A 228385-nucleotide genomic window follows, 5' to 3' on the forward strand; every position below is an offset into this window, starting at 1 on the left:
GAGCTGCCACTCGGTCTATGCGCTTTATGTGGAGTCGCACGGGGCGGTTTGATTCACCCGTCGTTCCGGGGCGATGCGAAGCATCGAACTATGATGCGCAATTGCGCATCTGAGAACCTCGAGATTCCGGGTTCGCTCGCTGACGCGAGCGCCCCGGAATGACAAAGAAAGCGAGAATGACAATGACAAAACTGACCGACGCTACCCGCAACAAGCTGAAAACCGTGTCCACCGCCACCGTCGCCACCGCGCTGTTCAAGCGCGGCTTCCGCATCCAGATGATCCAGGACGTGCATCCGCTCGGGCCTGATCAGCCGGTGCTGGTCGGCGAAGCCTTTACGCTGCGCTACATGCCGGCGCGCGAGGATCTCAACAAGATCGACGTGTTTCGCGACCGCGGCCACCCGCAGCGCAAGGCGATCGAGGACTGCCCGGTTGGCGCGGTGCTGGTGATGGACAGCCGCAAGGATGCCCGCGCCGCATCCGCCGGCGCTATCCTGGTGACGCGGCTGATGCAGCGCGGCTGCGCCGGCGTGATCACCGATGGCGGCTTTCGCGATTCCGCTGAAATCGCGGCGCTTGGCTTTCCCGCCTATCACCAACGCCCGAGCGCGCCGACCAATCTGACGCTGCACCAGGCGATCGAGATCAACGTCCCGATCGGCTGCGGCGACGCGCCGGTGTTTCCCGGCGACGTCATCCTCGGCGATGCCGATGGCGTTATCGTGATTCCTGCCCACCTCGCCGACGAGATCGCGGACGAAGCGGTCGAGATGACCGCGTTTGAGGATTTTGTCACCGAGCAGGTTCGCGGCGGCCGTTCGATCCTCGGCCTCTACCCCGCAACCGACGAGCAGACGCCCAAGGATTTTGCGGCTTGGCGTAAGGCCAACGGACGATAATATGCCGCTGGCTGGCACCGAACGCGTTTTTCTCTAACAGCGAGTCCACATCATGCTGATGTTCAACAATCTGATCGACGGCGAATGGTTGTCCGATGGCGCTCGCGCGCCGAACGTCAATCCATCCGATACCAAGGACATCGTCGGCGAAGCCGTGCGTGGCACGCGCCCGCAAGCCGAGGCTGCGATTGCGGCCGCCAAAGCGGCGTTTCCGGCATGGTCGCGATCGACGCCGCAAGCGCGCTACGACATCCTGAAAAAGGCGTCGGACGAAATCCTGGCCCGCAAGGACGAACTGGGCCGGCTGTTGTCGCGCGAGGAAGGCAAGACGCTGCCGGAAGGCGTCGGCGAAGTCGCGCGCGCCGGCCAGATCTTTGCGTTCTTTGCCGGCGAATGCCTGCGGATGGCCGGTGAGAAACTCGCTTCCGTGCGCCCCGGCATCGACATCGAGATTACACGCGAAGCGCTGGGCGTTGTCGGCCTGATCACACCGTGGAATTTCCCGATCGCCATTCCAGCCTGGAAGATCGCCCCGGCTTTGGCCTATGGCAATACCGTGGTGGTCAAGCCCGCCGATCTTGTTCCAGGCTCGACCTGGGCGCTGGTCGATATCCTGCATCGCGCCGGCCTGCCCAAAGGCGTGCTCAACCTCGTGATCGGGCGTGGCTCGGAAGTCGGCGCGGTCCTGCTGGAGCATCCTGATGTTGCCGCGATCAGCTTCACCGGCTCGGTGGCCACCGGCCAGAAGGTGGCGGCGGCCTGCATCGCCTCGCGGCCGATGAAGAAGTTCCAGCTCGAAATGGGCGGCAAGAATCCGCTGGTCGTGCTCGACGACGCGGATCTGAAGGTCGCCGTGGAATGCGCCGCCAATAGCGCGTTCTTTTCTACCGGCCAGCGCTGCACCGCCGCCTCCCGGTTGATCGTCACATCAGGCATTCACGACAAGTTCGTCGAGGCCCTGACCGAGCGGATGCGCGGCCTGAAGGTCGATGACGCGGTGAAGGCCGGAACCGATATCGGCCCCGTCGTCGATCAGAGCCAGCTCGATCAGGATCTCAAATATATCAGCATCGGCAAGGACGAAGGCGCCAAGCTCGCCTTCGGCGGCGAGCGCCTCAACCGCGAGGCACCCGGCTTCTACCTCCAGCCGGCGTTGTTCACCGATGTGAGCAACAAGATGCGGATCGCGCGCGAGGAGATCTTTGGGCCGGTGGCCGCGGTCATCCGGGTCAAGGATTATGGCGAAGCGCTGGCGACCGCGAATGATACCGATTTCGGCCTGTCATCCGGCATCTGCACCACCAGCCTGAAATACGCCAGCGACTACAAGCGCAATTCCGAAGCCGGCATGGTGATGGTGAACCTGCCGATCGCCGGCGTCGATTACCATGTGCCGTTCGGCGGTCGAAAGGGCTCCAGCTTCGGCGCCCGCGAACAGGGGCGCTACGCCGCCGAGTTCTATACGACGGTCAAGACGGCCTACACGTTGCCGTAACGGTTGCCTCTGTTTTCCGCGATCGGAAGATGAGCAGGCAGTGACTTCGGGAGAGAAGCCATCGCGCATCGTTAGATGCGCGATGGCTTGCCGGGCCGCGCTAGTGAAACGCCTGCGAATTCTTGCGCCGTGACGGCCGCGCATTCGTCGTCTCACTCGGCCGGACTGCGCGCGATATTTCCCACCGATGCTTCGCCATGCTGCGTCAGCGGCCGGTTACCGGCCAATGCGCGTAGCAGCACGTAAAACATCGGCGTGAAGAAGATGCCGAACGCCGTGACGCCGATCATGCCTGAAAATACTGCAACCCCCATGGCATGACGCATCTCGGAGCCTGCGCCACTGGAGATCACCAGCGGCACCACGCCCATGATGAAGGCAAGCGAGGTCATCAGGATCGGCCGCAGCCGCAGGCGGCTGGCTTCGATCGCGGCCTGCACCGGCGTACGTCCGGCGAATTCCAGCTCGCGCGCAAACTCCACGATCAGGATGGCATTCTTGGCCGACAGTCCCACCAGAACGATCAATCCGATCTGGGTGAACACGTTGTTGTCGCCCTTGGTCAGCCAGACGCCGAGCATCGCTGCCAGCAATCCCATCGGCACGATCATGATGATCGACAGCGGCAGCGTCAGGCTCTCGTATTGCGCGGCGAGCACCAGGAATACCAGCAGCAGCGCAACCGGAAACACCACCAGCGACGAATTGCCGGCAATGATTTCTTGATACGTCAGGTCGGTCCACTCGAACGCGATGCCTTTCGGAAAGGTCTCTGCCGCGATCTTCTCCACGACTTCCTGGGCCTGCCCGGTCGAATAGCCGGGTGCCGCACCGCCATTGAGGTCAGCGGTGAGGAAGCCGTTGTAGCGCATGGCCCGCTCCGGCCCGGCGCTTTCCCTGATCTTCAGCAGCGCCGACAGCGGCACCATCTCGCCCGTGTCGGAGCGCACCTTCAACAGTCCAACATCGTCGGCGCGGGCGCGGAATTTCGCGTCCGCCTGTACCCGCACCGAATAGGTGCGGCCGAACTTGTTGAAGTCGTTGACGTAGAGCGAGCCGAGATAGATCTGCATGGTGTCAAACACGCTGGTCACGGGCACGCTGAGCTGCCGCGCCCGGGTGCGGTCGATATCGGCATAAAGCTGCGGCACGTTGACCTGATAACTGGAGAACAGCCCGGCCAGTTGTGGCGCCGCCTGAGCCTTGGCGATGAACGCCTTGGTGGCGTCGTTGAGCGCCTCATAGCCGAGCCCGGCGCGATCCTCGATCTGCAGCTTGAAGCCGCCGATGGTGCCGAGCCCCGCCACCGGCGGCGGCGGGAACATGGCAATGAAGGCTTCCTGGATCGAGGAGAACTTGCCGTTGAGCTGGCCGGCGATCGCGCCCGCGCTGAGATTGGCCGCCTTGCGCTCTTCGAAAGGCTTTAACGTGACGAACACGATCCCCGAGTTCGAGCTGTTGGTGAAACCGTTGATCGACAGGCCGGGAAACGCCACGGCGCTTTCGACGCCCGGCAGCTTCAAGGCGATATCACCCATGCGGCGGATCACCTCTTCGGTGCGGTCGAGCGTCGCGCCGTCGGGCAGTTGCGCGAAGCCTACCAGATACTGCTTGTCCTGGCCGGGGACAAAGCCACCGGGCACCGCCTTGAACAGCCCAAAAGTGACGCCGATCAGCGCGACATAGCCGACCATCACGATGGCCCGGCGCGAGATCACCCGTTTGACGCCGTGGCCGTAGGCTTCCGAACTGCGGTGAAAGAAGCGATTGAAACGCTGGAAGAACCAGCCGAGCACGCGATCCATGCCGCGGGTGAGCGCGTCCTTCGGTGCGTCGTGGGATTTCAGCAGCACTGCCGCCAGCGCCGGCGACAGCGTCAGCGAATTGAACGCGGAAATCACCGTCGAGATCGCCACCGTCAGCGCGAACTGCTTGTAGAACTGGCCGGTCAATCCGGTAATGAACGCCAGCGGCACAAACACCGCGATCAGCACCAGCGCGATCGCGATGATCGGCCCGGTGACTTCCTGCATCGCCTGATAGGCCGCCTCCTTTGGTGTCAGCCCCTGCTCGATGTTGCGCTCGACGTTCTCGACCACGACAATGGCGTCATCGACGACGATGCCGATCGCCAGCACCAGCCCGAACAATGTCAGCGCGTTGATCGAGAAGCCAAACACATGCATCACGGCAAAGGTGCCGATGATGGAGACCGGCACCGCGATCAGCGGAATGATCGACGCCCGCCAGGTCTGCAGGAACAGGATGACCACCAGCACGACCAGCGCCACGGCTTCCAGCAACGTATGCACCACCGCCTCGATCGAGGCGCGAACGAATTGCGTGGGGTCATAGACGATACTGTAATCCATGCCGTCCGGCATGTTCGCCTTCAGTTCGAGCATCATCTTGCGGACGGAGTCGGAAATCTTGATCGCATTGGAGCCCGGCGACTGGAAGATCGGCACGGCCACCGCTGATTTGTTATCCAGAAGCGAGCGCAGCGAATAGTCCGCGGCGCCAAGCTCGATCCGGGCGATATCGCGAAGTCTTGTGACTTCGCCATTGGCGCCGTTCTTGACGATGATTTCGCCGAACTCTTCCTCCGTCTGCAGCCGCCCTTGTGCGTTGATGGAGAGCTGCAAATCGAGCCCGACCTCGCTTGGCGATGCCCCCACGACGCCCGCCGCCGCCTGGACGTTCTGGGCCCGGATCTCGCGCACCACGTCGGCGGCCGACAGACCGCGCTCGGCGACCTTCTGCGGATCAAGCCAGACCCGCATCGAATAGTCGCCGGAGCCGAACAGCTGCACCTGGCCGACGCCTTCGATGCGCGCCAGCCGATCCTTGACGTTGAGCACGGCATAGTTGCGCAAATAGGTCATGTCGTAGCGGCCGTTCGGTGACAGCAGATGCACCACCATGGTGAGATCGGGCGCGCTCTTGATCGTGGTGATGCCGAGGGTACGGACCTCGCTGGGCAGTCGCGGCTCGGCCTGCGCCACCCGGTTTTGCACGAGTTGCTGTGCCTTGTCCGGATCGGTGCCGAGCCGGAACGTCACGTTGAGCGTCATCAATCCATCGGTGGTGGCCTGGCTGCTCATGTAGAGCATGCCTTCGACCCCGTTGATCTGCTCCTCGATCGGCGTCGATACCGTCTCGGCGATCACCTTGGGGTTGGCGCCCGGGTATTGCGCGCGCACCACCACCGTCGGCGGCGCCACTTCCGGATATTCCGAGATCGGCAGCGCCGGCAGCGACAGAAGTCCCGCCACGAAGATCAGGGTCGACAGCACGCCCGCGAAGATCGGCCGATCGATGAAAAATCTGGAAAAGTTCATGACACTGTCTCGCTGATGGCCGGGCTGCGAAACGCAAGGGTCCCGGCGCGGCCGACCATGATCGACCGCACTGATTCACTTCTGTCGTTTTTTGATAGTTGCCCGGTGCTCTCATAAGAGCACCGGGATCACTGCTAGCGTTGCGCCACCTCGGTCGCGGAAGAAGCAAAACCCATCGCCACCACCTCGGGCGCGACCAGCGCGCCGGGCCGCACACGCTGCAATCCCTTGACCACGATGCGTTCGCCGGCGTGCAGCCCGCCGGTCACCACGCGCATGCCTTCGATCGATACGCCGAGCGCAACTTCGCGATATTCCGCCTTGCTGTCCTTGTCGACGACCATCACGAATTTCTTGTTCTGGTCGGTGCCGACGGCGCGTTCGCTGATCAGCAACACCGGCTCGGCTTTGGGCTGACCCATCAGCAGCCGGGCGAAATGGCCCGGCATCAGCCTGCCGTCGGCGTTGTCGAACACCGCACGCACCCGCACGGTGCCGCTGCGCGCATCGACCTGGTTGTCGATCAGCTGCATCTTTCCCTTGTAGGGTGTGCCGTCGGTGGTGCCGGTCCCCATCTGCACCGGGATGCGTCCGATCTCGGACGGCGTCGATTCGTCCGCCAGCGTCCGCAGTGCCCGCGTCACGACCTGCTCGTCGGCATTGAAGCTGGCATAAATCGGATTGACCGAGACCAGCGTGGTCAGAACCGGCGTTCCAGGGCCGGCGGCGATCAGATTGCCGACGGTGATCTCGAGCTTGCCGACCCGCCCGGAGACCGGCGCCCGTACTTCGGTATAGCCGAGATTGAGCTTTGCCGTTTGCAGCGCCGCCTCGGCCGCCTTCAGATTGGCTTCGGCCTCGCTGTAGGCGTTAACGCGGCCGTCAAAATCGCGCTGCGAGATCGTGCGCGAATCCGTCAATTGCTGGCCACGCTCGAAATCGCTCTTGGTGAGGATCAGGCGCGCCTTGGCCGCGGCCACCTGGCCTTCGGCCCGCGCCACATCGGCCGCATACAGCGACGGATCGATCAGGATCAACAGATCTCCCTGTTTGACCAGCGCACCCTCCGTAAAGTGGATTTCCTGAATCGCGCCTGCGACCCGCGAGCGGATTTCGACCCGTTCGACAGCCTCAAGCCGGCCGGAAAATTCGTCCCATGGCACGGTCTGCCGGGGCGCGACGACGGAGACCGAGACCGGCAGGGCCGCAGGTGCTGCTGTCGCCGTCTCGGCCTGTGCGCTTCCGCCTCGACCGCTCAGGAAAGTTGCGCCTGCGGCGATGGCCAAGGCGGCCAGAACCAGCCCCGTTCCGACCAAGCGTTTGTTTTTGATGATATTTTTCATGGAGACCCCAGTTCGGCAGGACATTCGGCGCTGTTAACCCCGGTTTTGAGCAGACCCGGAACCGATGACGACACCCGATCCACGTCTACGCTGCAGCGCACACATTCATAACGTCCGGTATAGATGGCCCATCGACATGTCCTGTCAAGTCACTTATCTAACGATTGGTAGGAAACTAAAGGAAGGACCCGCCATGGCCATGGGACGGCCCCGCGAATTCGATGTCGACAAGGCGCTCGACCTGGCGCTCCAGGTGTTCTGGCGCAAAGGCTACGAAGGCGCGTCGATGGCGGACCTCACGGAAACCATGGGGATCACCAAGCCAAGTCTTTATTCCGCGTTCGGCAACAAGGAAGAACTGTTTCGCAAGGCGCTGGATCGTTATGTCGACGGTCCCGGCGGTTACTTTCAGGCCGCGCTGGCTAAGCCGACCACGCGCGCCGTTGTCGAGCACTTGCTCTATGAAAGCGCCAATGCCGTCACTGACCCGAACCATCCGGGATGTCTGGCGGTACAGGGCGCGCTGAGCTGCGGCGATGCCGCCGAATCCATCAAGCAGGAATTGATGTCGCGCCGCGCCAACGGCGAACAGGATTTGCGCCAGCGCTTCGAGCAGGCGATCGCCGAAGGCGACCTGCCTCAGGGATCCGATGCCGCCGATCTCGCAGCTTACCTCTCCGCGTTCCTGCAGGGCATGGCGGTGCAGGCGGCCGGCGGCACGACGCGCGAGCAATTGCGCAAGATTGCCGAGATGGCGCTACGAACGTGGCCGCCGCCGAGCCTGGCGTCGGTCTGACGCTCACACCTCCGCCTTCTCCGCCTTCTCCGCCATCCCCACCGCCCACAGCGCGAACGCGTACGCGATCGCCACTTCATCCAGCCGGTTGAACCGCCCTGACGCGCCGCCGTGGCCGGCACCCATGTTGGTGCGCAACAGCACCGGGCCGCCGCCGCTCATGGTGGGGCGCAGCCGCGCGATCCACTTTGCGGGCTCCCAATAGGTGACGCGCGGATCGGTCAACCCGCCCATCGCCAGGATCGCGGGATACTCCTTGGCCGCGAGATTGTCGTAGGGCGAGTACGACAAGATGGTGCGAAAATCCTTTTCGCTTTCGATCGGGTTGCCCCATTCCGGCCATTCCGGCGGCGTCAGCGGCAGCGTGTCGTCGAGCATCGTGTTCAACACGTCGACGAACGGCACTTCGGCGACAATGCCGGCGAACAGTTCGCCTGATCGGTTAGCGACCGCGCCCATCAGCATGCCGCCGGCGCTGCCGCCATGGCCGACGATGCGCTTTGCGCTGGTGTACCTGGCCTCGATCAGCGCGCGCCCCGCCGCCGCAAAATCATCGAACGTGTTCGTTTTCTTCTCGCGCTTGCCGTCGAGATACCAGCCCCAGCCCTTGTCGGCGCCCCCCCTGATATGCGCGATCGCATAGACAAAACCACGATCGACCAGCGACAGCCGGTTGGCGGCAAAGGACGCCGGCATCGCCATGCCGTAGGAGCCGTAGCCGTACAGCAGCAGCGGCGCCTTGCCGTCGCGCACCAGGTCTTTCCGATGAAGGATCGAGACCGGCACCAGCGCACCGTCATGGGAGGTCGCCATGATGCGCGTGGTGACGTAGTCGGCGGGGTTGTGGCCGGACGGAATCTCCTGCCGCTTGCGCAGTACCCGCGCCCGCGTCGCCATGTCGTAATCATAGACTTCCGCCGGCGTCGTCATCGACGAATAGGAAAACCGCAGATTCGTGGTCTCGAATTCATAGCCGCCCATGGTGTCGAGCGAGTAGGCGGCCTCATCGAACGCGATGGCGTGCTCCTCGCCGCTCTCGAGATCGCGGATGATGATCGCAGGCAGCGCATTGGCGCGCTCCAGCCGCACCATGTGGCCGGCATAGAGCTCGACATCGATCACATAAACGCCTTCGCGATATGGAATCAGGTCGCGCCAATTGGCGCGCTCGGGCGCGGCGAGCGGCGCGGTGACGACCTTGAAGTCGATGGCGCCATCCGCGTTGGTGAGAATGAACAGTTCATCGCCGCGGTCGGCGAGCGAATACTGCACGCCTTCCTCGCGCGCCGCGACCAGCCGCGGCGGCGCGTCGGGATGTTCGAGGTCGATCAGCCTTTGCTCCGAGGTCTCGTGATCGCCGCCGGCGATGACGCAGAAGCGGCCCGACGAGCTCTCATGCAGATGGGTGAACCAGCCCGAATCCTTTTCCTCGTACACCAGCGTGTCGTCGGCCTGCCGGGTGCCGAGCTTGTGGCGCCAGACCTGCATCGGGCGGTGGTTGTCGTCGAGCTTGACGTAGAAGAAGCTGTTGCAATCCGTGCTCCAGACGATGCCGCCATCGGTTTCCTCGATGAGGTCGTCACGATCCTTGCCATCGGCCCAGTCGCGTACGCGAATGGAAAAATATTCCGAGCCCTTGGTGTCGGCGCTCCACGCCTGCAAATTATGGTCAGGCGAATGCCGCGCGCTGCCGAACTTGAAGTATTCGTGGTCCTTGGCCAGCGCGTCGCCGTCGAGCACGATTGTTACGTCGCCGCCATCGCGCGGCGTGCGGCCGAACAGTTCATGCTGCCCGCCCTCGCGGAATTTCCGCAAATAGGCAAACGGGCCGTCCGGCGCGGGCACGCTGGAATCGTCTTCCTTGATCCGTCCGCGCATTTCCGCCACCAGGTTCTTCTGCAATGGCGCGGTATGGCCGAGCAGGCTCTCGGTGTAGTCGTTTTCCGCTTCGAGATACTTTCGGATATCCGGGTCCAGGACCGAGGGGTCGCGCAGCACTTCCTGCCATCTGGCATCTTTCAGCCAGGCGTAATCATCCGTCACCGTGATGCCGTGCGTGGTGAAGGAATGCGGACGGCGTGGCGCCGATGGCGCGGGCAGAGAAGTCTTCTTGGCTGCAGATTCAGTCACTCGATCCTCGTTCAGTTCCTAGGCGAGATGTGCGATCCGGGTGAAGGGGGTACAGGTCTATCAATCAAGCGAAGTGCCCGTGGATAGAGCCCTCACCCCGACCTTCTTCCCGTGAAGAACGGGAAGAGGGAGACGGGCCTTCTATATATCGGCTCGGAAACGCCAATTACCAGATCGGGACGAACCCCAATCTTGTTGGCTAGCGCGTTGTATGGTTAGGCTTTTCGGCCCCGTCGGGAAAGGCCTGATGCTCTTCAATTCCTACTCCTTCATCTTCATGTTCCTGCCGGTCGTTCTGCTCGGGTATTTCGCGCTCGGCCGCCGCAGCGATCTGGCCCCGGTGGTCTGGCTGGCGCTGGCCTCGCTGGTATTCTATGCCTTCGGTGGCTGGCAGTTCGTTCCGCTGCTGCTGCTTTCGATCGCCTTCAATTATGGCGTCGGCTATCTGCTGATCGGGCGCAAGCTCGGCCCTCGCGCGCGGTTTGCCGTGCTCACCACAGGCGTCGGCGGCGATTTGCTCGTGCTCGGCATCTTCAAATATGCGGGATTTTTCGCCGCCAATCTCAACGCGCTGTTGTCGACCGGCCTCATGGTCAACATCGTGCTGCCGGTCGGCATCTCCTTCTACACCTTCACCCAGATCGCGTTTCTGGTCGATGCGTACAGGGGCAACGTCGCGCGCTATGCGCTGCCGCATTACGCGCTGTTCGTCACTTATTTCCCGCACCTGATTGCCGGGCCGATCCTGCACCACAAGGACATGATCCCGCAGTTCGAGCGGGCGGAGACAAAGCGCCCCGATCCGCATCTCATCCTGTGCGGCCTGATCATCTTCGCCATCGGCCTGTTCAAGAAGACGTGCCTGGCCGACGGCATTCAGCCGCTGGTGAGCCAAGCCTTCGGCCCCAACACGCCGACCTTCGATCAGGCCTGGATCGGCGTGCTGGCCTACACGTTCCAGCTCTATTTCGATTTCTCCGGCTATTCCGACATGGCGATCGGCATGTCGCTGATGTTCGGCATCTTCCTGCCGCTGAATTTCAATTCGCCCTACAAGGCGGCCTCCATCGTCGATTTCTGGCGGCGCTGGCACATGACGCTGTCACAGTTCCTGCGTGACTATCTCTACATTCCGCTCGGCGGCAACCGCCACGGCCGCGTCCTGCGCTATGTCAATCTCATGGTCACCATGCTGCTCGGCGGCCTCTGGCATGGCGCGGCCTGGACTTTTGTGATCTGGGGTGTGCTGCACGGCGTTTATCTCTGCATCAATCACGCCTGGAGCAATTTTGGTCCCAACCCGTCGCCGCGGTTTGCGCGCCTTGCCGATATCGCCGGGTTGATCCTGACATTTCTGGCTGTCGTCATCGCCTGGGTCTTCTTCCGCGCCCCGGACATGGCGACTGCGCTCTCGGTGTTGTCGAAAATGGCCGATCCCTCCAATATCGCCTTTGGCCGCCTTGAGATGCTCTACGCGCTGTTCGTCGCGATCTACGCCGCGCTGGCCTGGTTCGCACCGAACACGCAGGAGATCATGGGCTACGACCACGAGAACCGGACCGTCGGCGAAAAACTTCGCGCGCAGCGGATGCGCCCGCTGTTCCTCTATGCCACCGCGGCGGTGCTGGCGTTCGGGATTCTCGGAATCCAGCAGCACAGCGAATTCATCTATTTCAGGTTCTAGGCATGATCCGAAAAAGTGGATACCGGTCTTTCCTCGCGACAAACGCGGAACGCGTTTGCGCGGAGATCATGCTCAAACAAAGAGATGAGATCATGATCCGTCTTCGGGTCATGATCTCATGAGCATATCGGCGAAAAACCTGTGGCGGTTTCTATGCGCAGCGGCGGCCATCATCCTGATGGCGGCGGCGCTGAACTTCGCCGTCGATCCGCTGCAGCTGTTCCGGGCCGCGCGGCTGTTTCCGGCGATGTATTCGGCCGACAGCCGCATGCAGAACGCCGGTCTGATCCGCAGCCAGGATTTCGATACCGTCTTCATGGGCACCTCGCTTGCGATTCATTTTCGCCAGAGCGACATCGACAAGGCCCTGGGCGCCCGCTCGCTGAAGCTCGCGATGACCGGGTCGAATTCCCGCGAGCAAAATTTTGTGCTGGCGGCGGCGATGGCGCGCCGTCCGAAGCGGGTGATCTGGCAAATGGACGACTGGATCTTTCGCGACGCGCCCGAGATCGATTCCGACATCTACGTTCCGGCCGACCTCTACCGGCGCAATGCCAAAGGCATCGCCGGCTATTTGTTCAGCGGCGCCATGGCGCGCGAGTCGCTGTGGCTGGTGGCGCGGGCGATCCCGCCATTTGAGCCGGTCGTCGCGCGGCTGACGAACGGCGTGATGTTCAGATTTCCGATTTCGCGTGTCGACGACATCAACACGCTGCGGCCCGATTTCGACGTTGCGGGGTTCTATAATGCGAAAAGCGCTGTCGACACCTTCAGGCGCATCACCGACCCTGCGCGTAGCAGTTCCATCGCGGAAGGCTACAATTACGACGCGATGGTCAGGAATTTCGAGCGCGACGCGATCGCGTTGATCGAGAACAATCCGGACGTCAGCTTCGATATCTACTTCGCACCCTATTCGATCCTGCATTTCGTCGCGATGCGCGACGCCTCGCCGGCAACGCTCAAAATCGCCCACGATTTTGCGGCCTACGCTTTCCCGCGATTGCTGCAATTCCCTAATGTGCGGCTGTCTGATTTCCGCGACGTGAAGGATGTGACCCACGAGCTTGGTAACTACGGTGACGTGATTCATCATTCGCCGGCAACCGATCTGAAGATCTTGTCGTGGCTGGCGGAGCAAAAGTATGTTGTCGATCGCGCGAAGCCGCTGGCATCGCTGGAGCGACTCAAAGCGCAGGTCGATGCGTATAAGTTCGAACCGTAGGGTGGGCAAAGCGAAGCGTGCCCACCATCTATCGTCGAATCGTTGCCTGAATGGTGGGCACGCTTCGCTTTGCCCACCCTACACTCTAGCTATTCCGCAGCCTCGCCGCGGCGCCGCCGCCGAACACTGGAATCCGGTTCACCGCCAGCACCACCGCAAAGGTGATCACCAGCATGGCGATACCCAGCACTGAAATCGCGGCGAGGTCGCCGCTTTCGTTGAGGTCGTAGATCAGGACCGACAGCACCTTGGTCTGCGAGGTGAACAGCACGATCGCCGCGGATAGTTCGCGCATCACGCCGATGAAGATGAAGCACCAGGTCGCGATCACGCCGGTGCGCAGCAGGGGCGCGGTGATCTGCCACAGCGATTGGAGGCGCGTTGCGCCAAGGATGCGGCTGGCATCTTCCAGTTCGGGATGAATGGTCGCGAACGCCGCCTGCAATTGCTGGTAGGCCGACGGCAGATTGATGGTGAGGAACGCCAGCAGCAGGATCCACAGCGTGCCGTAGAGCACGAAGGGTGGCCGGGTGTAGCTCAAAAATAGCCCGACACCGAGCACGATGCCGGGCACCGCGACCGGCGCGGTCGCGAGAAAGCCGAGAATGCGGTGGCTCGCGATCACGCGGCGGGTAGTGACATAAGCGACGACCAGCGCGAGGACCGTGCCGATGGTCGCCGTCGATGCGCCGAGGATCACCGTGTTTTTCAGCGCGAGCTGGGTCGACGACAATTCGGTGAACACAAAAACAATGTTGTGCAATGTGGCCGTCGTTGGCGTCACCAGCGTGGTCGCGTTCGGCGAGAACGCCGCGTTGAGCAGCGCGAAATAGGGCAGGAATACCGGATTGAGCAGCACGATGAGGCAGAACGCCAGCGCCGCCCAGCGCCATCCCTTCATCTCGACCTGACGCGGCGCGCCATATTTGCCGCCGACCACCGAAAAGCCGCGGCGGCCGAGCAGGAATTTCTGGCCCTGCAGCAGCAATATTGTAAGCAGCAACAGCGGTACGGCGGCGGCTGCGGCCAATTCGAGTTTTGGTGGATACTGGAACAGGCTCCAGATTTTTGTCGTCATGGTGTGGAAGCCGGCCGGCAGCGCCAGGATCGCGGGCGATCCGAACAGCGTCATGGCCTGCAGGAACGCGATCAGCGCGCCCGCGACCAGCGCGGGGAGCGCCAACGGAATCGTGACGCGCCGCGCCGTGGTCCATGCCTTGCCGCCGAGAATGGCGGAGGCGTCTTCGAGCTCGCCCGGCATGTTGTCGAGCGCGTTGGCGACCAGTACGAACACAAACGGAAACGTGTAGCAGGAGATCACGAAGATCAGTCCGGTCAGCGAATAGATGTCGAACAGCGGATCTTCGGCGCCGGTGAGATAGCGATAGAGCTGGTTCAACAGTCCGCTGTTGGGCGCCGCCAGCAATTCCCAGGCGACCGCGCCGAGAAACGGCGGCGTGACAAAGGACGCCGTCACCAGCGCGCGGATGGTCTGACGCCCGGGCATGTCGGTGCGCGACACCAGCCAACCGATCGGCGCGGCAACAAGGCAGCAGATCACCGCCGAGGTGGTGGCGATGATCGCGGTCGTCAGCAGCGGATCGAGGAATGCCGGGTCGGTGAACAGCGTGACGAAATTCTGCAGCGTCGGGTTTCGCGCCTTGTCCGTGAAGGCGAACACCGCCAGCCACGACATCGGCAGCACGATCAGGACGATCATGAACGCGGCGAACAGCCACAGGACCGAACGCGTGAAGTCGAAGCGGGATTTTCGGGGTTCGGTGGCGGTAATGGCAATGGTCATGTTATCCACGAGTCAGATGTCGACCTCATCCAGAGGAGCCGCTTTAGCGGCGTCTCGAAGGATGAAAGCCGGGATGCACCAGCGGGGCCTTCATGGTTCGAGACGGCGCTTCGCGCCTCCTCACCATGAGGGTCGATCTTTCAAACCCTGAACAGCCGCGCATAGCGCGTCTTGATCTCTTCGGCCATCTTCTCCACGCCATCAGCATCCTCCTTCATCAGCTTGATGTCCGAAATCTTTCGTCGCCCCGGCTTCGATTGCACCTGGGCGTGAACCGAATGCTGCGCAGTGAAGTCGGTGAAGAATTGTTGGGTCTCACGCGTATGCAGCCAGGCCTGGAACAGCCGCGCGGCATTCGGATGCGGTGCGGACGCAAAGATGGCTGTCGGCCCCGAGATCGTCGGCGCGCCCTCGGCCGGATAGATCGGCTCAACCGGCTGGCCGGCTTCCTTCAGCAGCACGACGCCGTATTCATTGCCGTCGGCCATCACGGCGCGTTCGCCAAGCGAAAGCTTTTTCGGCGGATCGGTCGACGACTGCACCTGCATGACCCGCTGCTTTGAAAGTTTTTCCATGTACTCCCAGCCGAGTTCGCGCACCATCTGGAAGGTCGCGGTCATGATGGTGCCGCTATAGGCCGGGTGGCCCTTGACCATCTTGCCTGCCCATTTGGGATCAAGCAGGTCGGCAAAGCTCTTCGGGGCGTCTTCCGCCTTTACCAGATTGGTATTGTAGGCCATCGACGACAGATAGATCCGCGACGTGGCGGACATGCCGTCGGGGTCGCGATATTCAGGGAGAAAATGCCGGGCCATATCTTCCGATACAAAGGGCGCCAACCACTTGTTCCGCTTCCAGGTGATGACGTGCGATGCGTCCGAGGTGTTGATCACATCGGCGGCGCGGATGCCTGAACCGAATTCCTGATCGATCCGCTGGAATAGCCGCTCCGAGCCGGAGCGCTCGATCTGCACGGCGACGCCGGGATAAGCGGCCTCGAAGGCCTTGCCGAGCTTTTCACCGACCGGCAGGTCCATCGACGAGTACAAAATCAGCTTGCCTTCCTTCTTCGCCGCCTCCACCAGCGCGGGCGTGATCGCGACCGGCTCCGGCGTCTGCGCCCGAACGGGAGAGGCGAACACGGTGCCGGCAGCAAGCGTGGCCGCGCCTTGCAGGATGTCGCGTCTGGAAAGTTTTCGTTCCTTCATCGCGTCCTCCCGTTTTTTGTTGTTCTTACCGGCTCAGCGCCCGGCAGCGCTCCGGCGGCAGTGTCAGCCAGACCTCACCGCCCTTTTGCACGCTGGTTTCGGTCGGCGTGGTGGCGCGCAAACTGGTGCCGTCGGCCACCTCCACCATGTAGTCGCGCGCGGCGCCGAGATAGACCTGCCGCGTCACGACGGCCTTGATCGCATTCTCTGAGGAAGCCGGCGCCTGCGTCGACAGCCCGACATCGTGCTGGCGGATCGCGACCACGGCGCTTTGGCCCGATGTGAGCGGCGAGCCGACGACCTTCAATGTCGCGCCCGCGAAAGACACATGGTTGGCATCGAGCGCGGTGCCCTTGATGACGTTGCTGGCGCCGATGAAGCGCGCCACGAATTCGGACTCTGGCCGCGCATAGATGTCTTCGGGCGTGCCGAGCTGGTCGATCCGCCCGCCATTCATGACCGCGATCAGGTCGGCCGTGGTCATGGCCTCGGACTGGTCGTGGGTGACATAGACGGTGGTGTAGCGGTATTCGTCATGCAGCCTGCGGATTTCGAACCGCATCTCCTCGCGCAAGTTTGCATCGAGGTTGGAGAGCGGCTCGTCCAGCAACAGCGTCTCCGGCTCGACGATCAGCGCGCGCGCCAGCGCTACCCGCTGCTGCTGCCCGCCGGAGAGCTCACCGGGATAGCGCTGCGCCAGCGCCTCGAGCTTGGTCGTGGCCAAGATCGCCGCGAGTTTTTTGCCGATCGTGTCGCGGTCCATTTTGCGCAGGCGCAGGCCGTAGACGATGTTTTCTGTCACCGTCATGTGCGGCCACAGCGCGTAGCTCTGGAAGATCATTGACATGCTGCGCTGCTCGGGCGGCAGCGTGCGCGCCTTCGACGACACCAGCCGGTCGCCGACATGGATCTCGCCTCCGGAAGGTTCCAGGAAACCGGCGATCAGCCGCAGCGTCGTGGTCTTGCCGCAACCGGACGGGCCGAGCAGGCAGACCAGCTGTCCATGGTCGATCTTCAACGAGACATTATCGACCACCGCAAGCGGGCCAAATCGCTTGGTCAGGCCGCGCAAATCCACCGACGCCAATCGCCTCACTCCCACTCTTGTTCGTGCACGGATCAGCGCCCGGCTTGGTATACCAGTATACGGACAAAAACGGGATGGGAAAGGGAGTTGAGTTGGGAAACCGTGTTGTGGGCGCGTGTTGAGAAGCTGCGCGCGGATTTCACATTGTGAGAGACGCAGGCCGTAGGATGGGTAGAGCGAAGCGTTCCGCTAAGCCATCGGCCGGTGCCGTCCCTGCGAACGCAGGGACCCAAACGCCGCGGCCTACGAAAAGGGCACGCGCGGAGACGGCTTCCTTCCAACAAACTTGGAATGCTGGTTGGCCGACGCAAAGCGTCAGCCACGGCGCTTCGTCGATAGATCACGCGGTATGGGTCCCAGCGTTCGCAGGGACGACCGCTTAGGCCTGTGATGAGGGCTTACGCCCCCACACTCTCGCCGAGATACTCGATCGCGGCTTCCGTTCCGCCCTTGCCGTGCGGAATGTTCAGCGCATTGAGACCGACCTCGATGACGCCGAGCGTGCCCAGAATCATCGGCGCGTTCACATGGCCCATATGGGCGATGCGAAACGCCTGCCCCGAGAGGTCGCCAATGCCGGTGCCGAGCACCACGCCGCATTTGTCCTTGCAGTAGCGCTGCAGCGCGGCCGGATCGAAGCCGTTCATCGTCACCGTCGTTACCGTATTGGACCGCTCATTGGCCTCCGCGATGTTGAAGCCGAGCACCTGGCCCTCGGACCATGCTGCGACTGCGCGGCGCACCGCTTCGGCGAGCAGGCGATGACGCAGAAAGGCGTTTTCAAGTCCCTCGACATGGAGCATGTCGATCGCCTTGCGCAGCGCGAACAACAGATGCACCGGCGCGGTGCCGGCATATTTGCGGTAGTGCTCGCTGCCTTCGCGCTCGGTCCAGTCCCAATAGGGCGTGCGCAGATTGGCCTTTTTGTGCACCTCGCGTGCGCGGTCGTTGGCGGCGACGAAGCCGAGGCCGGGGGGCGTCATCAGGCCCTTCTGCGAGCCGGACATCGCGACATCGATGCCCCATTTGTCCATCTCGAACGGCATGCAGCCGAGCGAGGCGACGGTGTCGACCATGAACAGGGCCGGATGGCCGCTTGACTTGATCGCCTTGCCGATCGCTTCGATGTCGTTATAGGCGCCCGACGCCGTATCGACCTGTACGGCTACGATCGCCTTGATGCTGTGATCCTTGTCCTGCTTCAGCCGCGCCTCGACTTCCGCGGGACGAATCGCGCGGCGCCAGTCGCCCTTGAGCACCTCGACATCGACCCCCATCGCGGCGGCCGCATTGCCCCAGCCGATCGCAAAGCGTCCGCTCTCCAGCACCAGCATCTTGTCGCCGCGCGACAGCACGTTGGACAGCGTTGCTTCCCACGCGCCATGGCCGTTGGCGATGTAGATGTAGGAGTGGCCCTTGGTGGCGAACAATTTTGAGAGGTCGGCGAGCAGGCTCTCGGTCAATTGCACCATCTGGTCGGAATAGATGTCGAGCGCCGGGCGGTGCATCGCCTGCAGCACTTCGTCGGGCATGGTGGTAGGTCCCGGGATGGCCAGAAATTCCCGGCCCGCGCGAACGGTCATTTTTTGGTTTTCCTTATGGGTAAGCGCGCGAAGTCGAAGCGCTGGTGGTCAAGCCGGATAATATGTGATCGAAACCGGCATTGCGAGCCATCGGGTTGCACAAAGAAGCAATCCAGAGCCGCAAAATAGATCAAATTGCTCTCATTGCTCCCTTGCGCAAACGCTTTCGCGTTTGCCGCAGGCAATAACGACAAATTGCACACGCTATTTCCCGACCGCCCTGGCGATGGCGGCCCAGATCTGGTCCTTCATTTCGGTCGCCGGCGGACTCGGGATCGTCACCGCCGGCCCCTCGCGCTTCTTGCAGGCCTCGACCAACCGCAGCACCCAGATCTCGCCGTCGGTGTAATAGAGGTCGCCGCCGCCGTTGTGACCCGCAATCGTCGGCCCGATGCCAGTGACCTGATATTTCGCCTCGACCATGCCCGCGTTTTCCAGGTCAGTCGCGAGCAGCGCGCGTTCAGCGTCGAGATCGGGGCTGATATGGTGCGTAACGGCGGCGGTGTATTTGCTGACGCCGACGCCGCGATCTTCCGTCGCCGCGCCAAGCCAGACCGGACGCTTCTCCTCGCCGCTTTCCAGCACTTTCCAGTAGCGCACATGGTTGCGGCGGTCGGCGCTGGCCCCGATCGGCTTCTCATAGGCGAGATCCTCGCGGCGGCCGAGATAATAGAGATTGCTCACCGGCGCGTCCTTGTAGGGACGGTCGAGCAGCACGCTGCCGACGATCTCGATCGAGGATTTCAGCGTGATGCGGTCGGCCGGATACCAGCCGGCCGCGTGCATCGCGCAGACCACGTCAGCGAGATCGCCGATCAACCCGACATTCATGGGATCGCCGGGAATGCCCTGGCCGGTCCGCGTCACCATCGGTAAGTTGGCGAGGCCTTTTTGATGTTCGTAGTGGGTCCAGAACGACGGAAGTATCAGATAGGCGAGGGCGCCGTAAACGATGACAACGAGCAGCAGGATCCAAGCCGCGCGTCTCCACCGCGAATGCTTCGGCTTGACCGGAGATTGCGCGCCATTGGCGTTGGTCACATCCAGCGCTCCGCGATGTCAGGCCGCAAAGGATAGCACGTCCGGGGCGTGGTGCTACCGCCGCGTCTCGCGGCAGCCGGCGGCTTCGGCTTCCTCCACCGAGCAGAACCAGCGCGTGCCCTTTGATATTTTCATCTCGATCTTCGCATACCAGCGGCTGGTCGGCTGGTGAAAGATGCATTCGCCGGAGCGGTTGACGTTGCCCTTGATGGTGCAGTCGGGCGAAGGCGCGCTCGGTCCCGATGCCGACGCCAGCAGGATCGCCCTGGCATTCTCCGGCGGGGTGATGGAGCCGAGAATGGCGGTCTTCTTGTTGCGGACGCGCCAGTCCCACGGCGCGATGAACGCGCCCTGCCACATCCCGGCCTTGGCCTCGCGCGCGGCCTTCTCGTCGCCCTCGTAGTCGCGCGAGACCCGCGTCAGCGCCAGCGCCCAGCCGTTCGACACCAGCCATTTCTGGATGTCTTCGCCGTCGGCTTCGCAGCGCGCGACCGTGCGGCCGCGGCGGTCGGTGACGGACCTGGTATGACAGGTCCAGTTCTTGCCCCCGAAGTGTTTTGTCAGTTCGTCGCGCGCGGCGGCGCCGCAGGCCCAGCGCTCGCCTTTGGTGTTGAGGCAGAGCTGATCGACGGATGGCGCGTCGATGCCGCCCAGGCGGATCCGGTTGTTGCCGATCTGCAGATGATCGCCTTCACGGATTTTCGGGACACCACTGATGTCAGCCGCTTGCGCCACGGCGGGGAACGACAGCAGCAGAAGCGCGGACAGCAGTTTCCGTAAATTCATCGGCAGTCCCCGCAGCAAAATGATGCGGATAGTGCGGACAATGAGGCCATCTTGCCAGAGCCGGAACGTCGCATGCTTTTCAACTTCCCGCGAGTGCTCTTACTTATCCTCCCCTGGAGGGGTCCGAGACGAGCGAAGCTCGCTCGTGGATCGGTTCGCATGCAATGCGAACCGAGGTGGGGCGACGGTCTTTCCACGCACACACTGCTGGACGTGGAGAGACCGTCACCCCACCCCGCCGCTTCGCGTCGACCCTCCCCCTCCAGGGGAGGGTAGCGTATCACGCGTAGCCCTTCACCATCGCTTTCTTTGCCAGCGCCAGTCCCATCAACACAAACGCCGAGGTCACCTCGGGTCCGCCGACCAGAATCCGCGTCGGCGTCTTCATCTTGTTCCATTCATAGGCCTTGTACGGCCCGTGCCTGCCGCCCTCGCCGAGTTGGGCTATGATGCAGTTGAGCGCCGGCGCGAAGGTTTTCACGTCGGCGCCGAGATGCGCCAGCGCCATCAGCGCCAGCGCGGCGTCGAACGGGTTCATCTCGCGCGCGATCAATTCACCTTCGACATAGGCCAGCACCTTGCCGCGGATGAATCCGAACGCCCCGTCCGGATCGATCGCCCGCCGCGCCGCGTCGGGCAACGCCATGAACGCGGCATGGCAGCGGCCGAAATAGGCGGAGTAGAGTTCTGGCAGATAATAGATATGCGAGCGCGGATTCCTGAACGCGCCGCTTTCGACCAGCCGCCGCTGGAAGCCCAGGATGCGATGCACCATCTCCAGCCGCTGCGGCGTCTCCAAAATCTTCCAGCGCGCGAGGTTACGGAAAGACACTTCGAGAATGTCGAGATTGAGCGTCGGATCGAGGTCGTTGCCGTAGGGCCGGTCGCCGGCGAGATTGTCGATCCAGGTGACGACGCCGCCCTCGTAATCGATGTGGTCATTCAAGGGCACGGTGACGCGCGGTTCGTTGGCGCCCTCGCGCACCTGGTAGCCGCGGTAGAAATCCAGCAGCGGCTGGTCGAGGATCGGGTCGGTCGAGCCCGCCTGGGTCGCCGCGGAGAACGAGCACGCCGTGGTGTCGCAGTCAGGCACGTAGATGCCAAAGCCCAGGTCCTGCTTGATCTGGGCGAAGAAGCGCGAGAAGCGCGGATGCGGCAGCGGCGCCAGCGCCGTGATCACGCGCACCGTGGAGCCGTCATGCGAAGGCACTTCCTCGGCTGAGGTCTTCAGGCAGAAATCCACCATCTCCGAAATCGCCCGCCGCGACGCCGCCGCCTCGTCCGCAGACGCCAGCCCGGTCTCGATGAAGCTCAGCAGCGCCTCGGTGAAGAAGGCGTCGTAATAGGCCGAGCGGTGGCGGATCTGCATCGGCTGCCACATCGGCTCGGCGATCCCCGTCCAGGGCGGGTTGATCAGGGCGCGGGCCGGCGAATGCGCAATGAAGATCCGCGCCAGGCTGAACAGGAGCGTCGAGTTCTTGTAGCCGCGCGAGTTCAGCCCGGTCAGCGCCATCAGCATTTCGCGCCCGCCCATGTCGGGGTCGCCGATCAGGTTGAAGGCCGCATAGGTCGGGATGAAGCCGTTTTTGGCGAACGAGCCCAGCAGATGGGTGCCGCAGCGGCGGATCACCCGGTCGATCTCGCCTCCGTCCGGCGCCCGGCCGGGGGCCGCCACCGTCTGCGGAGAGGGGTGGTTCACGCCGATATCGGCCATCAGCTCGGCGATCGGGGCGCCGACCGCGGCCCAGTCCGGCTCGGCCTCGTCGCGTGCCCGCCGCAGCGCCTCCTGCAGGGCGCCGAGCCGCTTCTCGTCCCGCAGCGCCGGCAGTCCGGTTCGCCGCAGCAGCGGCCGCAACGCCGGATTGCCCAGCGCCGTCCGATAGAATTTTCCCAGATGGGGGTCGCCGCCGCGGTAGTTCAGCAGCACGGGATCGCAGACGTCGTACAGCGACGGGCCGTCTTTCCGCGCGGTCAGCGCCCGGAATGCGGCGCCGGCGATGGTGTGGAAGCCCATGCAGTTTCTTTCCGCCGGAACGGTGAAGGGAGGGCCGCGTTAAGCATGGCAACTAGCTCAAGGCGGCCACCGCCGGCCGGAACGGGCCTGCAAGCCCTTGAAAACTATACAAATCCGTGAAAAACACAAATGTGACGTAGGTCACTTAAGTGAAATTAACTTTCCACCAGTATCTGCAGCTGTGGGGGTCCATGCGTCAAATGAGGTTGTTCGGGAGGGGGCGGCAGGCTAAAAGCCCGGTTGTTGCGGTGCCGCAAATTGCGCGCAATTGGACGGCACACAGCCTGCAACCCTTCAAACCTGAACGGTCCTCACGCGAGTAACTGGCGCGGTTTTGTTTGGTGCGCCTTTGGACAAACTTGGGATTGGTAACGCGATGAACCTCGGTAAGCTCCGCATCTCCCGCCGCACCGTCACCATTGCCGTTGCTTTCGCAGGCGTGGTGTCGCTGGCGATCGGCGCCCATGCCGCGCTGAACAAGCGTTCGCTCGACGCTGCCAAGGCGATTGGCACCGAACAGACCGGCTCGATCGGCAGCACGGCCAGCCGCGTTGCCCTCGTGATCGGCAACGGCCACTACCCGGATGCGTCCGCCCCGCTCGCCCAGCCGATCAACGATGCCCGCGGCCTCACCGCCGCGCTGCGCGGCAACGGCTTTGATGTCGACGTGGTCGAGGACGCCACCAAGGACGACATGGCCCGCGCCATCGTCCGCCTCAAGGCCAAGATCAAGCAGGACACCGTGGCCATGCTGTTCTTCGGCGGCTACGGGGTCCAGGTCGGCCGCGAAAGCTTCATGATCCCGGTCGATGCCGCGATCTGGAAGGAAGCCGACGTCCGCCGCGACGGCGTCTCGATCGAACAGGTTCTGGACGCGATGACCGAGAAGGGCGCCAAGGCCAAGCTCGTCGTCGTCGACGCCTCCCGCCGCAACCCCTATGAGCGCCGCTTCCGCTCCTTCTCCCATGGACTGGCCCCGATCTCCGCGCCGGAAAACGCGCTGATCCTGACTTCGGCAACGCCGGGCAAGGTGGCCGATGACGGCAAGGGACAGTACAGCGTGCTGGTGACCGAGCTCTTGAACAATTTGAATTCGCAGTCCGGCGCGGCCAGCGCCTTCAACAAGACCCGCATCTCCGTCTCCCGCGCCTCCGACGGCGAGCAGGTGCCGCAGGTGTCGTCGTCGCTACTGGAAGACGTCCGCATCGGCGGGTAAGGGCGCGGCCATCAGACACGGCATTCGAAACAAAAAAGCCCCGGCTGATGCCGGGGCTTTTTTATTGCGCGCGCCAGCTACTTCGCGGCGGCTGGTCCGCCCCAGCCGAAGTTGTAATTCACGCCGGCTTTGACTGTATCGACGCGCAGGCCGAGCGTGATCGGGGGGCCGATCGTTCCGGCTGGCGAGGTGACGTCGTCGAAGCCGTAATGCATGTATTCGAGCTTGGCGCTCCAATTTGGCGCAAAACCATATTCGAGACCGGCACCGACTGCGTAGCCCCAGCGGTCGGCGGTGTAGACGCCGGTGGTGCCCGGGCCGGGCAAGCCGCCCGCAACCGTCAGCGTACTGTGACGAACATTGGCATAGCCGAGGCCGCCGGTGGCGTAGAGCAGCACTGGTCCGGTCGCCCAGCCGACCCGGCCGCGGAACGAGGCGAGATCGCGCACCTTCGCGGTGCAGGAAAAGGCCGGGTTCGGACACCGCACAGCGCCGTCGATATCAGCCCAGTCGCCGTCGGCCTCGACGCCGAACACCCATGCCCCGGCCTGCCAGTTGTAGCCGACCTGGCCGCCGGCCAGTCCGCCCGAAATGTCGAAATTGGCCCGTGTGCCGAACACGGCCGCGAATTCGTCGGAGCGCCCCCAGCCATAGCCGGCATTGGCGCCGAGATAGAATCCGGTCCAGTTGTAGACTGCGACGACCGTCGCGGGGGCCTTGGTGTAAGGCCGCGCGGCTAGATCGGCAGCCGCGGCGGAATGGATGGCAAGGGAAGAGGAGCCTAGGATGGAGACGAGGCAGGACGCTGCCAGCAGCCGTTTCTTCATTTTTATACGCTCCCCGGACGCACCCACGCACCACACTGAAATTGTGGAACCATTGCTATCGGTGATTGCACACTGGGGATGTAGTTTTGCTGCAACACCTTTCCGGCTCTGTGCGGCGTCTTGTGTGAATCCCTGACCGCACTCGCATGGCGAGTGAGCTCGCTGCCACCGTCGTCCCTGCGAACGCAGGGACCCATACCGCGTGATCTATCGAGGAAGCACAGTGGGTGACGCTCTGCGTTGACGGCACCCTGCGGCGAGTTGCTGGAACGAAGCCGTCTCCCAGCGTGCCCATCCTCTCGGCCGCGGCGTATGGGTCCCTGCGTTCGCAGGGACGACACCGGAGTGTTGCTGCGGGCAGCTACTTCGCGTCCGCGCTCGCCGTCACCGCGCGCACCGGATCGCCCTCGCGCAGCAGTGCGCCGGCGCGCGCCACCACGATGTCGCCCTCAGTCAGCCCCGAGGTGATCTCGACCTGTCCGGCTGACATCAGCCCGATCTCCACCCGCCGTGTTTCGACGCGCGCGCGCCGCACCACCTGCACCACGGTGCCGGCGGAGCCATAAAGGATGGCGGTGAGCGGCACCGAGACGCCGCAGCTCTGCCCGGTCTTGATCTGCGCGCGACCGGATGAATTGACCAGCAGACGGCGGTTGGTGGTGACGCCGAGGAACACCTGCGCGAGTTGGCTGTTCGGCTCCACCGTGGTCGACAGCCGGCGCACCTTGCCGTCGACCTCGCCGGCGCCGATCACCTTGATCCGCGCGGTCTGGTTGACGGCAAGCTTCTGGATGTCGCGCGTCGGCACCATGCCGACCAGATCGAACTCGCCGCGCGCGATGATCGAGAACAGCGCCTCACCCTTGCCCGAGGCCATCGCGCCGACGGACGCCGTCGAGGCCGAGATCACCCCGCCCACCGGCGCCTGCACCGTGATCTGTCCGCCCTCGGGCAGCGCCAGCCGCGCCAGCACCTGGCCTGCGGTGACGCTGTCGCCCGCATCCACCATCACCTCGGAGACCTTCAGCCCCATCCGCTCGGGGCGCACCTGGTTCTCCTCGCGCGGAATGATGGTGCCGGAGACCTCGACGATATTGGCGAAACAGGACTTTGCGGCCTTCAGCACGGTGACGGCGGCGCCCTTGGCGGGGACCTCTGGGTCGTCGGCGGCAAGGAGGGGCGAGGAAAACAGGCACAACATCCCCGCTGCGATCAGGGGTGCCAGCTTGGGCGAAAGGTCGCGCGCGCGGATAGTCATCGGCATTTCGTTCCCGGTTTCGGTCTTAACCGATACCAGAAGGCCGACAGGGGAGCCAAGCGCCAAGAAGTCACCCCTCTGCCTGAGCCGCCGCCGGCTTGTCGAGCGCCAGCGGAACGCTGGCAAGTTCGTCCGCGCGGGCGATATGCCGTGCGATCGCGGGATTGAGCGACGACGCGTGGGTGAGTGGGAGCATATGGCCGGCGGTCGGCAAATGCCGGACCTCGGCGCCGTCCATGATCGCGTCGAGCCGCTGCACGATGCGCTGGGTGAGATAGGGCGATAGCCCGCCCGAAAACAGCAGCGTCGGAACGCGAAGCGAGGCGGCTGCGGTCGCGACGTTTTCTTCGGCGAACGCCGCCGTGAAATCGAAGACAAGCTTGTGGGCGCGCTCGATCATGCGCAGTCGGGCACTGGCCGGCAGCCGATCCTGCGGTCCGGATCCGTTCCAGAACGCCATGAACTTGTCGATCGCTTCCAGCATCGAGCCATTCCAGATGTCCTCGGAAACCTCATGCGCGACCTGTTCGAAGCGCGCGTGAAGTCTGCGGTCCGCTTCGCTTTCGCACAGAAGCGTCGGTAGCACCGGCTCGATCAGCGTCAGGCTGCGCACCCGGTGCGCGAACGGTGAACAGGTTGCGATCTTGAACGCAATCGCGCCGCCGTAGGAATGGCCGACGAGATGGATCGGGCCTTCCGCGTGCTTGAGCGTGCCGCTGATCGCCCGAATTTCTTCCGCGAGCCTCAGCGGCAGGTCCAGCGCGCATCCATTGGCGCCATAGCCAGCGATATCGGGGGCGAAAAACCGGTGGTTTGGCCCGAGTTCATCCGCGAGCGCCTTCCACTGGCGGCCCGAGCCGAGCGAGCAATGCAGCGCCACGACGCAAGTCTTGTCGCGTTCCTTGTCGTGCTTCGCGCGCGGGATTTGAATCACATTCGTCATCGGAAAATTCCTGATTTTTGGATGGGAGGCCACCAGCGGGGCCATGCGAAACGGCCCCGCCGGGATCGTGCTTCACTGCTTGGTGATGACGATCTCGAGATATTCGCTGGGCACGACCATCGTGCTGTCGCCGGAGCGGTTCATGCGAACGATCAGGGCATGCAGATCGTTATGCAGCTCTTCCTGTTTCGCCGGCTCGAGCGCGGCGAACGCTTTCAGCACCGGGCCGTAATAGGTCTTGAACACGTCGAGGAAGTGTTCCGGCGAGCGATAGCGGAACTTGAACAGGCGCGATTCCGCCCTGATCGAGCGCGCCCCGGCGTCGAACATTTCGTTCAGCCGCGCGCTGGTTCCCCACAGCGCCGGCGATTTGGTTCCAGCGGGGGGCGGCAGGTATTTGCCGAGTGTCTTGAAGACCTGTCCGATAAAGCCTTCCGGCGTCCAGTTCGCCAGGCCGATTTTGCCCCTGGGCCTGCAGACCCGCATCAGTTCGGCGGCCGCGCGGTCCTGGTTCGGCGTGAACATGACGCCGAAGGTGGAGAGCACCGTGTCAAAACTGTTGTCGTCGAACGGCAGGTTTTCCGCGTCGGCTTCCTTGAATTCGATTGGCCAGCCTTCGGCCGCGGCGCGCGCCTGGCCGCGTTCCAGCAACGCCGGCACGTAGTCGGTCGAGGTGACGTCGCACCACCGCCGCGCCGCGGCAAGGCTCGCCATGCCGTTGCCGGCGGCGACATCGAGCACCTTTGAGCCGGCCTTGAGATCGAGCGCCTCGCAGAGTTCCTCGCCGACGATCTGCAGCGTTGCCCCGACAATGGCGTAATTGCCGGACGACCACGCGGCCTGTTGACGCGTCTTGAGGGCGGCCAGGTCGGGGGCGGGTGGGGCGGAATCGGCCCGGGTTTGGTTCGCTGCGATCGCGGTCTGGGCGGCCATTCGGTGTCTCCTGTGTCATGCAGCCACGGAATGGGGCTGCGATGAACCGAACATGGCCCTGGGCGGACCTAAAGACTCTGATGCCGGGCTGATTTTGCCTTGAGACCACCCTGAGTTTTCAGTGAGATTTCTAAATCTGTGAAATTTCTCACACATTCCGGACGGTAAATTCGCTCTACCTTCCGTGAGCGGGACAGCGATCTGTGATGGTTTAACAGGGATGAAGCCGTGCAATTTCACTTTTCAGACCATGTGCTTGACGTCAACCTTCGCGAGCTGACCCGCGGCGGCGAAAGCGTGGCGGTCGAACCGCAGGTGTTCGACCTGCTGGTTCACCTGATCGAAAACCGCGACCACGTCGTCACCAAGGACGATCTGATCGAGACGGTGTGGGATGGCCGCATCGTCTCCGAGTCCACCTTGACGAGCCGGATCAACGCCGCGCGCCGGGCGGTCGGCGACAGCGGCAAGGATCAAGCCGTTATCCGCACCATCGCGCGAAAGGGCTTTCGCTTCGTCGGCGACGTGCAGCCGCTAGTTAGCGGTGGCGGCGTGCATGCGGCAGCGCTGCAGCCGCTCGACTTCACCGGTGAACCACTGCACCCGCAACTTCCGGCGCTCGATCGCACGGCGATCGCCGTGCTGCCCTTTGCCAATCTCTCGGGCGAGCCGGAGCAGGAATATTTTTCGGAAGGCATCAGCGAGGATATCATCACCGCGCTGTCGAAGCTGCGCTGGTTCTATGTGATCGCGCGGAATTCCTCGTTCATCTACAAGCAGAAATCCGTCCACCACCAGCAGATCGGCGAAGAGCTCGGCGTCGGCTACGTCGTCGAAGGCAGCGTGCGCAAGGACGGCGACCACGTCCGCATCGCCGCGCAACTCGTCGACGTGGCTACCGGCAGCCACCTCTGGGCGGAGCGCTACGACCGCAATCTCGCCGACGTGTTCGCCGTGCAGGATGAAATCACCCAGGCCGTTGTCGCGGCGATCGAACCGCAGCTCTACGCCGCCGAGAATTTCCGGGCCCGGCGCAAGGCGCCTGACAACATGGCTGCGTGGGACCTGGTGATGCGGGCGCTGTCGCATTACTGGCGCGTGACGCGGCAGGACAATCTGGTGGCGCAGGCGCTGCTGGAAAAGGCGATCGCCGTCGATCCCGCTTACGGCCAGGCGCTCAGCCTGCTGGCTTCCTGCCATATGTTCAGCGCCCATATGGGCTGGCAGGATATGTCCAGGACCGTGCCGACGGCGGAACGCGCGGCGCTGGCGGCGATCCGGGCCGACAGTGAGGACGCGTGGGCGCATTATGCGCTCGCCAGCGTCTATCTGTTTCACCGGCGCTTCGACGATAGCATCGCCGAATTCGAGCTGGCGCTGCGACTCAATCCCAGTTTCTCGCCGGCGCGCGGCCTTTACGGCGTTGCGCTGTCCTATCGCGGGCGCTGGGAGGAGGGCGATCGCGCCGCGCGCGAGGCGCTGAAACTCTCACCCCGCGATCCCTTTGCCGCGATCTATTGCGGCGTCGCCGGGTATTGCCAGTATATCGGCGGGAATTACTCGGAGGCGATCCGCCTGTCGCGTGAAGCGCTGCGGCAGCGCACCGACTTTGTCGGCGCCCATCGCGTGCTGACGGCTGCCCTCGGCATGGCCGGCAGCACGGAGGCCGCCAAGGCCGCGCTCGAGGGCCTCCGCCGCACCCAGCCCAACATCACGCTCGCCTGGCTCGCCAGCGAACTGCCGTTCGAGCACGACGCCGACAAGGCGCATTACGTCGAAGGGTTTCGCCGCGCGGGGCTGAAATAGTTTCGCGGCGATATCTCAAGCTGAACTGGACGATAAATCACAGCCGTCTGAAAGTCTTTGCCGGCTGTCACGGGCATGGTGATGCTGCCATCGTTGGCAAGCATCAAGGAGAACGACATGCCGTTGATTGAGGTTCACGTCATCGAGAACGTGTTCAATGCCGAGCAGAAGCGCCAGATGATCAGCAAGCTCACCGACGCCATGGTGTCGATCGAGGGCGAGGCCATGCGCGGCGTCACCTGGGTCAAGATTTCCGAAGTCGCGAGCGGCGAGTGGGGCATCGGCGGTCAGGCATTGACCACCGAAGCCGTCAAGGAGCTTGCTTCCGGACGAAAGGTGGCCTGACGCGCTTTAGCCTTGCATCGCCAGCGGGCTGGTCCTGCCGGCGGTGCTGCGTGGCGCTTCCTCATTTGGATCGTTCACGCAGCCGTGTCCGGGTGCTCATTGCCTTTAGGCGTCCGCACTGAAGCCTGCTGACATCATGCTGGCAGCAGGCCTTCGATAGAAAGGGTGCCGGCAAGCTCCCCGGCTTCCGGCTACCAATTGAAAGAAAATAGCCATGACGATGCTGACCACCATTCCGACCTACGCCACCAGGCCACTTGCCTGGCGGACTGTAGTTTTGCTCGCGCGCGGGCGCCGCCTCATCAACCGCTTCTTCGCGGCGGTGATCGCGCGCCATGAGCGTCACGCCGCGCGCGTCGCCCTGCACAGGCTCGACGAGCGCCAGCTCCAGGACCTTGCGCTGACCCGCTCCCAGATCGAGAGCAGGCTCGAAGAAGTGGCGCAGATCCGCGCGCGAATGCAGCAGCCCGGCTGGCACTGACAGGCGGGGCGGCCGATTGTCACCCGTGTGCATCTTTGCGCGCGATCGAGGGTGCTGAGGGCACCCTGCTTTCCCTGCGCCCTCTGAATTTTCCGGGGGCACATGAAGATGCAAATCCTCGGGCGCGTGGCTTCGCGGAGGTTTACCGCTGTTTGAAACCAGGGGCAGTGCCGTAGGGTGGGCAAAGCGAAGCGTGCCCACCATCTCTCCCGGGCGTGATGTTGCATGGTGGGCACGCTGCGTTTTGCCCACCCTACAAATCAAGATTTCTTCTTCATTCGCGCCGCTGCCGACGCGGCATCGACGACGTTGTCGACTTCCTCACGCCAGCTCATGATCTCCGCCGCCAGAATCGGATGATTGAATCCCTTCAGGTTCAAATCATCGATCGGCTTGCCCTCCACCCATGGTTCGACCATGCCGTAGACGCGCCGGCTCACCACGATCTGGTTGGCCTTGGCTTCGTCGCACAGCCGCGAGGCGAGGTTGGTGACGCTGCCGATCGCGGCGTATTCCAGCCGCTGCTCGAAGCCGATCTGGCCGAGCGTGGCGTAGCCCAGCGCGATGCCGATGCCGAAGCCGAGATTGTGGCCGCGGTTGCGCCACTTGTCGGTCAGCCCGCCGATGGTGTCGCGCATCTCGACCGACATCCGAACGGCGCGCGCGGTATGATCGTCGAACTGGATCGGCGCGTTGAACAGGATCATCACGCCATCGCCGGCATAGCGGTCGAGTGTGCCTTCATACTTGAAAATCAGTTCGCCGAGCGCCGCGTGATATTCGCGCAGCACGTTCATCGCCTCTTCCGGCTCGGTGGTCTCGGTGAACGCGGTAAAACCGCGCAGATCGCAGAACACCACTGTCACTTCGCGGCGATGGCTGTCGAGCAGGCCCTCATGGCCGTCGGAGGAGGCGATCAGTTGCGCCACCTGCGGCGCCAGGAAACGCTCCAGCCGCCGGATACGCTCGATCTCGCCGAGCTGGGTCTCCACCCGCTCCTCCAGCGACTTGTTCCAATCCTTCAGCTGGTCGGTCTGCTCCTGCAGCTTGTCGGCCTGCTGGCGCACCGTGTTGTGCGCCGTCTGAAGCTCGCGGCTCTTGTGGTCCACTTCGGTGAACAGCCGCGCATTGCGCATCGCCAGCACCGCCTGGTGCGCAAAGGTCTTCATCAGGCCGATCAGATTGGCGGAAAATTCACCGGTGTTCTGCCGCAGCACCACCAGCGATCCCAGAATGCCGGTCTGGTCGACCAGCGGCACCACCAGCACGGAGTTGAAGCCGGCTTCGAGCGCGACGTCGCGCAAGGGATGCTCGGGCACCGCGCCGAGCTGGGGAATCGAGATCGGCTCGCCGGTGCTGGCGGCCTCGCCGAGTGGGGAGTTGTGGGCATCGATGGCGCGGTGGCCGCCTTCGGCGGCTTTGTCGATGCCGATGGATTCGGTGAGGCTGAACTGGTGGTTGCCGGCGTCGTAGCCGTAGATCAGCACGGCGTCGGCATGGGTGATTTCCAGCGCACGCGCGGCGACCGTGGGCAGCACGGCGTTGAGGTCGAGCGAGGAGGAGACGGCGCGGCCGACCTCCTCGAGCACCTTGAGCTCGTTGATCGATTGCGCCAAGTCCCGCGTCCGCTCGTTTACCTTGGCTTCGAGGTTGGAATAGGTCTCGGCGAGCTGCCCGGCCATGCCGTTGAACTGGTTGGCCAGCTCCTCCAGCTCGTCCGAGGTCTTCACCTCGATGCGGTGGCCGAAATCGCCGGCGCCGAGACGCCGCGCGCCGGCCCGCAGCGCCGTGATCGGCACCAGCATGCGGCGGGCCATGATGGTGCCGGCGATGATCGCGACCACGAGGCCGAGCCCGATCAGCAGCGCGATCCGCACCAGCTGGTCGCGGATCGGCGTCAGCGCCTGCGCGGTCTCCTGTTCGAAGAACACGTGCCAGCCGAGTTTCGGCACCAGGCTCGATGTCGTCAGTACCGCGTTGCCCTTGATATCCGTGCCCGACGCCAGGGCCACGCCGCCGGGCTTGCTGACGGCCTGCACCTGCGGCAGCTTCGACAGATTCTTGCCGACCTCGGGTCCGTTCGAGGAGGCGGCCAGCACGTCGCCTTTGGCGTCGGTGACATAGGCAAACGCCACCTTGCCAACCTGGGCATCGATCAAGAATTCCGACAGGAAGTCGAGGTCGATCTCGGCGATAGTGATGCTGCCGTCGGCATGCGACAGCGCGATCGACGTGAACGGCCGCTCACCGCGGAGGTAGGCCGGCGCAAAGCTGGTGCCGCGCAAGAGGGTCTCGGTTAGCCGGACGTCGCGGGAGAAATCGGCGTTACTGTCGAGTGTGACGGTCTGGCGCGTCATGCGGAGCTGTTCGCGGCCCTGGGCGTTGAGCAGCGAGAGCTGGCTGACCTGCGGCACCTGCCGCAGCAATTGCGCGTAATCGTCGCGACGCCTGTCGCGGGTGTCGGAGGAGGCCCGCGTCACCCAGGAAATCTGCCGCTCGAGTTCGGACAGGGATTGCTGGATCCGCTTGGCGGTCGCCTCCGCCTTCTCCGACATGCCGTCGTTGAGCGAGCTCTTGATGCCGCGGTAGGTGATCCAGGTCTCGATCGCGCCGTTGACCGCCAGCACGAACACGACGAGACCGACCAGGGCTACGACATATTTGGCGAACAGCCCTTCGCGCAGGAACCCTACTCTGTCCTTGACCTCGTTCATCCGGACCCTCGTGCGCCACGGCCTTCCGCGCGCGCATCGGTTTCACTGGCGCCGGTCTGTCTCGGCAGCCCCGGCATGAGGGCTGTCTAGCACGAATTGGGGGTCGGAGCTGTGGGACCGCCCACATGGTTAGCCGCAATTATGGGCAGGAATCGCGGGGATTTCGTCATGTCCGGGCCTGCTTGACCTCGACCTCGCAGGAGCGGGACGAGGGGAACGGCGGCCTCACCGGTTGAAAAGCTGGCGCAAGACGTCGTTCATGGGCTGACTGTCCTGCTGGGCGGTCGCATCGCTCGGCGGTGCAGGAGGGGCGGGTTCAGCTGCGGCGGGCTCGGCCGGGGCAGCCTCGTTCGGCACCTCGGCAGGCGAGGTGCGGCTCGGGATGCTGCGCTGGCCGCCCGGCCGGCCGCCGCCCTGGCTGGAGCCGCCCTGGTTCAATCCGCTCATCCCCTTCTGCAAGAGATTGCCAATGGTCTCGCCGAGCTGGCCGCCGAGCGGACCGGCCGGCTGGGTTCCAGCCTGTCCACCGGCCCCGCCTTGTTGTCCGCCGGCCGCTCCCGGCTGTCCGCCGAGCAGGCTGCCGATCGCAGCGCCGAGGCCCGCGCCGTTCTCGCCGAACAGGCCCTTGCCCATCTGCTTCAGCTTGGCATAGGCGGCTTCGGGATTGTCGAGGATGCCCTGCATCTCCGGATAGATTCGTGGGCTTCCCCACGGTCCGGAGATCATCACGGGAATGCCAAGCCCGACCGGATCGGTGAGCCGGCCCTGGCCTTCGGTGGTCATCACGAGCTTGGGCTCGACGCGGAATCCGATCTGCTTGGTGCCGAGGTCGATGGTGCCCGCGCCGGTCATCTTGACCAGCGGGCCGACGAGATTGAGATCGGTGGTCTGCGCCTGGCCCTTGTCGATCTTGAACGACGCCGACAATTGCGAAAGGTCGGTCGCCTTCTCCTCGCTCGCCTGCCAGCCCGACAGCGTGCTCGCCGTCAGCGAACGGATCATCTGCGCGACATTGAGTCCCTTGATGGCGCCGTCCTGGAACACGACGAAGGCGGTGCCGGCCATGTTCGACATGATTGCGCGCTGGCTGGTGCCGGAGGAGCGCACGCTGATCTTCGCCTGCATCCTGCCGTCGATCCTGTCGAAGTCGGCGAGGCCCTGCATCAGCGGAAGCGCGCGCACGCCGGTGAGGTCGGCCCGCATCGTGTAGGCGGGGTTGGCCGTGGAGACGTCGACGGTCAGATCGCCATTGGCGTTGCCCTCATAGGCGCCGAGGTTGGAAACCTGCGCCTTCAGGACGCCGCTTGTGAGCGTGGCGTCGATCGCGGTGGGGATGAAGCGCGCGTCGCCGATCTTGAGTTCGGCCGCGGAAATGCGCGCCTGGAGATCGACGTAGTTGAGGCCGTTGATGTCGATCGTCGCGCTGCTCCAGGGCTGTGCGGAGGAATCGCCGGTGCTGCGTGTCGTCGCGATGGCGAGCTTCTGGAAATCGAGGTCGAGCTTCACCAAAGGCTTGCTCGACAGATCGACCGAGGCCCAGCCGTTGAACACGGCGTCGCCTAGCGCCCCGGTGACACCGTTGATCATCACGACGGAGCCGTTGAGCCGGGCTTCGACCTTGGCGGTGAGCGGGGCGGGCAACAGGTCGGGCGCGTCGATCTTGATCTCGGCCGGGATATTCTGCCGCTCGATTGGTGCTGCGGGCGGCGCCGCCTTGATCGCGAATTTCACCGGATAGCCGTCTCTGCGCGCGCTGCCTGTCAGCACGACCTTGCGGTCGGAATCGATTGATATGTCGGCGTTGAGGGTCTCGATCCTGCGCTCGACGCGATCGCGCAGATTGGAGAGCACGATGGTGCCGCCGGTGACGCTGATGTGCTCGATCGAGAAAGCCTCGGATGTATTGCCGGCAGCAGGCTTGGAGGGAGGGCTGGCCTCCCTGTCGCGCTCGCGTCGCAGCGGCAAATTCGCCACCGGTCGGATGATGACGAGCTCGGTGATATGCGGCTTGCCGGCCCACAGGCTGGCGAGCGTCACTTCCGCCTCGATGCTGGCAGCCGCGAAGTGGCGGTTGATGTCGCGGTCCTTCGGATGCTGCAGCGTGATATCGTTCAGCGTGATGTTGAGCGATGGCCACAGGCCGATCCTGGCGCCGCCATTGATGGCGAGCTTGTAGCCGGTCTCGCGCTCGACCCGCTCCTGGATCTGCGTCGTCAGGAAACCCGACGGAATGCCGATCACCAGCAGCAGCGCGATGACGACCACCACGGCGCCGATGACGGCGCCGGTAATTTTCAGTGCTCTCATATCGACATTTCCAGACCGCGCAAAACGGCACTTATTTCGGTAGCGCGGTACGCGCGCGCAACCGGTCAGGCGAGCTTATCCCGGAAAGGGGTGGGGCCCAAAGAAGCCAAAAATATTCCGGGGGTACTGTAAAGTTATGTGACTTATGACACACTCGTAGGCATGGGATTCTTGCTAACGGCCTGAGGGGACGGGTCCAGACTGATTTTGGAAGGTAGTACAATGAGCAAACAGGCCGAATTTGCGGTCATCCTGAAAATGAATCCGATGTTTTCGGATTTGGGCGCTGACGAATTACAGCGCATCTCCGGCCTTTGCCACACCGAGCAGCTCGGTCTCGGTGAAATGCTGTTCCAGAAGGGCGACGCCGGCGACGCACTGTATGGCGTGCGGCGCGGTCAGATCAGGATCGAGACCGGCGCCTCCGACGGCAGCCGCCTGACGTTGAATTTCATGGGCCCCGGCGATCTGTTCGGCGAGGTCGCCGTGCTCGACGGCGAGAGCCGCACCGCGGACGCTACCGCCGGCGAGCCATCGGAACTGTTCGTGCTGCGGCGCGAGGATTTCCTGGCCTTCCTCGAACGCGAGCCCAAGGTCGCGATCAAGATCATGATGCTGCTGTGCCAGCGCATCCGCTGGCAGAGCGAGCGGATGGAGGAATCGGTGCTGCAGCCACTGCCGGTTCGCCTGGCGCGGCGGCTCTGCGCGCTCGCATCCGATTTTGGTTCTGAAGTGCACATCTCGCAGGAACAACTCGGCGTCTTCGTCGGCGCCGCCCGCGAAAGCGTCAACCGTCAACTGCAGCTCTGGCGCAAGGACGGCATTCTCGATCTGCAGCGTGGACGGATATTGCTGCAGAACATGACCAAGCTGACGGCAGTGGCGCGGAACGACTGAGATCCACTCCGTCGTCATCCATGACCTGTTGTGGCATGATGAACGAATGAACAAGTTGCTCAAGGAAATGATCGAGCATGCCGAGACCTGGCCCCGGGAGGACCAGGAGGAGCTTGCCGATTATGCCCGCGAAATCGAGGCTCGCCGGACCGGCGTTTATACAATGTCGGACGACGAGCGGGCAGCTGTCGGGAAGGGATTGGCGGAGGCAGATCGCGGAGAATTCGTGTCGGATGAGCTGATTGCGGAAGCCGACAAGCGCCACGAAGGATGAGGGTACGCTATAGCCCGCGGCGTTCTCCGACCGTGAACGCATACTCGAATATTTGAGAGAGCGGTCCCCTAATGGCGCCGCGAACGTTGCAGCAAGCATTCGTGAGGCGGTCGCAAAGCTTAAAGAGCATCCGCTCAGTGGTTATCGGACGGACGATCCCGGTGTGCGAGTGCTATTTGTCGTCCGTTACCCGTACAAGATCTTCTATCGCGTATCCGACGCGGTAGAAATCTTGCATATTCGGCACACATCCCGGAGAGCGCGGAAAAGGGATCGATAGCGGGAATCGCTTGACGTCATGCGGCCCTCGTTACTCCGCCGCAGGCGACATCGCCGGGGGCGCCGCGGGTGGGCCCTTGGCCGGCGGCTCGTTGTGATGATCCGATCCGTGGCCGGCGTGCTCGGTCTCGCCGCTTGATACCAGCAGCTTCTTGCCGAAGCGCCAGCACAGGGCGCCGAGGTCGTCCATCACCATGAACATCGCCGGCACGAACACCAGTGACAGGATGGTGGAGAATATGAGACCGCCGATCACGGCGAGCGCCATCGGCGAGCGGAATTCGCCGCCGGCGCCGATCGCCAGCGCTGAGGGCATCATGCCCGCGGCCATCGCGATCGTCGTCATCACGATCGGGCGCGCGCGTTTCATACCGGCGTCGATGATGGCCTCGTCGCGCGGCTTGCCTTCGCGAATCGCCTCCACCGCAAACTCCACCAGCATGATGGCGTTCTTGGTGACGATGCCCATCAGCATCAAGATGCCGATCCACACCGGCGTCGTGAGCTGCTTGCCGGTCAGCAGCAGCGCCACGATCGCGCCGCCGATCGAGAGCGGCAGCGAGAACAGGATGGTGATCGGCTGCAGGAACGTGCCGAACAGCAGCACCAACACGGCGTAGACCATCATCAGGCCGGCGGTAATGGCGGTGGCAAAACCGTCCGACAATTCGGCCAGACTTTCGGCGTCGCCCGACTTGTTGACCCTGACGCCCTTCGGCAGGCTCTTCATGACCGGCAGGTCTTCGATCTTCTTGGTAGCGTCGCCCAGCGCCGCGGCGCCGACGAGGTCGGCCGCGACGGTGGCCTGCCGTTCGCGGTCGTAGCGGTTGATACTGGTCGGGCCCTGGTCGAGCTGGATATCGGCGACAACCGACAGCGGCACGCCGCCGCGTTCGCCACGCTGGCCGAGCGGCACGCGCAATTGCTGCAGCATCTGCAGATCGCTACGCGCACTGTCCTCGAGCTGGACACGGATTGGCACCTGACGGTCGCCGGCATCGAATTTCGCCAGCGCCGGACCGACGTCGCCGATGGTGGCGACACGGATGGTCTGCGACAGGCTCTCGGTGGAGACACCAAGACGCGCTGCCAGTTCGGCACGCGGCCGGATACGCAGTTCGGGCCGGTCGAGCGAGGTTTCCGAAATCACGTTGGCGACGATCGGGATCCGCTTCATCTGCGTCGCCAGCTCGCTGGCGACGTTGTTGACGATGTTGCTGTCGACACCGGTTACAACAAGCGAAATCGCGCGCAGGCCGTTTTCGTCGAGGAACCAGAAGCGAATGTCTGGAACGTTTTCCAGTTCCTGGCCGATCTCGAGCTCGAGTTGCCGCTGGGTGATCTTGCGATCGGCCTTCGGCGTGTAGTTGATGATCAGCGCGGCGCGGCGGACTTCCTGCGTGCCCGGCGGCACCCTTCCGCCATCGACGAAGATGCTCTTCACCTCGGGCCGCTTGCGCAGGCGAGCGACGATTTCTTCAGTTACCTTCTCGGTGTAGGCGAGTTGCGTACCCGGAGGCAGCTCCATCGCCAGCAGTGAGCGCGCGGTGTCCTGCGCCGGCAGGAAGCCTTGCGGCAGCAGCGTGATGCTCCAGATCGAAGCCGCAAATACGCCGAAGCCGATCAGGACGGTGATGTAGTGGTGCTTCACCGACCAAGTCACGAGCCTGGTGTAGGTCTTCAGAATGCGTCCGGGCGGCGGATCCTCGTGCGGGTGATCCTTCAGGAAGTAGGCGGCGAGCACTGGCGTGACGAAGCGCGCGGCGAGCAGCGAGAAGAACACCTGCACCGATACGGTGATGCCGAACTGCTTGAAGAATTGCCCGGCGATCCCCGACATGAAGCTGGCGGGCGCGAAGATCGCGATAATCGTCAACGAGATCGCGATCACGGCGAGGCCGATTTCGTCGGCGGCTTCGAGCGCCGCGCGATAGGGCGACTTGCCCATGCGCATGTGGCGTACGATGTTCTCGATCTCGACGATGGCGTCGTCGACCAGAATACCCGTGGACAGCGTAATGGCGAGGAAGGAGACCAGGTTCAGCGAGAAGCCGAGCAGGTCCATCGCCCAGAACGCCGGGAAGATCGACAGCGGCAGCGAGATCGCGGCGATGATGGTTGCGCGAATGTCGCGCAAGAACAGCAAGACGACGACGACCGCGAGGATCGCACCTTCGAACAGTGTCGAGATCGCTGCGTGGTAATTGCCCTTGGTGAATTCGACCGAGGTGTCGATCAGCTTCAAGTCGACATCGGGGTAGGCGGCTTTCAGCGCGTCAATGCGCTTCTCCACGGCCTCGGCGACCTTCACGTCGCTGGCGCCCTTGGAGCGCTTGATGCCGAGCGCGACCACGGGTTCGCCGTTGAAACGGGCAAAGGTGCTGCGATCGGCGATGGTGTCGGTGACGGTGCCGAGATCGTCGAGCCGCACCTCGCCGCCGCCGAACAGCGGGATCATGGTGCCGGCGAGTTCGTTTAGCGTCTTGGCGCCGGCGAGTGTGCGGATCGCCTGGTCGTTCTTGCCGATTTGGGCGCGGCCGCCGGCGACGTCGACATTGGTGCCGCGCAGGATCTGGCTGACATTGACTGCGGTCAGCCCCGCGGCCTGCAGCCGGTCCGGATCGAGCGAGACAAGAATCTCGCGCTCGACACCGCCGATGCGCTCGACCTGCGCCACGCCGCGCACGCCCTGCAATGCGCGCTTGACGACGTCGTCGACGAAATAGGAAAGCTGCTCCGGTGTCTTGCCTGGCGAGATCGCAGCATAGGTGACGATCGGCAGGCCGATCACGTCGACGCGCTGGATCAGCGGCTCGTTGACGTTTTGCGGCAGGTTGGAACGTACACGGGTGACGGCGTCCTTGACGTCGTTGAGCGCACGATCGGTGTTGGTCTCCAGCGCGAACTGGATCGTGGTCACCGACAGGCCGTCGGTGATCGACGACGAAATATGCCGAACGCCCTCGACGCCGGATACGCCGTCCTCGATCGTCTTGGTGACCTGGCTTTCCAGCTCGGCCGGTGCGGCGCCGAATTGCGCGACCGCGACCGAAATCACGGGGATGTCGGCGCTCGGCAGCCGTGTCACCGCCAGCTTGGTGAAGCTGACCCAACCCAGCACCAGCAGAATGATCGAAAACACAATCGAAGGCAGCGGGTTCCGGATCGACCATGCCGAGATATTCAAAGCCATTAGCGTACCCGCGTGCGCTCGAGTTCGTCGGCGAACATGATCTTGATCTGGTCGCCGTCATGCAACGAGGTGCCAGCATCGGCCACGACGGTTTCGCCGACATCGAGGCCTTCAAGAATTTCGGTGGAGGTTTCGGAGGTCAGGCCGACGCGCACTCTTCGCGTCTCGATGGTGTTGCCTTTCACGACCTGCAGCGTCAGGCGGTCGATGGCGGTGCGCGGCACCGCGACGCCGCAGGAGCGCTTGGCGTCGATATTGGCGCGGGCAAACATGCCGATCTTGAGCGAGGGATTGTTGTTCAGCGAAATCCGCACCTTGCCGAGCTGGGTGGTGCGGTCGATCTGCGGCGAGATCTGCCGGACCTTGCCGACCACGTCGGGTGCGTCGTCACGGCTGATGCGCACCGTAGCACCCGGATTGAGCTTGAGCAGGTGAACGCTTGGCACTTCGGCTTCGAGCTCGATTTCATTGTTCACGGAAATGCGGAACATCGGGCCGGCCTGCGGCGAGGCGGGGGCGCCAATCGCGGTCCTGACCTCGGTGACGAGGCCGGCAGCGGGGGCGCGCAGCGAGATTGCCCCCGGCCTGCCGGCAGGGGCGCCCGGTATTTGCGGCGGCGCAGTGAGGCGCGCCAGTTCCTGATTGTCGGTGACCATGTCGCCTTCCTTGACGAACAGATCGGTGACGCGGGAGCCCTCCTGATCGACGCCGATCTGCGCTTCGCGGCGCGGCACGATGAATCCGGTGACGCGCACCATGTCGGAGAAGCAGGCATTGGTGGACTTGGTCACGATCACCAGCGCCTGGCCCGGCGTGTCTTTCTCCTCCGGGTGCGGACGGAGCTCGAACCAGTAATAGCCGAAGGCCACAACGGCAACGAAAGCCACGCCGAGTGCAGGTTTGAGATATTCGGAGAATTTCATCGCCGGATCAATCCAGACTGGAAGTCAAATCAAACAGGGCACATCGAGCCGGCCGAAGACCTGCAATGGAGCCCAAAACGAATACGTCCCGCACGGGTGCTGCGGGACGTATTGTAGCCGGAAACGATTGGTCGGCGCCACGCCCTTACTTGCACGCCTTATTTAGCTGCGTTCGACGCCGTGGCCTTGTTTTCCATGTTGACGACCTGGACGCGACGGTTCACTTCCGCCATCGGCTGGCCTGGATCCTTGAGCTTGCTCTTGCCGTATCCGACAGTCACGAGGTCGGTGCCGTTGATGCCATACTTGTCGATGAGATAGCGCTTGATCGCGTCGGCGCGGCGCTCGGAGAGATCCTGGTTATAGGCATCGCCGCCGGCCGCATCGGTATGGCCCGCCACCACGAAGGTCGAGCCCTTGAGATCATTGTTGGTGAGCGCGCGGCCGAGCGCCTGAACCGACGCCAGCGACTTCGCGCTGATATCGGCCGAGTTGTAGTCGAAGTTGATCTCCAGATCGATCTTCGGCTTGTCCTTGACGAGGGCGGCGATCTCTTCGCGCTCGGCGCTCGAAAGCGAACGCGTGGAGCGGCCACGGATCTTTTCCACGAACTTGGTCTCGGCGGCGGTCACGGTCGGATCGACGGCGGTCTGCGGACCGGTAGAAAGGCCGCGGGTCAGCGGCTTCTTTTCCGGCACCAGTGCGCGGACGATCTGATCCTCGGTGACGTTCTTGTCCTGGGCAAACGCGGTTCCCGTACCGAAGGAAATTGCGGCGCCGAGCGTCGCAACCGAGACGATTACGGTAAAGGTTTTCGCTGCTGAGATCGTAGCCATTGCCTGTCCCCTCTTGCGGGCTTCCCGCGCGGTTCCAATGTCATCCAAAAAATTGGCTGCCGGACCGCTGGTTGCGGCCGGCCGCTCTACTTTAGTCTGGACGGCCCGCTACAGGGTTCGAGGGGCCGCCAGCTTTCATTCAAAAAAATCGTCACTGCACCCCGTAATCGGCGAATTCCTTGACGATATTGGGGTCCATCGCCTTCGCATTGTTGATATCTAGGTCGCCTTCCGGAATCGAACCATTGCGCTTCTTGGCAAGGCCGCGACCATACAGCGACGACGTCAATCTCGGGTTGATCTTAAGGGCGGCGTCAAAATCAGAAATTGCATTCTTGTTCTGGCCGCTCTTCAGGTTGACGAGGCCGCGGCTGTCGAGTGCGTCGACGAAATTCGGTCGCAACCGCAACGCCTCGTTGCAATCCTTCAGGGCCGCCTGCAGGTCGCCGATCACCGTGCGCGCCCAGCAGCGGTTGTTGAAGGCTTCCACATCCTTCGGGTTCAGCCGCAGCGAATTGTTGAAGTCCTTGATGGCGAGTTCGTACGCGCCCTTGCTCGCATAGACCTGCCCGCGCCGGTACAGCGCGGCCGCATCGTCCGGATTGTCCCTGAGCTTGTCGTTCAGGCTCTTGATGGTCGGGTCGTCGGCAAGCGCGGGCGGCGTGGGGCTCTCGGCCGGCGGCTTGGCCGGTGGTGGCGGCGGAGGAATCGCGGCTTCGCTCGGTTTTTGCGCCGCGGGAGGTGGAGGCGGAGGTGCCGGTGCGGCCACCGGCGGGGATGGCGGCGGCGGTGCGGGAGTAGAAGCGGATGGCGCTGCGGGCGCCGTGGCCACGGCAGTCGAAGGCTGGCTCGCCGGACGCGGGCCTGAGCCGCTGGGGATGAAGGAAAAATCCTCGGCGAGTGACGACGAAATCCACGGCACCTGTTCCTGGCGCGAGGCGCGGGTGACGCCGACACGCGTGCGATTCAGCGTTTCTTCCGCCATCAAATCGGGGGTGCGTATTTCCTTCAGCAGCTCTTTCACGAACAGGCTGCGGTCGCTGCCATTGTCGGAAACGACGGACGAGAGCGCGGCCGAATACATCACCAGCGTGCCGTTCGGCGCAATGACAGGCGCAAGGCCGGCGGAAAAGCTGCGGAACCGGCGTTCGAACGGATTGCGCCTGCTGGCATCGATTAGCGCGATCTTGACGCCGGCGCCGCGGCTGTTGATCTCCCCCAGCACGGTTTCGAGGCTGAAACCGTCGCGGCGGACGTCCGGCTCGGTCCAGATCTGGGCATCGACGGGGATCATGTAGCTCTGGCGGCTCGATTGCACGCCAAAGCCGGAGAAGAAGATCAGCGCTACCGAGCCCGGCTTGATCTTGCCATACAGGCGCTCGAAGGCCCGGCGCATCTGCTCGGCGGTCAGGTTTTCGCCGATATCGACATTGAAACCGTCGCGCTTGAGCTCTTCGGCGATGTCGCGCGCATCGTTGATCGGCTCCTTCAGCGGCGCCTCGGCGTCCGGATATTTCGCGTTGCCGATGACCAGCGCATAGCGCTCGCCGGCCGCGAACGACGGGGCTACCGACGCGACTGAAAAAAACAATGTGAGGAGTAATGCAACGCGGATTTTCATAATGACGGCAGTCCAGATCACAGCAATCCAGCCAAAATAGCGCCGATGCCAGCTCGCGCCGCGGCGACCTTACTCTACGCTATCGGCATTATCAAACCGCGCCCGTAGTCCGGCAACTGCTTGCGATGTCGTCACTAATTGCGACAATTAACCGCGACAGGACGGGGCGGATGAAGGGAATAAAAGCCGTCTGTGATGGCAGAACCACAGCTTGCGATGTGGTCCATGCAAATGGTTCCGGTCCGCCGATGATGCTTTCGCTCGGTACCCGGCTTCGCATCCCGACATGCCCGCGAATGCGGGGGATCCGGCGCGCCGCGGCCCGTCGGCTTTATCGCTGCCGCTGTTGCCGCGTCATCGGCTTTCGCGGACGCCGCGCTCCGCGGCAATGTGATCCGTCTCACATAGTGTGCGGCACTGTCGCGCGGCTGTCATTCGCGCGCCGCGTTTGACCTTTGCGGATGACAATGGCTTGTTGCCGGGATCGGCCAAATCCAAACATCCAAGAAAAAAGTGACACCGATGGGAAATGCCTACGAAATCTACGCGCTGCGCTATGCGACGATGTCGCCGCGCACCCCGCACCTGAATTTTCTGGTCCCCGATCCGCACGAGACCACGGCGGCGGATCTCGATTATTTCGTCTGGTTGATCCGCGGCGGCGGCCGCGACATTCTGGTCGATACCGGCTTCAACGCCGAAGAGGCGAAGGCGCGTGCACGCAAGCTCACGCTCAATCCAGTCGACGCGCTGGCGAATTTCGGCGTGGCAGCCGACACGATTCGCGACGTGATCGTCACCCATTTGCATTACGACCACGCCGGCAATCTCGATCGCTTCCCGAACGCGCGGTTTCACTTGCAGGATCGCGAGATGAGCTATGCGACCGGGCGCTGCATGTGCAACGGCATGCTGCGGCATCCGTTTTCGGTCGAGCACGTCACCACGATGGTGCGTCATGTCTACGGCGAGCGCGTCACCTTCCATTCCGGCGACGGCGAGATCGCGCCGGGCGTGACGGTGCATCGCGTCGGCGGCCATTCCGATGGCCTACAGGTCGTGCGCGTGGAGACCGCGCGCGGGCCGGTGGTGCTGGCCTCGGACGCTGCGCATTACTACGCCAATTTGCAGAAGCGCAGCCCGTTTCCGATCGTCTACAATGTCGGCGATATGGCGCAGGGCTGGGAGATCGTCGAGCGTCTGGCCGGCCATCCCGACCGTTTCATCCCCGGCCACGATCCGATCGTGAGCGAAATCTATCCACGCGCCAGCGACAAGGTCGATGCATTCGCCCTGCATCTGGCGCCGTCACGATCGTTCGTAAAATAGCTGATGGTTGTGATGTCAGCATACAAGACTGTTGGCTTCATCGGCCTCGGCGTGATGGGCGAGCCGATCTGCCGCAATCTGGTGAAGAAGAGCGGCAAGCGCGTCCTTGCCTTCGATCTGTCGCCGGAGCCCTTGGCGCGGCTGCAGGCCGACGGCGCCGAGGTCGCGACCTCCGTTGCCGATGTTGTCAAGCAGAGCGAGCTGCTGTTCCTGTGCCTGCCCAGCGCCAAGCATGTGCGCGCGGTGTTCGAAGGCGACGGTATTCTCACGAACATCCGGAGCGGGCAGGTCGTGGTCGATCTCGGCACGTCGTCGGTCAGCCAGACCCGCGATTTTGCCGGGCAGCTGCAGGCCAGGGGCGCGGCCTGGGCCGATGCGCCGATCGCGCGCACGCGGCAGGCGGCACAGGACGGCACGCTCAGCGTCATGGTTGGAACGACGCCTGCGCTCTATGCCGGCATCGAGCCATTGATCCGTTGCTTTGCGACCGACGTCACCCATTGCGGCGAGGTCGGCGCCGGGCAGGTGACGAAGATCCTCAACAACATGGTGCTGTTTGAAACCGTCAACGCGCTGGCCGAAGCAGTTGCGGTGGCGAAGCATAATGGCGTCGATCCAAGACTGCTGCTTGATACGCTTTCAAAGGGCTCGGCGGACAGTTTTGCGCTGCGCAATCACGGCATGAAGGCGATCGTGCCGGGGAATTTTCCGGAGCGCGCATTCTCGACCGAGTATGCGCTGAAGGATCTGTCCTACGCGCTGGAGCTCGCGGCCGATGCCGGACTGAAAATTCGCGGCGCGGAGTTGATCGGCACCGTGTTGCAGGAAGCGATCGATGCCGGATCGGGAGCTAATTATTTTCCGGTCATCGCGAAACATATTGATAGAAGCTAACCGGAGATTCCCATGATCACGCGCTTTCCCGGGCTTACCCCGACCCGCAGCCGCGCTGTCGCACACGACGATCTTGTTTTCACCGTGGCGGTCGCGCCTGATCCGGTAAGCCCGTCGATGTATGAGCAGAGCGCCAAGGCGCTTGCCCGTATCGACGAGAGTCTCGCTTTGTGTGGCTCAGACAAGAGCAAGATCCTCTCGGCCATCGTCTATATCGCCGATATCAAGCAGAAGGGCGAGATGAACCGCGCGTGGGACGAATGGGTCGATACCAAAAACCCGCCGATGCGCGCCTGTCTGGGTGTCGATCTCGAGCCGCCGCACATCGTGGAGATCGTGGTGACGGCGGTGAAGTAGTAGCGTAGCGACCAACACGCCGCTGTCATCCCCGCCACCGGGTCGCGCGAATGCGCGCCCGATGACAGGCTCCGGCGGGGATCCAGTACGCCGCGGCCTATCGGCTCTATCGCAAGCGTCTCTGGAATACTGGGTCGCCCGGTCAAGCCGGGCGATGACAGTCATAGCGTGGAGCGAACGCGCCTCAATACGCTTCTTTCGCGTCGGCTTCTTCGCTGGTCTGCACCAGATCGAGGCCCTGCTCGATCTTGCCGAGCAGCCGCGCGAAATCGCGGCGCTCCTGCGCCGAAAGGCATGACAGGATTTCCTGCTCCTTGCGCAACAGGCGCGGGATCAGCTCCTCGTAGAGCGTTACGCCCTTGCGCGTCAGGCGCAGCCGGAATTCGCGGCGGTCGTCCTCGTTCTCGACGCGCTCGACGATCTGCCGCTTCATCAGCGAGGTGACCGCGCGGCTGATAGTGGATTTGTGCGTGCGGGTGCAGTGGGCGATGTATTGCGCGCTGCAGGCATCGTGGCGGAAGCCGAGCGTCGCCAGCACGCGCCATTCCGGAATGTCGAGGCCGTAGCGCGCCGCGTACTCGACCGAGAGCGCGGAGCTGACTTCCGCCGCCAGCCGGTTGAGCTGAAACGGCACGAATTTGAAGAGGTCCAGCCGGGCGCCTCGTTTCGCTGCGGTCTCATCGCGCGGGTCGACAGCCACTTCGCTGGAAGACGCCTTTGGCAAAATCGCTCCAATTTGAGTTGACGCCGGGCCTGGCTCGGGGTTTAAGATAGTTGCAGATGCGACTAATTTAGCAGGGTCGCCCGCCCTTGGCCAGTCACAAGGTTGAGCTTATGGCGCTGACTAAAACCCAGTTCGGCTATCGCCGCCACCCCGATCAGGATCGGGCGGGCGCGAGCGTTGCCGAACATGCAGTCGTCGTGGTCGGCGCCGGTCCGGTGGGACTGTCGCTGGCGATCGATCTGGCGCAGCGCGGGCAATCTGTGGTGCTGCTCGACGATGCCGACCGGATCGGCGAGGGCTCGCGGGCGATCTGCTTCTCCAAACGCTCCCTCGAATTCTGGGACCGGCTCGGCATCGGCCAGCGCATGGTCGACAAGGGCGTGGTGTGGAGCGTCGGCAAGATCTTTCACGGCGAGCAGCAGCTCTACCAGTTCAATTTGCTGCCGGAGCAGGGCCACAAACGGCCGGCCTTCATCAACCTGCAGCAATTCTATGCCGAGGCCTATCTGGTCGATCGCGTCGGCGAGCTTCCTGCCATCGACCTGCGCTGGCGCAACAAGGTGACGGGGCTCGAGCCGCGCAACGACCACGTGGCTTTGACGATCCAGACGCCTGACGGTCCGTATCGCCTGAATGCGCAATACGTCATTGCCTGCGACGGCGCGCGCTCGTCGCTGCGGCAAATGGTGGGTGCGGAATTCGCAGGTCAGGTGTTCGAGGATCAGTTCCTGATCGCCGACGTCAAGATGACGGCCGCGTTTCCGACCGAGCGTTGGTTCTGGTTCGATCCGCCATTCCATGCCGGACGCTCCGCGCTGTTGCACAAGCAGCCCGATGACATCTGGCGGATCGACCTGCAGCTCAATCGGTTTGCCGATCCCTCGGTCGAAAAGCTGCCGGAGAACGTGCGGCCGCGGATCGCCCGCATGCTCGGGCACGACAAGTTCGATTTCGAATGGATCTCGCTGTACAAATTCCAGTGCCGGCGGATGAACAAGTTCATCCATGGCCGGGTGATCTTTGCCGGCGATGCCGCGCACCAGGTCTCGCCGTTCGGCGCCCGCGGCGCCAATTCCGGGCTCGAGGACGCCGAGAATTTGGCGTGGAAGCTCGATCGGGTGCTGCGGGGCACTTCGCCGGAGGCGCTGCTGGAGAGCTATCACACCGAACGCAGCGCGGCGGCTGATGAGAACATCCGCGAGTCCACCCGCTCGACCGATTTCATGGCGCCGAATTCCCACCAGGAGGCGCGGCTGCGCAAGGCGGTGCTCTCGCTCGCCAAGGAAACCGAGTTCGGCAAGCGCATGGTGAATGCGGGACGTCTCTCGACGCCCTCGATCTACGAAACGCCGCTCTCGACCGCCGATGGCGACGCGTGGCGCGGCGGCCCGCGGCCCGGTGCGTCGATGGCGGACGCGCTGGTGGCAGGCCCGGGCGGCGAACCGATGTTCCTGACCGATGCTTTCATCGAAGCCGGAGCGCGATTTACGCTGCTGGAGTTTAGCAATGGTGCCGCGCCGGAGCTGCCTGAAGGAGTGGGCGCGATCAGGATTGGCGGCAAGGATGGCTTTGCCGATGCCGCGGGCCTCGCCGCCGCACGCTACGATGCCGAACCCGGCACCGCCTATTTGTTGCGTCCCGACGGCTATGTCGCGGCGCGGTTCCGGCATCTGACCCGCGAGGGGCTCGACGCCGCGCTGGCGCGTGCCGCCGGCACACCTGAGGTTTTGTGATGGTGCTATCGACCGCCTCGAATTTTGCCAAGCCAGACGATGCGTTTCGCGCCATCGTCGAGGCGCATCGGGGCTTGAGCGACGAGCAGAGCGCCGATCTCGATGCCGCGCTGGTTCTCGTGCTCGCCAATCATATCGGTGATATCGCCGTTTTGCATGAGGCCATCGCGCTCGCCAAGCTGCGGATGCTCGATGCCGGCCAGCAACAGCAACAACAGCAGCAGTAATTCCACGTCTCGAACGAAGTCAGGAATCGAATTGATGGCCAAAGGTTTCGCGTCCACGACCGATCTGGTGGAGAAGAAGATCACCTTCTCCGAAATCGGCACCGATCTCTACGCGTTCACCGCCGAGGGTGACCCGAACTCCGCGATCATTGTCGGCGACGATGGCTGCCTGGTGTTCGACGCGCAGTCGACGCCGGCGATGGCGAATAAAGTGATCGAGCGGGTGCGCACGGTTACCGACAAGCCGATCAAATATGTCGTGCTGTCGCATTATCACGCGGTGCGCGTGCTGGGGGCTTCCGCCTACAAGGCGCAGGGCATTGTGGCCTCGTCGGAAACCCATCGGCTGATCGAGGAACGCGGCCAGCAGGATTGGGATTCCGAGTATGGCCGCTTTCCGCGTCTGTTCCAGGATGCCGAGAGCATTCCCGGCCTGACCTGGCCGACGCTGACTTTTGAAGGCGAGATGTCGATCTATCTGGGAAAACGCGAGGTGCGGCTGATGCAGCTCGGGGCCGGGCACACGTCGGGCGACATCGTGGCCTGGGTGCCGGATGCCGAAGTGATGTTCTCCGGCGATCTCATCGAGTATCACTCGGCCTGCTATTGCGGCGATGCGCATTTGCGCGAATGGCCGGCCACGCTGAATGAAATCCGCGCCTTCAATCCCAAGGCGATCGCGCCGGGCCGTGGCGATGCGCTGAAGGGCCTTTCGACCGGGCGCGACGCGATCGCGATGACGCGTGACTTCGTCACCTCGCTCTATGGCGCGGCGGAAAGCTCGGTCGCCAAGAGCCGCACACTAAAGGAGACCATGGCCGCGACGCGCGAGGTGATGGATCCAAAGTTCTCCAGCTTCGCGATCTACGAGCACTGCCTGCCGTTCAACGTCTCGCGCGCGTTCGACGAGGCGTCCGGGATCGACGACCCCGTAATCTGGACCGACAAGCGCGACCAGGAAATGTGGGCCGCTCTGCAAGGAGGAGGATGACCATGAATATCAATACCTCGCCTGATGCGATCGTTCGCAGTTCCGCCCAGCTGACGCCGGGCTACATGTCCGGCTTCGGCAACAGTTTTGAGACCGAGGCGCTGCCGGGCGCACTGCCGATGGGGCGCAACTCGCCGCAGCGCTGCGCTTACGGGCTCTATGCCGAGCAATTATCCGGTTCGCCGTTCACCGCGCCGCGCGGCAGCAACGAGCGCTCGTGGCTTTATCGCATCCGCCCGTCGGTGAAGCATTCCGGGCGCTTTGCCAAAGCCGATGCCGGGCTGTGGCGCACCGCGCCGTGCCACGAATACGACCTGCCGATCGCGCAACTGCGCTGGGATCCCGCGCCGATCCCGAAGGAGGACATGACGTTCCTGCAGGGCGTGCAGACCATGACCACCGCAGGTGATGCCAATACCCAGGCCGGCATGGCCGCGCATGTCTATCTCATCACCAAATCGATGGTCGATCAGCATTTTTACAATGCCGACGGCGAGATGATGTTCGTGGCCCAGCAGGGCAATCTGCGTCTCGTCACCGAGTTCGGCCGGATCGATATCGAGCCCGGCGAGATCGCCGTTATCCCGCGCGGCGTGAAGTTCCGCGTCGAGATTCCGTCAGGGCCCGCGCGCGGCTATCTCTGCGAAAATTACGGTGGCGCGTTCACGCTGCCGGAGCGGGGGCCGATCGGCGCCAACTGCCTCGCCAATTCGCGCGACTTCCTGACGCCTGTTGCGGCCTACGAGGACAAGGACACGCCGACCGAACTCTACGTGAAATGGGGCGGCTCGCTGTTCAAGACCACGCTGCCGCATTCGCCGATCGACGTGGTGGCGTGGCATGGCAATTACGCGCCCTACAAATACGACCTGCGCACCTTCTCGCCGATCGGCGCCATCGGCTTCGATCATCCCGATCCCTCGATCTTCACGGTTTTGACCGCGCCGTCGGAAACCGCCGGCACTGCGAACATCGATTTTGTCATCTTCCCGGAGCGTTGGATGGTGGCGGAGAATACGTTCCGTCCACCCTGGTATCACATGAACATCATGTCGGAGTTCATGGGCCTGATCTACGGCGTCTACGACGCCAAGCCGCAGGGCTTTACGCCGGGCGGCATCTCGCTGCACAACATGATGCTGCCGCACGGCCCCGACCGCGAGGCCTTCGATCACGCCAGCAATGGCGAATTGAAGCCGGTGAAGCTGACGGGCACCATGGCCTTCATGTTCGAGACACGGTATCCGCAACGCGTGACCGCGCATGCCGCGAATTCGGCGACCCTGCAGGATGATTATGCGGATTGCTGGAAGGGCCTTGAGAAGCGGTTCGATCCAAACAAGCCGTGATCTCCTACCCTCCCCTGGAGGGGGAGGGTCGCCACGCATGCAGCGAAGCGGAATGCGTAGCGGGGTGGGGTGACGGTCTCTCCTCGCGAACAGTACCCGAGTTGAGAGATCACCCCACCCCGCCGCTCCTTTCAGGAGCGTCGAGCCTCCCCCTCCAGGGGAGGGTAACAAGGGCGCCGCTGCGTCTCATGAGGAAAACATGCCCCATCCCAACGATCCCAAACTCCGCTCCTTCATCGACGTCGCACCCGATTCCCATTTCCCAATCCAGAATCTCCCTTACGGCGTCTTCTCCACCAAGGACGGGCTGGCTCCGCGTATCGGCGTCGCGATCGGCGGTTACGTGCTCGATCTCTGGCAGCTAGCACAGGATTGCCGGTTCGATGTCGTCGAGCCCGGGGTGTTCGCCGCGTCGCAACTCAACCCGTTCATGGCGCTGGGGCCGAAAGCCTGGTCGAGCACGCGGGCGCGGATCAGCGAGCTGCTGCGGCACGATCACCCGGAACTGCGCGACAATGAAAAATTGCGCAAGCGCGCGCTGGTGCCGATGGCGGATGTGAAGCTGCATCTGCCATTCGCGGTCTCCGGCTACACCGATTTCTATTCGTCAAAGGAGCACGCCACCAATGTCGGCGTGATGTTCCGCGGCAAGGACAATGCGCTGCAGCCGAACTGGCTGCATATGCCGATCGGCTACAACGGGCGCGCCTCCACCGTCGTGGTCAGCGGCACCCCGGTGCGCCGTCCGCGCGGCCAGTTGAAGCCGCCGACCGCCGAGGTGCCGAGTTTTGGCCCCTGCAAGCGGCTCGATTTCGAACTCGAAATGGGCGTGGTGGTGGGACAGGCATCGCCGATGGGCGAGATGCTCACCGAAAAACAGGCCGAAGAGATGATCTTCGGTTTTGTGATCCTGAACGACTGGAGCGCGCGCGACATCCAGCAATGGGAGTATGTGCCGCTCGGGCCGTTCCAGGCCAAGGCATTTGGAACGTCAATCAGCCCGTGGGTGGTGACGCGCGAGGCGCTGGAGCCGTTCCGTCTTCATGGCCCTGCGCAGGATCCAAAACCGCTGCCTTATCTGCAGCAGGTGCAGCCGAACAATTACGACATGGCCCTCGAGGTCGGCCTGCGCGCGGCGCAGATGAACGAGGCCATGAATATCAGCCAGACGAACTTCAAATACATGTACTGGTCGTCGGTGCAGCAGCTCGTGCACCACGCTTCAAGCGGCTGCGCCATGAATGTCGGCGATCTCTTAGGGTCCGGCACCATCTCGGGTCCGGAGAAGGACCAGCGCGGCAGCTTGTTGGAGATAAGCTGGAATGGCACCGAGCCGGTCGAATTGGCCGGCGGCGTGAAACGAACGTTCCTCGAAGACGGCGACTCGCTGGTGATGCGCGGCTGGTGCCAGGGCGACGGCTATCGCGTCGGTTTCGGCGAGGTCGAAGGGACGATTTTGGCGGCGGCGTGACGGAGCCGTAGGGTGGGTAAAGGCGCGGAGCGACGTGCCCACCATCCATCGTCGAGCAAGCTGCGGAATGGTGGGCACGCTGTCGCTTTGCCCACCCTACGGCATTTTGGCTTCACCGCTCCTGCGGCGGAATATCCCGTAGTCTCGCGCAATGCGCATCGACATCCTCGACGCTGTATTTCAAATGCACGCGCTTGTCCGACGGCAACTGCTTGGTGACGCACACCCCCGGCCGCCGCTCTGTCGCGGGACGGATCGGCCGCGGCGCAAAACCGCCGCCGCAGTTCGGGCAGACATTGTGCAGCTTGTTGTCCACGCAATCGGCGCAGAACGTGCATTCGTAGGAGCAGATCCGCGCGTCCGCCGCATTCGGCGGCAAGTCCTTGTCGCAATATTCGCAGTTCGGCCGGAGTTGCAGCGCCATGGTGGTCTCTCGTGGTGTGATTCAGTCCATCATCGCAAATCAAACCGCAACCGCGAATGCCAAATTTCCCTCGAATTGCGCCATGCTGCTGCGGGGCTTTCATCCATCGAGACGCCGCTTCGCGGCTCCTCAGAATGAGGTCTGAGAACCTTATGTTGGCAGCTATGAGGTCTTAGAACCTCATGGTGAGGAGCGTGTCGAAGACGCGCCCATCTGGTTCAGCACGCTCATACCCGTTCTCGCAGCGGCAACCTCACACTCTCCTTCAGCCGGTCGAGCACGATCGACGAGCGCACATGGGCGACGCTCTGGTGCGGCATCAGCACGTTGTTGACGAGGTCGGAGAGGTCCTTGAGGTCGCGCAGCACCACCTTCAACACGTAATCGGCGTCGCCGGTCAGCGAATAGGCTTCCTGGATGTCGTCGACGCGGTTGACCAGCGCACGGAATTTCTTGGAGTTGTCGGGCGAATGTGTCGCCAGGGTGATGTGGATGAAGGCGATCAGGTTGAAGCCGAGCGCCTCGCCGGCGAGGTCGGCGTGGTAGCCGGCGATCACCTTCTCTTCCTCCAGCCGCATCCGCCGCCGCGAGCATTGCGAGGCCGACAGGCCGACGAGGTCGGCAAGCTGCTGGTTGGTCAGCCGGCCGTCGTCCTGCAGGGCGGCCAGCATTTTGAGGTCGAAAGCGTCTACGGAGATCATGCGAGAATTACCGCTTTTGTGCACAGATCGTGCATCATGTTAGCCGAACACGGTCCCATTTGCACACACATTGCACCTATTTCGATCGATATTGATCCAGATCAATTTTCTGGAGATTCCGCCATGGGTCCGTTTCCGCACGACGCCCCGGCCGCCACCATCAGCGCCGACAATCCGATGGGCACCGACGGCTTTGAGTTCGTCGAGTATGCCCACCCGAAGCCTGAAGAGCTGCACGCGCTGTTCAAGCTGATGGGCTACGTGCCGGTCGCCCGCCACAAGACCAAGAAGATCACGGTCTATCGCCAGGGCGACATCAATTATCTCGTCAACGAAGAACCCGGCACCCACGGCCATGGCTTCGTCGCGGCGCATGGGCCTTGCGCGCCGTCGATGGCGTTTCGCGTGGTCGATGCGAAGCTGGCCTATGAGCGGGCTTTGTCCCTCGGTGCCGAGCCCGCCGATGTCTCTTCCGCGCAGAAGACGCTCGACGTTCCCGCCATCCAGGGCATCGGCGGCAGTGTACTCTATTTCGTCGATCGCTACGGCGCCAAGGGATCGGCCTATGATATCGAGTTCGAATGGCTTGACGCCAGGGACCCGCGTCCCGCCGGCGCCGGGCTTTATTACATCGACCACCTCACCCACAACGTCTATCGCGGCCGCATGGATGTTTGGACCGGCTTCTACAAAAAGCTGTTCAACTTCCGCCAGATCCGCTTCTTCGACATCGAGGGCCGCGCTTCCGGGTTGTTTTCACGCGCCCTGACCAGCCCGGACGGCAAGATCCGGATTCCGATCAACGAGGACGCCGGCGATTCCGGGCAGATCGAGGAATATCTCAACATCTATCGCGGCGAGGGCATCCAGCACATCGCCTGCGGCGCGCGGGACATCTACGCAGCCGTCGAGACGCTGCGCGACGCGGGCTTGCCGTTCATGCCGTCGCCGCCGGAGACCTATTTCGAGAAAATCGACGCGCGGCTGCCGCAGCACGGCGAAGATCTCGCGCGCCTGCAGGGCAACGGCATTCTCATTGACGGCGAGGGCGTCGTCGACGGCGGCCAGACAAAAGTGCTGCTGCAGATTTTCTCGGCGAACGCGATCGGGCCGATCTTCTTCGAATTCATCCAGCGCAAGGGCGACGATGGATTCGGCGAGGGCAATTTCAAGGCGCTGTTCGAATCGATCGAGGAAGATCAGATTCGGAGAGGCGTGCTGAAGGTGGATAACGCGGCGTAGGTTCGTAGGGTGGGCAAAGCGAAGCGTGCCCACCATCGAGCAGCGCGATCGGTGATAGATGGTGGGCACGGCGCTTGCGCGCCTTTGCCCACCCTACGGCATCGAGATTATCCTACCGCTTCCACGCATTCGTGACGTCGCCGATCTTCGCCACCTCGGGCTCGCGGATCGCGGACGGCGTCCGCGAAAACCGCGGCGCCGGCGCCGGCTGCGTCACGCCGTGGCGCTCGACAAACACCTTGCGCGCGGCCATGTGCGGATGATCAGGCGCTTCCGCCATGGTCAGGATCGGCGCGAAGCAGATGTCGGTGCCTTCCATGATCTTGCACCAGTCCGCGCGCGACTTGCTCTTGAAGACTTTCGTCAGCTTTTCCTTCAGCGTCGGCCACGCCTTGCGGTCCATCTGCGCGTCGAAATCGGCGTCGGCAAGATCGGCATGCTTGCGCAGCAGCGCGTAGAACTGCGGTTCGATCGAGCCGATCGAGATGAAATTGCCGCAGGAGCATTCATAGACACCGTAGAAATGCGCGCCGCCGTCGAGAAAATTCTGGTCGCGGCCCTCGGTCCAGCGCCCGCTCGCGCGCATGTCGAAGAACATCGACATCAGCGATGCCGCGCCATCGCACATTGCAGTGTCCACCACCTGGCCCTTGCCGGACTTCGAGGCTTCTAGCATGGCGGCAAGTACGCCGACCACGAGATAGAGCGCGCCACCCCCGAAATCGCCGACGAGGTTGAGCGGCGGCACCGGCTTCTCCTTGGTGCCGATCGCGGCCAGCGCGCCTGTTATCGAGATGTAGTTGATGTCATGGCCGGCGGCGTTTGCCAGCGGGCCTTCCTGGCCCCAGCCGGTCATGCGGCCATAGACCAGCTTTGGGTTGCGCGCGAGCACGACATCCGGGCCGAGGCCAAGACGTTCCATCACGCCGGGGCGGAAACCTTCGATCAGCGCGTCTGCACCGGCGAGCAGGTCGAGCACCTGAGCAATGGCGGCCTTGTCCTTCAGATCGAACTCGATCACCTTGCGGCCGCGCACGGCGACCGCCTTGAGGTTCTTGCCGGCGCCGACGCGGTCGAGCGTCACGACCTCGGCCCCCATGTCGGCGAGCAGCATGCAGGCGAACGGGCCCGGGCCGATGCCGGCGAATTCGACGATGCGAAAGCCGGCGAGCGGGCCGGAGGCGCGGGTGGCGGATTGGGCGGCTGGTTTATCGAGCACTTGTTTTCTCTCCCAAAGGAAACGTCTTAATTAGTTGATTAGCTAAATTGTCCCGCCGAAGCGAGGGCGTGGCAAGCTTCTTTTGCCGAAAATCTGGTCAAAAACGAAAGCGGCGCGCATTGCTGCGCGCCGCTCGCATGAAAGTTGTGTTCAGGCGCTATCAGCCCGCCGCTGTCACCGCACGCTGCGCCATCACCTTGATCAGGTTGGCGCGATAGTCCGACGTTCCATGGATATCGCTCATTAAGCCGCTGGCGGAAACCTTCACGCCGTCGATCGCCGCGGCCGACCAGTTGGCTTTCAGCGCCGCCTCGATCGCCGACACCCGCATCACGCCGTCTTGCGAGGCGCCGGTTGCCGCAACCCTGACGTCACCTGCCTTGGTCTTGGTCACGAACACGCCGGTCAGCGCGAAGCGCGAGGCAGGGTGGCGAAACTTGGCATAGCCCGCCTTCGCCGGAATCGGGAACGAGACCGCGGTGATGATCTCGCCATCGTCGAGCGCCGTGGTGAACAGGCCCTTGAAGAAGTCGTCCGCCGAAATCGAGCGCTTGTTGGTCTTCACGGTGGCGCCAAGCGAAACCAGGGCCGCGGGAAAATCCGCGGCCGGGTCGTTGTTGGCGATCGAGCCGCCGATCGTGCCGCGATGGCGCACGGCGGGGTCGCCGAGCACCGAGGTGAGGTAGGCGATCGCCGGGATCGACTTTTTCACGTCAGCGCTTTGCATGATGTCGAAATAGGTCGTGGCCGCCTTGATGGTCAGCGTGTCGCCTGAAGATTCGATGCCGACAAGCTCCTTGATCTTGCCGAGATCGATCACGTCTGTCGGAGCGGCCAGCCGCTGCTTCATGACCGGGATCAGGGTGTGGCCGCCCGCGAGATACTTTGCGTCCGAACCCTTGCCGAACATCGCAACCGCTTCGTCGACCGAGGAGGGGCGGTGATAATTTGTCTGGTACATGATGTGTCCTCCGTCTCAGCCGTGAATCGCATGCCAGACGCGATCCGGCGTCGCGGGCATTTCGAGGTTGTTATTGCCGATCGCATCCGTGATGGCGTTGATGACCGCAGCCGATGCGCCGATCGCGCCCGCTTCGCCGCAACCCTTGACGCCGAGCGGATTGCCCGGACACAGCGTCGTGGTGTGCGACAGTTTGAAGGAGGGCAGGTCGTCGGACCGCGGCATGGCGTAGTCCATGAACGATGCCGTCAGGAGCTGGCCCGAGCTATCATAAACCGCGCCCTCCAGCAGCGCCTGCCCGATGCCCTGGGCAAGGCCGCCGTGGACCTGGCCTTCGACGATCATCGGGTTGATCAGCCGTCCGAAATCATCCGCCGCCACGAAGTTGACGAAGGTGCTCTTGCCGGTGGCGCTATCGACTTCCATTTCACAGATGTAGGAGCCGGCCGGGAAGGTGAAGTTGGTCGGATCGTAGAACGCGCCTTCCTTCAGGCCCGGCTCCATACCGTCAGGCAGGTTGTGCGCGGTGTAGGCGGCGAGGGCGACCATCGGCAGCGCGATCGACTTGTCGGTGCCGGTGACCTTGAACTCGCCGTTCTCGATGACGATGTCGTTTTCGGACGCTTCGAGCTGATGGGCTGCGATCTTCTTGGCCTTGGCTTCGACCTTTTCCATTGCCTTCAGGATTGCGGTGAGGCCGACGGCCGCCGAGCGCGAGCCATAGGTGCCCATGCCGAACTGCACTTTATCAGTGTCGCCATGGACGATCTGCACCTGGCTGATCGGAATGCCGAGCCGTTCGGCGATGAGCTGGCAGAAGGTCGTCTCATGACCCTGGCCGTGGCTGTGCGATCCGGTCAGCACTTCGATCGTGCCGACCGGATTGACGCGCACCTCCGCCGATTCCCACAGTCCCACGCCGGCGCCGAGGCTGCCGACCGCCTTCGACGGCGCGATACCGCACGCCTCGATGTAGCAGGAGACGCCGAGGCCGCGGAGCTTGCCTTCGGACTTAGCTTTCGCCTTGCGCGCCGGGAAGCCGGCGTAATCGATCGCCTTCATCGCGGAGTCGAGGGAGGCGCCGAAATCGCCGATGTCATAGGCCATGATGACGGGCGTCTGATGCGGAAACTGCGTGATGAAATTCTTGCGGCGCAGTTCGGCCGGATCGACCTTCAACTGCCGTGCCGCCGTTTCCATCAGGCGTTCCACCACGAAGCTGGCTTCGGGGCGGCCCGCGCCACGATAGGCGTCGACCGGCACCGTGTTGGTGTAGACGCTGATCACTTCGGCGAAGATGTTGGGGATGTTGTACTGGCCCGACAGCAGCGTCGCGTAGAGATAGGTCGGCACTGAGGACGAGAACAGCGACATATAGGCGCCGAGATTGGCGTAGGTTTTTACCCGTAGCCCGGTGACCTTGTTGTCCTTGTCGAACGCCATTTCCGCCTTGGTGAGGTGGTCGCGGCCGTGCGCGTCGGTCAAAAAGGCTTCGGTGCGGTCGCCGGTCCACTTCACGGGACGGCCGACCTTCTTGGAGGCCCACAACGCCACCATTTCTTCGGGATAGATGAAGATCTTTGAGCCAAAGCCGCCGCCGACGTCGGGCGCCACCACGCGCAGCTTGTGCTCCTGGGCGATGTTGTAGAACGCCGACAGCACGAGGCGGGCGACATGCGGATTCTGCGAGGTCGTGTAGAGCGTAAAGTGCTCTTCCGGCTCGTTATATTCGGCAATCGCCGCGCGCGGCTCCATCGCGTTCGGAACCAGGCGGTTGTTGGTGATGTCGAGCGATACGACGTTGGCCGCCGCCTTGAAGGCCGCGTCGGTCGCGGCTTCCTCGCCGATGGTCCAGTCGTAGATCACATTGCCCGGGGCTTCCGGGTGCAACTGCGGCGCGCCCGGCTTGATCGCGGCGCGAATGTCCGATGCGGCGGGCAATTCCTCGTAGTTGACGACCACGGCCTCGGCCGCGTCCTTGGCCTGGTTCTTGGTCTCGGCGATCACCACCGCGACCGCCTGGCCGACGAAGCGCACGATCTCCGGCGCCATCGCCGGCCATGCGCCCATCTTCATGCCTGTGCCGTCCTTGGAGGTGATGGCCCAGCCGCAAATGAGGTTGCCGATCTTGTCGTCGACGATCTGCTGGCCGGTCAGCACGCCGACCACGCCCGGCATCTTCATCGCCTCTGCAGTGTCCACACTCTTGATCTTGGCATGCGCATGCGGGCTGCGGACGAAATGCGCGTGGGTCATGCCCATCAGCTTGATATCGTCGACGTAGCGGCCCTTGCCGGTAATGAAACGGCGGTCTTCCTTGCGCACAACGCTTGCGCCAATGCCTTCAACGCCCATGTCCTGTCCTCCCAACCGGAGTTATTGTTTCCGCCATTTCCATCGAAACGCGGTGTCGAATTCGAAAAATTGCTGGCCGATGACGTCTATTCCGCCGCCTGCGAAACCTTCATGCGCCCGGCCGCATCGAGCACCGATTTGACGATGTTGTGGTAGCCGGTGCAGCGGCAGATGTTGCCTTCGAGTTCCTGCCGAACGGTCTCTTCGTCGAGATTGCCGCTGTGGCGGTGCACAATATCGATCGCCGACATGATCATGCCCGGGGTGCAGTAACCGCACTGCAGGCCGTGATTGTCGCGGAACGCCGCCTGCATCGGGTGCAGTTCGTCGCCTTTGGCAATGCCTTCGATGGTGGTGACGTTCGAGCCCGCCGCCTGGCCGGCCAGCACGGTGCAGGACTTTACCGCCCGGCCGTCGATATGGACGACGCAGGCGCCGCATTGGCTGGTGTCGCAGCCGACATGGGTGCCGGTAAGGTTCAGATTTTCGCGCAGGAGATGGACCAGAAGCGTCCGGTCCTCGACTTCGGCCGACACGGCTTTGCCGTTCACGGTCAATTTGACTGTAGACACGCGTAGTACCTCCCCGATGTTTTGTAATTATTCCAATTAGAAACAGCGGAGCAGCAACTTGCAACTAGGATTTTGGTCGGGCGGGTCATTGTGAAGTCATCGATGGTGTTGCCGCGACTCGCGAGGCGGCACTTTGCTTACCCTCCCCTGGAGGGGGAGGGTCGGCTCACATGGAGCGCAGCGAAATGTGAGACGGGGTGGGGTGAAGGTCTCTCCGCGTCCAACAGTGCCCGAGCTGAGAGACCGTCACCCCACCTCGGTTCGCATGTCATGCGAACCGATCCTCCCCCTCCAGGGGAGGATAAAAGAGCGCTCCCTTGCCGCTTTTGCCCGTATTTACGTACCCTTATCCATTGTGCCTTAAGTTTGCGCACCGCGTTGGGGTTGGGGCCCCGATGCCTGGTTTTCAGAACGAAAACGGGGGGCAACGTGCGATTCCAGAAGCTTAGCGGCGCGTCCTTCAGACTCCCAACCCTGCGGTTCCGCGCCAAGATCGTGCTCGGCTTTGCCGTCGTGCTGGCGATTTCGGCCGCCAGCATGGGATTTGCCTATCTCGGATTCGAGCGTGTTTCCGACGGCGTGGATTCCTACCGGCGCAGCGTGCAGGAGGCGGACCTGTCGCGCGACATCGATCGCGAACTGATCTCCTACCGTGCGCTGGCCCGCTATTTCGTGGTGACCGGCAAGGAAGAGGACGGCAGGGCCGCGCTGGAGGCCGAGGCGCGCCTGAAAGAGGCGATCCTGGTCTCCATGAAGGGCACCACCGACCGGCCACGGCTCGAGCAGATCGCGAAGCTGGAGCGGGAATTCCGCACCTTCACCAAGATTTTCGCCGACATGCTCAAGGTCAAGGAGGACAGCGCGCGCATCGCGCAGAACCAGCTCGTACGCACCGGCAACTCGCTGCGCTACAAGCTCGACGACCTCCCCAGCAATGCCGAAGATGAAGAGATGCCCCTGATCACGCTCGGCGCCAAGAAGGTGACCGAACAGTTCCAGGCGGCGACCGCGCTTGCCAATACCTTTGTGGTCAATTCCGACCAGTCGGTCGCCACCAGCGCATTGGCGCGCCTGAAATTCGTCGAGAACGCGCTGAAGGCGATCTCGACCACCAACCCAAGGATCGTGGATGGCATCAAGGAAGTCTCCGGCATGCTGGAGGAATACCGCCGTTCGCTCGCCTTGCTGGTCGGCAATGCCAAGGAGATCGAGGGATTGATCCAGGAGATGACGGAGACGGCGGCCGAGATCAACAAGGCGTCGGCCGCCATGAAATCGGACCTGCTGGCCGATCAGAAGCGGCTCGAAGCCGAGTCGGACGCCACCATCGGCGAGACCGAACGGCTGATCCTGATCCTCGCGGCGGGCGGATTTCTGCTCGGCTGCGTCTGGGCGTTCTTCCTCGGCAAGGGCATATCCCGACCGATGACGGCGATGTGCAATGCGATGCGCAAGCTCGCCGCCGGCAATTTCGAAGTCGTGCTTCCTGGTCTTGGCCGCAGGGACGAACTGGGCGAGATGGCAGGCGCGGTCGAGGAGTTCAAGGTGCAGGCCATCGCCCGCGCCGAGCGTGACGCCGCCACCCAGGAAGCGCAGAACAAGGCGGCGAGCGAGGCGCGGCGCGCCGAACTGATTCGCTTCGCCGACGAGTTTGAGACCGCGGTCGGCGCCATCGTCGCCAACGTATCGTCGTCGGCCGTGCAGCTTGAAGCAGCCGCAGGCACCCTGACGCGGACCGCGGAGACCACCCAGAGCCTGTCGAGCCAGGTTGCCGGCGCCTCGGAAGAAGCTTCCACCAACATGCAGTCGGTGGCATCGGCGACCGAAGAATTGTCAGCGTCCGTCGACGAGATCGGGCGACGCGTCAAGGAAAGCAGCGAGATCGCGCAGGCCGCCGTGCGCCAGGCCGAACAGACCGACGGACGGATCGGAAAACTGTCGCGCGCCGCGCAGGAGATTGGCGATGTCGTCAAGCTGATCACCGCTATTGCCGAGCAGACCAATCTGCTCGCGCTGAACGCCACCATCGAGGCGGCCCGCGCCGGCGATGCCGGCCGCGGCTTTGCCGTGGTGGCGTCGGAAGTGAAATCGCTCGCCAGCCAGACCGCGAAAGCGACCGACGAGATTTCCAATCACATCTCGGGCATGCAGGGCGCGACGCAGGAATCGGTCGCCGCGATCAAGGAGATCGGCGGCACCATCGGAAAAATCTCCGACATCGCCTCGACGATCGCGAGCGCCGTCGAGCAGCAGAGCTCGGCGACGCAGGAGATCGCGCGCAGCGTCCAGAACGTCGCGCAAGGCACGCAAGAAGCGGCGACGAATGTCATGCACGTCAATCGCGGTGCGACCGAAACCGGCTCGGCTTCCGAGGAAGTGCTGAATTCGGCGCGCAGCCTGTCGAGCGAAAGCACGCGGCTGCGCGAAGAGCTCGATCGCTTCATGGCGAACATCAGGGCGGCGTGAGCTCGTAATCCGATCGCGCAAACAAGATATGGTGTCATCATCCGCGAAGGCGGATGATCCAGTATTCCAGAGACGGTAGTGATAGACCGAGAAGCCGCGGCGTACTGGATGCCCGCCTTCGCGGGCATGACGGCCGGAGATTTTCATTCCCTACCGAACTGGTGCTTCAGCTCCACCTTCGCGCGCTCCAGCCGTGCGGTCGTGTGCAAGTTCGCCGCTGGAGGCCGAATTATCGCGGTTCTCGCGTATCTCTCAATGCCCCGCGTGAAGCGCATCGTTGAGATAGATGCAGGTCAGAATCGCAAAGACGTAAGCCTGCAAAAATGCCACCAGCAATTCGAGGGCGGTCAGCGCAACGGTCAATGCCAGCGGCACCATGCCGCCGATCCAGCCAATCGTGCCAAGCGAAGTGCCGAGCATGGCGACGAAACCCGCAAACACCTTCAGCGTGATGTGGCCGGCCAGCATGTTGGCAAACAGACGGACGCTGTGTGAAAGCGGCCGCGACAGGAAGGAAATGATCTCGATCGCGACGACCAGCGGCAGAATGTACATCGGAACGCCGCTGGGAACGAAGATCCTGAAGAATTTCAAGCCGTTTTTGTAGAGGCCATAGATCAGCACCGTGAAGAACACGAGCAGCGCAAACGAGGCCGTAACGATGATATGGCTTGTTACCGTGAAGGTGTAGGGAATGATGCTGATCAGGTTCGCGACCAAGATGAACATGAAGATGCAGTACACCAGTGCGAAAAACTTCATTCCGTCTTCGCCGGCGGTGGAGCGGATCATGGTAGCCACAAACACGTAGCTCAGCTCGGCGGCCGACTGGAAACGGCCGGGGACCAATTGCCGGCCTTTCATGCCTCGAACCGCCAGCAGGCAGATCACCGCCACCGTGATCAACATGTAAACTGAGGAGTTGGTGAAGGCGACCGTGTGGCGGCCGATGTGGCCAATCGTGAAGATGTTGTTGATGTTGAACTGGTGGATGGGATCGAGGGTCATGCGCGGGTCCTCCGGACCACCAACAACAGCAGTTGCTGTCACATCATTGTTATGGTGACACGAGCCAAATTGACCGAGAGCCCCACACCCAGTTTGGGGCCGCGAACCACCAAGGTAACCCCTTTCGCGTTACGCAACCGCGCGACGCCTGCTCCTCCCGCCAGGGCCCCGCCCGCTCCAAGCGAGATGTAGTTGCCGGCGAGATCCTCGGGGGCATGCAAGTTGAGCGCTCGCCCTTCCAGCGCACTGACAGTCTGCGTCAGCGTTGCCCCGAAGCTCGCGCTTGTAACCTCGAAGGGATACGTTTTTCCCCGGAATGTCAGCGTCCCTTTGCCATTGCCGATCCCCACGACAATGCCGGCCGTACCGAAGAGAACGCGCAAGGTAGCCGTATCTGCCAGCAATGGACTGCCCATGGCCGTCCATGCCGCAAACGTCAAAAAAATGTATGTCACCGAACTGAACAGATGACGCATCGCATTCCCGCACTTGATGAAGTCGTCAAAGTGCAGGCCAATTGTGCGTGCGTATGTTGAGATAGATCAAGGCACCGGTACAGGAGGTCGGATGACGGATCGCTTGGCTCGCCACGCTTAAGCGGGCGTCGCGTTATGGCCTCGCATGCACGCGGAAGCTATGCAATTTCGCCGCCCCAAATCCCCCGGAACCCCCATCCGCCGAGGGCGTTATCTCGGTGCCGGGCATCATGTTTGCCGCAATTTGACGTGAAAACCCTGGGGCTGGGGCGTTCCGGGGTGTTTTTTATTGGTCCAAACCGATGGGTGCGACAGCAATACGGCAAGGAGCGGCAGTGGATAAGCGTGCGTCCATTTCCGCAACGGCCAGCCAGCATACCGATGGCGTCATCGAGACAAGCATTCCTGCGCGGCTCGATTCCCTGCGGTGGGGCGGCTTTCATACCCGCGTCGTGGCCGCGCTCGGCATCACCTGGATTCTGGACGGGCTCGAAGTCACGCTGGCGGGTGCTTTGTCGGGCGCGCTGAAGGAAAGCCCGACGCTGCAATTTTCGAATTTCGATGTCGGCCTCGCCAACAGCGCCTATCTCGCGGGCGCGGTGCTCGGCGCGCTCGGTTTCGGCTGGCTGACGGATCGCATCGGGCGCAAGAAACTGTTCTTCATCACGCTCGCGCTCTATCTCACCGCGACCGCAGCCACCGCGCTGTCGTGGAACGTGGCGAGTTACGCGCTGTTTCGCTTCCTGACCGGGGCTGGCATCGGCGGCGAATACACCGCGATCAATTCGACGATCCAGGAACTGGTGCCGGCGCGCTATCGCGGCTGGACCGATCTGGTGATCAACGGCAGCTTCTGGATCGGGGCGGCAATCGGCGCGGTCGCTGCCATCGTGCTGCTCGATCCTGGCCTGCTGGCTCCCGATCTCGGCTGGCGGCTAGCCTATTTCATCGGCGCCGGCCTCGGCCTGATCGTCCTTCTGATGCGGATGTGGATCCCGGAAAGCCCGCGCTGGCTGATGATCCATGGCCGGCCTAAGGAGGCGAACGCGATCGTCGACGGCATCGAGAGGATGTCGACGCGACATCCGGATCATCCGGCCGATGAGGTGTTCCCGAAGATCAGGCTGAAGATGCGCAGCCACACGCCGCTGGGAGAGGTGGCGCATACGTTGTTCACGACTTATCGGACGCGTTCGATGGTCGGATTGGTGCTGATGGTCGCGCAGGCGTTCTTTTACAACGCCATCTTCTTTACCTTCGCGCTGGTGCTGACCGATTTCTTCGGCATTCCGTCCAACCATGTCGGCTGGTACATCCTGCCGTTCGCGGCTGGAAACTTCCTGGGGCCGCTGCTGCTCGGCCGGCTGTTCGATACGCTGGGCCGGCGCATGATGATCACCGTGACCTACGGTGTCTCGGGCATCTTGCTCGCGCTGTCGGGCTATCTGTTCTCGATCGGCGTTCTGACCGCGCAGACCCAGACCATCGCCTGGATGGTGATCTTCTTCTTTGCCTCGCCGGCGGCGAGCGCGGCCTATCTCACCGTCAGCGAGACGTTTCCGCTGGAGGTGCGCGCGCTCGCCATTGCCCTGTTCTACGCGATCGGAACCGGCATTGGCGGCGTGGCGGGACCGGCGCTGTTCGGCGCCCTGGTCGATACCGGATCGCGCAACAGCGTCTTCGCCGGCTACCTGTTCGGGTCGGCTTTGATGATCGTGGCCGCCGCCGTCGCGTGGCGGTATGCCATCGCGGCCGAGCGCAAGTCGCTCGAATCTGTCGCACGGCCGCTCGCATTTGTGGAGTAGGATGAGATGAATGAGGATCTGCTGGAAATGCCACTGGAAGAAAACATGGCGGAAGAAGAAATCGTGCGTGAAGACGACGATGCGCCGGACACCGTGCCGGTGCCGCGCTCGCTGATTACGCACCTGAGCGAGACCGCGATCCTGCTCGACATCGACGGCACGCTGCTCGACTTGATGCCGACGCCGCGCGAAGTCTGGGTGCCGCCGGGCCTGGTGAAGACCTTGAATCGCCTGCTGGTGCGAACCAACGGGGCGCTGGCGCTGGTCAGCGGCCGCTCGCTCAACGATATCGATCTGATTTTCGCGCCGGATCAATACCCGGCCGTTGGCGGCCACGGCGCCGAGATGCGGATCGATCCGGACAGCGAGTCGGTGGACGCCCATGCGCCGCCACTGGACAAGGAATTGAAGCGCCGGCTGGCTGCGATCGCAAAGCTGAGCCCGGGAATATTGCTGGAGGACAAAGGCTATTCGCTGGCGCTGCATTATCGCCTTGCGCCGCACGCCGAGAAGGCGATCTATGCCGCGGTGTCGCTGATCAGGGCCGATCTGCCCAACGCGCCGATCGAGGTGCTGCCTGGCAAATGCGTCTGCGAGATCAAGCATTCCGGATTCAGCAAGGCGAGCGGCGTGCACGAGCTGATGAAACGCGAACCTTTCAAGGGCCGCCGACCGTTCTTCATCGGCGACGACGTCACCGACGAGACCGTGTTTGCGATCATGCCTGATCTCGATGGCCTGGCCTTCTCGGTCGGACGCCGCGCCAAGGGCGTCGCAGGGCACTTCGATGCGCCGAGCGACGTGCGCGAGTTCCTCGCGCACCTGCTTGATGATGAAAGGGACGCAACCTTGCCATAATGTTTTTCGTCTCGACGGCTTTCGACCACAGATTCTCGCGCTTGATGCCGAGGTTCACGACAAAATTTATTTTTCGTGAGTTCCAGTGAGTTCCTCCGCGCCGCAGCCCGAATTTGGTTTCAATTCGTTGAAAGGGTGATCAGGAACCATATTGATGAACGGCTGTTAACCGCGGGCGCTATCAACGGGAGGGACCTTTGAACCTCGTCGTCGTTTCTAACCGCGTTTCGCGCGGAAAACCCAATGAACCCATGACGGGGGGACTCGCGGCGGCGTTATTGCCGATCGTCGAGAAGTCGGGCGCTATCTGGGTCGGTTCCAGTGGCAGAGTCCGCGACGGGAACCTGAAGGAACCTTTTGCCGAAATCGAAGCACTGGGTACCGGTGCGCTTGCAATGCTGGATTTGCCGGCAGCGCATTATGGCGGCTACTACGAAGGCTTTGCGAATTCCGCATTGTGGCCGGCGCTGCATTCGCGCGCGGATCTGATCCGTGCCACGCAGGAGGATTATCTCAGCTATCGCGAAGTGAACGCCTTCATGGCGCGCGCGCTGCTGCGATTTCGAAAGACCGATTCCGCGTTCTGGATTCAGGATTACCACTTCCTCGCGCTCGGCGCCGAGTTGCGCGATCTCGGCGTCACCGAGCCGATCGGATTCTTCCTGCACACGCCGTGGCCGTCGCGTTCGGTGATATCGGGCGTGCCGCATCATCGCGAGCTGATCGAGGCGATGCTGGCCTACGATCTGATCGGTTTCCAGACCGACGAGGATTGCGAGAATTTCCTGTCTTATGCGCAGTCCGACCTCGGCCTCGTCGTGCATGACGGCGTCGTCATTTCGCGCCACGGCCGGACCCGCGCTTCGGTATTTCCGATCGGCATCGATCCCGGACAATTTGCCCAGTTGGCTGCGAAGGCGTCGACCCATCCTGATGTCTCGCGGCTACGGCGCAGCCTGAACGGCGAGAAGCTCGCAATCGGCGTCGACCGGCTGGATTATTCCAAGGGCCTGATCAACCGCATCAAGGCGTTCGACCGGATGTGGACGCTGCATCCGTCAATGGCGCGCACGGCGTCGCTGCTGCAGATCGCGACGCCTTCGCGCGGCGCGATCGAGGCCTATGGCAATCTGCAGAACGAGGTCGCCAGGCTCGTCAGTGACGTCAACGGCCAGCACGGCGAGGTCGACTGGACGCCGATCCGTTATCTCAACAAGGGTTACGGCCAGGCCGTGCTCGCAGGGCTCTATCGCACCGCGCAGGTCGGCGTGGTGACGCCGTTGCAGGACGGCATGAATCTCGTCGCCAAGGAATATGTCGCCGCGCAAAACCCGGTCGATCCCGGCGTGCTGGTGCTGTCGAAATTCGCCGGCGCCGCCAACGAACTCGATACCGCGCTGCTGGTCAATCCGCACGATATCGACGGCATGGCGCGCACCATCGCCACCGCGCTGTCGATGCCGCTGACCGAACGCCGGATGCGCTGGGAAGCGATGATGGCGAAGCTGCGCGGCCAGACGATCCAGACATGGTTCGCCGACTTCACCGAAGCCTTGGGCGAGTGTCGGCTCGACAGGGGCGAGTTGGCGCCCGGGATCGCTGAGCCCGTGATATGGCCGCTTCACTCCGCCACCACCGGCGGGATACGGTACCACTAGCCTGGAAGCAGAACTTCCGACCTCATCCTGAGGAGCCGCGCAAGCGGCGCCTCGAAGGATGAAGGCCCGGCTGTGGCCTCATGGTTCTCGCGGCCATGCGCAGCATCGTCCGGAGTCGCGCGGAGCCTGTCATCGGGCCGCGCATTGCGCGGACCCGGTGGCGTTCCTCACCATGAAGGTTTGTGAGGGAAGCTTGCCTGACTAAGGCAACCTCAAAAACAATACGCCACCCCATCCAGGATCGGGCACCGTGCCTTGCTCGGCGCACTCGGATTCTCCATCGGCACGTGCCCACCCTTGCCGTTGCCCGCGAACACCCCGGGCCCGATCACCACCGAGGACTTGTTGCCGATGATCACGCTCGGATGCGGCGAAGCCAGCCGCGACGTCGTGCCGTCGGCCCACACGATAGCGTCACCCGAATGGATGCCGCGCCTTCCGTCGTCGCAGGTCACGTCGTTGCCCTGCCGCGTGCAGGCCTGCGCCAGCGCCGGGTGGGCGGCGCCGATCGCGAGCGCCGATACCAAAACCGACGCCAGGACGGTCAGTTGAAGCGTCCGAATGATCATGTTTGCCGTCCTCCACCAACAGGGTCGCCACTTATCGTCGTCGATCGTGGCCGGATTTCGGTTCAAGGCCCGCCGCCGCGCCATATCGCGGGCCTGGAGCGATCCAAATAGCCAAACAAATTCAATGAATTGGGGAAATTTCCGCCGCCGCCCCCGGCCTCCCTTGCAAAATCACGCCTGCCCCTTCAAGAGAGGGCCTCCGGAGAGATGGCCGAGTGGCTTAAGGCGCACGCTTGGAAAGCGTGTGTGCGGGAAACCGTACCGTGGGTTCGAATCCCACTCTCTCCGCCATTTCTACGCAACAGCTCTCCGCTGTATCCGATTGTTCGAATCTACCGCCAAGCCACCGAGGAATTTGGTTTTCAGCCAATTCGCGATCGCTGTGCTCTCAGCCTCGGCACGCTCCCGGATGCTAACGCGTCAAGCCGGAGTCCATAACCAATTCGAATTGAATCTGGATGAATTTTCGATTGGACCGGGGTGTGTGGTTAGCCCATTTTCGCGGCCGAATGTGATTTCATAACCTCCAGCGCTTTGACGGGAAGAACTGGGAGTTATTTGGAGCGATCATTAGCGAATGAATCGCTCCACCGATCTAAACAGATGACTTAAACAAGCCACCTTGAAGTGGCGAACGGAGGGCTCGCCATGGAGACGCTGGACTTTACCGGCCGAAATGTTCTCGTCGTGGGCGGCTCGAGCGGGATCGGCAACGGGATCGCCCAGGCGTTCCGGGCGCGCGGCGCCAGTGCCACTGTTTGGGGGACACGGAAATCCGTGCAGGACTATGCCGCGTCCGAGGGATCCGACCTGACGGGGCTTGCCTATGTGCAGGTCGACGTGTCCGACGAGCACTCGATCGAGGCCGCCGCCGGCTTCTCCAAACTCGACGTTCTCGTGCTATGCCAGGGCGCTGTTCTCTACGAGCGCGCGGAATTCAAGATGCCTGGGTTTCGTAAGGTTCTTGAAGTGAATCTGATGAGCCTAATGGCCTGCGCCGACAAGTTTCATGACGCGCTGACGGCCGCCAAGGGGGCGTTGATCATCGTTAGTTCGACCGCGGCGTTCCATTCTACCATGGGTAACCCTGCCTACAACGCGTCGAAGACGGGCGCGTATGGATTGACGCGCACACTTGCCGAAGCTTGGGCGCGCGACGGCATAAGGGTCAATGGCATTGCGCCGGGGCTCGTCGATACCAAGATGACGAAGGCGACGACGGATAATCCGAAACGGCTCTCCGCCAGCTTGAGAAAGATTCCGCTGGGCCGTCTCGGTACGCCCGCGGATATGGCTGGCGTTGCGCTATTTCTCGCCTCGGACCTGTCCGCCTACGTGCTCGGCCAGACGATCATCGTCGATGGTGGGCTCCTTGTCTGAGGCCAACGCCCATTTTGAGATGCGGACGGCGGCGACGCAACGCCGAGCATGAGAATCCCAGGATGATCTTGGATTTCAGGACCAATCGGGAATTTCAAAACGGATGGCGAGCGGGGAAGGATAGATGATTCAGCCGAACTGGCGCGAACTGGTCGATTTCGACAAACTTGCCGCATGGATGGACGGGTTGGGCTTGGAATCCGGTCCGGTTTTGGACGCCGTGCCGCTTGCTGGCGGGACGCAGAACATACTGCTGCGGTTCAAGCGGGGTGGGCGTACGTTCGTGCTGCGGCGGCCGCCGAGTCATCCGCGCCTGGACGGTAATTTCACCAACAGGCGAGAGGCGCGCGTGCTCGGCGCGCTTGCCAACACGGACGTCCCGCATCCGCGCCTGATCGCGGCCTGCGACACGCCAGACGTGCTCGGTGGCGCCTTCTACCTGATGGAGTCGATCGACGGATTCAACGCCTCTATGGCTTTGCCCCAGCCCTTCTCGGAGTCTGCCGACCTGCGGCGGCAGATGGGCTTTTCGATTATCGACGCGCTGCTCTCGCTCGGCCGCGTCGACCACATCGCTGTCGGGCTCGGCGATTTCGGCAAGCTCGACGGGTTTCTGGAGCGTCAAACCCTACGCTGGCGTGCCCAGCTCGAAAGCTATCGCGAATATGACGGCTGGCCTGGGCCACAATCGCTGAAGCATGTGGATGAAATCGGCAAATGGCTAAGCGAGAATCGACCAAAATCGTTTCAGCCGGGCGTCTTGCATGGCGACTATCACCTGTCCAACGTTCTCTACCGTTTCGACGTGCCGCAAATCGCCGCGATCGTCGATTGGGAGTTAGCGACGATTGGCGACCCACTGGTCGATCTCGGTTGGATCATGGCGACTTGGCCTGATCCGGAAGGCCGGGGAACCTCCGACACCCGCGTGAAGCCGTGGGATGGATTTCCTGTGATAGCCGAATTGATCGAGTACTACGGAAAACATGCCACACGCGATGTTTCGAACATCGCCTGGTATGGCGTCCTGGGGTGCTACAAGCTCGGCCTCATTCTGGAAGGCACATTCGCGCGCGCCTGCGCCGGCAAGGCGCCGGTCGAGACGGGGGAGCGTTTGCACAAGTCCTGCGTTGGACTGCTGGAGCGCGCTGCCGGGATGATCGACGGTCGTTGAGGCAATGCGGCGATTCCCACAGCCTGAGCTGAAAGGTTTTCGCTGCTTCAGCATCGGGATCTCAGTTAGTGTGTCAGCCCACAGTCCATAATTAATTTGGATTGAGTTTGCATGAATTTTCGATTGGACCGGGGGGCCGCAATCAGCCCATTTTCGCGGCCGAATACGATTTCATAAGCTCCTTTCCCAAGCTCCAACGCTTTGACGGACAAAATCATGCGTGACTACAGAGAACTCAGCCGGTCAATTGCAGGTTCGACGGTCCTGGTGACGGGGGCTGCAGGCGGCATGGGGCGTGCAACTGCTCGTCTGTTTGCGGTTGAAGGCGCAAATGTTGCTGTTACCGATTACTTGGCAGCTGGCGCGGACGAAGTCGCGCGAGAGCTCGTAAGCAAGGGTTACCAAGCCAAGGCGTGGAAACTGGACGTCGCGGACGGTGGCGAAATTCGAGCCGTAGTAGATGAAGCGGCCAGTTATTTTGGCGGTATTGATATCGTCATCAACAATGCAGGCGTTTCTGGCGCAATGGCGATCGATGCGCCGGGTTACGAAGATCAGTGGGACAGGCATCTGGCAATCCTGCTCACCGCGCATCAGCGGATCGTGAGAGCGTCGCTTCCCTATCTGCGCAAATCCAAATCTCCGCGAATCGTAAACATAGCCTCGACCGAGGCGCTCGGTGCCACGGCGCTTCAAAGCGCATATTCCGCCGCTAAAGGCGGTGTCGTCAGCCTTACGCGCTCCCTCGCGGTCGAACTTGGCCGTGAAGGAATTACGGTCAACTGCATCTGCCCCGGCCCAATCACAACCGGCATGACGCAGCGGATCAGCGACGAACACAAAGCGACCTACGCGAGACGGAGAACCGCGCTTGGTCGCTACGGCGACCCGGAGGAAGTTGCCCATATGACCCTCAGCCTTTGCTTGCCGGCGGCCTCGTTTCTGACGGGGGCAATCATTCCTGTCGATGGCGGATTGATGGCCCGCAACGGCTAATACTTCACCAAGAATCGCTACGTGCCGTGAGTGGCACGCGGCCCACGTCTGTGGAAAGATGGCCGTTTGCGCGGCTCGTCACCCAAGCTCTCACATCAGGTATGTCGACCAGAACTCGGCGTGGCGGCGGATTCGACAGTTGCAGCTTTCGCTGCGCACCAGAACGCTTCGGCCGCCGGCCTTGGCGGTTGCACGCCGCGTGCGAGCACGAGCATGGTCGCAATATCCATGCCCTCGATATCCCGCACAACCATGCGGTCATTGGCGCGTACGGGCTGATCGTCGAACCAGCCGAGCGTCACAGCCGACATACGCATCAGCGCGCCATATCTCTCCACTGCCAAAGCATTGCCTTCGGGCGGTCGGACCAGAACCGCCTGCGCCTGCGTGAGCTTTTGTATTACTGCTTCAGATAGCGAGACGCCGTGCGAACGATTGATGATTGCGATTCTTTCGCCGGCGAGCCTTGCGAGCGGGATCGATGCAAGCCCTGCAAGCGCGTCCTCCTGCGGTGTTAGCAGGCGCACGGGCCGGCGGTGCAGTACGAGACGCTCGATGCCTTCTGACGGTATCTCGTCGGCGAACATCGATTGCTGGCTAGGAGCCGCCTCGTGTTCGAGCACGATCGCGAGCTCCAGCCGTTTTTGCTGCAGGTCGTCGTAGACCGCGCGCTGCGTGCGCACAGAAATGCGGGTGGGGATATCCGGGTTGTCATGTAGATGCCCGTCGGTCAGCGCGATGCGTTCGGCGATGATCGCGGTGTAATAAGTTGCGCCGATCAAAAGCTGGTTGGCGCTGATGTCGCCTGCCATACGACGCGCGAAGTCGGTTTCGGTGACGATCCGCCGCGCATTGCCCAGAAATAGATTGCCTTGCGCCGTCAATTCGACCCGCCGACTTGTGCGGGTGAACAAGTCGAAGCCAAGCCGCCGCTCGAATTCCTTGATCAGCGCCGACAAGGCGGGCTGCGACATGTTCATGATGGCCGCCGCCCGTCCGAACGATCCGTGTTCGGCGACCGCCAAAAAACAGCGATAGGGTTTGGCGTCGAGATCCATGAGGTCCTAATCGATAAGAAGATTGGATCAATCTGTCAAAACTAATCTATTGGACCGCGCCCGGTATCGTCGAGCAAATAGCGCTGGATCGCCGTTGTCATGGATTATCCGGCGTGGGCGTCGATAAAGGGAGATAGAAAATTGGATTTCGATCATTCTGAAAAAGTTAAGAAGCTGATCGCGCAACTCAATCGCTTCATGGACGCCCACGTCTATCCAGCCGAACAGGCCCGCTACGACTGGATCGCCGACCATAAGAACCTCTGGAAATACTGGCCGGGCGTTGACGACCTCAAGGCGAAGGCAAGGGCCGAGGGCCTTTGGAACCTGTTTCTGCCGCATGAATACGGCGACTACAGCCCGGGCCTCACCAATCTCGAATACGCCCCGCTCGCCGAGATCATGGGTCGCGTTCCGTGGTCATCGGAAATCTTCAACTGCGCCGCGCCTGACACCGGCAATATCGAAGTGCTCGCAAAGTTCGGTTCGGAGGCGCAGAAGAAGCAATGGCTCGCGCCGCTGCTCGCCGGTGACATCCGCTCGGCTTACCTCATGACCGAGCCGCAGGTCGCCTCTTCCGACGCCACCAATCTCGAAACGTCGATCAAGGCCGACGGCGACGATTACGTCATCAATGGCCGTAAGTGGTGGATTTCCGGCATCATGGATCCGCGCTGCAAGCTGCTGCTGTTGATGGGCAAGTCGAACCCGGAAAACAGCCGCCACACTCAGCATTCCACGATCATCATTCCGCGTGAAACGCCCGGCATTCACATCGTGCGCAACCAAACCGTATTCGGCAGCATGAATTCGCCCGGCGGCGAAGCGGAACTGCGTCTGGAGAACGTGCGCGTCCCGAAGTCCAATATGATTCTCGGCGCGGGCCGCGGCTTTGAAATCGCGCAGGGACGTCTTGGTCCGGGCCGCATCCATCACTGCATGCGCTCGATCGGCCAGGCGCAGCGCGCGCTGGAGATCATGGCGAAGCGGGTCGAAAGCCGCGTTGCCTTCGGCAAGAAACTCTCGGATCAAAGCAGCATCCGTCAGGATGTCGCCCGCTCCTGGTGCGAGATCGAGCAGGCGCGCTTGCTCACGCTGAAAGCCGCCGACGCCATGGACAAATATGGCAACAAGGTCGCGCGCGATCTGATCGCCGCCATCAAGGTGATCGCGCCGCAAATGGCCCAGACTGTTACCGACCGCGCGATCCAGTCGCACGGCGGCATGGGCGTCAGCGCCGACACGCCGATCGCCGGTTTCTTCACCTTGAACCGCATGCTGCGCATCGCCGACGGTCCGGACGAAGTGCACATGTCGCAACTCGGAAAATTGAAGATCAAAGAATTCAACGCTGGATAGGAAGCCAAGGTCCTTTGGCGACGGCATCAAAACGATGATCGGACCCGATCATCCACCCTACGCCTTATGCGCCCGTCCAAATTGGCATCGATCGGCAGGTCCAGATCCAGCTTTAAGTGTGGCTATCCGGGCGGTGTAAACGCGCCTGCGATCCATAACCAATTTGGATTGAATTACGATGAATTTTCGATTGGACCGATGGCTAGGCCCAGCCGGACAATCGGGCGGTGTCTGCGGATAGGCTGCCGAGTCGGTTTTCGCGTGCCGTTTCGATCGCATGCGAGAGGCCGTCTCTCACACGATGTGAGTTGGACGATTGTTCCATTCGAGAAAATAGAGCGCCACGCATCGTCAGGGCGCATAAAAAATCGATAAGGGGAAACGTCATGAAGGCGAATGTTTTGATCTCGGTGTGCACGCTCGTGGCTTTCAGCGTCGCTGCTGAGCCCACAGTTGCGCAGAAGGCCTACGATCCTGGCGCCTCGGACACCGTAATCAAGATCGGAAATACGGTGGCGTACAGCGGGCCGGCGTCTGCTTACGGTACACTCGGCAAGGCCGATGCAGCCTATTTCGAAATGGTCAATGCGAACGGCGGCGTCAACGGCCGAAAAATCGAGTTTATCTCCCGTGACGACGCATTCAGTCCTCCGAAGACCGTCGAGCAGACGCGCCGTCTCGTTGAAGAGGATCGCGTGCTGTTCATGTTCAACGCGCTGGGAACGGCGCCGAACAGTGCAGTGCAGAAATATCTGAATAACGCGAAGGTGCCGCAGCTTTTCATCGCCGCAGGGGGGCGCAAGTTCACGGACATTGCGAATTTCCCCTGGACGATGGCCCTTCAGCCGAACTTCAATATCGAAGCGAAGATCTACGCCAAATTCATTCTCAACGAACATCCGGACGCAAAAATCGCCGTGCTGTATCAGGCCGACGATCTCGGCAAGGACTATCTGTCGGGGCTCAAGGAGGGTCTCGGCGAGAAGGCGCGCACGATGATTGTCGGCGAAGTCCCCTATCAAATCACCGATGCGACGATCGATTCGCAGATGGTCACGTTGAAGGCGACGGGTGCGAACGTGTTCTTCAGTGCGTCGACGCCGAAATTCGCCGCGCAAGCTCTTCGTAAAGCTGCGGAACTGGGCTGGAAGCCACTGCACATTCTGACCGGAGGTGTCAGTTCGGTGGGCGCGGTATTGAAGCCCGCAGGCCTTGAAAATTGTATTGGGGCGATCAGCGCAACGGCGTCGAAGGACGTCACGGACCCCAAATGGCATGACGATCCAGGCTATCTTGCCTGGGCCGCCTGGATGAAAAAATATTATCCCCAAGGTGACATGTCGGACGGCCTCAATGCCGGAGCCTACACCGCCAGTGAAGTGATCGTGCAGGTGCTGAAGCAGGCCGGCGACAATCTCACGCGCGAGAACGTCATGAAGCAGGCGCTGAATCTGGATTTCCAACCAACGATGTTGCTGCCAGGGATCCGGGTGAAGACAACTCCGACCCAATCCGCGCCAGTGACGTCGATGCAGCTTCATCGCTTCGATGGCAAGCACTGGGAACTGTTCGGCGACATCATCACTCAATAGATCGCCGCGCTCGCCGTCCGTTGGAGAGCGATGGACGACAACGCCTCCAAGCAAAACCTGAAGGGAGACATTGATGGGCGTAGTCTGGATCGGCGATCGAAAAATCGAAGGAGCCGAAATCAGCCGGCGGAGCGCTCAAGCGGCGACGGGCTTTCGAAACCTCGGCGTCGTTCCGGGTGATTGCGTCGCGCTATGCCTGCGCAACGACATTGCGTTTTTCGAAGCCGGCATTGGCGCGGCCCAGATCGGAGCCTTTCGCGTCGCCGTCAACTGGCACTACACGCTGGACGAATTTCAATACCTGATGATCGACTCCGGGGCGAAGGTCCTTGTCATTCATGCGGATTTGCTGAAGCCGTTGAGAGCGGGTGTACCTGATGGCGTCACGGTGATCGTTGTCCCGGTGCCGGATGAAATCCGAAGAGCCTATGGGCTCGACGACGACATGACGAAAATGCCGGAAGGTTCTTTGAATTGGGAAACCTGGCGGGAGAGTTTCGCAGTTGACGTGTCGCCGCCGGCCGAGGTCCCCAGCACGATCATCTACACGTCGGGAACGACGGGACGTCCCAAGGGTGTGAAGCGGACGATACCAACTCCCGAGCAGACCGCCGTCCAGGCCGCCATGCTGGCGCTGTCCTACGGGTTTACCGACCTTCTTGATCGCCCGTCCGAAATCGTCACCGCCATCGTCGGCCCGATTTATCACGCGGCTCCGAACGCGCATGCCAATTTTTCATTCAAGTTTGGCGCGAACATCGTGGTCACCCCACGTTTCGACCCCGAAGAGTTGCTTCGCCTTATCGAAAAACACCGCATCACCCATCTGAACATGGTGCCGATCATGTTCAACCGGCTGCTCAAGCTGCCGAACGACGTGCGCACCAGATATGATCTCTCGTCGCTGCGCTTCGTTGCTCATGCTGCGGCACCGTGCGCACCGGACGTCAAGCGCGCCATGATCGATTGGTGGGGACCGATCATCAACGAATACTACGGCACCACCGAAACCGGCAACGTGACCTTCTGCACGTCCGCCGAATGGCTCGCCCATCCGGGCACAGTCGGCCGGGCCATCCCGCGTGCCGAAATTCGCATCGTCGATGCTTCAGGCAAGGAGGCGCCGCGTGGGACGGCTGGCATCGTCTCGACGAAGCTTTGGGGCGTTGCCGAGTTCACCTATCACGGCGACGAGTCAAAGCGTCGTTCCGCCGAGATTGGCGGACTGATTACGCCGGGCGATATTGGCTATCTCGATGAGGAGGGATTTCTGTTCTTGTGCGATCGCGCCAACGACATGATTATCTCGGGCGGCGTCAATATCTATCCGGCAGAGATCGAGGCACAGTTGCAAGGCATGCCGGGGCTTGCCGATTGTGCCGTATTCGGCATTCCGAACGCCGAGTACGGCGAGTCCATCTGCGCTGTCGTGCAACCACAACCCGGGGCCGAATTGACCGAAGCTGGCGTCTTGCAGTTCCTTACCGGAAAAATCGCCGGCTACAAGATGCCGCGGCGTGTGGAATTCAAATTCGAACTGCCGCGCGAGGATTCAGGCAAGATTTTCAAGCGCAAGCTGCGCGAGCCGTTTTGGGAGAATACGGGACGCTCGATCTGACATCACCGACGCGTAGCGACGATGCAATCCAGGCCTTCGCGTTGCTCTGGATTGTTTCGTTCCGCGGCCATGAAAGGATAGGCGGGCAGCTCCGTATCCGAAACAGATTGTCCCCGGAAGTCAAATCGGCGTGAAAGACTCCAGCGCTAACCGTGTGTCCGGAACCAGGTGTGTCCATGAAAGCCATTCTCTGCTCGCAATACTGCCAACCCGACGATCTCGTGCTGGCCGATGTGCCCGATCCGGCGGCCGGGCCCGGCGAAGCTGTGATCGCGATCAAATCTGCGGCGCTGAATTTCTTCGACACACTGATGATCCAGGGCAAGTACCAGATCAAGCCGCCGTTCCCGTTCTCGCCGGCCGCTGAAGTCGCGGGCGTGATTGAGAGCGTCGGCTCCGGCGTCAGCGACCTCAAGGTGGGCGACCGCGTGGTGGCATCGTGCGGCTACAACGGCGCGCGCGAAAAGATCGCGCTGCCGGCCAATTCGATCGTGAAAATTCCCGACAATCTGGATTTCGACCGCGCCGCAGGGATAACTATCATCTACGGCACCGCGCTGCACGCGCTGGAAGATCGCGCCAGCCCCAAGCCCGGCGAGACCCTCGCCGTGCTCGGTGCGGCCGGCGGCACGGGCCTCGCCGCCTGCGAGCTTGGCAAACTGATGGGCCTGAAGGTGATCGCCTGTGCCTCGTCGGATGAAAAACTCGAGTTTGCCAAGGCCCACGGCGCCGAGCTTGGCCTGAACTACAACAATGAAGATCTCAAGGAGGGCTTGCGACGCCTTACGGACGGCAAAGGCGCTGATATTATTTTCGATCCAGTCGGCGGTACCTATGCCGAGGCGGCACTGCGTTCGATCGCATGGGAAGGTCGCTTTCTCGTGATCGGTTTCGCCGCCGGCGACATTCCGAAGATGCCGCTCAACCTGCCCCTCTTGAAAGGCTGCGACATCCGCGGCGTATTCTGTGGCGCATGGGCGCGGCTCAATCCGCGGAAGTATCGCGCCAACCTGGAAAAGCTCGTAAATTGGGCCGCCGACGGCAAGATCTCCTCGCATGTCGACCGCACCTTCCCGTTAGCGCAAACCGCCCGCGCTCTGAAAGTGCTCGCTGGCCGCAACGCGATGGGCAAGGTGATCCTGCATCCGTGACGCAGGTGCTCTCGGGTATCGGAGCAAGCGCCATCGAAGCAGAGCGCGCCGCCGGGGAAAATCGCTCGCAAGCCGAGGACGCTCGCTGGGAGACGCAGAAACACAAGACGTCCGGTAGCGTGACCTCAGCAAAAGAGTCTAGCTACTCGAATATGGAGCGCGTCAACGGCAGTTTTCGGCCGTAGCTCAAATGGTGGTTTTTGGCCCAAGAGGATCAAAATGCCTTATTTTTCAAGAGGGATTGACTGACACTCTCTCCGCCATTCTGCGTCGCAGCTCTCCCCTGTATCCGATTGTTCGAATCTACCGCAAAGCCACCGAAAATTTCGGCGATGTTGCGCGTTTCTTCGCGCAAAGCCGTAGTTTTTCACCGTGGGTTCGGAGGAGGGTTCTTCCGCCACTACGCTCTTCTCCTCTGTATCCATTGCTCAAAGCACCCCCAAAAACAACGAGTAGGCGGTAAAGGCGGTTGCGGCCGTTCGCGATGCTACGCTTTGCTACCGCGCAAACCGTAGCATCTGGCCGTGGGTTCGGAGCAGCGGCGCTATCCCCCGAGCGACGGAGAGATCACCGCGCTCGCGCACTACCTGGCGCATCTGTCGCGCAAGCTCCGCGAAAGTGTGCAGCGGTCGTTGGAAAAATCATGCACAAAGCTTGAGGCACGCGATCAGCCACGCGTTTGCTCGTAGGCCTTCAGATGCGTATAGGCCGTGCGCAGCCGGGGCACCGGAATTTTTGCGGTGTCAGCGCGCGCAATCAGGTCGCCAATCACATGATCGGCTTCGACCGGCTGGCCCGCCTTGATGTCGCGGAACATCGATGCTGTGAGCGCCGAGCCTTCCGTGGTGAACATCCCTGTCGCGCGTTCCAGCGCGGGCGCGCGGGGCGGATAGCCTTCGCCGGTCGCGACCGCCCTGCATTCGTCGAGCATGCCAAGCAGGAAGTCCTTGCCGCCGGTCGCCGCCAGGATCGTGCCGATCGGGGCGCGCATCAGGCTGGTCGAGGCCGCGAACGACGCCAGGAACACCCATTTCTCCCACATGTCCTGCAGGACGGTCTCGCTCGCCGCGCCGTCGAAATTGCAGCTTCTGACGACGTCCGCGATAGCGCGAACCCGGTTTGACATTTTGCCGTCGCGCTCGCCGAAACCAAGCGATTGCATCGGGCCCAGTTGGACCACTTCGCGCTTCTCGTTCAGTGTCACCGCAATCGTGCAGAGCCCGCCCAGCACGTGGCTCGCGCCAAATTTCTTGTCGAGAACGTCCAGATGACGGATGCCGTTGAGCAGCGGGATGATCGAGGTGCCCTCGCCTACCGCCGGCGCGAACGACTTGACCGCATCGTCGAGGTCGTAAGCCTTGCAGCTCAACAGCACGACGTCAAACTTGTCCTTGATGGTGTCGGCCTGGGCGACAGGCGGATTTTTCAGCGTTACGTCTCCGTTCGGGCTTTTGATCACGAGGCCCGCGGCGGCAAGCTCCAAGGCGCGGCGCGGCCGCACCAGAAAGGTGATGTCGTGGCCGGCTTGCTGCATCCTGCCGCCGAAATATCCGCCAATGGCCCCCGCGCCAACGATGAGAATACGCATCTCTCAATTCCTGTTGTTGCTGTTGGGCAGGTAACGATCCTGCCAATTTCCTCCGAGCGGGAAGATTTCCATCTCAAACGTCAGGCGCTTTTGGGCCGTTGGTGGAGTTGTCAATAGGCGCGTTGTCTTGCTCATCGTCACAACCCCACCCGCAAGAACCCAAAGCCCTTGCAGACATTGCATCGTTCGTCGGGATGTGCGGTGAGATCACCCCGAGTCGTGTAAACGGTGTTCTTCTCAAAAAACTTTCCCTCCTCATCTAATTCCCCACAGTCACGGCAAATAATGTAGCCAAAACCATCTTCGGTTGGCCAAGTCCGCCCCTCATAAAAGGCTTCGGGGTCCGCTTTCTTGTCAGATTGACACGAGATCATGGCGGGCACCGCCGTCGCGGGATCGAGTTTCAGTCGCATCGTCTTGGGGCCTGCGTGCGTCAGTGTTCGGAGATGAACGCGATCGCGCGCCGAACCGAGTCGTAGTCGCGCAAAGCGCCGTTCTCGGCTAGGCGAAGGTCATGTATGACGAGCGTCATCATGCTGGTTGATGTAGGACGCCGGCCCATTTCAAACCACCCGATTCCCGACAAGCATCAGCTAAGGGGGTTGTAGGTCGCGCCGGGCGGCGGCGATGCCCGCCTTCCAGGCGTTGGAAAACTTGCCGCCTGGCCGTAACTCGAATGGTGAGTTTTGGTCCGGGAAAGTCGAAAATGCTTTGTCTTTCAATGGGAGTTGACTGACACTCTCTCCGCCATAATCCCCTGCACCCTTCACACCAACGAGATACCGCGCACAGGCTTATTGGTACAGGTCGACGACGTGCGCGTCGTAGATTTGGATATTGGGGCGAGCAAATCGGACATCTGCGCGATCGGTCGTCACCATTTCGGAGCTGGCGCTCGTGTGTTTGGTGGCCAGACGACGATCTCCAGGATTTTGCGCGCCTGACATCGCTCGAATTCTTCGTTGAGCGATGAAAGACGGCCATCAAGCACTCAAAGAGACCAGAGGGCGTTCCGACGGGGCCGATAGCGAAACGCTATCGCTGTGAGCATCACGCATCTTGCGGCGCGGCTGCGCCGGCGGTCCGTCGCCGTGCCGGCAGGAAAAATCCGGCGATCGCGCCGGCCAACGACAGCGTTGCGGCCAGGCTCATCGCCGCCGCAAATCCGCTCTCGAAATGCGCGGCCGAATCGACCCCGCCGTTGGCCGAGAAGATCGCCACCAGCGCAGCGATGCCGAACATGCCGCCGAGGAAGCGGCCCATGTTGAAGACGCCGGACGCCTTGCCCATTTCGGCCACCGCGACCGAGCTCAGGACGGCGTTCTGCGCTGCCGGCATCGCCATCGAGACTCCGACGCCGGCCAGCACCAGCGGCGCGACCAGGGCGGAGTAGGAAACCGCGGGGCTCACGATCTCGGCGATCCAGCCAAGGCCGATCGCCTGCATCAGCAATCCCGTCACCACCAGCGGTCGCTCGCCGAACCTGTTGACAACCGCGCCGGCCACCGGGGCGGTAACGAACAGCGTCGCCGTCCAGGGCAGCAGGCGAAGTCCGGCGCCGAAGGCGTCGAAGCCCAGGGCGGTCTGCAGGAACTGCGGCAGCAGGAACAATACGCCATACATCGCGGCGTAGAACAGCACGCTTGCGGACATGCCGGCGGCGAGGGCGCGCGATGCAAACAGCCGCATCGGCACCATCGGCGCGGCCGCGCGCAATTCCCAGAGCACGAAGCCGGCTGTGAACACCAGGCCTGCCATCAGCGTGCCCACGACCTCGGCGCTCGCCCACCCCACAGCGTTGCCGCGCAACAGGCCCCAGACCAGCGCCAGCGCCGCGAGGGCGACAAGCGATAGTCCGGGGATGTCCAATGCCGCAGCCGGTCCGAAGCTTTCGCGCAATCGTGCCAGCACCAGGCCGATCGCGATCAGGCCGATCGGCAGGTTGATCCAGAACACCCAGCGCCAGCCGAAATGTTCGGTGATGAAGCCGCCGATGGCCGGGCCGATGATCAGCGCGCATCCGGTGATGCTGCTGAAAATGCCGAGCGCGCGGGCGCGCTCCTCCCGGCCGAACGTGCCGCTCAGGATCGCCATCGCCAGCGGCATCACCAGCGCGGCGCCGGCGCCCTGCAGCGCGCGGGCGGCGATTAGCGCGGTGGCATTGCCTGCGAGCGCACAGGCCGCCGATGCAACGACGAACAGGGCGATCCCGGCCGCGAACATGCGGCGGCGACCGAAGCGGTCGCCGAGCGCGGCGCCGGTCAAGAGCAGCACGGCAAAGGTCAGGTTGAAGGCGTTGACGGTCCATTGCAGCGTCTCGACCGGGCTGCCGAATTCGGCGCGGATGGCTGCGAATGCCGTCGTAATGATCATGGCGTCCAGCGCCATCATGAAGGATGCCAGCGCGGTGACGCCAAGCACCCAGTTCTGCTCGGCGCGATTGGTCGGGGTCTGCATCGCCCTGTCTCCGTGTGTCGCGCCACCCTGTCGCGGCGCGTTCTGCGGGCTAGACGAGGCCGGAGGGGCAAAGGATGCGCCCAGAAATAATTTTTCCCGGGCCGCATCCTTTGGCTGCGGGCAAACGTCCTAGGGTGACGCGGCCACTTGCTCGAACTTGATCCGGGAAAGTGGGACACTGGTTGACGCTACATCCATCTCCTTTTTGGCCTGCCTATCTCGGAAAGCATATCGGCATGACGCAAACCACTCACCTTTCATGCACGTGCGGACAAACCCGTCTTGCCGTCGAGGGAACGCCCATCGTTGCCGCCGAATGCTGTTGCACAAGTTGCCGGACTGCTGGCGGCAGGCTGGAAGCCTTGCCTGGCGCACCGAAAATTGTGGAGCCCAACGGCGCGACTCAAATGATTCTCTATCGCAAGGACCCTCCATTTTGACAAGGGCACCGAGCTGCTGAGAGAACATCGGCTCACGCCGCAATCGGCCACCCGCCGTGTGGTCGCCGTCTGTTGCAACACACCCATTTTCCTGGAGTTCACGAAAGGGCATTGGCTGAGTCTCTATGGACGTCTTTGGTCTCCAGAAGCGCGACCCCGTATTGAAATGCGCACAATGACGAGTGACGCGCTTCCAGGTGCCAACCTCTCCAACGATATTCCAAACCCCAAGCGTCAAACCGTGTCTTTCTTCGTCAAGCTGCTGTCTGCCTGGCTCGCGATGGGCTTCAGTGTTCCGAAGATTGCCTTCGTGAAGGGAAAGATCGACGACTGAGCAGGATGACAAGATCGAAATTACCCAACGGTTGCCCACTCTACGACCGAGCAGCGGGACCAGCAGTTCGCGGATCTTGCGCGCGCCCCAGTGCGGCTTCTCGGCCTTCTGATTGATGCTGCGTTGAACGAACCAAAGTTTCCGCTGTCTCGCAATGTAAAAGCGGCACTGCCAAAATTGCGAAATGTTGGTCATCGCTCGGCTCACGGTCGATTTTTACTGCTCAACGAAGCGACATCGAAAAAGCCGAGGATGGGGTACGGATCGCCGTCGAAGAGTTTCTGCACCATGCCGGTTTGCTTAATTGATCGCGGATCAACGGCCAGTCTTGTCCAGATCCTCCGTCGATAACCTGCCGTCTCGATTGCGATAGCTCTTTTATTGGCGGGAAATTCCGTAGATTGGCGCGGAGAGCTGCCGTGGCGCACATGCGTCAGGCGGGATGTCGCACCGCCGTGCCTTGATTATTGTCGATAATGTACCGCCAGAACCCATCCGCGCCGCGCCGCATGATGTCGCTTGCTGTGCCGTGCATGTGCACGATCTTGCCGTCAGGACCTGTTCCGTCAATTGACCAGTCCAGCACAATCTGGGCGGTGTCGCCGCCGACGAGCACATGGCGCACACTTGCCTTTAGCGGCAGGCCGAGCTTGATATCGTGCTCGAGTATGGCCGTGAACTCGGCGCGATCAGTGATGGTTCGCCCGTCGTTCGCGACGAATACCGCCTCCGGGGCGTACAAGGCCATCATTGCTTCGATCTTTCCGGAGTTAAATCGCTTAAGCAGGGACGGGATAACGCCTTCGGGTTCAGTTGGGAGTGGAAAGCTCTCGGACATTGGGGGTCTCCTGTTCGTGTTGGTTTAAACGGTTGCCCGCGGCGTTACTCGATGAAGGACCCTCGACGAGGTCGTCGCCGCCTTCAGCCCGCTGTGCGCCCGTCCAATCCCAAAGGCATCGCGACTGGCTCCTCAGGCGCGTTAAGGACCGACGTTGTGAGCAGGACAGCGGCTGCGAGGATCCAGTAGTACCAGGCGTCGAGCCCGAAGAATTTGAAGGCAAACGGGGCGATCACAAAGACCACTCCGACGGCGCGATCGACCCAAAGGTGCAGCCAGTAGGGAATGATGTGGACGAGCCCGGTCGGATGGTCGGTCAGGGCGGCCAAGAGCAGTGCTGCGACACCGACAACAACCGAAAGCCACATTGCGAGCGGTCCACTCTGCCCGAGCTTCAACACAAACGGCGCTGCGATCAAGACGATCGCGACGGGGTAATCGATCAGGTAGGCGTGGATGGACTTGGTAATGAAGCGAAACGACATCGGTAACTCCTACATGTTTGGTCGCTCAAGCGGTCCTTGCGACGCTGCGGGTATTTCTCTCTCGCGCTCTAGCGTGCGCAATGCGGTCGGCGACGGCCGCGGGGGTCTTCCTCGCGCAGTCCGGCCACCAGGCGCTCGTGCGTTGCTCATATCGGCACTCGCCAGCCGGCCGGACCAGGATCGGCCCGATGGGCGTGTGTCGCTCAGGGACGAACGCGGATGATCGTCTTCCCCTTGCGTCGCTCAGTCGGGTTCAAGGCGGCGACGGCGTCGTCGAGGGTCGCGACGTTGCCGATGTTCGTCCGCAGTCGTCCGTCTCGCACCCGCTGGACGATCTCACTCAGTTGGGCTCGATCGGACTCGACGACGAAGTCGACCGCGCGGCCGTCGACGGGCCGTGCTTCGGCCGGTCCGACGATGGACACCAGCGTTCCTCCGGCTCGGACCATCCTTGCGGACCGCTTCCCGATGTCGCCACCGATGCTATCGAACACCAGATCGACGCCGCCGACGTCTTCCAGGGCGTCGTTGTCGAGGTCGACGAACTCCTTCGCGCCGGAGTCGAGCACCTTCTGACGGTCGGCGGCTCGTCCGGTGCCGATGACGTAGGCGCCGAACTCTCGTGCGAGCTGCGTCACCATCGAACCGACTGCGCCCGCCCCGCCGTGCACGAGTACGCTCTGTCCCGCCTGAAGGCGGCCGTGCTCGAACAGTCCCTGCCACGCGGTGAGGCCCGAGATTGGCAGGCTCGCGCCCACCGTGAAGTCGACGTCGCCCGGGAGCGGCGCGAGGTTGCGCGCCTCCATGGCTACATACTCCGCCAGGGTGCCGTCGCGATACCAGTCGGCGAGGCCGAACACTCGCTGTCCCACCGACAGTCCCGTCGTGCCGTAGCCGAGAGCGGTGACCACTCCGGCCAGCTCGTGCCCGGGGATCGACGGTATTCGATCACGGTCAAGACGATCGGTCCAGGTCGAGGGCCACTCCAGCTCAGTCGGGACGAATCCCGACGCATGCACCTGAACCACGACGTCGTTGATCGCCGCCTGCGGCTCGGCCCGCTTCACCAGCTTCATGCCGGCTGTTCCCGCCGCTTGTTCCGTCACAACGATCGCCTTCATGATCTTCTCTTTGGTCATTTGCCTCTTCGGGCTCGGGAGCGTGGACGCGCCGGCTTTCGACAAAATGTCATCCATTGTGGAACTCCTCTTCTTTGCTTCTGCACTCAGCGCTTTCTGCCGGGTTCCCGCCAAGCCTGATGGATCGGGATCGCTCCGGTCGCGGGCGTTGGCGGATAGATGCATTGCAGCTGTTCATAAAACAGTCCCAAGACTGCCGATTTTGGCTGTACCATTGCGCGATGGCTGTCCTCCCGATCCAACTCGATCGTGCCAGAAGGACTCCGCTGGCTACCCAGATTTATTCGGCAATCCGAGACGGCATCGAAAACGGACGGCTCGCCTCGGGCGCGCGGTTGCCCTCCTGGCAGGATTTGGCCTCGCAACTCGGCGTCTCCCGCGGCACCGTGCGTGTGGCTTATGAGCGTCTCGTTGCCGAGCAATTCGTGATTGGTCAAGGGCCGGCAGGAACACATGTGGGCGAGCGGCAGACCCGATCCTCAATACCTGATTGGTTGCCGGACTCCCCGCTTCTGCCGGACCTCTTCTACGAATTCGGAAACGCGCCGTTGGCATTTCAGATGGGCGTGCCCGCTCAGGACGCCTTTCCGTTCAAGCTGTGGTCACGCATCGTTACTCGTGAGACCCGGCGGGTTGCGGCGGCGCCGGTGACGTATCCGGATCCGCGTGGCGATCCAGAGCTGCGAATGGAGATCGCGGCTTACCTCGGGCTGGCCCGCGGGCTTCAGTGCAATCCCTCGCAGGTGCTCATAACAGGAGGATTCTCCGGTGCGCTCGGTCTAGCAATCCGAGGGCTCCAGCTTGGAAGGATGGGAGCTTGGATCGAGGATCCCGGCTTTCCGCTCACTCGCACCGCACTCGGCCTGGCTGGCATGGCCGTGACGGCTGTCCCGGTCGATGCGGAAGGGCTGGATGTTGCCGCTGGTGTCCGGACCGCCGCTGGAGCGAAATTGGCCATCGTGACACCAGGCCAGCAGGCGCCGCTCGGGATGACGATGTCTCAACCGCGGCGGTTAGCGCTGTTCGATTGGGCTCGGCGCAACGACACCTGGATCATCGAGGACGATTACCTGAGCGAACTGCAGCTGAAAGGACGGGCGGCTCCGGCTCTTGCATCTCTCGATCATGGAGGACGGGTGCTGCACATAGGCAGTTTCAGCAAAACGATCAGCCCGGCGCTGCGCCTGGGTTTCATGGTTGTGCCGCCGGAACTGATTCGTCGGTTCGCTGATCTCGCTGCTTCCCTGGCGCCGGCGCCGGCTGCAGGCATGCAGCGCGCTGTGGCGGAATTCCTGCGGGACGGTCACTATCTTCGCCATCTGCGCCGCATGAAGCGGCTTTACGCCGCTCGACGGGAGGCTCTGCTTCGTTGCCTGGGAGAAATGGCGCCTAATTCGATAAAGATCCAGGCGACTGCCGGTCTTGCAGTGGTGATCTTGCTTCCCAAGTCCGCGTCGGACGTGGACATCGCTTCACGTGCGCTGGAGTTCAGCCTCGCGCCGGCTCCGATGTCGGCGTGGTACATGCAGCCTCCCCGACAGCAGGGACTGCTGCTCTGCGTGACCAACCTCGATGAACGGCGGCTGCCGGCAGACTGTCGCCGGCTATTGGAGTTGGCGCGATAGCAAGTTCACCGGCGCATACCGGTGTTCAGCACCGGCTCGATTGGAAGCCGGCACGGACCGGATGACATTCGATCGGCTTGGCGAACGAGACACCAAACCATTTGCTCGTCAACGAGCCATCATGGTCGATCCAGGGGATCGGGGGCAATTGCGGCAGGTACGACGCATACGGCATCACTTTCGCAAGCGTCACCCTGTACGGAAACCGTGCGAGGAAAGCCTTGTTCATTCCGCCGTCAAGCCCGCTGTAGATCGGGGCAGCCGGCAAATTGTCTCCAAGCAATTGCGCGGTGGCGCGCTCGTCGGCGCGCTGTTTTTCCTGCGCCCGCCGCGCGACTTCCGGATTGACGACGAAGGGGGGACATTTTTCGTTTCCTTTGAACACGAGAGGCTGCGGCGAATTCGGCGGAGGTTGCGCATCGAATACATAGCGGCGGTTGCACACATCCACCTTGGGTTCGAGTTGTGTTGTCTCGAAATGATCGTTACCGACCTTGAGCATTTTCCAGAAGCGCAGGTTCGGACTATCTCGATGCCGCGCCAGATTCGTCGGCGTCAGGCGAAACGGATAGGCCTGGACCTGAAACGACGGCCGGCCGCTGAGCGAGTCGCGCGCCAGCGCATAGATCTCGCTGATCTGTTCGTCGGTCATGGCATAGCAACCGGCCGACAGGCAGTCGCCATGGATCATGAGGAAGCTGCCGTTACGCTTGTTCGCCTTGTCGAAGCTGTTGGGGAAGCCGAAGTTGATTGAAAGATGGAAGTTGGAGTTGGGATTCATCAACTCGGGTGTGATCGTATAAAACCCTTCCGGAGCCTGCCGGTCGCCCTCATACAATTTCGGCCCGAGATCGCCCGACCACCGGCAGATCGGATAAGTCTTGAGGATCTGGAAGCGGCCGGTCGTGTCCTGTTTCCAGACTTCGAGTTCGGCCTCCTCCTTGAAAAGACGCACGACGATCGGCGAATATTTCGGCATCTTCTTCTGTTCGAGCAGCGCGAGCAGCTCGGCGGGCAGTTCCTGTGTTGCCTTGGCCGGCAACGGCTTGCTCAATGGTTTGCTGTTTTCGCCCTGGCCCATGGCCGGCGTCAGCCCTGCGGCAAACGCCGCCGCCAGCACGAGCGCGCGTCGGAGCATGGCGCGGATCACTGCGGTACCGCGCGCCGCTATTTCTCGAACCCGACGAACACCGTAGCTTCCTCCACCGACTTCCTTTCCGACACCACCGCATTCGCCGGAAACGTCTCATCCGGCCAGCCCAGCGCGATGCTTTTCATGATGACCTGATCGTCGGCTATGCCCGCATGCTCGCGCACCACGGGGGATTGCATGATGCCCTGGCTGTTGATCACGGCGCCCAGCCCGCGAGACCAGGCGGCATTGACCAGGGCGGTCGCCACGGCGCCGCAATCGAAGGGCGTATCGTCGCTGCCGTCAAGCACGCGGTCATAGGTGATGATCACGCAGACCGGCGCGTCGAATTGACGGAAGCCGCGCAGCACCCAGTCCTGTCGCTTGTCCTTGTTGTCGCGTTCGATCCCCATCGCGGAGAATAATTGCTTGGCAACGCCGACCTGCCGGTCGCGGTGCACGCCCGCAAAGGCCTGGCCCGTGCGGAACTCGCGCGACTGCGGAATGCCCGCTACCATCCGCTCGGTGTTGCCGGCGCGGATTCGATCCAGCGGTTCGCCTGAAATGACGTAGAAATTCCAGGGCTGGGTGTTCATCGACGACGGCGCGCGCATCGCCAAACCAATGATTTCCGCAATCAGCGCCTTGGGCACCGGATCAGGTTTGTAACCGCGGATACTCCGGCGACCGAGAATAACGTCATCAAACTGCATCTGTGTGGGATTCCCTGATAAATTCTGAAACAGCCGGATTTTCGCGGTTTCCGCACGCTTGCGCAAGCGGCGGCGGCGTGCCCTCGACGGCCTGGCCACGCAGAACACGATCGCATCAATGTTGCGCGCACGCACTTGTCTAGCGAATTTCCGGGATGATGAAATTGTGCCGCTGATTTGCCCGACGTGTCAAGTTTTCGGCCCAAACCGCCGGGTGCGGCGGCCGACGGCTACTTTGCATGGGGTTGTTTTCGATATTTTTGGTAGGAGCCGCGGGCGACCCGGCGCAACGGCAACGTCCGGAAGGGCGCGCAGGCTTGTCAGGCTGTTGCTCAAATCGTCAGTTTTGGTCTGGAAAGGTCGAAAATATATTTCAATCTGGATTACGCCGCCGACCCTCGCGGTCTGCAATAGTACGGAAAGCCGCCCTGCATCGTGATCAGGCCGAGGGAATGAAATGACTTTTGACAAGCCAAAAATGGCCATCGTTGGCGCCGGCATCGGTGGTTTGACGCTCGCACTGAGCTTGTTGAAGTCTGGCTATCACGTCGATGTCTATGAACAGGCTGCCGAGTTGCTTGAACTTGGTGCGGGGGTGCAGCTCGCACCGAACGGCACACGGATTCTACGGCATCTCGGCCTGGAAGACGCGTTGCTTGCCGGAGGTGCGGTAGAGGCCGCCGGAAAGGAAGTGCGCATCTGGAATACCGGTGAGACGTGGCCGTTATTCGATCTTGGTGAGGATTCGGTGCGACGCTTCGGGGCGCCTTACTGGATGATTCATCGGGGCGACCTGCATCGCGAACTACTGTCCGCCGTCGTCAAGCTGGCGCCCGGTTCAGTGCACACCAGCCACCGTCTTGCGAGCTTCGATCAATCAGGCGACGGCGTCACGCTACACTTCGCGAACGGTGTCTCCGTTCAGGCCGATCTGATGATAGGCGCCGATGGAGTTCATTCAGTCGTGCGCAACGCGCTGGTCGGCGAACGGAAAGCCGAATTCACCGGAATTGTCGCGTGGCGGGGCATGGCGCCGATGAACGCGATCCCGGAGAGCCTGCGCCGAAATGTCGGCACCAACTGGATTGGGCCCGGCGGTCACTGCATCACTTACCCGGTACGGGGCGAGCGCCTGATGAATTTCGTCGGTCTGGTCGAGCGAAGCGACTGGGTCAAGGAATCGTGGGTGGAAGAGGGCACGATCGAGGAATGCCAGGCGGACTTCAAGGAGTGGCATCCCCACGTTCACGCCATTATTGAAAACGCCGGGACGCCGTTCCGCTGGGCGTTGCTGCAGCGCTCTCCGCTTGAGAAGTGGACGGTCGGACGAGTGACGCTTTTGGGCGACGCCTGCCATCCGACGCTGCCGTTTCTGGCTCAGGGCGCGATCATGGCGCTGGAAGACGGTATTGTGCTGACGCGCTGCCTCGACGCTTTTGAAGGGGATTTCGAAAAGGCGTTCGACCGATACGAACAATTGCGTCTGCCGAGGACCTCCGCAATCGTGAACGGCTCCCGGGCCAATATCGAGCGGTTCCACAATCCCTTATTGGCCTACCACGCAGCCGCGGTGAACTATGTCGAGACCGAATGGCAACCCGAAAAGGTCCGCCAGCGCTACGACTGGCTATTCGAATACGATGCGATGCAGGTGGCCATCTAGCTTTCAGGTGAGCTTTCAACGATGGTGAATAGCCGTCGCCCACCCTTGGGGGCGCGGGCGAAATGGCGGCGCGTTCTTGCGGCTATCAGGCGCGTGCAATTCGTTGGTCGCAACAGCGCTGGGTGCGTATGTCGTCAGATTTCATCCTTGTGCCAGGACCCCTGGTCCGGGCGTCGAGCTGGGAGCCAACGGCCGGGCATCTGCGGGCTGCCGGGCATCGTGTCCAGGTGCCGGACGTTTTGGCCCACCATGATACACCGCCGTCCTGGTCCACCTGGACCTCGCATCTCCTCGAACATATGACGTCCGCCGACGCGCCATTCGTCGTGGGCCATAGTTCGGCGAGTGTATTGGCTGCCGAACTGGCGACCAAGCTGCCCGTGAAGGGCGTCATCATCGTCGATGGGGAAGTGCCTCCGTCGCAAGGCGCGGCGTCGCCTGTCCGGCCGGCTTTACACGAGCACATCAAGGCGATTGCCGGAGCGGACGGAACGCTTCCAATCTGGTCGAGATGGTTTGCGGGCGACGCCCGGCGATTGTCTCTCGTCGGCCTGGATATTCTGGCAAGCGATCCCGTGGCCTTCGCCCGGTTCGAAGCCGAACTGCCAAGGATGCACGTCGGCTGGTTCGAAGACACGATCAAGCTTGCCAACTGGGACCATGTCCGCGCCGGCTTCATCCAGACTTCGCCGATCTATGATCACGCCTTCGCGGAAGCACAGCGGCGTGGCTGGCCGGTTACAAGACTGCAAGGCACGCATTTGCATCCTGCACTGCAGCCGGCAGAGACCGCGGATGCGATTATTTCGATGTCGCGTCAACTGGCTCGATCAGGGCCGCAATAGCCGCAGACCTCGACCGTCCAGCCTCTGCTCTACTCTTCATCCGCGTCCGGCGTCTTCCTCAGCATGAAATGTCCGAACGCCGAAGCGATGGGTTTCGCCGGGTCGTCCTGCCATGCCTGCGCTTCGAAGGCGACGACGCGCCGGCCCTGCTTCACGATCGACGCCCTCGCGTAGCTGTCCAGCGCGCGGCCGGAGCGCAGGTAATTGATGGTCAGACCGATCGGCTTGGGCGGCGCCAGTGCGCCGAGCTCGCGTGTCACCCCACAATCGCGGTCGTTTCCAGAAAGGCGCCGGTCATGCCGCCGTGGATGGCGGGCAACATCGGGTTGCCGATGATCGTTGGCGAGAACGGCATCACAAGCGTGTCGTCGTCGCCGATGCGGATACCAAGAGCGCGCGCGAAGGGGCTGTCGGCAAACGGGCTTGTCGGATCCTCCGGGGCTTCGAGGGCCGGAGGCGGGCCGTTGTGTATCCGCTCGTCGGTCAGCATGTTGGTCCGGTTCGCGCCAACCATGAAGCAGGCCGTCGCGGTGGCCACCGGATCATCTTCGGATTCCTGATAGGCAGAGGAGCGTACGAAGGCGATCGAGCGGGTGACGCGATAGCAGAGCGAATGCGCCTTGATGTCGAGGCCCGGTGTCGCGGGCTTCAGATAGTCGATGCGCAGGTCGAGCGTGGCAATCGATCGCGTTCCATCGAGGGCCAGCTGGACGGCCATGCCGCAGCTTTCGTCGAGCATGGCGGTGACGACACCGCCGTGAAGAACGCCTGTCTCGGTGTCGCCGACGAAGACGGGCCGGTAAGGCAGGCTCGACCAGGCCTCTCCTGGCGCGGCGCGGTCGAGCCGAAGTCCGCTGATAAATCCATAGACGGAACGGCGCGCTTCGATGGCCTTGGCAAGCTCGTCAAACGGCAGGGGCGCATTCAATGATTTGGTCATGCAGACGTTCTAGACCAACGTCGGGGCGTCGGCAAAGGAGGGGATGTCACTTCCCGAATGCGCGCATTTCCGGAATGAGCGGGGTTCGCGTTCGGCGCGGGCCAATGCGCCGGCATAGGTTGAGCAAGGGCCGCTCTGCAAGGATGTTGAGCAGCAGGCCAAGCGCCACGACGATGCCGCACGTGACAATCACCAGCAACAGGGGCGGAATGATTGGAACCAGGCTTGCAATAGAGGTGCTTGCCAACGACACCGTCTGCACCTGCGCGAGATAGATCGAATAGGACGCATCCCCCAGCCGCGCCAGCGCACGCTCTGGCCATGACGGATACATGCGCTTTCGGCTGACAAAGGCCGCCGCCGCAACCAGGCAGGCCGAGGGAATACCGAATACGATGACGCGGTTGGCGGGCTCCGTCACCAGCACGGCTGCGATCGCGCAGGCGGCGGCAACGGATATCGGCCAGCTGACCCGGCTATTCACGAATAGGCTGGCCGCGATGACGCCGAGAACGAATTCGAGGATCATCGGATCGACGAAGAACGCGTAATTTCCGAGCGTCGTGTCGATACCGGGGATTCGTCCCACAATTGCGATCGCAGAAAAAACCATCACGATGTTCCGCCAGACATCGCGTGTCAGCGCCATCAGTAGCGCCACGGCGAGATAAAAATACATCTCGTATTCGAGGGACCAGCCCATATAGAGGACCGGCATTTCGCCGTCCGTGAACGCGATGAACGCCAGCGATTTGAGGATGTGGCGGGGCGTATACCATCCTTCGGTACCGAACGTGTCGGGAAGCGTCATGGCCAGGATGACAACGGCGAAGGTCACCACAAAATACAGCGGCGCGATGCGCTCGACACGACGGCGCAGGAATTCCGCCGGCGTAAATGTCGCGCGATGGGTCGCATAAAAAATGATGAAGCCTGAAATGACGAAGAAAAGATCCACGCCATGCCCGCCGTGGGACAAGACGAACGAGATAGCGCTCTCGGGAACCTTGAATCCTTCCGGCGCGACACCCCAGGCATGAAAGGCAACGACGGCGACAGCAGCGATCAGGCGAAGAATCTGGATATAGACAAGCATCGAGTCTTATTAGCCCGCGGCGGAGGCGGCTACCAGCCTCGCCCACGAAGGGCGCTGGGATCTAGTTCCCTTGTTAAATGGCCAGGTCGTACGCGTCGATCGTCGCCTTGGCGCGAACAGCGACTTCCGCCGCCGTCATGCCGGGCTTGTAGAGGCTGCTGCCGAGGCCGAACGCGAGAATACCGGCCTTGATGTAGTCCGCGAAGTTCTTGTCGGAGACGCCACCGACGGCCGCGATCATCAGGTCGGCGGGAAGCACCGCTCGAATGGCGGTGATCCCCGCGGCGCCAAGCACGCTCGCCGGAAAGAATTTGAGGCTGGAGGCCCCCACCTTGGCGGCAAGCAACGCCTCCGTCGGGGTGAAGACGCCGGGCATTGTGACCATGCCGTGCGCCTGGGCCCGGGCAATGATTTCGGGGTCGACGTTGGGGGTGACCAGAAGCCGGCCGCCGACATCATGGAGCCGCTCGACGGCTTCCAATGTCAGCACCGTACCCGCGCCCACCAGGATCCCGGCCTGGGCTTTTTTGACGGCGATCTCAATGGAGCGAAACGGATCCGGCGAGTTGAGCGGGATCTCGATGGCCGTCATGCCGCTGTCGATCAGCACGCTGACGATATCCGCCGTTTCCTCAGGCCTCACGCCGCGCAGGATCGCGACCAGCGGACGCTTCATCGGAGGGAATGGGACAACGCTCATGTTCATATGCTCCAAATCGATTGAGCGGCCATCGAAAGGCCGCGACGAACCGCATCCTCGGCCCCGATCGATCGGACAGGAACCGACACCGTGTCAAACGCCAGCTGGTACAGCCGCTGGAGCCGGCCTGACGCGATCAACGTGATGCCAGCACTCGCTGTCTCGCCTGCGAGTCCCGCCGCCAATTCGAGACCAATCAGGGTGCCGGATATTTTTTCGCGGGCCGTGGCTGGTTTGCCGCCGTAGAGAAGCTGACCCGATCGCACCTGGAATAGCAGATTGGCGGCCAACGCAGGCTTCTCAAAGGCGGCAATGACCGCCGACCTGAACGCGTCGATATCTTCCGCCTCATCAGCGCCGGTCACCGCGTGCGACAGGATCGTCTGTCGCGACACCGCGTCGAACAGCTCGCCCGTCATGAAGGTGGCGAAGCGTTCGACGGTTCCGCCACTCGTTCTAACCCACTTCGAATGGGTACCCGGCATGCAGACCACCGCATCGTCAGCCGCGTCAACGCCCAAGGCGCCGAGCAACTGCGTCTCTTCGCCCCGCATGACGTCTGGCGCTTTGGGGTCGCGTTGCGCGATGCCCGGGAGGATGCGGATGTCACGGTCCTGTCCCGGCACCGGGACGGCATGTTTCAGGATCGATGCAAGCTGCGCCGGCGTGTCGACATATCCGGCTTCAACCCACCCCTGCCGGGCGCCGGCCATGCCGCAGACGACGACGGGCAACCCAGGCGCGGCGCCGACGGCTTCGAGATGTGATTGCAGCACGGCCGGAAAGCCGAGCTTGCCTGCCGCCATCATGCCCTCGTGGCTTCGCCGTTCCCCGAGGACGTCGCCGGCCCGGTCGACGAGCCACAGCCGAAAACTGCTCGTACCCCAATCGACCGCGACATATGCAGCCTGTTTCATTCAATTCCGTTCCGGTGCTATCCGCGTTTCGGGAATGGTACCACGCCGGTCTGCCGGCGAGCTACGCTCGGTTTGTAATTGATTTGCGCAAGCGTAATCAGCATGATCCGAAGTCATGCGGTGCCCCGCCATTTTCCGCGGTGCAGCTTCGCCAACGAGCGCACGTCCGCAACAATGCGGCACAACAAAAAACAAAGACTTTGGAGGACGCCATCGTGATCAATCTTGCTTTTAGAAGCGCCCTGACGGGCTTCTGTCTAATGGCTGCGGCGCTTTCGCCACACGCCCACGCGCAATCGAATCCCAAGACGATAACGCTGGTGGTTCCCTATGCGGCCGGCGGCGGCACGGACACAGTCGCGCGTCTCATTGGCGAGCGGATGTCGCGCACACTCGCTCAGACCATCATCATCGAGAACGTCGTCGGAGGTGGCAGCACGCTGGCCAACGATCGCGTGGCGCGATCGGCACCCGACGGCTCCACGGTTCTGATCAATCACGTCGGACTGCTCGCCGCGCCCAGCCTGTTCACCAACCTGCGGTATGATACCAAGACGGCGTTCGAGGCGGTCGGCCTCGTCAACAATGCGCCAATGGTGCTGATTGGCCGCAAGTCGATCCCCGGCGAGGGACCGAAGGACTATGTGGCCTGGATCAAGGCGCAGCGCGACAAGACGAACTTCGCGCATGGCGGCCTCGGGACCAACAGTCATTTGTGCGCCGTGATGATGGGCAATGTGCTCGGCTTCAAGCCGACGGTGGTGGCCTATCGCGGATCAGCTCCCGCCATCGGCGATCTGCTGGCGGGGCAGATCGATCTTCTGTGGGATCAGGTGACCAACGCGCTGCCGCAGATTCAGGCCGGAATGCTGCACGGCATCGCCATTACGTCGCCGCAACGTCTTGAACAGTTGAAGGACGTGCCGACCACCGCCGAGCTCGGCATGCCCGAAGTCAGCTATTCGATGTGGCATGGGCTCTACGTGGCGAAGGGCACGCCCAAGGAGACCATCGTGGCGTTGAATTCGGCGCTCCGCGCGGCGCTGTCTGAGCCGGAGCTTTTGGAGAAGCTCAAGCAGCTCGGAACCCTGCCATTCCCCGACAACGAGTTGACCCCTGAGGCGCACGCACGCCTGTTCGCCGCCGATCTCCCGCGTGTGGCGACGCTCATTGAAAGTTCGGGAATCAAAGCCAGCGAAGCGAAGTAAGGCGTTTCGCGATCCGGAAATGGCTGCGCTGAAATCGGCGCAGCTCTTCTACACCATCAAATCGTGGTGCTGCGCATGGGTGCTGGCGTCGCTCCACGCATGGTTGAGACCGTGGCTGACGTCGTCAGACCCGTGATGATTCGATTGGTCGGACGCGTGATGTCCTGGCGACGCCATCTCGATCGCAGCCTCTGAAATGGTCAGCGGTTCGTTGGTTGTTGCAGAGTGCCCGTGGTGGCCGATCGACATCCGCGCCTGGTCCATCTCGGCGACATCCTTGAAGCGGAAGGTGTCTCGGTGCCCTTGCGTCCATGCAGCCGTCGAGCCCAATGCGGCGTTGGCGTTGGACGGCTCGAAATCATGACCGCCGTGCCTGGACGGAGTGTCGTCGTGGCTTCTCATCTCGCCTGAATTCGAATGGTGGCTGTGTCCGCGATCCTTCCACACATGGACATCGTCGTCGCGTCGTTCGTGATCTTCACTACCCGACCGGACACTGGAGTGAGTTGCAGGATTGAGGGACCCATCGTTGTGTGATCGCGCGAGCCAGTCATCGCCATTCCGGGCACGATCAGGTTCGGCCTGCCGCTGTGCGCCTCTATCGTCGTTCAGCACGGCGATGCTTGTATTGTGGGCGGCGGCATCGTGCGCCGGGCTCTGATCCAGCGTGTGGATACTGTCCGCCAGTGCCGTCACGTGAACGTGCTGTGGTGCGATGGATGGCCCGCTTGTCGGCGCAACAGCTTCGTCATCATTGGCCGATTGGGTCGTCTGCGTTCGTGCTTCGTCAAGATGGGAAAAGTCGAAGCTGTCGCTCTTCCAGGCTGTTCGCAACATCCAGCTTCCGCCGTTGACGTGGGCGCCGTCACTGTCGGTCCCGTCAAACAAAGCAGCGGCGGCAAGCGTCGTGACAGTTGCGTCGGTTTCCGTCGTTGCCATCAGTTCCGGATTGATGGGAGCGGCGGCGACCGCGACCGCCGCCGCCGACGGCTCGGGAACGAAATCCGAAGCCTGAACCGTTACCATTCCCTCCAGATGAATTTCCACCAGGGCGGAATCGCCGATATCGTGGGTCTGGTCTGTTGGATTGACGTACAGAATGGTTTGGTTCGTCGTGCCGTCATAGAACCAGGCGATCGTGTGCGCCGGTATGGATGTGCTTGCGGGAGTCAGCGCCAGGAGGGCAAGCGCGCCGAGAGCCGTTAGATCGATCCGGTCAGACCCCGATCTGAAGTCCGTGATAACGTCATGCCGGGCCGCGTTGGAATCCGCGGCGGACAAATAGACGAAGCGATCGTCACCATTACCTCCGGTGAGCTTGTCCGCGCCATATCCACCGATGATGGTATCGCAGCCATTATTGCCGTTGATCGTATCGTTTCCCGAGCCGCCATAGATAACGTCGTCACCGTCATTGCCCTTGACCGTGTCATTGCCGGAGCCGGCGTAGATCAGGTCGCCTTTGCAGGTGCCGTTGATGGTGTCATTGCCGGCGCCGCCATAGATGATTTGACCATGGTGGCCGCCGCCCGCGATGTTGTCGCCCCTCGGCGTCCCGTAGACATACGGCGGGTCGCATATCACCGTCTTGCCGGTCGCCAGATAGTCGAAATCATTGGGGTCTGCGTCGTTGGCGCCGTGGATGGTGATGGTCACTACCTGCGCGGTGCCGTCGATGCTGGTCACGGTGAATGTGTCGGTCAGCGTGTGGCCGGCGTCGAGCGCCTGCACCGCGCAGTTGGCGTCGTCGAGCTTGTAGGTCCACACGCCATCCGCGGTCATCGTGAAGGTGCCATAGCCGCCATCGCTGGCCGTCGGGCAGTTGACCGACGTAAAGCGGTTCGGCGTGTTGTCGACGTCGGTATCGGTGAGCGTGCCGGTGGCCGTCGGCTTGCCGCATCTGTCGGCACCATCCTCAATGACCGAGCCGGTCGTGGCGCCGGAAATGATTGCCGCGTCGTTGGCGCCGTGGATGATGACGGTCACCACCTGCGGGGTACCGTCGATGGTGGTCACCGTAAAAGTGTCGGTCAGCGTGTCGCCGACATTGAGTGCCTGCACCGCGTGGTTGGCCTGGTCGATGGTGTAGGCCCACACGCCGTTCGCCGTCATCGTGAAGGTGCCGAAGCCGCGTGCGCTCTCGGTCGGCGCGCTTACGGTCGTAAAAGTATTGGGCGCATTGTCGACGTCGGTGTCGGTAAGCGTGCCGGTGGCGCTCGGCGTTCCCTGCGCGGCATTGGCGACGCCGCCGGCCTCGATCGCGGTGCCTGATGTGGCGCCGGAAATGACGGCCGCGTCGTTGGCGCCGTTGATGGCGATCGTAAACGTTTGATCGGCCGAGAGCGTGCCGTCCGATACGGTGATGATAAAGTCCGCGGCCGTGGGCGCAACTAGCGCGTTGATCGCGTCACTATTCGGAACGAACGTATAGGCGCCGTTCGCGCTGTCCACGTAGAGCGTGCCGTAGGGACCAGCCTTCGATACATCGTACGTCACCCCGCCGATGACGGTGCTGCCGGCGGTTCCCCCCTCGATGCCGAAGGTCAAAGTGGCACCGTTATTGGGGCTGCTGGCAAGGAAAGTACCGCTTGTCGCAGTGAAGACGTCAAAGACCACGGTGTCGGTTTCGGTCGGCCCCAACACCGCATTCAGCGTCGGCGGTGATGGCGGAGGTGGCGGCCGAACGATGATGGTGTCCGGAACCGAGGTGAAGATCGCCCCGGGCATGGGTGGCAACTGCTGCGCCGGGGAAGCGCCATCGATCTGAATGAAATTGATCGGTTCCACCGGTAACGATTCGAGGCCAGGAGGCGTGCTCGACCCGGTCGATCCCAGCCCTTTTTCATAGGTGGCGAGCGCGTCCTGCTGGGCGGCCTGCAATTCGGCCATTCGCGACGGCGAGTTGATACTCTGGCTGACGCTGACCGAGGAACCTTGATGACGCAGGGTGATGGTCTGTCCGGGATCCTCAACGAGGAGGTATCGTGGGATCACCTCCTTGGTGACCAGCTCGAATGCACCATGCGCGAGATCTTTGTAGGTAATGTTGCCGTCGTCCAGAAATGTGACGTTGGGATCGGCGGCCCGCACCTCCTTCACAAGCGAGAACGTCACCGCTGTGAGCCACAGCATGCCGAACCTGCCGGCATGCGCCCGGCCTCGCGGATCGTCGGCCGTGACGTGAGCGGGATAGTAGGGCGCACGCCCGAGGGTGCCGGAACCGGCGGCGGTCTGAACGTTGCCGATCATTTGGGGAAGCGTGGCCGCAGCGGCCTTACGTTCCTCCCCAGTCTCGGCGTGGGACTCGACGAGCATGGCTCGAACCCCGCCCCTGGCGCGAATTTTCGTGGTCTGGCTCTGCCCAGCCCATGAGGTCAAAATATCTTATCGCCGCCAGCCGAGGGCTGACCGCCAACACGTTCAGGCTACCCCAATCCACGGGCGTTAGCTTTAGGCTCAAAAGATATAATACTTTTGAGCGGACGGCCGATGATGCCTTTCCCCGACATCGGGCCTAATGTCGTGGTGTGATGCCGCCTCGGCCGTTGGGTTCGACGCGCCAGTGAGCGGTCTCTCTGACAAGATCTTCTCGGGAAAGGGGGGATCATGTGCACGCATGCGATTGCCGTCGTGGTGACAGGTTTGGTTCTGACGGCGGGCGGGCTTTTCGCCGGGCCGGCTCACGCGCAACGCGATACCGCCAGGCCCGCCGTTCAGGATCTCGCATCAACACCGATTGGAAAAGTCGTCGTCGCCACGGGTTCCGTCACGCTTGAACGCGCAGGTGCGGTCGTCGTTCAGGCAAGCACTGCAGGTCAGGCTGGTCAGGCCAAAGTAGGTGATCTCGTCTATCAGGGCGATGCCGTTGCGACCGGCGCCGATGGCAAGGTCGGTATCAACTTCACCGATGGCAGTTCCTTCAATCTGTCGAACAACGCGCGCATGGTTTTGGACGAGTTCGTCTACGATCCAAATAGTAAGTCCAACGCGAGCTTGTTCAATCTGACCAAGGGGACCTTTACCTTTGTCGCGGGCAAAGTCGCGAAGACCGGCGATATGAAGGTCGACACCCCGGTCGCGACCATGGGCATTCGAGGCACCACGCCACGCGTGGAAATTTCGGATGACGGGACAGTCAGATTTTCCACGCTCATTGAAGAGGGCAAGAGCAAGGTCGTGCGAAAGCCGGGAGCGCCAGCGGCGCTGCAACCCGACCAAAAGCCTTTTCCCAAGTCAAATCTGAACATCTGTCGGGGGTGCTAGGCCCGTTCGCGATGGGAGAAATTTGCCGGTCCCGCTCAGAACAATGGGCCGCCGCTTGTTGATGCCAAGATCGGAAAGCCTGATATGGAATTGAGTGCGAGCAAGCGCATCATCCACGGCGTGGCGCCTGCTTTTGCCGTGCTGCTGCTCGGGTCACTGGCTGCCGCGCAGAGCCCGAAGAAGAGCGACTATCTCGGCAACATCGCGCGATGCAACGGCTCGGATCTCACTTCGCTTGCAGCCCGCATCGATGCGTGCACGGCGCTGATCGATTCCGGTCAAGCTACACCCACGGCGCTTGCCATTGCCTACAACAATCGTGGCAACGCCCACACGGCAAAGGGAGACTTTGACCGCGCCATCCCCGATTTCGATCAATCGATCAAGCTCGATCCGACTTCTGCCAAGCCGTTCAACAACCGTGGCGCGGCTTACTTGCGAAAAGGCGAGTACGATCTCGCCCTCAAAGCTTTCGATCAGGCGATCAAGCTGAACCCGAACTACGGCAGAGCCTTAGTCAACCGTGCCGGGGTCTACCTGAAAAAGAACGAGTACGATCGCGCGGTGCGGGACTACGACGAGGCCATTCGCCTTGAGCCCAATCTGGAGGCCGCGTGGAGCGGACGCTGCTGGACCCGGGCCATCCTCGGCTCGTTGCAAGCCGCACTCGAGGACTGCAACAAGGTGCTTCAATCGTGGCCTAACGACGCCGCAACCTATGATTCGCGCGGACTGATCCACCTGAAGATGGGACAGGCTGACGCGGCGATCGATGATTTCAGTTCCGCACTGCGTTTCGATCCGAAGCTGGCGAGTGCGCTCTACGGGCGCGGGCTCGCCAGGCTCAGGAACGGCGACAAGGCTGGTGGCGATGCCGATATTTCCGAGGCAAGGACCATCCATGCCGGACTGGATGACGAGTTCATCCGCTATGGCGTGCGCGACAGCAACTGATCAGCGAGCCTGACGGGGCGAACTCGTCATGAAACGATGCCGCGCCTGATTAGCCGGGTCAGTCCAGCTTCACGTTCGCTTCCGTCACGACCGTGCTCCAGCGCTCGACTTCCGCGGATACCATCTTCGCGAATGCCGGACCCGCGACGTCGGGGACATCGGAGCCGTTGCGCTCCCAGGCTTCCTTGATAGCCGGTGTCTGCATGGCCTTCTGCAATTCCTTGACCATCTGAGCGACAATCGCCGGCGGCGTGTTCTTGGGCGCGAACAGCCCGTACCAGGTCGACACTTCATATCCGGCAAGGCCAGCTTCGGCGGCGGTCGGAAGATCGGGGAAGGCCGGCACGCGTTTCGACGCGGCGACGGCAAGCGCGCGTAACTGTCCGGCCCTGACCGGCGCGGCCGACGAACCGAGCCCGTCGAACACAACCGGCACGTGGCCGGCGATGAGATCCTGCATCGCGGGGCCCGCCCCGCGATAGGGAACGTGCTGGATGTTGGTCTTGGTCAGGATCTTGAACAGTTCGCCCGCGAGATGATGCGTGGTGCCGGCGCCGGCGGAGCCGTAGTTCAATTTGCCCGGATTGGCTTTGGCATAGGCGATGAATTCGGCGAGCGTCTTGGCGGCGACCTTGTCCGGATTGACGACCACCACCTGCGGAGGCCGCGCGATCAGCGCCACCGCGACAAAATCCTTCTCGATGTTGTAGTCGAGGTTGGGATAGAGCGAGGGTGCAATGGCATGATGTGCCGCGCCCATGAAGAAGGTGTAGCCGTCGGGCGCTGCCTTCGACGCGGCCGATGCGCCGACAGTCCCGCCGGCGCCCGCGCGGTTTTCAATCAGCACGCGCTTGCCCAATTGTGAATCGAGCTGGGCTGCCAGTGGACGGGCAAAGGCATCGGTGCCGCCGCCGGCCGCGAACGGCACAATGAACGTGATCGGCTTGTCCGGCCATGTTTGGGCCTGGGCTATGTCCTGGGCCTGGCCGGCCACAGCGGAAACGACCGCGATAAGTGCAAACAGGGCGCACCGGACAACTCTTGGCTTCACGGCATTTTCCTCCGGCTTATTGCAAGCGTCCGCTGTCAGCGGCGCAATTGCTTTTTGCTTCCCGGTTCGATGTTCACTCGGGAAAACAGGCGAGCGGTCGTACCGTATGCAAGATGCCAGATGTGATCCATTAAAATGAGCCGCCGGAAGCGGGTGGGGCCCGGGACGTTTAGTCGCTCCCCTCGGTCATGCTGCCGCCCGTTTTCGGCACACGGTTCTGCCAAAGAAATTCGGGAAGTCCGGCCTTCGCTCTTATCGTCCGTGTGCTGACGCCGAAACGCCGGGGCGGAGCAGAAGCACGATCAGCATCACCGGAAATAGCGGGGCGATCCTGGCCACGGGGAAAATCAAAGGCGGGCTCAGCATCGGCAGCAGCCAGATCATGAACGCGAGCGTCCAGCACCACAGCGGCAGCGGCGCGGCGCGCGACATCAGCCAGAACGCCGCGGCGATCACCAGCAGCGTCACATCATAGGGTCCGGAATGCGGTGCTGCGAGGACGGTCGCGGCCAGAAAGACCGCGGTCTTTTCCCGCGTCCCCAGCCGCGATCGGAACGCGATGACGACGGATGCGGCTGCGCCGAGTATGGCGAGCAGTTGAATCCACGACGCCAGCCGTTCCGGCGCGCCGAGCAGCACTGCGCAGGTGTAGACGCTGTGCCCCCACATGCGGCCGAACTCGATCCACTTCTCGCTCGGGCTGATGAGATTTTCGAGGATGAGGGGAATCCACCGTACCCAGAGGTCCCATCCGAAAATCAATCCGCTTGCGATCATCATGGCCAGCGCGGACAGGCCTGACGCAAGGAACGCGCGCCACTGCCCGGCCGCCATCAAGGCGATCGGGACCAGGATGCAGAACTGGGGCTTGAACGTCAGCAGTCCCAGCACCAATCCACCGAGATAGGGACGCCGTTCAAGCAGGCCAAACCCGCCGACGATCAGTGCTGCGACCAGAAAGACGGCCTGACCGTCGATCGCATTGATGGCCGATGCCGGGCAAGCCAGCGCGGCCACGAGCAGGGCGCTCGATGGCACGGCGGCTGCCGCACTCGATCGCAGCGCGAGCGCCAGCAGGGCGCCGGTCACGACCTGAAACGCCACGTAGGAGCCGAAGAAGCCCAATGGCGCGAACGGCAGCAGGATCAGCAGGAAGCTCGGCGGGTAGGCCCATGGCCGGAATTCCAGCGGCTTGGAGAGCCAGCCTGCAAAACTCGTGTTGAGGAAGTCGGTGAAGCGATCGCCGTCGAAGATCAGCGGCGCGTTGCCATCGAGGACCGCGCGGATCGCGCCGTAGAACACCATCCAGTCGGTGCCGAGGGTATTGTAGTCGAGCCCGATCCTGCCCGGGTAGGGAATCGTCGTGAGCAGATTCAGCCAGACGTAAAATGCCATCAGAAGGCCCGGGACCAGCACGATCGCGGGTGGACGCAGCGCGTCCCTATGCCGGAAACTGTCTCCGCCGTGTGCCAAGTCCATGCGTTTTTCTGCCAGGCGATGAGCTGTTTTGCTGCGGGCGAATGCGAATCGGTGCCGATCTTACGACGATCGAAACGATGTGCCGAATGATCCGGCAAAGACCTTAACGAAGCGCTTCGGCAGTTGGGCCGCCTGCGGGCATGAAAGCGCCGCCCCGACCAATTTTACCGGTCCCGCAACAGGAAAATTCGGCTCTCGCGCAGGGCCCAAATAGACTCCGGTTGCAAAAACAAATATATTCACCTTGGGTGTGTGGGGAAAGCCTATGAAATGCCGTGCTGCTGCCGTCGCAGTTTTGTTGTGTACGATTTTTGCCAGTTCGAATGCGGATGCGCATGGGCCTTACGGTACAATCAGCGTCGGCAACTGGCAGGGCGGGGCCTATACCAACGACCAGACCGGGTCTTTCACGCACTGCGCAGCCGGCGCCCGATACGCGAGCGGTGTCTTTTTTCTCGTGATGATCGACAACATCGGCGGCTGGAGTCTCGGCTTCATGCATGAGCAATGGAAGCTGACGACCGGCGAGGCGTTTCCGCTGACCCTGACATTCGACGGCCAGCAGCCGTTCAATGTTCACGGCGTTCCGATCGCCGACAAGCTGGTTCGCGTTCCGATGCCGAGCAATTCCTCGCTGATCGCCCAGTTCCGAAAGGCGAAAGCGATGACGGCCTATACCCAAGGCCAGCTCTTCCAGTTCAACCTCGATCAGACCGGGCAGCTATTGCCGGTATTGGCGCATTGCGTGGCAAAGGTCAGGCAATCGGGCGTGGCCAGCGCCGGCGATTTCTCGGTCCTGCCCGCCGCCAAGGCGGTCGCGGCGGCGGCGCCGGATTCCGCGCCGGCCAAGCCCGAAAAACTGTTCAACCAGACCGGCACCGGCTTTCTGGTGAGCACCAACGGACACCTCGTGACCAATGCGCATGTGGTGCAGGGCTGCGTCGGCGACATCCAGGGCAATCCGTCCGGCGAGGCGCCAGACAAACTGCGCCTGGTGTCGAGCGACGAGACCAACGATCTAGCCCTCTTGCAGGCTACCGGTTCGTTCAAGGATATCGCCAAAATCCGGGACAAGGCGATCCAGTCCGGCGACAGCGTGGTGGCGATCGGATACCCGTTCCACGGGCTGCTGACCTCCGACTTCACGGTGACGACCGGGATCGTGAGTTCGCTCAGCGGCATCCTCAACGACACGCGCTTTCTGCAGATCAGCGCGGCCGTTCAACCCGGCAATAGCGGCGGTCCGCTATTGGCCTCGAGCGGCGACGTGGTCGGCGTGGTCGCGGCCAAACTGAATGCGATCAAGTTCGCGAGGGCAACGGGCAACATTCCAGAGAACATCAATTTCGCCATCAAGACCGGAGCGCTGCGGGATTTTCTCGACAACAGCGTGGTGCCCTATCAGATCTCCGACGCCAAGGCCGAATTGAAGACGGCGGATATCGCGCGCGATGCAAGGGCGTTTACGTTTCTCATTTCGTGCAAGGCTAAGGCGAAGGAAAAAGAGACCGCAAGAAATTAGAGCGCTTGGCGGCGAATGCATCGGCAGCGCGCCAAAATGATGGATCGCCAGTTCGAAAGCTGAGCACGGAGCCCGCCGGATATTCCGGCGGCTCAACGCTTACCGCGAATTGCCGCGGCTATGCGCGGCCTGGGCATTCCAGGCACTCCATCTCACGGTCGCAAGGCTTCGCTGGTCCGTTGCGAGCGGCCGTCGGGTCTGCCGCTCATAGGCGGCGATGATGTGCTGCGACTGCCGGATTTTTTGCTCGAGTTCGGCGATCGCCTTTTGCGTTTTGCCGGTCCTGCTCGATTGGGCATGCTCGCCCACTGTGAACCTCGCGGTCTCGATGCCCTTCAAGGTCTCGCGAAGCTTCTTGAGCTGGGCGCGGTGCCACGCAATGGCGCTGTCACTGTCTACCGGCATGCAAACCCTCCTGATTCGTGGCCGAATCTAGCACGCATCGGGCAAGTTGGGCCAAGGGGGGCCTCCGTGGGTCATCGGACCCCACCGGTTTCGCAAAGGTGCGGCCCGGACGTTCCCGATTTCGGCCCTTTTTTGCCATCGAAGCGACCGTGGGCGAGCCTTCAAACAACAAACTTGCATGGCGATCTGTGCTCAGCGCGGTCCCTTCTAATCGTCCTGGCGGCAGAACGCCGGCCAGGCGCAATGGAGCGTGCTATGGGCGAAGTGGAATTCGATCGAATTGTCGATGCCGTGCGGAAGGAAATCGCGCTGGCACCGGCGGTGCATTCTTTGATGGGATTGCGGGCTTCCGACTGGCGCGTGAAGGCCGCCGACGTCAAGCCAACGTCCCTGCGCCGCGCGCCCGTGACCAGGATTCGCCACGTAGGCGAGGGGCGGAAGCGATACAGGTGAAACGATACAGGGTGAGCTAATGGAACGGTCAGTGTTCGAAATCGTGAAGGCGCCGATGGGTTGGTCGGTATTTGCCGACAACATCAAGATCGGCGGCGTCTACGATTCGCGCAGCGCAGCGCTCGAAGCTGCCACACTGGCTGCGTCCTGTACGATCAGCGACGGTGGCGGCGTTCAGATCAATGTACCCGGCGCCGAGGACGAAAAGCCGCGATGGGCCGTCGCATTCGACATCGCTAGCTCCATCCTGCCGACGAGGAACGGCCGCGAGCGCGGTGGCTCACGGTAAAGCCGGTGTGAAGCCAACCGCTCGATTTTGACGGATGGCCTCCACGCCCTGGCAGGACTTTCGAACTAGCATGATCTTGTCCGCGCATTCGCGAGCCATGCGTGGATCGATACTGGCCGCCGTCGGGTTTCCGCCGGCGGTCTTTCGTTTCTACGCCGGCCTTTTTATTTCACGTCGTCGAACGGCGTCACCGAGGGGTTGCCGACGCGCATCCGCTTGATGCGGCGCACCGCCATTGGCCCGCCGTCGGATTGGTACTGCAGTTCGTATTTCTTGCCGTTCCTGTCGACCGCGGTGCAGGAGATGCTGGAAAGTTCGAGCGTCACGAAGTTGCCGACCTGCTTGCAGAGGCCGGCGGTGGGTTCGACTAACGGCACCGGCAGGCCGTCGGCCTTCGGCCTGTCCTTGGATTTCAGCAGCATCCGGTCGATCGGCAATTCGTACAGATTGGCGTCCGGCCTTCGCCCGTTGTCGCCGGAGAACGTGATGATGTGGCTGTTATCGTTGGGATCGTCGAGCGCCACGGTAAAATTCGCCCGGCCTTCCTCGGTCTGGAAGAACGCAACGGCCCGGCAACGATAATCCCGTCCCGCGACTTTCAGCGTGGTGCACCTGCCCGACATCATCGCAAAGATGACGGTGTCGGGCTCCGGCCGCGGCAGTTCGTCCTGCGCGAGGGCCGGTATTGCAACGAAAGCGATGGCAAGCGCGAAAGCCTGCCGGCAGAATTTCATGATCATGCCCCGGTTGATAGGACATGGCGCGCTGTGTGACCAGAGTCTCGCAGGCTCGCCACGGTAAGATAGCCCTGTTTTGCGGTGCCAAACGGCAATCAGAAATCGAGCGGCGCGTTGTCGACCACTTCCTTCATGACGAAGAAGGTGCGGGTCTGGCGGACGCCCGGCAGCGCGATCAATTGCTCGCCATGGATGCGGTTGAAATCCTCCATATCGCCGACCCGAATCTTGAGAAAATAGTCGAAATCGCCGGCCACCAGATGGCAATCCAGCACGAATTTCAGCTGTGCGATCGCCCGCTCGAAGGTGGCAAAGCTTTCTGGCGTGGAGCGGTCGAGCACGACGCCGACCATGACCAGCGCCCCCTTGCCGACCTTGCGGGGCGCCACCATCGCCCTGACCTGGGCGATGAACCCCTCCTCGAACAGGCGCTGGGTGCGCCGGTGGCAGGTTGCGGCGCTGACGCCGGCCGTTTCGGCCAGCTCGGCATTGGTTAGCCGGCCGCTATTCTGCAGCAAACGCAATATCTTAAGGTCAATGCGGTCTAGCCTGCTGGCCATGGAAGAATCTATCTAAAATATACTTATTAGCGGATGAAATCCTACGTTATTTCCGAAACAATGCAATATTCCTAACAGATAGTGGCTAACTTAGAGAGCACTTTTCCAGCCATCGATGATACCGCCTTTCGCGGAGATCAGGAACGGGGATGACGATGCTGGAGAAATTCGAGCGCTATCCGCTCACATTCGGACCCACCCATATCGAGAAGCTGGAGCGGCTCTCGCAGCATCTCGGCGGCCAGGTCGAGCTCTACGCCAAGCGCGAGGATTGCAATTCAGGCCTCGCCTTCGGCGGCAACAAGCTGCGCAAGCTCGAATACATCATCCCCGATGCGATCGCTTCCAATGCCGACACGCTGGTCTCGATCGGCGGCGTGCAGTCCAACCACACCCGCATGGTCGCAGCCGTTGCGGCCAAGATCGGCATGAAGTGCCGCCTGGTGCAGGAAAGCTGGGTGCCGCACGAGGACGCCGTCTACGACCGGGTCGGCAATATCCTGCTCAGCCGCGTCATGGGTGCCGACGTGCAGCTGGTCGATGAAGGTTTCGACATCGGTATTCGCCAAAGCTGGGAAGAGGCGATCGCGGACGTGAAGGCCAAGGGCGGCAAGCCCTATGCGATCCCGGCCGGCGCCTCCGTGCACAAATATGGCGGACTCGGCTATGTCGGCTTTGCGGAAGAGGTGCGGGCGCAGGAAAAGGCGCTCGGCTTCGCGTTCGATTACATCGTGGTCTGCACGGTCACCGGTTCGACCCATGCCGGCATGCTGGTGGGATTTGCCAAGGACGGCCGCGCGCGCAAGGTGATCGGCATCGATGCTTCCTTCACTCCGGCCCAGACCAAGGCCCAGGTGCTCGAGATCGCCCGTGGCACCGCCAGCCTCGTTGAATTGGGCCAGGGGATCGTCGAGGACGATGTCGTCCTGATCGAGGACTACGCCTATCCGGCTTATGGCGTTCCCTCAGAAGAGACCAAGGAGGCGATCCGGCTGTGCGCGCGCCTCGAAGGCATGATCACCGATCCCGTCTACGAGGGAAAATCCATGCAGGGCATGATCGACCTCGTGAACAAGGGCTATTTCCCGAAGGGTTCGAAAGTGCTCTACGCCCATCTCGGCGGCGCGCCCGCGATCAATGGATATGCTTACACCTTCCGCAACGGCTGAGATGGCGCTGGTTCTGGTTTGAGTCTGAAGCGTGCGCTCCTTACCTCGCCCCGCTTGCGGGGAGAGGTCGGATCGCCCTTGCGATCCGGGTGAGGGGGCACCGGTCTAACCGCATTCGGTACTCGTGGAGGCAGCCCCTCACCCCGACCCTCTCCCCGCAAGAGCGGGGCGAGGGAGAAGTCGGCACCTCTGCGTCAACCTAAATTCATAGCGCTCTAACGGCCTACGCGTCCGCCGACCGCACCAGCGCGAGCAGCTCGTCGCCGTAATGTTCGAGCTTCTTGTCGCCGATGCCTGCGATGTTGCGGAGCTCGTTGAGCGTCGAAGGCCGTGCGGCGGCGATGCCGTCGATGGTGGAATCGTGCAGCACGACGTAGGCCGGCACGCTGCGCTGGCGAGCGATATCGGCACGCCAGGCCCGTAGCGCCGCCTGCAGGGGCGCATCGGCGGGCCTGGTCTCGGCGCGCTGCGCCAGATCGCCGCGCCTTGATTTGGTGCGGCTGGCGCGAACGCGCGTGCCGGGCGCCGCCTCGCGCAGCATCACTTCTGTCTCGCCTTTCAGGACGCCGCGTGCGCTCTCGGTCAGCTTCAGCGCGCCAAAGGCTTCGCTGTCGGCGCGCAGATGGCCCATGGCGACCAACTGGCGGATCACGGCGCGCCATTGCTTCTCGTTGAGATCGTTTCCGATGCCGAACACGGTCAGCTTGTCGTGTCCGAACTGCGTGACCTTTTCGGTCAGGCGGCCGACCAGCACGTCGATCAGGTGCATGGCGCCGAAACGCTGCCCGGTGCGGTAGGCGGCGGATAATAGTTTTTGCGCGGCGACCTTGCCGTCGCGGAGTTGCGGCGGCGACAGGCAGTTGTCGCAATTGCCGCAAGTGATGCCGGTGACTTCTTCGCCGAAATAACCGAGCAGGCGGCCCCGCCGGCAGCCCGCGGTTTCCGCCAGCGCCACCAGCGCATCGAGTTTGCCGATCGATACGCGTTTGAATGCATCGGACCCGGTGGATTCGTCGATCATGCGGCGCTGCTGCACGATGTCGGACAGGCCATAGGCCATCCAGGCGCTGGAGGGTTTTCCGTCGCGCCCGGCGCGGCCGGTCTCCTGGTAATAGGCCTCGATGCTTTTTGGCAGGTCGAGATGCGCCACGAAGCGCACGTCCGGTTTGTCGATGCCCATGCCGAAGGCGATGGTGGCGACGATGACGACGCCGTCCTCGTTGATAAAACGATCCTGATTGCGGGCCCGCAGGCCAGCGTCGAGACCGGCGTGATAGGGCAGGGCCGGGATGCCGGCCTTGGTCAGAGCATTGGCGGTGTCCTCGACCTTGGCGCGCGACAGGCAGTAGACGATGCCGGCGTCTCCCGCATGGCGTTCGCTGATGAAGGCCTTGAGCTGGGCCGGGGCGTTCTGTTTCTCGATGATCTCGTAGCGGATGTTCGGACGGTCGAAGCTCGCGACGAAGCTCGGCGCGCCGGCAAGCCCGAGCCGGGTCACGATCTCCTGGCGCGTCATCTCGTCGGCGGTCGCCGTCAGCGCGATGCGCGGCACGTTGGGAAAGCGTTCGGCGAGGACGGACAGGCCGATATATTCGGGGCGGAAATCGTGCCCCCATTGCGACACGCAATGCGCCTCGTCGATTGCAAACAGCGCGATGTTGGCCTGTCCCAGCAAGGAGAGACAGCGCGGCGTCAGCAGCCGCTCGGGCGCGACATAGAGCAGGTCGAGGTCACCGGCGAGCAGCCGCCGCTCGACTTCCGAGGCTTCGTCAAACGATAGCGTCGAATTCAACACCGCCGCATTGACGCCGGCCTCCAGCAATCCCGCGACCTGGTCGCGCATCAGCGCGATCAGCGGCGACACCACAATGCCGCAGCCTTCACGCAGGAGTGAGGGCAATTGATAGCACATCGACTTGCCGCCGCCGGTCGGCATCAGCACCAGGCAGTTGCCGCCGTCTGTCACGTGACGGACGATTTCCTCCTGCGCGCCGCGAAAGGCCGGCAGGCCGAACACGGAATTGAGCACGGCCAGCGCATCGGGAACACTGTCGCGGCGAAGGGTGGCGGGAGCAGGCATGGGGATTATGTCGTCCGATCGGGGGCCGCGCGCAGGCGCTCTTGAGAGGGAAAGTCGAGATTACCATCGATCATGGCATGTTCAGTCCAGATTCGACACTCCCGTCCATGCGCAGCCGTGTGGGCTCCCTGCAGGGCAGACTTGCGGCAATTAATGCTTGCGCGGGTGAACGGCGGCGGGCGATCTGTGCTAAAATAGTGCCCAACAGCAATAAACGCAAAGGGAGCGCCAAAAGGTGCGCAAGGGGAGCGGATGACGGGACCGTCCCGAATTGTCGCTGGCATCATCGCTATCGTGCTGCTTGGCGGCGCAGCGGCCTTTGCGATCGTGTGGCGCCCGGCGATTGCCGCGGTCGAGCCTCCCGGGCCGCTGACCTTCGATGCCGCCCTCGTCAAACGAGGCCGCGACCTGGCGGCGATCGGCAATTGCAACGATTGCCATACCGTGCGCGGCGGAAGGAACTTTGCCGGCGGTCTGCCGGTGCCGACCCCGTTCGGCACCATCTTCTCCTCGAATATCACGCCGGATGCAGAGACGGGAATCGGGCAATGGTCGGAAGCCGCGTTTCGGCGCGCGATGCGCTCCGGCGTCAACCGTGAAGGCCAGCACCTCTATCCGACATTCCCATACGACCACTTCACCAATGTCAGCGACGAGGACGACCGGGCACTCTATGCCTTCCTGATGACGCGGCAGCCCGTCCGCGCGCCGGCCCGCGAAAACCAGCTTTCGTTCCCGTTCAACCAGCCGATTGCCATCGCCGGATGGAAATTGCTTTTCCTTCGTCACGACACCTATCAGCCCGATCCCGGCCAAAGCGCCGAATGGAACCGTGGCGCCTATCTGGTCGAAGGCTTGGCGCATTGCGGCGCCTGCCACACGCCACGCAATGTATTGGGGGCCGAACGCAACAGCGCGCAGTTTGCCGGCGGCGATGTCGAGAACTGGCACGCCTACGCGCTGAACGATCAGTCGCACGCGCCGGTGCCATGGAATGCGGATGCGCTGTTCGCGTATTTGCGCAACGGCTGGCACCCCGACCACGGTACGGCGCGCGGGCCGATGGCGGAGGTGGTCAGCAACCTTTCCTCGGTCCCGTCAAGCGACGTCCGCGCGATCGCGGTCTACATGGCCGGCGTATCGGGAGCGCCGGCGCCGGATCGCAAACGTCAGGGCGAGGCCGCACTCGAACAGGCCAAATCATCTGCAGTCGCCGCTTCCCAAACCAATGCGGCCGGTGCGTCAATCTATGCCGCGGCCTGCGCGTCATGCCACGCGAGCGGCCGGCCGCTGCCTTACGGTGGCATCAACCTGGCGCTCAGCACCGCGATCGCCAGCCCCGATCCGCGCAATCTCGCCAATATCGTGCTGTCCGGCGTCCGGGCCGTCGAAGGCGAACGCAGCCCGATAATGCCCGGATTTGCCGCCAGCATGACCGATGCGGAGGCTTCGTCGCTGCTGAGCTATCTTCGCACGCGGTTCAGCAACCAGTCGCCATGGTCCGGCGTTGAAAAGGCAGTTCAAGACGCACGGCGCGCACAGACCGCATTTCTCATGACATCACCCGCGCCGCGTAACGCACCCGCCGATCCTCAGCAGCGAGAAAAGCCATGATGACATTGAAGGTCAACGGCCGCGAGCATCAGGTGGATGCGGAGGCGGATACGCCGCTGCTCTACGTGCTGCGCGAAGACATCAAGCTCAACGCCGCCAAATTCGGCTGTGGCCTCGGCCAATGCGGCGCATGCACTGTCATCGTCGACGGCAAGGCCGTGCTCTCCTGCGTGACGCCGATGATTTTGCTGGAAGGCAAGCAGGTCACGACGCTCGAGGGTCTCGGCACGGCGTCGGAACCGGCGCCGATCCAGCGCGCCTTCATGGAAGAGCAGGCAGCGCAATGCGGTTACTGCATCGCCGGGATCATGATGCGGGCGCAGGCGCTGCTGCAGAGAAATTCCAGGCCGACCAATGAACAGATCCGCTCCGAGCTCGAACCTCATCTGTGTCGTTGCGGCACCCACATGCGCATCCTGCGCGCGGTGCGCCGTGCGGCGAGACTGATGGACACCGCGGATGCTTCGTCAGCGGTCGAGGGGAGAGCCCGATGAACACCCCCGTGAATATCGATCGCCGCCGGGTGCTGGCAGGCGGCGGCGCGCTGATCGTCAGCTTCTCGTTGTCAGGCGCTTTGGCGCAGCAGCAAGCCGCTCCCGCCCCGGCTCCCGCACCGAGCCCGCCCGGTAGTTTGAAAACGTCGCCCTATCTCGACGCGTGGATCCGCATCGACGCCAATGGCAGGATCGAGGTGTTCACGGGCAAGGCCGAACTCGGCCAGGGCTTCAAGACGGCGTTTCAGCAGATCGCGGCGGAGGAGCTCGATGTTGCGTTTGAATCCCTCAAGGTGACGACGGCGGACACGGGCCTGACCGCGAACGAGGGCTATACGTCAGGCAGCAACTCCATGAAGGACAGCGGCACCGCGATCCAGAACGCGGCGGCACAGGCGCGCGAACTGCTGCTTGCCGAAGCCGCAAACCGGCTTGGTTTGTCGGTCGAGACCTTATGGACGGCAGGCGGTGCGGTGATCGCGCCCGATGGCAAACGTCTGTCGTATGGTGAGCTCGTTCGGGACGATATGCTGCATGTTCAGGCGCAGCCGAAGTCGAAACTGAAGGACCCCGCGACATTCAAGATCATTGGCCGGTCTGTGCCGCGCGTCGATATCCCGGCCAAGGTGACCGGCGGTGCGGCCTATGTTCAGGACATGCGGCTGCCCGGGATGGTGCATGCCCGGATCGTGCGGCCGCCGAGCTATGGCGCGCAACTGATCGAATGCGATACTGCCGCTGCCGAGAAGCTGCCCGGCGTCGTCAAGGTCGTGCGTGACGGCAATTTCCTTGCCGTGGTCGCCGAAAAGGAGTTCCAGTCGGTCAAGGCGATGAATGCGCTGGCCGCCGCCGCGAAGTGGCAGGAGACGGCAAGCCTGCCAAAGCAGGACGACCTGCTTGCGGTGCTGACCAGCCTGCCTGCGCAGACCTCGACGATTTTCGAGCGCGGCAAGTCTCAGGCCACAAGCCAGAAGACCATCGAAGCGACCTATACGCGGCCCTATCAGGCGCACGGATCGATCGGTCCGTCCTGTGCGGTGGCGCAACTGATCGATGGTGCGCTGACCGTGTGGACGCACACCCAGGGCGTCTTTCCCGATCGTCAGGGCATCGCGGAAATGCTGCGCATGCCTCCGGCCAGCGTTCGGCTGATCCATGTCGAAGGCTCCGGCTGCTACGGCCATAACGGCGCCGACGATGCCGCGGCCGATGCCGCGTTGATCGCCCGTGCATTGCCCGGCCGCCCCGTTCGCGTGCAATGGATGCGCGAACAGGAACATGCCTGGGAGCCGTTCGGCCCGGCGATGGTGACGAAACTCAAGGCCTCGCTCGACGGCAATGGCAAGATCGCCGACTGGCATTTCGACGTCTGGAGCAATACACACTCGATGCGGCCGGGCGGCGCCGGATCGATGCTGGCGGCGCAGCATATGGCGCAGCCGTTTGCTGTGCCGGCGCCCAAACCGTTGCCGTTGCCGGAAGGCGGTGGCGACCGCAACGCCATCCCGATTTACGCCTTTCCCAACGCGCAGGTGGTGCACCACTTCATCCCGGCGATGCCGTTGCGGATTTCGGCAATGCGGGCGCTCGGCGCCTATCACAACGTATTCTCGATCGAGAGTTTTATGGACGAACTCGCGGGCCTCGCTGGTGCCGACCCCGTCGAATTCCGTTTGAAACATCTTGAGGATCAGCGTGGCCGTGCCGTGATCGAAAAGGCGGCGCAGAATTTTGGATGGAGGAGCGGCCAGAAGGCGCCGCAGGATCGCGGCTTCGGCTTTGCCTTCGCGCGTTACAAGAATTTGGCGGCCTATTGCGCCATTGCTTCCGAGGTTGAGGTCAACAGGGAGACCGGCCGTCCACGTCTGGTCCGCGCGGTAGCGGCGGTCGATAGCGGGCAGGTGGTCAATCCCGACGGATTGGTCAACCAGATCGAAGGCGCCATCGTGCAGTCGATGAGCTGGACATTGTACGAAAGCGTTAGCTTCGACGATACCAGGATAACCAGCATCGACTGGCAGACCTATCCGATCCTGCGTTTCGAGGCCGTGCCTGACAGCATCGAGGTTCATATCATCGACCGGCCGGGGCAGCCGTTCCTCGGCAGTGGCGAAACCGGGCAGGGACCGGCGGCGGCATCGATTGCAAACGCCATCGCCAATGCGACGGGAAAGCGCTTAAGGAATTTGCCGCTGACACGCAAGCGCATCAAGCAGGCGATCGACGCGTGAAGGTGGCTACTGATAGCTCGCCACGATGTCGGACACTGCGCGTTCGAGCTGTTTTGCAGTGGCGCATTGGCGAACGACCGTGCAGAAAGTCGAATAGCGCGGCATTTCGGAATCGCCCCAACCCCAGGCCATCCGGCCTTCGGGGTTGAGCCAGACCAGCCGCTTCGATCGCTCGGCGATGCGGCGTACAATGTCGGCACGGGGATCGAGATTGTTGCTGCGGGCGTCGCCGAGCACGATCACGGTGGTTTGCGGCGTGATGGCGCTCATCCAGCCGTGCTCGAAATCATCGAAGGAGTTGCCGTAATCGGACGAGCCGAAGCCGACCTTGGACATGATCTCGGCCATCGCCTCTTCCGGCGATTTGGATTCCAGGATGTCGCTGACTTCGATCAGGTGGCCTGAGAACGCAAACGAGCGGACGTCGTCCACGACCTCGTGCAGGCTGTGGATCAGCAACAGGAAGAAGTCGGATACCCGCGCCACCGAACCCGAGACGTCGCAGAGTGCGACGATCTTCGGCCTGTCGCGGTGCCGGCGTTTCCACGCCGTGAGGAACGGCACGCCGCCCCAGGCGGCGTTGCGGCGGATGGTGCGGCGCACGTCAAGATGGCCGCGGCGCTGCCGCTTGCGCGGCTTGGAGTAGCGCTCGCGCAGGCGGCGCGCGATCTGGCGGATCAGACGGCGCATCTGTTCGACCTGCCGCGGCTCGATCCGCGACAGCGGCGCGTTGGCCAGGATTTCATTGCGAAGGTTTTCGGCTTCCTCGCGCCCGTACAGCAGCAGCGCCTGCGAGACGGTGTCGCGCACCGTGCCGCGCAGTCCGTCCAGCGCATTGGTCAGCCGCTCCGCGAGCGCCGGGTTGGTCGCAGTTAGATTGTCGAGGTCGTCGCGCAGGCGCTCGATGCCCATCCGGTCGAGGATGCGTCCAGAAAAGATGCCGCGCTGGGTGAAGTAGCGGATGTCGGACAACGAGGCCGCGCTCGCGGCGTTGGCAATGGCCGCCGAAATCTGGTTACGGTCCTGCGCCAGCAGCATCTGGGCGAGTTGGCCGAGCCCGTCGGCCTGCTGGTCGCCGCCGCTGGTGTCACCGGGTGAATCGGAGGCGGAGTTGGATCCTTCTGCGTCCTGCTCGTCGGCCTTGCCGTCCTCGAGCGGGGGCTGCGGCTCGGGCTGATCGAAGAACAGATCGAAACAATCCCCGAGCGCCTTCTTCTCATCCTGCGTCTTGGCAAGCGTCAGCAGAAATGTGTCGCGCAGGATGGTGCGGTCGGCAAAGCCGACCTTGGAGACCGCCCGCATCGCGTCGATGCTTTCGGCCGGCGAGAGCCTGACGCCTGCGCCCCGCGCCGCACGAAAGAAGCGATGCAGGTTCTCTCTCATCCCCTGTCTATCCGAAGACGTTCTGACGCGAAGCCTTGGCGATGAAGGTGGAGACCTGAGGCATCGTGGCCTCGATATCAGCCTCGTATTTCAGGAGAACGTTCAGCGTGTCCTTGACCACCTCGTGACCGAGCTCGGGCGCCTGCAGCAGCACCAGCACGCGCGCCCAGTCGATGGTTTCGCTGACCGACGGTAGCTTCTTGAGGTCGAGCGTGCGGACCTCATTAATAAAGCTCACCATCTGCTTGCGCAGCGTCTGCGAAATGCCGGGTACTCGGCTTTCGACGATCCGCTCTTCCAGTCTCTGCTCGGGGAAGCCGATGTGCAGATGCAGGCAGCGCCGCTTCAGCGCGTCGCCGAGATCGCGTTCGCTGTTCGAGGTCAGGATCACCGTCGGCGCCGCGACGGCGACAATCGTCCCGAGTTCCGGGATGGTCACCTGGAAGTCGCTGAGGATTTCCAGCAGCAGCGATTCGAATTCGGCGTCTGATTTGTCGATTTCGTCAATCAGCAGCACGCAGCCGGCGGGCTGTTCCAGCGCCTGCAGCAGCGGCCGCGGCTCGACGAATTCCTTGGAGAAGAACACGTCGCCGAAATCGTGCAGCTGGTTCAGCGCCGCTTCCAGCGTCGGCGCGCCGCCGAGCACTTCGCCAAGCTTGTCCTTGAGGATCTGTGTATACAGAAGCTGCTTGGCGTATTTCCACTCGTAGAGCGCCTTGGCCTCGTCGAGCCCCTCATAGCATTGCAGGCGGATCATCTTCATGCCGCGCCAGGCGGCGATCGCCTTTGCGAGTTCGGTCTTGCCGACACCGGCGGGGCCTTCGACCAGGATGGGTTTTTCGATCTGCTGCGCAAGATAGACCGCGGTCGCGATCTGGCGACTCGCAATATAGCCTTGCGCCGCAAGACCGCTTTCCACTGCCTCGATCGAGGCCGACGGCCCATTTTCAGCCACGGGGTTTCAACTCCGAATTCGGTAGATTTCGCAATGTTCTGCCCGCGTTCCCGGCAAAGGACAAGCGCCGTTTCGTCATGGGCGGCGGCAAAATCCGCCATTTTCCGCCTAGCGCAATGCCAGCCCGGTAGCGGCTTCCAGTTCCCCAATCGCCTGTGCCGCGCTGACCACCTTGATCGTGGTCATGCCCATCTCGCGCGCCGGCTTCAGGTTGACGCCGAGGTCGTCGAGATAGACGCAGTTTTTGGGATCGACCTGCAACGTCTCGACCATCATCCGGTAGATGCGCGGGTCGGGCTTTCGCAGGCCAATTTTGGCGGACTCGATGACGTGATCGAACAGCACCATCACCTCGGCGACATAGAGCGAGCGACCGCTGTGGCTGCCGATGGCGTTGGCGGGAAGGTTGTTGGTGATGCAGCCGGTCTTGAACCGCGCCTTGACGCGCTTGAGCGCCTCGACCATTTCAGGGCGCAAGTCGCCCGAGAGCAGCGGCAGCACATCCTTGCCGCGAACCGCCGCACCCAGCGCCAGCGATTCGGCCGCGAACAACTCGTCGAAAGCTTCGATATCGACCTCGGCGCGCTCGAACTTGGCCCAGGCATTTTCCAGATGGTTGGTGGCGTTGGTGCGCCGGATGATGTCGGCGGGCAGCCCGCGCTCGGTCTCATACCGCGTAAACGCCTCGAACGGCGAGGTGGTCAGCACGCCGCCGAAATCCCAGATTACTGCCTCGATCATCATGCCCTGCCTGAAACAAATGTGTTGGCGAGCGGCTAACACGAATTGCCTGCTGGAACCAGTGCGATCGGGCGCTTGGCGACATGCGCCGCGCGGGCTATTGCTGCGCCGATGAACATTCTGCCTCGCCTGATTGCCGGCCTTGCCCTGCTGCTATCCGTTCCCGCGCACGCCATCGTCGGCGGCGGTGCGCCGTCGACGGAGGGCGTCGCCCGCTCGGTCGTCACCATCGTCGGTTCGCGCGGCAATTTTTGCACCGGCGCGTTGATCGCGCCGAAACTGGTGCTGACGGCGGCGCATTGCGTGCCATCAGGCGCCGAGTACAAGATCGTCGAATATGGCGCGGACCGGCAGCCGTCGCTGCAGGACGTAAAGAGCGTCGCTGTCCATCCCGGCTTCAATATGCAGGCGATGTCGGGACATCGTGCGACCGCGGATGTCGCGCTGCTGCAATTGGCTGCGCCGCCCAAGGGAAAGACGCCGGCCGCGCTCGGAATGCCTGATATCCCGATCAACGTCGGCAGCCGCTTTACCATCGCGGGTATCGGCGTGACCGTTCGCGGCGACGGCAAGAGCGGCGGCACCATCCGCGTCGCCGACCTGGTCGCGACGGGCAAGCCGGGGACGTTGCAGATCAGGCTGGTCGATCCCGTCGGGCAGGGCACGCGTGAGGGGCTCGGCGCCTGCACGGGAGATTCCGGCGCGCCGGCTTTTGAGGACAAGCAGGGTGGCCCGGTGGTTGTCGGTGTCGTGAGCTGGTCGACCGGACCGAATGGCTCAGCCGGATGCGGCGGCATGACCGGCGTTACGCCGCTGACGCTCTACCGCGACTGGATCGTGCAGACCGCGCAGAAGTGGGGAATGGCGTTTTAGCTTGCTTAAACCTCGCCCCGCTTGCGGGGAGAGGGAGCAGAAAGAGATTAGCCCCTCAATGCTTCGCCGCCTTGTTGGCGGCGGCATTGTTCAGCACGATCAGTCCGTCGACGGCGACGCCGACCTTGCTGTTGATCAAAAACGGATTGACGTCGATCGAGGCGATGCGGCTGCCGGCGTCGGCCATCAGATTGGAGAGGCCGACCAGTGCCTTCACGGCGGAAGCCTCGTGCAGCGCCGGCTTGCCGCGATAGCCCTTCATTTTCACGCCGGCTTTGGTCTTGGCGATGAGCTGCTTCGCCTCGGCCTCGTCCAGCGGCGCGCCGGCCAGCGCCACGTCCTTCATCAGTTCGATATCGACGCCGCCGGTGCCGAACAGCACCACCGGCCCCATCTCGGCGTCGAGCGAGGCGCCGACCACGAGTTCGAGGTCGGCCTTGACCTGCTGCGCGATCAGGATGCCTTCGAGTTTTGGCTTGCTCTTGATCTTCTTGACCCGCGCGGTGATGTCGTTGAACGCCTTCTTCACTTCGGCTGCGCTGTTCAGGTTCAGCACTACGCCGCCGATATCGGACTTGTGCAGGATGTCGGCGCTGACCACTTTCGCGACCACGGGAAAGCCGATCGTCTTGGCGATCTTCACCGCCTCGGCAGCCGTCTGCGCAATTTCTTCCTTTGAAACCGGGATGCCGTAGGCCTTGAGCAGCTTCTTCGAGGCGACCTCGTCCAGCGCGGCGGCGCCGTTGGCGGCCTTGAGCGCCTTTTCCAGCACCGCACGTGCGGATGCCTTCGAACTGGACTTGATATCAGGCACTTCCTTGCGCAGCGAAGAGTACTCAATCAGCGACTTGATCGCGCCGACCGCGCGGTCGAGACCCTGCATGACCGCGATGTTCGGCAGCGATTTTCGCAAGGCCTTGGTGAATTCGGTGAAACCGATCGACATCGCGCTGATGTAGACCACGGGCTTGCTGGCCGCGCCCGCCATCTCGTTGACGATCCGTAAGTTACGCTCGCGCAATTCGTGCGGCGCCTTCGGCAGTTCGGCGTCGATGATGACGATGTCGGTGTCGGGATCGTCGATCATGATCTTGATCGAGTTCATGTAGACCGAGGGGTCCACCACCGCGGCAAAACCGGCATCGAGGGGATTGCCGACGATGCTGCCAGGACCGAGCATTTTTGCCAGTTGCTCGGTCGCATTCGCGCTGAGCGGCGCAAAATTCAAGCCCGCCGAATAGAACGCGTCGATCAGGAGGCCGCGCTTGCCGCCGGATAGCGACACTGCCGCGAGCCGGTTGCTCTTCGGCGGTTCGGCATGTACGAAACATTCGGTGGTCTCGATCAATTCGTCGAGCCCGCGGACGCGGATCACGCCCTCGCGTGTCGAGATCGCGTCGAATGTTTCGATCGAGCCGGCGAGTGCGCCGGTGTGCGCCATCGCGGCAGCGCGGCCGCCCTCGGAGGCGCCAAGTTTCAGCGCGATGACAGGCTTGCCGGCGGCACGCGCGGCCTTGCAGGCCTCTCGAAACACTTTTGTGTTCCGGACGCCTTCGAGATAGACGACGATGACGCGGATCGAGGGATCGGCGGCGAAATAGGCCATCAGGTCCGGCGTCTCGAGGCCGGTCTCGTTGCCGGTCGTGACCATGTAGCCGACGCCGACGCCACGATCCTCCAGCGTCTGGCGGATCGCCATCACGATCGCGCCGGATTGGCCGGCAATCGCGACAGGGCCAGCTTCCATGGTGACGATACGGTCGTCGATATTGGTGAACAGCTTTTCGCCCGCGCTTAAGTTGCCAAGGCAGTTCGGGCCGGTGACGGCAAGGCCGGTTTCGCGCACCGCCTCCTTCAGTTCAACCGCCAGCCGCTGGCTGTCCTCGTCCTGCAATTCGCTGAAGCCGGAGGTGACGATGGTGGCGGAGCGCGCGCCGGCGGCGGCGGCGTCACGGATCACCTGCACCGCGAAACGCGCCGGCACCAGCACCAGCACATGATCGGGCTTTTCGGGGAGGCTGGCGAAATCCTTGTAGCAGGGCACGCCCCAGATCGTTTCGCGCTTGGCGTTGACCGGGAACAGCCCGCCTTCGTATTTGTACTTGATCAGATTGTTCCAGATGCGCTCGGCATAGTTGCCGGGCTTGTCGGTGGCGCCGACCAGCACGATGTTGCGCGGGTGCAGCATCGCATGGATGCTTTTGACGATGTCGCTGGCGTCAGGCGAGGGCGACCATTTTTCGGCTTGGTGCGATGCGGTGCTTGCCTGAGCGTCCATGGATATCCCTTAAACTTTGTTGTTTTCTTTGGCCGTGGCGATTGAGGACGCCGCGCCATGGTTTTCTTATGATTGAGGCCTTTCTATTGAGACTTGGCTGGGGTGGCAACACGCGTTGTGCGCGCAGCGCCATTCGCGCCGCGCACGATATCCCGGCCCGCGGAGAATTCAGCGTGAACCCGGCGCGTCCCCGAGCATGGTGGCGTGCACAAGATAGCGCTCCGGCCCCTGCGTCAGCGCGTCGAACGGCCAGCAGGTCGACAGCACCAGTTGATGCCCGCCTGCGAGCGGATCGATGCCGGAGGCATCGAAGCGTACGACCGAGGTTGCATCGACACTGTAGCGGAACGTCCGGCCGTCGTCTCTTGTAACGTCGATCTCGTCACCGACGACGACGTTCTTCAGGAAGGCGAAATGCGTATCGCGGTGCGCGGAGTAGACGGCGACGCCGCGCTCGCCGGCATCCGGCGTCCGTTCGACATGACCTGGTCCGAAGGCGAGCGCCTGCCCGCTGCTGCCTGCGAGCACGATGGTGCTGGCATGGAGCCGTTTTACCCCGATGCGGGCGACCGGCCATGTATCCGCCCATGACCACGGCTTTGTCTCACGCCCGGTGGCGATGGTTTTTTCGAAGGCGCGTTCCAGCAGAACCTGTGCCAGCAGCGCCTTGGCGTGGATGTAGGCGCCCTGGCCGAACAGGATCAGGCCGATGACGGCGAGAAGGAGCGGCAGGATGAAGCGGGGCATCATGTTGGCCCTCGCGTCTTTGCGAGCGCAGCGAAGCAATCCATTCTTTCTTTTCGCGGTGAGGTGGATTGCTTCGCTGCGCTCGCAATGACGGTGCTGGTGAGAGAAAAGCGGCGCGCGCGGCCCTGGGGGGACGGGTGGAAGCCGCGCGCGCTCTGGAAAGAGGAGGTGGGGCGCCTTCTCTTTTCAGCCGATGTCAATGCGGTGACATCTGACGTCGAGTAAGCACGAACAGGATCAGGCTGAACGTGAGCAGGATCACGCCCGCAATCATCTTCAGTTCAGCGTCAGTCGCCGTCTTCGGCAGCGTGACCGTGGTGGGCGTTTGGGTCACGATCGGCTGCGCCCGTTTCAGCGCCGCGATCTGAACCCGTGCCTGTTCGTTATCCGCGCGGCGTTCCGTCGGCGTCGCCGGAGCGCGTTGTCGCTCGCCGAACACCTTTTCAAAATCCCAACCGGCCGGCAGGTTGATCGGCAGCTCCGCGACCTTGAGCGGCTCGCCTTGCGGACGACTCGGCGTCTTGTCGACCGCAACCAGGCTGGTCAGCCGCGTGACGAGCTGATGCTTGAGCGCCAGCGCCAGAATGGTCTTGTCGGCATCTTCCGGGCTCGCCTGCCGCGTGGTGCGTGCGACTTCGGCATCCGCGATCTTGCGCCGCGCCCAGAGTTTGGACAGGCCCTTGCCTTCGGCCGCATTCGCCAGCGGAAGGGTGACGACCCACGGACGGTCGCCGATGCGGCCCTTGATCTCGACCGAGCCTGACAGCTTGTCGAGCTTTGCCGCGAGAACCAGCGGCTCGTCGCGATAGACGTCGGGGATCGCGACCGGCGTGATGTCGGCTGAGGCATCAGAGAATTTTGCGGTGAGATTGGTGACCGCGGGATTCTCCAACTTGGCGAACAGGCCGCGCATGCGTTCCTCGACCTGTTCGACCGAGCCGATGTGGGTGAAGGTGCCGCGGCCGAGTTCGGCGGCGCGCGTCATCAGGTAGGTGTTCGGAGCCGAGCCGATGCCGACCATGAAGATGCGCGAGCGGCCACGCAGCGCATTGATGGTTTCGAACAATTGCTGCTCGTTGCCGATGGCGCCGTCGGTCAGAAATATGACCTGTCGGACGTAACTGGCATCGCCGGCATTGTCTGATAACGCGGCGCGCATCGCCGGCACCATTTCGGTGCCGCCATTGGCCTGCAGCGCGTCGACAAAGGAAGTAGCCCGGCCGATATGCTCCCTGTCGGCCGGCACGGCTGACGGGAACAGCACATCCATGGTGTGATCGAACCGGATCACGTTGAAGCGGTCGTTGGGCTGCAGGCGACCGAGCGCGTAAGTGAGGCTCGCCTTGGCCTGGATGATCGAAACGCCGCCCATCGAGCCGGAATTGTCGATCACGAAGATGACCTCGCGCGGCAGCGGTTTCTGCTGGGCCTGCTCGACCGACGGCGGCGTGACGAAGGCCAGCAGGTAATCGCTGTCGCCGACGTGCTCGCGAAACAGCCCGACCGACGGCGCCTTCTCGGTGGCCGATTTCCAGGTCAGCTCGAAATCGCGGTCGGCCGGCACCGGTCCTTCGGCCAGGCGAATGATGCTCGTGTCGGCATCGGCCTTTTCCGTCTTGAGCGCATGGTGGTGGCTTTTGACCTCGCCGAGCGGGAAGCCGGCCTGCAGCCGCACGGTGATACGGGTCGGATTGACCGGCGCGTTGGTCGCGGGGTCGAGCACTTCGGGCGAGATGCGGTCGCGATCCGGCACGGGATCGGATTTGACTGCGCCCCAGCCGCCGCCGTCGGGCCGGAAGTCGACGCTCTGCACCACGGGTGCGGGATTGTAGCGCGGGGCGACCACCATCGGCACCCGCAGCGAGAACTCGTTGCCGGATTGCTGGACCGGCTCCTGATATTCGATCTGCACCAGCACGGTTTCGCCGGGGCCGATATTGGCGACCGAGTTGGTAAAAATGTTCGGCCGCTCCTGTTCGGTCAGCGCCGCCTTCTGTCCGTTCTGCTTGGCCTGTTCGTAGATGACTTTTGCCTGCTGCCGCTCCTTGATGTCGCCGACCACGACGCGGTCGCCGATCACCATCTTCAGTGTATCGACCGCGCCGCCCGACGGCAGCGGATAGACGTAGATCGCCTCGACCCAGTCCTGCGTCGGGTTGCGGAAGATTTGAGTAACACGAGCGCGGACCGTTGGTCCCGAGACGGTGAGATCGACATCGATGCCGAGCCGCGATGCGTCGGCATAGCCGTCGTCCGTTTTCAGGAGCAGCGATCCGGAGCGCGCGTCGCCGGGCTTGACCAAGGCGGCTTGAACGCGCTCCGCCGACCATACCGGTTCGAAGCTCAAAAATAATGCCGCAAATCCGACCAGGATTACGGCAACGCCCTGCATCACGAAGAACAGCGCCAGCCTGATCAGGCTGGGCCGTTCGCTGGGTTTGTCGGCCTCAATTTCGTCTGACGTCGTCATGTCGCTCACTCCAAAACGGCGGTTTCGCCGTGGTGTGAGGGTGCGGAAAGCCTTGATTTGGCGCGAGCGGAATGATCGGCCTTGTTCGGTCGCCCGCCACCGGGCTCCGCCACGGCCGGGGTGGCTTTGTGCGGGTTTGTGATGGATTGTGCGTCTGCTAGACTGGCCCTTTGAGACCAGAGCCTTTTCCGTTCCGATTGAATCGGAACGGGGCTCTAGTTTCTTGTTTTGACGCGTTTTCTTGACGCGAACCGGTTTCCACTTCGCTGGAAAACGCTCCAGGAGTAACGATGCCAGCGCCGGACAAGCAGCTTTCCGCCGAGCAGAGCCGGCAGATTGCCGACACCATTCGTGAGGAAATCGCCCGTCGCCGCATCTCCCGGCAATCGCTGGCCGAGCTTGCAAAGCTCAGCCTTTCGACGCTGGAGAAAGTGCTCGGTGGCCGCCGGCCGTTTACGCTTGCCACGACCGTGCGGCTTGAGCAGGCGCTCGGTGTTTCCCTGCGCAAGGCCCCCGACGCAGCGGCGCCCGTCGCACTCAATGGGAACGGCGACATCGCGCCTGATGCGCTGGGGGCCTATTCGCGCCGCGGCGCGGAATGGATCGAAGGGACCTATGTCACGGTGCGTCCCTCGTTCGGCGACAAGGACGCGATCTTCGCCTACCGCACCGAGATCTCGTGGGACAATGCGGCGTCTTCCCTGGTGTTTCACGAAAGCGAACGGCAGGACGCGGCCTTCACCCAGTTCGGCGAGGTGGCGATGCCCAATCAATCGGGCCACATCTATCTCGTCACCAACCGGCACGGCCAGCATCGCCTGATCACGGTGGCGCGGCCGACGATTTCAGGCGAGATGTATGGCATCATCACCACATTGCTCGCAGGCCGCGGCTCGCTGTTGACGCCGATCGCGGCGCCAATCGTTTATTTGCCGATCAAGATGGTCGGCAGCCCGACCTTTGGCCGGGTTTCAGTCGATGACCCCAATTACGCGCAATATCGCCAGCATTTGCGGCGGACGACCGAAGAACCGTTTGCGCTGTTCCTGCCAGGATAAGGACTTGCATTCCCGGAGAAATAGACTATATGCCTCTTATTCGAATTACCGCTCTGCCTTGTTGACCGCGCCGAAACCGGCCCCATTCCCCAAGACATCGTTGAAATCGGATGAAGCCCGCGCGGAGGTCGTGTGGGCAAAGCGCTTAGGCGCATCTTGGAGATAGTTACATGGCTACCGGAACAGTTAAGTGGTTCAACGCGACCAAGGGTTTTGGCTTCATCCAGCCCGATGATGGCGGCACCGACGTTTTCGTTCACATCAGCGCCGTCGAACGTGCGGGCCTGAGCTCGCTCAATGAAGGCCAGAAGATCTCGTTCGAAGCGAAGAAGGACCCGATGCGCGGCAAGACCAGCGCCGAGAACCTTCGCGTCGATTAAAAGGTTGCCGATTCTGGATTTCCACGGATGTACTGGGATCCACTAATCAGCCTCCGATACGAGAGCCCGCCGATGATGAATCGGCGGGTTTTTTGTTTGTCGTGCCGCCGCACGATCAAGAAGCGATGGTGAGCTCGTAGGATGGGTAGAGCGCAGCGAAACCCATCATGTTTCGGCGATTGCAATCGATGGGTTTCGCTCCGCTCTACCCATCCTACGAAGCAATCTTGTCGGTCGCTTTCGGCGCGTTGAATTTCTGCCGCAGCGTCGGCTTGTGAATCTTCCCCGTCGCATTCCGCGGCAGCGCGTCGACGAACTCGATCAGCTTCGGGCATTTGAACCGCGCCAGATTGGCCGCGCAATGCGCGTGGATTTCGGCCGGCGTCAGCGTATGGCCCGGCTTCACGGCCACGATCGCCATGCCGACCTCGCCCCATTGTTCGTTGGGGACGCCGATGATGGCAGCTTCGGCTATGGCCGCGAGCTGATGCAGCACGCTTTCGACTTCGGCCGGATAGACGTTCTCGCCGCCGGAAATGTACATGTCCTTCCAGCGATCGACGATGTAGTAGAAGCCCTCTTCGTCGACGCGCGTGGCATCGCCGGTGTGCAGCCAGCCATCGGTGAATGACGACGCGTTGGCGTCCGGCCTGTTCCAGTAACCCGGCGTGACGTTCGGTCCCCTGACCCAGAGTTCGCCGAGCTCGCCGACATCGGCGTCGGTGCCGTCGGGGCGGACGATCCGCACCTCCGTGTGCAGCACCGCCTTGCCGGACGAGCCGGCCTTGCGCGCGGCGTCCTCGCGATCGAGCGCCAGCACCGCCGGCGACGTCTCGGTCATGCCGTAACCTTGTTGCAGGGCGACGCCGCGTTCCTCCCACACTTTCAGGAGTGGCACCGGCATCGGCGCGCCGCCGACGCCGCCGATCACCAACCGGCTGAAATCGGACGTCGCGAACGCTGGATGCTGCGCCATGAACTGGTAGATCGCGGGCACGCCGAAGAACTGGGTGATGCCCCAGGATGGGTCGCTGATGAGCTGCAGCGCCACGCCGGGATCGAACGCGCGCATGATCAACACCGTGCCGCCGGCATGCAGCACCGGGTTGGTGTAGCAATTCAGTCCGCCGGTATGAAACAGCGGCAGCACGGTGAGCAGCACCGTCGACGGCGAGACATAGGCGGGGCCGCCGAGATTGACGCAATTCCAGAACGTCATGCCATGGGTGATGATCGCGCCCTTGGGCTGACCCGTCGTGCCCGAAGTATACATGATGGTCGAGATGTCATCGAGCGTGACGATCTCCGCACGATCGAGCGGCTTTGAGCCTGCAATCGCCGCCTCGTAGGAACCATCAGTGCCGAAGCGCAGCGCGGACGAAACGCCGCAGAGCTTTGCGACCGCCAGCGCGACCTCAGCCAGATCAGCGTCGTGGATCATCACTTTCGGCGAGGAATCGCCGACGATGAACTGCAATTCGGGTACCGTGAGCCGCGTATTCAACGGCAGGAACACCGCGCCGATCCGGAAGCAGGCGAACTGCACCTCCAGCGTATCGGTCGTATTCAGCGCCAGCACGGCGACGCGGTCGCCGCGCGTGACGCCAAGTTTGTCGCGCAGGTGAGCGGCAAGTCGCGAGATGCGCGCGTCAAACTGCGCGTAGGACAGGCGGCGATCGCTGGCGAGGTCGATGGCAGCACACTTGTCCGGCGTACGGCGGCCGAAATGCGCGATCCAGTCGTAATAGCGAACGGACGACATGCTTCCTCCACGTCCAGCGGTCTTGCGCCGCCGGTTCTGCTTGATGGCATTTTGTTTAGCAGATGAGGGGCCATATGGGGACACGTTGTCTTGCGTGGAGTGGCTAGCGCGGGGAGTGTTGGTCGGGTTGGTATTAGTTGTTTCCGAGGTGCCCAACACACACCAATCGTCATCCCCGCGCAGGCGGGGATCCAGTACGCCGCGGCCTATCGGTTCAATCACTGCTGTCTCTGGAATACTGGATCACCCGCCTTCGCGGGTGATGACAGCCGAGGATGACGCACCTTCACGATCTCGTGGCTCGATTCGCCCGAGGCTTGCTTTCGAATTTCTTCAACCCTCCGGACAGAGGGCGCAGGGAATGCCGGGTGCGCGCTGCACCCGCGTTCTCGTGTGCAAAAAGGCGCACACGAGCATACAGGTTCGGCGGAGGCATCCGACATTCCCTGCGCGATGATTTTAGCTTTTGGCCGCGCTCGAACGCGTTTGAGCGCTCGGACGCCAGATTTCATCTATCGGGACAGGGCGTCGTGACAAGCGCCTTAAACAACGCACTTGCCAGCCTGGGCCGCGATCGGCTTCTGCACAAAATACATCACGATCAAGGAAATCACCGCCGTTGCAACGACGACGTATCCCAGCCGGTCGAAATGCCGAAGCGAGCCGTCGGCATTTTGTCCGATGAGCGCGGCGGCGAGCACTGAGCCGAGGCCGCCGGAGAGTTGTTGCAGGGAAGCGCCGACCGCGCTGAAGGAGCCGCGTTGCGCGGGCTCGGGGATTGCGGAAATCAACGCCTGCGACGGGATCATGCGCGAAAAGATGCCGACGAACATCAGGACGTTGACCAGGATTGCAACGGTCAGACTCACCTGACCGAGATGGGTATAGATCAGTACCATGACGATGGACATGGCGCTGCCGAAGGCGAAGGTGGGGAATTTGCCAAAAGCGTCGCTCGCACGTCCCACTAGCGGTCCGATGAAAATGCTGAACAGGCCGGAGACGAGATAGATCGTTGGCAGATGTCCGATATCGATGCCGAGATTGTGCACGGTGTAGGCGCTGCCAAACGGCATCAGCATGTAGCCGCCGGTCGCCAGAAGCGTCGTCACCCCGAATGCCATCCAATAGCGTGGCTGTGCGACTGTTGCGATCAGATGCCGGAACGCATTTTTGTCCTGCTTGAGCGAGAGATGGCCGTTCACCGGTTTCATCAAGAACAGTACTGCGGCCATTCCGGCGATCGATAGACCGACCAATGCGCCGAACGCTACGTGCCAATTCCAATGGTTGGAGAGAAGAAGGCCGGCGGGGATGCCAAGCACCTGGCTTGCGGCGAAGGCGGTTTGCACGAAGCCCATGACGCGGCCGCGCAGTTGCAGTGCAAAGATATCGGTGATGATGGCGAGTACCACTGAGCCTATCACGCCGCCGAACAAGCCGGTAACGATCCGCCCAATAAGCAGCACATGATAGTTGGGGGCGATCGCGCAAAGCGCCGTTCCAAGGGTAAAGCCAACATAGAAAAATAAAAGCAATCGCTTGCGGTCGAACTGATCGGCAAAGCCGGCCGCCAGAATGCCGGAAATTCCTGCGCTGAATGCGTAGGCGGAGACCGCCACCCCGAACTGTGCGGCCGAAATATCGAGCGCCGGCATGATGATGGCGCCGAGTGGCGACATGATCATGAAGTCGATGATGATCGTAAACTGGACAAGCGCCAGCAGCGCAACGAGGATCGACTGGTACCGAGAAAAGCCGGGGGATAGCTCCCGCAGCTCATCGATCGGCTCCTTCAGGTTTTGTTCGGTCATGACATTCATTCGGGCGGGTAAGGATGAGGACGTGCGATATGCAGCCGGACGCCGGTCCTTATCTATTCTGGCTCGGCGTTATTTCGATGGCTTGACAAGCAGTTTAATGCCTGCTCGACGCGGGCGTCGATTCAGGTTGGTGCAGGTTCTATCGCCAGTCGAAATCCCGCAACTGGGAAGTCCGCTTTGCCTTCTGCGCATCCGCCACGAGATAGGTGGGGCGAGGACCAAACACGAGCCATGGTCTCGGCGCGCCGAACAGCCAGCCTTCCGGCGCCGCCTTGAAATATTGCCCTTCGACGCCGGGCGGCAAAAGTCGAAGTGCACGTGCCAATTGCTCTACTTTCAAAACCTATGACGCAAGCATGCGTGGCTGAGATTAATTGTCAGTCCGTCCGAGACATCTCCGAAAGACCATGCGGAGCGGATACTGCGATTCTGGCAGTGCGCTCGACCGCCTCGCCGCAGGATCGTCATTGATCCCGCGGCGATGCGGGTCTCTGCTAATTCCGAACAAATCTGGCACTGCCGAACCAATCGTCCCAGGCCAGCGCTTTGATCATGTGGCCTTCGGCCTGAAACCGAATTCGGGCGCGTTCACCCTGTGGTGGCTTTGCAAGCGCTATGAGGGGCAAAGCCATGGCGTCCCGGTCCCCTTGATACTCAAAACCTAAACTCGAAAAGCGCATCAACGGACCGTCAAATCCGGACAATCCGTCAATGCGAAACCACAAATGGTTGTCTTTAGGTTCGACATGCAGCAAGCCGAACCCTTCGTGCCTGTAAGTACCGACGAACTCATCCTGCGACCAACTGGATGTAGAGACAGGCTCCATCCGCCTTTCTTCATCGAAACTCGCAACCCGGTCATTGAGTTCTTTTCTCGCGACCTCATCGAAATGGGTGATCCAGTCTGTGACCGCCTCGCCACGCATCAGTTGGATTATTTGATTGGTGACTGCGAAGTGAGCGAAGCCCGAACCGAGATTGGTCGCTACGAATATGGCCGTGCCGCCTGCCATATCGCACCAAATATTAGCTCGAAACCCGCGAATGCTGCCTTCGTGCTGAATGCGCCGATTACGAACGTGCCAGCCAAGACCATATCCATCATTGAAAGTTTGATCTCTGTGCGCAGCTTGCAGGAGATGTGTCTCTCTCAATTGCTGAGACGAGACGAGTTCGACGCCTGATGGCTTTCCTTCTGCGAGATGAAAGGCCAGCCAAGTTGCTGCTTCACGGGCACTCATTGTCTGACCGATCGCCCCAAGCAGATTGTCGAAGGGCAATGGCGGGACGGGCTGGACCTTGCCTTCAATCTGGTAGTGGGGAGCGGCCATATTGTCGGTGGCATGCGACGTACTGCTCGGCCGCAATCCGAGTGGGATCAGCAGATATTCGTCCAGGACACGATCGAATTGATGCCCCACTGACTGGGCCATTACCTCAGCCGCGGCTGCATAACCGATGTTGCTATACGTAAATTGATCACGAAATTCGGCCGCCGGACGAATGTAGCGGGCGTTAAACAATACTTGCGCTCGACTTAAATCCGAGCCGTATTCGCCGACACTGGCACGGGATAGTCCGGTCCGATTGGCGAGCAAATCCCGTAGCGTCACATGATCGCTGACCCACGCGTCATAAAGCTCAAATGACGGCAGATATTTGCGGATGGGATCGTCCCAGCCAATCGCGCCGGCGTCCACCAGCGCAGCAGCCAGCCCAGAAGTGAAGGCTTTTGAACAGGATCCGATTGCAAAGGCCGTGTCAGCATCGGCACGAATGGACGTCGTGACACTGCGCACGCCATAGGCGCGTACAAGTACAGGACCGTCACGACGAACAACTGCAACGGCAATTCCCGGCACAGCCCAATGTTGCTGGACTTTCGCAATGAAGGGATCAAGTTCTGTTGCCAAATAACTCAATCCAACATCTCCAAGGCAAGATGGCTTATATAGCCGCCGCGGGACCGTCATCGCCCCCGCGGCGGCGCGATCAAATCATGCCACCTCGTGTTCCGCCACTTCCTGTTGCCGCACCGGCTCGGCCGGCGTCGCAAGCTCCTTGGCGAGCCTGGTCGCGCCGACATAGTCGGTCTTGCCGGAGCCCAGCAGCGGCACGGTATCGACCACGCGGATATCCGCCGGCACCGCCAGTTCGGACGCGCCCACGGTCTTGGCCTGGCGCTGCATTGCCGAGCGCTCGGCATCCTTCTGCGTGGTCAGGAGCACGATCCGCTCGCCCTTGCGTGCATCGGGGATCGATACCGCGACCGACATCGCTTGCGGCCACAGCACTGCGGCCATGGCTTCGACTGCCGACAGCGAGACCATTTCGCCGGCAATCTTGGCGAAGCGTTTGGCGCGGCCCTTGATGGCGATGAAGCCCGCCGCATCGATGGCGACGATGTCGCCGGTATCGTGCCAGCCGCCGGCCAGCGGCTCCAGCACGCCGGGGTTTTCCGAACGGAGATATCCCAGCATGACGTTGGGCCCGCGCACCGACAGACGTCCGCCTTCCTCGATGCCGGGGACCGGATCGAGGCGGGCTTCCATCAGCGGCGACAGCCGGCCGACGGTGCCGGGACGATTCGCCATCGGCGTGTTCATCGCGAGCACTGGCGCGGTCTCGGTGACGCCGTAACCTTCGAGGATGCGGATGCCGTAGCGCTCCATATACACTTGCCGTGTGCGGTCCTTCACCGCTTCCGCGCCGGCGATCACGAGGCGCAGGGTGCGGAAGTCGTAGGCGTGGGCCGAGCGCGCATAGCCTGTGAGGAACGTATCGGTGCCGAACAGGATGGTGGCGCCGGTCTGGTAGATCAGCTCCGGCACGATCCGGTAATGCAGCGGCGACGGATACATGAAGATCGGAATGCCGGCCAGCAGCGGCATCATCATTCCGCCCGTCAGGCCAAAGGAGTGGAACACGGGAAGCACGTTGAACACCTTGTCGTTGGCGTTGGCGTCGACGCGCGCCAGCGCCTGGGCCGCATTGGCCAGGATGTTGCGATGGGAGAGCACGACGCCCTTGGGCGTGCCTTCCGATCCCGACGTGAACAGGATCACCGCCGGATCGTCGGCCTTGCGCGCCACGCGCGGCGCGGTACCGGCGAGCAGTCCGCGGATTTTGTCGAGCGTGCCGATGCCGGCACGCACGTCCTCCAGATAAACGACGCGGGCCTGTCCGGCGATGGCTGATATCAGCTTGTCCAGCTTGCCCTTTTCGATAAACGCCTTCGAGGTCAGCACGGTCTTGACTTGGGCTGCCTGCATCGCTGCCAGCACGTTGACCGGGCCGGCAGAGAAATTGAGCATCGCCGGCACGCGGCCGATGGTCTGCAACGCCATGAACACGACGGCGACGCCGGCCGAATTCGGCAGCAGCACACCGACATTCTCGCCGGCCCCGGTGCCGTTCTCGAGCTTGCGACTCAACACCTGGGCGCCGAGGATCATCTTGCGATAGGTCAGGCTGGTGCCGAGCGCGTCCTCGATGATCGGCTTGCCGGTATCGCGGTCGCGGCGGGCATGTGCCAGCGCTTCGAACAGGGTGTGGTCCAGCATGGCGTTCTTGACCACGGCGTCGATCATGACGTCCTGCAGCGCGGCGCCTGCGGCGTTGCGGCGGGTCTTGCCCTTCAACGATGGGTCGACCGATAATTTCACCGGCGGCAGGATGGTGATCGTCACCTTGGGGAACCACGAGCGCTTGATCTCGCCATTCTTCAGATAGCTCAGACGCGAACGCTGCGCGCCTTCGATGCGGACGGGCACGACGACCGCGTCCGCCTTGTCGGCAATCATCGCGGTGCCGTCGTAAACCTTCATCAGCGAGCCCGACACCGTGATGCGGCCCTCGGGGAAAATTACCACGGGCTCGCCCGATGCCACCAGCTTGATCAGGTCGCGCGCCGCCAGCGGCTTGGTCGGATCCATGGTGTAATGCTTGATCAGCTTCAGGAACGGTTTTGCCCACCACGCCTTGGAAATCCCGGTGTCGACGGCATAGCTGGCGTCGATCGGCAGCGTGGCATGCAGCAGCGGGCCATCGACCAGGCTGACATGGTTCGGCGCGATCAGCATGCGGGTGCCGGCGGGCGGCAGATTCTCCATGCCGCGGACCTCGACGCGGAACAGCGCACGAAACAGCAGCGCGCCGAAGTCGCGCACGCCTTCGCGGCCCCATTTGTTGAGCACGAACCAGACCGAGCCGAAGCTTGCGATCGCAAGGCCGAAGAAGATCCAGGCGACCGGAAGACCAAGCGCCTGCAATCCCGCGACCAGCAGCGAGCCGCCCACCATGAAGGCCGCCTGCAGCACGTTGCCGGCCGCGATCACGCGGGCGCGTTCTGACGGCGCGGACCATGCCTGGACGGCGGCAAACGACGGCACCACGAACAAGCCGCCGCCGACGGCGAACAGGAAGAAGTCGGCCAGCATCCGGATGCCGGCGAAAGAGGTGGTGAATGCGGCGGCCGTTACGTCGGTGCCGTGCACGGTGCTTCCGATGGCCCAGGCCAGATCGAGACCGACGATGCCCATCACGATGGCGCCGATCGGCACCAGCGCGAGATTCGGGCGCACGTGACTGAGCTGCGCGGCAATCAGTGAGCCCGCGGCGATGCCGATCGCGAACACGGCGAGGCAGACCGTCACGACGCCTTCGGTGCCGCCGACACCGTCCTTGACCAGCGCAGGCAGCAACGACAGAACGATCGCGCCGACCATCCAGAACCAGGACACGATTACCATGCCGTCCCACAGGCGTGGTTCGGCGTAGAGCGACTTCAAGAGGTGAACGGTGGAGGTCCAGGGATTGACTGTGATCGGCAGATCAGGCGCGGATGGCTGGCTCACGGGGATGCGGGCCGCGAACGCCCAGGAAAGGACCGACAGCCCGACCACGGCTAGGCAAATCCATCCCATGTGCGAGGCGCCTGCGATAAACAGGCCGCCTGCGATCGTGCCGATCAGGATCGCCAGGAACGTCGCGCCCTCGACCAGCGCGTTGCCGGTTGCGAGTTCGGAAACCTGGAGCTGGTCGGGCAGGATCGCGTATTTCACCGGGCCGAACAGGGCTGCCACCACGCCGAACAGCGCGAGCGCCACGAACAGCAACGGGATCGAATGCATGTAGAAGCCGGCGGCCGCAAAGCAGGCGGCAAATATTTCGGCGAACTTCAGGCGCCGCGCGACGGTCATTTTGACGAATTTGTCGGCCAGTTCGCCGCCGAGCGCCGAAAGCACGAAAAACGGAAAGATGAACACCGCGCCGGCCAACGTCACCAAGGGAGCGCCCTCTTCGGCGGCCACGCCATAGAGCAGCATGATGACGAGCGCATTCTTCAGCACATTGTCGTTCAGTGCCGAACAGAATTGCGACCAGAACAGCGGGGCGAAGCGGCGAGAGGACAGCAATTCCTTGATCATGATTATTTCCTGTTACTTCGGCCGGGTAATCCCGGTGTACAATCGTGAGCTGCTAATTTGGGCGTCGTCGGTCGCGCGAAAGTTGTGGCCAATGCGCGAGGTGGTCACCGAGGACGGTTGCATTGAAAGGTTGTACGGAAAGTTATCCGGACATCGTGTCGTGGGAGCTGGCGGATGATTTGCCGCGGCATAGTGATCCCTTTCTTACGATCGGAGACACATTTGAACGAAAGCGGCGGCGCCTCAGGTCAGGTAGTGCAGGGAGGCAAACGGCGACAGCGAGCGCTTCCACGGGCTGCGGGGATGATGGGCTTTCATCATCGCGCGCAGGCGCCGCGCCGACTGGCGGCGGGCCAGAACGCCGCCGACGTCGCAGGCATTGGCCATGCGCTCGATCGGCGCGGTGGCGACGTGGACGATAATTTTGCCAAATCCCTTCACGAGTTCGATGGCATCGTCGACGAAAGTGGTGGTCAGCTGGGAAACGAGGGTTCGCATCGAGGTAGCCTCCGGGCTAAAAAATGAACATTGTTCAAAATGTATAGGGCAAACGTGAGCAACGCTCAAGAAGAATCTTTGCGGGACCGCAAAAAAAATTTGCGGCGCCATCTCATGATCGAGACCGCGCGGGGCTTAATTGCCGATAACGGCTTGAGATCATTGAAGGTTCGGGATGTCGCGGAGGCCGCCGATTGCTCGATCGGGAGCGTCTATAACGAGTTCGGAGACTTCGACGGCCTGATCCTGACCGTGAATCGCGAGACGGTTCGGGCCCTGACCGCCCGCTTGGTCGCGGTCCCTGCCGAAGACCCGGTCCGGCAGCTCCATGGATTGGCCGAGACCTACCTGGCGTTCGCGGCCGATCACGCCAATCTTTTGCGCTCGCTGTTCGAACACCGGATGGAGGACGACCGGCCCTTCCCGGAAGACATCCTAAAGATGGTGATGCAGGCGTTTGCGCTGATGCATGAGCCGATGGTCCGGCTCCTGCCCGACCGCAATCCGGAAGAGGTGGCGTTGCTGGCGCGCATGATGTTCTCCGCCGTGCACGGCATCATTTCGCTCGGCCTGGAAGAGCGAATGGTCGCGGTGCCGCCGGAAAAGCTGCGCCAACAGCTTGCGCAATTCGTGGATACACACCTGGCGGGCTTGGGCATCGCTCTTGATAAAAAGCGAGACGGCTAGGCCTGATCCGGAACGTCTTGCGTTCAATCACGCCGCGATGGTGGCCCGCAGGATTTAGCGCACTCAACAAGCTTGATTCAGTTCCTCCCGCGAGATTAGCTCCAGCCGAGCGTTCGGGAAAATCACATGGCGCGCATTGTTGTGCTTGGTGCGGGATTCGCTGGGCTCTGGGCCGCCCTCGGTGCTGCGCGCAAGCGCGACGAAATCGGTGCGCCGGCAGCGGACGTCGAAATACTCGTCGTCGATCGCAACCCCTACCACAACATCAGGGTACGCAACTATGAGGTCGACATCAGCGACGCGGCCATACCGCTTGTCGAACTGCTTGATCCGGCCGGGGTCGCCCACAAGGTTGCGGAGGTCCGGGGGATAGATCCCGTCAAGCAGCATGTAAGCGTGACAACGAACGCCGGCAGCGAGGTCATAGGATACGATCGGCTGGTGCTGGCGCTTGGCAGCCAGTTGGTGCGCCCTGCAATACCCGGGCTAATGTCCAACGGCTTTGACGTGGATACCTACGCGGCTGCCGCTCGGCTCGACACGCACCTCGCCGGATTGGGCGAGCAAGCGGCTTCGGAAGGCCTTGCCACGGTGGTCATCGTGGGCGCCGGCTTTACGGGCATCGAAGTCGCAACAGAGATGCCGGGCAAGCTCGAAAAGGCTGATCTCTCCGGCAATCGGCGCGTCATTCTCGTCGATCCAAACCCCGTCGTGGGGGAGACGATCGGGGAACAAGCGCGCCCGGTCGTCAGCGAAGCGTTGGCGGCGCTGGGTGTGGAAACGCGGCTCAACGTAACAGTCACGTCTGTCGATGCAGGCAGCGTCACGCTGAGCTCAGGTGAAACGATCCCGACACGGACGCTCGTGTGGTGCGCGGGCATGAGGGCAAGCCCGGTGGCCCAGACGATCGCGGTCGAGCGGGATCGGCTTGGTCGCCTGCACGTGGATCACTTCATGCGCGTTGCTGGCGCAACAAACATCTTTGCGGCCGGCGATGTGGCCTCCTGCGTCGTGGACGGTGAACATTCCACCGTGATGTCCTGCCAGTTCGCAAGACCGATGGGCCGCTTTGCCGGGAATAACGTTGTGGCCGATTTGCTTGGACAGCCGATGCTTCCACTCCAGATCGATTGGTATGTGACCGTGCTCGACCTCGGAACCTGGGGAGCACTTCAAACCATTGGATGGGACCGCCAGCTGTATTCATCCGGAGCGCCTGCGAAGGCGACCAAGCAAGTGATCAACCAGCAGCGGATCTATCCGCCGAGGAACGGCGTACGCGCGGACATTCTGGCTGCCGCCGCACCGACGGTGCAGAAACCGCCACCAGTTGCACGTCGATAATTGGCTGCGTCGGCAGCGCGGGCCGGGCAGCTCGCTAGTTCACGAACCCCTCAGCAATTCGCTGATCACGTTGAACTGGTTGTCGCGAAACTCGACCATGTAGCCGTCCTTGATCGGACGGTAGTCGGTCCGCGAGGTGTTGAGCGTCACCCCGGGCATCAGCATCGGCAGTGCCACGCCCTTGAGGTTGGCCGCCTGCGCCATGATGTTTTCGCGGCTGAGGTCGTTCTTGCACTGGGTCAGCACCACGACCAGCGCTTGGGCGACCATGTAGCCATAGCCCGCCGCCAGATTGGCCGGATCGACATTGGGCAGCCGCGCCTTCATGAAATCCCGGTAGGCAACCAGGTCCGCGTCGGTGGAATCCACCGAATAGGGCTTTAGCGCGCCGACCGACATGATGCCGGTCGCCGCTTCGAGCCCGGCCGGCACCATCACGGTTTCCTTGTTGGCGCAGCCCGAGGAGATGAAACGCATCGGACGCCAGCCGGTCTCGTAGGCTTTTCGGATCGCTTGCGCACACGCACGCGGCGTCACGCTGTAGATCAGGAAGACGTCGGCCTTGGTGTTGGCGAGCGTGAGGATCTGCGAATCGATCGTGGGATCGGCGACTTCGAAACTCGTCGCCATCGCGATCATCTTGTCGGCGTCCGCCCCGAGCGCTTCCTTGACGCCGCGCAGATAGTCCTTTCCGGCATCGTCGTTCTGGTAAAGGATCGCAAAGCGCGCATTGGGATTCTTGGCGCGGGCAAAACGCACCTCGATGCCGGCTTCCTCGACATAGTTGGGCGCCCAGGGCAACGCCATCAGCCAGGGCTGGTTGACAGGGTCGTTCCATTTCGATGCCGAGCTGATCAGGAACAGATGCGGCACCTTGGCGCCGTTGAGATATTTTGCGGTCGCCGAACTCGGCGCGGTACCCATGGTTCCGAACATGAAGGCGACGCCGTCATTTTCGACCAACCTGCGCGTCGCCTCGACCGTCTTCGGCGGCGAAAAGCCGTCGTCGAGCGAGATCATGTTGAGCTTGCGGCCGTTGACGCCGCCCTTCTCATTGACCAGGTCGAAATAGGCCGCAAAGGCCTTGCCGGTGACGCTGAGCGCCGACGCCGGGCCGCTATACGGCATGATGTTGCCGAACTTGATCTCGGTGTCGGATATACCGGGCTGCTGGGCTGAGGCCGTTGGCGCAGCGGCGAGGGAGAGCAGTGCGGAAAAGAAAGCCGGGACGAACTTGTTCAATCGGATCATGTTTCATCCTCCCGGCGAATGGCCGACAATGTTGTTATTGGTTTTGAACCAAGGCTAGGGCATCCTCGGGGAACCGGTCTTGCGTCCAGTTGCTGGAGCAGCACGCGTCGGTTCGTTGCCGTGGCGCCCGCGCCTGCATGATGATGCCAGCCGCTCAACGCAAGTTTGCGCGGGCCAAATCGGGGCATCGTGATCCCTCGGGAGGAAAGCATGCTGGAGCGCACAAGGGTGCAAAGCCCGTTCTATACCGCCGAACACGAGGCCTTCCGCGATGTGATGCGCCGCTTCGTGTCGCGCGAGATCGAGCCGTTCGCCCATGAATGGGACGAGGCCGGCGAATTTCCGCGCGAGCTTTATCGGAAAGCGTCCGAGATCGGGCTATTGGGGCTCGGCTTCCCGGAAGAGTATGGCGGTGTGCCTGCCGACCAGTTCATGAAAATCGTGGCGTCGCAGGAGCTGGCGCGCGCCGGCGCCGGCGGGGTCAGTTCGAGCCTGATGAGCCACACCATCGGCTCGCCGCCGATCGCGCGCGCCGCCCGGCCCGAGGTAAAGGCGAGGGTGCTGCCGCAGGTACTGTCGGGCGAGAAGATTTCGGCGCTCGCGATCACCGAGCCCAGCGGCGGCTCGGATGTGGCCAATTTGCGCACCAAGGCGCGGCGCGACGGCGACCACTATGTCGTCAGCGGCGAAAAGACCTTCATCACCTCGGGCATGCGGGCCGATTACCTGACGGTCGCTGTGCGCACCGGCGGCGAGGGGCCGGGCGGCGTCAGCATGCTGCTGATCGAAGGCGACACGCCGGGCCTGTCGCGCACGAAACTGAAAAAGATGGGCTGGTGGGCGTCCGATACCGCGACGCTGCACTTCGACGAATGTCGCGTGCCGGTGGAAAACCTGATCGGCGAGGAGGGCCAGGGTTTCAAGATCATCATGCACAATTTCAACAGCGAACGCATGGGCATGGCGGCGAGCTGCACGGCCTATGCCCGCGTTTGCGTCGAGGAGGCGATTGCCTATGCCAAGGAACGCAAGACGTTTGGCAAGCCGATCGCGCAGCACCAGGTGATCCGCCACAAACTGGTCGACATGGCGCAGAAGGTCGCAGCGTCGCAGGCGATGCTGGAAATGCTGGCGTGGCGGCTTGGGCAGGGTGAGAGCCCGGTTGCCGAAATCTGCATGATGAAGAACCAGGCGACCCAGACCATGGCGTTCTGCGCCTCGGAGGCCGTGCAGATTTTCGGCGGCGCCGGCTTCATGCGCGGCATCAAGGTCGAGCGCATCTACCGCGAGGTCAAGGTCAACGCCATCGGCGGCGGCACCGAGGAGATCATGAAGGATCTCGCGTCGCGGCAGATGGGGCTTTAGTACGCCACACGCACCGTCATTCCGGGGCGCGTCGAAGACGCGAGCCCGGAATCTAGAGGTGACTAAGACAATATCGAGGTTCCGGGTTCGGCGCTTCGCGTCGCCCCGGAACGACAAGGAAATAACATGCTCTTCACCGCCGACCACGACGAACCCCGCCGTATCCTGCAAAAGTTCATCGCCGCCGAGATCAACCCGTTCGTCGACGAGTGGGAGAAGAACGACATCTTTCCCGCGCATGAGCTGTTCAAGAAGCTCGGGGATCTCGGTTTCCTCGGCCTCAACAAGCCGGTTGAATTCGGCGGCCAGGGGCTCGATTACTCCTATGCGCTGATGATGGCCGAAGAGCTCGGCGCCATCACCTGCGGCGGCGTGCCGATGGCGATCGGGGTGCAGACCGATATGGCGACGCCGGCGCTGGCGCGGTTCGGCTCCGACGAGGTGCGTCGTGAATTTCTGGCGCCCGCGATTGCCGGCGATGCGGTGGCCTGCATCGGTGTCTCCGAGCCGGGCGCCGGTTCCGATGTCGCCTCGATCAAGACCAATGCGCGCTCCGACGGCGACGACTATGTCATCAACGGCGGCAAGATGTGGATCACCAACGGCGTGCAGGCCGACTGGATCTGCCTGCTTGCCAATACCAGCGATGACCAGGCCCACCGCAACAAGTCGCTGATCTGCGTACCGATGAAGAGCAAGGGCGTGCAGGTCGCGCGCAAGCTCGACAAGATGGGCATGCGCTCCTCCGACACCGCGCAGATCTTCTTCGACAATGTCCGGGTGCCCAAGCGCAACCGGATCGGCGAGGAAGGCAAGGGCTTTACTTACCAGATGGTGCAGTTCCAGGAGGAGCGGCTGTGGGGCGCGGCGGCCTGCCTCAAGGCGCATGAGTTCATCATATCAGAGACAATCGAATATACCCGCAACCGAAAAGCGTTCGGAAAATCGATCCTCGACAACCAGACCGTCCATTTCAAGCTGGCGGAGATGCAGACCGAAGTCGAGCTGCTGCGCGCGCTGATCTATCGCGCCGCCGAGGCGCTGGTCGCGGGCGAGGACGTGACGCGGCTCGCCACCATGGCCAAGCTCAAGGCGGGGCGATTGGGGCGCGAACTCACCGATGCCTGCCTGCAGTTTTGGGGCGGCATGGGTTTCATGAACGAGACGCCGGTCAGCCGGGCCTATCGCGACAGCCGCCTGACCTCGATCGGCGGCGGCGCCGACGAGGTGATGCTGACGGTGCTGTGCAAGATGATGGGCACACTGCCGAAAAACCAATAAGAAGCTATCAGAAGTAACGATGAGGAACGCCTGATGATCACGCTCTATCACTGCGACGGCGCACGCTCGTTCCGGCCGCTCTGGATGCTGGAAGAGATGGGGCTGCCCTATGAGCTGAAAATGCTGCCGTTCCCGCCGCGGGTGTTCGCCAAGGAATATCTCGCGATCAATCCGCTCGGCACCATTCCGTTCATGGTCGATGGCGAGACCAAGATGACGGAGTCCTCTGGCATCTGTTATTACCTCGGCACCAAATACGGGCCGACGCCGCTGGTGGTCGGGCAGGACGATCCGGCCTATGGCGCGTTCCTGAACTGGATGTATTTCAGCGATGCCACGCTGACCTTTCCGCAGACGCTGGTGCTGAGATACAGCCAGCTCGAACCGGAGGAGCGGCGTAACCCGCAGGTGGCCGGCGATTACGCCAAATGGTTCCTCGGCCGGCTGCGCGCCGTCGAGGCAGCCACCGCGAATGCCGGAACCTTGTGCGCCGGCCGGTTCACCGCGGCCGATATCGTCAACGGCTATGCGTTGCGCCTGGCGGGCAATATTGGCCTCGCCAAGGATTTCGGCCCCAATGTCGCCGCCTATTGGGCGCGATTGCAGGAACGCGACGGCTACAAGCGTGCCGTTGCGGCGGAACGCAAGGCGGGTGTCGAGCAGAATGTGGCGCCACGGATAAGGGCTTGAGGGATGTGTCATTCCGGGGCGCGAAGCGCACCCGGAATGACGGCTCGTTCTGCCGGTGACAGACACCGAATTTCCACTATGGTTGACCCCGTCGCAGCGGCCAAAGAGCCGCGCGAGGAGGACGAACCATGGACGACATCGGCCAGAAATCCGGCCATCTGATGCTGATCATACCCGAGCGAGTGTTTTACGCAGGGCTCCTCGGTCGTCCGCGCCAACGCTGCTCGGGCGCGTTCAACATCTATGTCTCGATCGAAGGCGGACTCTGGCTCACGACCGCCGATGGCCGCGAGAGCTACGGCGAGATGGTCGCCGTGCTCCCGAACGTCAGGCATACCATCGCAAGCGACCATCGTTCGGTGCTCAGCATCGTGATCGAGCCGGAGAGCGTTCCTCCCGGTGCGCTCGAAGACCTCGCCAAACGCCTCGCGGGGCCCGAAGGCGAAGCTTTCGCCAGCCGCATCCGCGCCGCCTATCGCGAACTGCGTGAGCATCATGCCGGCGACGAATTCTCCAGCGCCGAATTCGATACCCTGTGTCTTGGTGAAGCGCTGCCGCGGCGCGTACTCGATGCCCGCGTGGCGCGCGCGATTCTGCAGATCGGTAAATTCTGCGGCGAACCGGTGACGGCAGCAAGCTGTGCCGCGGAGGCGGGACTGTCCCCGTCGCGTTTCCTGCATTTGTTCAAGGAAGAGACCGGAATTTCCTTCCGTTCGTTCCGCGCCTGGAAGCGGGCGCGGCATCTGCTGCATTTCGCCAATCAGGACATCAACCTTGCGCATCTGGCGCAGGATATCGGCTATCCCGACTCCACGCATTTCAGCCACTCGATCCGCCGCTTCTACGGCCTGAAGCCGCGCGCGATTTTTTCCGGTTCGCGCGATCTGGCGATCTATAGCCACGGCCGTGCCAGCGCCGACAATAGCGGGTTGACGCAAGAAGCCGGCTGATGCCGGACGCATGATCGCACTGGATATTCTCGCGACTTCGCGCGTCTCGCAAAGGCTGATCCATGGGCGACAAGGCCGTCATTACCTGCGCGCTGAACGGCGTGCTGACCGATCCGAAGCAGCACAACGTGCCTGTGACGCCGGAGCAGATGGCGCGCGAGGCCAAGGCCGCGTTCAACGCCGGCGCCAGCGTCATGCATGTCCATCTGCGCCAGCAGGAGCCGAACAAGGGGCACCTGCCGTCCTGGGACGTCAGCGTCAGCAAGGAAATCCAGCAGGCCATTCGCGAAGCCTGTCCCGGCGTCATCATCAACCACACCACCGGCACCTCGGGTCCGAAATATCAGGGCGCGCTCGACTGCGTGCGCGAAACGAAGCCTGAAATCGCGGCCTGCAACGCCGGCTCGCTGAACTATCTAAAGGTGAAGTCCGACAATACCTGGGCCTGGCCGCCAATGATGTTCGATAACGCGGTCGAGAAGGTGCAGGACTATCTCGACGTGATGAAGGATGCCGGCACGATCCCGGAGTTCGAATGCTTCGACGTCGGCATCGTGCGCTGCGTCGGCATGTACCGGCAGACCGGCATGTACGCCGGCCCGCTCGAATATAACTTCGTGATGGGCGTCGCCTCCGGCATGCCGGCTGATCCGGACCTGCTGCCGATCCTGCTGAAGCTGAAATTGCCGGAAGCCCATTGGCAGGTGACTGCGATCGGCCGCGCCGAAATCTGGCCGCTGCACCAGCGCTGCGCCGATCTCGGCGGGCATCTCCGCACCGGTCTGGAAGACACCTTCTATCTCGCCAGCGGCGCCAAGGTGACCTCGAACGGGCAGCTGATCGAGGAAATCGCTGCCTGCGCGCGGCGCGCGGGGCGCGAGATCGCAAGCCCGGCGGAAGCGCGGCAGATTTTCGGGACCAGGCATTAGTGCCGTCATTGCGAGCGAAGCGAAGCAATCCATCGTGACGCACCAAAAGTGCGGATTGCTTCGCTTTGTTCGCAATGACGGGTGAGAGAGTTCATGGCAGTAATCGAATCGACCATTTCCCCCTCCAGCGCCACTTACAAAGCCAACCGCGACGGCATGCTGGCGCTGATCGCACGCATGCGCGCCCTCGAGGATCGCACACGAGCGGCATCGGCCGCGGCGAGGGACCGCTTCCACAAGCGCGGACAGTTGCTGCCGCGCGAGCGCGTGGCGCTGGTGCTCGATCCCGGTTCGCCATTCCTCGAACTGTCAACGCTAGCGGGCTACATGTTCGACGTGCCCGATGCCGACAAAAGTATTCCCGGTGGTGGGGCGATCGCCGGCATCGGCTTCGTCTCCGGCATCCGCTGCATGGTCAGCGCCAATGATTCCGGCATCGACGCCGGCGCGCTTCAGCCGTTCGGCCTCGACAAGACGCTGCGGGTGCAGGAACTGGCGCTGGAGAACAAGCTGCCTTACGTGCAACTGGTCGAAAGCGCCGGCGCCAACCTGCTGCGCTACCGCGTCGAGGACTTTATCCGCGGCGGCAATATCTTTCGCAATCTGGCGCGGCTGTCGGCGGCCGGATTGCCTGTCGTCACCGTAACGCACGGCTCGTCGACCGCCGGCGGCGCCTATCAAACGGGCCTCTCGGATTACATCGTGATGGTGCGCGGCCGCACCCGCGCCTTCCTCGCCGGGCCGCCGCTGCTGAAGGCGGCGACGGGAGAGATTGCGACCGAAGAGGAACTCGGCGGCGCCGAGATGCACACCTCCATCTCCGGTCTCGGCGATTATCTGGCCGAAGACGATCGCGATGCGCTGCGTATCGCGCGCGACATCATGGCCAATCTGGAATGGGACCGGCCGAAGCCCGCGGAAACGTCGTTCAAGCCGCCGCGCTACGATGCGGAAGAACTGCTCGGCATCATGCCGATGGATCACAAGCGTCCCGTCGATATGCGCCAGGCCATTGCGCGGTTTGTCGATGATTCCGACTTCACCGAGTTCGGCGCGAATTACGGCCCCGCGACCGTGTGCGGCCATGCCCGGATCGAGGGGCAGGCGATCGGGATCATCACCAACAACGGTCCGCTCGATGTGCCCGGCGCCAACAAGGCGACGCACTTTATTCAAGCCTGCTGCCAGTCGCGCACGCCGATCCTGTATATGAACAACACCACGGGCTACATGGTCGGCAAGGCTTATGAAGAAGCCGGCATGATCAAGCACGGCTCCAAGATGATCCAGGCGGTGACATCGGCGACCGTGCCGCAGATCACGATCTATTGCGGCGCATCGTTCGGCGCCGGCAACTATGGCATGTGCGGGCGCGGTTTTCATCCGCGCTTCTGCTTCTCCTGGCCGAACGCCAAAACCGCCGTGATGGGCGGCGAACAGGCGGCCGAAACCATGGCGATCGTGACCGAGGCGGCGGCCGCACGGCGCGGCAAGCCGATCGAGAAGGAAAAGCTCGACGCCATGAAGGCGCAGATCACGGGCGTGTTCGACGGCCAGATGGACGTGTTCTCGACCAGCGCCCGCGTGCTCGATGACGGCGTGATCGATCCGCGGGACACAAGGAGTGTGCTTGCCGAAGTGCTTGCCATCTGCCGCGAGGCCGAGGCCCGCACGCCCCAGCGCATGCAATTCTCGGTCGCGCGGCCATGAGCGGTGCAGCGATGAAGCGAACGCCGTTCTTCAAGGTCCTCGTCGCCAACCGCGGCGAGATCGCGCTGCGGATCATGCGCACCGCGCGCCGCCTGGGTTATGGCGTGGTCGCCGTCTATTCCGATGCCGACCGCGATGCACTGCATGTCCGCGAGGCGGATTCTGCGGTGCGGATCGGGGAAGCGCTGCCGGCGCAGTCGTACTTGCGGATCGAGGCCATCATCGCCGCTGCAAAAGCCAGCGGCGCCAGCGCGGTGCATCCGGGCTATGGCTTCCTCGCCGAGAACGCGGACTTTGCGCAAGCCTGTCGCGATGCCGGATTGGTTTTCATCGGCCCGTCGCCGGAAGCCATTCGGGCGATGGGCAACAAGGCCGGCGCCAAGGACATCATGCAAAAGGCCGGCGTGCCCTGCGTGCCCGGCTATCAGGGCGCGGACCAGAGCGATGCCACGATGCTGGCAGAGGCAAAAAAGATCGGTTTTCCCGTCATGATCAAGGCGGTGGCCGGTGGCGGCGGGCGCGGCATGCGGCTGGTCGCGGACGCCGCAGCATTTCCAGACGCGCTGCGTAGCGCGCGGTCGGAGGCGCAGGGCGCGTTCGGCGACCCAACTGTGATTCTGGAGCGCGCCATCGTTGATCCCCGCCATATCGAAATCCAGGTGTTCGGCGACCGCTACGGTAACGCGGTTCATCTCGGCGAGCGCGATTGCTCGGTGCAACGCCGGCACCAAAAGCTGATCGAGGAAGCGCCGTCGCCGAAGGTGACGCGAAAATTGCGGGCACGCATGGGCGACGTCGCCGTCGCCGCGGTGAAACAACTTCGCTATGAGGGGGCGGGAACGCTGGAATTCCTGCTTGATCCCTCGGGCGAGTTCTATTTCATGGAAATGAACACGCGGCTGCAGGTCGAGCATCCCGTTACAGAGGCGATCACCGGTCTCGATCTCGTCGAACTGCAGTTGCGAGTTGCCAGCGGCGAGCCGCTGGGGCTTGTGCAGGAAGATATCAAGTTCTCCGGCCATGCCATCGAGGTGCGGCTGTGTTCGGAGGACACCAATCACGACTTCATGCCGCAATCTGGCACGATGGCGTTGTGGCAGATGCCGGACGGCGTCCGCGTGGAGCACGCGCTGCAATCCGGCTCCGAAATCCCGCCGTTCTACGATTCCATGATCGCCAAGATTATCAGCCACAGCGCCGACCGCAACGAGGCGCGCGGCCGGCTGATTTGCGCACTGGAGCAGACCGCGGCATTCGGCGTCACCACCAATCAGGGATTTCTGATTTCCTGTCTGCGCCATCCCGGTTTCGCCAAAGGCGAGGCGACCACGTCTTTCATCGGCAAGCATCGCGACGAATTGCTGGCGCCACGCGCGAACGACACGGCGGAAGCTGCGTTGGCCGCCTTGCTGCTCTACGTCACCAATCCCCACGCGCCACCTTGGCGCAGCGGGCGCAGTCTGGCCGCGACGTTCCCGCTGACGATGCGGCTCGATCTAGGGCATGGCGCGCAGGAGGTGGATGTCGTGCGCGGCCGCGATGGCGGGTATGCCGCTGTCATCGATGGCAGCGAGCTTCGCTTCGAGATTGACGAGCTTGGCTCCGAAACGATCCGCTTCGGTACCGACAGCATGATGGAATCGGCAAGATTCTTGCGTGATGGCGACCGGCTGTATGTCCTGCATCGCGGAGTGACGATCGCGGTCCGTGACCTGACTCTAGCCGCCCCGGTTTCAGCCACAGCGAGCGGCGGCGACGGCAAGGTGCGCGCGGCGATGAACGGCCGCGTGGTCGCGCTGCTGGTCAAGGCCGGTGAGCAGGTTGCTGCCGGACAGCCGGTGATGACGCTGGAAGCGATGAAGATGGAGCATGTGCACACGGCGGGTGTCGCGGGAACGGTGTCGGCCATCGACGTGGCCGAAGGCGAGCAAGTGACGACGGGCAGGATCGTCGTGGAGATCGCGGCGGCCTGACTATCTCCGCCGTCATTGCGAGGAGCGAAGCGACGAAGCAATCCAAGCTATCCATTACGCCGCGTCATGGATTACTTCGCTTCGCTCGCAATGACGGCTGAAAACGCGTCGCCCCATGGATTCTAGGAGGCCTGCGCTCTGATGGTAGCCCGCATGAGCGGAGCTATATGCGGGGCCGGTCCCCGGGGTCGCTTCGCTCGCCCGGGCTAAGACGCCACCTTATGAATTCTCGGGCCGCCCCGTGCCGTCGTTCAGCCAGCACGCCACCTGATGCCCTTCGCCGGCCGCCACCAGCGCCGGCCGCTCGACCTTGCAGCGGTCGATGGCATAGCGGCAGCGGGTGTGGAAGGCGCAACCCGAGGGCGGGTTGATCGGGCTCGGGACGTCGCCGTCGACCATCGGCGCCAGTTTCTTTGCCCTGGGATCGGCGATCGGGACCGAGGCCAGCAGCGCCTGCGTGTAGGGATGGCGCGGGTTGGCAAACAATTCGGATTTGTCGGCGATCTCGACGATGCGCCCGAGATACATCACGGCGACGCGGTGGCTGATATGGGCGACGACGGCGAGATCATGGGCGATGAACAGGTACGAGAAATCGTTCTTGCGTTGCAGGTCGATCAACAGGTTGATCACCTGCGCCTGGATCGAGACGTCGAGCGCCGATACCGGCTCGTCGCACACGATCAGGCTCGGCCCGAGTGACAGCGCACGTGCGATGCAAATGCGCTGGCGCTGCCCGCCGGAGAACTGGTGCGGATAGTTCTTCATCTGGTCGGCCCGCAAGCCTACCTGCGCAAACAACTCGGCGACGCGTTCCTGTTGCGCGCGGCCGGTGGCAAGACCATGCACGCTGAGCGGTTCGCCGACGATATCGCCGGCTGTCATGCGCGGATTGAGCGAGGCGAACGGGTCCTGGAACACGATCTGCATCGAGCGGCGATGCGGCCGCATCTCGGCCTTGCTGAGGCCGGTGATGTCGGTGCCGTTGAGCTTGATGGCGCCGGAAGACGGCTCTACCAGCCGCAGCACGGCGCGTGCGACCGTCGATTTGCCGCAGCCGGACTCGCCGACCAGCCCGAGCGTCTCACCCTTGCCGACGGAGAAGCTGACGCCGTCGACGGCATGCACCGTGCCCACTTGCCGGCGCAAAATGCCGCCACGTACGGCGTAATGCTTGACGAGGTCGGTGACTTCGAGCAGGGGGCGTTGATCGGTCATGGCGCGCCCACCAGTTCCGCCGCGCGCCAGCACGCCGCAAAATGATCGCCGTCGACTTCCTGCAGCGGCGGGTATTCTGCGCGGCAGCGATCGATCGCGAGGCTGCAGCGCGGCGCAAAGGCGCAGCCCGGCGGCAGGTTGGTCAGCGACGGCACCATGCCGGGAATTTCGTTCAGCCGCGCATCGGTCTTGGCGCCGAACGAAATCACCGCCGGCATCGAGGCCATCAGCCCGCGCGTATAGGGATGTCTCGGGTTAGCGAACAGGTCTTCCACGGTCGCTTCCTCGACCTTCTTGCCGGCATACATCACGATGACGCGCTGCGCCGTCTGCGCCACCACGCCGAGGTCGTGCGTGATCAGGATCAATCCGGTGCCGAGGGTCTTTTGCAGGTCGACGATCAGCGCCAGGATCTGCGCCTGGATCGTCACGTCGAGCGCAGTGGTTGGCTCGTCCGCGATCAACAGCGCCGGCCGGCATGCCAAGGCCATTGCGATCATCGCGCGCTGCCGCATCCCGCCGGAAAGCTGATGCGGATATTCCAGCGCGCGGCGTTCCGGCTCGGGGATGCGAACCAGACGCAGCATCTCGACCGCCTTCGCCCACGTCTCTTTGGACGTCATTTCCCGGTGCAGGCGGAGCACTTCGGTGATCTGGTCGCCGATCCGCATCACAGGATTGAGCGAGGTCATCGGCTCCTGAAAAATCATCGAGATCCGGTTTCCCCGGATCTTGCGCATTTCGGCCTCGGGGAGGCCGAGCAGGTCGGTCCCTTCCAGCGTCACCGAGCCGCCGACGACCCGGCCTGGCGGGTCCGGCACCAGCCGCATCACCGACAGCGCGGTCACGCTCTTGCCGCAGCCGGATTCGCCGACGATCGCCAGCGTCTCGCCGCGGCGGACGCTGAACGAAACGTCGTCGACCGCCCGGAACAGTCCCGAATTGGTGAAGAACACCGTCTGCAGGTTCTTCACGTCGAGAACCATGTCGTCCTTCTGCGCCCCGGTCATCAGCCGCGCTGCCTCGGGTCGAGGATGTCGCGGAGCGCATCGCCGAACAGATTGGTGCCGAACACCGCAAGGCTGATGGCGACGCCCGGGAAGATCACCAGCCACGGCGCGGTGCGGACATATTCCGCCGCCGATTCCGACAGCATGCGTCCCCAGGATGGATACGGCTCGGGAATGCCGAGCCCGAGAAACGACAACGAGGCTTCGGTGAGAATGGTGGAGCCGAGCTGCGCGGTCGCCAGCACGATCAGCGGCGCTAGCGTGTTGGGCAACACGTGGCGGAGCGCGATGCGGGTCTCGCTCATGCCGATCGATTTGGCGGCTTCTACGAACGGCAGTTCGCGCAGCGCCAGCGTATTGGCACGGATCACACGGGCGACGGTCGGGATCAGCGGGATCGCAATGGCGATGATCACGTTCGGCAGCGACGGCCCGAGCGCCGCCGTCATCACCAGCGCCAGCACCAGCAAGGGCAGCGCCTGCAGAATATCGGTGATGCGCTGGAACACCAGATCGACCCAGCCCGACAGATAGCCCGATGCGAGCCCGACCATGACGCCGATCGACGATCCCAGCACGGTGGCGCCGATGCCGACGGCCAGCGAGATCCGTGCGCCATGGACGATCCGGCTCCAGACGTCGCGGCCGAATGAATCGGTCCCCATCCAGTGCCGGGCGCCGGGCGCGGCCAGCCGCTGAGCGGAATCGACGCTGAGCGGATCGTAGCGGCTGATCAGATCGGCCGAGATCGCCATCCAGACGAACATCACCATGATGACAAGGCCGATCGTGCCGAGCATATAGCGCTGCGCCAGAAACAGCAGACGGCGCCAGCCATGGGTCGAATGGGCGCCGGCCCGTCTTAACTCGCTATCGAAGTTGATCGTGGCCAAGCGGCTAATCCCCATACCGGATGCGCGGGTCGATCGCGGCGTAAAGCATGTCGACGGTGAAGTTTGCGACCACCACGACCACGGCAATCAGCATCACGAGGTTCTGGACGATCGGGTAGTCGCGCCAGCGCAGCGCCTCGACCAGGAAGCGGGCGATGCCGGGAATATTGAACACGGTTTCGGTGACGATCAGCCCGCCGATCAGGAAGGCTGCCTCGATGCCGATCACGGTGATGACCGGGAGAATGGCGTTCTTCAGCGCGTGGCGATAATTCACCGACGCCTCGGACGCGCCCTTGGCCCGCGCGGTGCGGATGTAGTCCTGCCGCAGGATTTCCAGCATCGAGGAGCGCGTAATGCGCATGGTCAGCGCGGCGCTGCGAAAGCCGACCGCCATCGCAGGCACCGCATAGATCGCAAACGCCTCGGTCCAGGTCTTCGGGTTCGGATTGTAGATCGGCACGCTGCCGAACAGCGAAACCGACGCCATCAGGATCAGCAGGCCGAGCCAGAACGAGGGCAGCGACAGGCCGCTCAGGCTGACGATGCGCAAGGCATAGTCGAGCCGCGAGCCCTGATGGACCGCGCTGATGACGCCGAGCGGAATGCCGATCGAGGCGGAGAACAACAAAGCGAGGGCCGCCAGCCGCGCGGTGATCGGAATGCGCGGCAATATCTCCTGCAGCGCCGGCTTTTCCGAGACGTAGGAATAGCCGAGGTCGCCATGCAGCAGGCCGCCGATCCAGTTCAGATATTGCTGCCAGATCGGCAGGTTGAGGCCGAGTTCCTTTTCGAGATTGGCCTTGTCGGTCGGATCGACGAAGCCGGCGGCGTCGAACAGGATGTCGACGATGTTGCCGGGAACGACGCGCAGCAGCACGAAGATGATGATCGAGATCCCGATCAGGGTCACGAGCATCAAGGCGAGGCGTCGCACGATATAAGCAAACACCTAGGCTGTTCTCCCTGGACGACCGGCTTGAGTTCGATTCTGATTAAATCAGAACCGAACACCAGTTTTTTGTTTTGACGCGTTTTCTTCACGCGAATTGGTCACAGTTCGCTCGAAAACGCTATGCTTGCGACTGGACTTTACTTGTCCATCCAGACGTCTTCGTAACGATAGCCGTTATAGGAGCTGTTCACCATGATGGTGATGCCCTTGACGTAGGGTTGCCAGCACGAACCCATGCGGCCGTGGAAGATGATCGGGCGCGCCACGTCCTCCTGCAGCTTCTTGTCGATTTCCCAAACCAGCTTCTTGCGCTTGTCCTTGTCGGTTTCGGCGGATTGCTGGTCGAACAGCTTCTCGATCTCCTTGTTGCAGTAATTGGTGTAGTTCCGCTCCGATCCGCAGGAATAGTTCTCGTAGAACGACTGGTCGGGATCGTCCACGGCGTTGCCGGTGAGGTTCAGGCCGAGCGCATAGTCCTTGCGGGCGACCTTCGGAAACCACTGCGCGGTGTCGACGACGTCAAGCTCGGCGTCGATATAGATGCTCTTGATCTGATCGATCAGGATGACGGCGGGGTCGCGGTAGACCGGGATGTTGCGCGTCGAGACCTTGACGGCAAGACGCTTGTCCGGGCCGTAACCTGCCTTCTGCATCAGTTTGCGCGCCTCTTCCCGGTTGGCGTTGATGTCGGGGCCGTAGCCGGGGATCGATTCCAGCATTTCCTTCGGCATCGACCACAGCCCGCCCGGCGCCGGCAGCATGGTGCCGCCGATATCGGCCTGTCCCTCGAACATGATCTGCACGAACGCCTTGCGATCCAGCGCCAGCGCCAGGGCACGGCGAATGTCGGCATTGTCGAACGGCGGGGAGGACGAGTTGACGATGATGTTGGTCGCGACGTTGATCGGCTCGACCACGCAAACCGCGTTCGGCGCCTGCGTTTTGACCTCCTTGAGCAGCGGAATCGAGACTTCGGTCGGGAACGTCATGTCGAATTTCCCGGAGACGAATCCGAGAATCGCGGTCGAGCGGTTGGTGATGATGGTGAATTCGATGCCGTCGAGATGCGGCAGGCCCTTCTTGAAGTAGTCGGGATTCTTCGTGAGCTTGATCGACTCGTTGGCCTTGAACTCGACGAATTTGAACGGGCCGGTGCCGATCGGATGGGTGCGCATCTCGCCCGGCGAGACATGGCAGGGATAGACCGGCGTGTAGCCCGAAGCGAGCAGCGACAGCAATGCCGGCTGCGGCCGTTTCAGGTCGAATGACGCCTCGAAATCGCCGTTGACGGTTACGTCGCTGACCTGGTCGTACCAGGACTTTCGCGGGTTCTGGCGGAACTTCTGCTGCGATTTGCCCATCAGCATGTCGAAAGTGCATTTGACGTCGGCAGACGTGAACGGCTTGCCGTCATGCCATTTGACGCCTTGGCGAAGCTTGAAGGTCAGCTTCTTGTTGTCGCTGCTCCAGGCCCAGCTCTCCGCGAGGTCGGGGACAATCGAATCCACGCTGTTCTGCGCCACGTCCTGCTTGAACACGACGAGGTTGTTGAAGACCGGCATGAACGGAATGTTGATCGAATAGGTCGCGCCTTCGTGGATCGAGGCGCTGCCCGGGCTGTCGCGGTGATAGACCCGGAGGATGCCGCCCTGCTTGGGTTCGCCCGCCGATGCAACGTCAAAGGCCGGCAGCAATAACAATACCGCGACGGCAAGCGCTTGCACGCTCCGCATGATCCCCTCCACATTTTTCGGTCTCAATCGGCCGATTGGTATCGAGGATACCACGGCGCAGCGGCGGGGCAACCGGCTAAGCCAATGCGAGGCTTGGCAATTCGGACTACTCGAAAGCCGCGCGGCGGAACTTGCGATGATTTGCCACAGCCGCTTCATTGCGGCGCGGCCGTTGCATCGCAACCCGCCACATGGCTTGAACCTGACGATGACCCATCTCGCTACACGATCCGCGAGGTCTTGTTGCCCCAATAGCGATCGCGCAACAGCCGCTTGTAGAGCTTGCCGGTCGGGAGTCGCGGTAGCTCGGCCTCGAAATCGATCGAGCGCGGCACTTTCTGGCGCGACAGCGACTGGCTGCAGAAGGCGATCAGCTCCTCGGCCAGTTCCTGCCCCGGCGAAACGCCCGGCATCGGCTGCACCACCGCCTTCACTTCCTCGCCTAGATCCGGATTGGGCACGCCGAACACCGCCGCGTCCGCAATCTTGGGATGGGTGATCAAGAGGTTCTCGCATTCCTGCGGATAGATGTTGACGCCGCCGGAGATGATCATGAAGGTCGCGCGATCGGTCAGATAGAGATATCCGTCATCGTCGACATAGCCGACGTCGCCGACCGTGCTCATGCTGCCGTCGACTGAGCGGGCCTCCTGGGTCTTGGCAGGATCGTTGAAATATTCGAACGGGCTCGCGGTCTTGAACCACACCGTGCCCGCCGTGCCCTTTGGGCAGGGCTTCATGTTCTCGTCCATGATGTGGAGGTCGCCGAGCAGCACGCGGCCCACGGTGCCGCGATGCGCCAGCCACTGCTCCGAATTGCAGGCGGTGAAGCCGAGGCCTTCGGTGGCGCCATAATATTCGTGGATGATCGGTCCCCACCACTTGATGATGTCGTCTTTGACCAGCGCCGGGCAGGGCGCGGCGGCATGGATCGCGATCTCGAGTGAGGAGAGGTCGTAGCGCTTGCGCACCTCCTCCGGCAGTTTCAGCATCCGCGAGAACATCGTCGGCACCAGCTGGGTATGCGTGATGCCCCATTTCTGGACGAGCTGCAGATATTGCTCGGGATCGAAATGCTCCATGATCACGACGGTGCCGCCGATGCCGATGGTGAGATTGACGGCCGCCTGCGGCGCCGAGTGGTAGAGCGGCGCCGGCGACAGGTAGATCATGCCTTCGCGGTACTGCCAGAGCTTTTCCAGGAAATCGAACAGCGGCAGCCGCTGGGTCGGCGGTTGATCCGGCAGCGGGCGCAGGATTCCCTTAGGGCGGCCGGTGGTTCCGGACGAATAGAGCATCGCGGTGCCGATGAACTCATCGGCAATCGGCGTGCGCGGCATGTCAGCGGTTGCGGCCTGCAGCCCGACGATGCGGTCGCCTTCGCCTTCGCCGTCGGCAATGATGCACAGTTCGATCTTGGGGCATTCCTTCAGCGCCTCGCGCGCGATATCGAGTTTTGCCTTTGAGGTGATGAGAATGCGAGACTGGCTGTTGGTGAGGATGTAGGCGAGTTCGCCGGCCGTCAGGTAGGAATTCACGCAGGTGTAGTACAATCCGCTCCGTTCGCCCGCGGCGCAGGCTTCGAAGTAGCGGCTGTTGTTCTCCATGAAGATCGAATAGTGATCGAGCCGCTTGAGGCCACGTTTCCGAAACAGGTGCGCCAGCCGGTTGCTGCGCGCCTCCAACTCGCGATAGGTGACGGTTTCGCCCGTGCTCGCCATGATGAAGGCAGGCTGAAGTGGACGAAGATGAGCATGCTTGCCGGTGTACATGTTGGCTTTGGTCTCCCTACGCGGCCATATCCAGAATTTCGCGCACCTGCGCGGGCCCCTCGATCTTGCGCGGGTTGCGCGGCACCCAGGGCGTTGCCATCGCCGCCAGCGCGATACGGTCAAAGTGCTCGGGTCCAACTTTGACCTCGCGCAGGCTGCGTGGCATGCCGAGACCTCGAATGAATTCGTCGAGCACATCGCCGGCATCCTCGCCAGGACGTCCCATCGCGGCTGCGACCTGTGCCTGCCGCTCGGCATTCGCCGATTTGTTCCAGCGCATCACCGACGGCAGCATCACGCAGGAGGTGTAGCCGTGCGGCACGCCGAATTCGGCGCCGAGCACGTAGCCGATGCCGTGGCTGGCGCCCATCGGCACACCGGAAGCAAGCGGCCCGGTCGAAAGCCAGGTCCCGATCTGGCAATCCATCCGCGCGTCGAGGTCTTGGGCATTGGCCTTCACCCGCGGCAGCGCCTGCGCCAGCATCGACAGGCCTTTCAGCGCCTGGGCGTCGCCGTAAGGCTGCGCGTCGCGCGAGCAGATGCCCTCGACGCAATGATCGACGGCGCGGATGCCGGTCGAGAGCCACAGCCATTCCGGTGTGTGCAGGCCGAGCCAGGGATCGAGGATCACCGCGCGCGGCATCAGCAGCGGATGGCGCAGCGCTTCCTTGACCTTGGTCTTTTCATTGGTGACGCCGGCCGTGGCGGAGAACTCGCCGCCGGCAATCGTCGTCGGCACGCTGATCTGGCGCACCGTCGGCGCCTTGAGCTGCGCCGGAGTGCCGCGGCCGACCCTGATGCGATCGATATCGTCGGGGTTGCGGATATCGTTGGCGAGGCAAAGCTGGACGGCTTTGGCGCCGTCGGTGATCGAGCCGCCGCCGATGGTGACGATGAGGTCAGCCCCGGCGGCGCGGGCTTGGTCTGCCGCCGCAATGACCGCCGTTCGCGGCGTATGCGGCGGCATCGCATCGAAGGTGCCGACGCAGCGCGGCCCCAGCCTGCCGCGAATATTCTCGATCTCATCGGTTTTTTGGTTCAGCGTGCCGCTGACCATCAGGAAGGCGCGTTGCACGCCCAGCCGGTTCAACTGTTCGACAATCGCCTCGGATGCCGGCCGCCCGAACACGACCTCATCCATCGCGCCGAATACGACACGACCTTTATGCACTTCTGTCCTCCCCGGACCCTTTTTGGCCCTTGTTGCGAGCCTTGAGGCCAAGGTTAGCGGAGGAAACCGGCGACGTCATGCATGAAGATGGTGCTGTCGCAACCATCCAACGACAACGCCGCCGGCGCCCTCGGCGGCGTCACGTTTTCGTCACCAGCCGGGGGTTAGCTGCGCTCTCGCTGCAACGCCGTCCACTGTCGTGGCGGTGCGAAAGCAGGGCGATTTGCGTGGCGCAGGGCGTCGCTCGCGCGAATGCATAACGATTGTGCTTGATCCCCAGGGCTTCTTGACGAGACTGGGAACCGATCACATCTGTGGCCTCCGCCAAAGTTCCACGGCGGGTTCCATCCATCGGGATGTCGAGACGGGAGATGGGGTTTGACCGCAACTGAGCAATTGAAACGTCCGGTTTTGCGGGCGGGGGCCGACATGCGTTCACCTCATAGCCTCAAATGGTTGACACCGCTGGTCGCGCTGGCGCTCTCGGCGTGCGGCGACAAGCCCCCGCAACAGCCGGCCGCCGCCGCGCCGCCCGTTACAGTTGCGCAGCCGGTGAAACGTACCGTGACCGACTGGGATGAATTCACCGGGCGGTTCGAAGCGATCCAGGAGGTCCAGGTCCGCGCCCGCGTCGGCGGTTTCGTGACATCGGTCGAATTCCGTGACGGCTCCATCGTCAAGACCGGCGACTTGCTCTACGTGATCGACGCCCGCCCGTTCGAAGCGGTGGCGGAGCAGGCCAACGGCCAGTTGTCCGACGCTCGCGCCAAGGCGGAGCTGGCCAAGCGTGAACTCGATCGCGCCCTGACTCTGAACCAGACCCAGGCCGTGTCCGATTCCATCGTCGACCAGCGCCGCCAAACCTTGCAGGCGGCCCACGCCGCCGAGATGCAGGCCGAAGGCACGCTCAAGGCCGCCCAGCTCAACATCGAATTTGCCCACGTGGTTGCGCCGATCACCGGCCGTGTCAGCCGCCATCTCGTCACGCCCGGCAATTTGGTGCAGGGCAGCGAGGGCGGCGCGACGCTCCTCACCTCGATCGTCTCGCTCGATCCGATCTACATCTATTTTGATGTCGACGAAGCAACCTATCTGCGCAACAGCAAGCTGTGGTTCGAAGGCAGGCGTCCGAGTTCGCGCGATACGCCGAACCCGGTCGAGGTGACGCTGACCGGCGGGACCAAGCCCTCGCATGAGGGCAAGATGGATTTCCTCGACAATCGCCTGGACGTCTCGACCGGGACGCTGCGCAGCCGTGCTGTCATCCCGAACAAGGATCTCTCGATCCTGCCCGGCCAGTTCGGCCGTGTTCGGATCATCGGCAGTGCGCCATATGAGGCGTTGCTGCTGCCGGACGCTGCCATTGCGACCGACCAGTCGCGCAAGATCGTTTTCGTCGTCAAGGACGACAATACGGTCGAGGCGAAGCCGGTGACGCTTGGGCCGCTCGACGAAGGCCTGCGTGTGATCCGCGAGGGGCTGCAGCCGGAAGACCGGGTGATTGTTGACGGCCTGCAGCGGGCGCGGGTGGGGGCGAAAGTCACCCCGCATGTGGCCGAGGCCAAGCCGGCCGGTGGCAAGACATGAATCTCGGCCGGCTCTCCATCAACCAGCCCATCCTGGCGATGGTGCTGTCGATCGTCCTGCTGATTGTCGGCGCGATCGCCTACACGACGCTGCCCGTCTCGGAATATCCGCAAGTGGTGCCGCCGACGGTAGTGGTCACCACGCAATATCCCGGCGCCTCGGCGCAAACCGTCTCCGATACGGTCGCCGCTCCCATCGAGCAGGAGATCAACGGCGTCGAGGACATGCTGTATCTCTACAGCCAGGCCACCTCGAACGGACAGTTGACGATCACGGTCACGTTCAAGCTCGGCACCGATCTCGACAAGGCCCAGGTGCTGGTGCAGAACCGCGTCGCCATCGCGCAGCCGCGGCTGCCCGAAGAGGTGCAACGCAACGGCGTCGTCACCCGCAAGAACAGTCCTGACATCCTGATGGTCGTGTTCATGCTGTCGCCGGATGACACGTTCGACCAGCTCTATATCTCCAATTACGCGCTGCTACAGGTCCGCGACCAGTTGCTCCGGATCGACGGCGTCGGCGACATCCAGATGTTCGGCGCGCGCGACTATTCGATGCGGCTGTGGCTCGATCCCGACAAGATCGCCACGCTCGGCCTGACCTCAGCCGAGGTGGTGGCGGCGATCCGGGCGCAAAACGTGCAGATCGCGGGCGGCCAGATCGCGGAGCCGCCGATCGCCGACCGCGCCTTTTCGCCGAACCTCACCTTTACCGGTCGTCTCAAGGACCCGAAACAGTTCGAGGAGATCGTGGTCAAGGCCGGCGCCGACGGGCGCACCGTCAAGCTGCGCGATGTCGCGCGGATCGAACTCGGCGCGCTGGCCTATACCACCAACAGCTTCCTGCTGCGCAAATCGGCCGTCGCCATGCTGGTGACCCAGCGGCCCGGTTCGAACGCGCTGGCGACCGCCAAGAGCATTTCGAACACCATGGAACGGCTCAAGACGAGCTTTCCAAAGGGGCTCGACTACAACATCGGCTACAACCCGACCGAATTCATCGCGCAGTCCGTCAGCGAGCTGATCAAGACGATCTATGAGGCGATGGCGCTGGTCGTGATCGTGGTGCTGGTGTTTTTGCAGGGCTGGCGGCCCGCCATTATCCCGATCATCGCGATCCCGGTATCGCTGGTCGGAACCTTCGCAGTGATGGCGGCGCTGGGGTTCTCGATCAATAATCTGACCTTGTTCGGTCTCGTGCTCGCGGTCGGCATCGTGGTCGACGACGCGATCGTGGTGGTCGAGAATGTCGAGCGCCATCTCGAACACGGCATGAGCCGGCGCGATGCCGCGCTGCGCACCATGGAAGAGGTCGGCGGCGCGCTGGTGTCGATCGCGCTGGTGCTGTGCGCGGTGTTCGTGCCGACCGCTTTCCTCGGCGGCATCTCCGGGCAGTTCTTCCAGCAGTTTGCCGTCACCATTGCGGTTGCGACCGCGATTTCGTGCTTCTGTTCGCTGACGCTCTCGCCGGCGCTGGCCTCGCTGATCCTGCAGCCGCATCAGGACAAGCGGCCGGCGGCAAGCTGGAATTTCATCGCGCGCGGCTGGGACGCCTTTACCGGCGTCTTCAATCGCGGCTTCGATCGGCTGGCGCACGGTTATGCCGGCGCCGCCAACTTCGTCATCCGGCATTCCATCGTGATGCTGGTGCTCTATGCGGTGCTGATCGGCAGTGCCGGGTGGCTGCTGATAACCACGCCGCAAGGTTTTATTCCGGCACAGGATAGAGGCTACGTCATCGTTTCGGTGCAGTTGCCGGGCGCGGCATCGCTGGCGCGCACCACCGAGATCGTGCGTGAGATCGAACGAATTGCGCTGGATACGCCTGGCATCATTCGCGTGGCGGCATTTGCCGGATTTTCGGGTGCGACGCGGACGCAGGCGAGCAATGCCGCGGCGTTGTTCCCCGTATTCGATGATCCGGAGGAGCGCCACAAGAAGGGACTTTCCGCAAACGTGGTCGCCAACAATCTGCGCATGCGGCTGGCGAGCATCCAGGGCGCCTTCATCATCGTCATCCCGCCGCCCGCGGTGCCCGGCATCGGCACCGGCGGCGGCTTCACCATGCGGATCCAGGACCGCCAGGGCCGCGGCTCCGAACTGCTTGCCTCGGCGACCGACGAACTGGTCGGCGCGGCGCGCAAGGCGCCGGGCCTGACCCAGGTGTTCTCGCCGTTTTCCGCCAACACGCCGCAACTGTTCGTCGATATCGACCGCGTCAGGGCGCAGAAACTCGGAGTGCCGATTGCCGGTATCACCGACACGATCCAGACCTATTTCGGCTCGTCCTATGTCAACGACTTCAATCTGTTCGGCCGCACCTACCACGTCACGGCGCAGGCCGACCTGCCGTTCCGGAAGGAAACCTCCGATCTGGCGCGCCTGCGCACGCGCAATGCCGCCGGCGACATGGTGATGCTCGGCAGCGTCGTGAGTTTCCGCGACGTCTCCGGGCCCGACCGCGTCGCTCGCTACAATCTCTACCCCGCATCCGAGTTGCAGGGCGACACGCTGCCCGGCACCAGTTCGGCGACCGCCATCAACACCATGAAGAAGCTGGCCGAGGATACGCTGCCGAGCGGCTTCTCGTTCGATTGGACGGATCTGTCGTATCAGCAGGTCACCGGCGGCAACACCGGCCTCTACGTGTTTCCGATCTGCGTGCTGTTCGTGTTCCTGGTGCTGGCGGCGCAGTATGGCTCGTGGAGCCTGCCGTTCGCGGTCATCCTGATCGTGCCGATGTGCCTCTTGGCCGCCACCATCGGCGTGCGCATCATGGGGCAGGACGTCAACATCCTGACCCAAATCGGTTTCGTGGTGCTGGTGGGGCTCGCGGCCAAGAACGCGATTCTGATCGTCGAGTTTGCGCGCGATATCGAACTGGAGGGGAAGCCGCGGCTGGAGGCCGTGATCGAAGCCTGCCGGCTTCGCTTGCGGCCGATCCTGATGACGTCGTTCGCGTTCATCCTCGGCGTGCTGCCGCTGGTGGTCTCGTCGGGCTCCGGCTCCGAGATGCGCCAGGCGGTCGGCGTGGCGGTGTTCTTCGGCATGCTCGGCGTGACGCTGTTCGGCCTGGTCTTCACGCCGATCTTCTACGTCATCGTGCGGAATCTGGCGGACGGGAAGGGCAAGAAGCCTGCCGTGGCGTAGGGACGTACGCCGGGCTATCGGCAGTCGTCATTCCGGGATGCGCCGCAGTCGCAGGCCCGGAATCCATCGGGCCGCACGGCTAGTCGCGAAATGGATTTCGGGCTCGCGCTTCGCGCGCCCCGGAATGACGGTTCCCCATACTTTTGGCTGATCCGAAATGGATGGGCAGGCGCGGGGTTATTGAATAGTGTTGCCAGGTTCCTCTGACAAAAAATTCCGGGAGAAAAAGATGAAGTCGGGATTGTTAGCCGCCGTTGCGGTGGGTGGCCTTTTGCTCGCCGCGCCGGCATCGGCGCAGGGCGTCAAAATCGGTATTCTGAACGATCAATCCGGGGTCTACGCCGATTACGGCGGCAAGTGGTCGTTCGAGGCGGCCAAGATGGCGATCGAGGATTTCGGCGGCGAGGTGCTGGGCCACAAGATCGAAATCATCTCCGCCGATCACCAGAACAAGCCGGATCTCGCCAGCGCAATCGCCCGGCGCTGGTACGATGTCGAAAACGTCGACATGATTACCGAGCTGACGACCTCTTCGGTCGCGCTCGCGATTCACGAGCTTTCGAAGGAGAAGAAGAAAATCGACATCGTCGTGGGCGCGGCGACGTCGCGTCTCACCGGCGACGCCTGCCAGCCCTACGGATTCCACTGGGCCTACGATACGCATGCGCTGGCCTTCGGCACCGGTGGCTCATTGGTGGAAGCCGGCGGCGACAGCTGGTTCTTCATGACCGCCGACTACGCCTTCGGCTATGCCCTCGAGAAGGACACCAGCGATTTCGTCAAGGCCAAGGGCGGCAAGGTGCTGGGTTCGGTCCGCATTCCCCTCAACACCGCGGACTTCTCCTCCTTCCTGCTGCAGGCGCAGAGTTCGAAGGCCAAGATCATCGGGCTCGCCAATGCCGGCCTCGACACCACCAACTCGATCAAGCAGGCGTCGGAATTCGGCATCGTCAAGAGCGGCCAGAAGCTCGCCGGCCTGCTGCTGACGCTCGCCGAAGTCCACGGCCTCGGGCTTGATGCCGCGCAGGGCCTGGTGCTGACGGAAGGCTATTACTGGGACCGCGACGCCAAGAGCCGCAACCTCGCCGAACGCTTCTTCAAGCGCACCGGCCGGATGCCGAACATGATTCAGGCCGGCACCTATTCGGCGACCTTGCAGTATCTGAAGGCGGTCAAGGCGGCAGGCACCAAGGACACCGAGGCGGTCGCCAAGAAGCTGAAGGAGCTTCCGGTGGACGACGATTTTGCGCAAGGCGGCAAGGTTCTCGAAAACGGCCGCATGGTGCACGACCTCTATCTGTTCGAGGTCAAGAAGCCGTCCGAATCGAAGAAGCCGTGGGATTACTACAAGCAGCTCGCCGTGGTCCCCGGCGACAAGGCATTTCCAGCGGCGAAGGATTCCGGCTGCCCGCTGGTGAAGTAGGTCTCTCTGTCGTCCCTGCGAACGCAGGGACCCATAACCACAGGCGCTCGTTGTTAAAACGAGCGTCTGACATTCTGCCTCATCGATCGGCCGCGGCGTATGGGTCCCTGCGTTCGCAGGGACGACGTGGAGTTGGGGTTTGCGTTCTCATTACGCATGCACCAGCCGCCACATAATCGCGCCGATCGCTCCTACCCACAGCGCGATCGCCGCCAGCGCCTGGATCGCAAAGCCCGGGCCGCGGTCCTTGACCGCCCTGGCATAGCCCAGCACGTAGAGAATGCGGCCGATCACCCAGACCAGCCCGATCCCGGCCGCGATGCCATCGCCGATATAGATCGCGAACAGCCACAGCGACGGCAGGAAGATCGGCAGCCACTCCAGCGTATTCATCTGCGCGCGAAACACCCGCTCGAAATCCGGATTGCCCGAAATGGCCGGCAGCTTGACGCCGAATTTGCCGCGCGCCCGTGACACCAGAATGGACGAGTAGAAATAGACCAGGACGGCCAGCAAGGTGACGAGCGCGGTGAAATGATACATCGCGGAAATTCCTCCCGTTTCGTGCAGGCGCTTAATAGCCCGTCATTTCCAGATAGCCTAATCCGGTATGGCTGCCGGCAAAGCTGATCGGGCCTTCCCAATAAGGAAAGCTCGTCCCCATCCAGCTTCGGGCGTTGAGCGGCGTGCATTCGATCGACAGCGCCATCTTCGGAATGGCGATACGCCACGTTGTCGGGATTTTTCGTTTCTCGATCTCGGTGAAGGTCAGCGGGGTCATGACGATGTCTTCGGAGCCGAGCATTGTCGCCGTGCCATCGGGCGCGATCCATTTGCCGGAGCCGTAATGCTGGCCATCGGTCTGGCGCATCCGGTACAGCATCAGCTTGTCGCCGGCGCTGAAATGCAGCGAGAGCCAGTCCCATCCGCTTTGATCGGAGGCCAGCGGCTGGCCGCTCCACTCGCGATCGAGCCAAGCCTGTCCAGACACCTCGACCGGCTTGTCGTCGATGGTAAGTACGCCCTTCGCCGTGTAATGCGGCTGGCTGTAGTAATAGGAGGCCTGCTCGCGCAGCGATTTGCGGCTGTAGCCGCCGTCGCCCTGCAGTACCAGGGGGCGATCGGCGTCGAGGCGAAGGGTGTAGCTAAAATTTTCGCCGGCCGCGCTGAGTTCGAGTGGCGCGATGTTGACATCGTTCAATCCGTCAAGACCGCGCATTCCCCAGGCATCGATCCAGGCACGAAACGGTTTGGCTTCGGCGCCGGCCTGTCCGACGCCACCGCGCGCAAAGGCCTGGCTGAAGCGATGGGTATCGGCGCGGGTAACGGCGGCGTGGCCCATCCAGATCTGCTGGTTGGCCCAGCCCTCCTGCGGGCCGCCCGCCGCGATCGCCTGGCGAAACAGCGTCCATTGGGCGCCGTAGGCTGCTCCATGCGCGTCGGTGAGATTAGCTGTCACATACCACCACTCGATGCGGAATTCCGGATGCGGCCCGTGGTCGGCGGGAAAGGCGAAGGTCCTGCCGGGCATGACCGCTGCAAATCCGTCCGCGCTTTCGCCAAGTCCCGCAAAACCCTGCGCGAGTGCGTTGCCGCCCAGTCCTGCGAGGAGCGCACCGCCGATGAAGCCGCGGCGGGTGATCGGGCCGCTACCGTTCATTGGCAAAAATCCTGATCAGGCTCGCCGGCTGCATGCGCGCCAGCCGGATGACGGGGAGCGCGGATGCCGCGACCGCGGCCGCCATCGCCACGCCTGTCAGCCATAGCAATTGCAGTGGAAAGACGTGGAACGGCAGCCGCCAGCCGAACGCCTTGACGTTGACGACCGCGAGCAGACACCACGCGACCAGGAGACCGAGCGGAAGCGCGAAGATGGTGGTGATCAGCGCCACCGACATCGTTTTGAGAAGTTCGATGACCGCGAGCCGCCGCCGAGTGATGCCGATCGCCCATAGCGGCGCCAGTTGCGGCAGCCGTGAGTTGGCCAGCGTCACCAGGCTCGTCAACAGCGCGACGCCGGCGACGCCGAGCGTAAAGGCGTTCAGCGCCGCGGTCACCGCAAAGGTGCGATTGAAGATCCGCGTCGATTCCGCCTTCATCGTCGCCTGGTCGGCGACATTGCGGTCGTCGAGCGCGAATTTTTCCTGCAGCGCCGCGATCAGCGCCGGTATTTTTGGCGGGGCGACCCGCAATCCCATGCGCGTCAGCGGGATTTCCGGAAAGCGCCGCGTCAGCGCGGCGAAGTTCACCGCGATCTGGCCCTTGGGGTTGCCGTAATCGGCGTAGATGCCGGCCACGTCGAGCGTCCAGTTGCCGCCCGGCGCGGGTACCTCGATGCGGTCACCAACAGAAAGGTGCAGGCGCCGCGCTAGTTGCTCGCTGACGAGGGCGGCATTGCCGGGGCGAAGCTTGACCCAGGCATTGTCCGCCGACTGCAGCAGCGGCCAGTTGTCGCGATAGGTGGCGTGATCGGGCAGGCCCAGCACCTCGATCGGCGCGCCCGCCAGTTGCGTATCGGCGCGGCCGCCGGGCAGGACGGCCTCGACCTCGGGACGCTCGCGCAGCCACGCCCTGATCTCGGCCGCCTGCGCGTCGTTGGCGGCGTTGACATAGACATCGGCCGCCAACCGCCCGTCGAGCCAGACCAGAAACGTGCGGCTAAAGCTCTCGACCATGGTGGAGACGCCGACATTGACGGCAAGCGCAAGCAACAGCGCCATCAGCGCGAGTGACAGCCCGGATAGTTGCTGGCGGCTGTCCGCCCAGAACCAGACGCTGACCGGGGCCCGCGCATAGCGCTGACCAAGCGACAGCATGAGTTCGAGAAACATCGGCAGGATCAGCGCCGCGCCGAGCATCAGCGCCGCGAGCACGGCAAAACCCGAAATCAGGGAATCGCCGAACCAGAGCAGGCCTGCGGCGGTAGCGAACGCCGCGAGCGCCAGCGCGCTCTGGTAGGTCAGCCAGCGCCGCTGCGCCTGTTGCCACGCGTGGGGCTGGGCGGCGGCGAGCAGCGGCAGCCGCAGCGCCTTGGTCAGGCTGGCGGCGGCCGCCGCGAGCGCGCCCAGAATGCTGATGGCAATGCCCGCGATCCACCATTGCGGCTTGAGCGTCAGGTGTCCGGGAATCTGCGCGCCATAGAGGCCGCGCAGCGAGGCGGCGACGTCGGGCAGCAGCGCACCGGCGGTGAAGTAGCCGCACACGAGACCCATAAGCCCCGCGATCAGCGCCAGTGATACCAGTTCGAGCACCAGCACGCCGTTGAGCATCCGCGCCGAGACGCCGCAGGCGCGCAAGGTGCGCAACACCGGCAGCCGCTGTTCGAACGCCAGCCCGATCGCCGAATTGACGATGAAGAGGCCAACAAAGAACGACAGCAACCCGAACGCAGTCAGGTTCAGGTGAAAACTATCGGTGAGGCGTTCGAGGTCGGTCTCCGCATTGGGCTCGATCAGGCGAAGCTGGTCACCGGCGATGCTTTCAAGCGATGCGCGCGGGCCCGCCGTCTTGCCGATCAGAAGGCGTGAGAGCTGATCCGGCATCTTGAGGAGGTTCTGCGCGATGCCGATGTCGACGACCAATACGCCGGGCACCAGGTTCGGCTGCACGCGAAGCGGCGGCAGCAATACGCCACCATTGGCCTGCGGACGGGCGCCGTCCGTAAGTTTGAGATCGGAAAGCGTCTCCGGCGCCACCAGCATCGTGCCCGGCAGCGTCATGAAGGATTGCAGATCGGCCCTGCCGATCGCAGGCGCGTTGCCGACTTCCGCGGGCAGCGTGACTGGTTCGATGCCCAACAACCGGAACGATCGTCCCTCGATCTGGATCCGGCCTTCGAGCACCGGCGAGACCGGCCAACCAGCGCGGCGCAGGTCAACAAAGAGTTGTTGCGGAAAGCTCGCGCCGCTGCGGGCGGTCAGCATGGCAGTGCGGGTGCCGCCAAAGGTGGCGGCGGCGCGATCGTAGGAGGTGCGCGCCTGCTGATTGAGCGCCTGCACGCCGCTCCACAGCGCGGTCGCCGAAATCAATCCGATCAGCAGGGTCGCAAGCTGCATCGGGTGCCGCCGCCAATAGCTCAGCAACACGGCCAGCGTCCACAGCGCGCGCTTCACGCGATCACCCCGGCATGGAGGTTGACCTGCCGGTCCAGCGTTGCGGCGAGCCTTGCGCTGTGCGTCACCATCAGAAAACCGCAGCCACTGCGCGCCACCAGATCGCGCGCCAGCGCCAGCACCTCGTCCGCGGTGTCCTCGTCGAGATTGCCGGTCGGCTCGTCCGCAAGCAGCAGCAGAGGTTTTACCGCCAATGCCCGGCCGATCGCGACGCGCTGTTGCTGGCCGCCCGACAATTGTTCGGGATAGCGTTTGAGGAAATTGCCGAGCCCGAGCCGCTCCACCAGTTCGCGGTGCCAGGCTGCGTCGTGACGGCCGGCAATGCGCGACTGGAAAACCAAATTGTCTTCCACCGTGAGACTCGGAATCAGGTTGAATTGCTGAAACACCAGACCGAGCCGGTCGCGGCGCAATTCCGCGCGCCCGGCATCATTGAGTTCGGAGACCTGTGCATCCGCCAGCCTGATCTCGCCGCCATCGGCCGCATCGAGGCCTGCGATCAGGTGCAACAGCGTGCTCTTGCCGCTGCCGGATTCGCCCGTTAGCGCGACGCTCTCGCCGGCTGCGACGGTCAGGTTCACCCCGCGCAGCACCGCGACCTGTTCGCCGGCTGTGCGGTAGCTCTTGGTCAGGCCGGCCACGCGAAGCACGTTGAGATTACCGTTGGTCATGCGCGACGATGGACCGTTTTGACCATGAAAATCCCCTGGCGTGATGGCATGCAACATATCAGGGCACATGCCCGGGATCACGGCCTCAATCGCGCCGCGACGTGATCGTGATCCGATTGGCGCGCGCCTGCCGTGGCAGCCGGCAGTTGCGAAGCGGGGTCTCCGGAAAAATCCGGGTTGCCTTGCCCGCGACCCCCCTTGTAGCATTGGAACCGGCCGATCTAACAGAGCCAGCAAAGATAGACGGGGAGACCAGCCATGACCGCGCAACCGACGCCCAAGGGCGCATGGAAGATCACCTTCCTGCTGTTTCTGTTCATGCTGGTGAACTTTGCCGACAAGATCGTGGTGGGCCTTGGCGGCGCGCCGATCATGGACGAGCTGAAGCTCTCGCCGGAGCAGTTCGGCTTCCTCGGCTCCTCGTTCTTCATCCTGTTCTCGATCTCGGCCATCGTCGTCGGCTTCATCGCCAATCGTGTTGACACCCGCTGGGTGCTGCTCGTGATGGCGGTGATCTGGTCGGTGGCGCAGTTTCCAATGGTTGGCACCGTCAGTTTCACCACGCTCGTGATCTGCCGCATCATCCTCGGCGCCGGAGAGGGGCCGGCATTTGCGGTGGCGGCGCACGCGCTCTACAAGTGGTTTCCCGACGAGAAGCGAACGCTGCCGACTGCCATTCTCTCGCAAGGCTCGGCTTTCGGCGTGATCCTGGCGGTGCCGGCGCTGAACTGGATCATCGTCAATCATAGCTGGCACTATGCGTTCGGCGCGCTCGGCGTGGTTGGCTTGATGTGGGCCGTGGCGTGGCTGGTGATGGGCAAGGAGGGACCGTTGGTGCAGACGGTCGCGATGGCCGCAGCCGATCCGCCCGTTCCCTATTTCCAGCTCCTGACTTCGCGAACTTTCATCGGCTGCTGCGCCGCGACCTTCGGCGCCTATTGGGCGCTGTCGCTCGGATTGACCTGGTTCACGCCCTTCATCGTCAAGGGGCTCGGCTTTTCGCAAAAGGATGCGGGCTGGATTTCGGTGCTGCCCTGGGTGTTCGGCGCGGCCATCGTGCTGCTGACCGGATGGATTTCGCAGGTGATGTTGGCACGCGGCTTCACGACGCGCATCTCGCGCGGCGTGCTCGGCTCGGTGCCGCTGATCATCGGCGGACTGATCCTCGCCTGGCTGCCGTATGTCAGCGGCGCGGGGCTGCAGATTGCGTTCCTCGTGGTCGGCTCGGGTCTGTGCGGGTCGATCTACGTGGTCTGTCCGCCGATGCTCGGCGAATTCACGCCGGTGCAGCAGCGCGGCGCCGTGCTCGCGATCTACGGCGCGATCTATACGTTTGCGGGAATGATTGCCCCTTCCGTGATGGGCTTCGTGATCCAGAACGCGGCAGTGCCGCTCGACGGCTATATGACCGGCTTCACCATCAATGCGGTGGTGATGGCCGCGTCGGGGTTGCTTGGGCTGTTGCTGCTCTGGCCCAACACGGAGCGCGCAAGGCTGATGGCCCAGGCGACGGTGCAGCCGAAGTTCGCGTGAAGCGAATTCGCAATAGCTCTTTCGTCGTCCCTGCGAACGCAGGGACCCATACCGCGTGATCTATCGATGAAGCGTGGTGACTGACGCTCTGCGCGGCGGTGAGTTACTGAGCCGAGGCGTCTTCCCTCGTACCCATTACGCGAGCCACGGCGTATGGGTCCCTGCGTTCGCAGGGACGACGTTGTGTGTGTTGAACCAGCGCCGCCCGCTAACTCGCCGCCGCGTCCAATTGCGCCTTTGAACTCTGCGTTCCGCGCACCAATCTGCCTGGCCGCGCGCCGGTGGCTTTGCCGCCGCGTTGCGTCACCACGCCGGAGACGATGGTGGCCTCATAGCCGTCGACCTGCTGCATCAGGCGGCGACCGCCGACCGGCAGGTCGTAATGCACTTTCGGCGGATGGAGGTGCAGCCGGTCGTAATCGATGACGTTGACGTCGGCCTTGAAACCGGGCGCGATCACGCCGCGATCGTAGAGGCCGACTGACAGCGCGGTCTTGCGCGACTGCGCCGCCACCACGAACGGGATCGACAGTTTTTCGCCGCGGCTGCGGTCACGTGTCCAGTGCGTCAAAAGATAGGTCGGGAAGCTGGCGTCGCAGATGATGCCGCAATGCGCGCCGCCGTCCGAGAGGCCGGGCACGGCGCTGGGTTCGCGCAGCATCTCATGCACGGCATCGAGATTGCCGTCGGCATAATTGAGGAACGGCACATAGAGCATGCCGCGGCCCTCGTCCGTCAGCATTGCCTCGTAGGCGAGTTCTTCCGGCTGCCGGCCCTGGCGGCGGGCCTGCGGGCCGAGCGCATTTTCCGGCGGCTGCTCGTAATCAGGCGGATTACCAAGCAGATACATCTTGTCGTAATTCGGTCGGAAGAACAGCGGATCGTCGGTCGCAGTCGCCGTCTCGCTCAGGATGGCCGCGCGCACTTCGGCCCGGCGCAAATGCGTCAGCCGCTCAGCCAGCGGCAGTTTTGCGATCGCGCGATAGCTCGGATGGGTCTGGAACGGGTTGCGCGACAGTTCGAGCCCGAGCAGCAGTCCGACGGGACGCGCGGCGATCTGGGTCGTGATCGACAGGCCGCGGGCGGCGGCTTCATTGATGGTGTCCATGGTCTGACGCCAGCGCCGCGGCGCCTTGTCGGCCTGGGCTACGGAGAACGAGATCGGGCATTTGGTATTTTCAGCGACCCGCAGCATCATCGGCAGATCTTCATGCACGGTGCTTTGGTCGAGCACGAACTGCAGCACGCTGCGGCCGACGCCATGCATCGCAGCCGCAATCGCGGTCAATTCATCTTCGCCCGCTTTCAGCGTCGGCGTGTAGTCACCGGTCGAGGTGCGATGGTTCAGGGTGCGCGAGGTCGAAAAACCCAGTGCGCCTGATCGCACGGCGTCTCCGGCGAGCGCCGCCATCGCCTTGTTGTCCTCAGGCGTTGCGGGATCGCGTCGAGCGCCGCGCTCGCCCATCACGTAGACGCGCAAGGCCGCGTGCGGCAGTTGCGCGCCGATATCCATGTCGAAGTTCCGCTTCGACAGCCACTCCATGTAATCCGGAAAGCTTTCCCAGGCCCAGGGAATGCCGGCGCTCAGCACCGGCTCGGGAATGTCCTCGACGCCTTCCATCAACTGGATCAGCCTGAAATGATCGGCCGGGCGGCATGGCGCAAAACCGACACCGCAATTGCCCATGATCGCTGTCGTGACCCCGTTCTGCGAGGAGGGCGTGATGTCCTGGCTCCAGGTGACCTGGCCGTCATAATGGGTGTGGACATCGACAAAGCCGGGCGCGACTAGTTTGCCCTTGGCGTCGATTTCTTCCTTGCCCTTCGCGGAAACCTTGCCGACTTCGGTGATGCGGCCGCCGGAGATAGCCACATCGGCTTCGAACAATTCGCCACCCTTGCCATCGGCAACGGTACCGCCGCGGATCACGAGGTCGGGGGTCGAGGTCATGGCTTCCATCCCGTGTCTGATCTTGTTGCTGCATCATCCGATGTCCTCGGATGCAGTCAACCGCCGGGATTGAGGCTCAGGAATGCATTATGCCCTTGACCGGGCCGTCTGACCGGTCTTGCGGCTTGCGGTCGGTCACGAGCGCCAGCAGCACCGTCATGACCATGAAGGCGACGGAGGCGCCGAACACCCAATGCGGCATGTGCTGGTCCATGATCCAGCCGAACAACAATGGGCTGAGAATGCCGCTGAAATTGAAGCCGGTGGAGACGATGCCGAAGGCGCGGCCTGCCGCGCCCGGAGGTGCGGCGTTGCGCACCAGCATGTCGCGGGAAGGCGCGATCACGCCACCGAGGAACCCGGCCATACCCATCGCCGCGGTCAGCACAACGGACGGCAGCGTGGTCGTCGCAATCACCAGCATGATGACCGCGTTGATCCCGAAGCTGGCCGCGGCAACCTGCCCGTGGCGCTTGGTGCGGTCGGCCAAATAGCCGCCAGCCAGCACGCCGGCGGCACTTGCGCCGAGAAACGCCGTCAGCGCGATATTGGCGGCCGAGAAGGTCGCGCCATAGCCGCTCATCAGCGCGACGACGCCGAAATTGCTGATGCCCGCATTGGAGAGGCCGAGCAGCATGAAGAAGAACGTCAGCATGATGATCGCGGGCGTGATGACGCTTTGCTTCGGAGTAGCGGCGCCGTCTTGCTTGCGATCAGCCGAGCTGGCATCGGGAATGCCTGCGACCATCAATGCCAGCGCAACCGCGGGACCGACCGCGCCGGCCACGATCAGGGCACCGAGGCCTCCGACCGATGCGACGAGCGCGGCCATGATCGCGGGCGCCACCGCGCCGCCGAGGAAGCCCGCAAAGGTGTGAATCGAAAACGCGCGGCCCATCCGCGCTTCATCCATATGCGTCGACAGAATCGCATAATCGCACGGGTGATAGACGCTGTTGGCCAGCCCAAGCAACGCGGCGCAAACGATCAGCGAGACGTAGCTCAGATGCAGGCCGAGCATGATCAGCGCCAGGCCGCCGACAGTGAGGCCGATCAGCAGCACTTTTCGCGCGCCGATATGGTCGGCGAGATAGCCGATCGGCGCCTGCGTCAGGCCGGAGACGACGCCGAATATGGTCAGCGCAAAACCGAGCTCGATATAGCCGACGCCGAGTTGTTCTTTAAGGAACGGAAACAGCATCGGCAGCACGAAGAGATGGAAATGGCTGACCCAATGGGCGACCGAAATCGCAGCCAGCGTACGCAGCGAGGTATCCGTCCTGGATTGTTGCGGTGCGGCTAGAATGTCGACCATGTCAGCTCAAAAATCCCGTAGTCTTTACGGCCCGGCAGGGCGCAGGTGAAAATAGTGGCTAGACGTTATTTGTCCATGAATAGAGCTGCATGGCTGCCCCTGCGGAGGGCAGGACCGCGCAAAATGCGTCATTGGATCGGGGAAGATAAAGGTGCGCCGGCACGGCAATGATCGGACATGGTCCCCTAAAACCGCTCCGCGTGCTTGTTTCCGAGGGTTCCAGCACCTCGGCCCGCGAGGCCATCACGCTTCTTGGCTTGTCGGGCCATCACGCCGAGTTCTGCGATCCCTCGCCCTGGTGCCTAGCGCGGTTCTCGTGGCTGGTCGGGAAATTTCACCGCTGCCCCGGACTGCGGGATGACCCTGCCGGCTATCTGGCCTACATCGAGCAGCGGCTGGCCGACGAGAAATTCGATGTGTTGCTGCCGACGCATGAGCAGGGATTTTTGTTTGCCCGGGCGAAGCCGCGCATCGAAGGCCGTGCCGGTCTCGCGCTGCCAAGCTTCGAGAGCTATCGCACCGCGCACAGCAAGGCGGGATTCAGCCGGCTGCTTGATCGGTTGGGACTGCCGCAGCCACCGACGCAGATCGTGAGGTCGGCGCAGCAATTGCGTGAGGCCGTCCGATTTCCTGCCGTCGTCAAGACTTCGGTCGGCACCGCAAGCCACGGCATCTGGTTCATACGCAGCGCCGCCGATCTCGAAGGCGCGCTGCACGATCTCGGCGCCGCCGCATTCGCCGATGAGGTCCTCTTGCAAGATCTTGTTGCGGGCACGACCGAGAAGGCGCAGTCGGTGTTTTGCCGCGGCCAGATGATCGGCTTTCATGCCTATCGGCAGGTGATGCCCGGCGTGGGCGGCGGCGAAGCGATCAAGCAGAGCGTGAAGCGGCCTGTCGTTCGCGCGCATCCCGAAAAGGTCGGACAGGCGCTCGATTGGCACGGTGCGCTGTCGATCGACTACATCATGCCTGATGATGGCGGCGCGCCGTTGCTGATCGATTGCAATCCGCGCCTGGTCGAGCCTTTCAACGCATATCGCTCCGGCGTCGATCTGGTCAGGTTCCTGCTTCTGATCTCGCAGGGCGCGACGCCGGCGGCGTTGCCCGAGGGACGCGAGGGTGTGCTCACGCGTCTGGCGGTGCAGGCGCTGCTCGGATGCGCGGCGGGCGGCGGCACGCGCCGCGATATTGCCAGGGAATGCGTTCGCCTGTTTGCGAAGCGCGAGCCTTATGCCGGCAGTACCGAAGAACTCACGCCGGTGCGATCAGACTGGATCAGCGCGGTGCCGCTTGCGGTGACGGCGGCATTGCTGCTGGCTTCGCCGAAGTCGGCGATCAAACTTGCGCGCAGCGGTTTTGGTGCACACCTGCTCGATCTGACGAGCATTCGTGCGATTGAGGGTTTGGAGTCGTAGGGTGGGCAAAGGCGCGAAGCGACGTGCCCACCATCGATCCTCAACCGCGATACCGATGGTGGGCACGCTTCGCCTTGCCCACCCTACGAGTTGTGTGCCCCACTACAACGGCTCATCATCATTGCCGTGGCTGTCGCGCTTCGGCGTGGCGATGTCGCCGTCCTCGTACTCTTCATCCTCGACCGGCGCGCGCTCCGGCTTCTTCGGTTTGTCGTTCGCCGGTTTTGGAGGCTGGTTTTTCCTGCCGGTTCCGCCCATGTGATACCTTCTTCGTCGGATGAATCGACGTTGCTCTGCATGCCGATTCGGAGTATCCGCATGATCTCAATCAGATCGAGTTTGGCCGGCATGTTAGCGCCGGTCACAAGAACTTTCCTGCCCTTTTTGCGGCGCTCAGTCCAAAAGGGCTTTCACACGGAGCCAGCATGAAAAAGCCCCGCCCTGCGGCGGAAGAACCGCAGCCGCGCAAAATCATCCGCGCTGACAAGGCACCGACCACCGGCTACTCGCTGGTGGTGGACGGTCATTTCAAATCGCATCACGAAACGGTCGAGGCCGCCGAAGAGGCGGGCATGGCCTTGAAGAACAAGTTTCAGATGCTTCAGGTGCAGGTCTACGACGCCGAGAACAAGACCCGTTCGATGATCGATTGGCCGGGACCGGCGTAACGCTGCCGATATCTGACTTTGCTTTCGTCATGGCCGGGACATCGCGCGCGACGACGCGCTTCGCACGCGGGGATGATGAGACACCTGTAAGAGTCCTGTCTTGAGAGTCCCGCCTCAGGTTCGCCGTCCACCGTTCAGCTGGCTCGCCAGCCAGTCGGACAACGCCACCGGCTTCTCGTTCGACCGCTTGGTGCCGGCGGAGGCCTTCTTTGCGGCTTTCGCGGCAGGAGCACGCTGCGGCTCGGTTGCCTCGCGCGCGAGCCGCAACGCCTTCAGCTTGGCCATATTGTCGAGAACAGCCTTGGTGCTGGCGTCGCGTTCGGCCTTGCCGGACCTCGCGTCTTGCGCCGCCCTTGCCACTTTGTCGGCGCGTGCCTGGGCGCGATCACGATCCTCTTTCGTCATTTCAGCTCAGCCTTTTTTCGCGGCCTTGGTCTTGGCCTTGCTTTTGACCGCCGGTTCCGGTGGGTTTTCACGGTCGGCTGCTTCCTTCGCCAGACGCAGAGCGCGCAGCTTCTCGGTCCGCTTCCGGATCGCGACATCGGCGGCCGCGATCTCGGCCATCGCCTTGATGCCTTCGACTTCCTGGGTGCGCTTGCGGTTCAGCCTGATTTCCTTCAGTTCCGCGGCGCTCTTCGGCTCATCGTCCATGTCATACCTCTGAAATCACGACAGATATCGTCGAGCGGCTTTGGGGCGGTTTACCACGGATCGGGGCCCTGAGGATGTTATTTTCGGTCGAAAAAGCCCCACTTTCTTGTCAAATCAGCCTTCTTGGTGAAGGGCCGCTTCGTCGTCGGCCTCGTCTGGGGCCGCAGAATCCAAGCTCACAAGCCAGGCGGTCAGCGCCGCCGACGCATGTCCCTGCGACCGCATCTGCCGCAATGCGATGCGGACGCTGATCCGGCCGTGGCGGTCGCCGGCCATCGCTGTGGGCGGCTCGCCGGCTAGCACCGCATCGACCACCCGCCGCTTGGTCGCAAGGGCCGCGGGATCGCCGCAGGCGGCCATCATTCGCTGAAAGGCATTATGGTGCGTTGCGTCGAACGGCCGGGCACCACCCAGCCCGTTCCGCGCCGGATGCGGCGGATAGAGATGCGCGCAGGGAATCCACCCCTGAGGCACCGGTTCGGTCGCCGGATGGGTTCGCCGGCTTTGCAGCAGCCGTGGCAGCACGTGCGTGTGCGGTCCCTCCGGGCTCTTGCCCGACGGCGGCGGGATCGGCTGATAGACCTCGATGCGGCCGAGCCGGCTGACGAAGACGCGGTGCGGGTTGGCTGCGAGGATCATTGCCATGGCAGGATTGCCGGGCTCGAACAGGCTGCGGCCGGTATGTTCGCGTAGCCGCGCGGCGAGCCCGTGATCGCCGATGCGGACACAGAAATCCGCCTGCAGCGCGCCGAGACCGAGATCGAACAGGATGTCTTCGCGATCTTCCTCGCGCGGCGCCTGACGATCGGGGCCGATCTCCGTCAGCGCGACGCGCTGGTTCATGGCGCAATCATCGCGCGGCAGGCAAAGCGCGATCCGCTGATTCCATCCGGTTTTGGTAATGCCCTCCGACGCGAAGGGGCGGATAGCGGGATCAGGTTTGAGGGCAATGCCGCCGCGCGTCGTCACCGCCGAAACGGCTTTCGCCGACTGCACGAGCCGCACCGGCTCGTCGGGGGCGCGTGAAAATTCGGCGATGGCGCCGAAGGTGCCGAGGCTCCATTGCGTATCGGGGTTGGATATTTCCCGCTGCAAGAGATCGATGGCTGCGGCGGTCATCGCGGCCCGCGAAATGGAAGCGATTCAGGCATGAAAAAGCATTCTCCCCGGCAATGCCAGGGAGAATACCGTCTTGTCAGGTCAGGACAAGCCGGCCGGTCGAAGGCCGAACCGGCTATTGCGGTCAGAATGTCGCGCCGGCCCTCACCATGTAGGTGCGTCCGGGCAGCGGATAGGCCGCGAAGCGGCCGGGCGTGAACGAACTGGCGATGGCGTAGTCGTAGTACTGCGCATCGAACAGGTTGTTGGCGCTGATCGACCAGAAAAAGCGATCGTAGGCGCCGCTCAGTTTCAGATCGACGGTTGCACTCGCTGGAATGCGGCCTTGAGTGTTCGCCTGATCATTATCCATGATGCGTTCGCTCCAGGCGCGCACCGTAGCATCGAATACCAGGTAGTTCTGCCAGATGTTCCAGGTCACGCCGCCGCTCGCGGTGTAGTGCGACACCAGCGGCACATCCTTGCCTTCGAACTCCCCTTCGCGAAACACGGCGCGGGTATAGGCGATGCCGCCGCGAAGCAGCACGGTGTCGCTGACGCGGAGCGACGCGCTGGTCTCCGAGCCGTAACGCCGGGTCGGATCGAGGTTGACGTTGTAGAACAGCGCCGGGATGAAATGGATCTCATTCTCAAGATCCATGCCGTAGATGCTCGATTGCATCTGGAACGCGCCGGCCTTGACGCGGAAGCCGCCCTCGATGTCGTGCGAGGTCTGGGTCTTCAGCTTGAAATCCTGGGGCGGTCCCGGGAAGGGCGCAAACGGCAGCAAGGGTCCGGAGGCCACGCGTTCCTCGACATTCGGCGTGCGGAACGCGCGCGCGGCGCGGCCGAATACCGAGAACACGTCGTTGAAACGATGTTCGAGACCCACATGCAACGCGTAGTTGGTCTCGCTGCTGTCGAGCGGGAGCGCCTGGCTTTCGAAACCGAAGATGCCGGGTGCGGTGAGATTCAGACGATCACGCGCGCTGAGCCACGTGTTCTGAACCCGGGCGCCATAGGAGAAGTCGGTGGTCGGCAATAGCCCGACCGTGTGTTGCCAGTATCCGGCCAGCGATTGCTGCGACAGGTCGTAGACGTGAATCGGCTGCGCGCCCTTGAACAGCGGCCGGTCTGAGTTGAAGGCAGCATCGTAATAATCGATGCCGGTCAGGATCTGCGACGGCACGCCGAACAGGGAATTCTTGATGCTGAGGCGCGGCGTGATCGACCAGGTCTGCAGGTGGCTGTCGACATAGTTGAAGGGAATGGTCGGCAGCGTGCCGAAGAAACCGCCCTGCGATTTCTTGTCACGCACACCCCCATCCACGATCAGGTCGACGCCGTCGATGATGGTCTTGGTGAAGCCGGCGGTCGCGCTGGCGCCCTGCTGGTTGCCATAGTCGAACGGCGTGTTGGTGCCTTGGCGGTTGGTGACGAGCTGGTTGAGCCCGATCGAGGGATCGACCGTCCGACCGCCGGGGAAGCCGAGCTTCTGGTCGTCGCCGGTGACGGTGAGGAATGCCTTGAGGTCGGGCGTCGTGTAGTTGAGGTTGCCGACGCCGTTCTTCTGGTCCAGCGCGTTGTTGTCGCGATAACCGTCGGACTTGATGGCGTTGCCGTAGAACGAGGTCGACCACGGACCGTAATTGGTCGCTGCCGATACATTTGCGAGGCGCGTGTTTAACGAGCCGACACCGGCCTCGGCCCGCATCGACACCGGCGGGCCGCCGACCCCGCTTTTCAGAACGATATTGATAACGCCACCGATCGCGTTGTCGCCGTAGAGCACCGCGCCGCTGTTGCCGCGCGTGATCTCGATGCGCTCGATCGACTGAAGCGGAATGGTCGACAGATCGACCTGCGCCATGTCGACGTCGTTGAGCCGGCGGCCGTTGACCAGGATCAGGGTATTCGAGGTCGCAAAGGCGCCGAAGCCGCGCAGGTCGACGGAAGTCCGCGCGCCATTTGCCGTAATGCCGTACAGCGTGGTGAGCTGCACGCCGGGTACCTGCGCCAGAATGTCAGGCAGATTGTACGAGGGCGAATGGGCAATGTCCTGCGCCGTGATCACAGTCGAAGACGCGCCGACGATGCCGTTGAATTGTCGCACGCCGGTGCCTGTTCCGCCGGCCTCAGCCGTACCCGGACTTGTGCCATCGGAGGCTCCGGTGCCAGCACCACGCTCCGGTCGCGCTGTCCGCGCCGAACGAGTCGTGGTGCCGCTACCGTCATTGTCGAGCGGCCGGGCGCGGGTCTTGTTCGGATCGGTGGGGGAGGTGACCTCGATCGGCGGCAATTGCTCGGATGACGTCTGCTGCGCCTGCGCGTCGGAAATGCCAAGCGATACGAAGGGCACCAGGAAACTGGAAGTGAGCCAGAAGCGGCGCTGCCGCGTGGCGGTAGTGGAAGACATGGACTTAACCTCGGTATGACGTCAGTGGCACGTCACAGCGAACCAAGTCTCACCATCCCGCTTGCGCGAACCCAGTGAAGCTAATGCCTGTACTCCCCGACCGACATCTTCGCGTGTGACCACGGCTGACGGCAGGTCTCCTGGCTCGCGGGTCGCTACCCTTCGTCGCCTTCCCAGGACCGAGATTCCCAGTGGCGTATGACGAAGGATTCGCCGCTTACAGTTGCGGGGGCAGCCGCGGAATTGGGGGACTTCCCCGCACCGCATTCCCTTTTGATCCCCAAACGGGAACCGTCAGGAACTATGGTAGAAGTTTGGCAAAGTTCGAGTCAATCCGCCTTGGGCGCGCTTGCGATCCTCACTGGACGAGTGCGCTATTTTTGCCGCATGAGCACCGCCGCTTGAGCTCCTGTACCGGAGCGGGCAAAACTGCTTTAGGACGATCGATGAGTGTCGAGACTGTTGCCATAACCAACGAGGATGCCGCGCGCCGCAGGATCGGGGCTGTGGCGGCGCTTTCTGTCCTTGTTGTGCTGCTGATGCTGATCTCGCTCGGCATCGGGCCGGTGCGGTTGTCGCCGCTTTCGGTGGCGGAGGCCCTGTTCGGCGGCGGCAGCGACGTGTCGCAGGTGATCGTGCGGGAAATCCGCCTGCCGCGCACGCTGCTGGCGCTGGCGATCGGCGCCATCCTCGGGCTATCAGGCGCATCGCTGCAAGGCCTGCTGCGCAACCCGCTGGCCTCGCCCTCGCTGTTCGGCGCGCCGCAATCAGCCGCGTTCGGCGCGGTGCTGGTGATCGCGCTGGGGCTGGCCGACGTGCGCTCCTACGCACTGCCGGTTGCAGCGATCTGTGCCGCGTTCGTATCCGTGTTCGCGCTGCTGTCTATTGCGGGACGCAATGCGGGGCTTTTGATCCTCATTCTCTCAGGCCTTGCGATTTCGAGCTTTGCGGGGGCCGCCACCGCGCTGGTGATGAACCTCTCCAGCAATCCCTTCGTGGTGCTGGAGATCGCGTTCTGGCTGCTCGGCTCGCTGGAGGACCGCAGCTTTCAGCATGTCATGCTGGCATTTCCCTTCATCATTGCCGGCGCGATCATGCTGTTCAGCCAGCGCCATGCCTTTCGCGCGCTGAGCCTCGGCGAGGAAACCGCGCAAAGCCTCGGCGTCGATGTCGGACGGTTGCGGCTGTTCGTCATTTCGGGCGTGGCGCTCGGCGTCGGCGGCGCGGTTGCTGTCACCGGCACCATCGGCTTCATCGGGCTGGTTGCGCCGCATCTGATGCGCCCCTTGATCGGCCATGATCCGGGGAGGCTTTTGCTGCCAAGCGCGCTCGCCGGTTCCGCGCTGCTGCTGGCAGCCGATATCGCGGTGCGCATCATTCCCTCGACATCGGACATCAAGGTCGGCGTGCTGACCTCGATCATCGGCGTACCGTTCTTCCTCTATCTGATCATGCGCGAGCGCCGCGCGCTCGGCGGAGGCGTCGCATGAGCGAGCAAGCGCTTCTGACCGCAAAGGGGCTCGGCGTGCGGCTCGCCGGCCGCGTCGTGCTGAAAGAGGTCTCGCTGGCGCTGTCGCCGGGACACCTGGTGGCGCTGGTCGGACCGAACGGCGCCGGCAAGACCACGCTGTTGCGGGCGCTGGCGGGATTGATCCCGTCCGAAGGCGAGATCGAGGTCGGCGGCCAGAGGCTGTCGTCGCTGCCGCTGCGCGAGCGGGCAAAGCGCTTCGGCTACCTGCCGCAGGGGCACGTGGTGCACTGGCCACTGCCGGCGCGCGATATCGTGGCGCTCGGCCGCTATCCGCATGGCGCCACCGATCCGGCGCGGTTGTCGCCCAGAGATGTGGAGGCGGTGTTGCGAGCGATGCAGGCGGTCGACGTCATCGAGTTCAGCGATCGCCGCGTCACCGAATTGTCCGGCGGCGAGCGCAGCCGCGTCGCGCTGGCGCGCGCGTTGGCGGTGGAGGCGCCGGTCATCCTGGCTGACGAGCCGACCGCCTCGCTCGACCCGCGACACCAGATCGACGTCATGAAGAATCTGCGCGCAACCGCCGACAAGGGCGTGCTCGTCATCGTCGTGACCCACGATCTCGGGCTCGCGGCGCGGTTTGCTGACCATGTCCTGGTGCTGCGCGAAGGCCGGCTGGTGTCACAGGGCGCGCCGGCAGAGGCACTGTCCGAGCAGGTGATGGCTGACGTGTTCAGGATATCGGCCTATCGCGCGGAATTCCAGCGCGAGGCGGTCATCGTGCCGTGGGCGGATATCTGATGCGACGGCGGCTGGCATTTTGGGCCGCGATGATGGTGCTTGCGTTGCCGGGCAGCGGCGCATCGGCTGCCAATCTGCCGCGCCTGGTGTCGATGAATGTCTGCACCGACCAATTGGTGCTGGCGCTGGCCGACCCCGAACAGATTCTTGGATTGAGCCGGTTTTCGCGAGACGGCTGGCAATCGCAGGCGGGCGACATCAGCCGTTATCCCGTGCTGTCGGGAGGCGCTGAGGACGTGTTGCTGATCCGGCCCGACATCGTCGTCGCCAGCGCGTTTGACAAGCGCTCGACGCGGGAGCTGTTGAAGGCCAAGGGACTTCATCTTGCCGAACTCGCCGTGCCGCAAACCCTCGACGAAGCGCGGCAGCAGATCCGCGAAGCCGGCGACATCACCGGACATCCCGATCGCGCGGCTGCGGAAATCGCGCGGCTCGATGCGGCGCTGGCGCGCGCCCGCCGCGCGGTCTCGGAACAGCATTATCGCGTGCTGCCATTGTCGCGGCGCGGCTGGGTCGCAGGCAGCGACAGCTTTGTCGATTCGCTACTCCGCGAAACCGGCCTGCGCAGCGCGGCCGGCGATCTCGGTTTCGCCTTCGGCGGATTTGCCTCGCTGGAGGCGATCGTGAATCTGCGGCCGGACTTCATCGTGGTTTCGCAGGCCGGCGACAGGGCGAAGGACGACGGCCAGGCGTTCCTGCTGCATCCGGCGCTGGAGCGCTTCTATCCGCCGGAAAAGCGCATCGTGGTTCCGGAACGTATGACCGAGTGCGGTGGCGTGCTGCTGGCGGATGCGCTGGATGCGCTGGCGGCGGAGGTGAAGCGGGTGGGGCGGTGAGGCCTTCGTAGGGTGGGCAAAGCGAAGCGTGCCCACCATCTGGCGGCGTGCTCGGTGATGGATGGTGGGCACGTCGCTTCGCTCCTTTGCCCACCCTACGGATCAACCGTGGACCACCGGACCGCCCACCTTCTTCCACGCATCGATACCGCCTTCGATATGCGCCGTATTGGCCAGCCCCGCGCTCTTCGCGGCGGCCACCGCCATCGCGGAGCGTTCGCCGAAGGCGCAGAAGAACACCACGCGGCGGCCGGTGGCGGCGGCGACTTCGCGCAGCATGCCGCCGGGCTTCAGGCTCTCGGCGATACCGGGATAGGGCGCATGCAGCGCGCCCGAGATCGTGCCGTGCTTGGCGCGTTCGCTGGTCTCGCGCAAATCGACCAGCAGGATATCGGGCCGGCCGAGGCTCTTGATCGCATCAAGGGCGGAAAGCGCGAGTCCTTGCTTGGCAAGCTCCTCCTGATGCAGGCCGACATGCATGTTGGCGGGCACCGCCACGTCCATCATCTTCGGGTTCGGCAGTTTTAGATTGGCCATCAGCTCGATATATTCGTCGACCGAGCGCACCTGCAGCCGAGGATTGTAGCGCCGCTCCTCGCCGATGGTGGATACCGTATCGCCCTTGTAGTCGTGAGCGGGGAACACCATGGTTTCGTCGGGCAATTTCAGCAGCCGGTTGAAGATCGATTCATACTGCGCGCGCGAGGAGCCGTTCTGGAAATCGGTGCGGCCGGTGCCGCGGATCAGCAGCGTGTCGCCGGTGAAGACGCGGTCGCCCATCAGGTAAGAGTAGGAATCGTCGGTGTGGCCTGGCGTGTACATCACGTCGAGGCTTAAGCCCTCGATCGTCACCTTGTCGCCGTCGGATACCCGCATCGACACCACGTCGGCTTTGCTCTGCTCGCCCATGATGGTGATGCACTGGGTGCGGTCGCGCAATTCGCCCAGCCCCGTAACGTGGTCGGCGTGCAGATGGGTGTCGACCGCCTTCACCAGCCGCAGGTCCAGTTCGCGTAGCAGCTGGCAGTAACGGTCGGCCTTCTCCAGCACGGGATCGAGGATCAACGCCTCGCCGCCCGCGCGGCTCGCCAGCAGGTAGCTGTAGGTGCCCGAAACGCTGTCGAAAAGCTGACGAAAGATCATGCTTGCTGCCGCGCTCTCACTGAGTCTCGGCAGGATATTATTCTAGTTTTATGGTCTTCTCAAACAACTTTCATCTACATGAAGTAACCTTCCTGAGAGATTTTACTCCCGAAGGCTGCCCCGTCATTGCGAGCGGAGCGAAGCAATCCATGCCGCAGCGAAGGGATAGATGGATTGCTTTGCTCCGCTCGAAATCACGCTGAAGCAGTCTGGCGACCCGCCTAGTTCACAACGGTCACGGCCTCACCAGTGTATATCCGTTCTCGGTCAGAAACAGAATCTGCGCCACGCCGACCTGCACCGGCGTCGCCGCCGCGATGAACTCCGGCCGCTTGCCGCTCTCGCGTTCGAGCGTGTCGACGGTGTTGAGGCAGATGTCGAAACGCGCACCCTGTGCCACCAGGCTCTCGACCATCTTGCGGTTGGGATTTTCCGGGCGCAGCAGCTCGATGCCGGGGCCGAACGCCACGACCTCGATCGCGACCTTGTCGGGATCGTAATGCTTCATCAAATTGCTGGCGACGCTCAGCACGAGGCCTTGCTTGCGCGGATCATTGTCGGAGAGTTGCAGCACGATCTTGTGTTCGGCGAACGGCTTGTCCTGCAGCGGCACCTGCTGGGCGCGAGCGTCCGGAGCGGCGGCAGCGATCAGCAGCGCCGCAATCGTCACCCGAATGATGGTCGAAAAGCCGCTCATCCCTGTCCCGCAATGCCCGGATTGTCTTCCACGCCCTTCAGCGTCACGCCCGGCGCCGCTCGGTTGGGCGGCTTGCCCGACCGCAAATGTTTGGCGACCACGTCCCAGATCGGCGCGCCGGTCTGCTCGTTGACCGAGGCCCAGCCCGCCACCTTGTAGCGCTTGCGGGCTTCCAGCGCGTGGCCGTTGTCGAACTTGAGTTCGGAAATCCGCTTGCCCACGGTCTCGTTCGGACTGCAGGTGTAGGCGAGACCGCCGACGCGGACCATGTCGCCGCCCTGCTGGTAATAGGGATCGGTGTTGAAGAGATTATCGCAGATGTCTTCCAGCACGTCCTTGATCTGGCCACCGGTCATGGTCTGGACATAGGTTTCGGGATAGGTGACGGCGGTCTGCGCCATCACGTCCTCCATCGTCAACGGCTGGCCCGCCAGCGCCGTGGTGCCCCAGCGAAAACCCGGTGACAGCGCGATCTCGGTATTCAACTCTTCGCGCAATGCGTCGCAGATCAGTTGGTCCATCGTGCCGCTGAAATTGCCGCGGCGGTAGAGCAGGCGGTCGGCGGCGGCGATCTTTTCGTCCAGCGCCGCCGCATACGGCGCGCGTATCTTGTCGATCAGCGCCTGCATCGCCGGATCGGGCTTCAGCAACTCCGAAAATACCGGCAGCAGCCGGTAGCGCACATTAGCGACCTTGCCCTTGGCGAGTTCGAGATCGAGCACAGCCAGAAACTTGCCGTTCGAGCCGGCATTGGTGACCAGCGTGACGCCGCCCGGATTGGTCACCGCAACCGGCTGCGGCACGGCGTCATGGGTATGGCCGCCGAGAATGACGTCAATGCCGGTGACGCGGCTGGCGAGCTTGAGGTCGACGTCCATACCGTTATGCGAAAGCAGAATGACGGCATCGACCTTGTCGGTGTTGCGATGGACATCGACGAGTTTTTGTAGCTCTTCGTCGCGGATGCCGAATTTCCAGTCCGGCGTAAAACGCTTCGGGTGCGCGATCGGCACGTAGGGAAACGCCTGCCCGATCACGGCAACGCGATGCCCGCCGATCTCCTTGATGACGGATGGCTTGAAGACGCGACCCGATGCCGGGTCGAACGCCTTGGCGTCGTTGAAGGCGGCTTCTTCGGTGAGAAATACGTTCTGCGCCAGGAACTCGCCCTTGAAACGTTCGAGGTTGGCGCGCAGCGCCTTCTCGCCATAGGTGAATTCCCAATGGCCGGTCATCGCCTCGATGCCGAGCAGGTTGGCGGCATCGACCATGTCGGCGCCCTGCAGCGTATTGGAAAGGCCGGTGCCCTGCCAGAGATCGCCGCCGTCGAGCAGTAACGCGCGCCCGCTGCCGGCCTCGCTGCGCAGCCGGTCGACCAATGTCTTCAGATGCGCAAAACCGCCGAGCTTGCCGAATCTTCCGGCGGCCTTCTCGAACTCGATGCAGGTGAAAGCATAGGCGTCGGCGCTGTCGGGGCGGATGCCGAAACGGTCGAGGAAGGCGCGTGCGACCAGATGCGGCGGATTGCCCCGCATCGAGCCGACGCCGAGATTGACGCTCGGCTCACGGAAAAACACCGGCCGAAGCTGCGCATGGGTATCGGTGATGTGCAGGATGCGCGCATTGCCGAAGCGTTCGAGATCGTAGACGCCTGCATTACTGTCGGCGGCCTGCGCGCCAACGCGCGGCAGGGTGCCGGACAGGGTGGCGGCGCCCGCTAGCGTCAGAAAATCGCGGCGGCGGATGGTCATGCGGGTCTCCGCGCGTCGTTGTGGCTTCAGCGTATTTCCAATTCCTTCCAGCGGGTCTTCTCGCTGGTGGCCTGGAAGATCGAAGCCTTGGCCAGCGCCTCGGCTTCCTTGGCCGACGCGGTGGCCTTGTCGAAATCGCCGGCCTCGGCCGACTTCTTCGCTGCCGCCAGCGTTGCGGCCGTGGTGGTCCATTGGTTGCGCAAGCTGCCGGCCTCCTTGTTGGCGGCTTCAGCGGCAGCGTACGCCGCCTTGAAGTCGTCCTCGGAGCCTGCGGCGAGCGCAGGCACCGCACCTGCAGCAACCAGCGCCAGTACCAATGCGGATTTCTGCATCATGTTCCTCACGGCCGCGCTCCCGGACCCGAAATCGGCAGTCCGTTGCTGACATAGGACAGATAATATTCGACGTTGCGATATTCATCGTCCTGAGGGCTCAGCGGCACGCCGCGGATCTGGCTGTTGCAGGTGGTGAAACGGCGGCTGGTCGTGCCCATGCCGCTCCATTCGGAGCGATAGATCGGCATCGCGTTGACGATGCCGAGCGCGGGCGCCAGGATTTCGGCGCGGATGCGCTCGCCCGGGCTCTGCACATGGCAGGTGGCGCAGGAGAAATTGAGCTGGCCGCGCCGCGTGTAGAAATATTCCTTGCCGTTCTCGTAGGCCGCGAGCGCGCGTGGATCATCGGGGATCTTGATGTCCATCGGCTTGCCGCGCGAGGTGAAGGCCATGTAGGCGGTCAGCGCCGCCATTTCGTCCCTGACATAGGAATACGGCGCTTCGCCATTGGCCTCGCGGCAGCGGTTCAACGCCAACTCAAGCGTAATGACCTTGCCTTCCTTCTCGTCGAAGGTGGGATAATTCTGGCGAACGCCGATGCCGCCATTGGCGAAGCAGTCGGCATAGGTCTTGCCGTTCTTGAACGGCTTGGAGAACATTTCCTTGCCCATTTCGAGCGAGAACTCGTAAGGGGGAAATTGCTCTTTCTCCTGCCACTGCCGGTACAGGTCCTCGTTCATCGAATACGGACCGTTGACGAAATCCTCCAGCTTCACCTTGGGGAATTTGTCGGTGAAGAATTTCCTGAACGCCTTGGCGTCGGCGACGGGATCGACCTTGTCAGCAGCGTCCGAGGGCAGCGTGCTCGCAAGCGTCAACGCCGCGAGCGCAAGGGCTGCGGAAGCCAGAGTGATCGCGGATCGCAGCTTCATTGGATCTTCGCCGTGGTGGTGTCGGTCGCACCCTTGTTGTCGACCCAGCTGATCTTCAAGTCATCGCCCTTCTTGCCGCCCTTGAAGGCGAACTTGACGTAAGGGTCCTTGGAAACGCCGCCGCCCCAGTCGGCCGTGAACACGTTCTTGCCGTCATACTCGAAGGTCAGCTGCTGGATGAAATGCGCAGGAATGATCTCGCCCTTGGCGTCCTTGACGAAGCCGGAATCCATCGGGTGCTGGATCAGCGCCTGCACCTCGGTGGTCTCGCCGCTCGAAGTGGCGCGCACGCGAATGGTCGATGCCATCTGAATTCTCCTAGTCTATTTATTAGCGCATGATCTTGTCGAAAAACCGGTACCCGCCTGTCATGCGCGCTGCCCGTTAGCCGCCGCAACCTCCGACGGTGACTTTGACTTCCTTGTTGGCGCTGTAGAGCTTGCCGCCGGCTTCCACCACCACGATCACGTTGCTGGTTTTCGCCATCTTGATGCGGTTGGCAACGTTTGGAAGCGTGCCGGCCGGAATCTTGTAGGACGCCACCAGCGCGACCGGATTTTCGCTGACCAGGAACGAGATCGAGGTCACGTCCGCAAGCGTCGTCGTCACCGATATCGGAACCACGGCGCCGTTCTCCGCGATCTCGGGCGCATCCATCTTGACCTTGTCCGAAGGCTCTGCCGTCTTGCCGTAGAGCGCCTTGATCGCATCGGCCTCGCTCTTGGCCTTGAACGCCTCGTCCGGATACTTGTCGTTGGCTGCGGCGAGCGCCGGCGTCAGGAAGGGAAGATTGCCGAGGCCCAGGAGCGCGACCGCGCCTGCACCCTGCAGGATCAGCCGCCGCGTGGACGAAAATCCGACGTCAGTCATATGCATCGTCTCCTAAAGCGTGCGCGTGCACGTCACAGCCTTAAATCTCTCGTTCTTGCGTCACAGCGTCTGCAGGAAATCCACCACCGCGTTGATTTCCTTTTCGGTCAGGATCCGGTTGCGTCCGAACGGAGGCATCACGGTCAGCGGATTGCGCAGGGTTTCATCGTTGAGAATGGCGACCAGATCCTCACGCTTGGGATACTTGCTCTTGATGTCGACCAGCTCGGGCCCGATCGTGCCGGGCAGGTCACCGCCCTTGATGACATGGCAGGTCAGGCAATTGCCCTTGCCGCGGTCGAACGCGAGCTTGCGGCCTTCGTCCGCCGCGGACTGCGCCTGCGCGGCGCCGATGGAAGCGAAAGCGCCGATCGCCAGCGCCAGCGTGAACGCCGGGAGCTTCGCGGATTTCGTCAGGGAATGATCGGTCACAGGCGTTTCCGTCGTTTCTATTTCGGTTGCATCGTGTCGAGCGGTCCGGTCGTGCGTGGCGTCAGGTTCCGCCCCTCCGCCGTCGACGATATCCTGACATCGGCGGCGTTGACGCAATCGTTCATGCAAGGAGCTGCCATCGTATCGGGGCGCGGATCGGTCCAGATGAAATTGTCGCGATTGGGCATTTTGACTTTCGGCAAGCTGTTGCGATCGGCAACGAAATCACTGGGAACGAGGTCGTTCAGGCTCAGAATATAGGCGGTCAAAGCATAAACGTCATCCGCTGACAATGTGTGCGGCGCAGGCATCGGCATGGCGCGGTTAATATAGTCCCATAGGGTCGGGGCAAACGGCCAGTAGCTGCCCACCGTCGGCTCCGGGCGCTCGTCCCGGAGCGATCCGATGCCTCCCACCAGCTTGGGAAAGCGGCCTTCGCCTTCGCCAAAAGTTCCATGACAGGCGGCGCATTGCTCGGCGTAAACGTCGGCGCCCCTGTCAACCGTGCCCTTGCCCGGCGGCAGGCCTGCGCCGTCCTCGCCGCGCACGTCGATGTCCCAGCCGGCGATCTGCGCCGGCGCAGCTACGCGGCCGTAACCGAACGAGCCGGGCTCCGCCGCGCTTGCGAGGCTTCCCGCCGCAAGCACGATCGCCACGACGGTCGAGCAAATCTTACGCGAGCTGTACATTGAAGACGCTTCCGTCAGGCTTGACCTGCCAGGTCTGGATCGAATTGTTGTGATAGACCGAGTTCGAGCCGCGCTGCTTTCGCAACTCCGAAATTGTCGGCTGCACGTAACCGGTCTCGTCGATGACGCGGGAAGCAACCAGCGCCGGGCGGCCGTCCCAGCGCCAGGGCAGAGTGAATTTTGTCAACGCCTTCGACAGCACCGGCTCGTGCAGCCGCGCGCTCTGCCAGCTGACGCCGCCGTCCATGGAGACGTCGACACGCCTGACCTTGCCGTTGCCGGTCCAGGCCAGTCCCCTGATCTCATAAGGGCCAGGTCCATCGAGCGGCTTTTCCGGACAGGGAAAGGTGATGACGGATTTGGCGTCGATCAGCCAGGTGAAGCCGCGCGAGGTGCCGTCCGGCATCAGGTCTGTGTATTTCGAGGTTTCCTCGCGCGAATGCCATGGCTTGTCGCCGAGCTTGATCCGCCGCAGCCATTTGATGTTGACGTTGCCTTCCCAGCCCGGCACCACCAGCCGCAGCGGATAGCCCTGTTCGGGCCGCAGCGCCTCGCCGTTCTGCGCGTACACCACGAGGCAATCGTCGAGACATTTGTCGAGCGGCAGGCTGCGGTTCATATGCGCGCCGTCGGCGCCTTCGACCATCGCCCACTTCGCTTCTTTCTTGACGCCTGTCTCCTCCAACAGCGTCGACAGCCTGACGCCGGTCCATTCGGCGCAACTGACCATGCCATGGCTGAACTGCAGCGAGTTCATCTGCGCGGCGCGCCAGTTCATGCCGCCATTGGCGGGGCATTCGATGAAATGGATGCGCGTGACCTGCGGGAAGCGCAGGATGTCCTTCAGGGTCAGCAGCAGCGGGCGCTCGACCAGCCCATGGATCATGAGCTTGTGCTGCGCCGGATCGATGTCGGGCCGTCCCGCGTGGTGGCGCTCGAAGAACAGTCCATTGGGGGTGATGATGCCGTGCAGGTCCTGCAACGGCGAAAAGCTCACGGACGACTCCGCGCTGGCGGTGAGCCAGGGCACGTTGCGCCGGATCACGGAGGCCTCGGTATCCGCAGGCCGGCCATAAGGCCGGTCGACCACGCCCGCGCCGATCGATTGCGACCAGGGGGCGTCGGCGGGGGGAGCCTCGGGCGCGGGGTCGGCGATTACGGTTTTGCCGCCGAGGGCAAGACTGCCGGTCAGTGCCGCGCCGAGGGTGAGGAAGCCGCGTCGCCCCAAAGGCACGTCCGCACCAGTGGGACCGGAGGGAATAGCTTTGCTGCGTAACGGGTTATGCCGCACGTTTTCTTCCCTTCGCGGCCACATCGCCGCATCATTTCTTGCTTTTTTGAACCGGTATCGGCCTTTGCTAATTTAGTCAATGCTAAAGAAGGGCCGGGACGCTAGGATGTGATGTGTGCTTCGCAGGCACGGAAGACCATCCCGGATTTGACGTCATGAGAGCAGCCGCGGCGGCAGCCAAAGAGACACCATTCGCCCCCGGCGCCGACGATGCGGCGGCGCTGAAGAAATTGGCGAAGCAGGCCGGCGAAGCAGCCCAGCTGCTGAAAATGCTCGCAAATGAAAAGCGTTTGCTGATCCTCTGCTTTCTGGCCGTCCGCGGCGAGATGACGGTCGGGGAACTGGTCGGCATCGTCAAGCTGAGCCAGTCCGCATTGTCGCAGCATCTGGCGAAATTGCGTGCTGATGGTTTGGTCGAATTCCGGCGGACGTCGCAGACGCTGCATTACCGGGTTGCCGACCCGCGCGCCCTGCGCCTCCTGGAAGTGCTGAAGGAAATGTACTGCGGCGAGTTGAAGTGAAGCGCCGCATCCACATGTTCAGGGGCCACGGCGATTTTTGCGCGAGGCTGACATGGCGGAATATGTGGTGGAATTCGGCAAGGATGGACGGCCGGTCGAACCGGACGGCCGGCTCGATGCAGCGGCGTTCCACCGCAACCATGAGCCGATCTGGGCGGTGCTGCAGAAATTCATCGCCGGCAAATCGGGTGACGTCGTCGAAGTCGGAAGCGGCACCGGCCAGCATGTCGTGCATTTTGCAAAACATACGCCCGACGTCATTTGGTGGCCCAGCGATCTCAACGAGAACCACCTGAAAAGCATCGAGGCGTGGCGTGCGTATTCAGCCCTGCCGAACATCCGTCAGCCGCTGCGGATCGATCTCACCAATCCGGCCTGGTGTCCGGCAATGCATGACGGCAGCGGTCCGGCGGAACTGCTCGCCGTGTTCTGCGCCAACGTGATTCACATCGCGCCGTGGCGGGTCGCCGAGGGCCTGTTCGCCGGCGCAGGTCGCTATCTACGCAGCGACGGGCGCTTGTATCTCTACGGCCCATTCAAGCGCGAGGGCAAGCACACTGCGATGAGCAATGCCGTGTTCGACACCAGTCTGCGCGAGCAGGATGCCGAATGGGGCGTACGCGACATCGCCGATCTCGAGAAGCTCGCCGCTGGCGTCGGTCTTGCCTTGATCGAAACCCTGCCAATGCCCGCCAACAACATGATTCTCGTGTTCGGGCGATCGGACGTGCCGGCGTAGCGTCTTTCCGCGCCTCAATGGTAGGCGAGGCACCACCCCGGTCCGCGAAGCCAGCAGCGCTCGTCGGAGATGTCCTCGTCTCGATACAATCGTGTGACCCTTTGCCAGCCGCCACGGGCAAAGGCTTCGGCCAGCGCCCGTTCGGATACTTCGTCGCGGCTGCCGGCGCAGGGAAAGATTGCAACGGGCGAGATCCAGTATGCGAGATATTCCGCGCCTCTTCGTTCAATCCGGAACACCGCGCCGGCACTCGCCATGCGCTCCAGCGCAATGCTGCCAAATCCCTGATCCGACGTCATCGGCATGATCAGGCGGCCGCCATCGGCAAGGCCATCGAGCCAGCGTGTCGCTGGCTGCGTGCAGCCGGCATTGACATAGATGACGTCGGCGGCATCGAACGGCACTTGCGTGCCATCGCCCTCAATCACGGTGACATTCGCGTATGGAGCGAGGCTGGCTCTGGCTCGCGCGGCGAGGCCCTCATCATATTCGATTCCCGTTACGCGCCCTGACGGCCCGACGAGATGCGCGAGAATGGCGGTGTAATAGCCGGTGCCCGTCCCAACATGCACCACGTGTTCGCCTGCGGCGGGTGAGGCGTGGTGAATGAGATGGGCGTGCAACGACGGTTGCCCGTTGTTGAGGCTACGCTCGGGCACGAGCGCGATCAGATCGTCGGTATAGAGATATACAGGATCGGCGTCGGGTGTCGAAACGTAGCCATGGAGCCACCGCCGCACCAGCCACGGCCCGGGTCCCAGAAAATCCTCGCGGGGAATCGCCGCAAAGGCCTGTGTGACGCGCGCATCCACCACGTTGGCGGCGGCAACAACCTGCCTGGCGTAGGCCGCACGGATGATACGGAGTTCGGCTTTCGCGTCCATTTTGCCCTCCATCTCAGGTTATGCTAGGTTCAATGTGTGATTTGACACACCCTCAGGTGTGTTAAATAGCACAACTATCGCGGGGAGGCCAGATTGAAGAAGCGGCTCTATCCGGCAGTGCTGGAGCGCGGTCCGCGCGGCGCGCTCGGGGCCTGGTTTCCCGATTTTCCGGGCTGCGTTGCCGGCGGGCGGTCGCAGGAAGAGGCGATCGAGCGGGCGGAGGGCGCGCTGGCGCGCGCGGTGGACGGCATCGCCGAGCAGGGCAGGCCGCTGCCGGAGCCGACGCCGATCGAGCAGATCGCGTTGCCCAAGGGCGCCGACGTCGTCGCCTATTTCATCGTCGGGGTCGATCCGCCCGATCCGTCCGAGCGGGTCAACGTCTATCTGCCGAAGAGCCTGATTACGCGGATCGACAAGCGCGCCACGGAGCTTGGCATGAGCCGCTCCAGCTTCTTCGGCTTTGCCGCCACGATTGCGCTTGATTGGAGTCCAGGTTTTCCCCACACCGGCGTCGTGGATCCTCGCTCGAAGGTCCACAAGACCGGCGCGGTACGCCCCGAAAAGAAATCGGGCAAGAAGCGGACGTGAAAGGGTGTTTTCGTGCGGCGGATTGGCGAAGCGTCTCGCGACGGCTGCTTGCGCCCCTCGCATGGCGTGCGCCCATTTGCGCCGGTTGATCGCGTCTCTTCACGTCTTCATAGTGCCGCGCAATGAAATCGATGAGGCTGCCCTTCCCGGGGCCTGCCGGGCGGGAATGCCGATGCTGGATACGACAGCCACCGTAGAGGTAACCAATGACTCGCGTGCGCGCGGCAATGTGCTGCGGCTCGCCGCGGCGCAGGCGCTGACCGGCGCCAATTCGGCTGTCATTTTCGCCACCGGCTCGATCGTCGGCGCGACGCTGGCGCCGAGCATCTCGCTCGCCACCGTGCCGCTCTCGATGTATGTGCTCGGGCTTGCCGCCGGTACGTTGCCGACCGGTGCGATCTCGCGCGCCTATGGCCGCCGCACGGCTTTCATCATCGGCACGTTCTGCGGCGTGCTGACCGGCGCGCTCGCCGCCATCGCCGTCCTGTACGCGTCGTTCTGGCTGTTCTGTGGCGCGACGTTTCTCGGCGGTCTCTATGGCGCGGTGGCGCAGTCCTATCGGTTTGCCGCCGCCGACGGCGCCAGCACGGCGTTCCGGCCGAAGGCCGTGTCGTGGGTGATGGCGGGCGGCGTATTCGCCGGCGTGCTCGGTCCGCAGCTGGTGCAGTGGACCATGGATATCTGGCCGCCTTATCTGTTTGCGTTCAGCTTCGTGGTGCAGGCCTTCGTGGCGCTGGTGGCGATGGCGGTGCTGTGGGGCGTCGATGCGCCAAAGCCGGCGCCGTCGGATATGCATGGCGGCCGGCCGCTGTTCGAGATCGCGCGCCAGCCGCGCTTCATAGCGGCGGCGCTATGCGGGGTGATTGCGTACCCGATGATGAATCTCGTGATGACCTCGGCGCCGCTCGCCATGAAAATGTGCGGCCTGACCGTCAGCGATTCCAATTTCGGCATTCAGTGGCACATCGTCGCGATGTACGGGCCGAGTTTCTTCACGGGCTCGCTGATCGCGCGTTTCGGCGCGCCTGCCATCGTGGCGCTCGGCCTGCTGCTGGAAGCGGCTGCGGCGGGCATCGGCCTTTCTGGAATTACCGCGATGCATTTCTGGGCGACGCTGGCCGCACTCGGGGTGGGGTGGAACTTTGCTTTTATCGGCGCGTCCGCGCTGGTGCTGGAGACGCATCGGCCGCAGGAACGTAACAAGGTGCAGGCCTTCAACGATTTCCTGGTGTTCGGCATGATGGCGCTGGGATCGTTCTCGTCCGGTCAATTGTTGGCGCATTACGGCTGGTCGATGGTAAACATGGTGGTGTTTCCGCCGGTGTTGCTCGGCCTTGCGGTGCTGTCGTTGGCGTCATTCGCAAAACGCCGGGCGAGGCTGCAGGCGGCTGGCGGGATTACCGGTCCGACTATCTGATCTTCAATCTGATTGCTGGAGGCCCCATGCCGACGCGTGCCCGTCTTGATGAGTTCATTGCAGCCGTCGTCTCCGGCGATCATGCCGGCGCCATCGAGCGTTTCTATACCCAGGACGCCAGCATGCAGGAGAACGCGGCCGCACCGCGCGTCGGCCGCGACGTGCTGGTGGCACATGAGCGCGCAGTGCTGGAGCGCGTGAAGAGCGTGACGTCGACTTGCGTCGCCTCGGTGGTCGAGGGGGATCGCGTCGCCATCAACTGGGTGTTCGAGTTTGTCTACAAGTCCGGCAAGACCGGGCGGTTCGACGAAGTCGCGCTGCAGGAATGGCGCGGCGACAAGGTTTGGCGCGAGCGGTTCTTCTACGACCCGTCGAAGCCGGCGGCATAGTTGCCATCTGCTGACAGTTCGACCTGCGTCGAATTGATGACACTTGTAGCTTTGTTCGCTGTTACCGACATGTGCCGGGCAGGTTCGGCAACGACAACACAGTGACAAAGAGACATCTCTTGGACGCTCGCAACTACACCCCTTTGGACGAAACTTCGGTCCGCTACGACGGCTGGCGCATCGTGGCCGTCTGTTTCCTGCTGGCGACCTTCGGTTGGGCGTTCGGCTTCTACGGCCAGAGCGTCTATGTCGCCGAGTTGCAGCGATTGCACGGCTGGCCGGCGTCGCTGATCTCTTCGGGAACGACGTTCTTCTATCTGTCGGGCGCGGCGCTGGTCGCCTTTGTCAGCGAGGCGATCAAGGGGTTCGGCCCCCGAAATTGCATGATCGCGGGCATCTTCACCATGGCTTTGGCCGCGATCTCGATCGGCCAGGTCCGTGAGCCCTGGCAGCTTTATCTCGCCAACGCCGTGCTCGCCTTTGGCTGGGCCGGCACCAGCCTTGGCATGATCACCAACACGCTCGGCCTCTGGTTCGACAAGAAGCGCGGTATGGCGATCAGCCTGGCGCTGAACGGCGCAAGCTTTGGCGGCATCATTGGAGTGCCGCTGCTGGTGGCCGCGATCGGCCATTTCGGCTTTTCCGGCGGGATGACCGCAGCGGCTGTGGTGATGGTCGTAGTGATGGTTCCGGTGATTTTGCTCTTCGTCGGACGGCCGCCGATTCATGCCAGCGCGAGCGCGGTCGAGGCCACAGACGCGCCGTCGCCGACGCAAATTCGCGCACGGGCGTTTCGCGATATCGGCTTCCTCTCGGTGTCGTCGGCGTTCGCGCTGGTGCTGTTCGCGCAGGTCGGCTTCATCGTGCACCTGATCTCGTTTCTGGATTCGGTGATCGGGCGGCAGCAGGCGGCGATTGCGGTGGCGCTGTTGACCGCGATGGCGGTGGTCGGCCGCGTGCTGTTCTCCTTCGTGATCGACCGGATGAACCAGCGGCTGGCGTCAGCGCTCTCCTTCGTCAGCCAGGCGGTCGCGCTTCTGGTCATCATCAACGTGCATCATGATTACGCGCTGATCGCAGCCTGCGCGCTGTTCGGCTTCTCGGTCGGCAATCTGATCACGTTGCCGGCGCTGATCGTGCAGCGCGAGTTCGATCCGCGCTCGTTCGGCGTGCTGGTCAGCCTGATCACGGCGATCAACCAGATCACCTACGCGTTCGGCCCCGGCGTGGTCGGCCTGCTGCGCGATCTCTCGGGCAGCTATGCGCTGCCGTTCTATGGCTGCATCGCGGTGGAGCTGACGGCAGCGGTGCTGATCATGATCCGCGGGCGCGCGAAGTCCTCATCCTGAGGAGCCGCGAAGCGGCGTCTCGAAGGATGGCGGCATCGCGGCTCTCATGGTTCGCCCGGCGAGGCGAAGCATCGTCCGGAGACGGCGCTTCGCGCCTCCTCACCATGAGGGATTAGGTTTCCCGCTGCCGCAGCAAATCCTCCAGATCCAGCCGCTTGGTGAACATCGTGAGCGACCCATCCGCCGCGCGCGGCCATTCCTCCTTTGGCCGGTCACGGTAAAGTTCGACGCCGTTCTGGTCGGGGTCACGCAGATAGAGCGCCTCGCTGACGCCGTGATCGCTGGCGCCGTCAAGCTCGATGCCGGCCTGGATCACGCGATACAGCGCGTCCGCCAGCGCCGGGCGCGTGGGATAGAGAATGGCGGTGTGAAACAGCCCGGTCGTGCCCGGCGGTGGCGGATGGCCGCCTTTGCTTTCCCAGGTGTTGAGGCCGATGTGATGGTGATAGCCGCCCGCTGAAATGAACGCCGCGCTGTCGCCCATCCGCTGCATCACCTCGAAGCCGAGCACGCCGCAGTAGAAACCAAGCGCGCGCTCGAGGTCGGCGACCTTGAGATGGACATGCCCGATCCGGGTGCCGGCAATAATGGGTGGGTTCTGGGGCATGGTTTCTCCGCTTGTTGCTCTTAACCTCGCCCCGCTTGCGGGGAGAGGTCGAACTTTACGCGAAGCGGAAAGTTCGGGTGAGGGGGTACAGGTCTATCGTGAGATCACAATTCGCGGAGAGAGCCCCTCACCCCAACCCTCTCCCCGCAAGAGCGGGGAGAGGGAGACGTAATCACCGCCTGCGATCAGGCAAGATCGGACACTTCTCCATCCGGCAGTCCGAACTCGAACGTGTTCAGCGTCATCGACACCATCGTGTAATAGCCGCACAGCCCGATCACCTCGACCACGCCGCGTTCGGTGAGCACTTTTACGGCCTCGTCATACAGCGCCTTCGACACGCCCTTGCCCTCATGAAGCGATTTGGCGAGGTCGTAGATCATCCGGCCCTTTGGGTCGTCAAACGTCGGCGTGCGGCGATCACGGATGTCCTCGATGATCTTCGGGTCCATGCCGCCCTTCAACGCCAGGCGTTTATGCGCAAACCATTCGTAGTGCGAGGTCCAGTGCCGCGCGGTGACGAGAATCGCAATCTCGGACAATTTTGCCGGAAACATCGTGTTGAAGCGCAGCTGCTCGCCAAGCCGCGTGGCATGCCGCGCCATGTCCGGGCTGTTGAGCCAGGCCATCATCGGCGCAGGCGGGGCGCCGCGCTTGCCTGATATCGCCTCGTCGTAGGTTTCTTTTTGTTCGGCGCTCATTTCGCCAGGCGAAAGCAATTTCAGCCGCATGCCCGTTTCCTCTTGTTTTTCAACCGTTACCGCTCTGCGCTTACACCCGATTCCGCCTCCTGACTACCGCCGCAGAAGCATGGGCTGACGTCAGACATATATTGAATTCCGCAATGCGAAGGCTAAGGTCGCTTCCAACGTCCAACATGGAAACGCCGACATGTCCGATCTGGAAACATTCCGCCATGAAACCCGCGCCTGGCTGGAGGCCAATTGTCCGCCGGAGATGCGGCGTCCGATGACCTCCGAGAACGACACCTATTGGGGCGGTCGTAACGCAAAGTTCTCGTCCGAGCCGCAGCGCGTCTGGTTCGAGCGGATGCGCGACAAGGGCTGGACCGTGCCGGACTGGCCGAAGGAATATGGCGGCGGAGGACTCGATCGCGCCGAGCACAAGGTGCTGCGCGAGGAAATGTCGGCGATCGGCGCGCGCTCGCCGCTGTCGAGTTTCGGCATCTGGATGCTCGGGCCGGCGCTGTTGAAGTACGGCAACGAGGCGCAGAAGAAGGAGCATCTGCCAAAAATCGCCGCGGGCCTGATCCGCTGGTGCCAGGGCTATTCCGAGCCGAACGCCGGGTCGGACCTTGCCTCGCTGCAGACCCGTGCCGAGAGCGACGGCGACGATTATGTCATCACCGGCCAGAAGATCTGGACCTCATACGCCAACTACGCCGACTGGATTTTTTGCTTGGTGCGGACCGATCCTACGGCGAAGAAGCACGACGGCATCAGTTTTATCCTGTTCGACATGGCCTCGAAGGGCGTGTCGACCAAGCCGATCCTTTTGATTTCGGGCTATTCGCCGTTTTGCGAAACCTTCTTCGACAATGTGCGCGTGCCGAAATCGCATGTGGTGGGCACCGTCAACCGCGGCTGGGATGTCGCGAAATATCTGTTGCAGCACGAGCGGGCGATGATCTCGGGCACTGGAGAGCGCGGTATCGGCCGTCCGCTCGGGCAGGTCACCGCCGACTCCGTCGGAAGCGATGATTCCGGTCGGCTCGACGATGCCATGCTCCGCGGCCAGATCGCGGCGTTCGATATCGACGAGGCGGCGTTTGCAGCTGTGGCCGAGCGTGCCGTTGATCTGGCGAAGGCCGGGCAATCGCATCCGGCGTTCTCCTCAGCGATGAAATATTACGGCACCGAACTCAACAAACGCCGCCATGAAATCCTGATGTCGGCCGGCGGCATCGATGCGCTGGAATGGGAAAGCGAGCGCTCCCGGGGCGGCGCCCGCCCGCGCGCCTGGCTGCGCACCAAGGCCAACTCGATCGAAGGAGGCACCTCAGAGGTGATGCTCGGCATTGTCGCCAAGCGCATCCTCGATCTGCCTGGGGCCTAGAAAGGTCCTCATCCTGAGGAGCCTGCGAAGCAGGCGTCTCGAAGGATGGGCCAGGGGCCTCATGGTTCGAGACGGCGCAAGAGCGCCTCCTCACCATGAGGGTCGGCAGCGACATCGATCAAACTAACTCGACCGCATTTACGTCAACCGATCACGGATATCTCAATGGCACTCGTCCTCTCCGAAGAACAATCCATGCTGCGCGACAGCGCGCGCGGCCTGATCAGCGACAAGGCGCCGGTGGCGCACCTGCGCGGCTTGCGCGACAGCAAGGATGCCACCGGCTTTTCCCGCGATCTCTGGAAGACGTTTGCCGAGATGGGCTTTTCCGGATTGCTGGTGCCCGAAAATTTCGGCGGCAGCGGGCTCGGCTATGTCGAGGCCGGCGTGGTGATGGAGGAAATCGGCCGCACGCTGATGCCGTCGCCGTTCCTGTCGACCGCGGTGCTGGCGGTCTCCGCGCTCTCGCGCGGCGGCAGCGAAGCTCAAAAGTCGGCGCATCTGCCGAAGATTGCGGACGGCTCGCTATTGGCCGCACTTGCGGTAGATGAAGGCGCAAAGCATCGCCCCCTGCAGATCAACCTGCAGGCGGTACGCTCTGGCAACGGCTTCAAGCTCAATGGCGCCAAGGCCCTCGTGGTCGACGGTCATACCGCCGATCTCCTGATCGTCGCCGGCCGCACCGGTGGGGCTGCCGGCGAGCGCAACGGACTGACGCTGTTCCTGGTCGATCCCAAGGCCAAGGGCGTGGCGATCGAACGCACCGTGATGGTCGATGCGCACAACGCGGCGCGAATCAAATTTGCCAATGTCGAGGTCGACGCGGATCATGTGCTCGGCGAGGTCGACCAGGGCGGGGCGCTGCTGGACGGCGTGCTCAATATCGGCCGCGGCGCGGTGGCCTCCGAAATGGTTGGCCTAAGCGAAGAGGTGTTCGGCCGCACCGTCACCTATCTGAAGGAGCGCAAGCAGTTCGGAAAACTGATCGGCGAATTCCAGGCGCTGCAGCACCGCGCCGCCGAGCTCTATATCGACATCGAGATCACGCGCGCCGCGGTGTTGAAGGCGCTGCAGACGCTGGATGGCGATTTCGACCACGCTGGCGCCGCGGTCGCAGTCGCAAAAGCCCGCGCCGGCACCACGGCGACGCTGGCGGTGCAGGAGGGCGTGCAGATGCACGGCGGCATGGGCATGACCGATCAGTTCGACATCGGCTTCTTCATGAAGCGCGCGCGGGTCTGCCAGGAATTGTTCGGCGACAGCAACTACCACGCCGATCAGTTGGCGCGGATGAAGAGTTATTGATTTTCATCCCTCATGGTGAGGAGCCGCGAAGCGGTGTCTCGAACCATGAGGCCCGGCTGGTGGCCACATCCATCCTTCGAGACGCCCGCTTCGCGGGCTCCTCAGGATGAGGGCGGTGGGTGCTGGATCACTTGGCCGGCCGGGCAATGACGGCGGAGAGAATTTACCTGATCGGCGGCGCGTACTGGATGCCGCCGTTGCTCCACAGCGAATTCAGCCCGCGCGGGATCTTCAGCTTCGATCCTTCGCCGACATTGCGCTCGTAGACTTCGCCGTAATTGCCGACGTGGCGGATGATGCGGGCGGCCCAGTCCTTGGGCAGGCCGAGGTCTTCGCCGTAGGCGCCCTCGGTGCCGACCAGCCGCATCACGTCAGGCTTCTTCGACTTCAGCGCCTCGTCGATGTTCTTCGAGGTGACACCGAGTTCCTCGGCGTTGATCATCGCATACAGCGTCCACTTCACGAGCATCATCCAGTCGTCGTCGCGCTGCCGCACCACGGGCGCGAGCGGCTCCTTGGAGATGACGTCGGGCAGGATGACATGGTCGCTCGGCTGGATCAGGTTCAGCCGCAGCGCGTAGAGCTGGGAGACGTCGGCGGTGAAGGTGTCGCACTTGCCGGATTCATAGGCCTTGAGCACGTCTTCCAGCTTGGGAAACTTCACTTCCGTGTATTTCATGTTGTTGGCGCGGAAATGGTCGGCGACGTTGAGCACCGTCGTCGTCCCTTCCTGCACGCAAACCTTGCTGTTGTTGAGGTCGAGCGCGGAATCGATGTTGCGCGAGCGCGGCAGCATGAAGCCCTGGCCGTCATAATAGGCGACCGCCGGGAAATAGAGGTCGTAATTGGTTTCGCGCGACATGCTCCAGGTCGAATTGCGGGACAGGATGTCGACCTTGCGGCTCTGTAATTCCTTGAAGCGTTCGCTGGCGTCGAGGGGGACGAATTTCGCTTTCTTGGGATCGTCGAAGATCGCGGAGGCCACCGCGCGGCAGAAATCGACGTCGAAGCCGGTCCAGTCGCCCTTGTCGTCGGGAATCGAGAAGCCGGGCAAGCCCTTGTTGACGCCGCACAGCACTTCGCCGCGGCGGATGGTCCGCTTCAGCGTCTTGGTGTCGTAGCGTTCATAGGTGATTGCAGCGGCCGCAACGGCGGCTGCGACCGCCAGCCCGATCAGGAGGCCGCCTCGGAATGTCCGTAGCATTTTTTCAACTCACAATTTCAGGGAAATGAATCGGCTTTGAGGGACCGCGTCGCAATTACAGTTCCGGCTTTTGCCGGATAATCACCTTGGTGCCGACCGGCACGCGCTCGTAGAGGTCGGCGACGTCGGCGTTGACCAGGCGGAAGCAGCCGGAAGAAACGGCGGTGCCGATGGTGTCGGGCCGGTTGGTGCCGTGGATGCGGTAGACGGTGGTGCCGAGATACATCGCGCGGGCGCCGAGCGGGTTGCCGGGGCCACCGGCCATGAAGCGCGGCAGATAAGGCTGGCGCGCGATCATCTCGGGCGGCGGTGTCCAGTCCGGCCACTCCGCCTTGCGTGTGATGTTCACCAGCCCCTGCCACGTGAACCCTTCACGACCGACGCCGATGCCGTAGCGCAATGCGCGGCCGTTGCCCTGAACCAGATAAAGATGGCGCTCGGCCGTGACCACGATGATGGTGCCCGGCGCTTCATTGGTGCGATAGAGCACCGCCGTCTTCCTGAACTCCGGATCGAGTTCGACGGAGTCATCAGCGATAAGCCCCGGCTGGTCGCCGACGTCGGGCTGCCGCGTCTGCGCTTCGCTCTGCGGGGCCGAAAGGACCAGACCGCCTGCCGCGATCATCATCCAGATCAGGTGCCGAAATTTCGTCATCGCAGAGCTCTCCTCCTGGCGCGTTGGCCAACTTAGCGGAACCATCAAATCTCAGGGCCAGCTTGATGGCAAGTTTAGGGCGAATGAGGCGGATAGGTGACTGAAATGTCTTCTATTTCCGCCAGCCGCCTTATTCATGGGGTATTCAGCTTTGGCCTATTTCGGCGCGATCCACAGCCGCAGGCAAAATGAAATCAGCGCCACGGTGCCGACGCCGCCGAGCCATAGCGCGACGAACCACAGGAGACGCTGGGCCAACGGTCGCGGATTTGGCTTGATCTCGATCAATGGTATCCGCTCTCAGGTTTGACCTTGCCGCGAAACACCCAATAGGCCCAGGCGGTATAGCCGAGGATCAGCGGTATCAGCACGGCGACGCCGAACAGCATGAAGATCTGGCTGTTCTCCGGCGAAGCGGCCTGCCAGATCGTGATGCTCTGCGGCACGATGTAGGGGTACATGCTGATGCCGAGCCCGGCATAGGACAGCGCGAACAGCGCCAGCGTCAGGAAGAACGGCTGGTAGTCGTATTTGTTTGCAAGACTGCGCAGCAACAACACGGTGACCGCAGCCACCGCGACCGGCACCGGCGCCGTCAGCAGGATGTTCGGCCAGGCGAACCAGCGGTGCGTGTACTGCACATGGAGGAACGGGGTCGCGATGCTGACCGCACCGATGGCGCCGAGCATCGCGAGCAACAGCACCCAACTCAGATGATAGGCGCGGTCGCGCAATTCGCCTTCCGTTTTCATCACCAGCCATGTCGCGCCGAGCAGCGCATAGCCGATCACCAGGGCCACGCCCGTCAGAATGCTGAACGGCGTCAGCCAGTCCCACCAGCCACCGGCATATTGGCGACCCGAGACATGGATGCCTTGCAGGATGGCGCCGAGTGCGACGCCTTGCGCCAGTGTCGCCAGCAGCGATCCGCCGGCAAAGGCGATTTCCCACTTGTTGCGCTCTTTGGTCGTGCGCCAGCGAAATTCAAAGGCGACACCACGGAACACCAGGCCGAGCAGCATCGCGATCATGGGCGTGTAGAGCGCCGGCATCAGCACCGCATAGGCCAGCGGGAATGCGGCCATCAGACCGCCGCCGCCGAGCACCAGCCAGGTTTCGTTGCCATCCCAGACCGGTGCGACGCTGTTCATGATGACGTCGCGATCGCGCTTCTCTGGAAATAGCGGAAACAGGATGCCAAGGCCGAGGTCGAAGCCGTCCATCACGACATAGACGAACACGGCAAACGCGATGATGAAGGCCCAGATGGTGGGAAGGTCGATCGGGATCATCGGGCGGCTCCCTCGGCAGCGCCTGCGGCGGGCGTGATGCCGGCGGCACGGGCAGGGACATCCTTGCTCGGGCCCTGTTCGCCCGGATGCGGCGGGGCCGCCATCAGGCGCAGCAGATAGATCACACCGGAGGTGAACACCGCGAAATAGACGATGATGAAGGCGATCAGCGAGGAGGCGACCGCGGGCGCCGCCAGCGGCGAAGCGGATTCAGCCGTACGCAGTAATCCATAGACCGTGAACGGCTGCCGTCCGGTCTCGGTGGTGATCCAGCCCGCGAGCACGGCAATAAAACCTGCGGGCGCCATCGCGACCGCAAACATGTGCAGCAGCCGGGAATCGTACAGCTTGCCCTGCACGCGCATCAACAGGCTGAACAGGCCGAGCGCCAGCATGAGCAGTCCCATGCCGACCATGATCCGGAACGACCAGAACGTGATCGGGACCGGTGGCCAGTTTTCGCGCGGCACGGTGTCGAGGCCGGCCATCGGCGCGTCAGGCGAGTGCTTGAGGATCAGCGAACCCAGCTTCGGCACTTCGATCGCATAGTCGACCCGGCCTGCGCTCTGGTTGGGCAGGCCGAACAAAATCAGGGGCGCACCGTCCTTGTGGCTCTGGAAATGGCCTTCCATCGCCATGATCTTCACCGGCTGGAGTTCCAGCGTATTGAGCCCGTGCTGGTCGCCGGCGAGGATCTGGATCGGCGCCACCAGCGTGGCCATCCACATCGCCATCGAAAACATCACGCGCGGGCCGGCGAGGTGGCGGTCGCGCAGCAGGTGCCAGGCGCCGACCGCACCGACCACGAGCGCCGTGGTCAGGTACGCCGCCAGCACCATGTGCACGAGGCGGTAGGGGAATGACGGGTTGAAGATCACTTTCAGCCAGTCGGCGGCGATGAACTGCCCGTCTGCGTTGATGGCGTGGCCGGTCGGCGTCTGCATCCAGGAATTGGCGGACAGGATCCAGAACGCCGAAATCAGCGTCCCGATCGCGACCATCAGCGTCGCCATGAAATGCAGCCTGTGGCCGACGCGTTGGAGGCCGAACAGCATCACGCCGAGGAAGCCCGCTTCAAGGAAGAACGCGGTGAGCACCTCATAGGCCATCAGCGGCCCGATCACCGGTCCGACCTTGTCGGAGAAGGCCGACCAGTTGGTGCCGAACTGGTAGGACATCACGATGCCCGACACCACGCCCATGCCGAAGGCGACGGCAAAGATTTTTAGCCAGTAGTTGAACAGGTTGATGAAGACCTCGCGCCCGGTCCACAACCACAGCGCTTCCAGCACCGCCAGATAGCTCGCGAGCCCGATCGAGAAGGCCGGAAATATGATGTGGAACGACATCGTGAAAGCAAACTGCGCCCGGGCCAATACGACCGCATCCCAGCCTTCGAACATCGGCACCACCCGTCGCAAGATTCGTCAGGCGCCACTTCTTCGAAAAACGGAACTACAGTTTTCGAAAAATTGCGTCCGAACCAGGCCGCTACCTTACCACGCCCGATGCGGATTGTACCCGCGCCGTGCGCGGAACAGGCGTGCAGCCCTATCCCGCACCCGATCGATCGAGCCTCAGTCGCCGGGTGATCTCGGCCTGCACGGCGCGGGCCTGGTCCTTGCCGACCAGCACCGGGCTGCGGATCTTTCTTCCTGAGTGAAGCCGGATCGCGATCGCGTAGTGCGAGGCTCGCCGGCCGCCGCTTTCGACATCAATGTAGGCTGCGTCGTCACCGCCGACGGTTATGACCTCGATCGTACCCTTCAACGACAGCCGCTCGATCCTGAGGTCGCCATCACGGACAATCCAGCATCCACTGGCCCGATCGAGGTGCCTGATCAGCAAAAAGGCCATGATCCCGCCGAATGAGCCGACGGCGATTCCGAAGGTGGACAATTTGCCGCTCCAGAGCGCGAAGATGAGTGGAATGGCCAGCGAGCAGGCAAGCAGCACGAGGAGAGCCCTGTAGGCGCGTACGCGTTTGGAGCTGACCGGCTTGCCCAGTCGTATCCTCGCATTCGCGGCGTCGAGCGGATTCTCGACCAATTCGGGAGCAGGCAACTGAAGTAGTTGCGCAATCTGCACGATGGTTCTTTGCACCTGGGTGATGTCAGGCAGTGGGGGCGAGGTGAGCGTATCTCCCGATCCGGTCTCGAATATGAGGGTGAATTCGACTGATTTGCCGATGCTCCTTCGAAGACGCATCCCCGATAGTTCATCGTCCCTGATCGATCTTCGGCGCAGTTTCCCGAAGGGCCGCTGTTCGCCGATCAGGATTTCGCCTGGCGTCACGATCCAGACGACGTTGCGATCGAACAGGGCTGCGCCCAGCAAAAGGCACCCGAATAGCAGCGCAAACAACGCGGCGATGCCGAGCCATTGGTCATTTGCCAGATGGGCGAGGCCGGGCAGGGCGATCAGACACACCACGATGGCAATGCCCGCGAGAACCAGCCGCTCATTGAGCGACGTGCCCTTGCGTAACCTGACTTCATTCTCGCCCGCAGTACTCATCGTCGGCGGCAAACATCACAAGCGGCGCGGTCGCGTCAAGCAGCCAGCCGTTCGGTTGCAGTCCGACAAGTCAGAGTTGTCTGATCTCAGGACGCCGCGTTCGGCAGCCGGGCGAGGGTGCGGTCGATCTGTTCGTGCTGGCATGCGATCTTGCCGTTCTGGTCGACGATAGAGCGCATATTGCGCCCGCCAATAACGGTTGAATCGGGGCGGACCGCGGGGACGCCGCGTCGGTGGCGAAACAAGCGACGTCACTTCTTCGTGCGGCGTTTTCATCCCGCAACGAAATCGGGCGCCAAAAAGCAGAGCGACCCGGCTGGGGGGCATCCCGGCCGGGTCGTTGGAGGTTACTTGGGAGGACTAAAAGCTTGGGAGGCTAGAAATTCAGCGGGGGGTCTCGCTGTCGTAGGAGATCACACAGACCTCCTTGGGACTCTTGGTGCCGCAATCCACCACCTGTTCACGCACGAACGTCGAACCGGTGTCGCGATGGGCACGGGGCTGAACGTTCTGGGCCGAGAGGGTGGCAAGCGTCGCGACGGCGCCGAGCGGGACGATGAAAAGGCGGAAGGACGGCTTCAGCATGTTCGCTCTCCTGTTCGGCGTTGGTGTTGCGTTGTTCGCTAAAGGTGTAGGGGCTGAGTTTTTCCGGGTGATGTCGCCAATTGTTTCATTTGTTTCGTCGGAGGTAATCTTTGTCCGCCGAAATCGACCCGGTTTTCACTCCCGATACCATTGTAACATATTGAAATAACTGATATTTATGCAGCAAGGCTGTCTACGCCGGCGCCCTTAAGCAACTCGGCCAATTGTTTGCGGGCGTAGAACATCCGGGTCTTCACCGTGCTCTGGGGAATACCGATGATCGCGCCGGCCTCTTCCACCGACTTCTCGTGGTAGTAGACCAAATTGATGATCTCGCGATGGGCCGGCGACAGCTTGGCGACGCAGGCGCGCAGGATCGCCTTGGTGTTGCTGCGGTCGAGCGAGGCTTCCGGCGTGTCGGCCTCATCGGCGATCTCGAGCACGTCTTCCTGCTCGATATCCTCATGCTTGCGCTGGCGCAGGGCGGTCAGCGCCTTGAAGCGGGCAATCGACAGCAACCAGGTGGAGACCTGCGAGCGGCCCTCGAACTGGGCGGCGGTCCGCCACACGTCGAGGAACACCTGGCTGACCAGGTCTTCCGCCATGGTGGTATCGCGCACCATGCGCAGCACAAAGCGGTAAACCCGGACGTTATGGCGGGAGTAAAGCACATGCATCGCCGTGCGGTCGCCCTTGGCAATACTCTGCAGCAGCATTTCGTCGGATGTCGCCCGGGCGGCGGCAATCGACTTCTTGGCTGCGGCGTTGATGGCGACGACGTTCGACATGACAGGCTCCCAATTCCGACGCCAGGCGGCGTTTCGTTGGGAGAATTGTTAATTAGGCTCGGTTTCGGGATGTCTGCACCAAAAGGGAAAAATGGTTTCGTGCAGGGGAGAATTGTTTCGTCGGGGCGCCTGCGACGAAACATTCGGGGGCAAAAGGCCAGTAATTTCAATATGCGGAAAATTGGATGATTTCAGATGCGGATTCGTTCCGCCGGGTTCGAACCTTTTTATCGTTCCTGCGAACGTCGGGACCCATAACCACAGCGTACTGTCGCCTGGAAGGACGTCTACTGCAGCGAGCCAATACGAGCGCCGCCGGCGTAGGGGTACTAGCTAACACGTTCGCAGCGACGACGAAGAAGGCCTAACCCTTCTCGCCGGTCGGAGAGAACAGATAGCCACCGCCCCGGATGGTGCGGATCACGGCAGGCTTGGTCGGATCGATCTCGATCTTGCGGCGGATGCGCATGATGCGCAGGTCGACCGCGCGGTCGAAGGCTTCGGCGTCGCGTGCATTGGCCAGCTCCAGCAGCCGCTCGCGTGACAGCACCCGCTTCGGGTTGGCTGCGAACACCTTCAACAGGCCGAATTCGGACGCCGTCAGCGGATGCTCGTTGCCTTCGTCGTCGCGCAGCGCTTGGGCCTCGAGGTCGAGCCATTTGGTGCCGAACCGCACCAGCTGCTCCTTCTCCGCCTTTGCAGCCGCAGCCTCCGGCGCAGCCGCTGCCTTGGCCGGCGTGCTGCGGCGAAGCACCGAGCGGATGCGCGCCATCAGTTCGCGCAGCTCGCAGGGTTTTGCGATGTAGTCGTCGGCGCCGAGTTCGAGGCCGACGACACGGTCGATCGGGCTTGCGGTGGCCGTCAGCATGATGACGGGAACGTTGATCTTGCTCTTGAGGTCGCGAATGATCGACAGCCCGTCTTCCTCGGGCATGTTGAGGTCGAGCACGACGAGGTCGGGCACTGCGGTCTCGATCTCCTTGCGCAGGCTTTTGCCGCCGTCGCACAGCGTGACGCCAAAGCCGTGCATCTTGAGATAATCGCCGACCATCTCGCGGGCCGGCGCCTCGTCGTCGACGATGAAGATGTGCGGGTTCTGGGTCATGTCGTCTCTGTCGCAGGCAGTGTAACGGTAAACGTCGAGCCCTGTCCGGGGCCGCCACTCTCCGCGGTCACATGGCCGCCATGCATGTCGATGATGCGTTTGACGATCGACAGGCCGAGGCCGGTCGAACTTTCGCCGGCGGTGGGTTTGGCCGAGAGCCGCTGGAAGCGGCCGAACAGCCGGCCGAGATCCTCCGGCGAAAGACCGGCGCCCTGGTCGGCGATGCGGATCACCGTGTAGCCGCCCTCATGGGTGACGGCCACCGTGATCTTGCCGCCGATCGGTGAATATTTGATGGCGTTGCTGAACAGGTTGTCGATCGCCTCTCGGATCCGGTCGGTATCGCACATGGTGACGATATTCGACGGCGCCGACACGCTGATGGTCTGCTGCTTGTTGACGGCCGAGGGCAGGTTGGAATCGGCGACCTCGGCAACCAGCGCTGCGACATCGACCGGTTCGCGGCGGATCGTGATGTCGAAGGCATCCGCCATCGCATCCGAAATCAAATGATCGACCATCGAGGTCAGGCGCTTGGTGGCGTCCCTGATATGCTCGACCTGGGCGGTGACGTTTTCCTTGGGCGAGCCGGCGCTGATCAGTTCGGTCAGCATTTCGGTGCGGCCGAGGATCACGCCGAGCGGATTCTTCAAATCGTGCGCAACGGTGCCGAGAATCTCGTTCTTGAAGCCGTTGGCACGCTGCAGCCGCAACCACTGCGCCGAAAGGCGGCGGTTGGCCTGCATCAGCGCGCGGGTGCGCTGGGCGACGCGGTCCTCGAGCTGGGTATTGGCCTCGTGCAGTTGTCGGTAGAGGATGACGTTGTCGAACGCGATCGAGAGCCGGCTGGAGAAGATCTCGACCAGCGCGCGGTCGGTATCCGAAAGCTGACGCTCGGCCTGCAGCAGCACCACCACCTCGCGACCGCTTCCGGTGCGCAGATAAAGCACGCTGCGGTGATCGGCGAATTCGTTCTTTCGCCGCAGGAAGGCGGCTTCCACCATCTGCCGCAAATCCGGATCGAGCGCCTTGGAGCTCGTCGTGCCGATGAAGCGGCTGTAGCAGCCCGAGCCCGCCAGCACCGAGAATTCGCTCCCCGCGGCGCCGTCGTCGCGCAGCACCAGGATGCCGGCGCAGTCGACATTGAGCAGCGAGGCGAGCTGCGTCAGCACGCCTTCCGCCAGCCGCTGCATCGATTTGAAGTCGTACAGCGTCGAGGCGGCGTCGATGATGATTTCAAGCCCGCGCCGGGTCTGCACCATGCGCTCGAGCTGCTGGTAGCTGCGCAGCGCTGCCGTCAGCGAGGTGAACAGCTTGTCGGCCGTCAGTTCCGTCTTGGCCTTGTAGTCGTTGATGTCGTACTGGACGATGACGCGGCGCTCGGGCGCTTGTCCCGGCTGGCCGGTGCGCAGGATGATGCGGACGGTTTCGTTCTTGAGCTCGTTGCGGATGTACTCGACGAGGTCGAGGCCCGCGACGTCGGTTTCCATGATGACATCGAGCAGCACCGCTGCGACATCAGGGTTGTTGCGCATCAAGGTGCGCCCTTCGGCCGCGGAATAGGCCGACAGGATTTCCAGCGTCGCGCCGTGGAGATTGTAATCGCTCAGCGCAAAGCGGGTGCCCTCGTGCACGGCGGCATCGTCGTCGATGACGGCGATCTTCCATTTGCGTACGGACGAGTCCTCCGGAACGGTCCCGGTATCGTCGATCAGGTGGAGGACATCGTCCTGTTCGGCCATTGCGAAGTTCCGTCGGCTGCTGTCTGGTCTGAAATCGTGGGTTCGCCTGTCGATCCGCCCTTGGCGACTTTCGGCATGATAATGCGGAATGTGGTGCCTTGTCCCAGCCTTGACTCCAGCATCATCCGGCCGCCGAGCTGTTGAGTGACAAGATTATAGACGATATGCAAGCCCAGCCCGGTACCCCCTTCGTTGCGGCGCGTCGTAAAGAAGGGGTCGAACGCCTGCCGCTGCACGTCCGGCGTCATTCCGGCCCCATTGTCGGCAAAAATGATCTCGACATCGTCGCTGCCGCGCGCCCGCGCCGAGATCGTGATCGCCCCGGACCGGCCGTCGGCAAAGGCATGGTTGGAGGCGTTGAGGAACAGATTGGTTAATATCTGGCCATAGGAGCCGGGATAGCCGTCGATGAAAAGCCCTTCCGGCACGTCCACCGACAGCGTGATCGCCGCCTTCTTCAGCACCGGTTTCAGGCTGGCGACGATCTGGTCGGTGGCCTCGCTGAGGTTGAATTGCCGCCGCTCGGCGTGTGAGCGGTCCACCGCCACCTGCTTGAACGACTGGATCAGCTCGCCGGCGCGGTGCAGGTTCGCCACCAGTTGCCCTGCGGCATCGCGCGAGCTCTTGACGAACTCATCGAGCTTGGAGCGGCGCAGCGGCTCCGTCCGCAGTTCCTGTTCGAAAATATCGGCGCGACGCGCAAAACTCGACGCCACCGTCAGGCTGATGCCGATCGGGTTGTTCACCTCATGGGCGACGCCGGCGACCAGGCCGCCGAGCGCCGCCAGCCGTTCGGCGTCGATCAGGTTCTGCTGCGCGGTGTTGAGCTCGAGCAGCGCGCTTTCGGCCTTTTCCTTCGAGGCGCGGAGTTCGTCCTCGGTCTTGCGCTTGGCGATGGCGTTTTCGCGGAAGACGTCCACCGCGCGCGCCATGGCGCCGACCTCGTCCCTGGCAGAGGTGCCCTGCACGCGCCGATCGTAATTGCCTGACGTGATCGCATGCATCGCCGCCAGGATCTGCTGCAGCGGCAGGCGTATCGAGAGCGCGATCAGGACGCCGGCGGACAGAATGATGCCAAGGAACATCACGGCGATCGACAGCACCCGGCGCGAGATGGCCGACAGCGTGCGGTCGAACGTCTCCTGCGCCTTCTGCTCGCGCTGACGCATCTTGACCGACAGCTCGTCGATCACGCCGATGGCCTCGGCCTGGCTGGCATCGATGGTGTTGCGCAGCAATTCGGTCCGGATTGCGAGCTGCTCGGTCAGCTTGGCCATGCCCTCGCGCAGCGCCACTGTCCGCGCCTCCAGCCGCTTTAGCGCCATGCGCTGCAGATCGTTGTCGGCAAGGTCGGCCATCACGGGGATGGTCTTTTCGATCGTCTCGGTATTCCTGCGGGCGTCCTCGGCGGAGGCCGAGGCGGGCGACAGGTAATAGGCGTTGGCGGCGACCAGCATCGCCGTAAACGCTTCGCGGGATCTTCCGAGCGCGGGCCAGATCTGCGCGTCGCGATGCCCGGTGGCGCCCTCGATGACCGAATACAGCCCGGCCATTTCCCGGGCCGGTCCCAGCACCTGCTGCTCATAGGTCTTGGTGATGGTGGTCTGCACGGCGCGCAATTCGCCGAAGCCGTTGAGGAAGCGGTCGGTGACGTGTTCGAGTCGCTCGACCGAGCCTGATAGCATCGGGTCGTTGGCGGCGCGCGTCGTGAGCGTGCCGAGCACCGCTTCGCGCAGCAGCAGGATCTCGGCGAACAGTTCGGGGCTCGGCTGGTTGATGTAGCGATGGATCAGGTTCTGCAGCCGGCTGGTTTCGCTTTCCAGCAGCGCCAGGATCTTGTCGGATTCCCGCACCTGCCGGACGTCGTCCCAGGCCGAACCCAGCACCTTGGAGCCGTTCCAGATCAATACGGCGAGCACCACGACGACGGCGGAGTTCAATGCCGCAATCGACAGGATGCGCCAGCGGATCGGCACCGCGCGCAGCCACTGCACGATACGAACCCGGCCGCGCGCGGCGAGGCTCGCCGGCCGTTCCGCTGCGTGGTGCTGTTGCGGTTCGGCGGTCAAATCCGTTCCACTCCGCGAAGGCGCCCGGCCAATAGCGGTGCCATCGTCCCGGTCAATGCAAACTGGGTGCGGTTGAGGCGACCTGCGGTCCCGATATGTTCGAGGGCTTCCGTTTTTGCGCCGGGCCGGCGGGAATGGAACAGGTCGATCGGATGGCTTGCGTATTGAGGATCGGGGCTGCGAAATTCGCGCGCAAACGCGCCCGTTGAGACCGCCGTAAGCAACAGCGCAACAACAAGCACGAAGGTCCGCCAAAGGTCGGCGCAGCGATACACAGGCGACAAATCCCCTTAGAGATTGAGTCTGCGGCGGGGAAAAAAGGTTCAAGGCATTTTTAGCAGAATTTACCGATGCTTGGCTATTGGTGGCTGAGCTGGCAGGCCGTATTTGAAGGGTAATCCCTGTATTCCTTCTACAATTTCAAATTGTGTTGTGCGCTGCGGTGGGGGCCGGGCGGATTGAAACCGGAGCCGCAGGGATTTATGAGGGCGCAGCGGGCAGATATTTCGCCGGCGCGGCAGAGCAGGATATTCACCAGTGAAATTGGCCTTGAGATTTTTGCAATTCGTCGCCGTCGCCATGGCGCTGGCGTCTCCGGCGCAGGCCGCCACCGAGATCATGTGGTGGCACGCAATGTCGGGGGAGCTCGGCAAGCAGCTCGAAAAGCTGGCGGCCGATTTCAATGCGTCGCAGTCCGACTACCGGATCGTGCCGACCTACAAGGGCAACTACACCGAGACGGTGACGGCGGCGATCTTCGCCTTCCGTTCGCGAAGCCAGCCCGCCATCGTTCAGGTCAACGAGATCGCGACCGCCACCATGATGGCGGCAAAGGGCGCGATCTACCCGGTATACGAATTGATGCGCGATCAGTCGGAGCCGTTCTCGCCGGAGGCGTATCTACCGGCCGTGACCGGCTATTATTCCGATGTCGCCGGCAACATGCTGTCGTTCCCGTTCAATGTCTCGACGCCGATCCTGTACTACAACAAGGATCTGTTCCGCGCCGCGGGCCTCGATCCGGAGGCGCCGCCGAAAACCTGGGCCGAGGTCGGCACTGCTGCGAAGCGCCTGCGCGCGGCCGGCTCGCCCTGCGGGTTCACCACCTCCTGGCCGTCCTGGGTTCATGTCGAGAATTTCTCCGCCTTCCACAATCTGCCGCTGGCTACCCGGGCCAATGGCTTCAGCGGGCTTGATACGGAATTGGCCTTCAACAATCCGGACGTGGTGCGGCACATCGCCCAACTCGCGGAATGGCAGGCGACGAAAGTGTTCGACTATAGCGGCCGCGGGCAATCGGCCGAGCCGCGCTTTCAGAAGGGCGAATGCGCCATCTTCATCGGCTCTTCGGGTACGCGCGCGGACATCAAGGCCAATTCCAAATTCGAGGTTGGTTACGGCATGATCCCGTACCGGCCCGACATTGCCGGCGCGCCGCAAAACTCCATCATCGGCGGCGCCACGCTATGGGTGTTGCGCGACCGGCCACGCACCGAATATGCCGGCGTTGCGCGGTTCTTCGCCTATCTCTCGAAGCCGGAAGTCCAGGCTGGCTGGCACCAGAACACCGGCTATCTGCCGATCACCCGCGCCGCCTTCGACCTCACCCGCGTGCAGGGCTTCTACGATCGCAATCCCGGTGCGGCGATCGGTATCGAGCAGCTGACGCTGAAGCCGCCGACCGAGAATTCGAAGGGAATCCGGCTGGGGTCTTTTGTGCTGATCCGCGGCGTGATCGATGAAGAACTCGAGCAGGTTTTCCACGGCAAGCACTCCCCGCAAGCGGCCCTCGACCTCGCCGTCGACCGCGGCAACCACCTGCTGCGCCAGTTCGAGCGCGCGAACCCGGATAGATAGCAACCCAGTCATTGCGAGCGAAGCGAAGCAATCCATCTGCCCCCACGCGCTGAGGTGTGGATTGCTTCGCTTCGCTCGCAATGACGATAAATAATGATCAAAGCCACGCTGCCGCTGCTGCATCGTGCCCGTGATCCGTTAGGCACTTCTGTATCGAGGGTTGGCAACAGAAGGCCGCTGACCTCCACGAATTGCAGGACTTGCTCCGGCCGATTTGAGTGCCGCACAGCAATAGAGCGCTCAAAAATATCTGCATATTTATTGGGCAAATAAATCTCTTTGTATGCAATCTGCCAGGATGTCGCACCGCGTCTGACGTGCCGCGATGGATATATTTGCAAGCTAAAACAACTGGTTAGTGCGGCGCTAATCCTTCCTTAAGGATTGGCACAAACCTTGCGATTCCAGCTCCAAATCCGCTTTCCCTCAGGCGTTTGGAGCATCACCCATGAAGCGTCGCGATTTCTTGAAATCGGTCACTGGAGCTGCGGCGGGAGCGATGGTGCCCGCGCCGGCGATCTGGTCCGCGGCCAAGGCGGATGCGCGGTCGGAGACGCTGCTGATCGTCTCGGAAGGCGGGCCCAACAACCTCGACATTCACGGCGTCGGCACCAACGTGCCTGGCTATGAGGTGTCGTGGAATTGCTACGACCGCCTGATCAGCCACGAGATGAAGAGCGGTCCCGGCGGCGTGCCGTATTACGACCGCGACAAGTTCAAGGGCGAACTCGCCGAGGACATGAACATCGGCGACATGTCGGTGACCTTCAAGCTGAAGAAGAACGCCAAATTCCATGATGGCGCGCCGGTTACGGCGAAGGATGTCAAATGGTCGCTCGACCGCGCGGTTTCTGTCGGTGGCTTCCCGACCTTCCAGATGAGCGCGGGCTCGCTGACCAAGGCCGAGCAGTTCGTCGTCGTCGACGACAGCACGGTGCGGGTGGATTTTGCCAAGAAAGATCGCCTGACGGTTCCCGACCTCGCCGTCATCGTGCCCTGCATCGTCAACTCCGAACTCGTGAAGAAGAACGCCAGCGAGAAGGATCCCTGGGGACTCGAATACACCAAGCAGCAGACCGCGGGCTCCGGCGCCTACAAGCTGACGAAATGGACCGCCGGCACTGAAGTGATCATGGAGCGCAACGACGAGTGGGTCGGCGGCCCCTTGCCGAAGATCAAGCGCGTGATCTGGCGCATGGTGCCGCAGGCCGGCAACCGCCGCGCGCTGCTGGAGCGCGGCGACGCCGATATCTCCTACGAACTGCCGTTCAAGGATTTCCAGGAGATGAAGGCCAACGGCAAGCTCAACGTGGTGTCGCTGCCGTTCTCCAACGGCATCCAGTATATCGGCATGAACGTCACCAAGCCGCCGTTCGATAATCCGAAAGTGCGCCAGGCGATGGCCTATGCGATGCCGTACCAGAAGATCATGGACGCGGTGCTGTTCGGCCTCGCCAATCCGATGTTCGGCGCGGCTGCGGACAAGGCGACCGAGGTCGCGTGGCCGCAACCGACCAAATATTCCACCGACATGGCCAAGGCCAAGGCGCTGCTCGCGGAAGCCGGCTACGCCAACGGTTTCGAGACCACGATTTCATTCGACCTGAATTTCGCAGGCGTCAACGAACCGCTTTGCATCCTGGTTCAGGAGAGCCTCGCCCAGCTCGGCATCAAGACCACGATCAACAAGGTCCCCGGCGCCAACTGGCGCACCGAGCTGAACAAGAAGGAAATGCCGCTCTACACCAACGTGTTCTCAGGCTGGCTCGATTACCCCGAATACTTCTTCTACTGGTGCTATCACGGCAATAATTCTGTCTTCAACACCATGAGCTACAAATCGCCGGAGATGGACAAGATGATCGACGGCGCGCGCATGGCCGCCTCGACCGGCGACACGGCGACCTACGACAAGGACGTCAAAGGCTTTGTCGATCTCGCTTTCGCCGACATCCCGCGCATCCCGCTGTATCAGCCATTCGTCAACGTCGCGATGCAGAAGAATATCTCGGGCTATCAGTACTGGTTCCATCGCCGGCTGGATTATCGCGCGCTGGTGAAGGCGTAATCCGCCATGCTGAGCATGATCGGCAAGCGGCTGCTGTTTGCGATCCCGTCACTGATCGGGGTGGTGATCGTCACGTTCCTGCTGACGCGCGCGCTGCCGGGCGATCCGGCCGCGTATTTCGCGGGACCCGCCGCGACCAAGGAAGCGGTCGAGCAGATCCGCAAAAAACTCGGTCTCGACAAGCCGCTGATCGAGCAGTTCTTCCGCTACACCAACGATCTCGCGCATGGCGATTTCGGCAATTCGCTGACCACGGGCCAGCCGGTCGCCGCCGAAATCCGCAACCGGCTGCCGGCGTCGGCCGAGTTGACGCTGCTGGGCCTCTTTGTGTCGGTCATCATCGCCATTCCGCTTGGTGTGCTTGCCGCCACAAGGCCGGGGTCGTGGATCGATCATCTCTGCCGGATCACGACGACGGCAGGTGTCTCGCTGCCGGTGTTTTTTACCGGCCTGGTGCTGGTCTACGTGTTCTATTTCAGGCTCGGCTGGTCGCCGGCGCCGCTCGGCCGGCTCGACGTGTTCTACAGCGCGCCGCCGACGATCACCGGCTTTTATCTGATCGACACCCTGATCGCGCGCGATTTCGAGGCGTTTCGTTCCGCGCTCAGTCAGCTCCTCCTGCCGGCGACGACGCTGGCGATTTTTTCGCTGGCGCCGATCGCGCGCATGACGCGAGCCTCGATGCTGGCGGTGCTGGCGTCCGACTTCGTACGCACCGCACGCGCCAGCGGGCTGTCGCCGTCGACCGTGATCGTCACCTACGCGTTTCGCAACGCTATGCTGCCGGTCATTACCACGCTCAGCATGGTGTTCTCGTTCCTGCTCGGCGCCAACGTGCTGGTGGAGAAAGTGTTCGCCTGGCCCGGCATCGGTTCCTACGCGGTGGAAGCGCTGATCTCGTCGGACTTCGCGCCGGTGCAGGGCTTCGTGCTGACCATGGCGGTCATGTACGTGCTGCTCAATTTGATCATCGACATTCTCTACGGCGTGATTGATCCACGCGTCCGGTTGGAAGGGTGAGGTTGGAAAATGAGTGCTGTTTTGCCTGCCGTTGAACCCGCCAGTCCCGCGCGCACCTCTGGACTGGCCGCGATTTTTGAACACACCCGTTATGTACTCGGCGAGAACCGCGTCACCGCCTTTGCCTTCGGCCTTCTCGTCATCATCCTGTTCGCCGCGATTTTCGGCCCCTATATCGTTCCCTACGATCCGCTCGCCAGCGATACCGCCTCGGCATTGAAGCCGCCGTCCGCGGCGCACTGGTTCGGCACCGATCAATTGGGCCGCGATATCTTCAGCCGCGTCATCGTCGCCACCCGGCTCGACACATTCATTGCGGTCGCCTCGGTGGTGCTGGTGTTTTTGATGGGCGGGCTGGCCGGCATCGCCGCCGGCTATTTCGGCGGCTGGACCGACCGTATCGTCGGCCGCATCGCCGACACCATCATGGCGTTCCCGCTGTTCGTGCTGGCGATGGGCATCGTCGCAGCACTCGGCAACACCGTGCAGAACATCATCATCGCGACTGCGATCGTGAACTTTCCGCTCTATGCGCGCGTGGCGCGGGCCGAAGCCAATGTGCGCCGCAACGCCGGTTTCGTGCAGGCCGCGCGGCTGTCGGGCAATGGCGAGTTCCGGATTCTGCTTGTGCACATCCTCCCCAACATCATGCCGATCATGATCGTGCAGATGTCGTTGACCATGGGCTACGCGATCCTGAACGCCGCCGGTCTCTCGTTCATCGGGCTGGGTGTCCGGCCGCCGACGGCGGAATGGGGCATCATGGTCGCGGAGGGCGCGGGCTTCATGGTGTCGGGCGAATGGTGGATCGCGCTGTTTCCGGGGCTCGCGCTGATGATCGCGGTGTTCTGCTTCAACCTGCTCGGCGACGGCCTGCGCGACATCGTCGACCCGCAGCGGAGGACGTAACATGACCGCGCAGCCCTTGCTCGACGTCAGCGACCTCACCGTCGAATTCTCTACGCGGCGCGGCATCGTGAAAGCCGTGCAACATGTCAACATCTCCGTCGCCAAGGGCGAGACGCTCGGCATCGTCGGCGAATCCGGCTCCGGCAAGTCGGTGACGTCCTACGCGGTGATGCGGATTCTCGACCGCGCCGGCAGGATCGCCGACGGCTCGGTGATGTTTTCCGGCATCGACGTCAAGGCTGCGAGCGAAAACGAGATGCGCGATCTGCGCGGCCGCGAAATCTCGATGATCTTTCAGAACCCGCGCGCGGCCCTCAACCCGATCCGCAAAGTCGGCGACCAGATCGAGGACGTGCTGCGTCAGCATGTGCAGCAGTCGCAGGTCAGCGACCGTGGCGAGAAGGCGATCGAGGCGCTGGAGCAGGTGAAGATCGCGCGTCCGCGCGAGCGCTATCACGCCTATCCGTTCGAACTGTCCGGTGGCATGTGCCAGCGCGTCGTGATCGCGCTGGCGCTGGCCTGCAATCCGCAACTTCTCATCGCCGACGAGCCGACCACCGGCCTCGACGTCACCACGCAGAAGGCGGTGATGGACCTGATCGTCGAACTGACAAAACGCCGGAGCATGTCGACGATCCTGATCACGCATGATCTGGGGCTGGCCGCCGCCTATTGCGATCGTGTGGTGGTGATGGAGAAGGGCCGGGTGGTGGAGACGGCAAAGTCGGCCGATATCTTTGCCAAGCCCGAGCACGCCTATACCAAGAAACTGATGCGCGCGACGCCGAGGATCGGCGTCTCCCTGCGCGATCTCCTGCCGGAGGAAGAGGTGGTCTCCGCCTCTCCCCGCGCGCGGGGAGAGGTCGACGCGCGAAGCGTGGCGGGTGAGGGGGACTCTCCGCGCATTCCGCTCGTGGAAGCAGCCCCTCACCCCGACCCTCTAAGAGCGAGCTCCGCTCGTCTCGACCCCGCGAAGGGCGGGGAGAGGGAGCAGAAACCGCTCCTCCTGGTCGAAAAGCTGGTGAAGGAATATCCACGCCAGGGCGCGACCGCGGTGCTCGGCAAGCTATTTTCCCGCAAGCCGCCGGTCGAAGCCGAGCAATTCCGCGCGGTCGACGGCATCAGCTTTTCCGTGGGCCACGGCGAGAGCGTCGGCCTGGTCGGTGAGTCCGGCTGCGGCAAGTCCACCACTTCGATGATGGTGATGCGGCTGCTGGACCAGACCTCCGGCCGCATCGTGTTCGATGGCGACGAGATCGGCGCCATCATGCCCAATTCCTTTGCCCGGCTGCCGCTGCGCAAGAGCATCCAGATGGTGTTCCAGGATCCGACCGACAGCCTCAACCCGCGCTTCACCGCGGCGCGCGCCATCGTCGACCCGATCATGCAGCTTGGCGACATCAGGGGGCGCGACGCGCTGCGCGCCCGCTGCGAGGAACTCGCCGGGCTCGTCGGCCTTCCCGTCAACCTGCTCGATCGTTTTCCGCATCAATTATCCGGTGGCCAGAAGGCCCGCGTCGGCATCGCGCGGGCGATTGCGCTGCATCCCAAGCTCGTGATCCTCGACGAGCCGACCGCGGCGCTGGACGTCTCCGTGCAAGCGGTCGTGCTCAATCTGCTGCAGGACCTCAAGCAATCCATGGGCATGAGTTATTTGTTTGTGTCCCATGATTTGAACGTGGTGCGTTTGCTGTGCGATCGTGTCATCGTGATGCGTGCGGGGCGAATCGTGGAGCAAGGTTCATCCGAGCGTGTGCTCGGCGATCCGCAGGACGCCTACACAAAGGAACTGCTGACGGCGATCCCGCATCCGCCGTTGCCGGTTCATTGAGAAGCTGAGTGGGAGTGAAATGGCCGCAGAACCGCTGGACGATTACATCAATGCCGTGTCGAAGGCTCTGGCGCTGCCGGTCGAGGAAGCCTGGCGGCCTGCCGTACGGGCGAACCTCGAAGTGTCGCTGAGGCTGGCGCGGCTGGTCGATGAGTTCCCGCTGCCGGACGAAACCGAGCCGGCCAGTGTCTACACAGCCTGATAGCGCCATGACCGCAAACACCGACGGGCTGTCAGCCCAACAAATCGCGCGGGCCGTAACGGACCGCAAGCTGTCTGCGCTCGATGCGACCGAAGCCGCGCTGGCGCGGATCGCCAAACACGATTCCGTATTGAACTCTTTCACCGACATCACCGCCGATCGCGCACGCACCAAGGCGCGCGCAATCGACGCCGCGATCGCCGCCGGTCAAAAGGTCGGGCCGCTCGCCGGCGTGCCCTTCGCGGTCAAGAATCTGTTCGATGTAAAAGGCCTATCCACCCGCGCCGGATCGAAAATCAACCGCGATCTGGTGCCGTCATCGCGCGACGCCACGTTGATCGAGCGCATGGAGGCGGCCGGCGCGCTCTTGGTCGGCGCGCTCAACATGGGCGAATACGCCTATGATTTCACGGGCGAGAATGTGCATGACGGCCCGTCGCGCAATCCGCATGATCCGACGCGGATGACCGGCGGTTCGTCGGGCGGCTCGGGCAGCGCAGTCGGCGGTGCGCTGGTTCCAATCGCGCTGGGATCCGACACCAACGGCTCGATCCGGGTGCCCTCGTCGTTCTGCGGCATCTTTGGCCTGAAGCCGACCTACGGCCGGCTGTCGCGCGCGCGGTCGTTTCCCTTTGTCGCAAGTTTTGATCATCTCGGTCCGTTCGCGCGCAGCGTCGGCGATCTTGCGCTGGCCTATGATGCGATGCAGGGGCCGGATGCCGACGATGCGGCTTGCACGACACGCGCGGTCGAGCCGGTCACGCCGCTGCTGACGCAGGGCATCTCCGGCCTTCGTGTTGCGATTGCCGGTGGCTATTTCCAGAAGAATGTGTTCCCGGAAGCGGTCGAGGCTGTGGCGCGCGTCGCCAAGGCGCTCAATGCCACGCAAGCGATCGAAATTCCGGAGGCCGCGCGCGCCCGCGCCGCGGCTTACGTGATCTCCACCACCGAAGGCGCTTCGCTGCATCTCGATCGCCTGCGCCAGCGCCCGAACGATTTCGATCCGGCGGTGCGCGACCGCCTGATTGCCGGCGCGATGGTTCCAGCGCCGCTGGTCGACCGCGCGCAAAAATTCCGCCGCTGGTACCGCGCAAAGGTGCTGGAGCTGTTCAAGTCGGTTGACGTGATCATCGCCCCGGCCACGCCCTGCATCGCGCCGAAATTGGGGCAGGTGAACTTCATGCTCGACGGCGTTGAACTGCCGGTGCGCGCCAATATCGGCATCCACACCCAGCCGATTTCGTTCATCGGCCTGCCCGTGGTCGCGGTGCCGGTGCCGTTGGAACCGATGCCGATCGGCGTGCAGATCATCGCCGCACCCTGGCGGGAAGATATCGCATTGCGCGTGGCGCATGCGCTGGAACAGATGGGCGTCGCCGCAGCTCCAGCCCCAAGAGGATTGTAGTCATGGAAATTGATCTTCCGGATGTGCTGGCGGAGGTGACCGCGCAATTTTCCCGCTATGAAAAGGCGCTGGTGTCGAACGACGTGGCGGTGCTCGACGAATTGTTTCGCAACGATTCCCGTACGCTGCGTTATGGTGTCGGCGAAAATCTCTACGGCTACGAGGAGATCATGGCGTTTCGCGCGGCGCGCTCGCCGATCGGGCTCGGCCGCAGGACCGACAGGACAGTGATCACGACCTATGGCCGGGATACGGCCGTCGCCTCGACGTTGTTTTACCGCGACGCCTTGCCCGGCAAGGTCGGGCGGCAGATGCAGACCTGGGCGCGCTTTCCCGAAGGCTGGCGGGTCGTCGCCGCTCACGTCAGCATCATCAATGATCCGCAGGGTCAAGCGACATGAGCCTGGATGATCTGCCGACCCAGTTGCCACAGGCCGCGGGCGCGGAGCCGGAGACAATGGTTCGCCGCGTCGATCGGCCTTCACCGCTGCGGGACAAGGTCACGCGCGCGGAAGAACTGAGGCTGCAGTTGGCCGACGAGATCGTGCGCGGCGTGCTGCCGCCTGGATCGGCGCTCGACGAGACCGACATCGCGCGACGCTTTTCCGTGTCGCGCACGCCGGTGCGCGAGGCGCTGCGCCAGCTCGTGGCGAGCGGGCTGGTCGAAGCCCGCGCCCACCGCGGCGCCGTCGTCGCGCAGCCCTCGCTGGATCGTTTGACGGAAATGTTTGAGGCGATGGCCGAACTGGAGGCTTTGTGCGCCGGGCTCGCGGCCGAGCGAATGCCGCCGGGGGATCGCCAGAAGCTCGAGGCGATCCACGAGGAATTGCGCGTGCTCAGTCACGCCGGCAATCCCGAGCGTTTTCACGAGGTCAACGAGCGCTTTCATAACGCGATCTATGCCGGCTCGCAGAACAGCTACATCGCCGAAATGACGCTGGCGACGCGGGTGCGCGTGCAACCGTTCCGCCGCGCCCAGTTCCGCAATCTCGGGCGTCTGGCGAAGTCCCACGCCGAACACGACCGCGTCGTGGTAGCGATCATGCGCGGCGACAAGGCCGGCGCGGCGGCGGCGATGCGCGCCCATATCGAGCTGGTGCGCGGGGAGTATGAGCTCTACGCGGTGTCGGTTTGATTTCTTAACCTCGCCCCGCTTGCGGGGAGAGGTCGGATTGCGAAGCAATCCGGGTGAGGGGGTACAGGTCTCTCGACAGTCATTGCTCGGAGAGAAGCCCCTCACCCCAACCCTCTCCCCGCAAGAGCGGGGCGAGGGAGTCACGTCCCCGCCTTCTCCGCGATGAACGCGCGCCAGCCGCCGAATGCGGAAATATCGCGCGCGCCCTCGACCGCCACGGGCTCAACCACAAACCCCTTCACGCCCCGGCCGTCGGCGAGCCGTACCGTGCCGATGCCGAGCGGCGGCGGGATCGCGGCGACGAATTTGCCGAACGCTGCGGCCGACAGCGCCCATAGCTCCAGCTTGATCGAATGTCCCGCGCCTGCGTCCACGCGCAGCAAGCCGGGTTTTGGCGGTGTGGTGTCGAGCGCATAGAGTTTGTAGTCAGGCGCGGTCGCGGTGGTCTCAAGCAGCCGCCCGCCGAGCGCCTGCAGTTCGCCGTTGAGCGCCATGCCGGAGAGATGCGCGCCGACCACGGCGATGGTGATGTCATCGCCGCTCGCCGCAATCGGCAATGCAGCGAGCGCAGGCTGCGTGAGGTCCTTGGCACCCATTTTCAGTTTGGTGTCGGCGTGAAACACGCGGCCGATGCTGGCGAGCGCCGCGTCGCGGCCTGCGGGCGCCAGCAGCGTGATGCCGAACGGGATGCCGTCGGTGCGCATCGCGGCCGGCAATGCGAGGCCGCAGAGGTCGAGCAGATTCACGAAATTGGTGTAGGTGCCGAGCCTGGAGTTGAGCTCGATTGGATTAGCCAGCACCTGCGCTGTCGAATAGGCGGTCGGCGCCGTCGGCAGCACCATCGCGTCAAGACCGGCAAAGATGCGTTCGGCCGTGCGCCGCAGCGCCTGCAAGCGATAGAGCGAGGCGAACGTATCCGCCGCCGTCAGCCGCGCGCCGGGCGCGGTGATCTCGCGCGTCACCGGATGAATCGAATCCGGCGAGGACGCCAGCAGGTCGCGGATCACGAGGTAGCGTTCGGCGACCCATGGGCCCTCATAGAGCAGCCGCGCGGTCTCATAAAACGGCTCCAGATCGAATTCGATCAGCGTGGCGCCGAGCGATGTCCAGCGCTGAAGCGCCTCGCCATGGGCTTTCTCCGCGGCGCGGTCGCCGAAGAAAATCAATTGGCCGTTGCGCGGCACGCCGAGCCGGAGGTTTTCGGGAAAGGCGGACACGGCCCCCAGCGGCCGGTCGCGCGAAAACGGATCGGCGCCGTCAGGTCCGGCCATCGCCGCCAGCGCGGTCATCGCGTCGTCGACGGTGAGCGAGAACACCGAAATGCAGTCCAGCGTCCGGCATGCCGGCACCAGGCCGGCGTTGGAGATCAGCCCGAGGCTCGGCTTCAGTCCGACGATGTTGTTGAGCATCGCCGGCACGCGGCCCGAACCCGCAGTGTCCGTGCCGAGTGCGAGCGGCACGAGGCCGGCGGAAACCGCAACCGCCGATCCCGAACTCGACCCGCCCGGAATCAGATCGGCGCGGACCGGATTGACGGGAATGCCGTAGGGCGAGCGGACACCGACCAGGCCGGTCGCGAACTGGTCGAGATTGGTCTTGCCGATGATGACGGCGCCGGCGGCGCGCAGCTTTGCCACGGCCGTCGAATCCTGCGCGGGCGAATAGGCGAAAGCCGGGCAGGCCGCCGTGGTCGGCAGGCCCTGCGCGTCGATATTGTCCTTCACCGCGACCGGCACGCCGTACAAAGGAAGCGCCGCCGCATCCTTCGAGGTCAGCGCCTCGGCCTCCGCGAGCGCCTCCTTCTCGTCGCGCAGGCTGATGAACACGGCCGGATCGTTGTAATCGCGGATGCGTTGATAGCTGCGCGTGATGGTCTGCGCCGGGGTCATGGTCGCGGCGCGGTGCGCGGCGACGATGGCGGCAACGGTTTCAGGCGTGTCGGACCCCATGGCGAGCAAAAACTCCAGCGAGCAAGGATTACCGGCAATAAAGCAAGCGATGTGCCATTGTGTACAATCGTTAGGCGGAGCCAGCCTTAAACGATAGCTACGTACTATCATGTGTTTAGGATACGAGCGTAGTCGGGTTGCGAGCCTAAAGAACTCGAATGAATGCCTAAAGTTTAGGCGGTAAGACCCAAGGCGGGGCGGCGGCCTCGATCAGGTGAACGCGGACAGGATTTGCAGCAGCCGCTCGCGGTTCTCGTTGCCGATCTTATCGGCGACATGGCGCTCATGTTCGGCGGCGAGCTGCCTGAACTGCGCCAGCGCGGTCTTGCCGCGCGCGGTCAGGTGCAGGGCATGGGAGCGCCGGTCGGTGGCCGATTTGATGCGGCTGACGAGGCCGCGATGTTCGAGACTGTCCAGCAGATGCACCAGCCTGGCGCGCTCGATCCCGAGCCGCTTGGCTACCGCCATCTGGCTCAGGCCGGGATTGGCGCCGATTACCGTCATCACCGAATACTGCGTCGGCCTGATATCGACGGCGGAAAGCGTGCGAATAAAATCCTGAAAAATCCAGATCTGGAAGCGCCGCACCGCATAGCCGGCGTGGCCGGCCAGCGCGTCGAGGGCGATCTCGTCATTCACGGTGTCGTTTGGCGCGCTGTCGTTTCGGCCCTGCGTCCGGCCGGAACGCGGTCGCGCGCCTGCGCGCGCCTTGGCCGTTCTGGGCATGTGACTGTTTCCCGCCATCGCCTCCCATTCTAGCGCTTCGCGGCCGCCAGTGGAATATTGTTGTTGACGACAACAATTGTTGTGCTCAACATCAAGTCAAGCAGCCCTCGAGCCGCACGCCGGCGTGACGCGCGGCAATCCCGCATCAGCCGGGACAGGAGGAGACCATGACCCTCGCCGCCGCAAGCGGTGACAATTCCAGCAAGCTGTTCGCGACGCCGGCGATTGTCGCCGATCGCCGCGCCGACGGCAGCATTGTGGTGCGGTCGACCACGCCGCTGCGCCAGGGCGCACGTTGTATCGGCGACTGGCTGGAGCATTGGGCGCGACAGGCGCCGGACCGGATCTTTCTCGCCGATCGCGCCGGCGCCGAAGCGCCGTGGTCGACGGTCACCTACAAGGACGCGTTGCAGCAGGCGCGATCAGCCGCCGCGTGGATCCTCGCGCAAGGCCTGAGCGCCGAGCGTCCGCTGGTGATCCTGTCCGACAACAGCGTCGAGCACGCGCTGTTCGCGCTCGCCGCCCAGCATGTCGGCGTGCCATCGGCTGCGATCTCGCCGGCCTATTCGCTGATGTCCAGGGATTTCGACAAGCTCAAGAGCATGGTCACGTTGCTTGGGCCCGGTGCGATCTATGTCTCGGGCACAAAGACGTTTGCGGCAGCGCTGGCGGCGATCGCGCCGCTGCATTCAGCCGCCATCGTCAGCGGCGACGCCGGCGATACCGGCGCGATTTCGTTCCGCGCCATCGCGGCCACGCCGGAAACGCCTGATGTCGCAAAAGCCTTTGCCGCGATCACGCCCGACACGATTGCAAAATTCCTGTTCACCTCGGGCTCGACCGGCACGCCAAAGGCCGTCATCAACACCCAGCGCATGCTGACCTCGAGCCAGGAAGCCAAGGCGCAGACCTGGACGTTCCTAGAGAATATCGGCGAGAAGCTCGTCATCCTCGACTGGCTGCCGTGGAGCCACACCTTCGGCGCCAACCACAATTCCAATCTGGTGCTGCGCAATGGCGGCACGCTCTATGTCGATGGCGGCAAGCCGGCGCCGGGGTTGTTTGCGACGTCGCTGGCCAATCTGCGCAGCGTGATGCCGACGGTCTATTTCAACGTGCCGCGCGGTTTCGACATGCTGATCTCGGTGCTGCGAAGCGACGAGACGTTGCGCAATAAATTCGTCAGCGAGGTGAAATTCGCTTTCTACGCGGGCGCCGCCTTGCCGCAGAATCTCTGGGATGCGCTGGAAGAACTCTCGATCAAGACGGTGGGCCGCGCGCTGCCGATGGTGTCGGCCTGGGGCTCGACCGAAACCTCGCCGCTGGCGACCGACTGCCATTTTCAGGCAAAGCGTTCCGGCAATATCGGCGTGCCGATCCCGGGCACCGAACTGAAGCTGGTGCCGTCGGGCGACAAGCTGGAGGTGCGCGTGCGCGGTCCCAACGTCACGCCCGGCTACTGGAAGGCGCCGGAATTGACCGCGCAGGCGTTCGACGCCGAAGGCTTCTATCTGATCGGCGACGCCGTGACCTTCGCCGATCCGGCCCGTCCTGAGCTCGGGCTGTTTTTCGACGGCCGTGTCGCCGAGGACTTCAAACTCAATTCCGGCACCTGGGTCAGCGTCGGCACCCTGCGCGTTGCGGGCATCGCCGCGCTGGCGCCGCTGGCGCAGGATATCGTGGTGACCGGCCATGGGGGTGATGAGGTCCGCTTCCTGGTATTTCCGAACGTCGCGGCCTGCCGGGCGCATGCCGGGCCGCCCGACAGCGCCGATGTGAAAGAAGTGATCGGCCACGACAAGGTTCGCGGTGCGATCGCGCAGGGCCTCGCGAAATTGAAGGCGCAAAGCGGTAACTCATCAGGCCACGCCACACGGGCGCTGCTGCTGGCCGAGATCGCCTCCGTCGACGGCGGCGAGATCACCGACAAGGGCTACATCAACCAGCGCGCGGTTCTGACGCGCCGTGCCGACGCGGTGGCGACGCTGGACGACGATTCGTCGGCCGAATGGATCGGCTGCGCCGGCTAGTCCCTCATGGTGAGGAGGGCGAAGCGCGTCTCCGGGCGATGCTTTGCATCGCCGGGAGAACCATGAGGCCCGTCTCTGGCCTACATCCTTCGAGACGGCCGCTTCTCGCGGGCTTCTCAGGATGAGGAGTTTGAGTAGCTATGACGCAGCAGAACTAAGACGCGCTCGCGCCTCAAAATCCGTTCTTGTGCGCTTCGACCAGCCGCGCCAGCATCTGGAGAAAGGCCGTTTGCTCGCCCTTGCTGAGCGCGGAAAGCGTCTGCGCATTGAAACGTTCGCCGAGCCGGCTGGCCTCGTCGGCGCGCCGTTCGCCCGCCGCGCTGAGGCTGAGCTCGACTGCCCGCTTGTCTCGCGTGGACCGCTTACGCTTCAAAACGCCGGTCTCCTCCATCCGCGACAGGATCTTCACCAGATTGGGCAGTTGCATTTTCAGCACGGCGGCGAGCTCGCTCTGTGTCACCGCCTTGTTGTCGCGTACCGCGACTAGG

192 protein-coding genes, 1 tRNA gene, 2 pseudogenes and 1 riboswitch (2 of these 196 cut by a window edge) are annotated in these 228385 nt (G+C 62.9%); of the genes and pseudogenes, 87 read left to right on the forward strand and 108 right to left on the reverse strand.

Annotated features, from left to right (window positions below; translation table 11 throughout):
- The 3 genes from ACPPVP_RS02665 to ACPPVP_RS02675 form a co-directional block, all read left to right on the forward strand.
- Window positions 1-52 carry the end of an SMP-30/gluconolactonase/LRE family protein gene (locus ACPPVP_RS02665; RefSeq protein WP_426531040.1) on the forward strand. The gene continues 1040 nt to the left of window position 1, outside the view, so 52 of the gene's 1092 nt are visible here — the last part of the coding sequence; its start codon lies off the left edge, out of view; its stop codon occupies window positions 50-52.
- A 130-nt stretch (window positions 53-182) separates the two neighbouring features.
- Entirely contained in the window at window positions 183-902 is a 720-nt protein-coding gene (locus ACPPVP_RS02670; RefSeq protein WP_426531042.1) for a ribonuclease activity regulator RraA, read from the forward strand.
- Between the two features lie 52 nt (window positions 903-954).
- Window positions 955-2397: an aldehyde dehydrogenase family protein gene (locus ACPPVP_RS02675; RefSeq protein ID WP_426531044.1), complete on the forward strand. Its 1443-nt coding sequence runs from the start codon at window positions 955-957 to the stop codon at window positions 2395-2397.
- A 152-nt stretch (window positions 2398-2549) separates the two neighbouring features.
- Here ACPPVP_RS02675 and ACPPVP_RS02680 read toward each other — a convergent pair whose 3' ends face one another.
- Together ACPPVP_RS02680 and ACPPVP_RS02685 are read right to left on the reverse strand one after the other, a co-directional pair.
- Window positions 2550-5738 carry an efflux RND transporter permease subunit gene (locus ACPPVP_RS02680; RefSeq protein ID WP_426531046.1) on the reverse strand — a complete coding sequence of 1063 codons (3189 nt, stop codon included), beginning with the start codon at window positions 5736-5738 and terminating at the stop codon, window positions 2550-2552.
- Between the two features lie 134 nt (window positions 5739-5872).
- Window positions 5873-7081, reverse strand: coding sequence for an efflux RND transporter periplasmic adaptor subunit (locus ACPPVP_RS02685; RefSeq protein ID WP_426531048.1), 1209 nt, complete (start codon window positions 7079-7081; stop codon window positions 5873-5875).
- 193 nt (window positions 7082-7274) lie between these two features.
- Between ACPPVP_RS02685 and ACPPVP_RS02690 the strand changes: the two genes are divergently transcribed.
- Window positions 7275-7877: a TetR/AcrR family transcriptional regulator gene (locus ACPPVP_RS02690; RefSeq protein ID WP_426531050.1), complete on the forward strand. Its 603-nt coding sequence runs from the start codon at window positions 7275-7277 to the stop codon at window positions 7875-7877.
- 3 nt (window positions 7878-7880) lie between these two features.
- Here the strand turns inward: ACPPVP_RS02690 and ACPPVP_RS02695 are convergent, their stop codons facing one another.
- Complete coding sequence (locus ACPPVP_RS02695) at window positions 7881-10007, reverse strand: S9 family peptidase (protein WP_426531052.1); 2127 nt, start codon at window positions 10005-10007, stop codon at window positions 7881-7883.
- Window positions 10008-10254: 247 nt separating this feature from the next.
- On the opposite strand from ACPPVP_RS02695, the gene ACPPVP_RS02700 reads away from it, so the two are divergent.
- Together ACPPVP_RS02700 and ACPPVP_RS02705 are read left to right on the forward strand one after the other, a co-directional pair.
- Entirely contained in the window at window positions 10255-11691 is a 1437-nt protein-coding gene (locus tag ACPPVP_RS02700; RefSeq protein ID WP_426531054.1) for an MBOAT family O-acyltransferase, read from the forward strand.
- 118 nt (window positions 11692-11809) lie between these two features.
- Window positions 11810-12916 (forward strand): hypothetical protein, encoded by a 1107-nt coding sequence (locus ACPPVP_RS02705; protein WP_426531055.1) that lies wholly within the window; start codon window positions 11810-11812, stop codon window positions 12914-12916.
- Between the two features lie 85 nt (window positions 12917-13001).
- On the opposite strand, the gene ACPPVP_RS02710 is transcribed toward ACPPVP_RS02705, so the two are convergent.
- The 7 genes from ACPPVP_RS02710 to ACPPVP_RS02740 form a co-directional block, all read right to left on the reverse strand.
- Window positions 13002-14720, reverse strand: a complete 1719-nt coding sequence (locus ACPPVP_RS02710) for an ABC transporter permease (RefSeq protein ID WP_426531057.1) — start codon at window positions 14718-14720, stop codon at window positions 13002-13004.
- 140 nt (window positions 14721-14860) lie between these two features.
- Complete coding sequence (locus ACPPVP_RS02715) at window positions 14861-15928, reverse strand: extracellular solute-binding protein (protein ID WP_426531059.1); 1068 nt, start codon at window positions 15926-15928, stop codon at window positions 14861-14863.
- Between the two features lie 25 nt (window positions 15929-15953).
- A complete protein-coding gene (locus ACPPVP_RS02720) occupies window positions 15954-17006 on the reverse strand; it encodes an ABC transporter ATP-binding protein (protein ID WP_426538411.1) in 1053 nt (350 codons plus the stop codon).
- A 407-nt stretch (window positions 17007-17413) separates the two neighbouring features.
- Window positions 17414-18598 carry a pyridoxal-phosphate-dependent aminotransferase family protein gene (locus tag ACPPVP_RS02725; RefSeq protein WP_426531061.1) on the reverse strand — a complete coding sequence of 395 codons (1185 nt, stop codon included), beginning with the start codon at window positions 18596-18598 and terminating at the stop codon, window positions 17414-17416.
- Window positions 18599-18802: 204 nt separating this feature from the next.
- Window positions 18803-19639, reverse strand: coding sequence for an LssY C-terminal domain-containing protein (locus tag ACPPVP_RS02730; RefSeq protein ID WP_426531063.1), 837 nt, complete (start codon window positions 19637-19639; stop codon window positions 18803-18805).
- A gap of 54 nt (window positions 19640-19693) precedes the next feature.
- Complete coding sequence (locus ACPPVP_RS02735; RefSeq protein WP_426531065.1) at window positions 19694-20425, reverse strand: thermonuclease family protein; 732 nt, start codon at window positions 20423-20425, stop codon at window positions 19694-19696.
- Between the two features lie 280 nt (window positions 20426-20705).
- Window positions 20706-22439 (reverse strand): hypothetical protein, encoded by a 1734-nt coding sequence (locus tag ACPPVP_RS02740; protein ID WP_426531067.1) that lies wholly within the window; start codon window positions 22437-22439, stop codon window positions 20706-20708.
- A 376-nt stretch (window positions 22440-22815) separates the two neighbouring features.
- Here ACPPVP_RS02740 and ACPPVP_RS02745 point away from each other — a divergent pair, with 376 nt between their 5' ends.
- Window positions 22816-23655, forward strand: a complete 840-nt coding sequence (locus ACPPVP_RS02745) for a caspase family protein (protein ID WP_426531069.1) — start codon at window positions 22816-22818, stop codon at window positions 23653-23655.
- A gap of 77 nt (window positions 23656-23732) precedes the next feature.
- Here the strand turns inward: ACPPVP_RS02745 and ACPPVP_RS02750 are convergent, their stop codons facing one another.
- From ACPPVP_RS02750 to ACPPVP_RS02765, 4 genes are all read right to left on the reverse strand, one after another.
- Complete coding sequence (locus ACPPVP_RS02750; RefSeq protein ID WP_426531071.1) at window positions 23733-24482, reverse strand: outer membrane protein; 750 nt, start codon at window positions 24480-24482, stop codon at window positions 23733-23735.
- Window positions 24483-24843: 361 nt separating this feature from the next.
- Window positions 24844-25740, reverse strand: coding sequence for an efflux RND transporter periplasmic adaptor subunit (locus tag ACPPVP_RS02755; RefSeq protein WP_426531073.1), 897 nt, complete (start codon window positions 25738-25740; stop codon window positions 24844-24846).
- 70 nt (window positions 25741-25810) lie between these two features.
- Window positions 25811-26683, reverse strand: a complete 873-nt coding sequence (locus ACPPVP_RS02760) for an alpha/beta fold hydrolase (RefSeq protein WP_426531075.1) — start codon at window positions 26681-26683, stop codon at window positions 25811-25813.
- Window positions 26684-26755: 72 nt separating this feature from the next.
- Window positions 26756-27616, reverse strand: a complete 861-nt coding sequence (locus tag ACPPVP_RS02765) for a class I SAM-dependent methyltransferase (protein WP_426531077.1) — start codon at window positions 27614-27616, stop codon at window positions 26756-26758.
- Window positions 27617-27844: 228 nt separating this feature from the next.
- Between ACPPVP_RS02765 and ACPPVP_RS02770 the strand changes: the two genes are divergently transcribed.
- The 3 genes from ACPPVP_RS02770 (at window position 27845) to ACPPVP_RS02780 (ending at window position 30248) form a co-directional block, all read left to right on the forward strand.
- On the forward strand, window positions 27845-29422 hold the full coding sequence (locus ACPPVP_RS02770; protein WP_426531079.1) for a winged helix-turn-helix domain-containing tetratricopeptide repeat protein: 1578 nt from the start codon (window positions 27845-27847) through the stop codon (window positions 29420-29422).
- Between the two features lie 117 nt (window positions 29423-29539).
- The gene (locus ACPPVP_RS02775) at window positions 29540-29767 is read left to right on the forward strand and encodes a tautomerase family protein (RefSeq protein ID WP_426531081.1); all 228 of its coding nucleotides are present in this window, start codon (window positions 29540-29542) and stop codon (window positions 29765-29767) included.
- A 214-nt stretch (window positions 29768-29981) separates the two neighbouring features.
- Window positions 29982-30248 (forward strand): DUF1127 domain-containing protein, encoded by a 267-nt coding sequence (locus ACPPVP_RS02780; RefSeq protein WP_426531083.1) that lies wholly within the window; start codon window positions 29982-29984, stop codon window positions 30246-30248.
- A 260-nt stretch (window positions 30249-30508) separates the two neighbouring features.
- On the opposite strand, the gene ACPPVP_RS02785 is transcribed toward ACPPVP_RS02780, so the two are convergent.
- Complete coding sequence (locus ACPPVP_RS02785) at window positions 30509-32962, reverse strand: adenylate/guanylate cyclase domain-containing protein (protein WP_426531085.1); 2454 nt, start codon at window positions 32960-32962, stop codon at window positions 30509-30511.
- Between the two features lie 225 nt (window positions 32963-33187).
- Window positions 33188-35269, reverse strand: a complete 2082-nt coding sequence (locus tag ACPPVP_RS02790) for an AsmA family protein (protein WP_426531087.1) — start codon at window positions 35267-35269, stop codon at window positions 33188-33190.
- 222 nt (window positions 35270-35491) lie between these two features.
- Here ACPPVP_RS02790 and ACPPVP_RS02795 point away from each other — a divergent pair, with 222 nt between their 5' ends.
- From ACPPVP_RS02795 to ACPPVP_RS02805, 3 genes are read left to right on the forward strand one after another with little or no spacing between them, the layout of a single operon-like run.
- Window positions 35492-36166 (forward strand): Crp/Fnr family transcriptional regulator, encoded by a 675-nt coding sequence (locus ACPPVP_RS02795; protein WP_426531089.1) that lies wholly within the window; start codon window positions 35492-35494, stop codon window positions 36164-36166.
- Between the two features lie 46 nt (window positions 36167-36212).
- Window positions 36213-36440 (forward strand): hypothetical protein, encoded by a 228-nt coding sequence (locus tag ACPPVP_RS02800; RefSeq protein WP_426531091.1) that lies wholly within the window; start codon window positions 36213-36215, stop codon window positions 36438-36440.
- Between the two features lie 52 nt (window positions 36441-36492).
- Window positions 36493-36720: a type II toxin-antitoxin system RelE/ParE family toxin gene (locus tag ACPPVP_RS02805; protein ID WP_426531093.1), complete on the forward strand. Its 228-nt coding sequence runs from the start codon at window positions 36493-36495 to the stop codon at window positions 36718-36720.
- 30 nt (window positions 36721-36750) lie between these two features.
- On the opposite strand, the gene ACPPVP_RS02810 is transcribed toward ACPPVP_RS02805, so the two are convergent.
- The 4 genes from ACPPVP_RS02810 to ACPPVP_RS02825 form a co-directional block, all read right to left on the reverse strand.
- Window positions 36751-39912: an efflux RND transporter permease subunit gene (locus ACPPVP_RS02810; RefSeq protein ID WP_426531095.1), complete on the reverse strand. Its 3162-nt coding sequence runs from the start codon at window positions 39910-39912 to the stop codon at window positions 36751-36753.
- Window positions 39912-40835, reverse strand: coding sequence for an efflux RND transporter periplasmic adaptor subunit (locus ACPPVP_RS02815; RefSeq protein ID WP_426531097.1), 924 nt, complete (start codon window positions 40833-40835; stop codon window positions 39912-39914). The genes ACPPVP_RS02810 and ACPPVP_RS02815 overlap by 1 nt, the downstream gene beginning before the upstream one ends.
- A 158-nt stretch (window positions 40836-40993) precedes the next feature.
- Complete coding sequence (locus tag ACPPVP_RS02820) at window positions 40994-41671, reverse strand: OmpA family protein (RefSeq protein WP_426531099.1); 678 nt, start codon at window positions 41669-41671, stop codon at window positions 40994-40996.
- 151 nt (window positions 41672-41822) lie between these two features.
- Complete coding sequence (locus ACPPVP_RS02825) at window positions 41823-43292, reverse strand: caspase family protein (RefSeq protein WP_426531100.1); 1470 nt, start codon at window positions 43290-43292, stop codon at window positions 41823-41825.
- 522 nt (window positions 43293-43814) lie between these two features.
- Here ACPPVP_RS02825 and ACPPVP_RS02830 point away from each other — a divergent pair.
- From ACPPVP_RS02830 to ACPPVP_RS02840, 3 genes are read left to right on the forward strand one after another with little or no spacing between them, the layout of a single operon-like run.
- The gene (locus tag ACPPVP_RS02830; protein ID WP_426531102.1) at window positions 43815-44621 is read left to right on the forward strand and encodes an N-acyl homoserine lactonase family protein; all 807 of its coding nucleotides are present in this window, start codon (window positions 43815-43817) and stop codon (window positions 44619-44621) included.
- A gap of 12 nt (window positions 44622-44633) precedes the next feature.
- Window positions 44634-45515, forward strand: a complete 882-nt coding sequence (locus tag ACPPVP_RS02835; protein ID WP_426531104.1) for an NAD(P)-dependent oxidoreductase — start codon at window positions 44634-44636, stop codon at window positions 45513-45515.
- 12 nt (window positions 45516-45527) lie between these two features.
- Window positions 45528-45872 carry a RidA family protein gene (locus ACPPVP_RS02840; RefSeq protein WP_426531105.1) on the forward strand — a complete coding sequence of 115 codons (345 nt, stop codon included), beginning with the start codon at window positions 45528-45530 and terminating at the stop codon, window positions 45870-45872.
- 184 nt (window positions 45873-46056) lie between these two features.
- Here the strand turns inward: ACPPVP_RS02840 and ACPPVP_RS02845 are convergent, their stop codons facing one another.
- Window positions 46057-46572: a MarR family winged helix-turn-helix transcriptional regulator gene (locus ACPPVP_RS02845; protein WP_426538413.1), complete on the reverse strand. Its 516-nt coding sequence runs from the start codon at window positions 46570-46572 to the stop codon at window positions 46057-46059.
- Between the two features lie 134 nt (window positions 46573-46706).
- On the opposite strand from ACPPVP_RS02845, the gene ACPPVP_RS02850 reads away from it, so the two are divergent.
- The 5 genes from ACPPVP_RS02850 to fahA all read left to right on the forward strand — a co-directional run bounded on the left by ACPPVP_RS02850 (window position 46707) and on the right by fahA (window position 52367).
- The gene (locus tag ACPPVP_RS02850) at window positions 46707-48329 is read left to right on the forward strand and encodes an FAD-dependent oxidoreductase (RefSeq protein ID WP_426531108.1); all 1623 of its coding nucleotides are present in this window, start codon (window positions 46707-46709) and stop codon (window positions 48327-48329) included.
- Entirely contained in the window at window positions 48329-48556 is a 228-nt protein-coding gene (locus tag ACPPVP_RS02855) for a DUF2783 domain-containing protein (RefSeq protein WP_426531110.1), read from the forward strand. The genes ACPPVP_RS02850 and ACPPVP_RS02855 overlap by 1 nt, the downstream gene beginning before the upstream one ends.
- A 34-nt stretch (window positions 48557-48590) precedes the next feature.
- Window positions 48591-49547, forward strand: coding sequence for an MBL fold metallo-hydrolase (locus ACPPVP_RS02860; RefSeq protein WP_426531112.1), 957 nt, complete (start codon window positions 48591-48593; stop codon window positions 49545-49547).
- A gap of 2 nt (window positions 49548-49549) precedes the next feature.
- Entirely contained in the window at window positions 49550-50896 is a 1347-nt protein-coding gene (gene hmgA / locus ACPPVP_RS02865; RefSeq protein ID WP_426531114.1) for a homogentisate 1,2-dioxygenase, read from the forward strand.
- A 199-nt stretch (window positions 50897-51095) separates the two neighbouring features.
- The gene (fahA, locus tag ACPPVP_RS02870; RefSeq protein ID WP_426531116.1) at window positions 51096-52367 is read left to right on the forward strand and encodes a fumarylacetoacetase; all 1272 of its coding nucleotides are present in this window, start codon (window positions 51096-51098) and stop codon (window positions 52365-52367) included.
- A 112-nt stretch (window positions 52368-52479) separates the two neighbouring features.
- Here fahA and ACPPVP_RS02875 read toward each other — a convergent pair whose 3' ends face one another.
- Both ACPPVP_RS02875 and ACPPVP_RS02880 read right to left on the reverse strand, forming a co-directional pair.
- Window positions 52480-52791, reverse strand: coding sequence for a DUF1272 domain-containing protein (locus tag ACPPVP_RS02875; RefSeq protein ID WP_426531118.1), 312 nt, complete (start codon window positions 52789-52791; stop codon window positions 52480-52482).
- A 227-nt stretch (window positions 52792-53018) separates the two neighbouring features.
- A complete protein-coding gene (locus ACPPVP_RS02880) occupies window positions 53019-53492 on the reverse strand; it encodes an Lrp/AsnC family transcriptional regulator (protein WP_426531119.1) in 474 nt (157 codons plus the stop codon).
- Window positions 53493-53615: 123 nt separating this feature from the next.
- Between ACPPVP_RS02880 and hppD the strand changes: the two genes are divergently transcribed.
- Complete coding sequence (gene hppD, locus ACPPVP_RS02885; protein WP_426531121.1) at window positions 53616-54734, forward strand: 4-hydroxyphenylpyruvate dioxygenase; 1119 nt, start codon at window positions 53616-53618, stop codon at window positions 54732-54734.
- A 112-nt stretch (window positions 54735-54846) separates the two neighbouring features.
- On the opposite strand, the gene ACPPVP_RS02890 is transcribed toward hppD, so the two are convergent.
- The 4 genes from ACPPVP_RS02890 to ACPPVP_RS02905 all read right to left on the reverse strand — a co-directional run bounded on the left by ACPPVP_RS02890 (window position 54847) and on the right by ACPPVP_RS02905 (window position 59841).
- Complete coding sequence (locus tag ACPPVP_RS02890) at window positions 54847-55953, reverse strand: CaiB/BaiF CoA transferase family protein (RefSeq protein ID WP_426531123.1); 1107 nt, start codon at window positions 55951-55953, stop codon at window positions 54847-54849.
- A 160-nt stretch (window positions 55954-56113) separates the two neighbouring features.
- Entirely contained in the window at window positions 56114-56914 is an 801-nt protein-coding gene (locus ACPPVP_RS02895; RefSeq protein ID WP_426531125.1) for an FAD binding domain-containing protein, read from the reverse strand.
- A gap of 15 nt (window positions 56915-56929) precedes the next feature.
- A complete protein-coding gene (locus ACPPVP_RS02900; protein ID WP_426531127.1) occupies window positions 56930-59269 on the reverse strand; it encodes a xanthine dehydrogenase family protein molybdopterin-binding subunit in 2340 nt (779 codons plus the stop codon).
- A gap of 86 nt (window positions 59270-59355) precedes the next feature.
- Window positions 59356-59841, reverse strand: a complete 486-nt coding sequence (locus ACPPVP_RS02905; RefSeq protein ID WP_426531129.1) for a (2Fe-2S)-binding protein — start codon at window positions 59839-59841, stop codon at window positions 59356-59358.
- Window positions 59842-60270: 429 nt separating this feature from the next.
- Between ACPPVP_RS02905 and ACPPVP_RS02910 the strand changes: the two genes are divergently transcribed.
- On the forward strand, window positions 60271-62307 hold the full coding sequence (locus ACPPVP_RS02910; protein WP_426531130.1) for a methyl-accepting chemotaxis protein: 2037 nt from the start codon (window positions 60271-60273) through the stop codon (window positions 62305-62307).
- Window positions 62308-62559: 252 nt separating this feature from the next.
- Here ACPPVP_RS02910 and ACPPVP_RS02915 read toward each other — a convergent pair whose 3' ends face one another.
- On the reverse strand, window positions 62560-63315 hold the full coding sequence (locus tag ACPPVP_RS02915) for a F0F1 ATP synthase subunit A (protein WP_426531132.1): 756 nt from the start codon (window positions 63313-63315) through the stop codon (window positions 62560-62562).
- Window positions 63316-63353: 38 nt separating this feature from the next.
- Window positions 63354-63791, reverse strand: a complete 438-nt coding sequence (locus tag ACPPVP_RS02920; protein WP_426531134.1) for a hypothetical protein — start codon at window positions 63789-63791, stop codon at window positions 63354-63356.
- A gap of 302 nt (window positions 63792-64093) precedes the next feature.
- On the opposite strand from ACPPVP_RS02920, the gene ACPPVP_RS02925 reads away from it, so the two are divergent.
- The 3 genes from ACPPVP_RS02925 (at window position 64094) to ACPPVP_RS02935 (ending at window position 68112) form a co-directional block, all read left to right on the forward strand.
- Window positions 64094-65596, forward strand: coding sequence for an MFS transporter (locus ACPPVP_RS02925; protein WP_426531136.1), 1503 nt, complete (start codon window positions 64094-64096; stop codon window positions 65594-65596).
- A gap of 45 nt (window positions 65597-65641) precedes the next feature.
- Window positions 65642-66454 (forward strand): trehalose-phosphatase, encoded by an 813-nt coding sequence (gene otsB, locus ACPPVP_RS02930; protein ID WP_426538415.1) that lies wholly within the window; start codon window positions 65642-65644, stop codon window positions 66452-66454.
- Between the two features lie 197 nt (window positions 66455-66651).
- Window positions 66652-68112: a trehalose-6-phosphate synthase gene (locus tag ACPPVP_RS02935; protein WP_426531138.1), complete on the forward strand. Its 1461-nt coding sequence runs from the start codon at window positions 66652-66654 to the stop codon at window positions 68110-68112.
- Window positions 68113-68324: 212 nt separating this feature from the next.
- Here ACPPVP_RS02935 and ACPPVP_RS02940 read toward each other — a convergent pair whose 3' ends face one another.
- Complete coding sequence (locus ACPPVP_RS02940) at window positions 68325-68681, reverse strand: hypothetical protein (RefSeq protein WP_426531140.1); 357 nt, start codon at window positions 68679-68681, stop codon at window positions 68325-68327.
- 201 nt (window positions 68682-68882) lie between these two features.
- Between ACPPVP_RS02940 and ACPPVP_RS02945 the strand changes: the two genes are divergently transcribed.
- The 4 genes from ACPPVP_RS02945 (at window position 68883) to ACPPVP_RS02960 (ending at window position 72231) form a co-directional block, all read left to right on the forward strand.
- Window positions 68883-68972: transfer RNA gene (locus tag ACPPVP_RS02945), tRNA-Ser, on the forward strand.
- Between the two features lie 357 nt (window positions 68973-69329).
- A complete protein-coding gene (locus tag ACPPVP_RS02950; RefSeq protein WP_426531142.1) occupies window positions 69330-70061 on the forward strand; it encodes an SDR family NAD(P)-dependent oxidoreductase in 732 nt (243 codons plus the stop codon).
- A 124-nt stretch (window positions 70062-70185) separates the two neighbouring features.
- Window positions 70186-71235 carry a phosphotransferase family protein gene (locus ACPPVP_RS02955; protein WP_426531144.1) on the forward strand — a complete coding sequence of 350 codons (1050 nt, stop codon included), beginning with the start codon at window positions 70186-70188 and terminating at the stop codon, window positions 71233-71235.
- Window positions 71236-71451: 216 nt separating this feature from the next.
- Window positions 71452-72231, forward strand: a complete 780-nt coding sequence (locus tag ACPPVP_RS02960; RefSeq protein WP_426531146.1) for an SDR family NAD(P)-dependent oxidoreductase — start codon at window positions 71452-71454, stop codon at window positions 72229-72231.
- Window positions 72232-72326: 95 nt separating this feature from the next.
- Here ACPPVP_RS02960 and ACPPVP_RS02965 read toward each other — a convergent pair whose 3' ends face one another.
- Window positions 72327-73289: a LysR family transcriptional regulator gene (locus ACPPVP_RS02965; protein WP_426531148.1), complete on the reverse strand. Its 963-nt coding sequence runs from the start codon at window positions 73287-73289 to the stop codon at window positions 72327-72329.
- Window positions 73290-73430: 141 nt separating this feature from the next.
- Here ACPPVP_RS02965 and ACPPVP_RS02970 point away from each other — a divergent pair, with 141 nt between their 5' ends.
- The 4 genes from ACPPVP_RS02970 (at window position 73431) to ACPPVP_RS02985 (ending at window position 79009) form a co-directional block, all read left to right on the forward strand.
- Window positions 73431-74648 (forward strand): acyl-CoA dehydrogenase family protein, encoded by a 1218-nt coding sequence (locus tag ACPPVP_RS02970; RefSeq protein WP_426531150.1) that lies wholly within the window; start codon window positions 73431-73433, stop codon window positions 74646-74648.
- A 386-nt stretch (window positions 74649-75034) separates the two neighbouring features.
- Window positions 75035-76240 carry an ABC transporter substrate-binding protein gene (locus tag ACPPVP_RS02975; RefSeq protein ID WP_426538417.1) on the forward strand — a complete coding sequence of 402 codons (1206 nt, stop codon included), beginning with the start codon at window positions 75035-75037 and terminating at the stop codon, window positions 76238-76240.
- A gap of 73 nt (window positions 76241-76313) precedes the next feature.
- Window positions 76314-77858, forward strand: coding sequence for an acyl-CoA synthetase (locus ACPPVP_RS02980; protein WP_426531152.1), 1545 nt, complete (start codon window positions 76314-76316; stop codon window positions 77856-77858).
- A gap of 176 nt (window positions 77859-78034) precedes the next feature.
- Window positions 78035-79009: an NADPH:quinone oxidoreductase family protein gene (locus ACPPVP_RS02985; protein ID WP_426531154.1), complete on the forward strand. Its 975-nt coding sequence runs from the start codon at window positions 78035-78037 to the stop codon at window positions 79007-79009.
- A gap of 667 nt (window positions 79010-79676) precedes the next feature.
- Here ACPPVP_RS02985 and panE read toward each other — a convergent pair.
- The 3 genes and pseudogenes from panE to ACPPVP_RS03000 all read right to left on the reverse strand — a co-directional run bounded on the left by panE (window position 79677) and on the right by ACPPVP_RS03000 (window position 83054).
- On the reverse strand, window positions 79677-80597 hold the full coding sequence (gene panE / locus ACPPVP_RS02990; protein WP_426531156.1) for a 2-dehydropantoate 2-reductase: 921 nt from the start codon (window positions 80595-80597) through the stop codon (window positions 79677-79679).
- A 436-nt stretch (window positions 80598-81033) separates the two neighbouring features.
- Window positions 81034-81132: pseudogene (locus ACPPVP_RS02995) on the reverse strand (6-O-methylguanine DNA methyltransferase); the annotation flags it as partial.
- Window positions 81133-81647: 515 nt separating this feature from the next.
- Window positions 81648-83054, reverse strand: a complete 1407-nt coding sequence (locus ACPPVP_RS03000) for an MFS transporter (protein WP_426531158.1) — start codon at window positions 83052-83054, stop codon at window positions 81648-81650.
- Window positions 83055-83669: 615 nt separating this feature from the next.
- Between ACPPVP_RS03000 and ACPPVP_RS03005 the strand changes: the two genes are divergently transcribed.
- Complete coding sequence (locus ACPPVP_RS03005; RefSeq protein ID WP_426531160.1) at window positions 83670-83828, forward strand: hypothetical protein; 159 nt, start codon at window positions 83670-83672, stop codon at window positions 83826-83828.
- Between the two features lie 433 nt (window positions 83829-84261).
- Here the strand turns inward: ACPPVP_RS03005 and ACPPVP_RS03010 are convergent, their stop codons facing one another.
- The 3 genes from ACPPVP_RS03010 to ACPPVP_RS03020 form a co-directional block, all read right to left on the reverse strand.
- Window positions 84262-84666, reverse strand: a complete 405-nt coding sequence (locus ACPPVP_RS03010) for a YybH family protein (protein ID WP_426531162.1) — start codon at window positions 84664-84666, stop codon at window positions 84262-84264.
- Window positions 84667-84749: 83 nt separating this feature from the next.
- A complete protein-coding gene (locus ACPPVP_RS03015) occupies window positions 84750-85151 on the reverse strand; it encodes an SPW repeat domain-containing protein (RefSeq protein ID WP_426531164.1) in 402 nt (133 codons plus the stop codon).
- 203 nt (window positions 85152-85354) lie between these two features.
- Window positions 85355-86272 (reverse strand): NADP-dependent oxidoreductase, encoded by a 918-nt coding sequence (locus tag ACPPVP_RS03020; protein ID WP_426538419.1) that lies wholly within the window; start codon window positions 86270-86272, stop codon window positions 85355-85357.
- A gap of 239 nt (window positions 86273-86511) precedes the next feature.
- On the opposite strand from ACPPVP_RS03020, the gene ACPPVP_RS03025 reads away from it, so the two are divergent.
- On the forward strand, window positions 86512-87915 hold the full coding sequence (locus ACPPVP_RS03025; RefSeq protein ID WP_426538421.1) for a PLP-dependent aminotransferase family protein: 1404 nt from the start codon (window positions 86512-86514) through the stop codon (window positions 87913-87915).
- Window positions 87916-87940: 25 nt separating this feature from the next.
- Here the strand turns inward: ACPPVP_RS03025 and ACPPVP_RS03030 are convergent, their stop codons facing one another.
- Both ACPPVP_RS03030 and ACPPVP_RS03035 read right to left on the reverse strand, forming a co-directional pair.
- The gene (locus tag ACPPVP_RS03030) at window positions 87941-89053 is read right to left on the reverse strand and encodes a L,D-transpeptidase family protein (RefSeq protein ID WP_426531166.1); all 1113 of its coding nucleotides are present in this window, start codon (window positions 89051-89053) and stop codon (window positions 87941-87943) included.
- A 29-nt stretch (window positions 89054-89082) separates the two neighbouring features.
- Complete coding sequence (locus ACPPVP_RS03035) at window positions 89083-89760, reverse strand: nitroreductase (RefSeq protein ID WP_426531168.1); 678 nt, start codon at window positions 89758-89760, stop codon at window positions 89083-89085.
- A gap of 457 nt (window positions 89761-90217) precedes the next feature.
- On the opposite strand from ACPPVP_RS03035, the gene ACPPVP_RS03040 reads away from it, so the two are divergent.
- Together ACPPVP_RS03040 and ACPPVP_RS03045 are read left to right on the forward strand one after the other, a co-directional pair.
- Window positions 90218-91423, forward strand: coding sequence for an FAD-dependent monooxygenase (locus ACPPVP_RS03040; RefSeq protein ID WP_426531170.1), 1206 nt, complete (start codon window positions 90218-90220; stop codon window positions 91421-91423).
- A 128-nt stretch (window positions 91424-91551) separates the two neighbouring features.
- Window positions 91552-92268, forward strand: a complete 717-nt coding sequence (locus tag ACPPVP_RS03045; protein ID WP_426538423.1) for an alpha/beta hydrolase — start codon at window positions 91552-91554, stop codon at window positions 92266-92268.
- A gap of 29 nt (window positions 92269-92297) precedes the next feature.
- Here the strand turns inward: ACPPVP_RS03045 and ACPPVP_RS03050 are convergent.
- From ACPPVP_RS03050 to ACPPVP_RS03065, 4 genes and pseudogenes are all read right to left on the reverse strand, one after another.
- A pseudogene (locus ACPPVP_RS03050) lies at window positions 92298-93208 on the reverse strand (PaaI family thioesterase).
- Between the two features lie 46 nt (window positions 93209-93254).
- A complete protein-coding gene (locus ACPPVP_RS03055) occupies window positions 93255-94304 on the reverse strand; it encodes an acyltransferase family protein (RefSeq protein WP_426531171.1) in 1050 nt (349 codons plus the stop codon).
- A 73-nt stretch (window positions 94305-94377) separates the two neighbouring features.
- Window positions 94378-95004 carry a 2-dehydro-3-deoxy-6-phosphogalactonate aldolase gene (locus ACPPVP_RS03060; protein WP_426538425.1) on the reverse strand — a complete coding sequence of 209 codons (627 nt, stop codon included), beginning with the start codon at window positions 95002-95004 and terminating at the stop codon, window positions 94378-94380.
- A gap of 2 nt (window positions 95005-95006) precedes the next feature.
- On the reverse strand, window positions 95007-95921 hold the full coding sequence (locus ACPPVP_RS03065; RefSeq protein WP_426531173.1) for a 2-dehydro-3-deoxygalactonokinase: 915 nt from the start codon (window positions 95919-95921) through the stop codon (window positions 95007-95009).
- 215 nt (window positions 95922-96136) lie between these two features.
- Here ACPPVP_RS03065 and ACPPVP_RS03070 point away from each other — a divergent pair, with 215 nt between their 5' ends.
- Window positions 96137-97129 carry a Bug family tripartite tricarboxylate transporter substrate binding protein gene (locus ACPPVP_RS03070; protein ID WP_426531175.1) on the forward strand — a complete coding sequence of 331 codons (993 nt, stop codon included), beginning with the start codon at window positions 96137-96139 and terminating at the stop codon, window positions 97127-97129.
- Between the two features lie 48 nt (window positions 97130-97177).
- Here ACPPVP_RS03070 and ACPPVP_RS03075 read toward each other — a convergent pair whose 3' ends face one another.
- Window positions 97178-100444 (reverse strand): VCBS domain-containing protein, encoded by a 3267-nt coding sequence (locus tag ACPPVP_RS03075; protein ID WP_426531177.1) that lies wholly within the window; start codon window positions 100442-100444, stop codon window positions 97178-97180.
- 291 nt (window positions 100445-100735) lie between these two features.
- Between ACPPVP_RS03075 and ACPPVP_RS03080 the strand changes: the two genes are divergently transcribed.
- Window positions 100736-101392 (forward strand): FecR family protein, encoded by a 657-nt coding sequence (locus tag ACPPVP_RS03080; protein ID WP_426531179.1) that lies wholly within the window; start codon window positions 100736-100738, stop codon window positions 101390-101392.
- 138 nt (window positions 101393-101530) lie between these two features.
- Window positions 101531-102346, forward strand: a complete 816-nt coding sequence (locus ACPPVP_RS03085; protein WP_426531181.1) for a tetratricopeptide repeat protein — start codon at window positions 101531-101533, stop codon at window positions 102344-102346.
- Window positions 102347-102404: 58 nt separating this feature from the next.
- Here ACPPVP_RS03085 and ACPPVP_RS03090 read toward each other — a convergent pair whose 3' ends face one another.
- Window positions 102405-103397 (reverse strand): Bug family tripartite tricarboxylate transporter substrate binding protein, encoded by a 993-nt coding sequence (locus ACPPVP_RS03090; RefSeq protein WP_426531183.1) that lies wholly within the window; start codon window positions 103395-103397, stop codon window positions 102405-102407.
- 252 nt (window positions 103398-103649) lie between these two features.
- Window positions 103650-104876, reverse strand: a complete 1227-nt coding sequence (locus tag ACPPVP_RS03095; RefSeq protein WP_426531185.1) for a glycosyltransferase family 87 protein — start codon at window positions 104874-104876, stop codon at window positions 103650-103652.
- A 265-nt stretch (window positions 104877-105141) separates the two neighbouring features.
- Here ACPPVP_RS03095 and ACPPVP_RS03100 point away from each other — a divergent pair, with 265 nt between their 5' ends.
- The gene (locus ACPPVP_RS03100) at window positions 105142-106398 is read left to right on the forward strand and encodes a S1C family serine protease (RefSeq protein WP_426531187.1); all 1257 of its coding nucleotides are present in this window, start codon (window positions 105142-105144) and stop codon (window positions 106396-106398) included.
- Between the two features lie 99 nt (window positions 106399-106497).
- On the opposite strand, the gene ACPPVP_RS03105 is transcribed toward ACPPVP_RS03100, so the two are convergent.
- Window positions 106498-106803 carry a hypothetical protein gene (locus ACPPVP_RS03105; protein WP_426531189.1) on the reverse strand — a complete coding sequence of 102 codons (306 nt, stop codon included), beginning with the start codon at window positions 106801-106803 and terminating at the stop codon, window positions 106498-106500.
- A 255-nt stretch (window positions 106804-107058) separates the two neighbouring features.
- Here ACPPVP_RS03105 and ACPPVP_RS03110 point away from each other — a divergent pair, with 255 nt between their 5' ends.
- Window positions 107059-107256: a hypothetical protein gene (locus tag ACPPVP_RS03110; RefSeq protein ID WP_426531191.1), complete on the forward strand. Its 198-nt coding sequence runs from the start codon at window positions 107059-107061 to the stop codon at window positions 107254-107256.
- A 19-nt stretch (window positions 107257-107275) separates the two neighbouring features.
- Window positions 107276-107545, forward strand: coding sequence for a hypothetical protein (locus tag ACPPVP_RS03115; RefSeq protein ID WP_426531193.1), 270 nt, complete (start codon window positions 107276-107278; stop codon window positions 107543-107545).
- Between the two features lie 164 nt (window positions 107546-107709).
- Here the strand turns inward: ACPPVP_RS03115 and ACPPVP_RS03120 are convergent, their stop codons facing one another.
- Window positions 107710-108279: a hypothetical protein gene (locus tag ACPPVP_RS03120; protein WP_426531195.1), complete on the reverse strand. Its 570-nt coding sequence runs from the start codon at window positions 108277-108279 to the stop codon at window positions 107710-107712.
- 98 nt (window positions 108280-108377) lie between these two features.
- Window positions 108378-108842 (reverse strand): Lrp/AsnC family transcriptional regulator, encoded by a 465-nt coding sequence (locus ACPPVP_RS03125; protein WP_426531196.1) that lies wholly within the window; start codon window positions 108840-108842, stop codon window positions 108378-108380.
- 155 nt (window positions 108843-108997) lie between these two features.
- Here ACPPVP_RS03125 and ACPPVP_RS03130 point away from each other — a divergent pair, with 155 nt between their 5' ends.
- Window positions 108998-110011 carry a 1-aminocyclopropane-1-carboxylate deaminase gene (locus ACPPVP_RS03130; RefSeq protein WP_426531198.1) on the forward strand — a complete coding sequence of 338 codons (1014 nt, stop codon included), beginning with the start codon at window positions 108998-109000 and terminating at the stop codon, window positions 110009-110011.
- A gap of 223 nt (window positions 110012-110234) precedes the next feature.
- On the opposite strand, the gene recQ is transcribed toward ACPPVP_RS03130, so the two are convergent.
- Window positions 110235-112091, reverse strand: coding sequence for a DNA helicase RecQ (recQ, locus tag ACPPVP_RS03135; RefSeq protein ID WP_426531200.1), 1857 nt, complete (start codon window positions 112089-112091; stop codon window positions 110235-110237).
- 252 nt (window positions 112092-112343) lie between these two features.
- Between recQ and ACPPVP_RS03140 the strand changes: the two genes are divergently transcribed.
- Genes ACPPVP_RS03140 through ACPPVP_RS03150 form a run of 3 tightly spaced genes read left to right on the forward strand, consistent with a single transcriptional unit; the run spans window position 112344 to window position 116430 of the window.
- Window positions 112344-113705, forward strand: a complete 1362-nt coding sequence (locus ACPPVP_RS03140) for a c-type cytochrome (protein WP_426531202.1) — start codon at window positions 112344-112346, stop codon at window positions 113703-113705.
- Complete coding sequence (locus ACPPVP_RS03145) at window positions 113702-114199, forward strand: (2Fe-2S)-binding protein (protein ID WP_426531204.1); 498 nt, start codon at window positions 113702-113704, stop codon at window positions 114197-114199. The genes ACPPVP_RS03140 and ACPPVP_RS03145 overlap by 4 nt, the downstream gene beginning before the upstream one ends.
- Window positions 114196-116430, forward strand: coding sequence for a molybdopterin cofactor-binding domain-containing protein (locus ACPPVP_RS03150; RefSeq protein ID WP_426531206.1), 2235 nt, complete (start codon window positions 114196-114198; stop codon window positions 116428-116430). The genes ACPPVP_RS03145 and ACPPVP_RS03150 overlap by 4 nt, the downstream gene beginning before the upstream one ends.
- Before the next feature lie 6 nt (window positions 116431-116436).
- Here ACPPVP_RS03150 and ACPPVP_RS03155 read toward each other — a convergent pair whose 3' ends face one another.
- From ACPPVP_RS03155 to ACPPVP_RS03165, 3 genes are all read right to left on the reverse strand, one after another.
- On the reverse strand, window positions 116437-117813 hold the full coding sequence (locus tag ACPPVP_RS03155) for a vWA domain-containing protein (RefSeq protein WP_426531208.1): 1377 nt from the start codon (window positions 117811-117813) through the stop codon (window positions 116437-116439).
- A gap of 7 nt (window positions 117814-117820) precedes the next feature.
- The gene (locus ACPPVP_RS03160; protein ID WP_426531210.1) at window positions 117821-118768 is read right to left on the reverse strand and encodes an AAA family ATPase; all 948 of its coding nucleotides are present in this window, start codon (window positions 118766-118768) and stop codon (window positions 117821-117823) included.
- A 108-nt stretch (window positions 118769-118876) separates the two neighbouring features.
- The gene (locus tag ACPPVP_RS03165; protein ID WP_426531212.1) at window positions 118877-119512 is read right to left on the reverse strand and encodes an HAD-IA family hydrolase; all 636 of its coding nucleotides are present in this window, start codon (window positions 119510-119512) and stop codon (window positions 118877-118879) included.
- 108 nt (window positions 119513-119620) lie between these two features.
- On the opposite strand from ACPPVP_RS03165, the gene ACPPVP_RS03170 reads away from it, so the two are divergent.
- Window positions 119621-120382 carry a S1 family peptidase gene (locus ACPPVP_RS03170; protein WP_426531214.1) on the forward strand — a complete coding sequence of 254 codons (762 nt, stop codon included), beginning with the start codon at window positions 119621-119623 and terminating at the stop codon, window positions 120380-120382.
- 55 nt (window positions 120383-120437) lie between these two features.
- Here ACPPVP_RS03170 and ACPPVP_RS03175 read toward each other — a convergent pair whose 3' ends face one another.
- From ACPPVP_RS03175 to ACPPVP_RS03185, 3 genes are all read right to left on the reverse strand, one after another.
- Window positions 120438-122660 (reverse strand): acetate--CoA ligase family protein, encoded by a 2223-nt coding sequence (locus ACPPVP_RS03175; RefSeq protein WP_426531216.1) that lies wholly within the window; start codon window positions 122658-122660, stop codon window positions 120438-120440.
- Window positions 122661-122828: 168 nt separating this feature from the next.
- Window positions 122829-123407, reverse strand: a complete 579-nt coding sequence (locus tag ACPPVP_RS03180) for a class GN sortase (protein ID WP_426538427.1) — start codon at window positions 123405-123407, stop codon at window positions 122829-122831.
- A gap of 196 nt (window positions 123408-123603) precedes the next feature.
- Entirely contained in the window at window positions 123604-125877 is a 2274-nt protein-coding gene (locus ACPPVP_RS03185) for a marine proteobacterial sortase target protein (RefSeq protein WP_426531218.1), read from the reverse strand.
- Window positions 125878-126167: 290 nt separating this feature from the next.
- On the opposite strand from ACPPVP_RS03185, the gene ACPPVP_RS03190 reads away from it, so the two are divergent.
- Together ACPPVP_RS03190 and ACPPVP_RS03195 are read left to right on the forward strand one after the other, a co-directional pair.
- Window positions 126168-126935 carry a transcriptional regulator gene (locus tag ACPPVP_RS03190; protein ID WP_426531220.1) on the forward strand — a complete coding sequence of 256 codons (768 nt, stop codon included), beginning with the start codon at window positions 126168-126170 and terminating at the stop codon, window positions 126933-126935.
- Window positions 126936-127105: 170 nt separating this feature from the next.
- Window positions 127106-127315: a cold-shock protein gene (locus ACPPVP_RS03195; RefSeq protein ID WP_192735591.1), complete on the forward strand. Its 210-nt coding sequence runs from the start codon at window positions 127106-127108 to the stop codon at window positions 127313-127315.
- 214 nt (window positions 127316-127529) lie between these two features.
- On the opposite strand, the gene ACPPVP_RS03200 is transcribed toward ACPPVP_RS03195, so the two are convergent.
- The 6 genes from ACPPVP_RS03200 to ACPPVP_RS03225 form a co-directional block, all read right to left on the reverse strand.
- Window positions 127530-129077 carry an acyl-CoA synthetase gene (locus ACPPVP_RS03200; RefSeq protein WP_426531223.1) on the reverse strand — a complete coding sequence of 516 codons (1548 nt, stop codon included), beginning with the start codon at window positions 129075-129077 and terminating at the stop codon, window positions 127530-127532.
- Between the two features lie 542 nt (window positions 129078-129619).
- Window positions 129620-130891, reverse strand: a complete 1272-nt coding sequence (locus tag ACPPVP_RS03205; protein WP_426531225.1) for an MFS transporter — start codon at window positions 130889-130891, stop codon at window positions 129620-129622.
- A gap of 148 nt (window positions 130892-131039) precedes the next feature.
- Window positions 131040-131225, reverse strand: coding sequence for a hypothetical protein (locus ACPPVP_RS03210; protein WP_426531227.1), 186 nt, complete (start codon window positions 131223-131225; stop codon window positions 131040-131042).
- 169 nt (window positions 131226-131394) lie between these two features.
- Window positions 131395-132822 (reverse strand): serine hydrolase, encoded by a 1428-nt coding sequence (locus tag ACPPVP_RS03215; protein ID WP_426531229.1) that lies wholly within the window; start codon window positions 132820-132822, stop codon window positions 131395-131397.
- 75 nt (window positions 132823-132897) lie between these two features.
- Window positions 132898-136329, reverse strand: coding sequence for an acyl-[ACP]--phospholipid O-acyltransferase (locus ACPPVP_RS03220; protein ID WP_426531231.1), 3432 nt, complete (start codon window positions 136327-136329; stop codon window positions 132898-132900).
- A gap of 243 nt (window positions 136330-136572) precedes the next feature.
- A complete protein-coding gene (locus ACPPVP_RS03225; protein ID WP_426531233.1) occupies window positions 136573-136827 on the reverse strand; it encodes a hypothetical protein in 255 nt (84 codons plus the stop codon).
- Window positions 136828-136941: 114 nt separating this feature from the next.
- Between ACPPVP_RS03225 and ACPPVP_RS03230 the strand changes: the two genes are divergently transcribed.
- Window positions 136942-137514 (forward strand): TetR/AcrR family transcriptional regulator, encoded by a 573-nt coding sequence (locus ACPPVP_RS03230; protein ID WP_426531235.1) that lies wholly within the window; start codon window positions 136942-136944, stop codon window positions 137512-137514.
- Between the two features lie 126 nt (window positions 137515-137640).
- Complete coding sequence (locus ACPPVP_RS03235) at window positions 137641-138858, forward strand: NAD(P)/FAD-dependent oxidoreductase (RefSeq protein ID WP_426531237.1); 1218 nt, start codon at window positions 137641-137643, stop codon at window positions 138856-138858.
- Window positions 138859-138897: 39 nt separating this feature from the next.
- Here the strand turns inward: ACPPVP_RS03235 and ACPPVP_RS03240 are convergent, their stop codons facing one another.
- On the reverse strand, window positions 138898-140109 hold the full coding sequence (locus ACPPVP_RS03240; protein WP_426531239.1) for an ABC transporter substrate-binding protein: 1212 nt from the start codon (window positions 140107-140109) through the stop codon (window positions 138898-138900).
- A 210-nt stretch (window positions 140110-140319) separates the two neighbouring features.
- On the opposite strand from ACPPVP_RS03240, the gene ACPPVP_RS03245 reads away from it, so the two are divergent.
- The 7 genes from ACPPVP_RS03245 (at window position 140320) to ACPPVP_RS03275 (ending at window position 149007) form a co-directional block, all read left to right on the forward strand.
- A complete protein-coding gene (locus ACPPVP_RS03245) occupies window positions 140320-141474 on the forward strand; it encodes an acyl-CoA dehydrogenase family protein (RefSeq protein WP_426531241.1) in 1155 nt (384 codons plus the stop codon).
- A 126-nt stretch (window positions 141475-141600) separates the two neighbouring features.
- Window positions 141601-142755, forward strand: coding sequence for an acyl-CoA dehydrogenase family protein (locus tag ACPPVP_RS03250; protein ID WP_426531243.1), 1155 nt, complete (start codon window positions 141601-141603; stop codon window positions 142753-142755).
- Between the two features lie 33 nt (window positions 142756-142788).
- Window positions 142789-143445 carry a glutathione S-transferase family protein gene (locus ACPPVP_RS03255; protein ID WP_426531245.1) on the forward strand — a complete coding sequence of 219 codons (657 nt, stop codon included), beginning with the start codon at window positions 142789-142791 and terminating at the stop codon, window positions 143443-143445.
- Between the two features lie 128 nt (window positions 143446-143573).
- On the forward strand, window positions 143574-144395 hold the full coding sequence (locus ACPPVP_RS03260; protein ID WP_426531247.1) for a helix-turn-helix domain-containing protein: 822 nt from the start codon (window positions 143574-143576) through the stop codon (window positions 144393-144395).
- 62 nt (window positions 144396-144457) lie between these two features.
- Window positions 144458-145324, forward strand: a complete 867-nt coding sequence (locus ACPPVP_RS03265) for a 3-keto-5-aminohexanoate cleavage protein (RefSeq protein WP_426531249.1) — start codon at window positions 144458-144460, stop codon at window positions 145322-145324.
- Between the two features lie 93 nt (window positions 145325-145417).
- Window positions 145418-147034, forward strand: coding sequence for an acyl-CoA carboxylase subunit beta (locus tag ACPPVP_RS03270; protein ID WP_426531251.1), 1617 nt, complete (start codon window positions 145418-145420; stop codon window positions 147032-147034).
- Entirely contained in the window at window positions 147031-149007 is a 1977-nt protein-coding gene (locus ACPPVP_RS03275) for an acetyl/propionyl/methylcrotonyl-CoA carboxylase subunit alpha (RefSeq protein ID WP_426531253.1), read from the forward strand. The genes ACPPVP_RS03270 and ACPPVP_RS03275 overlap by 4 nt, the downstream gene beginning before the upstream one ends.
- Window positions 149008-149226: 219 nt before the next feature.
- Here ACPPVP_RS03275 and ACPPVP_RS03280 read toward each other — a convergent pair whose 3' ends face one another.
- The 7 genes from ACPPVP_RS03280 to ACPPVP_RS03310 all read right to left on the reverse strand — a co-directional run bounded on the left by ACPPVP_RS03280 (window position 149227) and on the right by ACPPVP_RS03310 (window position 157759).
- Window positions 149227-150225, reverse strand: a complete 999-nt coding sequence (locus ACPPVP_RS03280) for an ABC transporter ATP-binding protein (RefSeq protein ID WP_426531255.1) — start codon at window positions 150223-150225, stop codon at window positions 149227-149229.
- The gene (locus tag ACPPVP_RS03285) at window positions 150222-151235 is read right to left on the reverse strand and encodes an ABC transporter ATP-binding protein (protein WP_426531257.1); all 1014 of its coding nucleotides are present in this window, start codon (window positions 151233-151235) and stop codon (window positions 150222-150224) included. Before ACPPVP_RS03285 ends, ACPPVP_RS03280 begins: the two co-directional genes overlap by 4 nt.
- Window positions 151235-152128, reverse strand: coding sequence for an ABC transporter permease (locus ACPPVP_RS03290; protein WP_426531259.1), 894 nt, complete (start codon window positions 152126-152128; stop codon window positions 151235-151237). The genes ACPPVP_RS03285 and ACPPVP_RS03290 overlap by 1 nt, the downstream gene beginning before the upstream one ends.
- 4 nt (window positions 152129-152132) lie before the next feature.
- Entirely contained in the window at window positions 152133-153080 is a 948-nt protein-coding gene (locus tag ACPPVP_RS03295; protein ID WP_426531261.1) for an ABC transporter permease, read from the reverse strand.
- Window positions 153081-153220: 140 nt separating this feature from the next.
- Window positions 153221-154816, reverse strand: a complete 1596-nt coding sequence (locus ACPPVP_RS03300; protein WP_426531263.1) for an ABC transporter substrate-binding protein — start codon at window positions 154814-154816, stop codon at window positions 153221-153223.
- Window positions 154817-155037: 221 nt separating this feature from the next.
- Window positions 155038-156588, reverse strand: coding sequence for an AMP-binding protein (locus tag ACPPVP_RS03305; protein WP_426531265.1), 1551 nt, complete (start codon window positions 156586-156588; stop codon window positions 155038-155040).
- 16 nt (window positions 156589-156604) lie between these two features.
- Complete coding sequence (locus tag ACPPVP_RS03310; protein WP_426531267.1) at window positions 156605-157759, reverse strand: iron-containing alcohol dehydrogenase; 1155 nt, start codon at window positions 157757-157759, stop codon at window positions 156605-156607.
- A gap of 429 nt (window positions 157760-158188) precedes the next feature.
- Between ACPPVP_RS03310 and ACPPVP_RS03315 the strand changes: the two genes are divergently transcribed.
- From ACPPVP_RS03315 to ACPPVP_RS03325, 3 genes are all read left to right on the forward strand, one after another.
- On the forward strand, window positions 158189-159346 hold the full coding sequence (locus ACPPVP_RS03315; RefSeq protein ID WP_426531270.1) for an efflux RND transporter periplasmic adaptor subunit: 1158 nt from the start codon (window positions 158189-158191) through the stop codon (window positions 159344-159346).
- Complete coding sequence (locus ACPPVP_RS03320; protein WP_426531272.1) at window positions 159343-162495, forward strand: efflux RND transporter permease subunit; 3153 nt, start codon at window positions 159343-159345, stop codon at window positions 162493-162495. The genes ACPPVP_RS03315 and ACPPVP_RS03320 overlap by 4 nt, the downstream gene beginning before the upstream one ends.
- Before the next feature lie 229 nt (window positions 162496-162724).
- Window positions 162725-163918 (forward strand): ABC transporter substrate-binding protein, encoded by a 1194-nt coding sequence (locus ACPPVP_RS03325; RefSeq protein ID WP_426531274.1) that lies wholly within the window; start codon window positions 162725-162727, stop codon window positions 163916-163918.
- Between the two features lie 150 nt (window positions 163919-164068).
- On the opposite strand, the gene ACPPVP_RS03330 is transcribed toward ACPPVP_RS03325, so the two are convergent.
- Genes ACPPVP_RS03330 through ACPPVP_RS03345 form a run of 4 tightly spaced genes read right to left on the reverse strand, consistent with a single transcriptional unit; the run spans window position 164069 to window position 168701 of the window.
- The gene (locus ACPPVP_RS03330; RefSeq protein ID WP_426531276.1) at window positions 164069-164461 is read right to left on the reverse strand and encodes an MAPEG family protein; all 393 of its coding nucleotides are present in this window, start codon (window positions 164459-164461) and stop codon (window positions 164069-164071) included.
- A gap of 31 nt (window positions 164462-164492) precedes the next feature.
- Window positions 164493-165578 carry a lipocalin-like domain-containing protein gene (locus tag ACPPVP_RS03335; protein ID WP_426531278.1) on the reverse strand — a complete coding sequence of 362 codons (1086 nt, stop codon included), beginning with the start codon at window positions 165576-165578 and terminating at the stop codon, window positions 164493-164495.
- Window positions 165568-168030, reverse strand: coding sequence for an FtsX-like permease family protein (locus tag ACPPVP_RS03340; RefSeq protein ID WP_426531280.1), 2463 nt, complete (start codon window positions 168028-168030; stop codon window positions 165568-165570). Before ACPPVP_RS03340 ends, ACPPVP_RS03335 begins: the two co-directional genes overlap by 11 nt.
- Window positions 168027-168701, reverse strand: a complete 675-nt coding sequence (locus ACPPVP_RS03345) for an ABC transporter ATP-binding protein (RefSeq protein ID WP_426531282.1) — start codon at window positions 168699-168701, stop codon at window positions 168027-168029. The genes ACPPVP_RS03340 and ACPPVP_RS03345 overlap by 4 nt, the downstream gene beginning before the upstream one ends.
- A gap of 258 nt (window positions 168702-168959) precedes the next feature.
- Between ACPPVP_RS03345 and ACPPVP_RS03350 the strand changes: the two genes are divergently transcribed.
- Window positions 168960-170234: an MFS transporter gene (locus tag ACPPVP_RS03350; protein ID WP_426531284.1), complete on the forward strand. Its 1275-nt coding sequence runs from the start codon at window positions 168960-168962 to the stop codon at window positions 170232-170234.
- 208 nt (window positions 170235-170442) lie between these two features.
- Here the strand turns inward: ACPPVP_RS03350 and ACPPVP_RS03355 are convergent, their stop codons facing one another.
- Together ACPPVP_RS03355 and ACPPVP_RS03360 are read right to left on the reverse strand one after the other, a co-directional pair.
- Entirely contained in the window at window positions 170443-172185 is a 1743-nt protein-coding gene (locus ACPPVP_RS03355; protein WP_426531286.1) for an N-acyl-D-amino-acid deacylase family protein, read from the reverse strand.
- 76 nt (window positions 172186-172261) lie between these two features.
- Window positions 172262-173500 carry an MFS transporter gene (locus ACPPVP_RS03360; protein ID WP_426531288.1) on the reverse strand — a complete coding sequence of 413 codons (1239 nt, stop codon included), beginning with the start codon at window positions 173498-173500 and terminating at the stop codon, window positions 172262-172264.
- 200 nt (window positions 173501-173700) lie between these two features.
- Here ACPPVP_RS03360 and ACPPVP_RS03365 point away from each other — a divergent pair, with 200 nt between their 5' ends.
- Window positions 173701-174915 carry a hypothetical protein gene (locus tag ACPPVP_RS03365; protein ID WP_426531290.1) on the forward strand — a complete coding sequence of 405 codons (1215 nt, stop codon included), beginning with the start codon at window positions 173701-173703 and terminating at the stop codon, window positions 174913-174915.
- A 102-nt stretch (window positions 174916-175017) separates the two neighbouring features.
- On the opposite strand, the gene ACPPVP_RS03370 is transcribed toward ACPPVP_RS03365, so the two are convergent.
- On the reverse strand, window positions 175018-175173 hold the full coding sequence (locus ACPPVP_RS03370; protein WP_426531292.1) for a hypothetical protein: 156 nt from the start codon (window positions 175171-175173) through the stop codon (window positions 175018-175020).
- A 167-nt stretch (window positions 175174-175340) separates the two neighbouring features.
- On the opposite strand from ACPPVP_RS03370, the gene ACPPVP_RS03375 reads away from it, so the two are divergent.
- Window positions 175341-175583 (forward strand): hypothetical protein, encoded by a 243-nt coding sequence (locus ACPPVP_RS03375; protein WP_426531294.1) that lies wholly within the window; start codon window positions 175341-175343, stop codon window positions 175581-175583.
- Window positions 175584-175697: 114 nt separating this feature from the next.
- Here ACPPVP_RS03375 and ACPPVP_RS03380 read toward each other — a convergent pair whose 3' ends face one another.
- From ACPPVP_RS03380 to ACPPVP_RS03395, 4 genes are all read right to left on the reverse strand, one after another.
- Window positions 175698-175988 (reverse strand): hypothetical protein, encoded by a 291-nt coding sequence (locus ACPPVP_RS03380; protein WP_426531296.1) that lies wholly within the window; start codon window positions 175986-175988, stop codon window positions 175698-175700.
- A 6-nt stretch (window positions 175989-175994) separates the two neighbouring features.
- The gene (locus ACPPVP_RS03385) at window positions 175995-176234 is read right to left on the reverse strand and encodes a transcriptional regulator (RefSeq protein WP_426531298.1); all 240 of its coding nucleotides are present in this window, start codon (window positions 176232-176234) and stop codon (window positions 175995-175997) included.
- A gap of 114 nt (window positions 176235-176348) precedes the next feature.
- A complete protein-coding gene (locus ACPPVP_RS03390) occupies window positions 176349-177353 on the reverse strand; it encodes a DUF6925 family protein (RefSeq protein WP_426531300.1) in 1005 nt (334 codons plus the stop codon).
- A gap of 124 nt (window positions 177354-177477) precedes the next feature.
- Complete coding sequence (locus tag ACPPVP_RS03395) at window positions 177478-179748, reverse strand: TonB-dependent receptor (RefSeq protein ID WP_426531302.1); 2271 nt, start codon at window positions 179746-179748, stop codon at window positions 177478-177480.
- Between the two features lie 113 nt (window positions 179749-179861).
- A riboswitch (cobalamin riboswitch) is annotated at window positions 179862-180059 on the reverse strand.
- 135 nt (window positions 180060-180194) lie between these two features.
- Here ACPPVP_RS03395 and ACPPVP_RS03400 point away from each other — a divergent pair.
- Genes ACPPVP_RS03400 through ACPPVP_RS03410 form a run of 3 tightly spaced genes read left to right on the forward strand, consistent with a single transcriptional unit; the run spans window position 180195 to window position 182853 of the window.
- Window positions 180195-181238 carry a FecCD family ABC transporter permease gene (locus ACPPVP_RS03400; protein WP_426531304.1) on the forward strand — a complete coding sequence of 348 codons (1044 nt, stop codon included), beginning with the start codon at window positions 180195-180197 and terminating at the stop codon, window positions 181236-181238.
- Complete coding sequence (locus ACPPVP_RS03405; RefSeq protein WP_426531306.1) at window positions 181235-182017, forward strand: ABC transporter ATP-binding protein; 783 nt, start codon at window positions 181235-181237, stop codon at window positions 182015-182017. Before ACPPVP_RS03400 ends, ACPPVP_RS03405 begins: the two co-directional genes overlap by 4 nt.
- Complete coding sequence (locus tag ACPPVP_RS03410; protein WP_426531308.1) at window positions 182017-182853, forward strand: ABC transporter substrate-binding protein; 837 nt, start codon at window positions 182017-182019, stop codon at window positions 182851-182853. The genes ACPPVP_RS03405 and ACPPVP_RS03410 overlap by 1 nt, the downstream gene beginning before the upstream one ends.
- A 102-nt stretch (window positions 182854-182955) precedes the next feature.
- Here ACPPVP_RS03410 and ACPPVP_RS03415 read toward each other — a convergent pair whose 3' ends face one another.
- From ACPPVP_RS03415 to soxC, 10 genes are all read right to left on the reverse strand, one after another.
- On the reverse strand, window positions 182956-183996 hold the full coding sequence (locus tag ACPPVP_RS03415; RefSeq protein ID WP_426531310.1) for an MBL fold metallo-hydrolase: 1041 nt from the start codon (window positions 183994-183996) through the stop codon (window positions 182956-182958).
- 235 nt (window positions 183997-184231) lie between these two features.
- Window positions 184232-184693, reverse strand: coding sequence for a hypothetical protein (locus tag ACPPVP_RS03420; protein WP_426531312.1), 462 nt, complete (start codon window positions 184691-184693; stop codon window positions 184232-184234).
- Window positions 184690-186444 (reverse strand): thiosulfohydrolase SoxB, encoded by a 1755-nt coding sequence (gene soxB, locus ACPPVP_RS03425; RefSeq protein ID WP_426531314.1) that lies wholly within the window; start codon window positions 186442-186444, stop codon window positions 184690-184692. The genes ACPPVP_RS03420 and soxB overlap by 4 nt, the downstream gene beginning before the upstream one ends.
- A gap of 26 nt (window positions 186445-186470) precedes the next feature.
- Window positions 186471-186776 carry a hypothetical protein gene (locus tag ACPPVP_RS03430; RefSeq protein WP_426537635.1) on the reverse strand — a complete coding sequence of 102 codons (306 nt, stop codon included), beginning with the start codon at window positions 186774-186776 and terminating at the stop codon, window positions 186471-186473.
- A gap of 8 nt (window positions 186777-186784) precedes the next feature.
- Window positions 186785-187651: a sulfur oxidation c-type cytochrome SoxA gene (gene soxA / locus ACPPVP_RS03435; RefSeq protein ID WP_426531316.1), complete on the reverse strand. Its 867-nt coding sequence runs from the start codon at window positions 187649-187651 to the stop codon at window positions 186785-186787.
- Entirely contained in the window at window positions 187648-187959 is a 312-nt protein-coding gene (gene soxZ / locus ACPPVP_RS03440) for a thiosulfate oxidation carrier complex protein SoxZ (protein WP_426531318.1), read from the reverse strand. Before soxZ ends, soxA begins: the two co-directional genes overlap by 4 nt.
- Before the next feature lie 76 nt (window positions 187960-188035).
- Window positions 188036-188521, reverse strand: coding sequence for a thiosulfate oxidation carrier protein SoxY (gene soxY, locus ACPPVP_RS03445; protein WP_426531320.1), 486 nt, complete (start codon window positions 188519-188521; stop codon window positions 188036-188038).
- Between the two features lie 60 nt (window positions 188522-188581).
- A complete protein-coding gene (soxX, locus tag ACPPVP_RS03450; protein WP_426537636.1) occupies window positions 188582-188905 on the reverse strand; it encodes a sulfur oxidation c-type cytochrome SoxX in 324 nt (107 codons plus the stop codon).
- A gap of 65 nt (window positions 188906-188970) precedes the next feature.
- The gene (locus ACPPVP_RS03455) at window positions 188971-189642 is read right to left on the reverse strand and encodes a c-type cytochrome (RefSeq protein WP_426531322.1); all 672 of its coding nucleotides are present in this window, start codon (window positions 189640-189642) and stop codon (window positions 188971-188973) included.
- A complete protein-coding gene (gene soxC, locus ACPPVP_RS03460) occupies window positions 189626-190957 on the reverse strand; it encodes a sulfite dehydrogenase (protein ID WP_426531324.1) in 1332 nt (443 codons plus the stop codon). The genes ACPPVP_RS03455 and soxC overlap by 17 nt, the downstream gene beginning before the upstream one ends.
- Before the next feature lie 131 nt (window positions 190958-191088).
- Between soxC and ACPPVP_RS03465 the strand changes: the two genes are divergently transcribed.
- Together ACPPVP_RS03465 and ACPPVP_RS03470 are read left to right on the forward strand one after the other, a co-directional pair.
- On the forward strand, window positions 191089-191454 hold the full coding sequence (locus ACPPVP_RS03465; RefSeq protein ID WP_426531326.1) for an ArsR/SmtB family transcription factor: 366 nt from the start codon (window positions 191089-191091) through the stop codon (window positions 191452-191454).
- A 52-nt stretch (window positions 191455-191506) separates the two neighbouring features.
- On the forward strand, window positions 191507-192193 hold the full coding sequence (locus ACPPVP_RS03470) for a DUF938 domain-containing protein (RefSeq protein WP_426531328.1): 687 nt from the start codon (window positions 191507-191509) through the stop codon (window positions 192191-192193).
- A 14-nt stretch (window positions 192194-192207) separates the two neighbouring features.
- On the opposite strand, the gene ACPPVP_RS03475 is transcribed toward ACPPVP_RS03470, so the two are convergent.
- Window positions 192208-193077, reverse strand: coding sequence for a protein-L-isoaspartate O-methyltransferase family protein (locus ACPPVP_RS03475; protein WP_426531330.1), 870 nt, complete (start codon window positions 193075-193077; stop codon window positions 192208-192210).
- Between the two features lie 93 nt (window positions 193078-193170).
- Between ACPPVP_RS03475 and ACPPVP_RS03480 the strand changes: the two genes are divergently transcribed.
- From ACPPVP_RS03480 to ACPPVP_RS03495, 4 genes are all read left to right on the forward strand, one after another.
- On the forward strand, window positions 193171-193665 hold the full coding sequence (locus ACPPVP_RS03480; RefSeq protein WP_426531332.1) for a type II toxin-antitoxin system HicB family antitoxin: 495 nt from the start codon (window positions 193171-193173) through the stop codon (window positions 193663-193665).
- A 172-nt stretch (window positions 193666-193837) separates the two neighbouring features.
- The gene (locus ACPPVP_RS03485) at window positions 193838-195082 is read left to right on the forward strand and encodes an MFS transporter (RefSeq protein ID WP_426531334.1); all 1245 of its coding nucleotides are present in this window, start codon (window positions 193838-193840) and stop codon (window positions 195080-195082) included.
- A gap of 26 nt (window positions 195083-195108) precedes the next feature.
- On the forward strand, window positions 195109-195471 hold the full coding sequence (locus ACPPVP_RS03490; RefSeq protein ID WP_426531336.1) for a nuclear transport factor 2 family protein: 363 nt from the start codon (window positions 195109-195111) through the stop codon (window positions 195469-195471).
- Between the two features lie 119 nt (window positions 195472-195590).
- On the forward strand, window positions 195591-196820 hold the full coding sequence (locus ACPPVP_RS03495) for an MFS transporter (RefSeq protein WP_426531338.1): 1230 nt from the start codon (window positions 195591-195593) through the stop codon (window positions 196818-196820).
- A gap of 112 nt (window positions 196821-196932) precedes the next feature.
- On the opposite strand, the gene ACPPVP_RS03500 is transcribed toward ACPPVP_RS03495, so the two are convergent.
- Together ACPPVP_RS03500 and ACPPVP_RS03505 are read right to left on the reverse strand one after the other, a co-directional pair.
- The gene (locus tag ACPPVP_RS03500) at window positions 196933-197427 is read right to left on the reverse strand and encodes a VOC family protein (RefSeq protein ID WP_426531340.1); all 495 of its coding nucleotides are present in this window, start codon (window positions 197425-197427) and stop codon (window positions 196933-196935) included.
- 185 nt (window positions 197428-197612) lie between these two features.
- Window positions 197613-198158, reverse strand: coding sequence for a carboxymuconolactone decarboxylase family protein (locus ACPPVP_RS03505; RefSeq protein ID WP_426531342.1), 546 nt, complete (start codon window positions 198156-198158; stop codon window positions 197613-197615).
- Window positions 198159-198318: 160 nt separating this feature from the next.
- Here ACPPVP_RS03505 and ACPPVP_RS03510 point away from each other — a divergent pair, with 160 nt between their 5' ends.
- Both ACPPVP_RS03510 and ACPPVP_RS03515 read left to right on the forward strand, forming a co-directional pair.
- Entirely contained in the window at window positions 198319-199503 is a 1185-nt protein-coding gene (locus ACPPVP_RS03510; protein ID WP_426531344.1) for an acyl-CoA dehydrogenase family protein, read from the forward strand.
- Window positions 199504-199668: 165 nt separating this feature from the next.
- On the forward strand, window positions 199669-200808 hold the full coding sequence (locus ACPPVP_RS03515; protein ID WP_426531346.1) for an acyl-CoA dehydrogenase family protein: 1140 nt from the start codon (window positions 199669-199671) through the stop codon (window positions 200806-200808).
- 163 nt (window positions 200809-200971) lie between these two features.
- Here ACPPVP_RS03515 and ACPPVP_RS03520 read toward each other — a convergent pair whose 3' ends face one another.
- The 11 genes from ACPPVP_RS03520 to ACPPVP_RS03570 all read right to left on the reverse strand — a co-directional run bounded on the left by ACPPVP_RS03520 (window position 200972) and on the right by ACPPVP_RS03570 (window position 212672).
- Window positions 200972-202012: an amino acid ABC transporter substrate-binding protein gene (locus ACPPVP_RS03520; protein ID WP_426531348.1), complete on the reverse strand. Its 1041-nt coding sequence runs from the start codon at window positions 202010-202012 to the stop codon at window positions 200972-200974.
- A gap of 55 nt (window positions 202013-202067) precedes the next feature.
- Window positions 202068-202667 carry a L,D-transpeptidase gene (locus ACPPVP_RS03525; protein ID WP_426531350.1) on the reverse strand — a complete coding sequence of 200 codons (600 nt, stop codon included), beginning with the start codon at window positions 202665-202667 and terminating at the stop codon, window positions 202068-202070.
- 156 nt (window positions 202668-202823) lie between these two features.
- The gene (locus tag ACPPVP_RS03530; protein ID WP_426537638.1) at window positions 202824-202952 is read right to left on the reverse strand and encodes a DUF2474 domain-containing protein; all 129 of its coding nucleotides are present in this window, start codon (window positions 202950-202952) and stop codon (window positions 202824-202826) included.
- Entirely contained in the window at window positions 202952-203959 is a 1008-nt protein-coding gene (gene cydB / locus ACPPVP_RS03535; RefSeq protein ID WP_426531352.1) for a cytochrome d ubiquinol oxidase subunit II, read from the reverse strand. Before cydB ends, ACPPVP_RS03530 begins: the two co-directional genes overlap by 1 nt.
- Complete coding sequence (locus tag ACPPVP_RS03540; protein ID WP_426531354.1) at window positions 203956-205362, reverse strand: cytochrome ubiquinol oxidase subunit I; 1407 nt, start codon at window positions 205360-205362, stop codon at window positions 203956-203958. Before ACPPVP_RS03540 ends, cydB begins: the two co-directional genes overlap by 4 nt.
- A 148-nt stretch (window positions 205363-205510) precedes the next feature.
- Window positions 205511-206476: a hypothetical protein gene (locus ACPPVP_RS03545; protein ID WP_426531356.1), complete on the reverse strand. Its 966-nt coding sequence runs from the start codon at window positions 206474-206476 to the stop codon at window positions 205511-205513.
- A gap of 384 nt (window positions 206477-206860) precedes the next feature.
- A complete protein-coding gene (locus tag ACPPVP_RS03550) occupies window positions 206861-207061 on the reverse strand; it encodes a hypothetical protein (RefSeq protein ID WP_426531358.1) in 201 nt (66 codons plus the stop codon).
- A gap of 176 nt (window positions 207062-207237) precedes the next feature.
- The gene (locus tag ACPPVP_RS03555; protein WP_426531360.1) at window positions 207238-207849 is read right to left on the reverse strand and encodes a sigma-70 family RNA polymerase sigma factor; all 612 of its coding nucleotides are present in this window, start codon (window positions 207847-207849) and stop codon (window positions 207238-207240) included.
- Between the two features lie 364 nt (window positions 207850-208213).
- On the reverse strand, window positions 208214-208954 hold the full coding sequence (locus tag ACPPVP_RS03560) for a response regulator (RefSeq protein WP_426531362.1): 741 nt from the start codon (window positions 208952-208954) through the stop codon (window positions 208214-208216).
- Entirely contained in the window at window positions 208951-210696 is a 1746-nt protein-coding gene (locus ACPPVP_RS03565; RefSeq protein WP_426531364.1) for an ATP-binding response regulator, read from the reverse strand. Before ACPPVP_RS03565 ends, ACPPVP_RS03560 begins: the two co-directional genes overlap by 4 nt.
- Window positions 210666-212672, reverse strand: coding sequence for an ATP-binding protein (locus ACPPVP_RS03570; RefSeq protein ID WP_426537640.1), 2007 nt, complete (start codon window positions 212670-212672; stop codon window positions 210666-210668). The genes ACPPVP_RS03565 and ACPPVP_RS03570 overlap by 31 nt, the downstream gene beginning before the upstream one ends.
- 672 nt (window positions 212673-213344) lie before the next feature.
- Between ACPPVP_RS03570 and ugpB the strand changes: the two genes are divergently transcribed.
- The 9 genes from ugpB (at window position 213345) to ACPPVP_RS03615 (ending at window position 223192) form a co-directional block, all read left to right on the forward strand.
- Window positions 213345-214622 (forward strand): sn-glycerol-3-phosphate ABC transporter substrate-binding protein UgpB, encoded by a 1278-nt coding sequence (ugpB, locus tag ACPPVP_RS03575; protein WP_426537642.1) that lies wholly within the window; start codon window positions 213345-213347, stop codon window positions 214620-214622.
- 448 nt (window positions 214623-215070) lie between these two features.
- Complete coding sequence (locus ACPPVP_RS03580) at window positions 215071-216690, forward strand: ABC transporter substrate-binding protein (RefSeq protein ID WP_426531366.1); 1620 nt, start codon at window positions 215071-215073, stop codon at window positions 216688-216690.
- A gap of 6 nt (window positions 216691-216696) precedes the next feature.
- Entirely contained in the window at window positions 216697-217710 is a 1014-nt protein-coding gene (locus tag ACPPVP_RS03585; protein ID WP_426531368.1) for an ABC transporter permease, read from the forward strand.
- A gap of 9 nt (window positions 217711-217719) precedes the next feature.
- Complete coding sequence (locus ACPPVP_RS03590; RefSeq protein WP_426531370.1) at window positions 217720-218619, forward strand: ABC transporter permease; 900 nt, start codon at window positions 217720-217722, stop codon at window positions 218617-218619.
- A 1-nt stretch (window position 218620) separates the two neighbouring features.
- A complete protein-coding gene (locus ACPPVP_RS03595; protein WP_426531372.1) occupies window positions 218621-220450 on the forward strand; it encodes a dipeptide ABC transporter ATP-binding protein in 1830 nt (609 codons plus the stop codon).
- 19 nt (window positions 220451-220469) lie between these two features.
- Entirely contained in the window at window positions 220470-220652 is a 183-nt protein-coding gene (locus tag ACPPVP_RS03600; RefSeq protein ID WP_426531374.1) for a DUF4089 domain-containing protein, read from the forward strand.
- 7 nt (window positions 220653-220659) lie between these two features.
- Complete coding sequence (locus ACPPVP_RS03605) at window positions 220660-222057, forward strand: AtzE family amidohydrolase (protein ID WP_426531376.1); 1398 nt, start codon at window positions 220660-220662, stop codon at window positions 222055-222057.
- A 2-nt stretch (window positions 222058-222059) separates the two neighbouring features.
- The gene (gene hpxZ / locus ACPPVP_RS03610; RefSeq protein ID WP_426531378.1) at window positions 222060-222458 is read left to right on the forward strand and encodes an oxalurate catabolism protein HpxZ; all 399 of its coding nucleotides are present in this window, start codon (window positions 222060-222062) and stop codon (window positions 222456-222458) included.
- Complete coding sequence (locus ACPPVP_RS03615; RefSeq protein WP_426531380.1) at window positions 222455-223192, forward strand: GntR family transcriptional regulator; 738 nt, start codon at window positions 222455-222457, stop codon at window positions 223190-223192. The genes hpxZ and ACPPVP_RS03615 overlap by 4 nt, the downstream gene beginning before the upstream one ends.
- Before the next feature lie 140 nt (window positions 223193-223332).
- Here ACPPVP_RS03615 and atzF read toward each other — a convergent pair whose 3' ends face one another.
- A complete protein-coding gene (gene atzF / locus ACPPVP_RS03620; protein WP_426531382.1) occupies window positions 223333-225141 on the reverse strand; it encodes an allophanate hydrolase in 1809 nt (602 codons plus the stop codon).
- Between the two features lie 210 nt (window positions 225142-225351).
- Window positions 225352-225867, reverse strand: coding sequence for a MarR family winged helix-turn-helix transcriptional regulator (locus ACPPVP_RS03625; RefSeq protein WP_426531384.1), 516 nt, complete (start codon window positions 225865-225867; stop codon window positions 225352-225354).
- A 167-nt stretch (window positions 225868-226034) separates the two neighbouring features.
- On the opposite strand from ACPPVP_RS03625, the gene ACPPVP_RS03630 reads away from it, so the two are divergent.
- Window positions 226035-227897: a feruloyl-CoA synthase gene (locus ACPPVP_RS03630; protein WP_426531386.1), complete on the forward strand. Its 1863-nt coding sequence runs from the start codon at window positions 226035-226037 to the stop codon at window positions 227895-227897.
- A 172-nt stretch (window positions 227898-228069) separates the two neighbouring features.
- On the opposite strand, the gene ACPPVP_RS03635 is transcribed toward ACPPVP_RS03630, so the two are convergent.
- Window positions 228070-228385: the 3' portion of a MarR family winged helix-turn-helix transcriptional regulator gene (locus ACPPVP_RS03635; protein WP_426531388.1), read on the reverse strand. 200 nt of this gene lie beyond the right edge of the window; 316 of the gene's 516 nt are visible here — the last part of the coding sequence; the start codon falls outside the window, past its right edge; its stop codon occupies window positions 228070-228072.

Origin of the sequence: Bradyrhizobium sp. McL0615 (assembly GCF_049993905.1) — a bacterium.
GTDB lineage: Bacteria > Pseudomonadota > Alphaproteobacteria > Rhizobiales > Xanthobacteraceae > Bradyrhizobium.

What these genes read in the sequence shown, in the direction of transcription:
- ACPPVP_RS02670 (WP_426531042.1), top strand. Translation starts at nt 183, where the DNA reads ATGACAAAACTGACCGACGCTACCCGCAACAAGCTGAAAACCGTGTCC.
- ACPPVP_RS02675 (WP_426531044.1), top strand. Translation starts at nt 955, where the DNA reads ATGCTGATGTTCAACAATCTGATCGACGGCGAATGGTTGTCCGATGGC.
- ACPPVP_RS02680 (WP_426531046.1), bottom strand. Translation starts at nt 5,738, where the DNA reads ATGAACTTTTCCAGATTTTTCATCGATCGGCCGATCTTCGCGGGCGTG.
- ACPPVP_RS02685 (WP_426531048.1), bottom strand. Translation starts at nt 7,081, where the DNA reads ATGAAAAATATCATCAAAAACAAACGCTTGGTCGGAACGGGGCTGGTT.
- ACPPVP_RS02690 (WP_426531050.1), top strand. Translation starts at nt 7,275, where the DNA reads ATGGCCATGGGACGGCCCCGCGAATTCGATGTCGACAAGGCGCTCGAC.
- ACPPVP_RS02700 (WP_426531054.1), top strand. Translation starts at nt 10,255, where the DNA reads ATGCTCTTCAATTCCTACTCCTTCATCTTCATGTTCCTGCCGGTCGTT.
- ACPPVP_RS02705 (WP_426531055.1), top strand. Translation starts at nt 11,810, where the DNA reads ATGAGCATATCGGCGAAAAACCTGTGGCGGTTTCTATGCGCAGCGGCG.
- ACPPVP_RS02710 (WP_426531057.1), bottom strand. Translation starts at nt 14,720, where the DNA reads ATGACCATTGCCATTACCGCCACCGAACCCCGAAAATCCCGCTTCGAC.
- ACPPVP_RS02715 (WP_426531059.1), bottom strand. Translation starts at nt 15,928, where the DNA reads ATGAAGGAACGAAAACTTTCCAGACGCGACATCCTGCAAGGCGCGGCC.
- ACPPVP_RS02725 (WP_426531061.1), bottom strand. Translation starts at nt 18,598, where the DNA reads ATGACCGTTCGCGCGGGCCGGGAATTTCTGGCCATCCCGGGACCTACC.
- ACPPVP_RS02735 (WP_426531065.1), bottom strand. Translation starts at nt 20,425, where the DNA reads ATGAATTTACGGAAACTGCTGTCCGCGCTTCTGCTGCTGTCGTTCCCC.
- ACPPVP_RS02740 (WP_426531067.1), bottom strand. Translation starts at nt 22,439, where the DNA reads ATGGGCTTCCACACCATCGCCGGCGCCGCATTCCGGGCGCTGACCGCG.
- ACPPVP_RS02745 (WP_426531069.1), top strand. Translation starts at nt 22,816, where the DNA reads ATGAACCTCGGTAAGCTCCGCATCTCCCGCCGCACCGTCACCATTGCC.
- ACPPVP_RS02750 (WP_426531071.1), bottom strand. Translation starts at nt 24,482, where the DNA reads ATGAAGAAACGGCTGCTGGCAGCGTCCTGCCTCGTCTCCATCCTAGGC.
- ACPPVP_RS02755 (WP_426531073.1), bottom strand. Translation starts at nt 25,740, where the DNA reads ATGACTATCCGCGCGCGCGACCTTTCGCCCAAGCTGGCACCCCTGATC.
- ACPPVP_RS02760 (WP_426531075.1), bottom strand. Translation starts at nt 26,683, where the DNA reads ATGACGAATGTGATTCAAATCCCGCGCGCGAAGCACGACAAGGAACGC.
- ACPPVP_RS02765 (WP_426531077.1), bottom strand. Translation starts at nt 27,616, where the DNA reads ATGGCCGCCCAGACCGCGATCGCAGCGAACCAAACCCGGGCCGATTCC.
- ACPPVP_RS02775 (WP_426531081.1), top strand. Translation starts at nt 29,540, where the DNA reads ATGCCGTTGATTGAGGTTCACGTCATCGAGAACGTGTTCAATGCCGAG.
- ACPPVP_RS02780 (WP_426531083.1), top strand. Translation starts at nt 29,982, where the DNA reads ATGACGATGCTGACCACCATTCCGACCTACGCCACCAGGCCACTTGCC.
- ACPPVP_RS02785 (WP_426531085.1), bottom strand. Translation starts at nt 32,962, where the DNA reads ATGAACGAGGTCAAGGACAGAGTAGGGTTCCTGCGCGAAGGGCTGTTC.
- ACPPVP_RS02790 (WP_426531087.1), bottom strand. Translation starts at nt 35,269, where the DNA reads ATGAGAGCACTGAAAATTACCGGCGCCGTCATCGGCGCCGTGGTGGTC.
- ACPPVP_RS02795 (WP_426531089.1), top strand. Translation starts at nt 35,492, where the DNA reads ATGAGCAAACAGGCCGAATTTGCGGTCATCCTGAAAATGAATCCGATG.
- ACPPVP_RS02800 (WP_426531091.1), top strand. Translation starts at nt 36,213, where the DNA reads ATGAACAAGTTGCTCAAGGAAATGATCGAGCATGCCGAGACCTGGCCC.
- ACPPVP_RS02810 (WP_426531095.1), bottom strand. Translation starts at nt 39,912, where the DNA reads ATGGCTTTGAATATCTCGGCATGGTCGATCCGGAACCCGCTGCCTTCG.
- ACPPVP_RS02815 (WP_426531097.1), bottom strand. Translation starts at nt 40,835, where the DNA reads ATGAAATTCTCCGAATATCTCAAACCTGCACTCGGCGTGGCTTTCGTT.
- ACPPVP_RS02820 (WP_426531099.1), bottom strand. Translation starts at nt 41,671, where the DNA reads ATGGCTACGATCTCAGCAGCGAAAACCTTTACCGTAATCGTCTCGGTT.
- ACPPVP_RS02825 (WP_426531100.1), bottom strand. Translation starts at nt 43,292, where the DNA reads ATGAAAATCCGCGTTGCATTACTCCTCACATTGTTTTTTTCAGTCGCG.
- ACPPVP_RS02830 (WP_426531102.1), top strand. Translation starts at nt 43,815, where the DNA reads ATGGGAAATGCCTACGAAATCTACGCGCTGCGCTATGCGACGATGTCG.
- ACPPVP_RS02835 (WP_426531104.1), top strand. Translation starts at nt 44,634, where the DNA reads ATGTCAGCATACAAGACTGTTGGCTTCATCGGCCTCGGCGTGATGGGC.
- ACPPVP_RS02840 (WP_426531105.1), top strand. Translation starts at nt 45,528, where the DNA reads ATGATCACGCGCTTTCCCGGGCTTACCCCGACCCGCAGCCGCGCTGTC.
- ACPPVP_RS02850 (WP_426531108.1), top strand. Translation starts at nt 46,707, where the DNA reads ATGGCGCTGACTAAAACCCAGTTCGGCTATCGCCGCCACCCCGATCAG.
- ACPPVP_RS02855 (WP_426531110.1), top strand. Translation starts at nt 48,329, where the DNA reads ATGGTGCTATCGACCGCCTCGAATTTTGCCAAGCCAGACGATGCGTTT.
- ACPPVP_RS02860 (WP_426531112.1), top strand. Translation starts at nt 48,591, where the DNA reads ATGGCCAAAGGTTTCGCGTCCACGACCGATCTGGTGGAGAAGAAGATC.
- hmgA (WP_426531114.1), top strand. Translation starts at nt 49,550, where the DNA reads ATGAATATCAATACCTCGCCTGATGCGATCGTTCGCAGTTCCGCCCAG.
- fahA (WP_426531116.1), top strand. Translation starts at nt 51,096, where the DNA reads ATGCCCCATCCCAACGATCCCAAACTCCGCTCCTTCATCGACGTCGCA.
- ACPPVP_RS02875 (WP_426531118.1), bottom strand. Translation starts at nt 52,791, where the DNA reads ATGGCGCTGCAACTCCGGCCGAACTGCGAATATTGCGACAAGGACTTG.
- ACPPVP_RS02880 (WP_426531119.1), bottom strand. Translation starts at nt 53,492, where the DNA reads ATGATCTCCGTAGACGCTTTCGACCTCAAAATGCTGGCCGCCCTGCAG.
- hppD (WP_426531121.1), top strand. Translation starts at nt 53,616, where the DNA reads ATGGGTCCGTTTCCGCACGACGCCCCGGCCGCCACCATCAGCGCCGAC.
- ACPPVP_RS02895 (WP_426531125.1), bottom strand. Translation starts at nt 56,914, where the DNA reads ATGTACCAGACAAATTATCACCGCCCCTCCTCGGTCGACGAAGCGGTT.
- ACPPVP_RS02900 (WP_426531127.1), bottom strand. Translation starts at nt 59,269, where the DNA reads ATGGGCGTTGAAGGCATTGGCGCAAGCGTTGTGCGCAAGGAAGACCGC.
- ACPPVP_RS02915 (WP_426531132.1), bottom strand. Translation starts at nt 63,315, where the DNA reads ATGACCCTCGATCCCATCCACCAGTTCAACATCAACAACATCTTCACG.
- ACPPVP_RS02920 (WP_426531134.1), bottom strand. Translation starts at nt 63,791, where the DNA reads ATGCGTCATCTGTTCAGTTCGGTGACATACATTTTTTTGACGTTTGCG.
- ACPPVP_RS02925 (WP_426531136.1), top strand. Translation starts at nt 64,094, where the DNA reads ATGGGTGCGACAGCAATACGGCAAGGAGCGGCAGTGGATAAGCGTGCG.
- otsB (WP_426538415.1), top strand. Translation starts at nt 65,642, where the DNA reads ATGGCGGAAGAAGAAATCGTGCGTGAAGACGACGATGCGCCGGACACC.
- ACPPVP_RS02940 (WP_426531140.1), bottom strand. Translation starts at nt 68,681, where the DNA reads ATGATCATTCGGACGCTTCAACTGACCGTCCTGGCGTCGGTTTTGGTA.
- ACPPVP_RS02950 (WP_426531142.1), top strand. Translation starts at nt 69,330, where the DNA reads ATGGAGACGCTGGACTTTACCGGCCGAAATGTTCTCGTCGTGGGCGGC.
- ACPPVP_RS02955 (WP_426531144.1), top strand. Translation starts at nt 70,186, where the DNA reads ATGATTCAGCCGAACTGGCGCGAACTGGTCGATTTCGACAAACTTGCC.
- ACPPVP_RS02960 (WP_426531146.1), top strand. Translation starts at nt 71,452, where the DNA reads ATGCGTGACTACAGAGAACTCAGCCGGTCAATTGCAGGTTCGACGGTC.
- ACPPVP_RS02965 (WP_426531148.1), bottom strand. Translation starts at nt 73,289, where the DNA reads ATGGATCTCGACGCCAAACCCTATCGCTGTTTTTTGGCGGTCGCCGAA.
- ACPPVP_RS02975 (WP_426538417.1), top strand. Translation starts at nt 75,035, where the DNA reads ATGAAGGCGAATGTTTTGATCTCGGTGTGCACGCTCGTGGCTTTCAGC.
- ACPPVP_RS02980 (WP_426531152.1), top strand. Translation starts at nt 76,314, where the DNA reads ATGGGCGTAGTCTGGATCGGCGATCGAAAAATCGAAGGAGCCGAAATC.
- ACPPVP_RS02985 (WP_426531154.1), top strand. Translation starts at nt 78,035, where the DNA reads ATGAAAGCCATTCTCTGCTCGCAATACTGCCAACCCGACGATCTCGTG.
- panE (WP_426531156.1), bottom strand. Translation starts at nt 80,597, where the DNA reads ATGCGTATTCTCATCGTTGGCGCGGGGGCCATTGGCGGATATTTCGGC.
- ACPPVP_RS03000 (WP_426531158.1), bottom strand. Translation starts at nt 83,054, where the DNA reads ATGCAGACCCCGACCAATCGCGCCGAGCAGAACTGGGTGCTTGGCGTC.
- ACPPVP_RS03005 (WP_426531160.1), top strand. Translation starts at nt 83,670, where the DNA reads ATGACGAGTGACGCGCTTCCAGGTGCCAACCTCTCCAACGATATTCCA.
- ACPPVP_RS03010 (WP_426531162.1), bottom strand. Translation starts at nt 84,666, where the DNA reads ATGTCCGAGAGCTTTCCACTCCCAACTGAACCCGAAGGCGTTATCCCG.
- ACPPVP_RS03015 (WP_426531164.1), bottom strand. Translation starts at nt 85,151, where the DNA reads ATGTCGTTTCGCTTCATTACCAAGTCCATCCACGCCTACCTGATCGAT.
- ACPPVP_RS03020 (WP_426538419.1), bottom strand. Translation starts at nt 86,272, where the DNA reads ATGAAGGCGATCGTTGTGACGGAACAAGCGGCGGGAACAGCCGGCATG.
- ACPPVP_RS03025 (WP_426538421.1), top strand. Translation starts at nt 86,512, where the DNA reads ATGGCTGTCCTCCCGATCCAACTCGATCGTGCCAGAAGGACTCCGCTG.
- ACPPVP_RS03030 (WP_426531166.1), bottom strand. Translation starts at nt 89,053, where the DNA reads ATGCTCCGACGCGCGCTCGTGCTGGCGGCGGCGTTTGCCGCAGGGCTG.
- ACPPVP_RS03035 (WP_426531168.1), bottom strand. Translation starts at nt 89,760, where the DNA reads ATGCAGTTTGATGACGTTATTCTCGGTCGCCGGAGTATCCGCGGTTAC.
- ACPPVP_RS03040 (WP_426531170.1), top strand. Translation starts at nt 90,218, where the DNA reads ATGACTTTTGACAAGCCAAAAATGGCCATCGTTGGCGCCGGCATCGGT.
- ACPPVP_RS03045 (WP_426538423.1), top strand. Translation starts at nt 91,552, where the DNA reads ATGTCGTCAGATTTCATCCTTGTGCCAGGACCCCTGGTCCGGGCGTCG.
- ACPPVP_RS03055 (WP_426531171.1), bottom strand. Translation starts at nt 94,304, where the DNA reads ATGCTTGTCTATATCCAGATTCTTCGCCTGATCGCTGCTGTCGCCGTC.
- ACPPVP_RS03060 (WP_426538425.1), bottom strand. Translation starts at nt 95,004, where the DNA reads ATGAGCGTTGTCCCATTCCCTCCGATGAAGCGTCCGCTGGTCGCGATC.
- ACPPVP_RS03065 (WP_426531173.1), bottom strand. Translation starts at nt 95,921, where the DNA reads ATGAAACAGGCTGCATATGTCGCGGTCGATTGGGGTACGAGCAGTTTT.
- ACPPVP_RS03075 (WP_426531177.1), bottom strand. Translation starts at nt 100,444, where the DNA reads ATGCTCGTCGAGTCCCACGCCGAGACTGGGGAGGAACGTAAGGCCGCT.
- ACPPVP_RS03080 (WP_426531179.1), top strand. Translation starts at nt 100,736, where the DNA reads ATGTGCACGCATGCGATTGCCGTCGTGGTGACAGGTTTGGTTCTGACG.
- ACPPVP_RS03095 (WP_426531185.1), bottom strand. Translation starts at nt 104,876, where the DNA reads ATGGACTTGGCACACGGCGGAGACAGTTTCCGGCATAGGGACGCGCTG.
- ACPPVP_RS03100 (WP_426531187.1), top strand. Translation starts at nt 105,142, where the DNA reads ATGAAATGCCGTGCTGCTGCCGTCGCAGTTTTGTTGTGTACGATTTTT.
- ACPPVP_RS03105 (WP_426531189.1), bottom strand. Translation starts at nt 106,803, where the DNA reads ATGCCGGTAGACAGTGACAGCGCCATTGCGTGGCACCGCGCCCAGCTC.
- ACPPVP_RS03110 (WP_426531191.1), top strand. Translation starts at nt 107,059, where the DNA reads ATGGGCGAAGTGGAATTCGATCGAATTGTCGATGCCGTGCGGAAGGAA.
- ACPPVP_RS03115 (WP_426531193.1), top strand. Translation starts at nt 107,276, where the DNA reads ATGGAACGGTCAGTGTTCGAAATCGTGAAGGCGCCGATGGGTTGGTCG.
- ACPPVP_RS03120 (WP_426531195.1), bottom strand. Translation starts at nt 108,279, where the DNA reads ATGAAATTCTGCCGGCAGGCTTTCGCGCTTGCCATCGCTTTCGTTGCA.
- ACPPVP_RS03125 (WP_426531196.1), bottom strand. Translation starts at nt 108,842, where the DNA reads ATGGCCAGCAGGCTAGACCGCATTGACCTTAAGATATTGCGTTTGCTG.
- ACPPVP_RS03130 (WP_426531198.1), top strand. Translation starts at nt 108,998, where the DNA reads ATGCTGGAGAAATTCGAGCGCTATCCGCTCACATTCGGACCCACCCAT.
- recQ (WP_426531200.1), bottom strand. Translation starts at nt 112,091, where the DNA reads ATGCCTGCTCCCGCCACCCTTCGCCGCGACAGTGTTCCCGATGCGCTG.
- ACPPVP_RS03140 (WP_426531202.1), top strand. Translation starts at nt 112,344, where the DNA reads ATGACGGGACCGTCCCGAATTGTCGCTGGCATCATCGCTATCGTGCTG.
- ACPPVP_RS03145 (WP_426531204.1), top strand. Translation starts at nt 113,702, where the DNA reads ATGATGACATTGAAGGTCAACGGCCGCGAGCATCAGGTGGATGCGGAG.
- ACPPVP_RS03150 (WP_426531206.1), top strand. Translation starts at nt 114,196, where the DNA reads ATGAACACCCCCGTGAATATCGATCGCCGCCGGGTGCTGGCAGGCGGC.
- ACPPVP_RS03155 (WP_426531208.1), bottom strand. Translation starts at nt 117,813, where the DNA reads ATGAGAGAGAACCTGCATCGCTTCTTTCGTGCGGCGCGGGGCGCAGGC.
- ACPPVP_RS03165 (WP_426531212.1), bottom strand. Translation starts at nt 119,512, where the DNA reads ATGATGATCGAGGCAGTAATCTGGGATTTCGGCGGCGTGCTGACCACC.
- ACPPVP_RS03170 (WP_426531214.1), top strand. Translation starts at nt 119,621, where the DNA reads ATGAACATTCTGCCTCGCCTGATTGCCGGCCTTGCCCTGCTGCTATCC.
- ACPPVP_RS03175 (WP_426531216.1), bottom strand. Translation starts at nt 122,660, where the DNA reads ATGGACGCTCAGGCAAGCACCGCATCGCACCAAGCCGAAAAATGGTCG.
- ACPPVP_RS03180 (WP_426538427.1), bottom strand. Translation starts at nt 123,407, where the DNA reads ATGCCCCGCTTCATCCTGCCGCTCCTTCTCGCCGTCATCGGCCTGATC.
- ACPPVP_RS03185 (WP_426531218.1), bottom strand. Translation starts at nt 125,877, where the DNA reads ATGACGACGTCAGACGAAATTGAGGCCGACAAACCCAGCGAACGGCCC.
- ACPPVP_RS03190 (WP_426531220.1), top strand. Translation starts at nt 126,168, where the DNA reads ATGCCAGCGCCGGACAAGCAGCTTTCCGCCGAGCAGAGCCGGCAGATT.
- ACPPVP_RS03195 (WP_192735591.1), top strand. Translation starts at nt 127,106, where the DNA reads ATGGCTACCGGAACAGTTAAGTGGTTCAACGCGACCAAGGGTTTTGGC.
- ACPPVP_RS03200 (WP_426531223.1), bottom strand. Translation starts at nt 129,077, where the DNA reads ATGTCGTCCGTTCGCTATTACGACTGGATCGCGCATTTCGGCCGCCGT.
- ACPPVP_RS03205 (WP_426531225.1), bottom strand. Translation starts at nt 130,891, where the DNA reads ATGACCGAACAAAACCTGAAGGAGCCGATCGATGAGCTGCGGGAGCTA.
- ACPPVP_RS03220 (WP_426531231.1), bottom strand. Translation starts at nt 136,329, where the DNA reads ATGATCAAGGAATTGCTGTCCTCTCGCCGCTTCGCCCCGCTGTTCTGG.
- ACPPVP_RS03225 (WP_426531233.1), bottom strand. Translation starts at nt 136,827, where the DNA reads ATGCGAACCCTCGTTTCCCAGCTGACCACCACTTTCGTCGACGATGCC.
- ACPPVP_RS03230 (WP_426531235.1), top strand. Translation starts at nt 136,942, where the DNA reads ATGATCGAGACCGCGCGGGGCTTAATTGCCGATAACGGCTTGAGATCA.
- ACPPVP_RS03235 (WP_426531237.1), top strand. Translation starts at nt 137,641, where the DNA reads ATGGCGCGCATTGTTGTGCTTGGTGCGGGATTCGCTGGGCTCTGGGCC.
- ACPPVP_RS03240 (WP_426531239.1), bottom strand. Translation starts at nt 140,109, where the DNA reads ATGATCCGATTGAACAAGTTCGTCCCGGCTTTCTTTTCCGCACTGCTC.
- ACPPVP_RS03245 (WP_426531241.1), top strand. Translation starts at nt 140,320, where the DNA reads ATGCTGGAGCGCACAAGGGTGCAAAGCCCGTTCTATACCGCCGAACAC.
- ACPPVP_RS03250 (WP_426531243.1), top strand. Translation starts at nt 141,601, where the DNA reads ATGCTCTTCACCGCCGACCACGACGAACCCCGCCGTATCCTGCAAAAG.
- ACPPVP_RS03255 (WP_426531245.1), top strand. Translation starts at nt 142,789, where the DNA reads ATGATCACGCTCTATCACTGCGACGGCGCACGCTCGTTCCGGCCGCTC.
- ACPPVP_RS03260 (WP_426531247.1), top strand. Translation starts at nt 143,574, where the DNA reads ATGGACGACATCGGCCAGAAATCCGGCCATCTGATGCTGATCATACCC.
- ACPPVP_RS03265 (WP_426531249.1), top strand. Translation starts at nt 144,458, where the DNA reads ATGGGCGACAAGGCCGTCATTACCTGCGCGCTGAACGGCGTGCTGACC.
- ACPPVP_RS03270 (WP_426531251.1), top strand. Translation starts at nt 145,418, where the DNA reads ATGGCAGTAATCGAATCGACCATTTCCCCCTCCAGCGCCACTTACAAA.
- ACPPVP_RS03275 (WP_426531253.1), top strand. Translation starts at nt 147,031, where the DNA reads ATGAGCGGTGCAGCGATGAAGCGAACGCCGTTCTTCAAGGTCCTCGTC.
- ACPPVP_RS03280 (WP_426531255.1), bottom strand. Translation starts at nt 150,225, where the DNA reads ATGACCGATCAACGCCCCCTGCTCGAAGTCACCGACCTCGTCAAGCAT.
- ACPPVP_RS03285 (WP_426531257.1), bottom strand. Translation starts at nt 151,235, where the DNA reads ATGACCGGGGCGCAGAAGGACGACATGGTTCTCGACGTGAAGAACCTG.
- ACPPVP_RS03300 (WP_426531263.1), bottom strand. Translation starts at nt 154,816, where the DNA reads ATGCGGAGCGTGCAAGCGCTTGCCGTCGCGGTATTGTTATTGCTGCCG.
- ACPPVP_RS03305 (WP_426531265.1), bottom strand. Translation starts at nt 156,588, where the DNA reads ATGTACACCGGCAAGCATGCTCATCTTCGTCCACTTCAGCCTGCCTTC.
- ACPPVP_RS03315 (WP_426531270.1), top strand. Translation starts at nt 158,189, where the DNA reads ATGCGTTCACCTCATAGCCTCAAATGGTTGACACCGCTGGTCGCGCTG.
- ACPPVP_RS03320 (WP_426531272.1), top strand. Translation starts at nt 159,343, where the DNA reads ATGAATCTCGGCCGGCTCTCCATCAACCAGCCCATCCTGGCGATGGTG.
- ACPPVP_RS03325 (WP_426531274.1), top strand. Translation starts at nt 162,725, where the DNA reads ATGAAGTCGGGATTGTTAGCCGCCGTTGCGGTGGGTGGCCTTTTGCTC.
- ACPPVP_RS03330 (WP_426531276.1), bottom strand. Translation starts at nt 164,461, where the DNA reads ATGTATCATTTCACCGCGCTCGTCACCTTGCTGGCCGTCCTGGTCTAT.
- ACPPVP_RS03335 (WP_426531278.1), bottom strand. Translation starts at nt 165,578, where the DNA reads ATGAACGGTAGCGGCCCGATCACCCGCCGCGGCTTCATCGGCGGTGCG.
- ACPPVP_RS03345 (WP_426531282.1), bottom strand. Translation starts at nt 168,701, where the DNA reads ATGACCAACGGTAATCTCAACGTGCTTCGCGTGGCCGGCCTGACCAAG.
- ACPPVP_RS03350 (WP_426531284.1), top strand. Translation starts at nt 168,960, where the DNA reads ATGACCGCGCAACCGACGCCCAAGGGCGCATGGAAGATCACCTTCCTG.
- ACPPVP_RS03355 (WP_426531286.1), bottom strand. Translation starts at nt 172,185, where the DNA reads ATGACCTCGACCCCCGACCTCGTGATCCGCGGCGGTACCGTTGCCGAT.
- ACPPVP_RS03360 (WP_426531288.1), bottom strand. Translation starts at nt 173,500, where the DNA reads ATGGTCGACATTCTAGCCGCACCGCAACAATCCAGGACGGATACCTCG.
- ACPPVP_RS03370 (WP_426531292.1), bottom strand. Translation starts at nt 175,173, where the DNA reads ATGGGCGGAACCGGCAGGAAAAACCAGCCTCCAAAACCGGCGAACGAC.
- ACPPVP_RS03375 (WP_426531294.1), top strand. Translation starts at nt 175,341, where the DNA reads ATGAAAAAGCCCCGCCCTGCGGCGGAAGAACCGCAGCCGCGCAAAATC.
- ACPPVP_RS03380 (WP_426531296.1), bottom strand. Translation starts at nt 175,988, where the DNA reads ATGACGAAAGAGGATCGTGATCGCGCCCAGGCACGCGCCGACAAAGTG.
- ACPPVP_RS03385 (WP_426531298.1), bottom strand. Translation starts at nt 176,234, where the DNA reads ATGGACGATGAGCCGAAGAGCGCCGCGGAACTGAAGGAAATCAGGCTG.
- ACPPVP_RS03390 (WP_426531300.1), bottom strand. Translation starts at nt 177,353, where the DNA reads ATGACCGCCGCAGCCATCGATCTCTTGCAGCGGGAAATATCCAACCCC.
- ACPPVP_RS03395 (WP_426531302.1), bottom strand. Translation starts at nt 179,748, where the DNA reads ATGTCTTCCACTACCGCCACGCGGCAGCGCCGCTTCTGGCTCACTTCC.
- ACPPVP_RS03400 (WP_426531304.1), top strand. Translation starts at nt 180,195, where the DNA reads ATGAGTGTCGAGACTGTTGCCATAACCAACGAGGATGCCGCGCGCCGC.
- ACPPVP_RS03405 (WP_426531306.1), top strand. Translation starts at nt 181,235, where the DNA reads ATGAGCGAGCAAGCGCTTCTGACCGCAAAGGGGCTCGGCGTGCGGCTC.
- ACPPVP_RS03410 (WP_426531308.1), top strand. Translation starts at nt 182,017, where the DNA reads ATGCGACGGCGGCTGGCATTTTGGGCCGCGATGATGGTGCTTGCGTTG.
- ACPPVP_RS03415 (WP_426531310.1), bottom strand. Translation starts at nt 183,996, where the DNA reads ATGATCTTTCGTCAGCTTTTCGACAGCGTTTCGGGCACCTACAGCTAC.
- ACPPVP_RS03420 (WP_426531312.1), bottom strand. Translation starts at nt 184,693, where the DNA reads ATGAGCGGCTTTTCGACCATCATTCGGGTGACGATTGCGGCGCTGCTG.
- soxB (WP_426531314.1), bottom strand. Translation starts at nt 186,444, where the DNA reads ATGACCATCCGCCGCCGCGATTTTCTGACGCTAGCGGGCGCCGCCACC.
- ACPPVP_RS03430 (WP_426537635.1), bottom strand. Translation starts at nt 186,776, where the DNA reads ATGCAGAAATCCGCATTGGTACTGGCGCTGGTTGCTGCAGGTGCGGTG.
- soxA (WP_426531316.1), bottom strand. Translation starts at nt 187,651, where the DNA reads ATGAAGCTGCGATCCGCGATCACTCTGGCTTCCGCAGCCCTTGCGCTC.
- soxZ (WP_426531318.1), bottom strand. Translation starts at nt 187,959, where the DNA reads ATGGCATCGACCATTCGCGTGCGCGCCACTTCGAGCGGCGAGACCACC.
- soxY (WP_426531320.1), bottom strand. Translation starts at nt 188,521, where the DNA reads ATGACTGACGTCGGATTTTCGTCCACGCGGCGGCTGATCCTGCAGGGT.
- ACPPVP_RS03455 (WP_426531322.1), bottom strand. Translation starts at nt 189,642, where the DNA reads ATGTACAGCTCGCGTAAGATTTGCTCGACCGTCGTGGCGATCGTGCTT.
- soxC (WP_426531324.1), bottom strand. Translation starts at nt 190,957, where the DNA reads ATGTGGCCGCGAAGGGAAGAAAACGTGCGGCATAACCCGTTACGCAGC.
- ACPPVP_RS03465 (WP_426531326.1), top strand. Translation starts at nt 191,089, where the DNA reads ATGAGAGCAGCCGCGGCGGCAGCCAAAGAGACACCATTCGCCCCCGGC.
- ACPPVP_RS03470 (WP_426531328.1), top strand. Translation starts at nt 191,507, where the DNA reads ATGGCGGAATATGTGGTGGAATTCGGCAAGGATGGACGGCCGGTCGAA.
- ACPPVP_RS03475 (WP_426531330.1), bottom strand. Translation starts at nt 193,077, where the DNA reads ATGGACGCGAAAGCCGAACTCCGTATCATCCGTGCGGCCTACGCCAGG.
- ACPPVP_RS03485 (WP_426531334.1), top strand. Translation starts at nt 193,838, where the DNA reads ATGCTGGATACGACAGCCACCGTAGAGGTAACCAATGACTCGCGTGCG.
- ACPPVP_RS03490 (WP_426531336.1), top strand. Translation starts at nt 195,109, where the DNA reads ATGCCGACGCGTGCCCGTCTTGATGAGTTCATTGCAGCCGTCGTCTCC.
- ACPPVP_RS03500 (WP_426531340.1), bottom strand. Translation starts at nt 197,427, where the DNA reads ATGCCCCAGAACCCACCCATTATTGCCGGCACCCGGATCGGGCATGTC.
- ACPPVP_RS03505 (WP_426531342.1), bottom strand. Translation starts at nt 198,158, where the DNA reads ATGCGGCTGAAATTGCTTTCGCCTGGCGAAATGAGCGCCGAACAAAAA.
- ACPPVP_RS03510 (WP_426531344.1), top strand. Translation starts at nt 198,319, where the DNA reads ATGTCCGATCTGGAAACATTCCGCCATGAAACCCGCGCCTGGCTGGAG.
- ACPPVP_RS03515 (WP_426531346.1), top strand. Translation starts at nt 199,669, where the DNA reads ATGGCACTCGTCCTCTCCGAAGAACAATCCATGCTGCGCGACAGCGCG.
- ACPPVP_RS03520 (WP_426531348.1), bottom strand. Translation starts at nt 202,012, where the DNA reads ATGCTACGGACATTCCGAGGCGGCCTCCTGATCGGGCTGGCGGTCGCA.
- ACPPVP_RS03525 (WP_426531350.1), bottom strand. Translation starts at nt 202,667, where the DNA reads ATGACGAAATTTCGGCACCTGATCTGGATGATGATCGCGGCAGGCGGT.
- cydB (WP_426531352.1), bottom strand. Translation starts at nt 203,959, where the DNA reads ATGATCCCGATCGACCTTCCCACCATCTGGGCCTTCATCATCGCGTTT.
- ACPPVP_RS03540 (WP_426531354.1), bottom strand. Translation starts at nt 205,362, where the DNA reads ATGTTCGAAGGCTGGGATGCGGTCGTATTGGCCCGGGCGCAGTTTGCT.
- ACPPVP_RS03545 (WP_426531356.1), bottom strand. Translation starts at nt 206,476, where the DNA reads ATGAGTACTGCGGGCGAGAATGAAGTCAGGTTACGCAAGGGCACGTCG.
- ACPPVP_RS03550 (WP_426531358.1), bottom strand. Translation starts at nt 207,061, where the DNA reads ATGCTGAAGCCGTCCTTCCGCCTTTTCATCGTCCCGCTCGGCGCCGTC.
- ACPPVP_RS03555 (WP_426531360.1), bottom strand. Translation starts at nt 207,849, where the DNA reads ATGTCGAACGTCGTCGCCATCAACGCCGCAGCCAAGAAGTCGATTGCC.
- ACPPVP_RS03560 (WP_426531362.1), bottom strand. Translation starts at nt 208,954, where the DNA reads ATGACCCAGAACCCGCACATCTTCATCGTCGACGACGAGGCGCCGGCC.
- ACPPVP_RS03565 (WP_426531364.1), bottom strand. Translation starts at nt 210,696, where the DNA reads ATGGCCGAACAGGACGATGTCCTCCACCTGATCGACGATACCGGGACC.
- ugpB (WP_426537642.1), top strand. Translation starts at nt 213,345, where the DNA reads ATGGCGCTGGCGTCTCCGGCGCAGGCCGCCACCGAGATCATGTGGTGG.
- ACPPVP_RS03580 (WP_426531366.1), top strand. Translation starts at nt 215,071, where the DNA reads ATGAAGCGTCGCGATTTCTTGAAATCGGTCACTGGAGCTGCGGCGGGA.
- ACPPVP_RS03585 (WP_426531368.1), top strand. Translation starts at nt 216,697, where the DNA reads ATGCTGAGCATGATCGGCAAGCGGCTGCTGTTTGCGATCCCGTCACTG.
- ACPPVP_RS03590 (WP_426531370.1), top strand. Translation starts at nt 217,720, where the DNA reads ATGAGTGCTGTTTTGCCTGCCGTTGAACCCGCCAGTCCCGCGCGCACC.
- ACPPVP_RS03595 (WP_426531372.1), top strand. Translation starts at nt 218,621, where the DNA reads ATGACCGCGCAGCCCTTGCTCGACGTCAGCGACCTCACCGTCGAATTC.
- ACPPVP_RS03600 (WP_426531374.1), top strand. Translation starts at nt 220,470, where the DNA reads ATGGCCGCAGAACCGCTGGACGATTACATCAATGCCGTGTCGAAGGCT.
- ACPPVP_RS03605 (WP_426531376.1), top strand. Translation starts at nt 220,660, where the DNA reads ATGACCGCAAACACCGACGGGCTGTCAGCCCAACAAATCGCGCGGGCC.
- hpxZ (WP_426531378.1), top strand. Translation starts at nt 222,060, where the DNA reads ATGGAAATTGATCTTCCGGATGTGCTGGCGGAGGTGACCGCGCAATTT.
- ACPPVP_RS03615 (WP_426531380.1), top strand. Translation starts at nt 222,455, where the DNA reads ATGAGCCTGGATGATCTGCCGACCCAGTTGCCACAGGCCGCGGGCGCG.
- atzF (WP_426531382.1), bottom strand. Translation starts at nt 225,141, where the DNA reads ATGGGGTCCGACACGCCTGAAACCGTTGCCGCCATCGTCGCCGCGCAC.
- ACPPVP_RS03625 (WP_426531384.1), bottom strand. Translation starts at nt 225,867, where the DNA reads ATGCCCAGAACGGCCAAGGCGCGCGCAGGCGCGCGACCGCGTTCCGGC.
- ACPPVP_RS03630 (WP_426531386.1), top strand. Translation starts at nt 226,035, where the DNA reads ATGACCCTCGCCGCCGCAAGCGGTGACAATTCCAGCAAGCTGTTCGCG.